196 protein-coding genes, 1 tRNA gene and 5 pseudogenes (2 of these 202 only partly in view) are annotated in these 230,686 nt (G+C 63.2%); 94 read left to right on the plus strand and 108 right to left on the minus strand.

Annotation, left to right across the window (positions count from 1 at the left end; translation table 11 throughout):
* Positions 1-966 carry the 5' portion of a flavin-containing monooxygenase gene (locus ACTAQI_RS04335; RefSeq protein WP_457949787.1) on the minus strand. It extends 666 nt beyond the left edge of the window, so only the first 966 of its 1,632 coding nucleotides appear in the window; it begins with the start codon at positions 964-966; its stop codon lies off the left edge, out of view.
* 194 nt (positions 967-1,160) lie between these two features.
* Here ACTAQI_RS04335 and ACTAQI_RS04340 point away from each other — a divergent pair, with 194 nt between their 5' ends.
* Entirely contained in the window at positions 1,161-2,900 is a 1,740-nt protein-coding gene (locus ACTAQI_RS04340) for a helix-turn-helix domain-containing protein (protein ID WP_457949788.1), read from the plus strand.
* Here ACTAQI_RS04340 and ACTAQI_RS04345 read toward each other — a convergent pair.
* The 8 genes from ACTAQI_RS04345 to ACTAQI_RS04380 all read right to left on the minus strand — a co-directional run bounded on the left by ACTAQI_RS04345 (position 2,880) and on the right by ACTAQI_RS04380 (position 12,080).
* On the minus strand, positions 2,880-3,824 hold the full coding sequence (locus ACTAQI_RS04345; protein ID WP_457949789.1) for a LysR family transcriptional regulator: 945 nt from the start codon (positions 3,822-3,824) through the stop codon (positions 2,880-2,882). The two genes, ACTAQI_RS04340 and ACTAQI_RS04345, sit on opposite strands and share 21 nt — an antisense overlap.
* Positions 3,825-3,914: 90 nt before the next feature.
* A complete protein-coding gene (locus tag ACTAQI_RS04350) occupies positions 3,915-4,781 on the minus strand; it encodes a 3-hydroxyacyl-CoA dehydrogenase family protein (RefSeq protein ID WP_457949790.1) in 867 nt (288 codons plus the stop codon).
* A 2-nt stretch (positions 4,782-4,783) separates the two neighbouring features.
* Positions 4,784-5,590 carry an enoyl-CoA hydratase/isomerase family protein gene (locus ACTAQI_RS04355; protein ID WP_457949791.1) on the minus strand — a complete coding sequence of 269 codons (807 nt, stop codon included), beginning with the start codon at positions 5,588-5,590 and terminating at the stop codon, positions 4,784-4,786.
* Positions 5,590-6,813 (minus strand): thiolase family protein, encoded by a 1,224-nt coding sequence (locus tag ACTAQI_RS04360; RefSeq protein WP_457949792.1) that lies wholly within the window; start codon positions 6,811-6,813, stop codon positions 5,590-5,592. The genes ACTAQI_RS04355 and ACTAQI_RS04360 overlap by 1 nt, the downstream gene beginning before the upstream one ends.
* Positions 6,814-6,864: 51 nt before the next feature.
* Positions 6,865-8,067 carry an acyl-CoA dehydrogenase family protein gene (locus ACTAQI_RS04365; protein ID WP_457949793.1) on the minus strand — a complete coding sequence of 401 codons (1,203 nt, stop codon included), beginning with the start codon at positions 8,065-8,067 and terminating at the stop codon, positions 6,865-6,867.
* Positions 8,064-9,359 (minus strand): CaiB/BaiF CoA transferase family protein, encoded by a 1,296-nt coding sequence (locus tag ACTAQI_RS04370; protein WP_457949794.1) that lies wholly within the window; start codon positions 9,357-9,359, stop codon positions 8,064-8,066. Before ACTAQI_RS04370 ends, ACTAQI_RS04365 begins: the two co-directional genes overlap by 4 nt.
* 278 nt (positions 9,360-9,637) lie before the next feature.
* Positions 9,638-11,023 carry an MFS transporter gene (locus ACTAQI_RS04375; protein ID WP_457949795.1) on the minus strand — a complete coding sequence of 462 codons (1,386 nt, stop codon included), beginning with the start codon at positions 11,021-11,023 and terminating at the stop codon, positions 9,638-9,640.
* 97 nt (positions 11,024-11,120) lie between these two features.
* Positions 11,121-12,080: an NAD(P)-dependent oxidoreductase gene (locus ACTAQI_RS04380; RefSeq protein WP_457949796.1), complete on the minus strand. Its 960-nt coding sequence runs from the start codon at positions 12,078-12,080 to the stop codon at positions 11,121-11,123.
* 222 nt (positions 12,081-12,302) lie between these two features.
* On the opposite strand from ACTAQI_RS04380, the gene ACTAQI_RS04385 reads away from it, so the two are divergent.
* The 4 genes from ACTAQI_RS04385 to ACTAQI_RS04400 all read left to right on the plus strand — a co-directional run bounded on the left by ACTAQI_RS04385 (position 12,303) and on the right by ACTAQI_RS04400 (position 15,157).
* The gene (locus ACTAQI_RS04385) at positions 12,303-13,214 is read left to right on the plus strand and encodes a LysR substrate-binding domain-containing protein (protein ID WP_457949797.1); all 912 of its coding nucleotides are present in this window, start codon (positions 12,303-12,305) and stop codon (positions 13,212-13,214) included.
* 182 nt (positions 13,215-13,396) lie between these two features.
* Positions 13,397-13,846 carry a VOC family protein gene (locus ACTAQI_RS04390; RefSeq protein WP_457949798.1) on the plus strand — a complete coding sequence of 150 codons (450 nt, stop codon included), beginning with the start codon at positions 13,397-13,399 and terminating at the stop codon, positions 13,844-13,846.
* 70 nt (positions 13,847-13,916) lie between these two features.
* Positions 13,917-14,831, plus strand: a complete 915-nt coding sequence (locus ACTAQI_RS04395) for an NAD-dependent epimerase/dehydratase family protein (RefSeq protein WP_457949799.1) — start codon at positions 13,917-13,919, stop codon at positions 14,829-14,831.
* A 2-nt stretch (positions 14,832-14,833) separates the two neighbouring features.
* A complete protein-coding gene (locus ACTAQI_RS04400) occupies positions 14,834-15,157 on the plus strand; it encodes an antibiotic biosynthesis monooxygenase family protein (protein ID WP_457949800.1) in 324 nt (107 codons plus the stop codon).
* 252 nt (positions 15,158-15,409) lie between these two features.
* On the opposite strand, the gene ACTAQI_RS04405 is transcribed toward ACTAQI_RS04400, so the two are convergent.
* A complete protein-coding gene (locus tag ACTAQI_RS04405) occupies positions 15,410-15,922 on the minus strand; it encodes a PadR family transcriptional regulator (RefSeq protein WP_457949801.1) in 513 nt (170 codons plus the stop codon).
* 105 nt (positions 15,923-16,027) lie between these two features.
* Between ACTAQI_RS04405 and ACTAQI_RS04410 the strand changes: the two genes are divergently transcribed.
* From ACTAQI_RS04410 to ACTAQI_RS04460, 11 genes are all read left to right on the plus strand, one after another.
* Entirely contained in the window at positions 16,028-17,383 is a 1,356-nt protein-coding gene (locus tag ACTAQI_RS04410) for an MFS transporter (protein ID WP_457949802.1), read from the plus strand.
* Positions 17,376-18,374 carry a zinc-binding alcohol dehydrogenase family protein gene (locus ACTAQI_RS04415; RefSeq protein WP_457949803.1) on the plus strand — a complete coding sequence of 333 codons (999 nt, stop codon included), beginning with the start codon at positions 17,376-17,378 and terminating at the stop codon, positions 18,372-18,374. Before ACTAQI_RS04410 ends, ACTAQI_RS04415 begins: the two co-directional genes overlap by 8 nt.
* Positions 18,367-19,026: a family 16 glycoside hydrolase gene (locus ACTAQI_RS04420; RefSeq protein WP_457949804.1), complete on the plus strand. Its 660-nt coding sequence runs from the start codon at positions 18,367-18,369 to the stop codon at positions 19,024-19,026. Before ACTAQI_RS04415 ends, ACTAQI_RS04420 begins: the two co-directional genes overlap by 8 nt.
* A 226-nt stretch (positions 19,027-19,252) precedes the next feature.
* Positions 19,253-20,101: a catechol 1,2-dioxygenase gene (gene catA, locus ACTAQI_RS04425; protein ID WP_457949806.1), complete on the plus strand. Its 849-nt coding sequence runs from the start codon at positions 19,253-19,255 to the stop codon at positions 20,099-20,101.
* Positions 20,102-20,218: 117 nt separating this feature from the next.
* On the plus strand, positions 20,219-21,130 hold the full coding sequence (locus tag ACTAQI_RS04430; RefSeq protein WP_457949807.1) for a helix-turn-helix domain-containing protein: 912 nt from the start codon (positions 20,219-20,221) through the stop codon (positions 21,128-21,130).
* Positions 21,131-21,250: 120 nt separating this feature from the next.
* Positions 21,251-23,131 (plus strand): oxidoreductase, encoded by a 1,881-nt coding sequence (locus ACTAQI_RS04435; RefSeq protein WP_457949809.1) that lies wholly within the window; start codon positions 21,251-21,253, stop codon positions 23,129-23,131.
* Between the two features lie 11 nt (positions 23,132-23,142).
* Positions 23,143-23,676 carry a VOC family protein gene (locus ACTAQI_RS04440; RefSeq protein ID WP_457949810.1) on the plus strand — a complete coding sequence of 178 codons (534 nt, stop codon included), beginning with the start codon at positions 23,143-23,145 and terminating at the stop codon, positions 23,674-23,676.
* A gap of 207 nt (positions 23,677-23,883) precedes the next feature.
* The gene (locus ACTAQI_RS04445; RefSeq protein ID WP_457949812.1) at positions 23,884-24,705 is read left to right on the plus strand and encodes a DUF5058 family protein; all 822 of its coding nucleotides are present in this window, start codon (positions 23,884-23,886) and stop codon (positions 24,703-24,705) included.
* A 25-nt stretch (positions 24,706-24,730) separates the two neighbouring features.
* Positions 24,731-25,483 carry a hypothetical protein gene (locus tag ACTAQI_RS04450; RefSeq protein ID WP_331322430.1) on the plus strand — a complete coding sequence of 251 codons (753 nt, stop codon included), beginning with the start codon at positions 24,731-24,733 and terminating at the stop codon, positions 25,481-25,483.
* A 13-nt stretch (positions 25,484-25,496) separates the two neighbouring features.
* Positions 25,497-26,744, plus strand: coding sequence for an amidohydrolase (locus ACTAQI_RS04455; protein WP_457949813.1), 1,248 nt, complete (start codon positions 25,497-25,499; stop codon positions 26,742-26,744).
* 97 nt (positions 26,745-26,841) lie between these two features.
* Positions 26,842-27,828, plus strand: a complete 987-nt coding sequence (locus ACTAQI_RS04460) for an Lrp/AsnC family transcriptional regulator (RefSeq protein ID WP_457949815.1) — start codon at positions 26,842-26,844, stop codon at positions 27,826-27,828.
* Between the two features lie 126 nt (positions 27,829-27,954).
* Here ACTAQI_RS04460 and ACTAQI_RS04465 read toward each other — a convergent pair whose 3' ends face one another.
* A complete protein-coding gene (locus ACTAQI_RS04465; protein ID WP_457949817.1) occupies positions 27,955-29,892 on the minus strand; it encodes an alpha/beta hydrolase fold domain-containing protein in 1,938 nt (645 codons plus the stop codon).
* A gap of 64 nt (positions 29,893-29,956) precedes the next feature.
* Between ACTAQI_RS04465 and ACTAQI_RS04470 the strand changes: the two genes are divergently transcribed.
* Complete coding sequence (locus tag ACTAQI_RS04470) at positions 29,957-30,937, plus strand: LacI family DNA-binding transcriptional regulator (RefSeq protein WP_457949819.1); 981 nt, start codon at positions 29,957-29,959, stop codon at positions 30,935-30,937.
* 84 nt (positions 30,938-31,021) lie between these two features.
* The gene (locus tag ACTAQI_RS04475; protein ID WP_457949821.1) at positions 31,022-32,404 is read left to right on the plus strand and encodes an MFS transporter; all 1,383 of its coding nucleotides are present in this window, start codon (positions 31,022-31,024) and stop codon (positions 32,402-32,404) included.
* A 493-nt stretch (positions 32,405-32,897) separates the two neighbouring features.
* On the opposite strand, the gene ACTAQI_RS04480 is transcribed toward ACTAQI_RS04475, so the two are convergent.
* From ACTAQI_RS04480 to ACTAQI_RS04505, 6 genes are all read right to left on the minus strand, one after another.
* Positions 32,898-35,138 (minus strand): beta-glucosidase, encoded by a 2,241-nt coding sequence (locus ACTAQI_RS04480; protein ID WP_457949823.1) that lies wholly within the window; start codon positions 35,136-35,138, stop codon positions 32,898-32,900.
* 149 nt (positions 35,139-35,287) lie between these two features.
* Entirely contained in the window at positions 35,288-36,781 is a 1,494-nt protein-coding gene (locus tag ACTAQI_RS04485) for a carboxylesterase/lipase family protein (protein WP_457949825.1), read from the minus strand.
* Positions 36,778-37,635, minus strand: coding sequence for an ATP-binding cassette domain-containing protein (locus tag ACTAQI_RS04490; protein ID WP_457949827.1), 858 nt, complete (start codon positions 37,633-37,635; stop codon positions 36,778-36,780). The genes ACTAQI_RS04485 and ACTAQI_RS04490 overlap by 4 nt, the downstream gene beginning before the upstream one ends.
* The gene (locus ACTAQI_RS04495) at positions 37,632-39,455 is read right to left on the minus strand and encodes a dipeptide/oligopeptide/nickel ABC transporter permease/ATP-binding protein (RefSeq protein ID WP_457949829.1); all 1,824 of its coding nucleotides are present in this window, start codon (positions 39,453-39,455) and stop codon (positions 37,632-37,634) included. Before ACTAQI_RS04495 ends, ACTAQI_RS04490 begins: the two co-directional genes overlap by 4 nt.
* The gene (locus tag ACTAQI_RS04500; RefSeq protein ID WP_457949830.1) at positions 39,452-40,393 is read right to left on the minus strand and encodes an ABC transporter permease; all 942 of its coding nucleotides are present in this window, start codon (positions 40,391-40,393) and stop codon (positions 39,452-39,454) included. Before ACTAQI_RS04500 ends, ACTAQI_RS04495 begins: the two co-directional genes overlap by 4 nt.
* A 58-nt stretch (positions 40,394-40,451) precedes the next feature.
* Positions 40,452-41,978, minus strand: coding sequence for an ABC transporter substrate-binding protein (locus ACTAQI_RS04505; protein WP_457949831.1), 1,527 nt, complete (start codon positions 41,976-41,978; stop codon positions 40,452-40,454).
* A gap of 229 nt (positions 41,979-42,207) precedes the next feature.
* On the opposite strand from ACTAQI_RS04505, the gene ACTAQI_RS04510 reads away from it, so the two are divergent.
* Positions 42,208-42,840, plus strand: a complete 633-nt coding sequence (locus tag ACTAQI_RS04510; protein ID WP_457949832.1) for a TetR/AcrR family transcriptional regulator — start codon at positions 42,208-42,210, stop codon at positions 42,838-42,840.
* A 117-nt stretch (positions 42,841-42,957) separates the two neighbouring features.
* Here ACTAQI_RS04510 and ACTAQI_RS04515 read toward each other — a convergent pair whose 3' ends face one another.
* Both ACTAQI_RS04515 and ACTAQI_RS04520 read right to left on the minus strand, forming a co-directional pair.
* Positions 42,958-43,992, minus strand: coding sequence for a DUF4192 domain-containing protein (locus ACTAQI_RS04515; RefSeq protein ID WP_457949834.1), 1,035 nt, complete (start codon positions 43,990-43,992; stop codon positions 42,958-42,960).
* Between the two features lie 357 nt (positions 43,993-44,349).
* Positions 44,350-45,231, minus strand: a pseudogene (locus ACTAQI_RS04520) (IS5 family transposase).
* Positions 45,232-45,750: 519 nt separating this feature from the next.
* Here ACTAQI_RS04520 and ACTAQI_RS04525 point away from each other — a divergent pair.
* Together ACTAQI_RS04525 and ACTAQI_RS04530 are read left to right on the plus strand one after the other, a co-directional pair.
* Positions 45,751-46,086: a hypothetical protein gene (locus tag ACTAQI_RS04525; RefSeq protein ID WP_457950984.1), complete on the plus strand. Its 336-nt coding sequence runs from the start codon at positions 45,751-45,753 to the stop codon at positions 46,084-46,086.
* Between the two features lie 120 nt (positions 46,087-46,206).
* Entirely contained in the window at positions 46,207-46,413 is a 207-nt protein-coding gene (locus tag ACTAQI_RS04530; protein ID WP_457950985.1) for a response regulator transcription factor, read from the plus strand.
* A gap of 21 nt (positions 46,414-46,434) precedes the next feature.
* On the opposite strand, the gene catC is transcribed toward ACTAQI_RS04530, so the two are convergent.
* The 4 genes and pseudogenes from catC to ACTAQI_RS04550 form a co-directional block, all read right to left on the minus strand.
* Complete coding sequence (catC, locus tag ACTAQI_RS04535) at positions 46,435-46,713, minus strand: muconolactone Delta-isomerase (protein ID WP_457949836.1); 279 nt, start codon at positions 46,711-46,713, stop codon at positions 46,435-46,437.
* Positions 46,714-46,740: 27 nt separating this feature from the next.
* A pseudogene (locus tag ACTAQI_RS04540) lies at positions 46,741-47,843 on the minus strand (mandelate racemase/muconate lactonizing enzyme family protein).
* Complete coding sequence (locus tag ACTAQI_RS04545) at positions 47,840-48,784, minus strand: LysR substrate-binding domain-containing protein (RefSeq protein WP_457949837.1); 945 nt, start codon at positions 48,782-48,784, stop codon at positions 47,840-47,842. The pseudogene ACTAQI_RS04540 and the gene ACTAQI_RS04545 overlap by 4 nt, the downstream one beginning before the upstream one ends.
* Positions 48,785-48,909: 125 nt before the next feature.
* Complete coding sequence (locus ACTAQI_RS04550; RefSeq protein WP_457949838.1) at positions 48,910-49,629, minus strand: MFS transporter; 720 nt, start codon at positions 49,627-49,629, stop codon at positions 48,910-48,912.
* Here ACTAQI_RS04550 and ACTAQI_RS04555 point away from each other — a divergent pair.
* Both ACTAQI_RS04555 and ACTAQI_RS04560 read left to right on the plus strand, forming a co-directional pair.
* The gene (locus tag ACTAQI_RS04555; RefSeq protein ID WP_457949839.1) at positions 49,583-50,218 is read left to right on the plus strand and encodes a hypothetical protein; all 636 of its coding nucleotides are present in this window, start codon (positions 49,583-49,585) and stop codon (positions 50,216-50,218) included. The two genes, ACTAQI_RS04550 and ACTAQI_RS04555, sit on opposite strands and share 47 nt — an antisense overlap.
* A gap of 121 nt (positions 50,219-50,339) precedes the next feature.
* On the plus strand, positions 50,340-50,480 hold the full coding sequence (locus ACTAQI_RS04560; protein WP_457949840.1) for a hypothetical protein: 141 nt from the start codon (positions 50,340-50,342) through the stop codon (positions 50,478-50,480).
* Positions 50,481-52,100: 1,620 nt separating this feature from the next.
* Here ACTAQI_RS04560 and ACTAQI_RS04565 read toward each other — a convergent pair.
* Positions 52,101-54,710 (minus strand): AAA family ATPase, encoded by a 2,610-nt coding sequence (locus ACTAQI_RS04565; protein ID WP_457949841.1) that lies wholly within the window; start codon positions 54,708-54,710, stop codon positions 52,101-52,103.
* Between the two features lie 808 nt (positions 54,711-55,518).
* Here ACTAQI_RS04565 and ACTAQI_RS04570 point away from each other — a divergent pair.
* The gene (locus tag ACTAQI_RS04570; RefSeq protein ID WP_457949842.1) at positions 55,519-59,118 is read left to right on the plus strand and encodes a hypothetical protein; all 3,600 of its coding nucleotides are present in this window, start codon (positions 55,519-55,521) and stop codon (positions 59,116-59,118) included.
* A 1,028-nt stretch (positions 59,119-60,146) separates the two neighbouring features.
* Here ACTAQI_RS04570 and ACTAQI_RS04575 read toward each other — a convergent pair.
* The 14 genes from ACTAQI_RS04575 to ACTAQI_RS04640 all read right to left on the minus strand — a co-directional run bounded on the left by ACTAQI_RS04575 (position 60,147) and on the right by ACTAQI_RS04640 (position 83,522).
* Positions 60,147-60,662 (minus strand): variant leucine-rich repeat-containing protein, encoded by a 516-nt coding sequence (locus tag ACTAQI_RS04575; protein WP_457949843.1) that lies wholly within the window; start codon positions 60,660-60,662, stop codon positions 60,147-60,149.
* A gap of 29 nt (positions 60,663-60,691) precedes the next feature.
* Positions 60,692-61,855, minus strand: a complete 1,164-nt coding sequence (locus ACTAQI_RS04580) for an FHA domain-containing protein (protein WP_457949844.1) — start codon at positions 61,853-61,855, stop codon at positions 60,692-60,694.
* An 18-nt stretch (positions 61,856-61,873) separates the two neighbouring features.
* A complete protein-coding gene (locus ACTAQI_RS04585; protein WP_457949845.1) occupies positions 61,874-62,479 on the minus strand; it encodes a hypothetical protein in 606 nt (201 codons plus the stop codon).
* 35 nt (positions 62,480-62,514) lie between these two features.
* Positions 62,515-63,483 carry a WXG100 family type VII secretion target gene (locus ACTAQI_RS04590; RefSeq protein ID WP_457949846.1) on the minus strand — a complete coding sequence of 323 codons (969 nt, stop codon included), beginning with the start codon at positions 63,481-63,483 and terminating at the stop codon, positions 62,515-62,517.
* Positions 63,484-63,543: 60 nt separating this feature from the next.
* On the minus strand, positions 63,544-63,810 hold the full coding sequence (locus ACTAQI_RS04595; RefSeq protein ID WP_457949847.1) for a hypothetical protein: 267 nt from the start codon (positions 63,808-63,810) through the stop codon (positions 63,544-63,546).
* Positions 63,811-63,924: 114 nt separating this feature from the next.
* On the minus strand, positions 63,925-68,400 hold the full coding sequence (locus tag ACTAQI_RS04600; protein WP_457949848.1) for an FtsK/SpoIIIE domain-containing protein: 4,476 nt from the start codon (positions 68,398-68,400) through the stop codon (positions 63,925-63,927).
* Positions 68,397-69,077 (minus strand): hypothetical protein, encoded by a 681-nt coding sequence (locus tag ACTAQI_RS04605; protein ID WP_457950986.1) that lies wholly within the window; start codon positions 69,075-69,077, stop codon positions 68,397-68,399. The genes ACTAQI_RS04600 and ACTAQI_RS04605 overlap by 4 nt, the downstream gene beginning before the upstream one ends.
* A gap of 11 nt (positions 69,078-69,088) precedes the next feature.
* Positions 69,089-70,636, minus strand: a complete 1,548-nt coding sequence (locus tag ACTAQI_RS04610) for a protein kinase domain-containing protein (RefSeq protein ID WP_457949849.1) — start codon at positions 70,634-70,636, stop codon at positions 69,089-69,091.
* On the minus strand, positions 70,633-72,045 hold the full coding sequence (locus ACTAQI_RS04615; RefSeq protein ID WP_457950987.1) for an FHA domain-containing protein: 1,413 nt from the start codon (positions 72,043-72,045) through the stop codon (positions 70,633-70,635). The genes ACTAQI_RS04610 and ACTAQI_RS04615 overlap by 4 nt, the downstream gene beginning before the upstream one ends.
* Positions 72,046-72,079: 34 nt before the next feature.
* Positions 72,080-72,928, minus strand: a complete 849-nt coding sequence (locus ACTAQI_RS04620) for a PP2C family protein-serine/threonine phosphatase (protein WP_457949850.1) — start codon at positions 72,926-72,928, stop codon at positions 72,080-72,082.
* Complete coding sequence (locus ACTAQI_RS04625) at positions 72,904-75,201, minus strand: transglutaminase family protein (protein WP_457949851.1); 2,298 nt, start codon at positions 75,199-75,201, stop codon at positions 72,904-72,906. Before ACTAQI_RS04625 ends, ACTAQI_RS04620 begins: the two co-directional genes overlap by 25 nt.
* Positions 75,201-76,505, minus strand: a complete 1,305-nt coding sequence (locus ACTAQI_RS04630) for a DUF58 domain-containing protein (protein ID WP_457949852.1) — start codon at positions 76,503-76,505, stop codon at positions 75,201-75,203. Before ACTAQI_RS04630 ends, ACTAQI_RS04625 begins: the two co-directional genes overlap by 1 nt.
* The gene (locus ACTAQI_RS04635) at positions 76,502-77,476 is read right to left on the minus strand and encodes an AAA family ATPase (protein ID WP_457949853.1); all 975 of its coding nucleotides are present in this window, start codon (positions 77,474-77,476) and stop codon (positions 76,502-76,504) included. Before ACTAQI_RS04635 ends, ACTAQI_RS04630 begins: the two co-directional genes overlap by 4 nt.
* A gap of 10 nt (positions 77,477-77,486) precedes the next feature.
* Entirely contained in the window at positions 77,487-83,522 is a 6,036-nt protein-coding gene (locus tag ACTAQI_RS04640) for an Ig-like domain-containing protein (RefSeq protein WP_457949854.1), read from the minus strand.
* A 534-nt stretch (positions 83,523-84,056) separates the two neighbouring features.
* Between ACTAQI_RS04640 and ACTAQI_RS04645 the strand changes: the two genes are divergently transcribed.
* Both ACTAQI_RS04645 and ACTAQI_RS04650 read left to right on the plus strand, forming a co-directional pair.
* Entirely contained in the window at positions 84,057-84,368 is a 312-nt protein-coding gene (locus tag ACTAQI_RS04645) for a hypothetical protein (protein ID WP_457949855.1), read from the plus strand.
* Positions 84,369-85,268: 900 nt separating this feature from the next.
* Positions 85,269-85,496, plus strand: coding sequence for an IclR family transcriptional regulator domain-containing protein (locus ACTAQI_RS04650; protein ID WP_457949856.1), 228 nt, complete (start codon positions 85,269-85,271; stop codon positions 85,494-85,496).
* Positions 85,497-85,716: 220 nt separating this feature from the next.
* Here the strand turns inward: ACTAQI_RS04650 and ACTAQI_RS04655 are convergent, their stop codons facing one another.
* The gene (locus tag ACTAQI_RS04655; RefSeq protein ID WP_457949858.1) at positions 85,717-86,304 is read right to left on the minus strand and encodes a TetR/AcrR family transcriptional regulator; all 588 of its coding nucleotides are present in this window, start codon (positions 86,302-86,304) and stop codon (positions 85,717-85,719) included.
* 128 nt (positions 86,305-86,432) lie between these two features.
* Between ACTAQI_RS04655 and ACTAQI_RS04660 the strand changes: the two genes are divergently transcribed.
* The 10 genes from ACTAQI_RS04660 (at position 86,433) to ACTAQI_RS04705 (ending at position 96,527) form a co-directional block, all read left to right on the plus strand.
* Entirely contained in the window at positions 86,433-87,110 is a 678-nt protein-coding gene (locus tag ACTAQI_RS04660) for an NADPH-dependent F420 reductase (protein WP_457949860.1), read from the plus strand.
* 72 nt (positions 87,111-87,182) lie between these two features.
* Entirely contained in the window at positions 87,183-88,184 is a 1,002-nt protein-coding gene (locus ACTAQI_RS04665) for an alcohol dehydrogenase (RefSeq protein ID WP_457949862.1), read from the plus strand.
* A 258-nt stretch (positions 88,185-88,442) separates the two neighbouring features.
* A complete protein-coding gene (locus tag ACTAQI_RS04670) occupies positions 88,443-89,312 on the plus strand; it encodes an SDR family NAD(P)-dependent oxidoreductase (RefSeq protein ID WP_457949864.1) in 870 nt (289 codons plus the stop codon).
* On the plus strand, positions 89,309-89,854 hold the full coding sequence (locus ACTAQI_RS04675; RefSeq protein WP_457949866.1) for an NAD(P)H-dependent oxidoreductase: 546 nt from the start codon (positions 89,309-89,311) through the stop codon (positions 89,852-89,854). The genes ACTAQI_RS04670 and ACTAQI_RS04675 overlap by 4 nt, the downstream gene beginning before the upstream one ends.
* A gap of 45 nt (positions 89,855-89,899) precedes the next feature.
* A complete protein-coding gene (locus ACTAQI_RS04680) occupies positions 89,900-90,901 on the plus strand; it encodes a zinc-binding dehydrogenase (RefSeq protein WP_457949868.1) in 1,002 nt (333 codons plus the stop codon).
* 356 nt (positions 90,902-91,257) lie between these two features.
* Positions 91,258-91,494 (plus strand): hypothetical protein, encoded by a 237-nt coding sequence (locus ACTAQI_RS04685; RefSeq protein WP_457949870.1) that lies wholly within the window; start codon positions 91,258-91,260, stop codon positions 91,492-91,494.
* Positions 91,487-92,644 carry a PucR family transcriptional regulator gene (locus tag ACTAQI_RS04690; RefSeq protein ID WP_457949872.1) on the plus strand — a complete coding sequence of 386 codons (1,158 nt, stop codon included), beginning with the start codon at positions 91,487-91,489 and terminating at the stop codon, positions 92,642-92,644. Before ACTAQI_RS04685 ends, ACTAQI_RS04690 begins: the two co-directional genes overlap by 8 nt.
* A gap of 169 nt (positions 92,645-92,813) precedes the next feature.
* Entirely contained in the window at positions 92,814-94,112 is a 1,299-nt protein-coding gene (locus ACTAQI_RS04695) for an MFS transporter (RefSeq protein WP_457949874.1), read from the plus strand.
* Positions 94,109-95,713: a class I adenylate-forming enzyme family protein gene (locus ACTAQI_RS04700; RefSeq protein ID WP_457949876.1), complete on the plus strand. Its 1,605-nt coding sequence runs from the start codon at positions 94,109-94,111 to the stop codon at positions 95,711-95,713. Before ACTAQI_RS04695 ends, ACTAQI_RS04700 begins: the two co-directional genes overlap by 4 nt.
* A gap of 10 nt (positions 95,714-95,723) precedes the next feature.
* A complete protein-coding gene (locus tag ACTAQI_RS04705; RefSeq protein WP_457949878.1) occupies positions 95,724-96,527 on the plus strand; it encodes an SDR family NAD(P)-dependent oxidoreductase in 804 nt (267 codons plus the stop codon).
* A gap of 75 nt (positions 96,528-96,602) precedes the next feature.
* Here the strand turns inward: ACTAQI_RS04705 and ACTAQI_RS04710 are convergent, their stop codons facing one another.
* Positions 96,603-97,463 carry a 3-hydroxyacyl-CoA dehydrogenase family protein gene (locus tag ACTAQI_RS04710; protein WP_457949880.1) on the minus strand — a complete coding sequence of 287 codons (861 nt, stop codon included), beginning with the start codon at positions 97,461-97,463 and terminating at the stop codon, positions 96,603-96,605.
* A gap of 11 nt (positions 97,464-97,474) precedes the next feature.
* Positions 97,475-98,686 carry an MFS transporter gene (locus ACTAQI_RS04715; protein WP_457949881.1) on the minus strand — a complete coding sequence of 404 codons (1,212 nt, stop codon included), beginning with the start codon at positions 98,684-98,686 and terminating at the stop codon, positions 97,475-97,477.
* Between the two features lie 112 nt (positions 98,687-98,798).
* On the opposite strand from ACTAQI_RS04715, the gene ACTAQI_RS04720 reads away from it, so the two are divergent.
* From ACTAQI_RS04720 to ACTAQI_RS04765, 10 genes are all read left to right on the plus strand, one after another.
* A complete protein-coding gene (locus ACTAQI_RS04720; RefSeq protein ID WP_457949883.1) occupies positions 98,799-99,374 on the plus strand; it encodes a TetR/AcrR family transcriptional regulator C-terminal ligand-binding domain-containing protein in 576 nt (191 codons plus the stop codon).
* Positions 99,375-99,868: 494 nt separating this feature from the next.
* On the plus strand, positions 99,869-101,062 hold the full coding sequence (locus tag ACTAQI_RS04725) for a substrate-binding domain-containing protein (protein ID WP_457949885.1): 1,194 nt from the start codon (positions 99,869-99,871) through the stop codon (positions 101,060-101,062).
* Between the two features lie 7 nt (positions 101,063-101,069).
* Positions 101,070-101,834: an ABC transporter ATP-binding protein gene (locus ACTAQI_RS04730; protein WP_457949887.1), complete on the plus strand. Its 765-nt coding sequence runs from the start codon at positions 101,070-101,072 to the stop codon at positions 101,832-101,834.
* Positions 101,831-102,604 (plus strand): ABC transporter ATP-binding protein, encoded by a 774-nt coding sequence (locus ACTAQI_RS04735; RefSeq protein WP_457949889.1) that lies wholly within the window; start codon positions 101,831-101,833, stop codon positions 102,602-102,604. The genes ACTAQI_RS04730 and ACTAQI_RS04735 overlap by 4 nt, the downstream gene beginning before the upstream one ends.
* On the plus strand, positions 102,601-103,476 hold the full coding sequence (locus ACTAQI_RS04740) for a branched-chain amino acid ABC transporter permease (protein ID WP_457949891.1): 876 nt from the start codon (positions 102,601-102,603) through the stop codon (positions 103,474-103,476). The genes ACTAQI_RS04735 and ACTAQI_RS04740 overlap by 4 nt, the downstream gene beginning before the upstream one ends.
* Positions 103,473-104,702 (plus strand): branched-chain amino acid ABC transporter permease, encoded by a 1,230-nt coding sequence (locus ACTAQI_RS04745; protein ID WP_457949893.1) that lies wholly within the window; start codon positions 103,473-103,475, stop codon positions 104,700-104,702. The genes ACTAQI_RS04740 and ACTAQI_RS04745 overlap by 4 nt, the downstream gene beginning before the upstream one ends.
* Positions 104,699-106,294 (plus strand): class I adenylate-forming enzyme family protein, encoded by a 1,596-nt coding sequence (locus ACTAQI_RS04750; RefSeq protein WP_457949895.1) that lies wholly within the window; start codon positions 104,699-104,701, stop codon positions 106,292-106,294. Before ACTAQI_RS04745 ends, ACTAQI_RS04750 begins: the two co-directional genes overlap by 4 nt.
* Positions 106,291-106,950, plus strand: coding sequence for a TetR/AcrR family transcriptional regulator (locus tag ACTAQI_RS04755; RefSeq protein WP_457949896.1), 660 nt, complete (start codon positions 106,291-106,293; stop codon positions 106,948-106,950). The genes ACTAQI_RS04750 and ACTAQI_RS04755 overlap by 4 nt, the downstream gene beginning before the upstream one ends.
* Positions 106,947-107,852, plus strand: a complete 906-nt coding sequence (locus ACTAQI_RS04760) for an alpha/beta hydrolase (RefSeq protein WP_457949898.1) — start codon at positions 106,947-106,949, stop codon at positions 107,850-107,852. The genes ACTAQI_RS04755 and ACTAQI_RS04760 overlap by 4 nt, the downstream gene beginning before the upstream one ends.
* 1,051 nt (positions 107,853-108,903) lie before the next feature.
* Positions 108,904-109,269 (plus strand): hypothetical protein, encoded by a 366-nt coding sequence (locus ACTAQI_RS04765; RefSeq protein WP_457949900.1) that lies wholly within the window; start codon positions 108,904-108,906, stop codon positions 109,267-109,269.
* A 545-nt stretch (positions 109,270-109,814) separates the two neighbouring features.
* On the opposite strand, the gene ACTAQI_RS04770 is transcribed toward ACTAQI_RS04765, so the two are convergent.
* The 3 genes from ACTAQI_RS04770 to ACTAQI_RS04780 all read right to left on the minus strand — a co-directional run bounded on the left by ACTAQI_RS04770 (position 109,815) and on the right by ACTAQI_RS04780 (position 111,348).
* Positions 109,815-110,084: a DNA gyrase subunit A gene (locus tag ACTAQI_RS04770; protein ID WP_457949902.1), complete on the minus strand. Its 270-nt coding sequence runs from the start codon at positions 110,082-110,084 to the stop codon at positions 109,815-109,817.
* Between the two features lie 60 nt (positions 110,085-110,144).
* Entirely contained in the window at positions 110,145-110,645 is a 501-nt protein-coding gene (locus ACTAQI_RS04775) for a DUF3995 domain-containing protein (protein ID WP_457950988.1), read from the minus strand.
* A gap of 94 nt (positions 110,646-110,739) precedes the next feature.
* On the minus strand, positions 110,740-111,348 hold the full coding sequence (locus ACTAQI_RS04780; protein ID WP_457949903.1) for a DUF1349 domain-containing protein: 609 nt from the start codon (positions 111,346-111,348) through the stop codon (positions 110,740-110,742).
* A gap of 79 nt (positions 111,349-111,427) precedes the next feature.
* Here ACTAQI_RS04780 and ACTAQI_RS04785 point away from each other — a divergent pair, with 79 nt between their 5' ends.
* Complete coding sequence (locus ACTAQI_RS04785) at positions 111,428-111,670, plus strand: type II toxin-antitoxin system death-on-curing family toxin (RefSeq protein WP_457949905.1); 243 nt, start codon at positions 111,428-111,430, stop codon at positions 111,668-111,670.
* A gap of 604 nt (positions 111,671-112,274) precedes the next feature.
* Here ACTAQI_RS04785 and ACTAQI_RS04790 read toward each other — a convergent pair.
* Positions 112,275-114,683 carry an alpha/beta fold hydrolase gene (locus tag ACTAQI_RS04790; protein WP_457949906.1) on the minus strand — a complete coding sequence of 803 codons (2,409 nt, stop codon included), beginning with the start codon at positions 114,681-114,683 and terminating at the stop codon, positions 112,275-112,277.
* Between the two features lie 69 nt (positions 114,684-114,752).
* Here ACTAQI_RS04790 and ACTAQI_RS04795 point away from each other — a divergent pair, with 69 nt between their 5' ends.
* From ACTAQI_RS04795 to ACTAQI_RS04805, 3 genes are all read left to right on the plus strand, one after another.
* Positions 114,753-115,385, plus strand: a complete 633-nt coding sequence (locus ACTAQI_RS04795; RefSeq protein ID WP_457949907.1) for a TetR/AcrR family transcriptional regulator — start codon at positions 114,753-114,755, stop codon at positions 115,383-115,385.
* Between the two features lie 24 nt (positions 115,386-115,409).
* Positions 115,410-116,264, plus strand: a complete 855-nt coding sequence (locus tag ACTAQI_RS04800; protein WP_457949909.1) for a 3-hydroxyacyl-CoA dehydrogenase — start codon at positions 115,410-115,412, stop codon at positions 116,262-116,264.
* Positions 116,265-116,339: 75 nt separating this feature from the next.
* On the plus strand, positions 116,340-116,525 hold the full coding sequence (locus ACTAQI_RS04805) for a hypothetical protein (RefSeq protein ID WP_457949911.1): 186 nt from the start codon (positions 116,340-116,342) through the stop codon (positions 116,523-116,525).
* A 395-nt stretch (positions 116,526-116,920) separates the two neighbouring features.
* Here ACTAQI_RS04805 and ACTAQI_RS04810 read toward each other — a convergent pair whose 3' ends face one another.
* The gene (locus ACTAQI_RS04810; protein WP_457950989.1) at positions 116,921-117,400 is read right to left on the minus strand and encodes an alpha/beta fold hydrolase; all 480 of its coding nucleotides are present in this window, start codon (positions 117,398-117,400) and stop codon (positions 116,921-116,923) included.
* The gene (locus ACTAQI_RS04815; protein ID WP_457949912.1) at positions 117,385-117,744 is read right to left on the minus strand and encodes an alpha/beta fold hydrolase; all 360 of its coding nucleotides are present in this window, start codon (positions 117,742-117,744) and stop codon (positions 117,385-117,387) included. The genes ACTAQI_RS04810 and ACTAQI_RS04815 overlap by 16 nt, the downstream gene beginning before the upstream one ends.
* Before the next feature lie 254 nt (positions 117,745-117,998).
* On the opposite strand from ACTAQI_RS04815, the gene ACTAQI_RS04820 reads away from it, so the two are divergent.
* The 3 genes from ACTAQI_RS04820 to ACTAQI_RS04830 all read left to right on the plus strand — a co-directional run bounded on the left by ACTAQI_RS04820 (position 117,999) and on the right by ACTAQI_RS04830 (position 119,746).
* Positions 117,999-118,205, plus strand: coding sequence for a ribbon-helix-helix protein, CopG family (locus ACTAQI_RS04820; RefSeq protein ID WP_457949913.1), 207 nt, complete (start codon positions 117,999-118,001; stop codon positions 118,203-118,205).
* Positions 118,202-118,570 (plus strand): type II toxin-antitoxin system death-on-curing family toxin, encoded by a 369-nt coding sequence (locus ACTAQI_RS04825; RefSeq protein ID WP_457949914.1) that lies wholly within the window; start codon positions 118,202-118,204, stop codon positions 118,568-118,570. Before ACTAQI_RS04820 ends, ACTAQI_RS04825 begins: the two co-directional genes overlap by 4 nt.
* 1,050 nt (positions 118,571-119,620) lie before the next feature.
* Entirely contained in the window at positions 119,621-119,746 is a 126-nt protein-coding gene (locus ACTAQI_RS04830) for an IS3 family transposase (protein ID WP_457949916.1), read from the plus strand.
* Between the two features lie 95 nt (positions 119,747-119,841).
* On the opposite strand, the gene ACTAQI_RS04835 is transcribed toward ACTAQI_RS04830, so the two are convergent.
* The 3 genes from ACTAQI_RS04835 to ACTAQI_RS04845 form a co-directional block, all read right to left on the minus strand.
* Positions 119,842-121,221, minus strand: a complete 1,380-nt coding sequence (locus ACTAQI_RS04835; RefSeq protein ID WP_457949918.1) for an MFS transporter — start codon at positions 121,219-121,221, stop codon at positions 119,842-119,844.
* Between the two features lie 267 nt (positions 121,222-121,488).
* A complete protein-coding gene (locus ACTAQI_RS04840) occupies positions 121,489-123,669 on the minus strand; it encodes an amylo-alpha-1,6-glucosidase (protein ID WP_457949920.1) in 2,181 nt (726 codons plus the stop codon).
* A 198-nt stretch (positions 123,670-123,867) separates the two neighbouring features.
* Positions 123,868-124,404 (minus strand): hypothetical protein, encoded by a 537-nt coding sequence (locus tag ACTAQI_RS04845; protein ID WP_457949922.1) that lies wholly within the window; start codon positions 124,402-124,404, stop codon positions 123,868-123,870.
* A gap of 357 nt (positions 124,405-124,761) precedes the next feature.
* On the opposite strand from ACTAQI_RS04845, the gene ACTAQI_RS04850 reads away from it, so the two are divergent.
* Both ACTAQI_RS04850 and ACTAQI_RS04855 read left to right on the plus strand, forming a co-directional pair.
* Positions 124,762-125,970: an aspartate transaminase gene (locus ACTAQI_RS04850; RefSeq protein WP_457949923.1), complete on the plus strand. Its 1,209-nt coding sequence runs from the start codon at positions 124,762-124,764 to the stop codon at positions 125,968-125,970.
* A 45-nt stretch (positions 125,971-126,015) separates the two neighbouring features.
* Entirely contained in the window at positions 126,016-126,711 is a 696-nt protein-coding gene (locus tag ACTAQI_RS04855; RefSeq protein WP_457949925.1) for a 4-carboxy-4-hydroxy-2-oxoadipate aldolase/oxaloacetate decarboxylase, read from the plus strand.
* Positions 126,712-126,861: 150 nt separating this feature from the next.
* On the opposite strand, the gene ACTAQI_RS04860 is transcribed toward ACTAQI_RS04855, so the two are convergent.
* On the minus strand, positions 126,862-127,104 hold the full coding sequence (locus ACTAQI_RS04860) for a hypothetical protein (RefSeq protein ID WP_457949926.1): 243 nt from the start codon (positions 127,102-127,104) through the stop codon (positions 126,862-126,864).
* Between the two features lie 121 nt (positions 127,105-127,225).
* Complete coding sequence (gene nac, locus ACTAQI_RS04865; RefSeq protein WP_457949928.1) at positions 127,226-128,176, minus strand: nitrogen assimilation transcriptional regulator NAC; 951 nt, start codon at positions 128,174-128,176, stop codon at positions 127,226-127,228.
* 396 nt (positions 128,177-128,572) lie between these two features.
* Here nac and ACTAQI_RS04870 point away from each other — a divergent pair, with 396 nt between their 5' ends.
* The 9 genes from ACTAQI_RS04870 to ACTAQI_RS04910 all read left to right on the plus strand — a co-directional run bounded on the left by ACTAQI_RS04870 (position 128,573) and on the right by ACTAQI_RS04910 (position 135,916).
* Positions 128,573-129,358 carry a LamB/YcsF family protein gene (locus ACTAQI_RS04870; protein ID WP_457949929.1) on the plus strand — a complete coding sequence of 262 codons (786 nt, stop codon included), beginning with the start codon at positions 128,573-128,575 and terminating at the stop codon, positions 129,356-129,358.
* A 2-nt stretch (positions 129,359-129,360) separates the two neighbouring features.
* Positions 129,361-130,086, plus strand: coding sequence for a 5-oxoprolinase subunit B family protein (locus ACTAQI_RS04875; RefSeq protein WP_457949931.1), 726 nt, complete (start codon positions 129,361-129,363; stop codon positions 130,084-130,086).
* A complete protein-coding gene (locus ACTAQI_RS04880; protein ID WP_457949933.1) occupies positions 130,083-131,096 on the plus strand; it encodes a 5-oxoprolinase subunit C family protein in 1,014 nt (337 codons plus the stop codon). Before ACTAQI_RS04875 ends, ACTAQI_RS04880 begins: the two co-directional genes overlap by 4 nt.
* A 143-nt stretch (positions 131,097-131,239) precedes the next feature.
* Entirely contained in the window at positions 131,240-132,001 is a 762-nt protein-coding gene (locus tag ACTAQI_RS04885; RefSeq protein WP_255175418.1) for an SDR family oxidoreductase, read from the plus strand.
* 65 nt (positions 132,002-132,066) lie between these two features.
* The gene (locus ACTAQI_RS04890) at positions 132,067-133,008 is read left to right on the plus strand and encodes a 2-hydroxyacid dehydrogenase (protein WP_457949935.1); all 942 of its coding nucleotides are present in this window, start codon (positions 132,067-132,069) and stop codon (positions 133,006-133,008) included.
* A complete protein-coding gene (locus ACTAQI_RS04895) occupies positions 133,005-133,775 on the plus strand; it encodes an SDR family oxidoreductase (RefSeq protein ID WP_457949937.1) in 771 nt (256 codons plus the stop codon). The genes ACTAQI_RS04890 and ACTAQI_RS04895 overlap by 4 nt, the downstream gene beginning before the upstream one ends.
* Positions 133,775-134,866, plus strand: coding sequence for an L-idonate 5-dehydrogenase (locus tag ACTAQI_RS04900; RefSeq protein ID WP_457950990.1), 1,092 nt, complete (start codon positions 133,775-133,777; stop codon positions 134,864-134,866). The genes ACTAQI_RS04895 and ACTAQI_RS04900 overlap by 1 nt, the downstream gene beginning before the upstream one ends.
* Positions 134,863-135,408, plus strand: coding sequence for a gluconokinase (locus tag ACTAQI_RS04905; RefSeq protein ID WP_457949939.1), 546 nt, complete (start codon positions 134,863-134,865; stop codon positions 135,406-135,408). Before ACTAQI_RS04900 ends, ACTAQI_RS04905 begins: the two co-directional genes overlap by 4 nt.
* A gap of 304 nt (positions 135,409-135,712) precedes the next feature.
* On the plus strand, positions 135,713-135,916 hold the full coding sequence (locus ACTAQI_RS04910) for a hypothetical protein (RefSeq protein ID WP_457949941.1): 204 nt from the start codon (positions 135,713-135,715) through the stop codon (positions 135,914-135,916).
* Between the two features lie 695 nt (positions 135,917-136,611).
* On the opposite strand, the gene ACTAQI_RS04915 is transcribed toward ACTAQI_RS04910, so the two are convergent.
* On the minus strand, positions 136,612-136,974 hold the full coding sequence (locus tag ACTAQI_RS04915; RefSeq protein ID WP_457949943.1) for a DUF488 domain-containing protein: 363 nt from the start codon (positions 136,972-136,974) through the stop codon (positions 136,612-136,614).
* 715 nt (positions 136,975-137,689) lie between these two features.
* On the opposite strand from ACTAQI_RS04915, the gene ACTAQI_RS04920 reads away from it, so the two are divergent.
* From ACTAQI_RS04920 to acnA, 3 genes are all read left to right on the plus strand, one after another.
* On the plus strand, positions 137,690-137,914 hold the full coding sequence (locus tag ACTAQI_RS04920; protein ID WP_457949945.1) for a hypothetical protein: 225 nt from the start codon (positions 137,690-137,692) through the stop codon (positions 137,912-137,914).
* Between the two features lie 58 nt (positions 137,915-137,972).
* A complete protein-coding gene (locus ACTAQI_RS04925) occupies positions 137,973-138,179 on the plus strand; it encodes a hypothetical protein (RefSeq protein ID WP_457949947.1) in 207 nt (68 codons plus the stop codon).
* Positions 138,180-138,255: 76 nt separating this feature from the next.
* Positions 138,256-141,045 carry an aconitate hydratase AcnA gene (gene acnA / locus ACTAQI_RS04930; RefSeq protein ID WP_457949949.1) on the plus strand — a complete coding sequence of 930 codons (2,790 nt, stop codon included), beginning with the start codon at positions 138,256-138,258 and terminating at the stop codon, positions 141,043-141,045.
* A gap of 51 nt (positions 141,046-141,096) precedes the next feature.
* Here the strand turns inward: acnA and ACTAQI_RS04935 are convergent.
* Positions 141,097-141,880, minus strand: a pseudogene (locus ACTAQI_RS04935) (succinate dehydrogenase iron-sulfur subunit).
* A gap of 55 nt (positions 141,881-141,935) precedes the next feature.
* Positions 141,936-142,316, minus strand: coding sequence for a succinate dehydrogenase, cytochrome b556 subunit (gene sdhC, locus ACTAQI_RS04940; RefSeq protein ID WP_457949951.1), 381 nt, complete (start codon positions 142,314-142,316; stop codon positions 141,936-141,938).
* Positions 142,317-143,045: 729 nt separating this feature from the next.
* Here sdhC and ACTAQI_RS04945 point away from each other — a divergent pair.
* Both ACTAQI_RS04945 and ACTAQI_RS04950 read left to right on the plus strand, forming a co-directional pair.
* A complete protein-coding gene (locus ACTAQI_RS04945; RefSeq protein ID WP_457949953.1) occupies positions 143,046-143,768 on the plus strand; it encodes an FAD-dependent oxidoreductase in 723 nt (240 codons plus the stop codon).
* An 804-nt stretch (positions 143,769-144,572) separates the two neighbouring features.
* Complete coding sequence (locus ACTAQI_RS04950) at positions 144,573-146,369, plus strand: molybdopterin-dependent oxidoreductase (protein ID WP_457949955.1); 1,797 nt, start codon at positions 144,573-144,575, stop codon at positions 146,367-146,369.
* Positions 146,370-146,486: 117 nt separating this feature from the next.
* Here the strand turns inward: ACTAQI_RS04950 and ACTAQI_RS04955 are convergent, their stop codons facing one another.
* Entirely contained in the window at positions 146,487-146,885 is a 399-nt protein-coding gene (locus tag ACTAQI_RS04955; protein WP_457949956.1) for a VOC family protein, read from the minus strand.
* 408 nt (positions 146,886-147,293) lie between these two features.
* Here ACTAQI_RS04955 and ACTAQI_RS04960 point away from each other — a divergent pair, with 408 nt between their 5' ends.
* Complete coding sequence (locus ACTAQI_RS04960; protein WP_457949957.1) at positions 147,294-147,440, plus strand: hypothetical protein; 147 nt, start codon at positions 147,294-147,296, stop codon at positions 147,438-147,440.
* A gap of 719 nt (positions 147,441-148,159) precedes the next feature.
* On the opposite strand, the gene ACTAQI_RS04965 is transcribed toward ACTAQI_RS04960, so the two are convergent.
* The 5 genes and pseudogenes from ACTAQI_RS04965 to ACTAQI_RS04985 form a co-directional block, all read right to left on the minus strand.
* Positions 148,160-148,606 (minus strand): MarR family winged helix-turn-helix transcriptional regulator, encoded by a 447-nt coding sequence (locus tag ACTAQI_RS04965; protein WP_457949959.1) that lies wholly within the window; start codon positions 148,604-148,606, stop codon positions 148,160-148,162.
* Between the two features lie 311 nt (positions 148,607-148,917).
* Positions 148,918-149,118 carry a hypothetical protein gene (locus ACTAQI_RS04970; protein WP_457949961.1) on the minus strand — a complete coding sequence of 67 codons (201 nt, stop codon included), beginning with the start codon at positions 149,116-149,118 and terminating at the stop codon, positions 148,918-148,920.
* A 56-nt stretch (positions 149,119-149,174) separates the two neighbouring features.
* Positions 149,175-149,228, minus strand: a pseudogene (locus tag ACTAQI_RS04975) (pentapeptide repeat-containing protein); the annotation flags it as partial.
* A 10-nt stretch (positions 149,229-149,238) separates the two neighbouring features.
* Positions 149,239-149,520, minus strand: coding sequence for a hypothetical protein (locus ACTAQI_RS04980; RefSeq protein WP_457949963.1), 282 nt, complete (start codon positions 149,518-149,520; stop codon positions 149,239-149,241).
* A gap of 99 nt (positions 149,521-149,619) precedes the next feature.
* On the minus strand, positions 149,620-150,261 hold the full coding sequence (locus ACTAQI_RS04985) for a TetR/AcrR family transcriptional regulator (RefSeq protein ID WP_457950991.1): 642 nt from the start codon (positions 150,259-150,261) through the stop codon (positions 149,620-149,622).
* A gap of 240 nt (positions 150,262-150,501) precedes the next feature.
* On the opposite strand from ACTAQI_RS04985, the gene ACTAQI_RS04990 reads away from it, so the two are divergent.
* Positions 150,502-150,912: a hypothetical protein gene (locus ACTAQI_RS04990; RefSeq protein ID WP_457949965.1), complete on the plus strand. Its 411-nt coding sequence runs from the start codon at positions 150,502-150,504 to the stop codon at positions 150,910-150,912.
* Positions 150,896-151,084 (plus strand): DUF2382 domain-containing protein, encoded by a 189-nt coding sequence (locus ACTAQI_RS04995; protein ID WP_457949966.1) that lies wholly within the window; start codon positions 150,896-150,898, stop codon positions 151,082-151,084. The genes ACTAQI_RS04990 and ACTAQI_RS04995 overlap by 17 nt, the downstream gene beginning before the upstream one ends.
* 375 nt (positions 151,085-151,459) lie before the next feature.
* Here the strand turns inward: ACTAQI_RS04995 and ACTAQI_RS05000 are convergent, their stop codons facing one another.
* The gene (locus tag ACTAQI_RS05000) at positions 151,460-151,939 is read right to left on the minus strand and encodes a hypothetical protein (protein ID WP_457949968.1); all 480 of its coding nucleotides are present in this window, start codon (positions 151,937-151,939) and stop codon (positions 151,460-151,462) included.
* A 584-nt stretch (positions 151,940-152,523) separates the two neighbouring features.
* The gene (locus ACTAQI_RS05005; RefSeq protein ID WP_457949970.1) at positions 152,524-152,901 is read right to left on the minus strand and encodes a DUF7793 family protein; all 378 of its coding nucleotides are present in this window, start codon (positions 152,899-152,901) and stop codon (positions 152,524-152,526) included.
* 1,258 nt (positions 152,902-154,159) lie between these two features.
* On the opposite strand from ACTAQI_RS05005, the gene ACTAQI_RS05010 reads away from it, so the two are divergent.
* Positions 154,160-154,318, plus strand: a complete 159-nt coding sequence (locus ACTAQI_RS05010) for a hypothetical protein (protein WP_457949971.1) — start codon at positions 154,160-154,162, stop codon at positions 154,316-154,318.
* A 448-nt stretch (positions 154,319-154,766) separates the two neighbouring features.
* On the opposite strand, the gene ACTAQI_RS05015 is transcribed toward ACTAQI_RS05010, so the two are convergent.
* Entirely contained in the window at positions 154,767-155,591 is an 825-nt protein-coding gene (locus ACTAQI_RS05015) for an alpha/beta fold hydrolase (RefSeq protein ID WP_457949972.1), read from the minus strand.
* Between the two features lie 212 nt (positions 155,592-155,803).
* Between ACTAQI_RS05015 and ACTAQI_RS05020 the strand changes: the two genes are divergently transcribed.
* Positions 155,804-156,007 carry a hypothetical protein gene (locus ACTAQI_RS05020; protein ID WP_457949974.1) on the plus strand — a complete coding sequence of 68 codons (204 nt, stop codon included), beginning with the start codon at positions 155,804-155,806 and terminating at the stop codon, positions 156,005-156,007.
* 459 nt (positions 156,008-156,466) lie between these two features.
* Here the strand turns inward: ACTAQI_RS05020 and ACTAQI_RS05025 are convergent, their stop codons facing one another.
* The 7 genes and pseudogenes from ACTAQI_RS05025 to ACTAQI_RS05055 all read right to left on the minus strand — a co-directional run bounded on the left by ACTAQI_RS05025 (position 156,467) and on the right by ACTAQI_RS05055 (position 162,240).
* Positions 156,467-157,201, minus strand: coding sequence for an SDR family oxidoreductase (locus ACTAQI_RS05025; RefSeq protein WP_457949976.1), 735 nt, complete (start codon positions 157,199-157,201; stop codon positions 156,467-156,469).
* Between the two features lie 67 nt (positions 157,202-157,268).
* Positions 157,269-158,273: a quinone oxidoreductase family protein gene (locus ACTAQI_RS05030; RefSeq protein WP_457949977.1), complete on the minus strand. Its 1,005-nt coding sequence runs from the start codon at positions 158,271-158,273 to the stop codon at positions 157,269-157,271.
* Between the two features lie 39 nt (positions 158,274-158,312).
* Positions 158,313-158,870: an NAD(P)H-dependent oxidoreductase gene (locus ACTAQI_RS05035; RefSeq protein ID WP_457949979.1), complete on the minus strand. Its 558-nt coding sequence runs from the start codon at positions 158,868-158,870 to the stop codon at positions 158,313-158,315.
* Between the two features lie 89 nt (positions 158,871-158,959).
* Positions 158,960-159,793: pseudogene (locus tag ACTAQI_RS05040) on the minus strand (alpha/beta fold hydrolase).
* 149 nt (positions 159,794-159,942) lie between these two features.
* Complete coding sequence (locus ACTAQI_RS05045) at positions 159,943-160,245, minus strand: tautomerase family protein (RefSeq protein ID WP_142134092.1); 303 nt, start codon at positions 160,243-160,245, stop codon at positions 159,943-159,945.
* Positions 160,246-160,369: 124 nt separating this feature from the next.
* Positions 160,370-161,353 (minus strand): GlxA family transcriptional regulator, encoded by a 984-nt coding sequence (locus ACTAQI_RS05050; RefSeq protein WP_457949981.1) that lies wholly within the window; start codon positions 161,351-161,353, stop codon positions 160,370-160,372.
* 260 nt (positions 161,354-161,613) lie between these two features.
* The gene (locus tag ACTAQI_RS05055; protein WP_457949983.1) at positions 161,614-162,240 is read right to left on the minus strand and encodes an HD domain-containing protein; all 627 of its coding nucleotides are present in this window, start codon (positions 162,238-162,240) and stop codon (positions 161,614-161,616) included.
* A 190-nt stretch (positions 162,241-162,430) separates the two neighbouring features.
* On the opposite strand from ACTAQI_RS05055, the gene ACTAQI_RS05060 reads away from it, so the two are divergent.
* From ACTAQI_RS05060 to ACTAQI_RS05080, 5 genes are all read left to right on the plus strand, one after another.
* Positions 162,431-163,258 carry a helix-turn-helix domain-containing protein gene (locus tag ACTAQI_RS05060; RefSeq protein WP_457949985.1) on the plus strand — a complete coding sequence of 276 codons (828 nt, stop codon included), beginning with the start codon at positions 162,431-162,433 and terminating at the stop codon, positions 163,256-163,258.
* 201 nt (positions 163,259-163,459) lie between these two features.
* Entirely contained in the window at positions 163,460-164,386 is a 927-nt protein-coding gene (locus tag ACTAQI_RS05065) for an SDR family NAD(P)-dependent oxidoreductase (RefSeq protein WP_457949987.1), read from the plus strand.
* 35 nt (positions 164,387-164,421) lie between these two features.
* Entirely contained in the window at positions 164,422-165,246 is an 825-nt protein-coding gene (locus ACTAQI_RS05070; protein WP_457949989.1) for an NAD(P)-dependent oxidoreductase, read from the plus strand.
* A 575-nt stretch (positions 165,247-165,821) separates the two neighbouring features.
* Positions 165,822-166,553, plus strand: a complete 732-nt coding sequence (locus tag ACTAQI_RS05075) for a FadR/GntR family transcriptional regulator (protein WP_457949991.1) — start codon at positions 165,822-165,824, stop codon at positions 166,551-166,553.
* Positions 166,554-166,646: 93 nt separating this feature from the next.
* Positions 166,647-167,414 carry a glucosamine-6-phosphate deaminase gene (locus ACTAQI_RS05080; RefSeq protein WP_457949993.1) on the plus strand — a complete coding sequence of 256 codons (768 nt, stop codon included), beginning with the start codon at positions 166,647-166,649 and terminating at the stop codon, positions 167,412-167,414.
* Between the two features lie 32 nt (positions 167,415-167,446).
* On the opposite strand, the gene ACTAQI_RS05085 is transcribed toward ACTAQI_RS05080, so the two are convergent.
* From ACTAQI_RS05085 to ACTAQI_RS05120, 8 genes are all read right to left on the minus strand, one after another.
* Positions 167,447-168,688 (minus strand): N-acetylglucosamine-6-phosphate deacetylase, encoded by a 1,242-nt coding sequence (locus ACTAQI_RS05085; protein ID WP_457949995.1) that lies wholly within the window; start codon positions 168,686-168,688, stop codon positions 167,447-167,449.
* The gene (locus tag ACTAQI_RS05090) at positions 168,685-169,368 is read right to left on the minus strand and encodes an N-acetylmannosamine-6-phosphate 2-epimerase (RefSeq protein WP_457949997.1); all 684 of its coding nucleotides are present in this window, start codon (positions 169,366-169,368) and stop codon (positions 168,685-168,687) included. The genes ACTAQI_RS05085 and ACTAQI_RS05090 overlap by 4 nt, the downstream gene beginning before the upstream one ends.
* Positions 169,369-169,427: 59 nt before the next feature.
* Positions 169,428-170,384 carry an ROK family protein gene (locus tag ACTAQI_RS05095; RefSeq protein ID WP_457950992.1) on the minus strand — a complete coding sequence of 319 codons (957 nt, stop codon included), beginning with the start codon at positions 170,382-170,384 and terminating at the stop codon, positions 169,428-169,430.
* A 26-nt stretch (positions 170,385-170,410) separates the two neighbouring features.
* The gene (locus tag ACTAQI_RS05100) at positions 170,411-171,328 is read right to left on the minus strand and encodes a dihydrodipicolinate synthase family protein (RefSeq protein ID WP_457949999.1); all 918 of its coding nucleotides are present in this window, start codon (positions 171,326-171,328) and stop codon (positions 170,411-170,413) included.
* 36 nt (positions 171,329-171,364) lie between these two features.
* Complete coding sequence (locus tag ACTAQI_RS05105) at positions 171,365-172,171, minus strand: ATP-binding cassette domain-containing protein (protein WP_457950001.1); 807 nt, start codon at positions 172,169-172,171, stop codon at positions 171,365-171,367.
* Complete coding sequence (locus ACTAQI_RS05110; protein ID WP_457950003.1) at positions 172,168-174,294, minus strand: dipeptide/oligopeptide/nickel ABC transporter permease/ATP-binding protein; 2,127 nt, start codon at positions 174,292-174,294, stop codon at positions 172,168-172,170. Before ACTAQI_RS05110 ends, ACTAQI_RS05105 begins: the two co-directional genes overlap by 4 nt.
* Positions 174,295-174,297: 3 nt before the next feature.
* A complete protein-coding gene (locus ACTAQI_RS05115; protein ID WP_457950005.1) occupies positions 174,298-175,254 on the minus strand; it encodes an ABC transporter permease in 957 nt (318 codons plus the stop codon).
* A gap of 110 nt (positions 175,255-175,364) precedes the next feature.
* Complete coding sequence (locus ACTAQI_RS05120; RefSeq protein ID WP_457950007.1) at positions 175,365-176,990, minus strand: ABC transporter substrate-binding protein; 1,626 nt, start codon at positions 176,988-176,990, stop codon at positions 175,365-175,367.
* 119 nt (positions 176,991-177,109) lie between these two features.
* Between ACTAQI_RS05120 and ACTAQI_RS05125 the strand changes: the two genes are divergently transcribed.
* Positions 177,110-178,009: a DUF4862 family protein gene (locus ACTAQI_RS05125; RefSeq protein WP_457950008.1), complete on the plus strand. Its 900-nt coding sequence runs from the start codon at positions 177,110-177,112 to the stop codon at positions 178,007-178,009.
* Positions 178,010-178,061: 52 nt separating this feature from the next.
* On the opposite strand, the gene ACTAQI_RS05130 is transcribed toward ACTAQI_RS05125, so the two are convergent.
* The gene (locus tag ACTAQI_RS05130; RefSeq protein WP_457950009.1) at positions 178,062-179,753 is read right to left on the minus strand and encodes a sialidase family protein; all 1,692 of its coding nucleotides are present in this window, start codon (positions 179,751-179,753) and stop codon (positions 178,062-178,064) included.
* A gap of 104 nt (positions 179,754-179,857) precedes the next feature.
* On the opposite strand from ACTAQI_RS05130, the gene ACTAQI_RS05135 reads away from it, so the two are divergent.
* Positions 179,858-182,848 carry an exo-alpha-sialidase gene (locus ACTAQI_RS05135; protein ID WP_457950010.1) on the plus strand — a complete coding sequence of 997 codons (2,991 nt, stop codon included), beginning with the start codon at positions 179,858-179,860 and terminating at the stop codon, positions 182,846-182,848.
* A gap of 155 nt (positions 182,849-183,003) precedes the next feature.
* Here the strand turns inward: ACTAQI_RS05135 and ACTAQI_RS05140 are convergent, their stop codons facing one another.
* The 17 genes from ACTAQI_RS05140 to ACTAQI_RS05220 form a co-directional block, all read right to left on the minus strand.
* Entirely contained in the window at positions 183,004-185,151 is a 2,148-nt protein-coding gene (locus ACTAQI_RS05140) for an amylo-alpha-1,6-glucosidase (protein ID WP_457950011.1), read from the minus strand.
* Between the two features lie 137 nt (positions 185,152-185,288).
* A complete protein-coding gene (locus ACTAQI_RS05145) occupies positions 185,289-186,053 on the minus strand; it encodes a ParB family protein (RefSeq protein ID WP_457950012.1) in 765 nt (254 codons plus the stop codon).
* 182 nt (positions 186,054-186,235) lie between these two features.
* On the minus strand, positions 186,236-188,356 hold the full coding sequence (locus ACTAQI_RS05150; RefSeq protein WP_457950013.1) for a beta-galactosidase: 2,121 nt from the start codon (positions 188,354-188,356) through the stop codon (positions 186,236-186,238).
* A 34-nt stretch (positions 188,357-188,390) separates the two neighbouring features.
* Complete coding sequence (locus ACTAQI_RS05155) at positions 188,391-189,302, minus strand: carbohydrate ABC transporter permease (RefSeq protein ID WP_457950993.1); 912 nt, start codon at positions 189,300-189,302, stop codon at positions 188,391-188,393.
* Positions 189,296-190,132 (minus strand): carbohydrate ABC transporter permease, encoded by an 837-nt coding sequence (locus ACTAQI_RS05160; protein ID WP_457950014.1) that lies wholly within the window; start codon positions 190,130-190,132, stop codon positions 189,296-189,298. The genes ACTAQI_RS05155 and ACTAQI_RS05160 overlap by 7 nt, the downstream gene beginning before the upstream one ends.
* 91 nt (positions 190,133-190,223) lie before the next feature.
* Positions 190,224-191,444 (minus strand): ABC transporter substrate-binding protein, encoded by a 1,221-nt coding sequence (locus ACTAQI_RS05165; RefSeq protein ID WP_457950015.1) that lies wholly within the window; start codon positions 191,442-191,444, stop codon positions 190,224-190,226.
* 258 nt (positions 191,445-191,702) lie between these two features.
* The gene (locus ACTAQI_RS05170) at positions 191,703-192,758 is read right to left on the minus strand and encodes a LacI family DNA-binding transcriptional regulator (RefSeq protein ID WP_457950016.1); all 1,056 of its coding nucleotides are present in this window, start codon (positions 192,756-192,758) and stop codon (positions 191,703-191,705) included.
* Between the two features lie 301 nt (positions 192,759-193,059).
* Entirely contained in the window at positions 193,060-195,036 is a 1,977-nt protein-coding gene (locus tag ACTAQI_RS05175; RefSeq protein WP_457950017.1) for an amino acid transporter, read from the minus strand.
* A gap of 255 nt (positions 195,037-195,291) precedes the next feature.
* Positions 195,292-196,716: a glycoside hydrolase family 32 protein gene (locus tag ACTAQI_RS05180; protein ID WP_457950018.1), complete on the minus strand. Its 1,425-nt coding sequence runs from the start codon at positions 196,714-196,716 to the stop codon at positions 195,292-195,294.
* 243 nt (positions 196,717-196,959) lie between these two features.
* Entirely contained in the window at positions 196,960-197,550 is a 591-nt protein-coding gene (locus ACTAQI_RS05185) for a GH32 C-terminal domain-containing protein (protein ID WP_457950019.1), read from the minus strand.
* Entirely contained in the window at positions 197,547-198,017 is a 471-nt protein-coding gene (locus ACTAQI_RS05190) for a hypothetical protein (protein WP_457950020.1), read from the minus strand. The genes ACTAQI_RS05185 and ACTAQI_RS05190 overlap by 4 nt, the downstream gene beginning before the upstream one ends.
* Positions 198,014-199,108, minus strand: a complete 1,095-nt coding sequence (locus ACTAQI_RS05195) for an ATP-binding cassette domain-containing protein (RefSeq protein ID WP_457950021.1) — start codon at positions 199,106-199,108, stop codon at positions 198,014-198,016. Before ACTAQI_RS05195 ends, ACTAQI_RS05190 begins: the two co-directional genes overlap by 4 nt.
* Positions 199,105-200,067, minus strand: a complete 963-nt coding sequence (locus ACTAQI_RS05200; protein WP_457950022.1) for an ABC transporter ATP-binding protein — start codon at positions 200,065-200,067, stop codon at positions 199,105-199,107. The genes ACTAQI_RS05195 and ACTAQI_RS05200 overlap by 4 nt, the downstream gene beginning before the upstream one ends.
* Complete coding sequence (locus tag ACTAQI_RS05205; protein ID WP_457950023.1) at positions 200,064-201,002, minus strand: ABC transporter permease; 939 nt, start codon at positions 201,000-201,002, stop codon at positions 200,064-200,066. The genes ACTAQI_RS05200 and ACTAQI_RS05205 overlap by 4 nt, the downstream gene beginning before the upstream one ends.
* 11 nt (positions 201,003-201,013) lie before the next feature.
* A complete protein-coding gene (locus ACTAQI_RS05210) occupies positions 201,014-201,991 on the minus strand; it encodes an ABC transporter permease (RefSeq protein ID WP_457950024.1) in 978 nt (325 codons plus the stop codon).
* 76 nt (positions 201,992-202,067) lie between these two features.
* Positions 202,068-203,735, minus strand: coding sequence for an ABC transporter substrate-binding protein (locus tag ACTAQI_RS05215; RefSeq protein ID WP_457950025.1), 1,668 nt, complete (start codon positions 203,733-203,735; stop codon positions 202,068-202,070).
* A gap of 78 nt (positions 203,736-203,813) precedes the next feature.
* The gene (locus ACTAQI_RS05220; protein ID WP_457950026.1) at positions 203,814-204,884 is read right to left on the minus strand and encodes a LacI family DNA-binding transcriptional regulator; all 1,071 of its coding nucleotides are present in this window, start codon (positions 204,882-204,884) and stop codon (positions 203,814-203,816) included.
* A gap of 194 nt (positions 204,885-205,078) precedes the next feature.
* Between ACTAQI_RS05220 and ACTAQI_RS05225 the strand changes: the two genes are divergently transcribed.
* A complete protein-coding gene (locus ACTAQI_RS05225; protein WP_457950027.1) occupies positions 205,079-206,146 on the plus strand; it encodes a LacI family DNA-binding transcriptional regulator in 1,068 nt (355 codons plus the stop codon).
* A gap of 11 nt (positions 206,147-206,157) precedes the next feature.
* Entirely contained in the window at positions 206,158-207,153 is a 996-nt protein-coding gene (locus ACTAQI_RS05230) for an aldo/keto reductase family protein (protein ID WP_457950028.1), read from the plus strand.
* Positions 207,154-207,185: 32 nt separating this feature from the next.
* Here ACTAQI_RS05230 and ACTAQI_RS05235 read toward each other — a convergent pair whose 3' ends face one another.
* The 7 genes from ACTAQI_RS05235 to ACTAQI_RS05265 all read right to left on the minus strand — a co-directional run bounded on the left by ACTAQI_RS05235 (position 207,186) and on the right by ACTAQI_RS05265 (position 215,318).
* Complete coding sequence (locus ACTAQI_RS05235; protein WP_457950029.1) at positions 207,186-208,130, minus strand: carbohydrate kinase family protein; 945 nt, start codon at positions 208,128-208,130, stop codon at positions 207,186-207,188.
* A gap of 28 nt (positions 208,131-208,158) precedes the next feature.
* The gene (locus tag ACTAQI_RS05240; protein WP_457950030.1) at positions 208,159-209,676 is read right to left on the minus strand and encodes a glycoside hydrolase family 32 protein; all 1,518 of its coding nucleotides are present in this window, start codon (positions 209,674-209,676) and stop codon (positions 208,159-208,161) included.
* A gap of 23 nt (positions 209,677-209,699) precedes the next feature.
* Positions 209,700-210,611, minus strand: coding sequence for a carbohydrate ABC transporter permease (locus ACTAQI_RS05245; protein ID WP_457950031.1), 912 nt, complete (start codon positions 210,609-210,611; stop codon positions 209,700-209,702).
* An 8-nt stretch (positions 210,612-210,619) separates the two neighbouring features.
* The gene (locus ACTAQI_RS05250) at positions 210,620-211,549 is read right to left on the minus strand and encodes a carbohydrate ABC transporter permease (RefSeq protein ID WP_457950032.1); all 930 of its coding nucleotides are present in this window, start codon (positions 211,547-211,549) and stop codon (positions 210,620-210,622) included.
* Positions 211,546-213,006, minus strand: a complete 1,461-nt coding sequence (locus tag ACTAQI_RS05255) for an extracellular solute-binding protein (RefSeq protein ID WP_457950033.1) — start codon at positions 213,004-213,006, stop codon at positions 211,546-211,548. The genes ACTAQI_RS05250 and ACTAQI_RS05255 overlap by 4 nt, the downstream gene beginning before the upstream one ends.
* A 208-nt stretch (positions 213,007-213,214) precedes the next feature.
* Positions 213,215-214,258: a LacI family DNA-binding transcriptional regulator gene (locus tag ACTAQI_RS05260; RefSeq protein WP_457950034.1), complete on the minus strand. Its 1,044-nt coding sequence runs from the start codon at positions 214,256-214,258 to the stop codon at positions 213,215-213,217.
* Positions 214,259-214,439: 181 nt separating this feature from the next.
* The gene (locus tag ACTAQI_RS05265) at positions 214,440-215,318 is read right to left on the minus strand and encodes an MFS transporter (RefSeq protein ID WP_457950035.1); all 879 of its coding nucleotides are present in this window, start codon (positions 215,316-215,318) and stop codon (positions 214,440-214,442) included.
* A 210-nt stretch (positions 215,319-215,528) separates the two neighbouring features.
* Between ACTAQI_RS05265 and ACTAQI_RS05270 the strand changes: the two genes are divergently transcribed.
* On the plus strand, positions 215,529-215,915 hold the full coding sequence (locus tag ACTAQI_RS05270) for a maleylpyruvate isomerase N-terminal domain-containing protein (protein ID WP_457950036.1): 387 nt from the start codon (positions 215,529-215,531) through the stop codon (positions 215,913-215,915).
* A gap of 162 nt (positions 215,916-216,077) precedes the next feature.
* Here the strand turns inward: ACTAQI_RS05270 and bsaP are convergent, their stop codons facing one another.
* Positions 216,078-216,311, minus strand: a complete 234-nt coding sequence (gene bsaP / locus ACTAQI_RS05275; RefSeq protein ID WP_457950037.1) for a biotin synthase auxiliary protein BsaP — start codon at positions 216,309-216,311, stop codon at positions 216,078-216,080.
* Positions 216,308-217,360, minus strand: a complete 1,053-nt coding sequence (gene bioB / locus ACTAQI_RS05280; RefSeq protein ID WP_457950038.1) for a biotin synthase BioB — start codon at positions 217,358-217,360, stop codon at positions 216,308-216,310. The genes bsaP and bioB overlap by 4 nt, the downstream gene beginning before the upstream one ends.
* Before the next feature lie 288 nt (positions 217,361-217,648).
* Between bioB and ACTAQI_RS05285 the strand changes: the two genes are divergently transcribed.
* Complete coding sequence (locus ACTAQI_RS05285; RefSeq protein WP_457950039.1) at positions 217,649-218,263, plus strand: hypothetical protein; 615 nt, start codon at positions 217,649-217,651, stop codon at positions 218,261-218,263.
* A 123-nt stretch (positions 218,264-218,386) separates the two neighbouring features.
* A complete protein-coding gene (locus ACTAQI_RS05290) occupies positions 218,387-218,659 on the plus strand; it encodes a hypothetical protein (protein ID WP_457950040.1) in 273 nt (90 codons plus the stop codon).
* Between the two features lie 89 nt (positions 218,660-218,748).
* Here the strand turns inward: ACTAQI_RS05290 and ACTAQI_RS05295 are convergent, their stop codons facing one another.
* Positions 218,749-219,456 (minus strand): HAD family hydrolase, encoded by a 708-nt coding sequence (locus tag ACTAQI_RS05295; RefSeq protein WP_457950041.1) that lies wholly within the window; start codon positions 219,454-219,456, stop codon positions 218,749-218,751.
* Positions 219,457-219,756: 300 nt separating this feature from the next.
* Here ACTAQI_RS05295 and ACTAQI_RS05300 point away from each other — a divergent pair, with 300 nt between their 5' ends.
* The 5 genes from ACTAQI_RS05300 (at position 219,757) to nrfD (ending at position 226,502) form a co-directional block, all read left to right on the plus strand.
* Complete coding sequence (locus ACTAQI_RS05300; RefSeq protein WP_457950042.1) at positions 219,757-220,587, plus strand: hypothetical protein; 831 nt, start codon at positions 219,757-219,759, stop codon at positions 220,585-220,587.
* Positions 220,588-220,648: 61 nt separating this feature from the next.
* Positions 220,649-220,894: a DUF1272 domain-containing protein gene (locus tag ACTAQI_RS05305; RefSeq protein ID WP_457950043.1), complete on the plus strand. Its 246-nt coding sequence runs from the start codon at positions 220,649-220,651 to the stop codon at positions 220,892-220,894.
* An 87-nt stretch (positions 220,895-220,981) separates the two neighbouring features.
* A complete protein-coding gene (gene fdh / locus ACTAQI_RS05310) occupies positions 220,982-224,314 on the plus strand; it encodes a formate dehydrogenase (RefSeq protein ID WP_457950044.1) in 3,333 nt (1,110 codons plus the stop codon).
* A 98-nt stretch (positions 224,315-224,412) separates the two neighbouring features.
* Positions 224,413-225,414, plus strand: a complete 1,002-nt coding sequence (locus ACTAQI_RS05315) for a 4Fe-4S dicluster domain-containing protein (protein ID WP_457950045.1) — start codon at positions 224,413-224,415, stop codon at positions 225,412-225,414.
* Positions 225,411-226,502, plus strand: coding sequence for an NrfD/PsrC family molybdoenzyme membrane anchor subunit (nrfD, locus tag ACTAQI_RS05320; protein WP_457950046.1), 1,092 nt, complete (start codon positions 225,411-225,413; stop codon positions 226,500-226,502). The genes ACTAQI_RS05315 and nrfD overlap by 4 nt, the downstream gene beginning before the upstream one ends.
* A gap of 14 nt (positions 226,503-226,516) precedes the next feature.
* Here the strand turns inward: nrfD and selD are convergent, their stop codons facing one another.
* Positions 226,517-227,527 (minus strand): selenide, water dikinase SelD, encoded by a 1,011-nt coding sequence (gene selD / locus ACTAQI_RS05325; protein WP_457950047.1) that lies wholly within the window; start codon positions 227,525-227,527, stop codon positions 226,517-226,519.
* Between the two features lie 59 nt (positions 227,528-227,586).
* Here selD and ACTAQI_RS05330 point away from each other — a divergent pair.
* The 3 genes from ACTAQI_RS05330 to selB all read left to right on the plus strand — a co-directional run.
* A tRNA-Sec gene (locus ACTAQI_RS05330) sits at positions 227,587-227,681 on the plus strand.
* A gap of 35 nt (positions 227,682-227,716) precedes the next feature.
* A complete protein-coding gene (gene selA, locus ACTAQI_RS05335; protein ID WP_457950048.1) occupies positions 227,717-229,048 on the plus strand; it encodes an L-seryl-tRNA(Sec) selenium transferase in 1,332 nt (443 codons plus the stop codon).
* A gap of 3 nt (positions 229,049-229,051) precedes the next feature.
* On the plus strand, positions 229,052-230,686 hold the 5' portion of the coding sequence (selB, locus tag ACTAQI_RS05340) for a selenocysteine-specific translation elongation factor (protein WP_457950049.1). Its footprint extends 162 nt past the window's final position; only the first 1,635 of its 1,797 coding nucleotides appear in the window; it begins with the start codon at positions 229,052-229,054; the stop codon falls past the right edge of the window.

The following is a 230,686-nucleotide window of genomic DNA, read 5'->3' on the forward strand; positions in this document are numbered from 1 at the left end:
CTTACGGCGTGTTTCCGGATCCTTGACGATCTCGGCAATCTTGCGACGGATGAATTTCGCGGCTTCTTCGTTGGCCTCAGGGTCCGTGGCAATATCCGAGAAGGTCTCGAACATGAAGCGGAAACCGCCTCCTTCCTCCCAGACCCGCTGGTAAATCCGCTCCCGTTCTTCGGGGGAAACGCTGAAAGTCGGGACCCTGCTTTCTTCGAAGCCCATGGCAACAGAGGAGTTGCGGACCTGATCCCAGTTGGCCTCGAAGTTGTCCCGGTGGGCCCGCTGCTCCTGTTCCGTGAGCTTGCGGTTGCCGGCGGGAACGCTGTACTGCGGCGTGCGCTGGAAGGACGTCAGGTGGGCTGCGATCGGAGCCGTGGCCGTGATGACCTGGTTGCCTGTGGAGCCGTTGCCGATGACACCTACCCGCTTGCTGGTGAGATCCAGGTCCTCGGGCCAAGCGCCCGTGTGGACCAAGCGGCCTTTGAAGGTTTCCATGCCCGGAAACTTCGGAAGGTTGGTGGCAGAGAGCAGGCCCAGCCCCGTGACAAGGAATCGCGACTGGAAGGTAACCCCGCGGTCCGTGCGCACGGTCCAGATTCCTGCAGCCTCGTCGAACTCGGCCTCAGTCATTCCGGTTTCAAGCTGGATATGGCGGCGGAGGCTGTATCGGTCGACAACCCCGTTCAGGTATTTGAGGATTTGAGCCTGGGGGACGTACTTGGTGTCCCACGGGGTCTGCTGGTACAGCTCACGGTCAAAAGAGTACTGGTAGACAAAACTTTCAGAATCGGAAAGGGCTCCCGGGTACTTGTTCCAGTACCAGGTGCCGCCAACGCCTCCGGCGCGGTCAATGGCCACAGCGTTAAGGCCCAGCTCATTGCGAAGCTTGTGCAGCATGTAGATGCCGCCGAAGCCCGCTCCTACGACGAGTGCGTCGAGCTGCTGGGTCTCGTTAGGGACGACTTTGTCCATGATGGTGCTCCTCCGGCTTATAGGACGGTGTGAGATAATTCACTTCGTGTAACCAGTCTGCGGCGGCGGAAGAGGGGCTGAGTGTTTCAACTTGAAACACTGGGACGGGGCCCGAAATACCAGCTTTGATACCCGGAGAGCAATAATTGTCGCTGCTAGCTTGCCCGGAAGGGATGAAACTGCAAAGGTGCAACATGACTGATCCAGTGCGGGAGGCACGTGAAAAACTAATCCGTGCCGGACTAACAGGGGTCTACCAGGCAGACGAATCGGTTCCGGACCTTATCGTCCGCAGTTGGCGCCGATCGATCGGCAGCGCAGTTGAAGCCTCTGGGCCTGCACAACGGTACCGCGACGTAGATACCGACACACTCCTGGGCAGGGCTGCTGTGCCGGTACTTGACCGGTGGCAGCATCAACTGGAAGACACCGGAACTACCCTGTTCCTGAGCGATCGCGGCGGCAGCATCGTCGACAGGCGAACCAGCGACAGCAGTGAGCGCCGGCGCTTGGACAACATGCATGCCGCTGAGGGGTTCGACTACTCCGAGGACGCCATCGGTACGAATGCACTGGGCACGTCGATGGTGGAAAAGCGGCCAGTGTTCGTCAAGGGAAGCCAGCACTACAGCGACGCGTTGGCAACGAACGCCTGCGCGGCCGCGCCCATCTATACGCCGGCTGGCCTTGTGGTGGGTTCGATCGCCTTAGGTGGGCCAATACAAGCGGCAAATCCGATCATGCTCTCGCTGGCGCGGGAGATCAGCCAGCAGATCGAGGAGCGGCTTCGAACGTCTGCGCGGCCCCAGGACCTTGCGCTGGCGATGTCGTTCATGCGCTTTACCAGTTCCCAGCGGCCCACGGTCGTGCTGGACCACGAATCGATCCTCGCCAATACCCCGGGCCTGCCGTATGTGAATGTTGCTTCCCACGTCATGCTTTGGGAAGTGCTCAACGCCCATAACTGGTCTTCCTCGCCGACGCTCAGGCGTGAACTCGAGGGAACGATGCTCGAAATTACGGCACGCAGGGTCAGTGACGGTCCGCGGGTTCATTTTGTTGTTCACTTCTCTGAGATGGAGCCATCATTGCGCGGCGGACCAGCTGCGCCCGGCCTGTTGAATAACGGTACGCATCCCGTGTCCGGTCCCCTCGCGGCCGCCCCAGGGCAAGCGATCGCTGTCGTCGAGGGGCCAGTCGGCACCGGACGGGCGACGGCAGCCCTGGACCTTCGAGCCACATGGGGCAAATCGGGCCCAGTCGAAGTATTCGTGATGTCGGCCGGATTGCCCACGCCCTGGGACCAGGTCGAGTCCCTTTTGCAGCAAGGCAAAGATGTCCTTATTCGCAGACTTGAAAACGCCGGCAGCGACGACGTCACTGCGTTCTCCAGGATCGTGGATGGGGTGCAAAGGGGATGGGCAGCTCGTGATCGTTCCGGGAGCCTTTTGGTCACGGTGTTCAACGAAGACGCATCCCAAGGAGTCCAGGCCTTCATAGACGCCCTGGGGATAACCGTGCCGACGGCACCACTGGCTCAAACTCCCGAACGCATTCCGGGGATGGTGACAAGGATTCTCAATGAAGTGGATCCTGGGTCGCGGCACACGATATCCCCGGCTGCGCTGCAGTCCTTGGTTCAGTGGCACTGGCCCGGCAATGTGGCCGAGTTGGCAAGGACTGTCACGGATCTGGTTCGGTCGGTCAATGCTTCCGTTATCGAAAGACGGCATCTGCCAAAGCATCTTCAGCAGGCGCCTCCCCGGCGCCCCCTGTCGCTCATGAAGACTGCTGAGCGCGATGCCATTATCAAGGCCCTCGATGCCACCGGCGGTAACAAGTCTGAGGCAGCGGATTTGCTCGGAATGGGCAGGACGACGCTTTACCGCCGTCTCCGTCAGCTCGGTCTCGATTCAGGCGAGGCGACCATGTGAGTAGTCAGCATCACCTGCGGTGACCTGGTTCCTGGAAACCTTACTCAGGTTCATGACTTCCTGAAGAACAGCCTTCACTGCAGGATTCGTATCGTTCGGGCGCCAGGCGGCTCTGAGGTCGACGTCTGCGGTGGCGTCCGCCAGGGGAACGAAGACTACGTGGGGATCGGTCGCACTGTCTGCCACCGATGCCAACGTCAGATGGCACCCTACTTCCGCGCTGACAAGAGCCAACGCTGTCTGCGTGTCGGGTGCCACCTGGATGACATTGGGAACAAAGCCATTGTCGCGTGCGAGCCGACGAAGCCGGTCGGGCAACACCGCGCCCTCGTAGGACGGCAAGGAGATGAACGCTTCAGCGGCCAGCTTTGCGATCGTTAAGAGGCGCGCTCCCGCCAGCGGATGCGTGTCGGGGAGTGCGATCACCAGGGAGTCCCGCAGCACAACTTCCGATGCGATTTCGGCTGGAATCACATCCCACCGCCCGAAAGCGACATCGGTCTCGCCCTGCACTAGCTTTGTCATGGCAGGTTGGGCGAAGTTTTGGCTGGAAAGGTCCAGCTGTATGCCTGGCCGTTGTGCCCTCACCAAACGCGCCAGCCGCGCAACCAATTGATGCGTGGAGGCGCCCGCGAAGGCTATGCGAACGAGCCCGGATTCCCCGCCATCCGCCGACCGGACCGCATCTTCGGCGCGGCGCAGGGCATCGAGGACTTCCGTAGCCGGACCCACAAGCGCCCGACCGCTGGACGTCAGTTTCACAGATCGGGTTGTCCGGTCCAACAGCCTCGTATTCAGCTCATTTTCGAGTTGCTTTATGGTCCGGCTCAGGGGCGGTTGGGCAACATGGAGCCTCTCCGCGGCCCGGCCGAAATGCAGTTCTTCCGCCACGGCAAGAAAGGCGATCAGCTGGTTGATTTCCACAGCATCCCTTCGCTCATTATTGAGTTTAGAGTATCACTCGAGCTTGCCCGGGCAGCCGGAGAGTAAGAATTGAGCGCCTGAAGCGGTTCATCAACTCCAGTTGAAGAAGCCCTTTCCGGTCTTACGGCCGAGTTCGCCGCTGGCCACCTTCTCGCGCAGGATCTGCGGGGGTGCAAACCGTTCTCCGAGGGTCTCATGCAGGTATTCGGCGATGCCGAGCCGGACGTCCAGGCCCACGATGTCCGTGGTACGCAGCGGACCGGTGGGGTGCTTGTAGCCCAGCACCATGGCGTTGTCGATGTCCTCGGCGGAGGCGACGCCTTCTTCCACCATCCGCATGGCTTCCAGGGCGATGGCTACGCCCAGGCGGGAGGAGGCGAATCCGGGGGCGTCATTGACGACGACGGCGGTCTTGCCGAGTGCCTCCACCCAGTCGCGCGCCGTGGCTGCCAGCGGCTCGGAGGTCTTTTTCCCCACGACCACCTCGATGAGCGTGGAGGCCGGGACCGGGTTGAAGAAGTGCAGCCCCAGGAAGTCCTGCGGACGGTCGAGTTTGTCAGCCAGGCCGTTCACGGACAGGGATGACGTGTTGGAGGCCAGCACGGCACCGTTGCCGAGTTCGGCCTCGACGGCCCGCAAAGAGGAAACTTTGAGGTCCCATAGTTCGGGCACGGCCTCCACCACCAGTTCCCGGTCACCGAAGGAAGCGTAATCCGTGCTCACCGACAGGCGGGAGGTGTAGTCGGCCGCCTTGCCTGCCAGGCCGCGGGCCAGGGACTTGCCTACGGCGTCCTCGACGCGTCTGCGGGCCGCGTCCGCAGCTTCCTGGTCACGCTCAACGACAACGACGTCGGAGCCCTTGACCAGGAAGGCGTGGGCGATTCCGGCGCCCATCCGGCCGCCGCCGAGGACACCAACCTTTGGGGGGAGTCCGGCGGGAATTGCGGGGCTGCTCATATCTACTTCTTCTTCCTGTCGAGGAATGTCTGCATGCGGTCAAACTTGGCCTGGGATTCGAAGAGTATGCCCTGGGCCAGGGTGTCGATGACGGGGTGAACTTCCCGCGGGGTGTGGAACACGGATTTGGTGATGCGGACCGCCAGCGGGTCCTGGGCGGCGATGGAGTCTGCCAACGCGTGCGCGGCGTCCATCAGGGTGTCCGGATTAACGAGCTCGGTGATCAGCCCAACGGCAAGGCAGTCCTGGCCGGTGAGGACCTTCCCGGCGAGCAGGATGTGCTTGGCGCGCGGCTCGCCGACGAGTTCCTTCAGCCGCCAGGTGGCGCCTGCGGCTGCAAGGATGCCCAGGTTCGTCTCGGGGTTGCCCATCCGCAGATCTGGGGTGCCGATGCGGAAGTCGGCCGCGTAGGCAAGTTCGGCGCCGCCGCCAAGGGCATAGCCGTCCAGGGCGGCGACGACAGGCATGGGCAGTTTGGCGATCCGGTCGAAGATTCCGGAGTTGATGCCGGCCAGGGCGTCGTCCCGCCGCCGTTCGCGCAGCTGCGCGATGTCGGCGCCTGAGGCGAAGATGCCTTTGGCTCCGGTTTCCGGGTTCCCGGGCGTTCCCGAAAGGATCAGGATTTTCGGGGTTCGCTCCAGGTACGCGCACACCTGGTGCAACTCATCCACCATGGCCTGGTCGATGGCATTGCGGACCTCTGGCCGATGCAGCCGGACCGCCAATCGGTCTCCCCGCTCCTCGACCTGCAACGTTGCGAAACCCGTGGCACCCAAGCCCGTGCCGGCGTCGTACATCACGTCCGTCATTAGAGCCCCTCCAGCAGCAGCGCCGTGCCTTGGCCGACGCCGACGCACATGGTGGCGAGTCCCAGCTTCCGGCCGTCCGTGGCTTCGCGTTCGAGGCGCCCCAGCAGGGTGATGACCAGCCGCGACCCGGACGAGCCGAGGGGATGGCCCAGGGCGATGGCGCCCCCGTCGTTGTTCACGATGCCGGGCTCAAGCTTCAGTTCGCGCATACACGCCAGCGACTGGGAAGCAAAGGCCTCGTTAAGTTCGACGGCGGCCAGGTCACCCACGGCGAGTCCGGTCCGTTCCATGACCTTGCGGGTGGCCGGGACCGGACCGATGCCCATGATTTCCTGGGCCACGCCCGCTGACGCGCCGTGGAGGAGGCGCGCCCGGGTCGTGAGGCCGTACTTCTGAACGGCGGCCTCGGACGCGACGATGATCGCGGAGGCGCCGTCGTTGAGCGTCGAGGCGTTGCCGGCGGTGACCACGCTGCCGCCCTTGACCACGGGCCGCAGCCCGGCCAGGACGTCTCGGGTGGTTCCTGGGCGGGGGCCTTCGTCCGTGTCCACGATGGTTTCGGCGCCCCTGCGGCCCTTGACCGGAACGGAGACGATCTCGTCCGCGAAATGCCCCGCAGTGATGGCGGCCAGGGCGCGTTCGTGGGAGCGGACGGCGAAGTCGTCGCAATCATCGCGGGAGATGCCGTAGACCCGGGCTACTTCCTCGGCGGTTTCCGGCATGGAGTAGGTGGCCTTGCCGCCGCGGGAGAGTTCGCCGGAGACGAAGGCGGGGTTGGGGAAACGCCAGCCGATGGAGGTATCGACGACGGCGCCTGGCTTGGCGAACGCCTTGTCCGGCTTTTCCATCACCCACGGTGCGCGGGACATGGATTCGACGCCACCGGCCACCACGACGTCCGCGGCCCCAGCCTTTACCATGTGGGAAGCCATGATGATGGCGCTCAGCCCGGAGGCACAGAGGCGGTTCACGGTGATGCCGGGAACCGTGTCCGGGAACCCAGCGAGGAGCCAGGCCATGCGGGCCACGTTGCGGTTCTCCTCGCCGGCGCCGTTGGCGTTGCCGAGAATCACCTCGTCCACGGCGGCCGGATCAATGCCGGCGCGTTCGACGGCGGCGCGCACCGTGAGTGCGGCGAGGTCGTCGGGGCGGATGGAGGACAGGGCGCCGCCGTAGCGGCCGACGGGGGTGCGTGCCCCGCCGATCAAAAAGGCCTCAGGCATGGGTGTTCCAATCATGGGTGTGTGATGTGCTGTCTTGTGCCGGATGACGGTCTAGTTGAACGCGGAAATTCCGGTGATGTCGCGGCCTACGATGAGGGCCTGCATTGAGTCGGTGCCTTCATAGGTGGAGACGACTTCCATGTCGGTCATATGGCGGACAACATGGTTTTCCAGCAGCAGTCCATTGCCGCCCAGCAAGTCCCGTGCTTCGTTGCAGATCCACTTGCCCTTTTGGGCGGTGGCCATCTTCACCATCGAGGCCATGGCGTTGGTGAGCTTGTCCTGGTCGGCGAGTTCGGCCATGCGGGTGCAGAGCAGTTGCATGGTGGTAAGTTCACTGAGCATGTTGGCCAGGCGGTGCTGGACCAGTTGGTAGGAAGCGATGGGCTTTCCGAACTGGTGGCGGCTGAGTGCGTAGTCAGCTGCGATCTCAAAGGCTGCCATGGCGTGGCCCACCGCCTCCCATGCCGCGCCGCCCCGTGTTGCCTGGAGCACCCGGGAGACGTCGCGGAAGGAATGGCACAATTCCAGCCTGTTGGCGTCGGGAATCCGCATTTCCGTAATCTCGATGTCGGCCTGAAGGATGGCACGCTTGCCAACCTTGCCTGAGATGACTGTGGGGGAGTAGCCCTGGGGGTACCGGCCCGCGGCGTCCTTCTCGATAACGAATGCGTTGACGTTTCCATCTGCCGTGTTTCGAGCGAACAGGACGATGACGTCGGCGGCGTGGCCGTTGCCGATCCAGCGCTTGCGGCCCGTGAGCACCCAGGAGTCTCCGTCGCGCCGGGCCTGGGTCTCCAGAGCCACGGAATCCGAGCCGTGTTCCGGTTCGGTCAGCGCGAAGGCGCCGGTCTTTTCGATCCTGGCCAGGGGCGGGAGCCAACGTTCCCGCTGCTCGGCGCTGCCCAGGAGGTTAAGGGCGCCCATGCAGAGGTTTGAATGGATCCCGAGGAACGTGTTGAGGCTCCCATCGGCGCGGGCCATTTCGCGTGCCACCATTCCGGCGGCCTTGCGGCTCATGCCGGGGCAACCGTAGCCCTTGATCGTGGTCCCTATGACACCCAGCCCAGCCAAGGGTTCGAGCAGTTCCTCGGGAAATTCAGCCTTTTCCCAATAGGCGTTGATAACCGGAAGTACACGGTTCTCGGCGAACGCGCGGACCTTGTCGCGGATAACGATCTCGTCAGCAGTGAGATCGTCATCCAAACGGAAGTAATCAGAGGTTGCCGTCTGCCGGTCGGCTGTGGTGGTCATCGTTGAACCTTTCGTTGTAATGCGGATGCAGACCGCCGGTGTGTCTTGGTTTGCTTTTCCGTCTCAAGCCAGGCAAGAACCTGGTCACGGTTCCCGTCATGGGCTGGGGGAACGAGGTCGTAGCTGACAGGTGTCTCCGAGAAAGTGATGGGATTCCGGACGGTGGGGATGGCATCCCTGCCTTCACCGATGGTGACGACGGGCTCCAGTCCAATGCGTTCAGCGAAATCGAGCCCCTGGCGAACGTCGTTGATCGGGGCGCAGGGAATTCCAGCCCCGGTGAGAACGTCGAACCACTCGGTAGAAGATGCTTTGCCAAGGGCCGCCTGCAGCACAGGGCGGAGTTCTTCGCGGTTCAGGCTGCGGGCCGGAGCCGTTGCGAACCGGGCATCGAGGCTCAACTGCGGGAGGTCAAGGGTTTGGCACAGCTTGCGGAACTGGGGATCGTTACCGATGGCAATGACAATGTCGCCTTCGCCCGTGGGCAGCGGCTCGTAGGGGTAGATGCTGGGATGTTCATTTCCCAGCCGTGTCGGGACGGTGCCGCTCAACAGATAGCCGGCGGTCTGGTTCACCATGCCGGACAGCGCGGATGACATGAGGTTGACTTCGATCTGCTGCCCCCGGCCCGTTTGCGACCGCTCATGAAGGGCGGCGAGTATCCCGATGGCCGCGTGGAGGCCGGTGATCACGTCGAACACGGCAACACCCGAGCGGTACGCCGGGGTATCGGGTGCGCCCGTAAGGCTCATCAGGCCGGACAGCGCCTGGACAAGCAGGTCATATCCCGGAAGTGAAGCACCTCCCGCCGTACCGAAGCCGGTGATGGATGCATAAATCACTTCTGGATTCGTTTTTGCCACGGAATCATAGTCCAGGCCGTACCGTTCCAGGCAGTTAGGTTTGAAGTTCTCAACCATGACGTCGGCCCGCTGGGCGATGTCCTGGGCAATCCTGCGATCATCCTCGTCCCTTAGGTCCAGGGCGATAGATCCCTTGTTGCGGTTGATCGACAGGTAATACGTGGACTCGCCGTCCCTGACGGGAGGCTTCCACGCGCGGGTTTCGTCGCCGTCAGGGCTCTCGATCTTGACAACCGTTGCGCCCATGTCTGCCAGCAGCATGGTGCAGTAGGGGCCAGCCAGTACGCGGCCGAAATCAGCCACCAGTACACCGGACAGAGGGCCGCTTTTTGTGCAGTCAAACATGTCACGCATGGCGGCCTGCTCAGGTGCAGCGGCGTGCTCTGCATCTGCGTGCCACTCGATGGTGGGACTGGATCCGATCCTCATGGCTCTCCTAAAACTCGTTGATGTAACCAACAATGGCATTGCTAATTACATCTAGTCCAATACCTATTGGAGCTGTGATTGTTGCGCTATTGATCATTAATTCTGGTGCTGCATCGGGTCCCGGACGGGTAGCGCCTAAGTCTTAGTTCCAGGCCGTTCGGGAGAGTCCGTCGCTGTGGGGACACTCACGTCGAAAACAAGACGCCCGCCCATATCCACTGAACAGGGTTAGGGCGGGCGTCTCGCAGATGAATTTTTCTTATTGCAGTGAAGCGGGCCTACCGGGCCGCTGAATCAGTCGACAGCGGTGGCGCTGCCGACAACGACGGCGTTGTGACGTGGGGCGCTGGATCAAGAAGGGAATGTACTCGTTGACGCTCGAGTTTTCCCCAGGTTTCGCGTGTAGCAAGTACTCCGACGAGTCCGATCACCCCGACGAGCATGTACAGCATGGAGCCTCCCACTGAGCCGAATGCGGCGGCCAGGGCGCCGGCGATGAATGGCACGAATCCTGAGAGGCTGGCGGCCAGCTGATATCCGAGTGAGGCGCCGGAGTTCCGGGTGTTCGTCGGGAACAGCTCACCGAACCATGCGCATTGCGTGCCTGCGAGGGTCCCCCAGATCACGCCGATGCCAATGGCGAACACTGCGAAGATCGTCCAGGGGTTATCTCCGCTTGGCAGGAGGAAGGCCGGGAAGCCGAATGCGATCGTGGCGAGGCAGCCGGCCAGGTACAGCTTCTTGCGTCCAATTCGGTCGGCAATGGTTCCTGCCGAGATGATGACCGGGACGGCGATGATGCATGCGATGAGCAGTGCCGTCAGGGTGGTCCCCTTGGCCTCGGGATGTGACGCCGAAATGCGGGAGAGCAGGAAGGTTGAGATCATGTAATAGCCGGACGATTCGACGATGCGCAGCGCTATAATCCGAAGGATTGTGCTCCAGCTTGTTCGCAGGACTTCGGTGACCGGGTTCTTGAGGATTTCCCCTGAGTCTTTCGCTTGTTCGAAGTCAGGGGATTCTTCAAGCTTCAGGCGGACGTAGAGTCCCACGAGGACCAGGACTGCACTGGCAAGGAAGGGCAGTCGCCAGGACCAGTCGTTTCCGAGCTGAGCGGACGCGAGGAAAACAATAGTTGCCAAGGCGATTCCTATGGGACTTCCCGTCTGGGGAATGGCCGAGTACTTTCCCTTGCTCTTCAATGGGGCGTGTTCGAACGTCATCATCACGGCGCCGCCCCATTCTGCGCCATAGGCAAGGCCTTGGATGAGCCGTACCGCGACGAGGATGATGGGAGCTAAAACGCCGATCTGCGAATAGGTTGGCAGCAGTCCGATGGCGAACGTTGCAAAGCCCATCACGAGAAGAGCTGCGAAGAGAACCGGTTTGCGCCCGTACTTGTCACCGAAATAGCCGCCCAGCGCACCGCCGAGTGGTCGTGCGAGGAAGCCGACGCCGAAGGTCAGTAATGCGAGGAGGGTGCCCATTGTGGGGTCTGCTGAGGGGAAAAAGGCGGCCCCGAAGTACAGGGCGGATGCGGTGCCAAAAGCTAGAAAATCATAGTTTTCCACCATAGTTCCGGCGGTGGCGGCAAGCGCTGTTTTCAGTTTGCCGGGTGAGCCCAGCGCTGCGTTGCGCGGCTCTGTTGCTGATGAATTAGCCATGCTCGATATCTCCTTTGATGTAAGCAATCGTGATATGCATTGGTGGGCAGGCCGGCCGAGGCCGATATCTGACCCCTAACCGAACGTGATTTGGGGTTTACCCCTGCCGGACGGGGAGGTCGACAATGCATGAATCGTCTTCTTGTGCCCAGCCTAGGTCGATGGCCTCCGCGAACTGCGCCCGCACGATATTGAGCAGAGGTACTGCGGTTCCATGCTCAGCAGCAACTACTTCTATGAGCGACGTGTCCTTCGCAAGTATCGACGTATACGTCCCAAAGTCCCGTTCGGCGCGTGGCTGTGCCATCCGGGGTCCGCGGTCAGAGAGCATCCACGAAGCTGCGGCACCGTTCTCGATGAGGTCGAGCACTCGCTTTGGATCCAACCCCATGCCTTTAGCAAACCTGATCGACTCAGCGACTGCAGCGGAATTTATTGCCGCGAGCAAATTGTTTACGAGCTTCACAGCCTGACCATCTCCTGGCCGGTCTCCGCACATCTTGATGAGCCCAAGGCGCTCCAGAATTGGGCGGACCCTGTCAACAGTCGATGCCGGCGCTCCGGTCAGCAATGTGAGGCTTCCTGCTTCTGCGCCAGCGACCCCGCCTGTCACAGCTAGATCGACGACGTCGATACCATGACGGGCAACTCGCTCAGCGAATTCCTTGAGCGCCCGGGGCCCGACTGTTGACGCGACGACGGCGGTACGGAGCGTCGAGGAACCGCCAGAAAGGATGTGGCTTTCAGTCAGTCCCAGGAGCTGATCCGGGCTGGCAACCATGATGATGACAACCGTGCTGTCGCGCAGTGCATCGATCTTTTCGTCGGCAGGGATACCGGCGGCTTGAGCCAGTTCACGCTGGCGATCAGACGGATCGAAGGAATGCACGCGATAACCGGTGCGATGCAGGTTGCGCGCCATGGGCAGTCCCATGGCTCCAATACCAATGAAGCCGATGCGGGCGTGTCCGGGCAGATTGCCTTTTTTGGGTCCGTCCAGTCCTTCGAGGTCCAGTCCGGCGACTGTTCCTCCCGCGACCATTTTCTCGTGTGACACTTCAGTTCCTTCGCTACATAGAGTGCGACCTCTTCGTGAGCTGGCTCACGCAGGTCGCGGTGTAGGTCAAGAGTGACACCAAGATTATGACTCGTCCAATACTCATTTGGTGTTACATATATTAGAGTTTCTAATGAATTGAGGGCCTAGGTGAAGCGGTCTTGCCGGAGGCCCGCCAGCAACCAATTTGAAGCATTGTTCTTAGCTAAATTAAGGAGCACGATGGAGCTTCGCCATCTCCAGGCGTTCCTGGCAGTCGCAGAGGAACTTCACTTCGGGCGGGCAGCTGATCGACTGCATATGGCCCAGCCACCCCTGAGCCAGATCATTCGGAAGCTCGAGATACATCTGGGTACTTCGCTCTTCGAGCGGAGCACCCGCACGGTCCGCCTGACCTCTGCTGGAACGGCGCTGCTGGAGCCTGCGCGGGCTGCCGTGGAGGCGGTTGGCAACGCAGAACGGGCCGCAAGGGCCGGGGGGCGGGGGGAGTATGGTCGTGTGACCGTAGGGTTCGCGGGAGCCTCAAGCCGTGATTTCGTCCCCGCCCTGGCGCGCGGTGTGCGAATGGCGCATCCTGACATCGAACTCGTCCTGGAGGGGCAGGTCTACACGAACAAGGCTCTTAGCGACGTGGCCAATCGCAGCCTGGACATCGGATTTGTCCGCATCCCAGCAAAGATGCCCGGGGTTCGGTATCGGGCCATCGAAGAAGAGGAGCTCTTTGCTGTTCTTCCCATCGATCATCAGCTCGCGGACGAGCAGAGCCTGGAGCTCTCCCAACTTGCTGAGGACCCGTTTGTAAGCTTTCCTTCCGACACCGGCTCGTTCGTCAGGACCGTCACGCAACAGGTCTGCCACGATGCCGGGTTTGAGCCCCGGATCGTGCTCGCAGCGCCAGACTCCTACACCATTCACGCGCTCGTCGCTGCCGGCGCAGGAGTCACGATTACGATCTCATCCTGTCTGCACATCCAGCAGCCCGGTGTCCGCTACCTGCCACTCCAGGGCATTGAGCCCCGATACCAATCCGCGCTGGCGTGGCATCAAGACAATCCGTCTGCGGCAGTCCGCGCGGTACTGCGAGTGGCAGACGAGGTACTGCCCAAGCCGCCCCGATCGCTGGAGATTATTTAACGTTTCCAGCTCCGGTCTGCCCAGGTTCCGGTCCACGAAATCCGCCCCGGGGGCGTCCCGATCCCCTTCGCCACAGACAGATTCATGACGAATACCTACTTATTCTCGGACTGATTAGGTATTGGACACAATGAATGAGGGCTGTCAGGATCGATTCACGAAAGAAAGAAAGGAAAATCCTGATGGCAAATCTTCGACTCCACCATGTCAACGTCACTTCCGACGACATGGAAACACTCTCAGCGTTCTACAGGGATGCGCTCGGGTTGGAACTCCTTCCCTCACCCCCGATGATCGCGACCAGCGCCAGTGACGGGAAAGACGGCGACGAGGAGTGGGACGAAGGCGCGAAGTTCTTCGACGCCGGGGACCCTGTTGAGCTCCAACTCCACGCAACCCGCCGCCAGCCGTATTTGGCCGCTCAGGAGGGGCACTCAGTAAACCCGCTTATCGCCGGGCACTTCGCCTTCCGAACCGACGACATTGAAGCAGTCAAGACGCAACTGACCGAGAATGGCATCCCCTTTGACGACTGGGGTATCTGGTCCGTGAAGGGCTGGTACCAAATCTTCCTCACGGATCCCGCAGGAAACATGATTGAGATCCACGAGATTAAGAACGACACCCAGTGATCGACCAGCGGGTATAGGCAACTCAACAGACTTGCGGCCGTCGAAGAAGACGGCTTGGAAAGGCGAATAAGTGAAGATTTTCATTACGGGGGCGAGCGGCTACATCGGTGGTTCCGTTGCCGAAAAGCTGATGGCGGGTGGACATGAGGTTACGGGCCTAACCCGCGATACTGACAAAGCAACCGTCCTGGCGGCGTCGGGAATCGAACCCGTGATCGGAACCCTGGAGGACCGAGACATTCTCATGCGCGAAGCGCGGAAGGCTGACGCAGTCGTCAGCGCGGCAGATGCCGACCACCGAGCTTCTGTAGAGGCGATGGCGGGAGCCCTTGAGGGCTCTGGAAAGGTTCTGATTCACACGAGCGGATCCAGCCTTGTCGGTGACGATGTCAGGGGTAACCAGGCCTCAGATTCCATCTATGACGAAGACACGCCGTTCGTCGTCGAGGACCGCAAAAAGGCCCGCCAGGAGATCAATTCGCTGGTACTGGAATCCGGCAGCCGCGGCGTGCGGAGCGCTGTGATATGCCCGAGCCTGGTCTATGGCGTCGGAACCGGCATCAACCCCAGAAGCATTCAGGTCCCATTTCTCGTGGACCAAGCCCATGCCAGCGGTGTGGTCCGCGTTGTTGGGAAGGGACTAAATCGTTGGTCGACTGTCCACATCAACGATCTCGTCGATCTCTACGGTCTTGCGGTTGATGCCGCACCGCCGGGATCGTTCTACTTCGCTGAGAATGGAGAATCTTCATTCGCAGACATAGGTGCAGCGATCGCTGAGCGCCTGGGACTCGGCGAGGTGGAGTCTTGGGACGCAGACGAGGCAGCGAATCAGTGGGGCCCGGGCCGAGCCTACTACACCTACGGCAGCAACAGCCGGGTCAGGGCAAAACGTGCAAGGGAAGAACTTGGCTGGAAGCCCACCCATGACTCAGTCTTGCGCTGGATCCGACACGAGATGCCAAACGAGAAAGAAGGACAATAAAAATGATTCTTGAATTAGCCGACATTCGCATTCCTGCTGGAAAACAGGAGGATTTCGAACGCGCGATTCAGCTGGGACTCGACTCCACGCTTTCAAAATCAGCCGGCTTTCATAGCTACGAGGTCCGGCGGTGCATCGAGACGCCAGAGCGGTATGTGCTCCTTATCCAGTGGCAAACGGTTGAAGATCATACCGTGGGATTCCGCCAGTCCGCACTGTATGAGGAATGGAGCGCCATTGTGCGGCCCTTCTTTGCCCAGCCGCCCAAAGTCGAGCACTTCGAGCTCGCAGGAAGCTCTGTTGGTGTGACCGCCGGCGGACGGTAGGACCTCCATAAACAATTAAGTCGCCTCAACGTGATCGCAGCGACGCCGCGCAGCAGGCTATGCAATCGGGCGGTGCGTTGGAAATGACTTGGTGGACAATCCGCCAGCAAAACCCGGGGCCGGAAGGGCTGGCCCCGGGTTTTTGTTCTGCGCTCGGTCGGTACGAATGGGGTGCCCAATCTGACCAATTGCCATTACAACGCTAACGACAAAGAGGGTCTTATTGGACGTGGGTGCGCACCCTTTTAACGGTCAGATGCCCAGGGTACGGCGGAGCCAGGCAATTTCTGCCCGGCTCGCCGCCTTCCCGATGGTCAGCATTCCTTGGCGGTAGATATCCTGGATATCCGCGCTTCGCAAAGGCCTGCCGTTTTCGTAGAAGAAACTGGCGGGTGCCTCGAGGAACTTCAGCCGCCGCTCGAGTACCGCGTGCTGGTCTTCGACGTCGGGAAGTTGGGACAGGAAGGCAAGGATCACCATAAACCGCCCCAGATCGCTGACATCTCCGCCCGAAGCGCTGCGAAGCCGTTGCTGAAGGTCTTCCCGGCCCTTAGGCGTGAGTTCGAGTGTGTGGCGCTGGGCGGCGCGGCCATTCTCGATGCGCTGCACAATGGCACCCGCTTTGATGAGCCTTTGGATGGCGGGATACAGGCTCCCGTCACTGATCTCCTTTGCGAAACCGTAGAGTTCGTTCATCTTGCGCCGGAGTTGGTAGCCGTGGAGGGGGCCTTCGGCGAGGAAGCCCAGGATCATCAGTTCGAGCACGACAACAATGCTAACGGACAGGAATACATCGAAACGAGGTAACGTTCCCTAATGCATACCTCGTTTAGAGGTATCGTTTCGTTCTCGCCGTCGAAGGATCCTCCCATGCCGTCTTCGCCCATGCCCCTTGTGGCTCAAGCCACCGTTCCCCGGGGCCGGCTCGCTATCGCCGTTTTTTCCACCGTGGTGGAATGGTATGACTTCACGTTGTTCCTTTACCTCAGCGCAGTCCTTTCACGGGTGTTCTTCGGTGACAGCCCCACGGGGGTCCTCATGACACTGGCAACGTTTGCCGTTTCCTACCTCCTCCGGCCGATAGGCGGCCTCGTCTTTGGATATGTGGGAGATCGCTGGGGCCGTCGGCCCGTCTTGCTGGCATCCATGGCGTTGATGCTGCTGGCCACGATAGGCACGGCTGTCCTGCCCACGCACGCGCAAATTGGTGAAGCGGCCGCCGCCTGGCTGCTCGCACTGAGGTGCCTCATGTCCTTTTCAGTGGGGGGTGAATACACCGGTGTCATGACGTACCTCTTGGAAAGCAGCAGCCCAGGCAGGCGGGGCCTGGTGACATCGTTGGCCGCTGCTGCCAGCGAGATCGGAGCGCTACTCGCTGCCGGCGTCGCAGCCGTCACCATCGCCGCCCTTCCTGCGGCACAGATGGATGCGTGGGGTTGGCGGATACCATTCATCATCGGCGGCGTACTCGCTGCCATGATCCTGGTGCTGCGCACCGGCCTCCACGAAACCCCGCTCTTTGCGCAGAGCCGCGCAGAGGAAACCCGGGAATCGATTCCACAGGTTGTGGGGCGGCAATGGCGGGCCATTGTCCGCACCTTCGTCATCTCCGGGCTTGTTTCCGCAACGTACTACGTAGGCATTGTCTACCTGCCCACATACCTGGTTTCCGTTCAGGGCTGGGCCGAATCTTCCGCGCTTGCCCTGGCAACGCTTTCCGCCGCCGTCGTGGTTGTTGCCTCGCCGGCCGCCGGCTGGCTGTCCGACCGATACGGGCGTCGCCGGATGCTGCTCGTCCTGGCGGTGGCCGCCGTTCTTCTGCCCGTTCCCATGTTCGCTGCCGCCGGTTACTCCACCGCACCCTTGGCCATTGCCGCCGTCGTGGTTCTTTCGTGCCTGGCCGGCAGCCTGAGCGCAGTGGGCGCATCAGCAATTCCGGAGCAGTTTGTCGTCAGGGGCCGCCTCACCGCGCTGGCAATCGGCGGGACCATTGCCACCACCATATTCGGCGGCATCGCGCCCTATGTGGTTCAGTCGCTGACTGAAATCACCGCGTGGCCACTGGTACCCGGAGTACTGATTGCAGCCGTCGGCGTTGCCGCGATACCCGCAATTCGCCGCGGGCCTGAAACCGCGGGAGGGCATTCCGACATTTCGGCGGCGGACAGTTCACCTGAGCTGAGTGACCTGCAAACCGAATCAAAAGGAGCACACCACCATGCCTGAGCACATGCACGCAATCGTCCTTGACGGCCCGGGGGCGCCCGAAGCTCTCAAGATCCGGGTAGTGCCCCGGCCTGTCGCCAGGCCTGGTTGGGTGCTGATCAAAGTCCACGCTTTTGGCCTTAACCGCTCGGAGCTTCATTTCCGCAGGGGACTGGGCTCATTCGGATCCTTCCCGCGCATCCCCGGGATTGAAGCAACCGGTGTTGTAGTAGAGGCTCCGGGCGGTGAGGTCGCCGAAGGCACTCAGGTCGCCGCGCTGATGGGCGGCATGGGCAGAACTTTCGACGGCGGCTATGCCGAGTACGTGAGCGTGCCGGCCTCCAGCGTGGTCCCGTTTAGAAGCAGCCTTGATTGGTCCACTTTGGGTGCCGTGCCCGAGATGCTGCAAACCGCAAACGGCTCCCTGACAGTCGGCGTAAACGCCGCCCCTGGCAGCAGCCTGCTGATCCGCGGCGGCACTTCATCCATAGGGATGGCCCTGGCCGTCCTCGCCAAACGCCAAGGCATCACCGTGGTGGCCACCACCAGGAATCCAGCCAAAACGCAGGCGCTCCTGGACGCAGGCACGGATCACGTGGTGATTGATTCCGGTTCGATTGCCGAACAGGTACGCGGAATCTTCCCGGGCGGGGTCGGCGGCGCAGTGGAGCTGGTCGGAACACCGACACTTCAAGACACGCTAAGGGCCACCGCCGTCCACGGGACTGTCTGCTTCACCGGAATGCTTTCAGACGAATGGACGGTCAAGGACTTCTATCCGATTGATTTCATTCCGAACGGGGTGCGGTTGACCGCCTACTCCGGTGGCGCCAGCGACCTTCCTGCACCTGTCCTGCAGGAATTCCTGGATGCCGTGGAAGCCGGACGCGTCTCAGTCCCCATCGGCAAGGTTTACAGGTTCGACGAGATCGTCCAAGCGCACCAGGATATGGAGGATGGGTCCGTATCCGGCAAGCTTGTGGTCACAGTGGAAGGACATATTCATGACTGACGTCAACGCGGGCAGTACTGTTCTTCCCTTGGACAGACTGCCAGGGGGAGCTTCGCTGAGATCCGTTATGGCATATGCCGGCAAGATCGGGGGCCGCAAGGCCCTCCGGGTGGCACTGACCGGCGAGGCGGCAGCGGGGGTTCCCGGAGTCCATTACATCGACCAGCCCACCTTTGTCCTGCTGCCGGCTGAGTTCGAGAACGGTGTCATTGAGGTCGACATATTGAGCCGCCTGACTGGGGACGCGCCCGATTATGCGCGTGCCTTTGCCGGTATCGCCTACCGAATTTCCGACGACGCTGACCGCTTTGAGTCTGTCTATGTTCGACCGCTCAATGGCGCGAAGCTCAATCCACCAGGTCCACGTGTGAATCGCGGCGTGCAGTATTTCGCCTATCCCGAATGGGACTTTGAACGCCTTCGCGTTGAATACCCCGACGGCCGCTATGAGGCTCGGGCCGACATCGGCCCGGACGAGTGGATCCACCTGCGCATCGAAGTGGAGGACCAGCGCCTTCGCGTCGGCATCAATGGGGTGGAGGCCCTGGCTGTGGCTGAAACCAAGGCCATGCCGGCCAGCGGGAAGATTGGCCTGTGGGTTGACATTGGAACCGAGGCGTTCTTCTCCAATCTGAGCATCACGCGCGGCTGATCTGGGGACGATATCGGCACCCCAAAGCCCGGGGCCCTGTTCTGCGTGCCTTTCACGCCACAGACTGATACGCGGAACCTCTCAGTCTGTTCCGAAAAGGTATTTCTATTCGCTCAATGGGGAGCCTAGTCTTGAACAGCCACACACTGTGTGATGCCCGGCACTCCACGATGTCCGCGAGGACAATGCTCGAGCCAGGATCAACCACCACGACAAAGGAGTCACCGTGACCACGGAAACCCAGGCAACCGCAGCCGCCTCAGGTGCAGGCGCAACAGCCCGTTTCAGGGAAAACAAGCACGTCGCTGCAGCAACCAGCAAGGAACGCGTCAGCGCCCTCGCCGGCAAGATCATCAAAGCCATCAACGAGACCGTGATCGACGAAAAAGTCACTTATGACGAGTACAACGCCCTCAAAGCCTGGCTGATCCAGGTCGGTGAGGACGGGGAATGGCCGCTCTTCCTTGACGTCTGGGTAGAGCACTCCGTCGAAGAAGTTGCCAACGCCAACCGGCACGGCTCCAAAGGAACCATCGAAGGCCCCTACTACATCCCGAACGCGCCCGCTCAAAACACGCCGGCCACGCTGCCCATGCGCGATGACGAACCGGGCACGCCGTTGCTTTTCCAGGGCCAGGTCACGAGCGTTGCTGGGCAGCCCCTGGCCGGCGCGTTGATCGAACTGTGGCACGCTGATGACCTCGGGTTCTACTCCCAGTTCGCGCCGGGCCTGCCTGAGTGGAACCTTCGCGGGTCTGTGATTGCCGATGCCGATGGTAAATTCCAGATCAACACCATACAGCCGGCCCCGTACCAGATTCCGACAGACGGCGCTTGCGGTGCACTCATCGCTGCTGCCGGCTGGCACGCCTGGCGTCCGGCACACCTGCACCTGAAGGTCTCCGCTCCGGGTCACCAACTCATCACCACACAGTTGTACTTCCAGGGTGATGAGCACGTCGCGGACGACATCGCTTCGGCCGTCAAGCCGGAACTGATCCTCGCGCCGACCGACCGCACGGACGGCAATGGGCGGGAAGTCACCTACGACTTCGTCCTCGATCCGGAGAACTGATACAACTCCAACTGTCGGAAGGTGGAGCCTCCGCAGGCTTCGGTCGTCGGGTGGTCGGATTATGCCACCCGGCGACTTTGCTGCGGTTGCTCCGATGCAGGGAAACGGAGTGACCCTATGACGTCGGTGACGACGATGCCTTTAGTGAACGACGAAATGGTCGACGAATTCTCAACGAGCCATCTGCCGTGGCAGTTGGATGTGGTTCGGGACGCGGCGTTGAAACACCGGGCGGCAGAATTTGGTGGGTTGTGGGCTGTGGACTGCCGGCTGGGCGGAATGAGTGGGCGGCGCGGCCAGCGGGAAATTAGCCATACTGACGGAGATTACGCAGCGGTCCTATTGGTAAGGCGCGGCCGGGAAGTGTTTTCCCAGGGGGGCAGACAGGCAGCTGTGGGAGCAGGCAGTGCGGTGATGTGGGACGGAGTATTGCCTGGAGAGTGCTTCAGCGAAGGACCTCTCCTAAAAACGACACTCTTCATGCCCCGGCAGCTCTGCCTTGAGGCGTTGCCGCGCCTTGAATCACTTGTCGGACGCCCCTTGAATAGCACGCCCAGCCTTCGTCTGTTGTTTGACTGGTTGCACACGTCGACCAGGGCGGTGGATCTGGACGAGGATTCAGCGGCGATGGCGGGACGGATTGCGGTCGATCTTTTAGCCTCCGCGATTGGCGCATCCACCAACATCGTCCTCGACACAAAGGCGATCCGCCTTATGGAAGTTAAAGCTTTTGTCGAGTCCCGGCTGGGCGACTCCAGCCTCACCGTAGACGACATTGCCCACGGAAATGCCGTGTCGATCCGTTACCTCCATGCGCTGTTCGAGGGCACAGGGGAAACCTGCCGGGAATTTTTGATGCGGCGTCGTCGGGAAGCGGCATACCAACTCCTGCTGTCACCCGCACCCATCTCTGTCACCGAAGTGGCGCACCGGTGCGGTTTCGAGAACCCGTCGTCGTTTAGTCGCGCCTTCCGTGCCGCTTACGGTGTTTCCCCCCGCGAGGCACGGAACGCCCACCGCTCAATGTGATCTGAACGACTTTGTGCATCTCCGGAACACTTCTGTGCACACGGCGGCAGGTTTTGCTTGCTCGAGTTTTCAATACTTGTGGAGGCGAGGAGATGCCTCCCGGTGACGAAGGAGTCCCAAGTGACCAGTACCCTTAGCGAGCGTGCCGTGAAACACGTCGCACTATTCCAGCCCGGACGAATCGGATCGATGTCCCTGAAAAACCGCTTCGTCCAGTCACCCATATTCACGCAGTATGCCGAGGTCGACGGGTATGCAGGCCCCCGCCTCATTGAGTATTTCCGGCAACGGGCCCGCGGTGGAGCAGGCCTGCTCATCACCGAGAACACCTCTGTCGACTGGCAGGTTGGCCGTACAGTCGGACACCCAATCCGGATTGACCATGACCGTTACCGGTCGGGCCTGGCCGACCTGGTGGAGGCAGTACACAATGAGGGCGCGAAAATTGCGGTCCAGTTGCACCACACGGGCCGGCAGAACTCACAGGGCAATACCGAAGGCAACGTGCCCCCGATTGCGCCGACCGCCGGCATCACCAGCGCCTTTGGAACGGCGCCGCGCGCCATTGAGCTCGAAGAAATTCCCGGCCTGATCAACATGTACGCCCAAGGCGCCCGCCGCGCCAAGGAAGTTGGCTTCGACGCAGTGGAACTCCACGGCGCCCATGGGTACCTGCTGGGGCAGTTCTTGTCGCCCAAGACCAACAAACGCACGGACGGGTATGGAGGCCCGCTGGAAAACCGTGCCCGGTTTGCCCTTGAAGTGGTGCGGGCAGTCCGCGAACAGGTCGGTCCAGACTTTCCGGTCATGTACCGGCTCAGTGTCGAGGAGCCGTACGAGGGCGGGCTCTCTTTGGATGACGGCCTGGCGTTCTGCCAAATGCTTGAAAAGTATGTAGACGCCTTGGACGTGTCGGCCGGCAACTACGACACGGCGGACGTCCTCCTGCCCATGGTCCCGCCGGGCAACCTCCTGCACTACGCCAAAGAGGTGAAGAAGCGGGTCTCCGTGCCGGTCATCGGTGTCGGGCGTCTTGTCTGGTTGCTGGATGAACTCAACGACGACGTCGCTGCCGGTGAACTGGACTTCGTCGCCATGGGACGGGCAGGCCTGGCCGATCCCACGATCGTTGAGAAGACCCGGCGTGGGGCAACGTCCAACATCCGTCGCTGCCTGGCGGTTAACGAGTGCATCTCGCGCTGGATGTTCAATGGCCAGCACACGCAGTGTGTTATCAACCCGGCGCTCTCCCAGGAGAAGCGGGCAGCCGAAGCCCGTCGGCTGGCAGTTCCCGCCAAGCGGGTCCTGATCGTCGGCGCTGGCCCGGCCGGATGCGAGGCAGCCATTCTGGCCGCGGACCGTGGCCATGAAGTAACGCTGGTGGAACGCGAGAAGGAGATCGGCGGTCAGTTGCGGGCCTGGGCCGCAGCTGAGGTCCTGAACAAGGAGATCACGACGTTTGTTGAGTTCTACCGCGCCGAGCTGGAGCGCACGGGGGTCGACGTGCGGCTCGGAACCGAGGTCACGGAAGCGGAAATGGGCGGGTACGACACAGTCTTTCTCGCTACCGGCACCGAGAGTGCCGGTGCGCCCCAGGGGGCAATCGATGCCGTGCAAATGCTGGCAGGCCGGAGTGCGCCGGAGGCGAAGGAGGTAACCGTGCACGGAAACACTGAAACAGCGATGTTCGCGGCCCTGTGGCTGTCCGAGCAGGGCCGCAAGGTTACGCTCAGCTCTCCCAGCGAGGACGTTGGGCTCGACACGAATGACATGCAGCGCAATCACCTGAGGGGACTGCTCGCTTCCCGGAACGTCAACATTCTTACGGACCAGCCGGCCCCTGCGGGAGGGACAGTGGTGTGGGCTCAGGACCGTACACCTAACGATTTCCTGGCAGCGGCAGTCGACGGCGAACGCATACGCACCATCGGCACACGCTTCAGGGGCGGCCGAATGTACGAGGCGACCCAGTCCGGTTTCTGGGCCGCAGCTGAGGTTTAGGAGGAGTACAAATGGTCATCCGCGCAATTGAACACATCGGCATCACAGTTCCTGACCTCGAACAGGCCACGGACTTCTTCGTGGACGCATTCGGAGCCGAAAAGATCTACGACATGCTCGACGAACCTTTGGCGGGTCCCGCGGTCGAGGCTGGTCTGGGCATCCCGCAAGGCGCGAGGATCGAGGCCATCCGTATGCTTCGTCTCGGAGATGGACCTAACCTGGAGTTGTTCACGTACTCCGGGGCTGCCCAGCGGGAGCCCGTGGTGCCGAGCGACTACGGACTTCAGCACTTCTGCGTATACGTGGACGACATCGAGGAGGCTTCGACCCGGTTGGAAAAGGCCGGCGGCCATCTGCTCAGCGCGCCTGGCGATCTTCCCGGGGGTGACGCAGGGGAGGGCAACCGGTACCTCTACGCCCGCACCCCGTGGGGCAGCACGGTCGAACTCGTGACCTATCCCTCTCCGCAGGCTTACGAGTCGCGCACCCCGCTTCGCAGGTGGCGCCCGGCCCAATATGCCGACAACACGCATCAGGAGTAACTTTCCGTCCGATAGATCCTGAAGAGCTTCCGCAACACGCGAACGGCCGAGCCTGCTGGCTCGGCCGTTCGTGCTGTGTGAGGAGCTTTTCCACCGGTCCCAAGGTTCGAACGTAGCCGCGGCACCGGAATTTACGCCCATGCGTCCCGATGGACATACGTAAGAAACAAAGAAACTATGTACTTGTGGTCACTGAGTGCGGTACAAATGAGAAATCGCGACGCCGTATCCAGTATTTATTTGATCTTTGGACAAATTTCAGAGATCCCGCACTCACCTCGCAAGGGAGATACCGTGCCTGTTGCAGCTATCGATCCACGTTCTACAGACATCACCCCCCTCATATACCATCCAGTCCTCTGGGCTGCGGCAGCAGGGGTCTTTGTCGTCATCATCCTTCAATCAGTCATCTATTTCCGGGCCATCCGGAAGGCGGCACCGGCCGTCGGCCTTACGCCTGCCCAAGTCAGCAGCTCTGTCCGTTCCGGTGCTGTGGCCGCGATCGGGCCTTCGCTTGCCGTCGCACTGATTGCTGTTTCGCTGCTCCCGCTTTTCGGGACACCCGCAGTGCTCGCCCGAATCGGCCTGGTTGGTTCGGCTGCGTTCGACGTCGCCGCCGCCGGCATTTCTGCAGGCACGCAGGGGGCGCAGTTGGGCGGACCCACCTATACCCAGAAGATCTTCGCCCTGGCTTTCGCCGCCATGACCATCGGTGGCCTCGCCTGGATGCTTTCGGCCCTGATTCTCACTCCAATTTTGAGCAAGGGCGACGCGACGCTGCGCAAGGTAAATCCGGCCGTCATGGCTGTGGTGCCGACAGCGGCGCTACTTGGCGCGTTCTTCACGCTGGCCTTCACGGAAGTGGTCAAGTCGCCAACGCATCTCGTGACCATGATCGTATCGGCGGCGTCCATGGGGGCATGTCTGCTGCTGGCCCATAAGCTGCGCCGCCCTTGGCTGCGCGAGTGGGGTCTGGGCCTCGCCATAGTCTCAGCGCTGGCGGTCGCTTACTTCATGACAGCAGCCTGAGAACCACACGAAAGGAGCCACTCCGATGTCAAAGACAACTTCCGCTGAACTTGCAGCTTTTGACCGCACCACCTCCATCTGGGGACCGATCACACTGGGCCTGGGTCTGCTCATTTCGCTGGCAGCCGCGCTGTACGCAGCTTTCGGCTCTGGCGCGGGCATCACAGGGATGGAGCTGGTCACTGCGGTCGTCGCCGTGTTGGCCACCTTCGGCGTCATAGCCATCATTGAACCCATTTCCTATTTCCCGATACTGGGCCGCTCGGCGATGTACCAGGCTTTCCTGATCGGAAACATCGCCAACAAGCTCCTCCCGGCAGCCATCGTGGCACAGGCCAACCTGGGCGAGAAACCGGGCACACGTCGGGCGGAACTCATTGCCGGAAGCGCCATTGTCGGTGCCGTCCTCATCCACATCACCACCCTGGTTTTCCTTGTGGGCGTCCTGGGCACCTGGCTGGTCGGGATGCTCCCAGCACCACTGATTGCCACCGCGCGTGGCTACATCCTCCCTGCAGTCTTCGGGGCCGTTGTCCTGCAGAGCGTGCTTGCCATGAAGAGCCGCCGCACGACGATCGTGGCCGTATTGGTCGCTGCTGTCATTGTCTTCGTGGTGGTGCCCTTGGTCCCGGCGCTTACGTTCTACGCCACCGCGCTGGCCGTCATCATCACCATCGTCGTCTCGTGGTACGCGCGGTCCAACAACCCGACACCCGGAACCGACAAGGCCCGGGAAGCGGCTGACCCCGCCGCTCCCATCTCCGAAACCACCCACTGAAAGAGAACTCTGAATGACTATCACCACGAGCGTGCGGCTCACCGCAGCTGTAGACGTTCCCGAATCATTTGTGAACGAATGCATAGACGTCTATAAGCACCTGCACGCCCATCCGGAACTCTCGGGCCAGGAATTCGAGACTGCCGCCTACATCGAAACCCACTTGGCCGCCCTGGGGATCGACTCATTTCGCTGCGGAGCCACCGGGGTAGTGGCTGTCCTGACGAACGGCGACGGTCCCGTCGTCGGCTTCAGGGCCGACACGGACGGCCTGCCTATCGCCGAGGAGACGGGCCTTGAATACTCCAGCGAGGCCACGGGTACGCAAAGAGACGGTACCACCGTGCCCGTGATGCACGGCTGCGGGCATGACACCCATGTTGCTGCCGCGCTCGCGCTTGCCGCCCTCCTGGTGGAGCGCAGGGAGCTCTGGAAGGGGACGCTGGTTTTAATATTCCAGCCCGGCGAAGAAACCGCCTATGGCGCCCGGGCAATGATCAGCGATGGACTTTGGGACCGGGCGCCAAAACCCGAGGTGGTGCTGGCCCAGCACGTACTGCCCGCGGTCAAAGGCACGCTCCTGATTCGGAGCGGGCACATGGCTACCTTGGCAGATTCCTGGAAGGTCACGGTCCATGGCCGGCAGGCACATGGTTCGCAGCCGGAGAAGTCCGTAGATCCGATCGTTGCCGCCTCAGCGATGGTGCTTCGGCTGCAGACCATCGTCTCGCGCGAACTGGCACCATCCACGCCGGCGGTCATCTCAGTAGGAACTTTCCACGCTGGGCTGAAGGAAAACATTATCCCGGCAACAGCTGAGTTTTCGATCAACGTCCGAACCCCGGACGAAGACACCCGCGCAGCCGTACTGGCAGCAATCCGCCGGATTATTTCAGCCGAAGCCGCCGCCTCCGCTGCCCCTGAGCCCACCATCACCGAAATAAACACCTTTCCCCGGTGCTACAACGATCCTGAGGCCACCCGCCGCGTCACCGAAGGTTTCACGACGGACTTCGGCGCAGACGTAGTGACTGACGCCCCGCTGGGGATGGCCTCCGAAGACGCGGGTTTGCTCAGCGACGCGATCGGTGTTCCCGGCGTCTACTGGGCTTTCGGTACCTTCGAACCGGAACTTTTCGACGGCGGCGCTTCACCGGCAGGTAACCACTCGCCGTTCTTTGCTCCAGAGGCGCGTTCCGCCGTCGTCGTGGGAACAGGTGCAGCACTTTCCGGAGTGTTAGCCTTTCTGGGCCGGAACTGAGAATCTGCGGGGCGACAGGCATCCCTGGCGCCCCGCAGCCGAGGTGCGGTGCCCGGGCCACATCCAGGGGGCCGAAGAATCAACGAAGGAACGGGACGTGGAGCAGTTGGACAGCCTGGATCGGCAGATCACGGCCGCGCTAGTGCGCAACGGCCGCGCCCCTTGGCGGCTGATTGCCGAAGTCCTCGGTCAACAGGAACGGACCGTGGCCCGCCGCGGCAACAAGCTACTTGAATCCGGTGCGGTACGCATCAATGCGTTCGTTAACCCTGTAGCCGTAAGCTCCCGCACTGCCTTCCTGCTCCGCGTCCAAGCAACTCCCAGGGAACTACGCAACGTATGTTCATGGCTCGCCGACCAGGACGAGTCTTCGTGGGTTAGCGCCCTATCGGGGGCGAATGAGGCAGTGGCGGGCATGTTCCTCGCCCCCGATGGATTAGGAGAACTGCTCTACCAACGGCTCGCGGCGGTGGACGGGATCCAGTCGTTTAACCTGATGCCGCTGTTCGATTACTTCCGCACCCCGTCCGGCTGGATGCCGGATGTTCTCACCAAACAACAGTATGCGGCGCTCCACTCGGATGAGGATGGCCGCCTTGCCGGCAAAGCAAGCGGTCGGCCGCCACTTGACGAGACCAGCCGAATGCTGGCGATGCTGCTGCACGGTAACGGCCGCGCGACCTTGGACGAACTGGCTTCTGAACTCTCTGTCTCCAAGGCGACGGTCAGCCGGCGCCTGGATTCGATGACCAGTACCGGAATCGTGTTCATCAGGGCCGTCGTGGACCTCGTAGCCTTCGGCTTCCCCGTAGAATCCCTGCTCACCGTTACGTGTTCAGGCTCATCGAGCAAGACGATGGGGGAGTACATCGCCGGCCTCCCTGTGACGCGGTGGGCCGCCGCCTCCGGTGACCAACTGGTGGCACAGGTAGCCGTAACCGCCCTCGAAGACCTTGGGCCGCTCCTGGCCGACCTGCAGAACCGCGACGGCGTGGCAGCCGCTCGGTCGTCCGTCTACGCGGAGGTATTCAAGCGCAGCACCCTGCGCTACTACGACGGCATGTTTCAGGAGCCGTCGCAGTAGCGTGAGTCTGGAGCCGTTCGCAGAGTGCGCTTGGGTCAGCTCCTACCCCCCCTGGGATGAGGACGTTTCTCCCACAATCGCCGGGAAGTGACGTTTCTGGTCGTCGCCAAGCATTGGCCAGCCGTCCTAGGTGGCCAGTCCCCAAAGAAGTGCCGAAAGGTCCTGGCATATTTGCTCGGCGGCTCGATCGGCGGCTCCGGAGACTGTTGCATAGCTGAAGAAACCGTGGCTGAGTTGCGGGAACACCCGCAGGGTCACGTGAACTCCCGCCCCACGCAGGGCGTGAACGTAGGCCAGGTTGTCTTCGAACAGGAAGTCCAGGCCGCCCACGCCCAAGATGACGGGGGGCAGTCCGGCCAAAGACGGAGCCCGCACCGGTGACAGCCGGGGATCTGTGGGGTCCTGTCCGGCTGGCACATAGGTGGCCACAAGACCGGCGACTGGCTGGGCCGTCCAATCTGTGGAGGGGTAGAGGAGCATCACTGCTTCAACTGGGATTCCGTTGTCGCGGCAGTGCAGTGCCGTTGCGGCGGCGATGTTGCCCCCTGCACTGTCCCCTGCCAGTACCAGGCGCCGCCCTCCGAGCTCCGGCAGGTGGGCGTGCACCCATTCCACAGCGGCCACGGTATCGTCCACTGCTGCGGGGAAGGGGTACTCGGGGGCTCGCCGATAATCAACCTGCACCACCGTCGCTGGTGTTGCCACGGCCAGGCGGGCAGCAGTGCCTTGGTGCGAGTCGAGGTCCCCGAGCACCCAGCCTCCACCGTGAACATAAAGGATCACCACGTCGGAGGCTGCTTGGGGGCTTTGCAACCGCAACGCCACCTGTCCGCAGGGACCCGGGATCATGAGATCCTGAACGCTGGCAATAGGTTGAGGCCGCGGGGGATAGAAATGGTCACGCATTTCGGTTCCGCGTGCCCTTGCTTCTGCGGCATCATCGATGTCAAAAAATGGGAAACGGCCGGTAGCTATCATGGCTTCCTCGACAGCGGCGGTCTGCAGGTCCAGTTGTGGTGCCTCGGGCAGGTCCAGGCGGTTCCGCAGGAACGCCACGGTGCGCTCCAGGACCTGGACCACCGAACCGCCTTCAAAGACGTGTCCGCCGTTGGCCTCCATGTATTCCACCCGGACTCCCGCGGCAAGAAGGGCGTCACGGTAGCGGCGGGACTGTTCCACCGGTACCAGTTGGTCTTCAGATCCGTGTGCCACGAGGACCGGGGGCAACCCGGAGTGCACCCAGGCGAGTGGGGAGAACTGCTCAGCGGTCCAGTCACTTCCGGCCAGAGGGTCCGGCCTCGCTCCGGCAGCGTTCTCAGGGGTCTCGATTAGGAGGGCGCTATCGGGCGGGTCCATCGGCCCGTACCAATCGACCAGCGCCTGCACCGCGGCGGAGTGTTCGGTGTGCTCACGGAAATTGGAGCCCGCGCCCGTTAGGCTGTCGAGTTGGTCGTCACTCATGGACGCGGCCAAACACGCCACATGCGCTCCCGCCGATTCCCCCCATAGAACGATGCGTTGTCCGTCCAAACCCAGTTGGTCTGCGTGGGCTCTTACCCAGCGAACTGCAGCGCGCACGTCTTCAACCGGGGCTGGAAGGGGCGCCTCAGGAATGTGCCGGTAGTCCACCAGCGCCACGGCGAACCCAGCAAGCACCAGCCGCTCGACCACCCAGTGTTCCTGCAGGTTGGGGGCTCGACGGGTCCGGCCTCCCAAGTTCCAACCGCCGCCGTGGACCCAGACCAGTACGGGCGCGGGAACAGGGGCAGCCGCCGTACCAGTTCCGGAGGGCGGCGCGCTCCGGACAAGAGCGCTGCCCGGGACTCGCAGTTCCAGGGACAAAGGACGAAAGCCGACAGGAGCCGCATAAACAATGCCATCGAGGACTGCCTCGTCAAATTCACCCCGCCTCGCGGCGGGCCATGGGTAAGCGCTGGCGCCGGCGCCCAAAGGACCGGAAATTCGGTGTTGCATACTGCGGCCTTTCATTGTGTTTCGGGCGTGTGACCCACACCGCACCAAGGTATTGACAGATGGTTCGCAAATAGTGAAACATGTCACCATACCGAATGCAACCGGTTACAGTAACCGGTTGCAAAGTCATCGCTATCAGTGAGGAGAGGCGACCGTGACCACCCTCTACGACGTCGCCCAGCAGCTGGGTATCTCCAAAGCCACCGTTTCCCGGGCGTTCTCGCGTCCTGACGCAGTGAAGGAGGAGACCCGGGAATTGATCCTGGCAACGGCCCGGAACTTGGGCTATGTTCCTAGCCGCACCGCCCGGTCCCTGGCTACAGGGCGACACGGTCAAATCGGGTTGTTTGTACCAGACATCGCCAACCCCGTTCACCCCCTCACAGTCAAGGCCGCCCAGGCGATCGCCCGGCGGCACGAGATGACGGTACTGCTCGCTGACCGCGACGCGGAATCTCAATCAGACTGCCACGCTGTCACTGCGTTGGGACGGCAAACCGATGGGATGATCCTCTTTCAGCCGCAGATGACTGATGATGAACTGCGCCAGATCGCAACTGGGATCCCAATAGTGCTTGTTAACCGGATCGTCGACGGGATTCCGGCACTGGTCTCCTCCGCCCGAGAGGCTATGGCCGAGGTAGCCGACCACCTTGCGGACCTGGGGCACCGGGAAGTGGCTTATATCGGTGTTAACCAGGACACCCTGTCCGCCCGGGAACGGCACGACGCACTTGTGGAGGCGTTGCAAAGCAGGAACATGGACCTCACGGAACTTCCCTGCCAGCCTCCGCAACTGGCCGGCGGACAGGCCGCCGTCGAAGACGTAAGGACCTCCTCTGCGACGGCCGTGGTGTGCTACAACGACCTGATCGCCTTGGGACTGGTTGGGGTGTTAGACGCCGCGGACCGTGCACGTGCGGAGGCCATCAGTGTCGTGGGATACGACGACATCTGGGCCGTGCAGATCATTCAACCAGCCTTGACCACTGTCCATTTGCCCGTCGCTGAAATCACGGGCCGGGCGATGGGCCTGCTCATGGCGATGATGGGGGGCGAGGAAGTGCCCACCGAGCCCGTGCACGTGCCATGCCACCTCGTTGTACGCGGCAGTACAAAGCCAAGATCATCCTGACCACTCCTCGCCGCTCGATCACGCTTCTCTTACCTCTGTCTATAACCACTTCTCTCACCTCCGTTTAAAAGGAAAGGCACAACCATGTCCACCCCCAACTCGGTCTCCGGCAACGGGCAGACCACCATCCCACGGCGGATGCCCGGCAAAGCTGCCGCAGGCGCCTGGATTGGCAGCGCCTTGGAGTACTACGACTTCTTCATTTACGGCAGCGCCGCCGCACTGATTTTCCCCCGATTGTTCTTTGGACCCCTCGGGGAAACTGGCGCCGTCCTGGTGTCCCTCGGCACCTTCGGAGTGGCATACGTGATGCGTCCACTCGGTTCGTTCCTCATGGGTCACATCGGGGACCGGCACGGCCGCAAAATCGTCATGATCCTCACCATCGCCGGTATGGGTGCTGCAACGTTCCTTATTGGACTGCTGCCCACCTACGAACAGATCGGCATCGCCGCTCCCATCCTGCTGGTCTTGCTGCGTGCCCTGCAGGGGATCGCCGTGGCCGGTGAGCAGTCCGGTGCCACGTCCATGACCATGGAACACGCACCACACGGCCGCCGAGCGTTCTTCTCCAGCTTCACCCTCGGCGGGACGCAATTCGGCTTCATCCTGGCCACCGCCGTGTTCCTGCCCATCTCTGCCCTGCCGGACGAGCAGTTCTTCAGCTGGGGCTGGCGGATCCCCTTCCTCCTGAGCATTGTTGTCATGGCAGTCGCCTGGTGGATCCGCCGCTCGCTGAGCGAGACGCCTGAATTCGAGGTCGAGCAATCCGAGGAAACCGCCCACCCGGACAAGGACAACAAAGCGCCCCTGCGCTACCTCTTCCGCTACTACACAGCCGATGTCGTCAAGGTCGTGTTCGCGGCACTGGTGTCTGTCACCAGCACAATCTTCAGCGTCTATGCCCTCAACTACGGAGTCTCCACCGTCGGCATCCCACGCGCGACCATGCTCTGGATGCTCATCATCGCCAATGTCTTCGGCGTCATCAGCATCCCCCTGTGGGCCATCCTGGCAGATCGAATCGGACGCAAACCGGTCTTCATCACGGGCGCATTTGGCTCGGCAGCCCTGATCTGGCCGTTTATCCACTCACTGAGCAAGGGCGACGTAACCATGATGTATGTGTGGGGCATTCTGCTCTCGGGCATCGTTTACTCTGCCTACGGCGGTGCGGGGCTTGCCGTTTTCTCCGAACAGTTTGAGACACGCGTGCGTATGTCCGGCATGGCCATTGGCACACAGTTCGGCTTCGCACTGGGCGGCTTTGCGCCCACGATTGCCGCCGGACTGGCCGGCCCGGACCTTACCAACTGGGTCCCAGTGGCAATCTTCTGTTGCGTCTGCGGTCTCGTCGCGACCGTCACGATTCTGACCATGCGGGAAACTGTTCGTCTCGAGACCCGCCAGCTGGGTAACCCGAAGTCCCCCTCCGTAGCCCGTGAACTGGAGACCGCAGCGCGCTAACGCATGCGCGAGGTACGGGCTGCAGCCGGGCGAGGTGGCGCCGAGTTATCCGACCCGGCGCCACCTCGTGTCTCGCATGCCTATGCTCTGGGCCAGGCCGACGCCGGCGCAACCAATCGGGTTCGGGCGGCAAACTTCATTGCCGTCGGACAAACCCCTCCGGAACATGAGGATGGGCCCGGACAACGTACCGGCCGATCCCAATCCGCGTGATCAGGATGCCCATACCGTAGTGCGCCGCCGCAGGGGAGACGGATTGGATGGCTTCCTCCAATGTCGGTTCGACCTCTGCAGGTGTTGCCACATTGACTTCGAGCATTCCCGGCGCGGGGCGGGGTCCCTGCGAAGCGCTGACGCTGGCGTGACCCGGTTCAATTTTCTTCATCGATATCTGCCCAAAAATGTTCCCACTCGGTAGAGGCTCGTGTCCCTAAGAGAGCCGGCGCCATGCGGGGAGGGCGCTGATGCCCTCTCCCGAGGCGCCGTGGATGATTCAAATCGACGAGGCGACAAGCTTCTCGATGTCGTCGAGGTCGACCGGAAACCCGGGAAATTCGACCAGGGCCCTCAGCGGAAATGCGAGCACACTCGCCCTGCCTGTCTCGTCTTTCAGTAGATCTCCCATCCGCCCACGGATACCGCCGCGTCCTTCGATGAGCCTGGCAAGTCGCGGACCGGCGTCGATATCGCTGTCCCATTCTCCGAACGTTGACCAGACAGTCAGGGGACGGGGTACCGGGTTGGCCGGTATATCCAATGAGGCAGAAAGGCGGATATCACGGGAGGATGATCCGACCTCGACAGTGCAGGGACCGCCGTCGTAGACCCAGTGCTGCAGTTCGGTGCTGTAGTGTCCCAGCTGCTCGCGGGTCAGATCGAAGCTCAGGTGAACGGACTCTCCTGGTTGCAGGTTCACCTTTTGGAAGGCCCTGAGTTCCCGCACTGGAGTGGAAAGAGTGCCCTGGGAACCGCCCACGTATACCTGGACGACCTCGGCGCCGGGATACGTCCCAGTGTTGCTCACTGTCAGTGAAACAGTGAAGGCGAGAGGGGAATCCGCATCGAAAGCGGCCGTGTGCAGGTCGGAGTACTCGAAGGTTGTGTAGGAGAGACCATGCCCGAAAGGAAAGTCGACACTGATGTTGCGGGCGTCGTAGTACCTGTATCCCACGTAGATACCCTCGCCGTAGGAGACGTGTCCTTCCTCTCCCGGAAAATCAAGGAACGCCGGCGTGTCCTCAAGGCGGACAGGAACGGTTTCCGCCAGCTTTCCCGAAGGATTGACGTCACCCAAGAGGACGTCGACGACCGTTTCCCCATGAGCCTGCCCGGTGAGCCAGAACTCGATGATTGTCGACGCCTTGTGCCGCCATTCGGCCGTCGTTACCGCTGAACCGTTGCTGAGAACGACAACGATGCGGTCATTGACCGCGGCGAGACGGTCCAGGAGGGCAAGTTGGTTTGCGGGCAGCGAAATGTCGGCTCGGTCCCGGCCCTCGGATTCGAAGGCGGCTGGAAGACCGAGGAAGAGGAGAACCGTTTCCGCTGTTGCCGCGGTGGCCACTGCTTCCTCGACCAGCCCGTCGTCGTCGACACCGTCCAACCTGTAGCCGGCGGAAAACAAGGGCTGCCGCCCGAACCGGTCCACCAGCGCGTCGATTGTTGAGACGACCCGGACTGGATTGACTGCTGAGCTTCCCGCCCCTTGATAGCGGGGCGTTCGCGCTAGCTCCCCGATGAGTACGACATGCTCCATCGATGCTGCTTCCAGCGGCAAGGCGGCTTGATCGTTCTTTAGCAGTACCGCGGACTCAGCCGCAGCACGGCGGGTGAGCCGGTGGTGTGCTTCCAGATCCGGCTGTTCGCCCTGTTCGGTCGTTTGGGTGCGGTCCGCCAGAAGTTTAAGCCGCGTGAGCGTCCGGTCAAGTTCTGCATCGATCTTTCCGGATTTGGCGGCCTCAACAATGCGGGAGTCATCGGGCCTGCCGGGCATGCGGAGGTCAAGCCCGGCCTTCAGGGCCGCCACGGGGTCGTGCACCGCACCCCAGTCCGACACGACGACGCCGTCGTAGCGCCATTCTTCCCTTAGGACATCCGTCAGCAACCAGGAGTTCTCTGATGCGAAGACGCCGTTGATGCGGTTGTACGAAGCCATGACGCCCCAAGGGTTGGCATCACGGAGTGCCATCTCGAAACCACGCAGGTAGATCTCCCTGAGTGCGCGTTGTGTCACGTCCGCGCTCACACGCAAACGGTCCGTTTCCTGGTTGTTGACTGCAAAGTGCTTCACGCAGGCCCCGACGCCCTGGTCCTGAATTCCTTTGATCATGGCGGCGGCCATCGTGCCCGTAAACATCGGGTCTTCTGAAAAGTACTCGAAATTTCGCCCGCACAAGGGGCTTCGTTTGATGTTCATACCCGGCCCAAGGACCATGTCTACGCCCTTGGAGCGGGCCTCCCGGCCCAGGGCCGCGCCCACCGACTCAACAAGGTTCGGATCCCAGGACGATGCGAGGGTCACTGCGGGCGGGAAGCATGTCGATTTCTCGCTGCGGCCGATTCCGAGATGGTCCGGATTTTCGTCGTCCTGAACCCGGAGCCCGTGCGGCCCATCGGCCATCCGGAGCTGGCGCAGGCCGGCTTCCGGCAGTCCGTTGGTCGTCCAGTAGTCGGCTCCGGTCGTTATGGCTGCGACCTGGGCGGGTGCAGGGGACGTATCTGATGTGTGGGTCACTGAAATCTCCGGGCAGGTTGAGGGAGGCCCGCTCGGTGCAGGCCCGTGTTGGTTTGTTGCATGCCGGCTGCCGCGAGCCGGCTGGGCGGCGCTAAGTGCCAGTGATGCGCCCAGGAAGGGTTCTGTGCAGCTGGCGGCAGATTCTGTCCTTACGCTTGAATGGGGACATCGCTGTTATGCGGGATGCGGTGCGCTTCGCTCACGATCCGTGCACTTGCATATCCGTCGGTTCGGGACGGGTCGGTATCGAAACCGTGGACGTGCGCGGCGTCACCGCTGGCGTTCGCCCAGCCGGGATCGCCCGTCCGGGCGAAACGCACGAAGGCACCATGCATGGCATTGGCGATTTCCTGCGGCGGGTTGGGGCCAGCTACCCGGCTGACGTCAGGATCGCTCAGGACGTCAAAAACAAAGGGTACGTCGAGGCAATGTTCCGATACGCCGCTCACCGCAGACTTCCAGGTGAAGTCGTAAGCCCAAGTAGGGGAGCCGCCCCGAAGCGAGATCCACTGGGGGATATGGCGACGGAACATCAGGTCGCTGACGTATCTGCCCACCACGGCCGCCGTCGTGTTCCCGGCGGTGCAAGAGGAGTAGGCGGCGGCGACGGCGTCGTCCGCACCCATGTTTCTCAAGGCTTCCCGGGCAGACATTGCGGCGAATGTATCCGAATGTGCGGCAAGCAGACGACTGAATTCTTCCTGGGTGGCGCCGACGAGAAGGGGAACACCTTTCCCCCGTCCGGCGGCGAGGCTTTCCGCTACCGTCCCCTGTACCAATTGAGTATCGATCACGGGCCCGAGGCGAAGCATCCCTTCGACTTCCCCGAGTTGCCGCAGCCATGCCACGGCATCCTGCGTGGGTACTGGTGCCCGCGACCAGTTTTGCGCTTGGATCAGTTCCTCTTCGGGCACGGAAGCGAAGGCCCGGCTTTCGGCCGCAAGCCCCAACCGTTCCGCGACACCGAATGTGTAGTCCTTGGCGCCGTCAACTGAAATGTCGACCGGAGCGCCCGATAAGGACGCCGCTTTGTGAAACAGGCCTTGAGCGCGGGGGACGGTCAGCAGCGTCATTACGGCGCCACCTCCGGCTGATTGACCGCAGAGAGTGACGTTGCCCGGATCGCCCCCAAAGGTGGCGATATTTTCACGGACCCATTCAAGGGCCAGTATCCAGTCGAGTACTCCGCGGTTATTCGGAGCGTCGGGAAGCCAGCCGAAGCCATCGAAGCCCAAGCGGTATGAAATCGTGACCATGACTATCCCGTCACGAGCGAAGGCGCCGCCGTCGTACCAAGGGCTTGCTGGTGATCCCGCGACGTAGCCGCCGCCGTGGATCCAGACCAACACCGGGTACGGGCCCTCCCCAACATCACGGGCAGGCTTGAACACGTTGACGTTGAGCGTTGAATTTCCAGGAATGGACGGTTCCGGAATGGTTGTAACCTCCGCCAGAGCCTTGCGCTGGGGCGTTGCGCCAAAGCGCGTCGCATCCAGTATGCCTTCCCATGCGGCTTTAGGGACAGGAGCCCGAAAGCGGTTCTTTCCATACGGGGGCTCTGCATAGGGGATTCCCAGGAACGCGGTGGTGCCGTCCTGCCGCGTTGTTCCGCGCACCAAGCCAGCGGGAGTAGTGACGATCATGCCGTCTTTCCTTCGACCAGGTCCGCCTGCTCGGCGAGCAGTCTCCTGCGTGCTTTGCGCCGTTCCGCCTGTTTGTCCGGATCGGGAACGGGCGCCGCGAGGAACAAGCGCTGCGTATAGGGGTGCTTGGGGCGGGCGGTGACTTGGTCTCCCTCACCGGTCTCAACTATTTCGCCCCGGTACATTACAGCCACGCGGTGACTGATGTGCCTGACTACCGCAAGGTCGTGGGAAATGAAGAGGTAGGCGACGCCGGTGAGCTCCTGGATCTCGATGAACAGGTCCAGCACACGGGCCTGGGTGGAGAGGTCAAGCGCTGATACCGGTTCGTCGCAAACAATGAGTTTGGGATCCAAAGCCAGGGCGCGTGCAATGGCTATCCGCTGGCGCTGGCCGCCGGAGAACTCGCGCGGCAGTCTTGACTGCGCATCTGCAGGCAGCCCAACCCGGTCCAGCAGTTCCCGGACCCGGCCCTTTGCGGCAGCGGCCTGGACCCCGGCCGCCGTTAAAGGTTCCGCCAGAATCTGCTCGATCGTCAAAGAGGGGTTGAGCGAGGAGTAGGGGTCCTGGAAAACGACCTGTATTTCGCTGCTCAGCTTGCGCCGGTCCCGTTTGTGCAGATTGCTGATATCGCGGCCGCTGTAACGTATGGAACCCTCCGTGACGGGGGCCAGGCCGAGTACGGCCCGGCCGAGGGTGGTTTTGCCGGAGCCGGATTCCCCAACCAGGCCTACCGTCTCGCCTGGCTTGATGTCGATCGAGACGCCGTTGAGGGCCCGGAAAGGCGCCGTCCTGAGCCGTTTGGTCGGGTAGGCGACGACGAGGTCTTCAACCTCAAGGAGCGTATTGGTCATGATCGTCCTCCGATGGGAGAGGCGCCCAGAGGCGGCCGTGCCGGACCTTCGTCCAGAATTGCGCTGAGCAGTGACTGGGTGTACGGATGGCTGGGATGGTTGAGGATGGTGCGCACCGGTCCCTGCTCGACGAAGACTCCGTTTTGCATGACCGTGACGCGATCGCAGAGGTCCGCTACGACTCCGAAGTTGTGCGTGACAAGGAGCATGGCCATGCCGCGCTCTTGCTGGAGGTCACGCAGGAGGTCGAGGACCTCGGCTTGGACGGTGACGTCCAAGGCGGTTGTTGGCTCATCCGCAATGATGAGGTCGGGGTCAGTAGACACGGCTCCTGCGATAAGTACCCGCTGGGCCATTCCGCCGGATACTTCAAAGGGGTACGCGTCGAAGGTGCGCTTGGGGTTTGGAATGCCCACCCGGTCCAGCAGTGCCAGCGCCCTCTCCGTGGCTTCCTTCTTGCTCAGCCCCAGATTGAGCCGGAGGGGTTGGACAAGCTGAAAACCGATCTTGAAGGATGGGTCGAGGTTTGACATCGGTTCCTGCGGGATGTAGCCGATCCGGCGCCCGCGAATGTCCTTGTAGACCCGCTCTGATGCGCCCTGGAGGGAAGTACCCAGATGGTCGATGGTGCCGCCTGTAACGCGGCCGCCGGCGGGAAGCAGGCCCAGGACGGAAAAGGCTGTCTGCGTCTTGCCTGATCCCGACTCGCCGATAAGACCGTGGATTTCGCCCTTGCGCACTTCAAGGCTGACGCCGCGAACTACTTCGAGTGTCGTACCGTCCGGCTGGTCGTAGCCAACGCGCAGGTTCTGGACGGACAGCAGGGGAGCAGCGGGCTTCGTTTCGGTGAACGGATCGTCGGGGTGGACGATGGTCTCGTGGTCTGAGCCGGATGGATCCGGTGCTGCAGTCCTGGAACGTCGCGCTGAGGATTTGCTTGGGCGGCGCCGGGTAATGACGGTCCGTTCCAGTTCATCCCGCATGGCATTGGCCAACAGAGTCAGGGCGATACAGGTAAGGGAAATTGCGAGTGAGGGCCACAGCATGAGCGTGGGAGCTTTGTAAATGTTGGTAAATGCATCATTGAGCATCTGGCCCCACGTCGGCACTGAGGCATCACCCAGCCCGAGGAATTCAAGCCCGGACTGAATTGCGATAGCTATGCCTGCGATGATCGCGGACTGGATGATGATGGGGGCCCGGATGACAGACGGAATATGGCGGCTGATAATGCGGAAGTCGCTGAGCCCGGACACCCGGGCAGCATCGATGTAGAGCTCGTGCCGGATGGCTGCGACAGCTGCATAGACGAGACGGAAGTAGGCAGGTGACAGCAGGATGCCGAAGACGACCATCGCCAGCCAAACCGAGGGCCCCAGCACTGCCCTGGCAGCCAGCAGAACCACCATGGCGGGCAACGCCATGACGAGCGAGGTGAGCCACGATGAGACGGCGTCGAACCATCCGCTGTAATAGCCTGCCAAAAGCCCGGCGATGACCCCAATCAGCAGTGCAGTAACCAGGGCGACGAGGGCTGATGCAATGCTTACCTGGGTTGCGGCCAGCAGCCGGGACAGAACATCGCGCCCGGCGCTGTCCGCGCCAAGCGGATGGGCTGGGCTGGCAGGAGACAGTACCAGGTCAAGTGCTGCCCTGTTCGGATCCTGTGGGGCAATCCATGGCCCGATAACGCCGATGAGCCCCACGAGGGCCAAGAAAATAAGGGCTGCAAGTCCGACGGGACGGCGCCGCAGCCTCCGCAGCAACGAAGCGCGGACCTGCGGTGTCGGCAGTGCCTGGGGGAGGTTGATGATGGTCATGACAAGCGGACCTTCGGGTTGAGTGCGGCCTGGGCCAGATCGATAACAAGGTTGACGATGACGACGATGATGGCCGCCGTGATGACCACTCCCATGACTACGGGAATGTCGCCGAGAGTCGTTGCCTGAACTGTCAGTTGGCCGATGCCCGGCAGTGCGAATACCTGCTCAATAACAACGGACCCACCAAGAAGACCGACAAACTGCAGTGCCAGGACGGCGAGTGCGGGGCCGCCTGCGTTGCGGAGGACATGCTGGTAGATGACCCGGTTGATACCGATCCCCCGGGCGCGCAGGGTCCGGACGTAATCGCGTGACATTGCATCGACTACCGCGCTTCGGATCTGCTGGGACACGCTGGCAATAGCCGCCAACGACAGCGCCACAATCGGCAGAGTCACCGACGCGAGCCAGCCGTTGGCCGACTTGGTCAAGGGAACAAAGCCGGTCGCTTTGAACCAGTGCAGATTGATGGCGAATACCACGACCAGGAAGAGTGCAATGAGGAAATTTGGAATCGCAAAGCCTATGACTGAAACCAACTGCACGAGGCCGTCGATCCACCCACCGCGCCGTGCCGCCAGAACTCCCAGGAGAATGGAGATGATCGCGGAAAGCACGATCGCCCCGATGACGAGCGAGACCGTAACAGACAGCCGGTTGGAGACGCTTGCCGAAACCATCTCCCCGTTGAACCAGGACCGGCCAAGATTGCCTCCGATCGCTGAACTCAACCAGTCCCAGTACTGGACAACCAATGGACGGTCGATGCCGAGTTCCTGGACCTTCTTGGCCACGGTCTCCGCGGGTGCATTCTCACCCAGAATGCGCCGGGCAATGTCGCCACCGCCGAGATACAGCAATGTGAACGCGACGATTGAAATCGTAAAAACCAGAATCACGCCGGAAATCACGCGGCGAATAATGAATCCAAGCATGTTATTTGTTCCTGAGAGTTGGAGTGCGTCCCCCTGCTGGCAGGGGGACGCAGTACCACTACTTCTTCGGTTCGAAGTCGTAGATGGCCGGGAAGACGTTGGATGGCAGCATTTTCACGGAAGTGGCTGAATCCGTGGCGAAGCTGTTGTTTGGGCGGTACCAGGGAGCAAACCAAGCCTGCTCTACGATGTACTTGTTCAGGTCCTTGGCCGCCGTCTGCCGGGCACTTTCGTCGCCCACCTGGACCTGCTTTATCAACTCGTCGGCCTTGGGGTCCGCATATTTGAACGGGTTCCAGACTGCGGTGGGGGAGACCATGAATTGGATCAGCTGCCAGTCTGACTGCTGCTCCAGGCCGATCCATGCCGCAGGGTATTTAGGGGCGAGGATGTCTGAGACAAAATTGCTGGCGGCGTCCGTGAACGCGACCTTGATCCCGACATCTGCGAGCTGCTGGCCAAGCAAAGTCCAGGTTGTTGCGCCGACGCTGGCTGTCGTGGGCATGTTCAGGGTGAACCCGTCCGGGTATCCGGCCTCGGCCAGAAGCTGCTTCGCCTTCTGGGGATCAAAGGCGTAGCGGTTATCCAGGTCAGCGTCGAAGGCTGCGGAGCGCTTCGGGAATACTTGCTCGGTGACAGTCCCGTTATCGAACTGCAGGGCCTTGAGGAGTGCCTTGCGGTCGAACGCATAGTTGATGGCCTGCCTGACCCGCACGTCGCCAAGGGCTTTGTTCGAAGTGCCTGCCCGGTCAAGAAGCAGCATGCCGAACACATTCATCTCGTTCTGGTTTACCGTCCAGCCTGCGCCCTTGACCTCTTCGAGGTTGTTGTTGTTGAGGAGGCGAACGCCGTTTACCTCTCCGGATTTGATGGCATTAAGGGCGGCTGTTGCGTCTGCCATCACCTTGATCACCAGCTTGTCGTAATGCTGGACAGCGGCATTCCAGTACTTCGGATTCTTCGTGTAGACGTAGCTGGTGCCAATGACTGTTTCCTTGGTATCCAGGATGTACGGCCCGGAACCGATCGGGTTCGTGGCCAGACTCTTGGGGTCCTTTGAAATGGCATCGCCGCTGGCGATAAGACCCGGGTCGCGGGCCAGGTAGTTCAGCATGGCGGGGTCGGGTGCCGACAGGTGAAGCACAACAGTCGAGTCATCGGGAGTTTCGATGCTCTGGACGGCCTTAAGGAAGGAGGCGTCCGGCGACGTTCCCTTCTGGAAACGCTCAAGGTTTGTTTTGACGACGGCGGAGGTCAGCTTGCTTCCGTCGCTGAACGTGACGTCTTTCCGAAGGTTCAGGGTCAGCGCCGTATTGTCCGCGTTGTAGGACCATTTCTCGGCGAGGAACGGCTCAATTTTTCCGTCTGTCGTAGCGCGCAGGAGGGTGTCGTAAGCCGCCTGGTAGTAAGGCGAGATGACGGCCCAACCCGAGCCCGCGGCGTCGAGGGTCGTAGGGGCCAACGTGTTGGCCAGTGTCAGCGTGCCTCCGGAGTTGCTGCTTGATTCCGAGCCCGGGCTGGAGCACCCGGTCAACGCGAGGGCGGCAATGGCCAGGGCCGCCGAGGCGGTCTTCCATCGGAACATCAGTGGTCCTTCATTAGTGGGTGATACCCCTGTGGATCACCGCGTGGATTGATGATACACACGAAAACTTACACCTGTATATATTTTCAAGTAAGCTTTCGTAAGAACGCTCTTCGCGGCGGGCAGTTCACGGCGGGCGTCCACCACCGCGTTGGTGTGGGTCGGTGGTTGGAGTTGTGGCAGCGGCCTTTGAGTTGTGGGGCCGTCCGAATGATGGGATGTTGGTGCAATGTTGGACACAACCGCCAAAAAGGGCGGCACGCGTGGGCCTTACGCAAAAAGTGAATGGCGGCGTGCCCAAATCCTGCAGGCAGCTTTCGATGCCTTCGCGACCGTGGGCTACCGAAATGCAAGCATGCTGCAGATGGCCGCCGATTGCGGGGTGAGCCGCACAGCCCTCCTGCACTATTTCCCTACGAAGGAAGCCCTGCTGGAAGCCGTACTCGAAGAACGAGACCGTAAGGATAACGAGCTCTTCTTCGCAGATGCGCCGGAGGAAAGCTCTGATGGTATTGAGTACTTCAGCCGGCTCATCAGAGTCATAGAGCACAACGCAAGAAACCCTGGCATCGTGAGTCTGTTCGCCGTCTTGTCCACTGAGGCTTCCGATGCAGGGCACCCGGCTCACGACTATTTTGTGGCGCGATATGAGAGGGCTCTCAAGCGAACTAAAGCCGCGCTCGGAAATCTGGCCAGCCGCTCGCTCATACGGCCGCACGTTGAGTTGGAAGGCTTGGAAACGGATATCATCGCGCTCGTCGACGGACTCCAGGTCCAATGGCTTCTGATGCCCACCCAGTTGGACATGGCCGCGCGCCTCAGGGCGAGACTCCGAGAGCTGACTTCGGCGGAGATACCGTAAGAAGTCGAACTGCCGCTTCCCATTTCAGGTGGGCGGTCCTGGGGGAAAACATTCTCGTTGGCCGGAACCTGCGGGCCGTGGGAGCGGGTGCTCCTGCGCGTTGGAGAACCAGGCAGCTCACTGCAAGTCAAAGGGCAGCGCCTTGTAGGCAGTTTCTTTGTTCATGTTCCAGCCGGCGACGATGCCGGAGCCGATCATGTGGTCGCTGAGCCGGGCGAGGCGGTAGGCCGGGTCGGTGTCGAGGGCGAGTTGGAGGAATTGGTGTGCTTTGCTGCCTCGTCCTTCCCACCAGTTGATGTAGCCGATGGCGGTGAGGACGGGTGCTGCGTGTTGGGGACTGGTGCGTGTGTAGGCGTGCAGGAGGAGTTGTTGTGCCCATTCGATGCGGGACCAGTGCGGTGGTTCTTGGGTTTGGGCGAACAGGATCTGCTGCATTGGTTCGTCGAGGCCGGGGATGTCTGCGATGAGCCGATCGCGGATTGCTGGGAATTGGAGGTTTGCGATGAGTGCGTGGCAGTCGTCGTCGGTCGGGAAAGTTGCAGAGTCGAGCATGGTGGCCCAGAGTTTCCGGCCTTCCTGAAGAGCGGTGCCAGTAGGTTGGGAAGCGATTGATTTCATGTGGTTTTCGACGGCGGCTGCTTTGGCTGCTTCCTGGCTCGTGGTTGGGACGGTGATCCGGTCCGTGGGTTCGATGAAGCTGCCGCGATAGATGAATTCGGCGTTGATCGCACTGGTCTGGGTGGCGCTGACGGGCAGGGCGAGTCTGGTGCCTGGTTCGTCGTCATAGGGGGAGAAGGTCTCGTCTCCGACGAAGAGGCCGTCGCGGATGGTGATGCCCTGTTCGGCGAGGACCCCCGTGAGCGCGGCAATGGTGCCGGCATGCGGTTTGGCCTGACCGGGCTGAGCGGCTTCGCTGGTGTAGACGGCGAAGAGGATGGATGTGGCGGTGCTGTCGCTCGTGAGGTAGTGGGCGACGGTGCGCGCGTAGGGGAGTTCCTGGCCGGTTTGACGGGGGAGGTCGATGCGCAGGGTCGCTCCGATGCTGTTGTCGTTCATGGTGATGCAGACCAGGCTCTCCTGGGGCCAGAAACCCAGGGTGTGCCCGATGAAGCTGAGGACATCTGATGGTGTTTTGATCGTGAGCTTTTCCATGACCCCGTTTTTCCCTTCACCCTTTGTATTGCCGTGATTTTCTGCGGTTGTTGGTTCTGGGCGTCGTTCTGATAGGGGACCAGCCGCTGGACCAAGGGGCTGGAGTGCAACTTGGGGGACCGGCACCGAGTCCGAAAACTTCATCCGAGAACTGCATCCACGATGCGGGAGCAGAAGTTTTCGGGTTCGGGGTCGGCGCGGTAGCGCCCTGGTTGCGCGGAGGACCCGCCCAGCGACCATGGGCCTATCAGAATGACGAGCAGCGGTGGAACGTTTTTCCTCTCCATCGAAGTCAACAAGGCAAACGGCATGACTTCGGGCGGGCACTAGGAGTAAGGAGCTCTAGGGCGTGTCTCCTTATTGGCGTAGCCAGATAACGACGGCGTAGAGGACGACGCCCGCTCGATAGGTCAATGCGAGTTTGTCGTAGCGGGTGGCGATTCCACGCCATTGTTTGAAGAGACTGAACGATCTCTCCACAGTGTTGCGGCCTTTGTAGGTCTCGGAGTCGAAGTTCACGGGCCGTCCGCCGCGTGAGCCACGACGTTTACGGTGTCCGACTTGGTCGGAGGGTTCGGGGATGACGGCTTTGATGCCCCGCCCGCGCAGCAGTGCCCGGTTCGCCCGCGACGAGTAAGCCTTGTCGCCCATCACCGCATCAGGCCGGGTCCTGGCCCGGCCGCCGCCGAGGCGAGGAACCCGTACTGATTCCATGACGACCGGGAACATGGGCGAATCGCCGCCCTGGCCGGGGCCGAGAATCATTGCCAGTGGTCGGCCTTTGCCGTCGCAGGCGTGGTGAATTTTGGTGCTCAGCCCGCCACGGGAGCGGCCGATGGCGTGATCCGGCGGTTCAGTAAACAGTTTCTTGTAATTCGGGAGTTCCCCCTGTGGTGCGGGGAAGGTTCGTCCCGTGCTGGTGGGCTCGGTTGATCGTCGAGTCCACCGAAACCCTCCAGTCGATCACCCCGGCAGCGTCCGCTTCGGCAAGAGCCTGGCGTGGATCAGGTCCCATGTTCCGTCGGAGGCGTATCGGCGGTGCCGCTTCCAAACCGTCTGCCACGGACCGAAATCCGCGGGCAGGTCCCGCCAGGCAATTCCGCACCTGTACCGGTAAATGATGCCTTCAACGACTTGCCGGTTGCCCCGGAACGGACGTCCACGCCTCGCGTCGGAACTCGACAGAAGTGGCTCGATCCGGGACCACTGATCATCACTCGAAACAGATGTTCGCGACACCCCTCAAGCATTCCAGCCAGCCAACCCCTGATTTAGGAGACACGCCCTAGCTGCAGTGGGGGGGCAGCTCCCGACTGCTCAAGAGAATCTTGGCATTTTCCAGGCCGACGCGGATCCGGCTACGCGATCCCGATTCTCTAAACTTCTCAGTATCACTGGCCCCCGTCCAAAAGGGGCGAACAGCACTATATAGAGGAGTCCTTCATGGCCCCGCCAGTTTACGCTTTTGGTGATGTTGTGCCCGTTGTGCACCCCACGGCATATGTCCACCCGACCGCGAGTCTCATCGGAGACGTCATTGTTGGCCCCGGGTGTTATGTCGGCCCACACGCCTCATTACGGGGAGATCTAGGGCGTTTCGTTATGAAAGAAGGGGCCAATCTACAAGACGGGTGTATCGTCCATTCGTTTCCAGGGCGGCTAACGGAGCTAGGCATGAACGGGCACGTGGGACATGGCGCCGTCCTGCACGGCTGCCACGTGGGCGATGATGTCCTCATCGGTATTGGCGCTATTGTCCTGGATGGCGCGGTCATCGGCAGACAAGCGTTTGTGGGCGCTGGATCCTTGGTTACCTCGAACACAGAAATCCCAGCCCGGCACCTCGCCCACGGCAGTCCCGCACGTGTGGTTCGTGAACTGACTCAGACCGAGTTGGCCTGGAAGGTTGATGGAACCTCGACGTACCACTGGCTCACGCATGTTTCCGCCGATCAGCTCACTGAAACGGAGCCGCTACGCGAGGAGGAGCCCACGCGTCTAGCCCTGTTGCGGCCCCCGGGTAGTGCAAAGACGCTGCATGAGACGAGGGCAAGTACTGAGTCCGGTCCTGCACCGACTACGAAGAGCCGATAAACGCAGACCTGCTGCTTGTACCACTTGCGGCGTCGAACTCGTGCTATAGCCGCGCACCCCTAGCTAAAGGCGAGCGGTCTCGACGTCGGAAATCTCCCGGACCCTGCCGATTCGGTACTCATCGCCGCCCGGGAGCACCATGTCCAGCTCACCGCGCAGGAGCAGGCGGTGGCGGAACTCGTGGCCGGAGGTGCAACCAATAAAGAGGCGGCTCGCACCCTGTTCCTCACTGAGAAGACGGTGGAGTACCACCTCACGCGGCTCTACGGGAAGATGGGCATTCGGTCCCGCAGCGAGCTCGCGGCCGCGTTCCGGGCCAGGGACTGACCCGGAACGGCTGGCTTGTTCCTACTTAATGTCGGAGGGGTGCTTGGCCAGCGGCACCACCGAGATCTCCATGTACGGGAACAGTGGAAGGTTCTGGAGGATGTCGTGGAGTTCGTCGTTGGAATCCACGTCGAAGATCGAGTAGTTGGCGTATTCACCCACCACGCGCCAGATTTCCGGCCATTTCCCCGAGCGCTGCAGCTCCTGCGAGTAGGCCTTCTCCTTGGCCTTGATCCCAGCCGCCTCGGATTCGGGCAGGTCTGCGGGCAGTTGGACGTCCATATGGACCAAGTACTTCACTGATGTTCCTTTCGTGGAAGGGGTGGCTTAGCGGTCGCTCCGGTAGCGTTCGAGCTTTTCCGCGTTGACCCCGGTGCCCGCGCCGGGGCCTTCGGGGACGCGGATGCGCCCTTCGATGATCTGCAGGGGTTCGGCCAGCAGGTCGTCCGCCATGTCCAGGTAGTTGGACAGTTCCGCGGCGCGCTTGGCGGTGTGGGCGAATGCGGCGCCGAACACCACCGAGGCCACCGTGCCCACCTGGGTGTCGATTTGGTTTCCGATGTACACATCGATGCCCATGCCTTCGGCCATCCCCACGATCTTGGCCGCCTCGGTAAATCCTGAGCGGGCCGTCTTGACCGCCAGCAGGTTGGCCCGCCGTTGAGGATTTCCCGGGCGGCCTCGCCAAGGTTGGGGGCGGATTCGTCCGCGGCGATGGGGATGGGGGAGTTGGCAACGAGCCGACGCCGGCCCAGGACTTCGCGGGCGTCGTCCGGCTCCTCGAGGAACTGCAGTCCCAGGTCCACGGTGCGGCGCAGCACCTCTGCGGCCTCATTCGCGGACCAGCCCCGGTTGGCGTCCATGTACAGTTCGGCGTCGCCGCCGAGGCCCTCGCGCAGCACGCGGGCGGCTTCTATGTCCAGGTGGAGGGGGCGCCGGCCGGTCTTGAGCTTGAACGTGTTGATGCCGTAGGTCCCGCGGAACTCCAGTGCCAGGTCGAGCAGTTCCTGGGCGGGCTTGAAGCCGAGCATGTGGGAAACCCGCAGCGAGTCAGTGTAGCCGCCCAGCAGCTTGGTCACTGGCTGCCCCAGAGTCTTGCCGATGACGTCCCACAGGGCGATATCTACGGCGCCCTTGGCGGTCTGGTTGTGGATGGTGCGGTAGAGGACCTCCTGGACCTTCTCCCGGTCAAAGATGTCGACGCCGATCAGCTGGGGGGCGAACACGTCCTGCACCACCGCGACGATGGACTTTTGCGTCTCACCATAGGTGTACGGGCGCGGCGGGGTGTCCGCGAGGCCCACCACGCCGTCGTCCGTGCGGAGGCGGACCAGCACGTGGTCAGCCTCGTGGACGGACCCGGAGGCGAAATGCAGCGGGTGGCGGTACGGGATCGAGTAGGGAATCGCCTCACTGGCTGCGATTTTCATGGCTGGGAGAGCCTTTCATCAGTGGGAAGCGGGACGGGCGCGGGGGCCGGGCCGGGCAGCGGCCCGGCGGCTGTCGCGGCGTCGACGACGTCCAGGAAGTTCTGCAGCAGGGTGGAGTGGTTTCCGCGCAGCCAGGCGACAGCGAGTTCCACGGAAGGGACGTTTTCGATCTCCCGGTAAGCAACGCCGTCGAGCTGGAAAGCCCGGACCCGGGACGGCATGATCGCCACGCCACTCCCGGCGGCAACGAATGCCAGCATCGTGGAGGTCTCGCCGACAACTTGGGTGATGCGCGGTTGGAACCCGGCCTGCCGGCACAGGTCGGAGGTGATGCGGTAGAGCACGGACTCGGGCGCATATGCGATGAAGTCCTGATCTTGCAGTTCATGCATCGCCACGGACCGGTCTTCCGCCAGCGCGCTGAATGACGGAACCGCGACGACGAGCGGCTCCTGGGCGACGACGCGGTAGTCGATCTCCTGGGATGAGACAGGGGGGCGCAGCAGCGCGGCGTCCAGAGTTCCGTCGCGGAGGCCGGCTTCCATGGACGGGGTGAGCATCTCGCCGTTCAATGCCAGGGACAGGCCGGGAAGGAGCTGTTTGGCGAGGCGTGCGATCTGGGGCATGACGCCGTACGTTGCAGACCCGGAAAATCCCACCCGAAGGACTCCGGTGGCGCCCTTGCCCACCTGGTACACGTCCGCCTCCAGCGTCCCGATGTCGTTGACGATCTGCCGCCCCCGGTCAAGGAGCAGCTGCCCGGCGGCCGTGAGGTCCACCCGGCGGGTGGTTCGGTTGAGCAGTTGCACCCCAAGCTGCTCTTCGAGCTGGCGGATCTGCTGGGAAAGGGGCGGCTGGGCCATATGGAGGCGCTTGGCCGCCCGCCCAAAGTGCCGCTCTTCCGCAACAGCGATGAAGTAGTTCAGCTGCCGGATGTCCACTGTGTTGCCCTCCCATACGCCATGCCACGGGGCAGGCTCGACATCATTGAGTCACATGATAGCCCTAGAATGGCTCACTAATTCTTTCTTATGACTCAATGACGCCCGCAGCCAGTAACCGTTCGCTACTGCAACTGCTGTGCCGCTCGGGCGGGTTCAGCGCGGTGCCCGGCAATCTCCCCGACCTTGTGCCCGGCTTGCTCAGGATTGTTCTGGCGCGGGACCAGGACCGTGACCAGGGCGCCAAGGAGCGCAACGCCGCCGTAAAGGTAGAAGGCGGCGGACCCGCCGATGCCTGCTGCCGCGAGCCAGCCGCCGATGATCGGGCCGAGTACGCCGCCCAGCCGGCCCACGCTGGCGCACCAGGCCACACCGGCCGCGCGGGCATTTGTGGTGAAGTAGTTGGATTGGAAGCCATAGATCAGCACCTGCGTGCCCAGCGTTCCAACGCCGGCCACGGCAATGAACGTGGAGAGCATCGGCAGCGGCAAATTGAAGGTCATGAGGACCAGCGAAACGGTGGCAAGCCCGAAGGTTGTGGCGATGACCCGATGCGGGCCGCTCTTGTCCGCCAGGCGGGAGGCGACCAGCCCGCCCGCTACGGCACCGAGGTTCAGCGCCAGCGGGAAGAACATGGAGTAGGTCCGGCCGTAGCCGTAGCCCTCCATGATCTTGGGGAGCCAGGTATTGAGGCCGTAGGTGAGGAGGAGGCCGCAGAAGGACATGAGCCCCAGCAGGACCGAAGCCAGCGCGAACTGCCTGGAGAAGACCGCGGCGAACCCATAGTCAAGGGCGCACGTGATCGCCCACGTCGCCGCCAGGGGACGGGCGCTGGTCCAGCTCATCGACTGGGCCGCCGACGGGGAGGAACGCGTGCTGTACGCTCCGGCTGAAGCCCGCGCCGATACCATCTCCGCGCTGGCAGCGATGCCCCGGGAGGAGTTAGCGGGGGAGTTGCGGGCCTCGGCCATGCACTTCGCCGAGGAGGCGGAGCGGCTGGCCGGCACACTCATTGCTCCGGAAGTCCAAGTTAACGGCAGGCCACTTCAGGCAACGTCGATCGTGGCGCTCCAGATCGCGGAGGTGGTGGTGCGCCACCAGGACCTGGACACCGCCTGGACCATCGAGGAAGCCGACCCGTACTCCCTGCTGGACGCCCTGGAGGCCGCCGTGCGTTCGCTCGGCGCCAAGAACGTGCCGGGCATGACCCTGGTCACCGAGGAACGCGACCAGTGGACGGCGCACTGCGCTTTGAGTCCGATCGCGAGGGCCTGCTCCAGTGGCTGGCGCGCGGCGATGCGGCGCAGATCGAGGCGGAGGGCCCGGTGCGGCACTGCCGAGGTGGTGAGCCTGTGGCGGCGTGGCGGCGAGGAAAGCCCGCCGGTGGGGGACCGGCGGGCTTTCACAGGTGACACTACGGGAAGCAGCTTTTGACAACGAGCGGACGAAACTGCTTAACCTCTTCTCTGTCCAAGGCCCAGGCATTCCTTATCCCCGGCGTCCTAGAATGGCGCCAAAGCCCGACCCCGCGTACTCGACCGGAAGGATCATCAATATGAGCCATGACAACGCAACGCCGGCAGCCACCACCGCGGCCCGCACGCTGTTCCGCGCCGCACTTGGCGGTGTACTCGTCGCGCACGGATCGCAGAAACTCTTCGGGTGGTGGACAATGATGCACACTCTTCGTCTTTGAGTGCCTCGTACCGCCCGCGAACTGCTTCGAGGTCCGTATGTTTTCACGGGTTAGCAGTGTTTTCAAGGCCTGCAATGCAGTTCGAGTCCCACCTCGGGCACAGTGTTTTCGCGGGTCAAAGGATTTTGACAAAGCTTGACATTTTCCTGATCTTGATTGGGGAATGCAGCGTATTTGTCAGTGTCAGGTCAAACTGGGGGATGGCTCGGGCCTCTGCTCGGCCAGGAGGTACTTAGGCGGACCTTGCCTTGGGCCAGCGAAATTCAGAGCATGTTCTGCGTTGATGGTGGGGACGAGCATGGCTCGGCTTGTTTACTCGGCGCGGTTCACCGCAGACCCGTCTGAACGTGAAGGCTGGTCTGACCTTGCGTGTCCTGCGAGTCTGTACAGGAACGACATGAACTATCGGAGAGCCGTGGGAGTAAACGTCCTTTCAGCCCGACCGGACGCGGATGACTAACCACGGCCACCGCTCTTGATCACGGCAAGAGTGCCAGTGATGAGGGATTGTACTGCGATGGTTATGTGTGCGGCGCGCTGTGGCGGCCTCCATCGAGACTTATGAGCTTGCTTGTAGCCTGTTCACGCAGCAGTATCTAAGAGTGACAGGAGACCCCGTGTGATGCCTTCCAAGCCGTCAAGTAAGGAATCGGTCGCCTGCGTTGGTGACTTGGTTGGGGGCATCCTGGTTGGGTGCTCTAGAAGGCCGACGAGGTTCGTTGTGGGCTTGGCTCCGAAAGGTTTCGGGCTGCGGGATGCCGAAGATGCGGATAGTCCTGCCGTCAAGGTTTGTGGGGCCTGCAACCGGCATGTCGATGAGCTTGTGGAGCAGATGGCAAGCTCGGCTCCCGAATCACAGCGGCACGAGCCCATGGTTTTCACAATTAGTGACCTTCTCGAGGCATGGGACGACTTCTTTGAAGACCTCTTCCAGACGTTCGGCGGCCAATGGGACGCCGACGGTCAGTTCCGGTAGCGCTGCAGCGGGAGGTTTGCGCTCCTATGCGAGACCGAGGCCTTCCCTACTAATCGGCGAGTGACAGGGCAATCAGTCGTCGCTTAACCTCCGATTCGTTCCCCTCCACCGGTTCCGGTCAAAGACCCTGCCAAAGCCGCCACGCCAAGCTACGGCGAAGCGGGTCGTAGGCATGGTCGAGCAGCAGGCGCCGGAGGTGAGGGTAGTCGGACTGATCCGCTCGAGCGAGCTCACCTTTCACTGGGCCAGAAAAGCACATTGTTCGGATATCGCGACTCCAGTAGCTCCAAGTATGGTCCGTGACGCGTCCGAAACTGCGGAGTTCATTCTGGTCTTCGCACAGGCTGAGGTATTCCTGCAACAAGACCTTATCGGCAGGAGTAGGCCGGCCCTTGACTTTGAACTTCTCCGATCGGCGATCCATGAGAGTCCAAAAGCGGAGCAGGTACTGCATCTCTAGTTCTCTGTGCATCTGACGGTTTACGTGGCGAATTTGGACGGCAGCAAGAATGACAGCAAGCAGTGTGGCGAGCGAAAGTAGGGCACTTAGCGCGTCGGCCCAGTTTGGAAGATCACTTGAGATCATGTTCCGGCTGCCCCTCGGAAAGGAACCAACGCGGACTCGTGGCACATTATGTCGCTCATCAAGCCGTGCCATCGTTCAGTCTTTTGAGCTCCTGGAGCTCCGCCCAATGCTGCTGGAGGCCGCCCAGAGTCGGACTTACGCCCAATGTCAGCAGCGGCTGCGAATGACCGTCGATGTATCGACAGGCGACTTCGAAGATCTCAGTCACCTTGGGGGCAATCTCATCTAGTTTGCTGCCATTGATGCTTGGAAGTGTGGTCATCTGAACGTTTGCCCGGTAACGCTTGGTCACGCCTTTCAGCAGTTCTTCCTCTGTGAAGACTTCGCACCATGCGCGGATATGACCGTACGCCACGCGGATGAGAGCATCTCGAACCTCGCCTTCCTGTGCAGTCGCTGTTTGAATCGTCCCGTTGATGCGTTTCTTGATTGCACTTAACGTGTCGATCCGCGGACCGGTTGCTCGAGTGACCTTCCCCTTACCGGTATCGTCGGTGATCTGGAAGTAGGTGCAGCGCTTTGATTTCTCGAAAAGGCTGAGGAGCGTCGTGGCAAACAGGATGTCGTGGGTGAACACGATGACCTGGTTGTCGTCCGCCAGTTGCGCAATTCGCCGGGCGACCTCGTTAATTCGGCGGTGGTCGAGGCTGGAGACTGGGTCATCGAAGATCACAGGTGCCGTGATCCCAGCAAGCCGCGACTCCGCAAGGAAGTCGGCGAGCGCTAGAACTTTCTGTTCGCCTTCCGAGAGCACCTTCGAGGGCCTGTGCTTACCCGTCATGACTTTTCTGCGTTGGGCCTTGCCGTCGCGGCCGACAAACTGGAGTTTCATCGGGGGTGTCCGGAGCGCTTCGCATTCTTCAAGGAACAGTGCGTCGAAGCTTTGGTTTATCAGCTGGTTGCTCGCGGTCTTGGAGAGTTCCGTAACCGCGCGTACGAGCTGCGGCATTGGCCTTTTGAGCGTGCGGAGCCGGTCAGCTTCCTTAGCATTTGTCACTTGCTCTGCGATAAGTTGCCAGGTTTTGCCGAGTTCAAGAGCATCCTTCAGCTCCAGCAAATCTTTCTGTTTTTCGGCCAAGACTTCGGTCCGGTTCAGTTGCTGGCTCTCTAGCTCGTTGATACTGGCGCCGGTGACTGTCAGCGCCGCCGCTGTCTCGGATCTGGGTCCAGTGAGCGCGGCGGTCATCTCTAGATCGATCGGTTGCAGCGCGTCAACCGCTGTGGTTACTTTGCTTCGCAGAACCTCGATCACGTCGACTTGTGGATAGCATGTCGGACGCACTTCTTCATCCTTGTACTGCTCAATGAATGTACTCATCTCATTGTTTTGGATGCTGGCGAATTGGTGCTTGAAGTTAGCCAGGGCGGCATCAGTGGCCCGGATCTCTGCCGAGATCTTGTCCTCAAGGTAGGTTGAGTAACGTGCCAGGAGTTCTCGCGCAGGGTCCGTTAGAGGCTGGCGACAGTAGAGACAGCGACCGACATCGTGTGCGTCAAGTTGAACGAGATGAAGGCGGTAGGTTTCTCCCGCTGCAATGAATTCGCTCCAGGTTTCCTCCGGCTCGGCAGGTAGGTTGGCCGCTGCAAATAGTTCGTTTCTGAACATCTCGTAGTCTTTGCCAAGCTGCGCCCGCTCTACAACCGCAGCGTTGTACACGGTTGCATCGAAGGCAAGAAGAAAGTCGGCCGCCAGAACAGCTTGGCTTAAGACCCGCTGCTCGCTTTTGAGCGCAGCGATGTGTGTCCCGGTGGTGTTAGACCGTAGGGCCGCAACGCTCTGACCGAGTGAATCAAGCTCGGACTCCGCGGTCTCTCCGCTCCTAACTCTCGACTTAAGATCAACGAGGTCGGTGGAAGCCCCGAGTGTCTCGATTAGGGGATAGATGTTTGATCCGCGCTGGAACCGTGCTGTTAGACCCGGGTTCCCGGAGCTGAGCGCAGTGACCGCAGAGTCGACTCGCCCGGCTACTGCTTGAATGGCAGCCGTGACGTGCTTGAAAAGCGCGAGGGCCGCTGGGACGTACACGTAGTCGAGATCGTCGTCGACGTGAGTTGTGACGGCTGGGCTATCGAAGATCGACATCCTGGTGAAAGGCGAGATACCTTGGTCACCGGTCCAGGCAACCGTCCGTTCCTCTTCGCCGAGCTTGAATTCAAGGGTGGCGCTTGGCCCATCAGTGGCGCCCAGCTCGATGTTGCCGAGAATCGTATCGGCCGTGCGGCTTTTGGCGAGGGCTTTGAAAATGCGGGAGTAGCCGGTCTTGCCGGTGCCGTTCTCTCCGTACAAGATCGTCAGGCCTTTGTGAGGTTCGATGACGGCATCAGGTATCAACGCGTTGACACCGCGGACATCAGAGAGCCGAGTCAGAACAAGCGGCGGAGCAGTCTCGTCCTGACGTGCTTCAAGATTGAGTGAGGGAACGGGCGGCAATTCACGCTCGGCGAGTGCCTTCTCTTGACGAAAGAGCAGATACGCCTTCTCAATCGTGGACTCGCCAATAGGGCGCCCAGTTGCGATCACCTCAGCTACGAGTAGGCGAACCCACTCGTCGTTCGCGTTCGCCCATTCGGCAAGGAGAGCCCGCGGATCGAGAAAGTTCGGATCCTCCTGCTCATCCCCTCTTTCTTGTCCAGAATGGAGTTCGTCCATCGTTAGCTCGCTGCTCACGCTATGTCCTTTGTATCTGATTGTGGCTGTTCTGCCTGAACAAGTGCGAGGGGTAGCATTTCGCAACTCGAAGGGCTTAATTATTTCTGTGCAAATCACTGGCTGCAGACCAGAGATATGAACTACTCAGACAACTGCAGAGGCTCGTAGTTTCCTCATCGCGACGATCAGGCCTTAGAGGATTCACGGGGCTGCGCCGTACATGTCACCAGACCCAATATCTCCGTCAGGGTTATCAACGTGAGGAAATCAGCCAATGAGCTGAGTAAACGATCGATTGACCTGACTTAGTAATTGACCTAAAAGTGGGGCCCATTGAGCTCTTGGGGAGGCACGGAAGCATTTTCTGCAGCGACCGCCTGCCCCATCGAGTCGACTGAACCATCATAAATTCCACTAACTAACGCTTTGAGCAAGCGCAAAGTGCCCCCATTTTATGTTGAAACGATGCTTTGTTACTGCACGTCTCGATGACCAGGTGTGTATTCGTTTGTACACTCGCTACTACAAGCAACGATACCTGAGAGTTATGACATTCATTGATTGCTGGTGAGGTAACCGCAAAACTGTCGCATAATCGCTAGTTCGCACCCCCCTTCCAAAGTGACACGGACTAGGATCATCTTGACCAAGTTGCCTCTGCGGAGTGGTAAGCCTTCGACATGAGTTCTGGTGGATATCAACAGCAGTCGAACTTGTGCGAAAATCCCATCAAAACGATGTCGCATTTCGCAAATGAGAGCAGCTTGAAACGAAGTTCTGTGAGACCGCCGGTAAGTGACTTCTCCAACGCCATAGGACGGGCCCAGTGACGGAGTTCGGTCCATTCTCGGTTGAGCCGGAGCAGATCACTACTTTGGGAGGTGCCAACTTCGGTCAGTTTGTGAGTCGTTTGATCGCCACTGAAGCGGCGGCCCACGGTATGCGAGGCACTGCCCTTGAAACCACGTACCTCGAAAATGTAGGCGACGGTGGGGTCGACGCTGGCCTCAACCATGCTACCGAGACGGCTTGGATTCCGGCAGGAACCAGTGCGTGGCAGTTTAAAGCTGGGGATCTCCCTCCCGGCAAATGCGTGACGGAGCTGAAGGGGGCAACGAAAGCGCTTGAAATTCTTCGAAACGGCGGATCATACAGGCTGGTCCTCGGCGTAAGTCTTACTTCCGCGAAGATTGATTCCCGCCGAAGGGCTTTGGTGGAGGCGGCTCGCGGGGCAGGGATTACGCCGGCAGTGAGCGCGATCGACGTGATCGGCGCCGACGCCCTCGCGCGCTGGGCTGAGCAATACCCGGCTCTAGCCGTGAGTCCAGTGTTGCGGGGCGCCGGTCATATTGGGCAAACTTTCGATGAATGGAGCCGGTCGCAACTGCATCAGACGCTTTGGGTACAATCGCCTACGCGTCATGCATTGATGGAGACGGTCCGAGATGTCGTTTCGGGCAATGAGCAGCTGGATCTGCACATTGACGGCGAGAGCGGTTTGGGGAAGACCCGACTCGTGCTCGAGGCCCTTCGTGGCCAAGCCTGTGAGGCCATCGTCGTATATGCGCCTGCAGCGGATCAGTTCCCAATATCATTCCTAGTCCATCTGCAGGGTCAGGAACGGTCAGCAGTTGTCGTCATTGATGAGTGCGATCGCAAGCAGCACGAGATTTATGCATCGATACTTCATGCGAATTCAACGATTCGTCTCTTAACGATCGGGGAGCCGGGCGGTAACTCGACCCGCAGCCCGATGATTTCGCTCGGGGGCCTCGAAGATGAATCTCTGAGGGAGCTTCTTCAGAAGAACGAGCCTCAGCTCTGGCCTGAAGCGGAACGAGTCGTTGTTGATGTCGTTGCCGGGAACATTGACTATGCCCTGAAAGCGGCCAGAGCGTTGGTCGGGCGCGGGTCCGGATCGGCGAGAAGTCTTGTGACCGAAGAGGATGTTCGGTCCTTTATCACTGATCAGCTTCCGGACGGCACACTTTTTTTAGCGTGCTGCGCCCTCGCGTTATTCAGCCGTTTCGGCTACGAAGATGACATGGCAGCTGAGCTTTCCACCATCGCGTCCGGTTTGGGTTTCCAGGAAGCCGACCTCCATGCCGCTGTCGCTTCCCTTCAGAGGCAAGGGCTTCTATCTCGTCAAGGGCGATACCGGAGCGTCGCGCCTCATCCGTTGGCTGTGTACTTGGCGGCACAGGGCTGGGGGCAGTACGGACGACGGATTATCACCGACCTCCTCCCGATTCTTGACGCAGACTTGACCGAACGGCTCTTCCGGCGTGCGGCGGAGATAGGCGAGCTCGACAGCGGGAGCAGTGCCGTTGCCGCGTTGATGCCTGAGGCCGGAGTACTTTCGTCATTGGACACTTTGGAGAGAAGTAATCGTTCAGGATTGCTCGTTCATCTTGCCGTGCTGGCGCCTGGCCCTGTTGCTGACCGGCTCTCCTCGCTCATTGAGGCGAGCAGCGAAGAGGAATTGCGTGAGCACAAGAGGCTTCGACGTGACCTGGTTTGGACGTTGGAAAAGCTTGCCTGGCACTCGCGAACTTTTGAAATCGCCGCGGATTCTTTACTCCGACTTGCTGTGTCTGAATCGGAGACATTCAGCAATAATTCGACCGGAACGTGGATCGAACTCTTCGGCATGATGCTTCCCGGTACTGCGGCAGCTCCCCAAATCCGGATTAGATATCTTCAGGGTGTGGCGACTTCGGATGACCCACGCATTCGCCTACTCGCCGTCAAGGGAGCGGCCCGTGCCTTGGCCGTACATGAATCAATCATGGTATCGGGGGAGCTCCAAGGCGGACTTGTAGTTGAACGTCGCGGACATCCCCAGACATGGGGTGATGTGTGGAATTACCGCAACGCCGCGATCGACGTACTGGGGACTTGCGCCAGCGATGAAGACGAGGAAGTATCGTCGACTGCAGTAAAGGCTCTAATTGATGCCATCCAAGGATCGCTGGATACACCTCGGGTCCGTGATCATCTCGGGCAGGTGTTGGCCACTTTGCCCGGCGACACAATCTCGCAGGTGCGGATCGCCATTGAAGAACTACGTTCCCTGTTCACGCGGGTCGAAGCGGTGCGGGAAGCCGACGAGATCGAGGAAACAAACCAGCGCCGCCGCAGTCTTGAACTGCTGGAAGCGATATTGCCGCCCGAGGACGCACGTGAGAGTCTGATCCTCGCGGCCAATACCAACTTATGGGACAGACCTATCGAAGAAGTGGCTAGAGACCTCATTGCTGCCGCCACAACGGTCTCCGACAGTCCCGGTGAAGTGCTGCTGGAGCTCGTGTTCGCTCAGACCGTCCGAGCGGCTTACGCAGTCGGCACTGCCCTCGCTGAGCTTGGAGTGGACGGTGAACGGGTGCAGCAGAAGCTGACAGGACTCTTAGAGGGCCCGAACGAGGAGGCCCTGTTCGGGTACCTTAATGGATTGGTTGACCATGGGAACGCTGACGCCTACGACCGCTACATAGATAGGCAGGACATTTCGCCCCTGCAGAAGCTGAAGCTAACGGTACGAGGCCCTCGCTCACCAAGGGCAGTTGAACGAGTCGACCAGCTTGTGCACGAAGTATCTATTGGCGCTGCCGCGAGACTCCTCTTTGCGTGGATGCACGAAGCCTCGGAAGAACACGTTGCTCGTTACTTGAGGTACTGGCTCGGTGTCATCGATTCGCAGGACGACTACAACGCGGCGGTTGATTTCGCCTCCCATCACCTCTACAACAAGGAGAACCGTCTCGAACTGCTCGATCCGCTGAATACACAGCTCGTCGCCATGAGGAAAGAGTTCCCGAGTATCGGGCAGAAATCCTGGGGTTGGACACGACTTGCCAAGCGCCAGCTCGCGGAAGACCCCCTGGGCCTCTCTCGCTTGCTCACGAACCTCATAGACGATGCCGCTATACATGCGTATGGCAGTTCGGAAGAAGCACGGTTATGGCACCAGGCCCTCAAAGCTGCTGGGGAACCAGCGTGGTTAGACGTCATGGGCCGAATCGAGTCTGGATCTTGGCGATTTTCTGTCGGTATGGATGTTTGGCTTGGGCTGGCTGTCGAATTACCGATAGTCGAGCGCTGGGTCGGCAGGAATGTCGAGCGAGCACGTATCGTTGCGTCCGTGACTCCCATGGAGGGCGCTACCTTGCCGCCGGCCGCTAAATTCCTACTTGAAAACTTTTCTCAGGACGACCGTGTGAAGTCGGCGCTCGTCGGACAGTTCGTCAGTGGATCATGGTCCGGCAACGAGTCGGACCGAATTGGCCGGCAGATCGAACAGGTTGAGGGCTGGCTCACCGATCATTCTCTGTCCCGTACGGTTCGACCATGGATTCGTGCATTGATTGCTTCCTTGGAGAAATGGCGCGGGCAGGCTCTTGCACGGGAGGTCGAGGAGGACTGGTAGCGGGAAATACTACCGCTGACTGTCGGGTGCGGTCCGTGGCTTCCCGATCAAGGTCCTCAATCTCCGGCTGGGACCAGCGCCAGGTGGCTGTTGACAATGTCAACCTCTTTGGTCCCGGAACGGGGAATACAGGGGCAGGACTGTCTTGGATTCCGCATGTTTCCGCGGGTTCCCAGTGTTTAGAAGGCCTGGAATACAGTTCGAGCCCACCTCGGGCAGAGCATATCCCCTCGTCAGAGGGGATTTTGCTTTAACGTGTTGACATGGCTTGTGGTGGCGTCCCTCTGACGCTAGGTGCGCGGTCTGTGGCCTGGCTGCCGCGGAGCCTATTCAGGTGTGTGGGGTGGCGGGTCCAAGTCCCTGGCTGGTGGGCCTTCCGCCTGCTGTGGTTGGGTGTGTGGGGTTCCTCGTTCCGGTTTGTCGGGTGGCCCGGCTGGCCTACACCTATTCATAGGGCGGACGTGTGGGGACGACATGACTTTGCCCACCTTGGCGCGAAACTTTTCTTGAGGGGCCACTCTTAGACGTCAGGCAAGGGGGTGCTCGATTTGTCAGGCCAAAGGGGGTGTGGACACTGTCCACACTTATATCTGCTTTATATGACTGGCTCGCGTGCGTCTGTCAAGCGCCGCAGGGCCTGGCCGATTATGAAATTGCATTTACGCGAAGATCTCTATCGGCGGCCGGAGCGGATTTCGGGGGAGACACATACGTCTAGGTCGGCTCTTTTGCTGCAAGGTGCCGAGCTGCTTTTGAAGCGTCATTCGCGTCGCCGCGAGAACAACCAGGAACGGGATTTCGTGATGAGACACGACTCTGAATTGTTGACCCGCGAGGTTGCGTGACTGCCTACCTGGACATTTGGGGGCGCCCTTCGGGTCGTTTACCGCTCCGCCTTCCATGTTCGCGACGTTGGTCTCCTGGCACCGGCGTTGGCGCTCAAGCTGCTGCGTTGCTTGACTCACTTGCGCGCTTCATCCCCTTGTAGACGGCAACAAGCGCACACCTTGGTCTGGGGCCTACGGGTCCTAGGCAGGATCCGGTGCATCGACGTGGCGGCGTGCGGCCACGGCGGCTTTCACATCGGCGCTTCCGTACTGATTTAGCCATTCAAGCAAGTCGGGGTAGGCCGAGGGGTGCTGGGCTATCTCGACCCACTGGGTTCGGTCGCGGGCTGCGAGTTCCATCAGTTCCGCCGGGGTCAGGTGCGCAGAAATGCTTTGGACGTCTGCTTCGACTTCGGGATGTGCCGGGCCGGACATCGGGCCAGATTCCTGATGGTGAAGGGTGTGGCCCTGTTGTCCTATCTGAAGGGAACTCTGGGCACGCACGGCTTTGCCGATTACTGCGATAGCGCTCAGGAGCGCGATCGCGGGGGCGACGACGACGATGCCCGGGTAGCGGAAGAACGGGATGCTTGCGAGCAGCAGCGAGGCTAGCACGAGCGCCCCGCCGATCGCGCCCGCTGTGATGCGCGTGCGGGGAGTGATCCCTTTGACTGGTGCGATGACGATGACGAGGGTGATGAGTCCCGATACCAGCATCAGGACATCGTAGATGCTCCAATACACCGTTATTTTCCCTTCAGTTTTACGACATAGTCGCCGAAGCCCACTTGCCAGCCATCGCCCGCCGGCATTGGGTTCCCGGCCGTACTCGCAACGATTTCTCCCGTCGGGTTTGTCAGCACGGTGCCGTTGGTCGAGTGCAGGTCCGTGATCCAGACCATGCCGTCGCGGACGTGGAGCATTGCATGGGTCTTGGATACCGATTTCGTGTGGTCAACCAAGCTGACTGAGGCGGCTGTCGGCGCATCCGAGGGGGGTGACGGATTGCGCCCGACCACCACGGTCTCGTGAATTTTGACGTTTCGGCCATCGGGCAGTTCCATTTGCCAGCGCACGCCCGCTCCGGCTCCGGCCCGCCTTGTGGCATCGAGGTCATCGTCGTCGGGGTGCACTTGGGAGTCCAGGTGGCTTGGGCCAACGATCGACGACGGAGATGGGTGAGTGGGGCTATCCGGTGAGCGACTGTAGCCCGGTACTCCGGTGACCATACCCAGCAGCGCAGCCGGGGCGGGGGGCACGGCGGCGGGCGGCAGGGACGGTAATGCAACCGCTGTTTGGATTGATGGGGAGTAGGACGGTGGGCGCGGCGGCTCGGGCGTCCGATGCTGGGCAGGGGCAGGGGCAGGGGCAGGGGCAGGGGGCGGGGGAGGAGGGGGCGGTGGGGTCGAGGTTATTGAGGGGCTTGTGCCGGGCACCTGTTGTGGTTCGTCACCGACATCAGGTGTTCCCGTGCCTTCCACTTCGATGCCCTCGCGTAGGCGGACCCGGGCGGACGGTTCCGCAGCACGCACTTGGTCGCCAAGGTTACGTGCGAACTGTAGATAGGTGTGGTGCGCTACCATCCTCTTCGTTGATACGGGAATGAAGCCGCCAACCGTTTGCTGGTTGGTCAGGTACCACTCGATGCGGGTGGAGGCGAAGGTGACTCCGGCCCGTTCCTCGAAGTCCAGGAAGAACACCATGAGCTTGCTGAAGGAGATGAGGTAGTCGTTGATCCTGAATTCGATCTGCCGGTCACTGGATCGTGTTGAGACAACACGTTGTTTGCCTTTGAGCAGGTCGCCGGTACTTTCCTGTGCGGCGCGCTGAGCCATGTTCGCTACCTGTTCGATCGACAGGGACGTCTCGATGTCGATACCGTTCCAGGCGTATTTGTGAGGCTTACCCATGTGGCTTCCCGTTCTTCGTTATGCCCGGGGGAGGAGCGCTGGCGGCAGGCCTTCGGCCGGCTGGCCGGAGGTAAAGTCGGGCGAGGAAATGGTTACGGTGCCGGTTCTTGTCCCGTGAACCGTCACTACCGCGAACGCCGCCGAACCCGCCCCGTCCGGTGCCAGGAGCACTGAGGCTTTGTCCTCCGCGCCAGCCTGGAGCGGAGCCGCGGCGAATGCGGTAACGAATTCACGTGCACGCTCGGGCTGTACTTCGCTTATTTCGTTGATGCCGTTGGGGAGCGTGACAATGAGGACCTTATTCCGCTGGGGGGATTCAAAGATGGCGAAGCGCAGACCTGCAACCACCGCTGGGTCCGTGGATTGTGCGGCGTACCCGAGATGTTCGGGAAGCGTTCCCATGGCTGAGGACAGCAGACCAGATACCTCGGGTGTCAGCTCCGTGTTCCCCGTCCCGGTCAGCATCCCACGCAAATACAAGCTTCGGTCCCCCCTGGCAGCAGCCCGCAGTAAGTCGGCCGGGTCCTCGACACTGACGGTGGGCAATGAGGCCTTCCAATCCTTCCCCAGCCGGACCGCTGCGGCGACCACCTCGTCATCGCTTAACAGAACGTGTTTGCTCATTTCATCTCCTTCGGCGTAAGCCATTTGCGGTTCAGCTAGTTCCACCAGCTCAGGGCCTTCTTACCAACGGTCAGAACTGACTCGCCGACGGTCTGCAGCGTCTCGACGGGGTGCTGCACGACATAATCGCTAACTGTCGTGCGCCCCTCGGCGGAGAAATCGGACTTCATCGCTTCCTGGACGTCGAATGACACTGCGTTGGCCCCGAAGGCGAGAAGCTTGAAATCGGATTTTTTCAGCTCTGGCAGTACGAAGTCCTGGCCAACCGTGAGGACTGCCTGTCCGGCGGCCCCCAGCGCGTCGAGAGGGTGTTCCATGACGTAGTTCCCGACTGTTGCCCTTCCGGCGGCTGAGAAGTCGGCCTGCATTGCCTTCTGGCCCGCATACGAGGCCGCATCAACCGCCACCGCTGCCAGTTCACCTGCACCTTTGAAATGTCTCAAACCCATGGAGGCTGCGTCAGCCCCATCAAAGACACTGAACGTTCCATTCCGGACTTTGTCTGCCAGGGAATACGCGTCCATTGCTTCGTCGATTCCCCCGATCACAGGCAGATCGGTTCCGAGGAACTTCGCTCCATCAGCCGCCACCTTGAGGAGGTCCCACGGTTTCACTCCGCCCGGGAGAGTCCCTCCTCGAACCTGGTCGATTGCCTCCTGGAGGCTGTCCAGGACACCCCCAGCCGTTGCCGCCGCGGCGGCAGCGATGCTTGCGCTTCTCAAGCCCTGGAATTGCGCGCCACCGTCCACCGCACTGACGCGCTCTTGATCGTCGGCATTCCGGCGGACCGTCACGGCTGTGTCGCGAAGCAGCCGGGCCGAGGTCGCGACACGCGTGTTGTGTTCACCGTCCCATTGCCCCCGGAACCGGTCAGCATCGGGACCGAGCCATGAACTCTGGTGGACGGCGTTGCTCAAAAATGCCCGGTGTTCATCGAGCTCGTCGGCAGCGCGATCGAGTTGCGCGGCCAGTGAGCGCAATGCCGCGACGTCTGCGCCGTACATTGTCATTCCAACCTCCGAATTCTTTGTGAGGGGCGGTTGAAGCACCGCCCCTCACAACGGTCACGCTTGCGCAGCGTTTTCCTGTTGCGTCGCGTTCATGGACGCCTTCTGCGAAGCATCGTGCAGGGCCTGGGCGACCTGCCTGAGTGAGCTCGAGTGCGCCCCGGCCCACTCGTTCCGGAATGCGGTGGCATCCGGGCCCTGCCATTGGGTGCCTTCGAGCGACGTCGTCAGGGTGCCGAGGATCGACTGGATCTCTTCGGCCTTCTGGTTGAGCTGCGAGCTCAGCTGACGAACTTGCTGGACATCAAGTCCCCACATTGCCATATGCGTTCTCCATTCTCTTTAGTGGTCGAAGCCGTTTGCCGGTTCCGATTCGCTTTCTGCAAGTGCGATGCAGCAAAACTATCCGTGGCCTTGTCGCTGGTCGATGGGGATGATTCACCATTCGACCGCGGCTCCCGCTTCGGCCACCTGAAGCCGCGAAGCACGGCCCTTTGCAACGAGGAACCCTCGTCCGGGCGGGAAATCGCTGCGCCGGATCCGCCCCAGCGAAGCGCCCAGCAGATCGCCGTCCAAATCACCGGGCATGAGTAGCAGCCCACGCCGGCCCGATTTGAAATGCGGAGTGATCGAGTACGCCTGGGACCAGGTGGACACTTCGGCCTCGCCCACAACAAATTGATCAGTGCTGACCGCCAATTTGAGCAGGCGGCTGAGGTCGGCCTCGGACTGAGTTCCTTGGAATTCAGTGACGCTTTCGATGAAGAGCGCCATTCGCGGCCCACCGTCGGGTGTTTCTTCCAGCTGGCTGATGAGCAGCGAACACAGGGCAGCGACGTCGGTGGGCCGATCCGCTGAGGCCGTCCATCCACCCCGTCGGGACAGCGCCGAAGGGCGTGGGCTCAGCAGGATGCTGGACATTCCCGACCCGCTCCGGCGAACCGCTGCTGCGAGGGTGGCGAGTGCGGTGGACCTTCCGCTGCTCGGGGGGCCCGAGACCATGAACGGGCCCTTCAACTCGATGGCCGCCGGGCCGAGGGCTACATCGTCCACACCGATCACGGCTCGTTGCTCGAAGGATTCCGGCAATGCCGAGAGTTCCACTTGGTCAGGCAGTTTCCCGATAGGTTCCGGACGCCTGCTGCCGCCTCTGCCGATACTCGCCGCCAACTGCTGCACTTCGCGTGCCTGGAGGGCAAGGTTTGCGTGGCCGCCAATCACGGCGAACTGCAGCTCGTTGCCTTCAAAGATTCCGCGTCCAGGCGGTGAAGCCGGGTTGAGCACGTCCTTGGCGACGCCCAGGAGCACGTACTCGTCCTCGGCCGCGAGCCTTAGCACGATCCGGCGCTGGACTGTCGCCGCGATTGAAGTCGGAACCGCATTGGGCCGGTCGGCTGTCATCACGATATGTACGCCGAGTTGGCGTCCATCGGCCGCGATCTGGGTGAATGCGGCAAACCACGCGGAGTTTTGTGGGCTGCCGAACTCATACTGTTCACGGAACACGCCGACCCCGTCGATCAGCAGATAGATCCTTGGCTCATCGGGTGCGCCGGCCAGCTGGCGGTATTCACCAACTGTGCCGGCGCCCACTGCCGCGTACCGCACTGCACGTTCGTCGACGATGTCGCGCAGCCGGCGGAGCACGCGAATAACGCGTTCCTCATCGTCGCCGGATACAACAGCCGCTACGTGCGGGAGGGACTCGAGCATTCTGAGGCCGCCCGCCCCGAAATCCAGACAGTAGACGTGGGCCGCACCGCCACGGGTTGTAATGGCTGCGGCGGCCGCTATGGTGCGCAGTGCGGTGCTCTTACCGGCACCCCCGGTCCCGAATATTGCCATGTTTCCGTCACGGTCCGGCTCATAGTAAACAGGACGCTGGGACTGGATCTCGGGTTCGTCCAGGACTCCGATCGGAATGCGTTCATCTGTACGGGGGTTCGGCAACTTGCCCAGACTGTAAATCGGAGCCAATGTGTCAAGCCACGGGCGCCGGGGTTGGGGTACGCCGGCTGCGTCAGCCGCGGATGAGATCGTGCCGACGAGGCGGCCTATGTCCGTAGCGGCGTTTTCCGGCTCCTCCGGGACGCTCGCCGTTTCCGGTGATTCCCACAGGGTTGGGGCGCCGAAGGTAAGTTCCTCCACATCGATCTGGGGCGGCGGCGCTTCGGATGTTGTATGCCCACCCAGGTAGCCGGTCTGAAAGGTCCGCAGACGCCCTGGACCGGTCTTGGCCGCTCCGCGCCCCGGGATTCCCGGGTCGAAGTGAGCGGCCAAGGGGCTGCCCAGGATATCCGCGGAATCCTCTGCATCGGCCATCCTCAGCGCAATGCGAAGGTTGGTGTTGGCCCTCAGATTGTCCTTGATCACGCCGGCGGGCCGCTGCGTCGCAAGGATCAAATGCAGACCTAGGGAACGCCCGCGCTGGGCAACGTCTACCACGCCGTCGACGAACTCGGGGACCTCCTGGACGAGCGCGGCGAACTCATCGACGACGATGACCAGGCTGGGCGGGCATTCCGGATCCCCCGTGCGTTCCAGCGAGGCGAGGTCCTTCTTCTTTTTTCGTTCGAGCAGCCGCTCACGGTATCGAAGTTCGGCTCGCAACGATGTCAGCGCACGGCGAACCAAGTGGGGAGAAAGATCGGTCACGAGTCCGACGACGTGTGGCAGCTTCACGCAGTCGGCGAAGGCCGCGCCGCCTTTGTAGTCGACAAACAGGAAGGTTAGCCGGTCAGGGCTGTTCGCGGCGGCCATGCCGAGCACCCACGACTGAAGGAATTCCGATTTACCCGAACCGGTCGTGCCGCCGACGAGTGCATGGGGTCCGTCGCGTCGAAGGTCGAGGTAAAACGGCTCTGAGCCGGCGTGGCCGATCAGCGCCCGCAGGTTGCCGTCCTTCCGACGGCGGACGGGGGAGCCGTCACGAACCGTGAGTGATTCATTTTCCTGCCACCGCTCAATGATGCGTTCATGCCGTTCGAGCAAGTCCAGTCCGGCCAGCGCAGGATAGGAGACCTGCCTGGGCAGATCGGAGTCGTCGTCCTCCGGGGACCCGATGTCCACGACCGGCGCCAGGCCCCTGGCCACCTGTTCCAACCATGCCGTGTCGATGTGCTCGGCTGCGACCGGCATCGTCCGCTCACCCAGCCGGACTTGGCCGACGACGGCGCCGGAATCGGTTCCGTCAAGGGCGACGTACATACGGCATACGGCAGGGAGGCGATCGACGCTGGGCGCGCACCAGATCACGTGGACGCCGGCATCGGCGCCCCGTTCCGCCAGGCGGGTCAGGCGCCCCCGGTCGACGGGCGCATCATGGTCGACGACGAGCACCACGGCCGGGAGCGTCGGTGCGGGAAGCTCCTCCTCGCGGTCGGGATCGAGTGGCCCGCGCTGGAGAGTGGCCGCGCTGGAGAGCGCATCCCGTCGCCCTTCGATGAGCCCTTCCAGCTGTGCGAGCAGCCCGGACGCGGCAGTGGGACCGTCGGCCAGCAGCGGACCTTCGATCGGGCTGTGCACGGAGGTGGAGTGCGGCATCCATTTGAGCCATTCCCACGCTGGGCGCGAGGCCGGGGAAACCATCCCGGCCACAACGACTTCCGCCGGCGAGTGGCGGGCCAGAATCTGGAATACGGCACCGCAGGCCACCGTTTCACGATCGCGGGCATTGCCCGCGAAGCCGAGCGCCCCGGAACTCCTGAGGTGGGCGACGATCGGCACCCGGTCAACGGTGGAGAACTCCGCTTTCAGCTGCAGGAGTTGCTCCCAGAACTCTGGTTTCGTGTCGTTGCTTTGCGGCAGTACGAGGACATTGCGGGATTCGGCGCGCCCCAGACCCAGGTGCACCGCGAGGAAGGTGGGGTGTTCGGGACGCTCGCACCACAGCAGCGGGCCTAGCTGCCGGGCCGCTTCCATAAGCTCGCCTGTTCCCGGAAGCTCTGCCGTGCGGGTTCGCCGCTCAGCGTCCCGGGCCTGTTCCATCCGGTCCTGCAGTTGCAGCATCGCCCCATCGAAGCGTGCACGCTCCGTTTTGGAGGTGTGGCGGGTTGCCAAGGCGTTGTCGATGTAGTTTCCCAGGAGCAGCAGCGGACTCATCGCCATCATGACGACACCGAGAAGCTGGCCGGTAAAGAGGAAGAGAACGGCGCCAACGATCAGGGGCGCGATCAACGCGAGGTAGGGGAATCGCTGCCGCTGGGGGGAACGCGGCGGCGCCGGCGCCGTGAATTCCTCGCCGCGATGGCGGGCGACAATGCGGGGGGAACGGATGAAATCGACGATGGCACTGCCCCCCGGCGCGCGGGTCGAGTTCTGCAGCTGAACAACGCACAGTGAGGTATCGCCCAGCATAACGACATCAGCAGATGTCAGTACGGCGCGTGCTACTGGCGCACCGCCGATGACCACGCCGTTGGAAGAGTTCAGGTCGATAATCTCGATTGCCTCGCCGACATTGATCCGCGCGTGGCGTTTGGAGACGAGCCCGTCGGAAAGTCGGACCTCGACGTCGCGGTCCCGGCCGACGACACTCGCGCCGAACGGAAGCGCATGCTCCCGCCCGCTGTCGGGTCCGGACAGAATCCGCAGCACCGCCGCCGCCGGGCCGCGGTCGGCACCCGGGGCCTGGAACTGGCTGGTCAGGGCGAACAGCTCGACCACGGCGCCTGACCGAAGACCGGCGTCGGCGATGAGGGCCTCAGGATCAAGTTCCCTCGTCTGGTGGGCGTTGCCGGGCTCGGCGATACGCAGCGAGTACCCGGCTTCCGTCACAGCTGCCCGCTTGCCCCCAGCGGCGGGATCGGCGGCGGCCAGCTTGGCAGCGATGTCCCGTACTGTCGCCGTAGCATCGGCCGTGATGACCACATCGGATACGCCGCTGCTGCGGCGCAGCGAGATTTTGAGCCTCATTGAACCCCCTTCTCCAAAAGTGCGAGATCCGCTCTCGTCACTAGCCGTGAGGTGATGGCGTATTCGACGAGTCGAATACGCCGGTTTGTTGCGTAGGAGGTGAGTCCGCCGCGCATTCCCTGAACTCCGATGCGGTCGAACTTGTCGCAGACGTTATCCAGCTTCCGGTTGAACCTGGTCAGCGCCCAGCCCAACCGGCGGGCTGCTTTAGCGTTCGTGGGAATCTCACCCCGTCCGCTCCCCTCGAAGCGGAGCATCTGTTCCGCGAGGGCCACGATCAGCACCCGCTGTGATTCAGTGAGGGAAACTGATCCGATGGTTGTCACGCCATCATGGGAGGAGACGTCCGTGGACGCGAAGGCCGGCTCCGAGGCGTGCAGCGCCAGTTCATAGGTTGTGGGGCCGGCAGTGAACACGACGGTAGTGCGTGCGAAGACGAGGGGGACCCGACCTCCGGGTGCGAGCCACGACTGCAGCCGGCCTGCCCCGTCGGTGACCGTCACCGCTATCCGTGAGCCGATGTTTGCAAGCACCCAGAAACCATCGAGCCGCGACACCTGGAGCAACCGGCGGTGAAGGAACGGGTTCTCATCTACGACAAGGTCTGCGTCCCGGCCGATCGTGAAAAGGGCTTCTCCTGTTACGGGAAACCACTCGCCGCAGAACTCGATCTGCATGTCGGGACTGCTCACGGGACGCACCCCAGGGTTGGGCTCTCCGACGTTCGTCCGGACGAGCGCCGCAGGAGCACCTCAACACAGGTCCGCCCGTTGGCAGATACCGGGACGGTCATGGTGGGGTCGTTGGTGGCGGCCAGGGGGGTTGATGACCCTTGCTCCACGGTGTGCCACAAATACCCGTCTCCTTCCTTGGGATCCGGGTTCTTCCAGGTGAAGACCACGTTGTTTCCCTCGACCTTTCCCGTGATGGCCGTTATGGCGGGAACGGAACCGCCGGCGGGAGCGACCGCAACCGGAGCCGCCGTGCTGGGCCGGTTTTCGGGCTTCGGGCTGCTCAGGGCGCCGGACGCGCCGAGGATGGCGGCCAAAACGCCGCCTGCTGCGACCGTCGCAGCGACGATTCCGACGGCGATCAGCGTCCGTCGCGGTCTCCGCCCAGTGTCCGGGGCCGCGGTTTCGGGCTCGACGGACACGGGGCGCAGCATGGTGTCCGGCACCGGTGGTGCCGCCAAAACGGGAACAGTGGCTGGGCGCGGAGCTGCCGCGGTCCGCCGCATGGTGACGTCGGAGAGACGATCGTCCTCTCCGGACGCGGGCGGCGGGGCGGTTGCCTGCGCCTGGATGCTGACAATGTTGCGGATGCGGGTGCCGTCGTCGTCATCGGCGGCCTGTTCCAGGATCAGCTCGTCTTCGACGACGTCGATCGCTGTCGCCTGCATGCCCAGCCCGATCTGGGTCCGTTGCAGTTCGAGCGCGAAGGCCATGGCGGTCGGGAATCGATCAGCTGGCGACTTGGCCATGGCCTTTCGCAGGACCTGTTCCAGGAGGGTGGAAACGTCAGATCGGCCGAGGGGAGGAACGGGTGCCGACGTGATACGGCCGATCAAGTCCACGTGGGTGTTCGCGGCACCGGGAACCTCATACGGGGAGCGGCCGGCCAGCAGGGTATAGAGGGTTGCGGCGAGGGCGTACACGTCAGAGGTTGCGTCGCTTCGCGCCGGCGCCGCGAACGATTCCGGTGGCGACCACGGAACGGACATCCCGCTGGCTTCGGCGCCGGAGCCTGTGGTGGCCGCGATACCGAAATCGGTCAGTGCCGGCCGGCCGTAGTCGGTGACCAGGATGTTCGCGGGTTTGATGTCCCGGTGCAGGATGCCGGCCCGGTGAGCGGTTTCCACGGCGGCGGCGATCTGAACGCCGATGCGCAGCGTCTCGGCTTCCGAAAGCCGTTCGCGGCGATACCGCGTCTGCAGGTTTGGTTTGGAGCAGTACTCCATCACCAGGTAGGGCCTGCGGTCCGCGGAGATGCCCGCCTGATGGATCGAGACGATCGAGGGGTGCGTGGCCAACTGCGCCATGAGGTTTGCCTCGTCAGTGAACTCCGCGACAGTGTCGGTGCCGAGTTTGTCGAAAAGCATCACCTTGACGGCTACCTGGCGGCGGGGAAGGAGTTGCTGGTAGAGGAATACGTCGGCGAAACCGCCTGAGCCGAGCACCTGGAGGTATTCGAATCCCGGGAGCTCCGGTGCCGTTGACGGTGGACGGCGTGCGTTCATCGGAGCCCCTCGAATGCCAGTTCCACGCCGTCGCCCAGGTCCAGGCTGTCGCCGGCGACGAGGATGGTTGAGTCCCCGGGCTGTAAGCGGACGGGGTCGCAGCCGGGGCGGAGCAGCCTCGTTCCGTTCATCGTGTTCAGGTCAACGGCAAGCACGTCCTGGCCGACGAGGCGCAACTCGACGTGGCTGCGGGAGATGTCCTGGTTCGGGCTGGGGACAGTTACCAGACGCGGCACGTTGCCGCCCTGGACCCGGACGAGCTGGGGACGGCGACCGACGACGGCGCCCCGGTCGAGCGTAACCCGTTCGCCGGTGGACACCACCAGGGTGACGGGAGCCCCTTGGGCCGGAGCCGCGGGTCCGGCAGGGATGGCTGACGCGGGTTGACCCTGCGCCTGCGCGAGCATCGCCTGAACCTTGGCTACCGAGAGCGTTTCGTCGTCGTGGTCCCCGAGCCGGGTCTGGGGTGCCGGCTCGGGGACGGCTTCAGACCCGAATTGCGGTAATCCCGAGATCATTCCGGGCGGTACGGAACCCGTCGCGGGAAGGCCGTCCACGAGAGCGCGGACGGCGGCGCCTTCGACTGACTTCTTGGTGGTATCGCCGTAGAGCAGCCCGTCGTAGTCTTCGGTCGCGGGGAGTTCCTCACCCGTGACATCGTCTGATGACGGCTCCACGATGAGGGGCGGCGCGATGGTCGTCTCTCCGCTCGTCCCGGCCTGTCCGCCAGCGCCCGTCTCTCCGCTCGCGGCTGGCTCTTTGTCGCTGGCAGCAGTGTCTGGTGGCGCTGCTTCCGCTCCGGGGTCCTCTGCGTCAGGTGTGTGCTGTTCCAGCACCGGTTCGTCGATCCGGGCGTGGCCAGCACGGGGCCCGGGAACCTCAAACGCGGGTGCTTCGATGATCGGTGCTTCAAGCGTGGGTTCGGCCGGTTGTGGCTCTGTGATCCCGGGCTCCTCGTGCGGCGGCTTTGAGGGCTTCCGCTGCTCAAATGCTGCCGGCAGTTCGGGGGCTGAGGCGATTGTGCTGCGCTCACTAAACTGGAATGCGACTTGGCCTGCGAGCACGACGCCGTCTTTGATTGGGAGTCGCGGCGCAGCGGCGCCGGCGGTGCCGAGCAGAACAGATTCGACGTCGTCGACGCCGCGTTCATTCCAGGTCGCCACGCCCATTCCCCCGACCGCCACCTCTCCTCCGGCGGAAGCGATCCGGACCTCAAGGGGCCCGCGAACAGCGACGCGCACTTCATTCCCGGAAGGGGCGCGGGAGACAACGGCGAAGGGTGGGAGGGCCGAAAGACTCGTGCCGAAACCGCCCACGATGCCCTCGAGCACGGCGGCGAGACCGCCGCCGTCGCCCAACGCCAGCCACACGTTTTCCGCCAATTCAGGCGAGACGCTGTCGGGTAGCATAGCCACGCCATCGTCTGTCACGAGTGCGTACCAATCACCCGAACTGTATCGGTGCATCTCCGGTCCTTTCCTTGGCGCTGAGGTCGCGTGGCAACGTGTCTTCATCGGGCACGTGCGTCAGAGTGTCGTCCTCGGCGGCGTGGCCGTCGGCGATGATCGCGTCCACGACCACGACGGTGATGTTGTCGCGGCCGCCATGGAGCAGCGCTTCGTGAACGAGTCGCGTGGCGGCAGCCTGAGCCGATCCTTCCTCCGATAGCACCTGGGTCAGTCGAGCCGTATCAAGTTCTTTGCTGAGGCCATCGGAACAGATCATGATCCGGTCTCCCTGCGCTACCGGAATGAGCCAGTAGTCGGGCTCGTCGTAGGAGCCGGCGCCCACAGCTTTTGTGATCACGTTGCGTCGTGGATGGCGTTCGGCTTCCGCAGATGAAATCTCGCCCTTGTCTACCAATTCCTGCACTTCTGAGTGGTCCACGCTGATTTGTTCGAGCACTCCGGCCGCGAGACGGTATGTCCGGGAATCTCCGATATTCATGACGAGCCAATAAGCCTCGCCGCCCTGTTCGGTGACCGCCACACCCGAGATGGTGGTTCCGGCGGCTTCGGCGCCAGCGCCGATGCCCGAAACGTCCCGGACAGCTCGCGCAAAGGCGCGTTCGACGTCGTCGAGCCCGACCAGGGCGCGGCCGCGGAGTTCGGCGAAGGCTTCAATTGCGGTGGCGCTGGCACGGTCCCCGGCGGTGTGTCCGCCCATTCCGTCAGCAACGAAGAACAGGGGCGGTTCGGCGACGAAGGAATCCTCGTTGAGTTCCCGCCGTCGCCCTCGGTCCGTATGCGCTCCCCAGGCTAGTTCGATCATTGGTTCTTTGCCTTTTTCCATGGGACCTGTTTGATGAAGGGTAAGGAAAACCGGGGACGTCGGAGCCGCAAGTCGCGCATCGCAGAACGTGGGAAATACCGGGCTGCCAGGCGTCGCCGCCAACCGACGGCCCTTCGGATGCGCCCGGCTGCTGTCTCCACATCCGCCCAGTAGGCAGCGATCTCGGCGTCATCCGGCTGGCCGACACCGAAGGCGGCATGATCCGCCCGGACTGCCAGTGGAGCGATCGCTTCTTCCCGGAAGTGTTCTCCAAGCAGCTCCGCTTCCTCACGACGCGTTGCTCCCACAGGCACCACGGCGCCGTGGTCCACCACCACGTCAACCAACTCGGACCATCCGCCGCTGATACGGTCTGCTGCGCGCGGCGCGGCACGGCGCGCGCGGCGCCTACGGGAACGCAGCCACGCGGCCAGTCCGACGGGAGCCAGCAGTAGGGCGAAAATGCCGAGACCGGTCCCGGTCCAGCGCAGCACTGCCCACAGGCCCAGGTCGCTGGGAGTGGACCCGTCAGAGGCTTCCTTGACAGGAGGCGCCGGCGGAAGCTCGACGGGTGGAATCACCGGCGGCGGCGGCTGCTGTACCTGGGGCTGCGGCTTCTGCTGATGCTGCGGTACTTCCTGCTTTGGAACTTGATCACTGGGCGGTGTCGGGTTGAAGCTCACCCACCCAATGTGCTCAAAAGGCACCTCTACCCACGCGTGCACGTCGGCCCCGGTGATGGTGCTGCTGCCGTCAGCCGGGTGTTCCTGACGGAAACCCATAACCACCCGTGCCGGAATGCCCAGCTCCCGGGCCATGAGTGCCATCGCCACTGCGTACTGCTCGTCATCGCCCACCATCTGGGACCCCTCGAGCAGGGTGGAGATGCGCTCGGAGGTATGTCCTGCCCGCGACCTCGCTTCACCCTCGAGGCCGTGGCTGAAGAATCCGGACGTGTGGAGCTTGGCTTCGATGGCCTTCAGCTGTGTCCAGGGGGTTGAGGCGCCCGCCGTGAATTGGGTCGCAAGTGTGCCGACGATCTCGGGAACGTTTTGTGGCGTCGGAAGCGTCATTGGAGAAACACGGGCCGAAGCCAGCGCCGCATCGTCCGGGGTCTTCGGGATGACGGCTTCGGCCGTGTATTGGTCGCCCGGGAGGACGCCGCCGACCATGACCGCGGTTCCGGTACCTGGGTTGTAGTTGAGGTCCCCGGGGCGGTTGCCTTGGCCGCCGTCGCCGAACTGGATCGACTCGAGATAGCCGGCGTCGGGCATCCATACCCCCGTTAGCTGGTCGATGGTCACCGAATAGGCTGCGTGGTCACCTTCTGCCGTGTTGACGATGTTGCGCCCCACTCGGGAAAATTGGCCCGCACCCGCTGAGCCGTTGCTTGCGACCCGATAGACGATGCCGTCATATTGGTCCAGTGTTGCCAGTCGGACGGCGGTGCCTTGCGGGAGCCCCTGAACAGTGAAGAGCTTGAGGGATGCTCCTGCGGTGGTGAACTGGCGGAATGAGGTGAGCGGGCTCGCGAGGTCGTGAACGTCGAGCGGAGGCACGACGGCGTCCCGCAGGACCGTACGGTCGTTCGGAAGCGCGGTGAGCGCTCCGGCTGCGAGGCCTGCACCGAGTGCGACAACAAGCATGGCAGCTGCCATGGCCCGGCGGTTGCCGCCGGGCACGTTCCCAATGGCCAGGTTTCCGGCGCCGCCGGAACCCCCGCTGCGCAGGGCCCAGGCTGCCAACAAAACGGTCAATCCGGCGCCGACAACTGCGGGCATAAACGCCGAGTACGTGCTGAACGTGACCGCCACGAGCAGCAGCCCGCCAGCCGGAAGGGCGGCCCACTGGGGCCTGCTTGCGCGAAGCACGATACTTCCCGCAATGACACTTCCGAGCATTCCGAGGGCAAAGGGGGCGATCAGCAGTGAATCCATACCGGAAACCGGCGTCGCCGCGGTCAGCATGCTTTTCCACACCTGAATGAGGCCCAGCGCGAGTTCTTTGAGGACGTCCAGTGAGGGAACCATCCCGAACAGGCTCTCGGCACGCAGGACGACGGCTCCGCCAGCGGCGAAATAAAGGGTGACGGCGATCACCGTCACGCTAAGGGGCCCCAGGCGCCAGCGTGCCCCAGCCGCAGCGACGATGCTTCCCAGCAGCACGCCCCCGCCGGCCGCGTACCAGAAGTCAGGTTCCCCATAGACGGGGTAGAGGGGGACCAGCGCTAGAGCAACCGCGACGGCCGCAATGACGGCCGCCATTGCCTTGCCTCCGGGTCTTGCCAGAGCCATCAGAGCCCCTTCCGGAGAGCGGCGCCGAGGTCTTCCAGGGTGGGCACCGTCAGCAGTGTGAGATCGCCGGACGTCCGTCGGCGGAGCCCGGAGTTCGGGTTGACGGTGACGGCAAGGCGGTGGGCCGCCATCGGAAGGCGGGAAGAAGCACGTGTAAGGTCTTGCGGGCCCACCCGGGATCCTGCCACAAGCACCACGATGGAGGCGCCCGGAGCGTGCGCGGCGATGGTCCCTGCCTGTTCCTGGAGAGGCCGGGCGCGGTCATTGAGTTCCACAGCCGAGAGGCCATCCAACAGTTGCCCCTTCGTGTGGCGCGCCATTGCGCGGTGCGGTCCAAGAAGCGTGATCGCCTTCCCATCTGCCAGGGCATGCACGCCTACTGATCCGGCGATGCTGACTGCGAGCTCGAACTCGTCCGGCTCGGCGTACTCCGAAGGTCGTGAGGCCAGGAGGATGGCCAGCTGTGAGCGGCGGGTTTCCTCAAACTGACGGACCATCAGGTTCTGGGTACGGGCGCTCGATTTCCAGTGGATATGGCGGCGGTCATCCCCCGGTGCGTATTGGCGCAGGGCGTGGAAGGAAATGTCGTCATTCGAGATGTTCTGCTTCGCGATCCCTTCAAGGTCCCGCAAGAGGCCGGTGGAGGAGTTGGCGAGTTGCACGATCCGCGGGTGCACATAGAGTTCGGTGGGTTCGTTGAGCCCTCCGGCACGGCGAAGCAGGTGCAAAGGGTCCGACTTTACGGAGCGGACCGGGCCAAGCTGCAAGACAGCGCGTCGCTGGGTAGGGACGGTGAAGAGCTCCTCAAGCTCCTCCCCAGCTCCAAGACGCGGCACCTGGAAGGTTGCCAGGCCGCGGCCAACAGGGAGCTCAACGTGTGCAGGAGCAATGGCGCGGGTTCCCAGGTTGCGTATGAGCAGACGTCCCACGGCCTGCTCCCCGACCACGACCCGCTTGCTGGCCAAGTCGATCGTGACCTCATACCGGGCTTTACCGAGGACAAATCCCACGGCTGCGAGGAACAGCACGCCAAGAACACAGGCCGCAGCCCACAGTTCCCGCCAGCCCAGCGCGAGTCCGAGCGTGAGGGCCGCGACCATCACCGCGAGGCAAATCCACCCGGGCCTGCTCACAATGCCAAGTTTCACCGACGCAGCCACCCACACCGGACGGAGGCGGGTGGAGGCTGCCTTGGCCGTCTCCAGGATGGGGCCGATCCGCCCCCGGAGCCGGGCGAGATTTGCCGTGAGCAGCGCAGGCGGAAGGAGCCTCGCGAGCGGCCGCCTCTCCGCTGCCTGGCTCACGCGGCGGCGCCGCGCGTCTGTGGAGCGGCGACGTCTGCGAGGGCCCGGGCCAAGACCGATTCCGCGGTTGCTCCCGCGAATTCCGCATCGGGATCCAAGACGATCCGGTGCTGCCACACGGGGAGGACCAGCGCCTTAATGTCATCGGGGAGCACGAAGTAGCGACCCTCCGTGGCCGCCCACACTTTTGCTGCTCGGATGATCGCCAGCGAGCCGCGTACGGAGACGCCCAGCCGGACGTTCGGATCATTCCGCGTTGCCTCGGCGAGTTGGGCCGTGAAGCGGAGCACCGCCGAATCCACATGCACGCCGTCCACGAGGCCTGCCATGTCGGAGACTGCCTGCGTGGTGATGACAGCATTCACGGTGGATGAACGGTCGCGGGTCGAGGCGGCGCCCAGGATAGCCTCGGCCGCCTGGAGGTCTGGGTAACCGATGCTCGTCTTGATCAGGAAACGGTCCAGCTGCGCCTCGGGAAGCCGGTATGTACCGGCTTGCTCGATCGGGTTCTGGGTGGCAATAACCATGAAGGGCCGGCCTACCTCGTGCCCTACGCCGTCGACCGTGACCCTGCCTTCTTCCATGACCTCAAGGAGTGCCGATTGGGTTTTCGGGGAGGCCCTGTTGATTTCATCCGCCAGGACGATGGAAGCGAACACGGGACCCCGGTGGAATTCGAAGTGGTGGGTCTGCTGGTCGTAGACAGTGATGCCGGTGACATCGGACGGCAGCAGGTCCGGGGTGAACTGGATCCTGTGATGCGTCCCGTGCACTGTCGCGGCAAGGGATTTCGCCAGCTGCGTCTTGCCTGTTCCTGGCGCGTCCTCGAGCAGCAGGTGGCCTTCGGCGAGCAGTGCGGTCAGGACGAGCCGGATGATCTCCTGCTTGCCGAGCACAGCCTGGCCTATGTTGTCGCTGAGCTGCTGGAAGGTTCCGGCGAACCACGTGGCCTGTTCCTGGGTGATTGTCATGCTTCGCTCCTTAAACGTTCTGGTGGACTGTCGCGGAATACGGCCCGCTCAGCCGGATCTCATACCAACCTGATTGCCAGTCGGCCTTGCCGCACAACTGCAGGGTTCCTGTCCCGCTGAGGGAGCCGCTCCATGAGTCGTACGGAGTTGTGCCTCCCAACGTCTGGTTGGCGTAGCACTGCAGCGTGTAGTTTCCAGCTGGCAGGTTCGCGTAGTTCAACTGCAGGAAGTATGTGCCGGCCTTCCGGGAGTCGGGGTTGCCCCTCGAAATGCTCAGCCGTACCGGGTTGCTCGTCGCCGAGGCTGAACCCGACGCGGTCTTCCGCGCGGCATCCGTGGCATCGGTAGTCACCGTGACGGTGGCGTTCACTGTCTGGCTCGGGCCAAGCCCTGAGGCCGTGTAGCTCGTCAGTCCCGCTCCGCCAGATGTATTCCCTGCGGACGTGTTCACCTGCACGCTGGTGATGTTCCGGCCATTCCCGTCCACAGACCAGGTGAACGATACCGTGCCGTCACCACCTGTGCCGACGAGGTTGCGGACCAGGGGCGATCCGTAGGGATTTACCGGGTTCGATGACGTCGCGGGGCCCGGCGAGACGCCCTGAACGGTTGATTCGCCCCACACCTGGATGGTGTACGAGGTGCCGTTGGCCAGGCCCGAGATAGTGCCGGTCGTTGCGCTGCCAAAGGAGCCGGTCAAACCACCCGGGGTCGCCTTCCAGCGCCAGCTGATCTCGTTCGGGCGGTTGCCATTCAGCGGGCCAGGCGTGAAGTTCACCTGTGAGCTGTGGTCGCCCTCGGTGGCCGTGACGCTGACGGGTGCCGAAGGCGCGTTGGCTGCCCGACGCGGCGCGGAATCCGGGCTCGGCGCGGATACACCTGCTTTGTTGCGGGCGGTCACGGAGAAGGAGTAGTCGGATTCGCTGGTATCAACCGTGACGTTCTGGCTGGTCCCGGCGAGCGTGAGGGAGTTCACGACGGCGCCGCCCCGCTTCACGCTGAGCGTGTAGTCAGCGACGGGGTCGCCGTTAGCGTTCGGGGGTGCCCACGTCACCACGATCTGCGCCTGGCTGCCCACAGCAGTGGACGGCGAGGTTGTTGGCGGCGCCGGTGCATCCGGCACGCCGGCGGGAATGACGGAGGCCGAATACGGGCTCCACGCCGACGGTTCGGGTGCACGGTTGTTTGCCTGGACACGCACCTGGTAGGCGACGCCGTTCTCAAGGCCGTCCCACACCATCGAAGTGCCCGCGACGCCGGTCTTCTGGACCGAGCCGTAGGCCGGCGCGGGAGAGATCTCCAGCGTGTAGCTCGTCACCGGCGAACCGTGGCTGACCGGCGCGGTCCACGATACGGAAACCTTTTTGTCCCCGAACACTAGCGCGGGCGCTGCGGGAGCCTCGGGCCGCGCGTCGGGCCGAGCAGGCGCGGAGGCCGGCGAAGGGTCGGATGTTCCGACGTCGTTGGTTGCCGTCACGGTAAACGTGTACTCGACGTCGTTGGTGAGTCCATCCAAGGTACACGTGGTCGACGCGCACGACTTGGAGTACCCCTTCGAGGAGGACACCGTGTAGCCCGTGATGGGTGAGCCATTATTCGACGGCGGGGCCCATGCGAGCACCACGGTACTGTCCTGGATCGAACTCACCGAGGGCGTACCCGGGGCTCCGGGTTTTCCGCGTACGGTCAACTTCACATGGCCTTCGACCTGTCGCTCCGGAGCGTTGGTCGCGTCCTGGACCTCGTAGCTGACGATCATCACGCCAACGAAGTCCGGGCTGGGGGTGATGGCAACTTTGTCGCCTTCCAGCTCCGCGGCACCCGAACCAGCATCCACGCGGGTACCGGTGAGCTTAAGCGGCGTCTCCGGGAACGGGTTCACGTCGTTGGCCAGCACGTCCACAACAGATTTCTGGCCTGCCTTCGCATCAGCCACCACGTCATCATTGGCGGCTGCGAGTGGCCTGGAAGAGACCACTGTGGTCAGCGTGAACGTCGCACTCGTCGGAACGGACGTTCCGTCAATGACCTGCACCGCTACCTTTTGGCTCGCACCGCGCGCAGTGGAGGCGTCAGCTTTCACCCACAGTCTCTGTCCTTCGATTCGCGCAGAAAAGCCCCCCGAAACGTTGTCTTTGATGCTGTACGCCAGGCGCTCCAGATCGCCGGGGTTCGGGTCGCGGGACAGTCGGGCCAGATTGACTGGGGTCTCGGCTTCTCCGGGCGTCACCTCGATGGTGGTGCCAAGCAGCGTCGGGGACACGTTCTGGGCGGGGATAACCTGAATCGGGATGGAGAGGGTGGAGGATAGGCCGGTGGCATCATCGGGCCCTGTTCCGTCGGTCACCTGGACCGTGAGCGTATCGGGTCCGAAGTAGTCTCCCGCCGACGTGTAGACGAAGGTGTGTTCGTCTTTAAGGAGCGGAGCGCCATTCGAATGGGCGGTCCTCACGCTGTCGGCTGTAGCGATGCGGGCAACGCGCCCGTCCCGCACCTTGACCACGTCGGCGAGAGCTATGGTGAGCGTGTCTCCGGTCTTCACTTCAAGCGGCTTGGTCACGGACAGTTCAGGCCGCAGGTCCTTGAGGCCCGGTACATGGATGAACGCCGATGCGGTGAGGCCGTCCGCGTTAGTGACCGTATACAGGATGACCTGGGACTCCTCGGCGAACTTGACGTTCACCGTTCCATCGGAGCCCGGTGAGGCGTTGGAGTCATCCGAGGAAACCTGGAGGTCAGAGGCGACGCCATCGGGGTTTTCGTCATTCGCGAGCACGGCGACGTCTGCCGACGTCTTGCCGTACATGTCGATCTTCGCAACGTAGTCGTCCCGCGCGATGGGCCGCTGGGCAGGTGCGTCGTCTTTGACGTCCAGTACCAGCGAGCCCACTGAGCTTGAGCCGTAGATATCGGCCACCGTGTACCGGATGGTGTACTGGCCGCTGCGTGCGGGAGCCGTGACCAGCACGCGGCCGTCAGTGACCTTCCCCGTCACGCCGCCCGGCACGGTCAGGCCGTCTGAGACCAGCAGGATGGGGTCGCCGTCAGGATCACTGTCATTGGCGAGAACGGGCACAGACAGCATGCGGCCGGGCTTCGTGGTCACCGTGTCCGTTGCGGCATAGGGGGCCTGGTTCTGATAGCTCGGCGGGGCAATACCGACGACGACGGTGCCTACCGCTTCAGCGCCGCGGCGGTCGCGGACCACATAGCTGAAGGAGTCGCGGCCCGACGAATCGGGGTATGCCTCATAGTTGAGCCACGTGTCACCGACAGTAACGCGTCCCAGCTTCGGGGCATCGCGTTGGCCCAGGAGTTCTACGGAGTCGCCGTCGGGATCGATGCCGTCAAGCGGCACGGGGATGCGGATGGTGTTGCCGGCGATGACGCGGGCGGTGATGGGCTGCGGCCGTGGGGCTGAGTTATGTGCGTCGTCTTCCTGGACCACCTGGATGGTCACGTAACCGGCCGTGCGGTTGCCTTGCGAATCGGCCACTTCGTAGGTCGCGTGAACCGTTCCCGGATTCTGGCCGGCCTTGAACCGCAGTTTGTCGCCGCTGACGAAGGCCACGCCCTCAGCGGGCGTGGGCTTGGGGGCCACGAGGTCGGGAAGGAGGGTGAGGGTGTCGCCGTCGGGGTGGTAGTCGTTGTGCAGCACGTCGATGGTCACGACGTCGCCGGTCCTTACCGTCGCTGAGTCGTCGACCGTCACAGGAGGACGTAGTGTAGCGGGAAGCGGCACGGGCAGGACGAGGACCTCGCCCAGTGAGGCCTGGCTGCCGTTAGAGACGGTGTAGTGGAAGGTTACGGGATGCCTGAGACCCACTGTGTCAGTTATCCGGATAACGCGGTTCTCCAGCACTTCTGCGGTGATGCCCAGGCCGGCCGGCACCTCGACTGACTGGACAATGAGGATCCCGCCGGCGGCGTCGCTGTCGTTGGCGAGGACGTCCACCAGGGCTGATCTTCCTACCGGGACCATGGCGACATCGCTGACGGCAACCGGACGGCTGGTACCGCTCCCGGGCAGCACGTCGATCCGGATCAGCCCGACCGCGGAGTTCGGCCCATCGGTCACCAAATATTGCATGTAATAAGTGCCGGCGGTGGCCACTTGGAACGTGATCGTGCCCGCGGTGAAATCGGCAGTGATGCTGGCCCCGGCGACCGAGTCGTACTTTGCGAGCCTAAGCGGCGCCCCGGACGGGCTGATGTCGTTTAGCAACGGAGACATCGTCAGGGGTGTCGAGGCAACCGCCGTCATCCGGTCCGCGTTGGCAATCGGCCTCAGCGAGCCTTTGGGCAGCACTTCCACGCGAAGTACGCCCTCGGCGTCGGCCGTGCCGTCCGAAACAACGAGCTTGACCTCTTTGACCCCCGGCTGGCCCGAAACCGCCGCGAAATCAATGATGCCGCTGCTCCTGAAGGTGACACGGTCGCCGGAAGTCGTTGTTGCGGACTTGAGGTACATCTGGTCGCCGTCGGGATCGCGCCAGCCTTGAAGGGCGTCCTGCTGGAGGGTCGCACCGGCCTCAACCTTGATGGACTGCGGACGTTTCAGCTCTGGAGACGAATTTTGCCCCGCAGGATGTACCGCCAGGGTGATGGTGGCCTCTGCCGTCCCTCCCCTTCCATCATCGACCCGGTACTTAAAGCTCAGGGATCCGGTGGCACTCGCCGGTACAGCTACCTGCAGTGCCGCTCCGCCGAGGGCGGGCTGGACTTCAACGCCGGGCGGCACTGCTCCTGCCAGCGATGCTGCCAACACATCGCCGTCAGGGTCGGAGCAGTCCTCGGTGACGCGCAGGATAGTGCTGCGTCCGGCCCGCGCACCGAATTGCTGGTCGATGGCGACGGGCGGGTGGTTCTGTTCGGTCCGTTTCGGGAGGGTGACTTGCTGGTCCGGGCTCTTCTGTTCCTGGTCATCCTGGATGTCCGGCGGCGGGACCACATCGTTCCAGTTCTGGACCAAAAGCATTTTCTGGGTAACAAGCCAGACGCCGCCCCCTTGCACGTCGTTCAGGACGACTGCATCGCGGTTTACACGAAAGACCAACTGGCTGTTGGCTGGGGCATTTGGCACTGCCCCGGATTCGGTCTTTCCTGCACCGCAATCACGCACGTACGTCGAGGTTCCGGACCAGGCCGCATACGCGCAGCCGTTCAGCCAGACAGGGGCTGCGGGTGCGGAATTCGCACCCGTCTTTGGAGTCCGAGTGATCGTGGCGGCACCGCCGTCGAGAGGCTGCGAGACCAGGGCGCTCAAAGTCCCAACCAGCACGTGATCGCTGGCTTGCCCGTTCTGTTGGAGAACCGCATCCTTGCCGTCAGGAATGGCAACCTTCTGCCCGCCGGGCAGGTACAGTTCCCCACTGCCCGAGTCGAATACCACAGCCTCTGAACCGACTGCAGTCAAGCTCAATTTCGCGTCTTTGGGAACATCGCCGAGTTTGCGGGCTGAATTCTGAACGTAGTCCTGGCCAGCGGGAGCGTAGTCACGAACCTCGCCAAGCGTCGGGGAGAAGGCGTGGATGATGCCGTCAAGTCCAATGGTTGCCACGGCTCCATCGCCAAGTTTGGCCAGCGGCTCGGCTCCCCCCAGGCGTAGCCCGTCGATGCTACCTACGGGGACTGCATAGAGGTCGCCGTCGGCGAGAATGGCTGCGGTGTCGCTTCCCGCGGAGACGCTTGCGCCGGCAGGAAGTGATCCGCTTCCAAGGAGCATCACCCTCGCTGGTTCGATCTGGGTAAGGGTGGAGTTGGCGCTGTCATGAACGAGTACCGTGTCGCCCTGCTGGAGGATGTTGTACTGCGGCGCCTTGGTGCGAAGCCCGGAATCCAGCACCCGCGAGGGAAAGTTTAGGTGGCCCACCAGCAGGTCCGACTGCTTGGTGACCCAGACGCCGCCGTCATTGAGCTTGAGGTCAGCAGCCGGAAGTCCGTCGTACTGGAAAGCAAGGGCAGCGGCTGCCAATGAGATGCTGGCCAACGCCGAAACGGACGCCGCCCTGCGGCGCTTACCCTGCAGCAGCGAAGAGATCCCCATACTTGATTGCCCCCACATTCATTCTTGCGCGGACAAACTGTCTATTCGGTCCGCGTCAAGTCAAGTAGACAATGTGTAGCAGGTGGCCGCGCAATGGGACAAAATCCCCATGGTCCGGCACTTAGCAAAACTATTACTGCCCGTAATAAAGGCAAAAATAGAGAGGGTAGAGCCAAGGTTTACTGATAGCGCATTGTCATTTATCACAAGTTTCTCTGGAGCAGGCGCCAGTTAGTTATGATCTTGTTGCCCATTGCTCGAAATGCCAATGACCGAAGTTTGATTATCGAGCCTTGATTCATTCTTGAGCATTTCTTGATCGATTTCTGCGCCATTCTTGAGAAACATAGAATATCCCGTTCCGCGCGTACGAGCCATGAGGGATGATTTTCGGCGGCAGATCTCCGAAACTTCAAGGGAGAAGTCTTTCCCAGCGCCCTGTTGCAGGGTATGTTCTAGCCGGGGGACGATCGACGGCCGACAGATGCGGTAGCGCGGGGAGCCCCGCGTATCCAGCACTCAGAAAGGTCCGTTATGTCCTACTCGCAAGGCTCCGGCCAACAGCAGCCCTTCCAGTATCCGAATTACCCGAACGTGCAGCAGAACAACTCCTTAGAACATTTTCAGGGCTCGAAGTTCAAAGAAAAAGCGACCATCTTCGGTGTGATCGGGTTCTTCTTTCTTGGCATCGTCTTTGGCCCCCTGGCGATCTCGAATGCAAGGAAGGCAGAAGCGCTGCACCACTCGGCCACGCTCGGAAAGATCCTTGGGTGGATCGACACGATCGCTGGCGTCATCTGGTTGCTGATCGTCGTCCTCATTATGGCGAACGCCGGTAATCACTAGATCCACGCAAGAGGGATTCCAGCGCTTTTAGATGGAGTCCCTCTTTGCGCGCTGGTTTACCGGCAAACCGAGGTTGAAGTGCTCCCCTTGATGATGTTCTATGGGCGCAGCGCCTCCGTTGAATTTTGCATTGTCTGGTCCCCGGGGGCCCTTGCTTATCGCCCAGGCAGCCATGGAACGGATCGGCGTCACGAACGCGGGATCGCTCGAACTCTGGCGGGATAATCCTGCCGCATAAGCCTCGCTTCTCCGCAAGCTGCAGACGGGCTATTCCCGATATTGAAGAGCCGGGGGTCGCTGATTTGAGGATTCCGGTGAGAGCGCTTTCAAGAGGATGCCTCTGGGGTTGCTGCGCACCGCTTGGGTGCGACGCCTGGGCCGTGTTGCCGTGTCGTACAAGATTTAGGGGCGTTGACAGTGTCAACACATTCGGATTCGGACTGAGCCGTACATCGCCCGAATTTGCTCGGATTGCCTATGATTTTGGGAGTTGCCAGCCCTTGCAAGGGCTGGAATGCAGTTCGAGTCCCACCTCGGGCACGACGTTTTCCCTCGTCAGAGGCGATTTTGCTTTGTCGTGTTGACAAAGCTTGCGGTCGCGTCATCTGACGGGTTGGTTTGCGTGCTGTGGCCTGGCCGCCGCTGAGCCTATTCAGGTGTGTGGGTGGCGGGTTCAAGACCCTGGCTGGGGCCCTTCCGCCTGCTGTGAGTGCGTTCCTCCGGTTCCTCGTTTTCGGTGCTGTCGGGTGGGCCCGGGGTGGCCTACACCTATTCATGGGCCGGGGGAGTAGGTACGACATGACTTCTGCCATCTGCCAATAGTTGTCTCTGTCAGGTGATAGTGAGCGTGCCCGCGAGATTCGCTCGTCGAGGTTTGTCCTGCCAAAGAGAGTGTGGACATTGTTCACACTTACGTCTGCTTTGTTGGACGGCCGTGAGGAGAACGAACCGGGGATCCGCTGTGTCGCAGCACCCGTCCGGGACGGCTCAGGATCCATCGTGGGTGCCATCAGCGTCTCGGCAACCGCGCCCTACAAGCCCGCGCACCGCATGCGGGAAATCCTTCCCGCGGTGCAGCGCGTTGCCGCCGCCATTTCGAGGGACACGGGCTACAGGGCGGTGCGCTAAACCCTTTGTGCAAGGACCCGAAAACACCCCGCTTGCCCTGGGGTGGGGGGGCTAACTGGTCGCGTCCGGCCCCGAATCGGTTCCCGGGCGCAGCGAATAGTGAATCTGACCAGGCTGTCGGCTGGCGGCTTGCAAAGGTCTGGAGCCCATCAGGCTCGAACGCGAAACTACGGGTGTTCTTAAGCGGTTGCTCGTTTTCGGGTCGCCGCTGGCGGTGGAACTAGGTCATGGCAGCGCGTGGCGGGCAGGCGCTGGTAATAAGGCGACGGGCCAGCTCGACGGCGCGTTTTCCGTACGTGCCACCGTCGAGGACGGACGCGGTGGCGTAGGCCCCATTGAGGACGATGAGGAGTTCTTCGGCGAGCCGGGCGGGGTCCCCGGCGCCGGCATCGGCTGCCAGGGAGCAGAACCAGTCGCGGACCTGTTGTTTGTGGGTAACGGCTGCCAGATGGGCCGGGTGCTGCCCTTCGGGAAACTCCGTGCTGGTATTGAGCATTGGGCATCCCCGGTAGCTGTCGCCGGCGCAGTCCGAAGCAACCACTTCAAAGACGGCGATGAGCTTGTCCCGCGGGTCCCTATGTTCCCCTGCGGCCTCGCGCATGTGCCCGACCCAGGCGTCGGCGCGGCCCTCCACGTAGGCGGTGGCGAGGGCATCCTTGGTGGGGAACTGACGGTAGACGGTGGCGTTGCCAACCCCGCAATCCTTGATGATTGTATCCATCCCCACGGCCCTGATCCCCCGCGTATAGAACAGCCGCGTTGCCACCTCCAGAATGTTGCGGCGGTTCTCCTCGCCCGTCCTGCGCATCACATACTCCTTCAATTCCGCTGCGTCGCCTGACCCAAGTTTGACAGACGGAATGATCCGTCACAAACTTGAGAACGATCCGTCACATAGGGCCTAGTGTCCTGACCCTAAACCACTGGGAGAACGACATGAAGACAGCAGTCCTTGGAACCGGAATGGTCGGCCGCACTATCGCAGCACGCCTCGCCGAGTTGGGCCACTCAGTCACCGTGGGCACCCGCGATGCTGAAGCTACGCTGGCACGGGCTGAGGCGGACGCCATGGGTACCCCGTCCTTCGCCACCTGGGCTGCGGAAAACCCCGGTATCAATGTCGCCAGCTTCGCTGACGCCACAGTGGGGGCGGAACTCATCGTCAACGCCACCAACGGCGGTGCATCCCTCGAAGTGCTGGGCCTGGCCGGGGAGGAAAACCTCGAAGGCAAGATCATTCTCGACATCGCCAACCCACTCGACTTCAGCAAAGGCATGCCTCCAACCCTGTTCGTCAAGGACACCGACTCCCTGGGCGAGCAGATCCAACGCGCCTTCCCCGGAGCCCGCGTAGTGAAGTCCCTCAACACGATGAACGCCGACCTGATGGCCCGCCCGGGACAGCTCTCCGATCCCGGCACGGTCTTCGTTTCGGGCAACGATGCCGAGGCCAAGACCATCGTCAGCGGCCTGTTGAAGGACTTTGGCCACCAGGATGTCATCGACCTCGGCGACATCACCACAGCCCGCGGAACCGAAATGCTCCTGCCCGTCTGGCTCCGCCTCTGGGGCGCTCTCGGAACACCGGCATTCAACTTCAGAATCGTCCGCTGACCGGCAACACCGTCGCGCCCCGTCCTACGGGCTGCTGACCACTCTCCTGCACCGACGAAAGGCACCGTCACCATGAAAGCCATTCAATTCACCGCTCCCGGCACTTCCCTTGCGACCGTCGAGCTCAGCGTCCCCGAGGTCCCTCGGGGCCACGTCCTTATTAAGGTCGCCGCCAACGGCATCTGCCACAGCGACTCCATGCCCGGCGCCGGCTTCGCCTCCTCCTACCCCAGGACCCCCGGGCACGAGGTCGCCGGAACCGTCGCAACCCTGGGCGAAGGTGTCACACAGTGGACCGAAGGCCAGCGCGTAGGCGTGGGCTGGTTCGGCGGGGCATGCTTCGAATGCCATCCGTGCCGTCGGGGGGATTTCGTCTCCTGCCAGACAGGGAAGATCACCGGCCTGACCTCTGACGGCGGCTACGCCGAATACCTGGTGGCCCCGGCTGAAGCCCTCGCCGCAATCCCCGAAGCGCTCAGCTTCGCCGAGGCGGCCCCGCTGATGTGCGCCGGCGTGACCACATTCAACGGACTCCGCCACAGCGGCGCACGCCCGGGGGACCTCGTCGCCATCCTTGGGCTCGGCGGCCTCGGTCACCTCGGAGTGCAGTTCGCCGCCAAGATGGGCTTCGAAACTGTCGCCATCGCACGGGGCGCCGAAAAGGAATCGTTTGCCAAGGAACTCGGCGCGCACCACTACATCGACAGCACCATCACCGACGTCGCCGCCGAACTCAAGCGCCTCGGCGGCGCGAGCGTGGTCCTGGCTACCGTCACCGACGCCCCCTCGATGTCGGCCACCATCCCCGGCCTCGCAGCCCGCGGGCGGCTTGTCGTCCTCGGCGTCCCCCACGAGCCCCTCTCCGTCAGCGCCGCCGACCTCGTCATGGGCAGCAGCGCCGTCGCCGGCCATGCCTCGGGAACGGCGAAAGACTCCGAGGACACACTCCGGTTCGCAGCCCTCACTGGAGTGCGCCCCATGATCGAAACCTACCCGCTGGAAAACGCCGCAGAAGGTTTCGACCGCATGATGTCAGGCAAGGCACGATTCCGCGTCGTCCTCACCAACGACTAACGCAGGCGCGGCCCGGCCTCCTTCCAAAAGATACGCCCGGAGGAGGCCGGGCAACGCAGCTTCCAAGCCGTGGAGGAGATGACTTTCCGGGAATCCACCTGCGGCCCCTGTGTGGCGATCAGGTATTTGTCGTGATCTGGCCCATCCAAGTACAAGCGTGACAGTCGGCTTCTTGGCGCCGGCGCCGAACCGGGGCACCGTTTCGGCGCCGTGGTCGTCGACGACAAACGAACGGAAAACGGGAATCCAATGCAATCAATGGCAGGAAAGACTGTCCTCATTACCGGAGGAACCGGCGGAATCGGCAAGGCCGCAGCACTGGGCCTGGCGGCACTGGGCGCACGGATTGCCATCACGGGACGTGACCCTGACCGGGCCGCCCGGGCTGCCGGGGAGATCCGCCAGGTGGCGTCGGCCCCCGTGGACGTCTTCATTGCAGACCTATCCTCCCAGCAGGAGGTCCGCCGCCTGGCCGGCGAGGTGCTGCAGGCCCTGGACCGCCTCGACGTTTTGATCAACAACGTGGGCGGCTTCTGGAACACCCGCCGCACCACCGCGGACGGCCTCGAATACACCTTCGCCCTGAACCACCTCGCACCGTTCCTGCTCACCAACCTGCTCCTCGAGCGGCTGAAGGAGAGCGCGCCGGCCCGGGTTGTGACGGTCTCCTCCGGAGCGCAGGCCATGGGGCGAATGAATTTCGCGGACCTGCAGGCCGAACTTTCCTACTCGGGCCAGCGGGCCTATAACCAATCGAAACTGGCAAACGTTCTGTTCACATACACCCTTGCCGCCCGGCTGGCCGGCACCGGAGTCACGGCGAACGCGCCGCACCCCGGTGTGGTGGCGACAGCGTTCGGGGCCGAGGACCCGGGCCGGGTACAGGCTTTCCTCACGCCGTTGGTCCAGCGCTGGATGAAGACTCCGGGGGAAGGGGCCCGGACGTCGATCCACCTTGCTTCCGCACCTGAGCTGGAAAATGTCACGGGCCAGTACTTTGCCGACAGCACAGCCAAGAAATCATCCAAACGCAGTTACAGCAAGGCTGACGCGGACCTCCTTTGGCAGGTCAGCGCCGCCCTGGTAGGCCTTGAACCGGATTCTGAAAGAAGCACAAACCTTCCATGACCGCACACCGCACCCTCGTCGTCGTAGCCCACCCGGACCTGGCCGCCTCCCGGATCACCGCCCAGCTCGCCTCCGCCATCCGGGACCTCGACGGCGTGACCGTCCATGAACTCGCCTCCGCCTATCCCGACCGGCGCGTCGACCCCTCCCGGGATCAGGAACTCCTGCGCGAGCATGACAACATCGTCCTGCAGTTCCCCTGGCACTGGTACTCCGTTCCCGGCGTGCTGAAAGAGTGGATGGACCAGGTGCTCACGTACGGTTTCGCCTACGGCCCCGGCGGGGACGCCTTGCACGGTAAGCGGCTGCAACTGGTCATCTCAACCGGCGGTCCCGAATCCTCATATGCGCCGACAGGGTACAACCGCTTCACCATGGCCGAACTGCTGCGGCCGCTGGAGGCCACCGCGCACCTCTGCGGCCTGGAAATGGCAGAACCGCTGGTCCTGCATGCGGTGCCCCGGGTGACGCCGGAGGAACTGGCGGCGCATGCCGCGCGCTACCGGGAGCTGCTGTCGCCCGTCCCTGTCGCTGCACGCTGAGCGGTCAGGGATCAAGCCGAAGGCCTCCCGCCTAGGATTGGTGAGATGATGCGAGCACTCCTGCTGGACCGGCCCGGACCCCCGTCGTCGCTGCGCGTGGGCGTGGCGGCCCGGCCGGTTCCCGCCGTCGGCGAAGTCCTGGTGCGGGTCGATGCGGTGGGCCTTAACCCGGTGGACTACCAGGTGGCCTCCGGGGGCCACGCGGAGTGGACGTACCCCCACGTTCCAGGCCTGGACATCGCCGGAGTGGTGCACCACGCCGCTCCGGAGCCGGACCCGCGCTTGCCCGTGGGCGCCCGAGTCGTGTGGCACCAGGACCTGCGCCGGCCGGGCGGCCTGGCTGAGTATGTCATCGCCCCCGCCGCTGTGCTGGCCGTTGTGCCGGCGGAAGTCAGCATGGCCGTTGCCGCGAGCCTGCCGTGTGCCGGCATGACCGCCTACCAGGCGGTCGTGCGCAGGCTCCGGGTGATGAAAGGCCAGTACGCGTTGGTACAGGGAGCCGCCGGTGGCGTCGGCGGTTTTGCCGTACAGCTGCTGGCGGCCGTCGGGGCCACAGTTGTGGCAACCTCATCACCACCCAACCACGCCTACGTTCGCGGCCTCGGAGCAGAGACGGTACTTGACTACCGCAGTGCGGATTTAGCCTCCGCCTTGCGCGCAGCCAGCGGGGATCGAGGGTTCGACATCGTGGTGGACGCGGTGTCGTCCGCGTCGGCGGCGCAGGGACTGCTGCTGCTTCGCCACGCCGGCGGCCTCGCAGCAGTTGCGGGTCGGCCGTCACTGGACGCAGTGCCGCCATTTGGGATTGCCCCAAGCCTGCATGAGATCGCTCTCGGGGCAGCGTACACACATGGGGACGCCGCGAGCCGGGCGGACCTGGCGATCATGCTCACGGAACTGCTCCGGCTCGTCGCCGAGGGCGAGCTTGCGCCGCTGCCTATCGAAATCGTCGAGCTTGAGGATGCTCCTGAGGCCCTTGACCGCCTGGCCGGGCGCCATGTGAGGGGGAAGATCGTGGTCCGGCTGGAAGGTCCTTGGCCGATCTGACGTGCCCTTCAGCCGGGGGCGGCCTTAAGCGGGTCAGCAACCGGAGGTGGCGGCTAAACCACTAAGCTGTCCACAATGTGGAGGGTCGTAATGCAGGAGTCCACACTACAGGCGCCTGAAGCAGTTGCTTGACAGTTCGGCACCGCTAATCGTAAGGTCCAAACGCAGACCGCCTATGTCCATCTTGTGGACTCATCCGGCTCAACGAGGAGACGTAATGGAGAAAATCAACGGTCGCCCGGGCCAGGGAACAGAGGGAACCACTACACACCGGCACCTCCATCGCCGTCGTCCGGTGTGGGAACAGGGGAGTGCGGGCGTGTGTATACGGAGGCAGTTTGGCAGGGTCAGCGTACTTGAAGCCGTCTGAGCACCTGCCTGCTGACCTGGTACGCGTCACCAACTGGCTTGGGCTGGCCGTCGGCGCACCCGTGACGGTACGCCGGCCCGGCTGTTTTCCGGCTGCCGCCACGGCCGAACTCGCGACGCCGGACGGGAAGGTCCTCTGGGTCAGGTACCTGCTCTCCGCCGAGCGCGTCATGCTGCACAAAGGCGACGGCACACAAGTCTGGTGCGAGGCAGCCCGTGGCTGAGTCCAGCATCGAGCACGTGGCCGATCTGCTGTTCCGGGATCTGCAGTATTTGAAGGCCAGCAGTGTTGAGCGGTGCGTCGCGGAGGTGGCCGGATACCACGGCGTGGCGGAAGCGGACATCAGCTCCTCAGTCGAGCAAAACCTGCGGATGGCCATCCAGGCGGTGAAATCCGGGATCGTGCCGGAGTCCTCACAGCTCGCGCTCGAAGCGGGGGTGGCGCAGGTCCGGTTTCACCAGGGCCTGCGGATCGAGGACGTGATGCGCGGCTACCGGTTGTCCATGGCGGTCATCCAGGACCGCTTCATCGATATTGCCCAAGAGCTTCAGCTCGGCGACCGCGAGGTGCTTGCGGCACACCGCGTGCTGTGGGGGGTCAGTGACTCCTATACCGCGGCCCTGGTGGATTCCTACCGCCAGATCAGCGTGCAGCAGGCCGTCCGCGACCACGAACGGCGCCAAGGCTACCTGCGTGCGGTGCTGGCCGGAACCTTGACCAGCGCCGAATTGGTTTCCCGCTCCGCCGACTTCGGGATTGATCCGCGGCGCGGGTACCGCGCCTTGCGGGCACGTCCCCGTGCAGGTGTCTCCCCGGATGAGCTCCTCGCCGCACTCGTGGCGCCCCTGCCCAGCGGCGACGGCATGGTCGCCGTCCTGGCGGCCGACGTCGTCGGCTTCGTTACTGCGAAACCCACCACCGACGCCGCGGCCGGCACTGTCGCAGTGGGGCCGGCGCGCCCGCTGGCGGACCTGGCACAGTCCGACGACGTCGCCCGCAGGGTCTTCGCCGCCGCCTGGCGGCGCCCGGCCGGCGGCTCGTTTTGCCTGGAGGACCTGACGTGGCGCACCGCGGCCGCTGATCCGGACGTAAGCGCGGTCCTGCGCCGGCGCTACCTGACCCCTTTTGCCGACGACGCCGAGTTCGGCCGGATAGTGCTGGAATCCGTCCGCCACTATCTCGCCAGCGACCGCCGTATAGCTGCCGCGGCGAAGGCCTTGTCCGTGCACGAAAACACGCTGCGTTACCGCCTGCAAAAGTTTGAGCAGGTTACCGGCATGCGCTTGGATTCCAGCGACACCATTGTGGAACTCTGTTGGGTCTTCGAAGGCTGGCAGGGCGGAAACGGCACCGCCGGGCGCGCCCCGTTGTAGAAATCCACAACCTCCCGCTGATTCCCTTTGGGCTGGCTCCATTTTCCAAGCACGCAGATCTCCGTAGCGTGGTCTGCATCACAGCCGGACGACCTGCTGGCCGCGCCCCGGGGAGGGCCGGACGATGCGGATCCTGTCGTCCGGGCCCATCGGATCTGGGAGTCACCGGATGAGCGTCATCACCGCAGCACCACCCGTCAGCAGGACCCGCCAACTCGCGGCCGCGACGGTTGGCAACATCGTCGAATGGTTCGACTGGTACGTCTATTCCATGCTGGCGTTGTATTTCTCCAGCCAGTTCTTCCCCAAGACCGGCGACCCTATCGTCCCGCTGCTCAGCGCGATGGCGATCTTCGCCGTCGGCTTCTTTATGCGGCCGCTCGGCGGCTTGCTCGGCGGCATGGTGGCGGACCGCCTCGGGCGGAAGAAGGCGCTGACCGCCACCGTCATGTTGATGGGCATCGGCAGCCTGCTGGTCGCCCTCGCCCCAACGTACGACCAGGTCGGCGTACTCTCCCCGGTCCTGCTGGTGCTGGCCCGGCTGCTGCAGGGACTGTCCACCGGCGGCGAGTTCGCCGCCTCCTCAACATTCCTGGTCGAGTCGGCGCCGGAAGGCCGCCGCGGATTCTTCTCAAGCTTCCTCTACATCGGCGCGACACTCGGTAACGTGGTGGCAATCGCGTCGGTGGCCGTACTGGTGGCTGTTCTCCCCGATGATGCCATGCACGAGTGGGGCTGGCGGGTGCCATTTGCCATCGGGACCCTCGGAGCGGTTGCCGGCTTGTTCATCCGCCGTTTCGCAGAAGAAACGCTTGCGGTGGCCGATGCGGACGTGGCCGGCCATGTGAGCGCCAAGACCTCCCGCCCCTCGGCCTTTGAGTTCATGCGCACCCACCCGAAGGAGTGCGTGCTGGTGTTTGCCATCAACGCCGCACCGACCCTGTTCTTTTACGTCTTCTCCTCCTACCTGCCCACCTATGCGCATATCACCGTCGGTTTTGACATGAAAAACGCGCTGTTCGTCGGCCTGATCTCGCTGGCCTACTTCGCCATTCTGCAGCCGCTGATGGGCATCCTCTCGGACCGGATCGGCCGTAAGCCGCTCCTGCTGGCGTTCGGCGGCGGCTTCACACTGCTGACCATCCCCCTGCTCAACGCCCTGCAGGACAGCTTCCTGTCGCTGCTGCTGGTGCAGATGGCCGCGCTGACGCTGCTGGCCTGCTACACGTCCATCACCTCGGCCGTCATGTGCGAACTCTTCCCCGCCCGCATCAGGGCCGCCGGCATCGGCCTGCCCTACGCCCTGGGCGTGGCACTGGTCGGCGGCACCGGCCCCTATGTGGCTACCTGGCTGGCCGACGCCAAGATGATCGACGCCTTCGGCTGGTACCTGACCATCCTCGCGGCGATCACGACGGTGGTCTTCCTGCGGGTCAAGGAAAGCTACAAGACGGGATTGCCCCAGTGAGCGCTATTGGATTCTTCGACCGCGGCTGGAGCTGCAACCCCAACGGCCTGGCCTATATCCAGGAGGACACCAGTTACACCTTTACCGAGGCCGGCGAGCTGTCTTGCCGGATCGCCAACGCACTGCTGGACGCCGGGCTCACGCCCGAGGCCAAAGTTGCCGTGCTTTCCCCGAACGACCCGCTCGCGTGGATCTGCGTGCTCGGCATTTGGCGGGCCGGGCTGACCTGGATCCCGGCCAATCCGGCGAGCCCCGCCGGCGAGACGGCACAGCTGCTGGCCGGATTCGACGCCGAACTGGTGATCTTCCACGCCGGCCTCGACGACGCGGTGCGGAAGCTGCAGGACCGGCTGCCCGCCGTCCGGCAGTGGATCCGCTTCGGAACCGAAGCCGGAAACGACGTCCGTCCCCGTGACGACAGGCCAGGTGACGTTCCGGCACCAGGCGCCACCCCCTTCGGTAAGTGGATCACCGGCCAGCCGAGGACCAAGCCGGCCGTAAAGGCCGCCCCGGAAGACGTGGTCTCGCTCGCCCCGACCGGCGGCACGACGGGCCTGCCCAAAGGCGTGATGAACACAAACCGTAGCCTGTCCGCCTTCGTGACGCACCTGATGATGGCAGCCCACTACGGGTCCGAAGACGCGGTGGTGAACCTGGCAGCCGCGCCCATGACGCACACCGCGGGCCTGCTGAGCCTAGCGGCGACGGCACGGGGCGGAACAGTGGTAGTGCTTCCCAAGGCCCACCCGCACGCTGTCCTCGACGCGATCGAACAATACCGGGTGACGGATCTGTTTCTGCCGCCCACGGTCATCTACCGGCTCCTGGAGGTACTCAAGGACCAGCCCCGGGACCTTTCCTCGCTGCATTACCTGATCTACGGCGCGGCACCAATGTCGGTCGAGAAACTGCGCCAGGCGCTGACAGCGATCGGTCCGGTCATGATGGAGCTCTACGGACAGATGGAGGCGCCCGCCTCGGTGACCTTCCTGCGCCCGGACGAACACTTCGTGGCGGGTGAAATCGCCCCGGACTCCCGACTCTCCTCCTGCGGGCGCCCGTACCCCCTGGTCCAGGTGGAGATCCGCGACGAGGACGGGCGGGCTGTTCCGGCGGGTGCGCCCGGGGAGATCTGCGTTCGCGGCGACCTGGTCATGAAGGGGTACTACAAGAACGCGGAACAGACCGCACAGGCGCTGCGGGACGGCTGGTTGCACACCGGCGACATCGGCGTCTTCGACGAGGAGGGCTACCTGCACCTGACCGACCGGCGGCGGGATCTGATCATCTCCGGCGGCTTCAACGTCTACCCCAGTGAAGTGGAACAGGTGATCTGGGGCCACCCGTCCGTGCGCGACTGCGCGGTGGTTGGCGCACCGCACCCGGACTGGGGCGAAGCGGTGACCGCCGTCGTCGAACTCAATGAGGACTGCACCGTTACGGAAGCGGAAATCATCGCACTGTGCAAGCAGGAACTGGGCAGCATCCGGGCGCCGAAAACCGTCCACCTGGTGCCGGCGCTGCCGCGTAGCGTCAACGGCAAAGTCCTGAAAAAGAACATCCGCGAAACCTTTTGGCGCAACGAAAAATCAAAGATCTAGGAGAACATCAATGACGAACCGACTGCAGGGAAAGATTGCCCTCGTTGTGGGGGCCGGCTCCAGCGCCCCGGGCATGGGCAACGGTAAGGCCACCGCGCTCGCCTTCGCACGCGAGGGCGCCACAGTTGTGTGCACCGATGTCAATGAGGCTGCCGCCAAGGAGACCGAAAACCTGATCACGGCCGAGGGCGGCCAGGCGCGGCATCTGGCCTTCGACGTCACGGATTCCGCTGCCGTGGGCCGCGCCGTGGCGTCCGTCATCGAGGAATTCGGCCGGATCGACATCCTCGACAACAACGTCGGGATAGCCAAGGTGGGCGGCGTGGTCGAACTGGACGAAGCCGAGTGGGACCGGGTCCACGCCATCAACCTGAAGGGGCCATTCTTGACGATGAAGCACGTTATCCCGCATATGGTGGCCCAGGGCGGCGGCTCCATCATCAACATTTCGTCGCTGGCGGGAATCCGCTGGACAGGAGTGCCGTATTCCACGTACTACTCCTCCAAGGCGGCGCTGAACCACCTGACCCGCACGACGGCGGCGGAGTACGCTCCGAAGCACGTCAGGATCAACGCCATTCTCCCGGGCCTGATGGAAACCCCGTTCGTCACCGAGTCCGCCGAGTTGGCCGGCGCATACGCGGCCGGGCAGCGGGAGGAGATGCTGAAGAAGCGGCACGCCCAGGTTCCCATGGGGCACATGGGCACGGCCTGGGACGTGGCGAACGCAGCAGTTTTTTTGGCCAGCGACGAATCCGCCTACATCACCGGCATTGAGCTGCGGGTGGACGGCGGCATATCGCTGGGCTTCTGATTCGGCGCGGGGCCAGTTGCGGCCGGCGCCCGAGGGCACGACGGCTGCAACTGGGCCCCGCCTTGCTATCAGAGATTAGGCGTAGTCGCTGTAGAACCCGCGGCCGCTCTTGACGCCCAGCCGCCCTTTGTCGATGTAGCCCTGCAGCAGCGGGGCCGACTTGTTCTCCATTCCTGCGAGTTGGCAGTAGTGGTTTTCGATGTCGAGGACCACGTCCAGGCCTACCTGGTCCATGAAGCGGAACGGTCCGGTGTTGGACTTGAAGACATCAAGGAACAGCGCGTCCACGTCTTCGGGATCGGCAATGCCTTCCGCCACCACCAGGAGGGATTCGCGCTTGATCGCTGCCCAGACCCGGTTGAAGATGAAGCCGGTACTTTCCTTGCGGACCAGGTGCGGGGCCAGGGCGTACTTGGGCAGCTCGGCCATCAGCAGGTCCAGGATGGCAGGATCAGTGCGGCCGCTGGACATCAGTTCCACCGAGCGCACGGCCGGCGGCATGTAGAAGTGCATGTTCAGGACGCGTTCCGGTGTGCCCACGCCGCCGATGAATTCGGACGAGGCGAAGGACGAGGAATTGCTGGCCAGGATGGCGTCGGGGGCGGCCAAGCGGTCAAGGTCGGCGAAGATCTTCTGCTTGAGCTCAAGCCTTTCCGGCACGGCCTCAACCACGAGCCAGGCGTCGCTGAGGGCTGCCGGGAGGTCGTTGCCGGCCGTGAACCGGCCTTCGGGGGTACCGCCGAACTCGGCAACAGCGGCAGGACGCTCCGCTTGGATGTAGTCGACAGCGGCCTGGCCTACGGTTTCGTTGGTGTCAAAGATCCGCACCTCGGCGCCCTGAAGCGAGAGCATGAGCGCGATACGGCGGCCCAGGGTGCCGCCGCCCAGTACGGTGATGGGCCGGCCCGCGATATCGGCGGGTAGGGTGAAGGTCATGTCGGTTCCTTTCAGGATGCCGCTGCTGCTTCAGCAGCCGGCGTGATGTGGTTGATGCGGGTGCCCTTGGCCGTGATGATCAGGGCGGGGATGGCGGCCAGCACGAGCGCGGCACCGTACAGTAGCGTGGTGCCCTTCATTCCGGCCACGGCGACCAGCAGCCCCGCCGCCACGGCCGGAATGCTAAAGCCGAGGTAGCAGATCAGGTAGATGCTGGAGAGCATGCCGGTGCGTTCGTGCGGGCCGCACAGCGGCAGCGTCATGCGCATCGCCCCGAAGTAGCCGCTGCCGAAGCCGACGCCGGCAACCATGGTCCCGACAAAGTACAACGGCGCTGATCCTAGCTGGACGGCCAGGACGGTCAGGGATATACCGGCGATCAGGGACACTACGCCGGTCAGGAGAGTGCTGCGATCGGACCAGCGGCGCACGACGAGGATTGCCAGCGCCCCCGGAACGAAGAGGGCGAACAGGGCGAGCCCGCCGACCAGTACCGAGTTCTCCTTTGTAATCGAGTGGGCGAGGGCGGGACCCAGCGAGAGGTAGAAGCCTGCGAGCGCCCAGGTGGCTGCTGCCACCGGCATGGTCGCGCCCATCGTCTTGCGGGCGGAACTGGGAATTCTCGCTTGGGGGACCAGGGACCGCAGCCAGCCGGGTGACTTCCGTCCCGCGCTGGGCAGCCACAGCAGCGCAGTTCCGAGGACCAGGAGCAGAGCCGCGAGGAAGAAGTAGACGGTCTTGGTCGGCTCAGGAAGGAAACGCACCAGCGAAGCGGATCCCAGGGCACCGATGGAGAGCCCCACCGGGGAGGCCGCGCTATTGACCAGCGAGCCGCGGCCGCGCCGGGCCGTACCCTCGAATGCCAACAGCGCCGCGCCGGCAGCACCCATGGCCGCCCCGGTGGCAACACCCTGCAGCGCCCGCGCCGCAAGCAGCACCTCCGGACCCGGCGCGAAGGCGAACGTCATCATCGCGCCGATCTGAAGCACCACCGCACCTAGCAGCACCGGCCGGGTGCCCACATGGTTTGCCAGCGACCCCACCACCAACAAGGTCATCAGCACTGCTACCGCATACACGGCAAAGACCACCGTCACGGCAGCGGACCCCAGGCCCCACTCCCGTGCGTAGAACTCATACAGCGGCGACGGCGCCGATGAGGCGCCGATAAAGACCGTTAAGAGCGCGGCGTGAAGCCAGAACGCTGCCCCTTGGTTTTTCATTGCTCTCCCTGCCTGCCCCAAGGGCCAAACCTCTCTAAAGCATAAACTTTGCATTAAGAGCGTACTCCTGAGTAGCGTCGCTAACGCTTATTTTTTGCATTAAGGTGGTGTGATGATGGCGACAGCGACTCCCCGCCCAGGTGGCCGCAGTGCCCGCGTCCAGCAGGCTGTTCACCAAGCCGTCCGGTCTCTGCTTGATGAGAACGACGGCGATCGCTCGGCTTTGTCGGTCCCACAGGTCGCAGAGCGCGCCGGTGTGAATTCCTCCACCATCTACCGGAGGTGGGGCGACCTTCCGAAGCTCCTCGCCGCCGTCGCCTCTAACCGGATGCTGCCGGAGCAAGTGGAGGACACCGGCACACTTAGGGGCGATATGGAGGCCTGGTTCGTCCCCTACGTGGAGGAATTCTCGTCGCCGCTGGGGCGTCAGGTGCTCAGGGATATGCTCGCGGACGGCGCAGTAACCCGCGACTACTTCCAGTCCATGCAGGACCACGTCGAAGAGATTCGCAGGCTGGCCGGACGCCGCGGCGAAAGAGCGCCGGCGACATCGGAGATTGTCGACGCTGTGGTCGCCCCGGTGATCTATCGGATTCTCTTCAACCATGAATCCGCAGCCGCCCTGGGGGTCCAGGACCGAATCAACCGGCTACTGGGGGAGCGGTCGAAGGGCCCTGCCGAGAATTAGATTCCACGACCCTCCTTGATGCAAACGTGGTCGGCACTTGGATTTGGCTGTCGATATCGGTCGCGGCAATCCGACGCTGGTCTGTTCGAGCACGCTGGGCAGCGTTTGCGAAAACGCCAGCCGCACACGGGCGTAGCGGCGGGAATTATCTGGACGGCGAGGTCTACCCGGGCAGGGGCGGCAGAGCCCGTCCGCACTTGTGACGTCGGCCAGCACGCCGCGGCAGGAATCTCGGCGATGACAAGGTCCAGACCCAACTGAGCGGACTGCTGCGCTGCACCGGGTATGGGGTCATGCCCTCCCTGCGACTTTACGGGGGCAGTTGCGCGGCATTCTTGACGAGGACAGTGCCCAACGACGGCAGGTCCTCGCGAGTTTCCGTTGACACAACCGAGGGTTGACTCTACATTTACTGTAATCTGAATCACCTTTCAGGTACGAGGGACGCTTACCTCCCACACCACACCCCGCGGATTTTCACCGAAAGGCATCCCGTGAAGGAAACAAAGAAGTTTTTGATGGCCGCCGTAGTGGCGTCCGGGCTGGCCCTCACTGCTTGCGCACCAACGGCGGGCGCAGGCACTCCGTCCGGCTCCGGCAGTGCGGCCGCACCGGTCAACGTTGGCATCATCTACTCCAAGACCGGTGCCCTCGCTGCCTATGGCGAAACCTACTACCAAGGTCTGCAGGCCGGCATCGACTACGCTACGAACGGCACCGGCGAGATCAACGGCGCCAAGATCAACCTGACCTACGCAGACGACGCCGGCGACCCGGACAAGGCGGTCACCGCCGCCAAGGACATGATCGGCAAGGGCTACAAGATCATCGGCGGCACCGCGTCCTCCGGTATCGCCGTCAAGCTTGCCGAGCAGGCCCAGCAGAACAAGATTCTCTATATCTCCGGCGCTGCTGCCACCGACGCAATCCAAGGCGTCAACAAGTACACCTTCCGTTCCGGACGCCAGAGCCTGCAGGACGTCGCCACCGCCGGCACCTTCATCGACCCCAACGGCAAGAAGGTCGTCGTATTCGCGCAGGACAACGCCTTCGGCCAGGGCAACGTCGCCGCGGTCAAGGCCGTGCTGGGAGCCAAGGGCGCCACCGTGAGCTCGGTGCTCGTCCCGGAAAACCAGGAACTCACCCCCTTCGCACGCCAGCTTCTGGACGCCAAGCCGGACATGGTTTTCGTGGCCTGGGCGGGTGCCACCACCGGCACCATGTGGCAGTCGCTTAGCCAGCAGGGAGTGTTTGATGCCGCTCCCGTCGTCACCGGCCTGGGCGACGCGTCCAGCTTCGGCGCCTACGGCCCGGCAAGCTCCAAGATCAGCTTCCTGAGCCACTACTTCCCGGGCGCCTCCGGCACCGAGGTGGAGAAGAAAATGATCGCGGCCGTCGAAAAAGCGGGCGGCAAGGCCGACCTCTTCACCCCCGACGGATTCGTCACCGGCCAGCTCATCGCTCAAGCCATCAAGGAAGGCGGCGGGACCGACCCGGACGCCATGGTCAAGTCCCTTGAAGGCTTCAGCTTTGACGGCCCCAAGGGCAAGGAAACCGTCCGCGCCTCGGACCACGCACTGATCCAGGACATGTACCAGGCAAAGCTGGTCCAGAAGGGTGACACCTGGTCCCCGCAGCTGGTCAAGGCCATCCCCGGCGACACCGTCGCACCGCCGGAAAAGAAGTAGGGCCCGGATGAGCAACCCAGCCCTGCCCGCCCTCGCGGTGGACGGCCTCGGTCTGCAGATCGGCGGTGCCCGCATCCTGCAGGATGTGAGCTTCACGGTCGCCGCTGGCGAAATGATTGGCGTTATCGGCCCCAACGGGGCCGGCAAGACCACCTTGTTCAACCTGATTTCCGGCGTCTTGCGGCCCACTGCGGGCAGCATCGCGCTGAATGGCAGGGAGATCACCGCCGCCCCAATCCACCGCCGGGCCTCGTCAGGGCTGGGCCGGACGTTCCAGACCTCCAACCTGTTCCCGCGGCTCAGCGTGCTCGAAAATGTCAGGCTGGCCGCCCAGGCGAAACTGGGCGGCAGCTTCAGCATTCTGCGTTTCCCCTCGGCCTCGGACGAGGCCACGAGGATCGCCCGGGGCACCATCGCCGAAGTTGGCCTCACCGGCAAGCTGACGACGGCGGCGGGGGACCTCTCGCACGGCGAGAAACGCAAGGTGGAAATCGCCGTGCTGCTGGCGACCGATCCCGCCGTAGTACTCCTTGATGAACCGATGGCCGGGGTGGCATCGGGGGACGTCCCGTCCCTGACCGCGATCATCCGGGGAATGCACCGGGACCGCGGCTGCACCGTGATGATGGTCGAGCATCATATGGATGTCGTGCTGGGCTTGGTGGACCGGGTGGCCGTGATGCACCACGGCAGCCTGCTGGCCTTGGACAGCCCCGACGCCGTCATGGCCAACCCCACCGTGCAGAGCGCCTACCTCGGAGAACCAGTATGAGCACCGCAGCCGAACACCGCGCCGCCGAGGCCGCGCCCATCCTTAGGGTCGACGGGCTCAGCGCCAGGATCGCCGGCCAGCAGGTCGTCGAGAACGTTTCCTTCACCGTGCCGGGCACCGGCATTACCGCACTGCTGGGCCGCAACGGCGTCGGCAAGACCAGCACCATCAAAGCCATCATCGGGCTGATCGACCGCGCCGGCATCGTGGAACTGGCCGGTGATCGTATCGAGAAGGAAGCCACCTTCAGGATCATCCAGCGTGGCGTCGGCTACGTCCCGGAGGACCGCGAAGTCTTTTCCGAGCTGACCGTAGCGGAGAACCTCCGGCTCGCCGAACGCGACGCCAACCCGCGCCGGCAACTGGTGGAGGAACTCTTCCCGGACCTGCTGGCCCGCGCTTCGCAGATGGCCGGAACGCTTTCCGGCGGACAGCAGCAGATGGTCTCCCTGGCCCGGGCGCTGCTCAACACCAACAAAATCCTGCTGGTCGATGAGCCCACTAAGGGGCTTGCCCCCAAGATCGTCGGCGAGGTGGCCGAAACGCTGGCCGAAGCAGCCAAGACGGTCCCGATCCTGCTCGTTGAACAAAACCTGCAGGTGGTCCGGCAGCTCGCGGAGGGAGCCGTCGTGCTCTCCGGCGGACGCGTGGTCCACACCGGCCGTGCCCTTGACTTCCTTGACGACGCCGGGCTGATCCACAGACATCTCGGTGTCTCCGCCGACGCGGCGTCCCACGGGGACCCGGTCGAGAAAGGCGCTGCCCTGTGAGCACCGTCATCCTGCTGCTGTTCACGGGCCTTGGCCTGGGTGCGCTGTACTTCCTCGTGGCTGCCGGGCTGTCCCTGATCTACGGGCTGATGGGCGTGCTCAACTTCGCACACGGGGCCTTCCTGACCCTGGGAGCCTTCACCGGCTGGGAGATTGCCCGCCGTGCGGGCTCCGACAACTGGGGTATCTTCCTGCTGTCCCTCATCATCGGGGCAGCGGCCGGGGCTGCCTTCGCCGCCTTCACCGAGTTCGTCCTGATCCGCCGGCTGTACCAGCGCCACATTGAGCAGGTGCTCATCACCCTGGGCCTCTCACTCGCCGCGGTGGCCCTCTTCGACGGCATCTGGGGCACCGACCCGGTCTACATCCAAGGCCCCGCCTGGTTCAAGAACACCACGGACATCCTCGGCGCCCGCATTCCCAATGACCGCTTCGTCTGCATCGTTGCCGCCGTCCTGGTGCTGCTGGCCCTGGTGTTTTTCCTGAAAAAGACCCGCTACGGCATGATCATCCGCGCCGGCGTCGAAAACCGGTCCATGGTCACCGCCCTCGGAATCGACGTCCGCAAGGCCTTCACCCTCGTCTTCACCATCGGCGGGGCGGCGGCCGGACTCGGCGGCGTCCTCGCCTCGCACTATTTCGGCTACGTTTCACCGATGCTCGGCGGCTCGCTGCTGATCTTCGCTTTCATCGTCACTGTGATCGGCGGGCTCGGCTCGCTGACCGGCGCGGCCATCGCCGCCGTCGCCGTCGCCGTCCTGCAGCAGTTCGCGAACTTCTACCTCGGCGGCACCGGCGACTTCGTCGTGGTGCTGGCGCTGGCGCTCGTACTGCTGTTCCGTCCCACCGGCCTGCTCGGGAGAACCGCATGACCACCGACACTGATACCAACAGCACCGGCCGGCCCGCGGCCGGCAGCCAAGCCACCCTCCAGCCGGGGAAACGCCGGACCGGCAGGCGCGGGGCAGGGGGAGCGTCCGGCGGCGCCCCGGGGACCGGCCGTCTTGGCATCACCGGCCGCCGCCTCGCGGCATGGGCTGCCGGTCTGGCCGGCGTGCTGCTCCTGGTCCTGCTTCCGCTCCTGAACATCTCGCTGCCCGGTGTGCTGCCCGGCCCCAGCTACACCCCGGGATCCCTGCAGCTGCTGGCCATGTGTATGCTGATGGCTGCCGCGGCCCTTACCTACCACCTGCTCCTCGGTGTTGCCGGCCTGCTGTCCTTCGGGCATGCGCTCTACTTCGGCGCCGGAGTGTACGGGCTGGCCATCATCCTGCAGAACCTGGACATCCCGCTGCTGCCGGCCATGGGGCTCACCCTGCTGGTCGTCATTGTGCTGGCCCACGTGGTGGGCAGCATCAGCCTGCGCGTCAGCGGCATCCCGTTCGCCATGGTCACCCTTGCTTTCGCCCAGGCCGGTTCCGTGATTGTGGGACGCAACCCCGACGGCAAAACCGGCGGGGATGAGGGCTTGACGCTGCGCACCGACAACCTGCCTGACTTTCTGGTCGGGGTGGTCAACACCCGCAACCTGTACTGGCTGGCGCTGGCCGTGCTGGTGGCCGTGTTCGTGATCGTCACCTGGGTGCAGTCCTCCCGGGCCGGCCACGCCGCCGCCGCGGTCCGCGAAAACGAACTGCGGGTCCGCGTCCTCGGTCTGCAGCCCTACCTGGTCAAACTGCTGATCTTTGTGCTCTCCGCGATCCTGGTCAGTGTGATCGGCATGGTCTTCCTGCTGCTGCAAAGCGGCGCTATCCCACGGGCGATCTCCTCGGACCTGACCATCACGCTGCTGGTGATGGTGGTGCTGGGCGGCGTCGGGTCCCGCTGGGGGGCCGTGATCGGCGGCGTGTTCTACACCATTCTCGACCAGCGCCTGACTGCCCTCGCCAACTCCGAGGCCGTCAAGTCCCTCCCGGATATCCTGCGGGTACCGTTGTCTGAACCGTTGTTTATCCTCGGCACGCTCTTCATCCTTGTGGTGCTTTTCCTTCCCGGGGGCTTGGCCGGTACCGCGGAACGGTTGGGCCGCAGGCGCCGCAGGCGGCCAGGGAACGGCGGCGCCGAAACACCCCGCAACATCCTGGAGGACGCTGCATGACCGTCACCACCGGACCCACCGGCGATGGGTTGCACACCCTTGGCCGATGGACCACAGATCGCAGCCAGGCCACACCCCACCGGATCGCCATTGACGACCGCGGCTGCACCCTCACCTACCGCGAACTGGAACGCCGCGCCGAAGCCCTGGCCGCCGGTTTCCGGGCTGCCGGGTACCGGATCGGCGACCGCATAGCCACCCTGACCGGCAACAGCTCAGACCACGTGGTGGCCTTCTTCGCCTGCGCCAAGGCAGGCCTGGTCCTCGTACCCCTGTCCTGGCGACTCTCGCCCCGGGAATTGGCCCTGCAGCTGGAACTCGCCGAGCCGCAACTGCTGCTCATGGAAGACGACCTTGAGGCACCTGGGGCTGCAGCCTGCGCCCTGCTCCCGCACCGCCTGCGCGGCTCCTCGCTGGGGCCCGGCGGCGCGGAGAAATCCGTGCCGCCGCCCACGCGGGTAACACCGGCGCCGGAAACCACCTTTCGGCGGGACGTGCACGACGACGACGCCCTTTTGATGATCTTCACCTCCGGAACCGAGGGGGCCAGCAAGGCTGCAGTACTGACGCACGCAAACTGCTTCTGGAACAACCTCTCGCTGTCACGCACCCTGGACATGGGTAGCAGCGACGTGGTGCTGGCCGTACTGCCACAGTTCCACGTGGGCGGCTGGAACATCCAGCAACTGCTGGCCTGGTGGGTGGGTGCCACCGTGGTCCTCGAACGCGGGTTCGATCCCGGCCGGGTCCTGCAGCTGATACCGGAACGCCGCGTCACTATGCTGATGGGGGTCCCCACCCAGTACCTCATGCTTGCCGAGCATCCGGACTTCGCCACTGCCGAGCTCGGCAGCCTCCGGCATGCCGTGGCGGGTGGCGCACCGATGCCTGCGCCGCTGCTGCGGATCTGGCACCGCAGGGGAGTGGCGCTGAGCCAGGGTTACGGGCTGACCGAGGCGTCACCCAACGTGCTCTGCCTGCCCAACGAGGACGCCGAACGGATGGTGGGGTACTCCGGCAAACCGTATCCGCATGTGTCCGTGGCGGTCGCTGATCCGGCCACCGGCGAAATCCTTGAAGGTGCGGCCAGCGGTGAGCTCCTGGTGGGCGGCCCGGGCGTGTTTGCCGGCTACTATCGGGATCCCGCAGCCACCGCAGCCGTCCTGGCCGGCGGCTGGCTGCACTCCGGCGACCTCGTGGAACGGGACGCCGAGGGCTACATCAGGGTGGTGGACAGGCTCAAGGACATCTACATCTCCGGCGGCGAGAACGTGGCGCCGTCCGAAGTCGAGGCCGTCCTCCTGGGCCATCCCGCAGTTGGGCAGGCAGCCGTGGTGGGAGTGGAGGACCCTCGCTGGGGCGAAAGCGGCCTGGCCTTCGTGGTGGTCCGCCCCGGCATGGTCACGGACGAACAGGAACTGCTGGAGCACTGCAGCTCACAGCTGGCCCGATTCAAGGTCCCGGCACGGATCGAGATGGTGTCAGGCCTGCCGCGGACGGCGCTGAACAAGGTTTTGCGCGCCAAGCTGCGCCAGGATTTGTCCGGACGTCCCGCCCCCGGACACGAACCCGCGGCGGGAGGCCGGCCATGAGCACGGCACCGCGCACCGCCAGGGGAAACCGCACCCGGGCCAAGCTGCTGGAAGCAGCCGAAGCGGTGTTCGCATCGGTGGGCTATCACGACGCCTCGATCGTGAAGATCACCGAGGCGGCCGGCGTCGGGCTCGGGACCTTCTACCTGTACTTCGACGGCAAGCAGACCATCTTCGATGAAGTGGTGGAGGACCTCAACCGCCGGGTCCGCCACGCCATGACCGACGCGGCACGAAATGCCCCCAACCGCATGGAAGCGGAACGGGCAGGTTTCCGCGCGTTCTTCCGCTTCACTGCCCAGCACCCGGCGCTGTACCGGATCATCCGGCAGGCCGAGTTCGTTTCCCCGGGGGCTTTGCGGCTGCATTACACCCGGATCGTGAACGGCTACATCGAAGGGCTGAAGGCGGCGCAGTCCAGCGGGGAAGTCAGGGACATGGACCCCACCGTCGCAGCGTGGGCCCTGATGGGCATCGGCGAACTAATCGGCATGCGCTGGGTCCTGTGGGACGAGGAAGGCGCACCGCCGGTCGAGGGAGCAAGACCCGAGGTACCCGAAGCAGTATTTGAAGAAATGATGCAGTTCATCGAGCGGGGCCTTGCTCCTGACTCCGCCACCACAACCACCCCGCCCCAGGAAGGGACGTTGCCATGACCCAGACAGCCAACCAAGAAACCTACCGCACGACGGAAGTGGCGGTGCGCGGCGGAACACTCCACACTGCCATCTGGGGCCCGGATGATCCTGCCGCTCCAACCGTCCTTGCTGTCCACGGTGTCACCGCTTCCCACAAGTCATGGGCCTATCTCGCCGAAGCCCTGCCCGACGTCCAGATCATCGCTCCGGACCTGCGCGGGCGCGGGCGCAGCAACCAGTTGCCCGGACCATACGGAATGACCACGCACGCACAGGACCTGGCGGCCGTCCTCGAGGACCTGGCGGATGGGCCCTTGGTCGTGGTGGGGCACTCTATGGGCGGCTTCGCATCGCTTGTCCTTGCGGACCTGTTCCCGGAACGCATCCGTTCGCTGGTACTGGTGGACGGGGGCCTGCCCCTGCAGGTTCCGGCCGGCCTTTCGGACGAGGAAGTCATCTCCTCGGTCCTGGGTCCTGCTGCCGAGCGGCTCAATGCCACCTTCCCGAGCCGTGAGGTCTACCGTTCCTTCTGGAGGCAGCACCCCGCCTTCAGCGCCGACTGGGGTCCGCTCGTGGATGCGTATGTGGACTACGACCTCACCGGCGAAGAGCCGGAACTTCGGCCCGCCACGCGGTACGAGGCGATGGCGGAAGATACGGCGGACCTGCACCGCGGTGCTTCGCTGTTGGCGGCACTGAACCGCCTGACGGTAAACACCGATGTCCTCCGGGCGCCCCGGGGACTGCTGAACGAACCGACGGCCCTCTATGCCCCCGGATACCTGGAGTCGTGGGCAGCGAAGCTTCCCGCGCTGCGAGTCACGCAGGTGCCGGACGTCAACCACTACACCATCATCATGGGCCAGACGGGCGCTGCTGCTGTTGCCGAGAGTGTCCGCGCCGCCCTGGCCGGAATGTGAGCGGCGCCAGCACGTGAAAGGTCAATGGCCAGGAGTTCTGACTGCCGTCTCTCCGAGCGATTTTCAAACGCCGATAATTAAGATTCCGTCACCTGCAGGGGATGCGATCTGGAACGGGTGTTCCTCAGCCTCCATTCTCGTGAAGGGACTGGGGGCCGAAAGAGGGCCAAAAAGAGAGTGTGGACTTTGTCCACACTCTCTGGCTCCGGATCGGCTGCTACTGCCTTCGAACTGCCCCGGATTCCGCATGTTTCCGCGACTTCCCAGTGTTTTCAAGCCGTGGAATGCAGTTCGAGTCCCACCTCGGGCACGACATATTGCCTCGTCAGAGGCAATTTTGCTTTGACGTGTTAACAAAGCTTGCGGTCGCGTCATCTGACGGGTTGGGTCGCGGGCTGTGGCCTGGCCCCCGCGGGGCCTGTTCAGGTGTGTGGGGTGGCGGGTTCAAGTCCCTGGCTGGTGGGCCTTCCGCCTGCTGTGGTGCGGTTAGATGCTTCCTCGTTTCGGTTCTGTGTGGTGGGCGTGGTTGTCCAACACCTATTCATGGTCCGAGGTGGCGGGTACAACATGACGTAGCCGCCGTTGGTACGGCAATTTTCTTGAGGGGCTCCTTGCAACCGCCGCCGGAGCCGTATGCGCTCGATTTGTCCTGCCAAATTGGGTGTGGACAGTGTCCACACTTACGTCTGCTTTATGAGAGTCCCTGCTGGCTAGGAGCACGGAAGGGCATGTCGGATCAAGGGCCCCATGTGGCGCCCTGACTGCGGCGGGGAACGGCCCAGTGAAGAACAGAAGGATAAAGGCGAAGCAGGCTTGGCTGCAGGTCGCACAAAATTGTGGGGGAGCGGGCCACTACGACGCCCAGGAACGGGCTCGGCCTTCTGACACACCGAGTGCTTGGACCAAGCGGCGGGGATTGGGCCTACGGTCGTCCCGGCTCGAGAGACTCCGCGCTGCAATTTGCAGTGATCGGGACCCGACGGGGTCAACGTTGCGCTAAGACAGAAGTGGCAGGGTTCGATCCAAGAGCTTTTCCAAGACAACGTGGGAAATGAACGACCACACCTCATTCAAGCCCTGCCTGACGTCCGGCCCCAACATGACAACCAACATGGCCACGGCAGTAGAGACTGCCGAAGATTCCGCTGCCGCCACCACGGGCAGTATCCCGACAACTGCAGAAATGAGTCCGACCCGATACGGGTTCAGGCGCACCGTAGTCGCCAATTGGCGCGAACTGATCGCTGGGGACACGGTGGTTCTCATTGCCCGAAACAAGGACCGCATCGAAGGCACCACCGACGCCGTTACAAAAAATGGAGCATTCCTCTGGCTGCCCCAGGACGCCTTGCGGGCCAGACAGGTTTTTTACCACTCAGATGGCTACATAGTCCTCGTAGATCCGCGCGCGGACTAAAACGCCCAAGCCCCACAGCCAGAGCGCAAAGGAGAGAAGACCTGATGGCCTTCCAATCTCTGACCACAGTTAACGGCAAAGCAGCCCCGCTCAGACGCAACAACGTCGACACGGACCAGATCATCCCGAGAAACGTGGGTCCGTACCGGTTTACTGCACGGTGGAGGTCCGTGGCACGACAATCGAAGTGGACGCAATCGCCTCACGACACCGCGGCCGGGAGAACGAGGCAGACGCCTTGTGGCGCTGGCTTCAAATGGCAGCTCAGCGAGCTTGAGCGACCTTACCGGTAAACGGAATCGTTGGGGGAAATTTTGAAAGTGATGTTCGGATAAATTTCCCTCGATACTAGTTGCCGCCCTGGTGTTGTGACTTTCGTCGAAAATTGCGGCTTGTTCACGGCGCTATTTGTCGCACACACTGTCCGGTGAGGGATCGGCTTAAGGGCACCTCTGACCCGTTGAATTAACGACGCACTAAATGGCGCGGAGAGATGCGGATCGATGCCATGACGATCGACGTTATGCTGCTCGCGCGCGACCAGATCAACGCCCATCGGGCAACATCGACCTGAGTTCTTCTGCACGAGAAGCGCTGCGCTGGCGCTGGCGTCGGGTAAAACTTCTGGCCTGCATATCTAGGACTGCCCGGCTGTCCACCGCTCCCACGCCCAACAGTTGACCCACCCGACGAATTGCTTCGTCCACGTCCCCTGAATCCTCAATCACCTGAAAGACCTCGTCGCGCCGATCCATCGCCTGCATCAAAGCTTCGAGGATCATCAATTCTTCCCTGTGGCGCTCATCTTGATCCATATTGCGATTCTTGCATGACAGGCAGTCTGCGAAATGACTCCGTGCCGTTAGGGGATCGGCTTACGCAACTGCCGTTGAGCTCCTGCGCGAGTACCAGAGCGATAACAATAGGGCTATACCCCAAAGGAAGAACAGGGGATCCCACAACCATGCGTGGCCAATCATCGCGTTGAGGTCATACCCGCCTGCAGGCCGAACCACACCTCCAAGAACTGCGCCGCTGACTAACGTGTTCACGCACCCGTAGACGACAAGGAGCAGTCCGCCGGCCCAGCTCACGGCACGCCAGAACCTCTGCCGGGGCATTCGTCCATATGCGACGGCCACGGGGATAGTCGCTGCCAGCAACTTCACTACCGCAACAACTCCGAGCCCTAGTCTTGCCTCGAGGGGGGCTTCGACGGACAGCTGGACTGCCCATTGGCCAACCGTGGCTAAGAGCCACTGCCCACCCAGGGCCCAGTACAAGCTGAACCCGGCATGCACAGTACCGGCTATGCAGGCCAGCCACACCAAAGATCGGCTGCAGGACAGTTTCCTTTCAGGCGTCACCTGGATCACTGTAGCCAATGTCTGAAGATCGTTTCAGACGGGGCACCGATTGCCGATCCTTCACCGCTCCCAGTACGACTCACGGATGAGTAGTGCTGCGGCTTTAGTCGTGTGCAGGGTGCAGGGTTGCATCTGCATCGGTCTCAACCCATCGGGTGAAGGTGGTCGTGAGGTTAGCTCGAGTGGGCGAGGCACAAAATGGGCCGGCCTCGGCACCGACTGTTTCATCCAGAGGAGCAACGCGGATGAGCCGGAAAGACTCATCGCCGGCGCGGGCCCTGATGGTGACGGCGTTACCGGCCCTGCTCAGCCGCACTGTGATTTCCTGATTGATCCACTCAGGGACAGGTGCCACCGACCAGTCGGAAACCCCATGCGTTACGACCGCCCCAACCTGGGGGACTCCGTCGGACACCTCCACGCCGGCCTTGATCCAAGAAAATTCCGAAACGTGAAGATAGATCCCCGCCTGGTCGAACTGCTCGGTGTAATTCAGAAGGAATGAAACCTCCACGGCCCCCTCAGCGGGCAGCGGTGCCAACAGGGCATGCGCACTGTCATGGACGAAGCCGTACGAGGTGTGCCTCCACGCGTCACTGTTCTCGGCTGCGGTTACCCGCAGAGTCCGACCATCAGCGACGACACGCACGGGCGGGTTGCGCCACCTTCCCCGGTCCCAGGAATCGTGTGCTTCCTTTATCACTTGTGTCACGTCAGATCCTCTAAGTCGATCGTTCAGTCCGTAAGCCCTATTCAAGCAGTGGCACACCCAACACGACGGCGATTGCCCGTTGATCGATCCGGAACTGGCGGTGAAGGCGGCAGCCTTGTTGGAGTCGGTCGCCTGGTTCCATCCACTCATTGATGGGAACAAACGGACGGCGTGGACGCTGATGGTGCTGCTGTGGATCAACGGTTACCGGCATGGCTTCACCACGGATGAAGGCTTCGACCTCGTCGTCGGAGTCGCCGCGGGCACCATCGACTTGCTGGACTCTGCCGCCGAGATTTCCAGGCATCTGGTGCCCCGGTAGTTCTCCAGTGCCCCCGAAAGGGGGTGTGGACAAAGTCCACGCTTTTCGTCTCGTACTGGGCCAAGAAGCCTTCGGTCTGGCCAGGATTCCGCATGTTTTCGCGGGCTCACAGTCATTTCAAGGTTTAGAAGACAGTTCGAGTCCAACCTCGGCACAGTGTTTCCTCAGGTCAGAGGGGTTCTGCTTCAAAGTGTGTACAAAGCTTGTGGTGGCGTCCCTCTGACGCTAGGTTCGCGGGCTGTGGCCTGGCCTCTGCGGGGGCCTATTCAGGTGTGTGGGGTGGCGGGTTCAGACCCTGGCTGGTGGGCCTTCCGCTTCCAGTTGGGTTCTGCGGTTCCTCGTTCCGGTTGTGTTGGGTAGGCCCGGTGTGGCCTACACCTATTCATGGCCCGGGGGAGCCGGGACAACATGACTGTCCGCACCGGCTCTAGGCGCTGCCGCATGCCGGCCTGGCGGACCGATGGAAAGGATGGCCTGCGTTTTTTGTCCTATCAAAGAGGGTGTGTACAGTGTCCACACCTATACAGACCGGGCTGGATTTTTTTGGAGCGGTGCCGGCGTCGGGCGTGGCGCCCGAAGTCCTTGCCGACGTCGGGAAGCGTCCTTAAATGCTTGCCGCTTGACGGTCTGCGGAGACCCTCGTGAGGAAGTCCTCGACTACGGCCGCGAACTCGTCAGGCCGTTCGATCTGCGGCATGTGTCCGGTCTTGGCGAAGACGTGCGACTCGGCGCGGGGCAGCGCCGCGGCGGCCGCTTCAAGGTGGCTGAACGGCAGGACGTGGTCGTGGTCGCCCCACACCACCAGCGCCGGAACGTCGGACTTGGCGAGCGTCTGGATCAGAGCGGTGCGCCACTCGGCCCGGACACCGGAGATCGTTCCCAGGTCGCGGGCGACGTCGCGCAGCGTCCGGCGGTGCGCCTCCCGCTGCGACAGGGCGAGCGCGTGGCCGATGCGGTCGTCCGTGACCAGCGTTTTGTCGTAGAAGAGTGACTGGACGGTCCGGCGGGATGCTTTCTCGTCGGGCCGCAGGAGCAGGGCCGCGAGCGGGCGGACCGCAAGGAGGCGAAGGACCAGTGCCACTTCCTTGCAGAATCCGGCGCTGTTGGCCAGCACGAGTGCGGAGACGCGGTCCGGATGGTCGGCGGCCAGCTTCATGGCCACGGCACCGCCGAGCGAGTTGCCCATTACGGGCAGCGGCCCGGAAACCCCGACGGCGTCCAGTACGGCCGGCAGGATCCCGGCCAGCTTCGCGAGCGTCGTCGTGCCGGGGAGCCGTTCGGAGTACGCGAAGCCGGGAAGGTCGACGCTGTAGACCGTGTGGCGGTCCGAGAGCCGCTCGTGCTGTTCGTTCCAGTCCTCAAGGCTCTGGCCGATGCCGTGCAGCAGCAGGACCGGATCCCCGCTGCCGGTCTTCCGGTAGCGCAGGCGTGTCCCCGCGACGGTGACATGGCCCGTTCCCGGCAGCGCGAGGGGATCCCGGGACGGGGCCACGGGTTGCCGGACGGTTTCCCGCACCGGCTGCCCGCGCCGGCCGAACCGGACATGGTCGGTCAGCCTGCCGGCCCGGAGCAGGGCGAAGTCGCGGAAGTAGTTCTGGTGCAGCCGCCACGGCGAGCCTGCGCCCTGCCGGGGCAATTGGTCGGCGCCGCGGAAAATGTAGCCGGCCTTCAGGTCGATCAGCGAGGACAGCGTGCCGTTGGCGACGTCGGCGGGTGCCACAGGTACCACCCACTGGAGGTTCCGGCGGTCGAGCTGCTTGATCAGCCTGCAGATGTAGCCGGCGACCAGGTCCGCCTTCAGGGTCCAGGATGCGTTGGTGTAGCCGATGGTGAGGGCGAAATTCGGGACCCCCTCCAGCATCATGCCCTTGTAGGTGAGGGTTCTGCCGACGTCCACGGGCTCGCCGTCGACGGAGAGCTTTATGCCGCCGATCACCAGCAAGTTCAGTCCCGTGGCCGTGACAATGACGTCGGCGGGCAGCGATGTGCCGGAGGCCAGGTCAATCCCGTCCGGGGTGATCCGGGAGATCGTGTCGGTCACGATCTCGGCAGTGCCGGCACTGATGGCCCGGTACAGGTCCCCGTTGGGGATCGCGCAGATCCGCTGGTCCCACGGCTGGTACGACGGGGCTAGGTGCGTGTCCACCGGGAAGCCCGCCGGCAGTTTGGCTACTGCCGACTTGCGCAGGATCGCCTTCATCGTCTCGGGCCGCCGTCGGCTGAGCTGGTAGGTGAACATGGAGAAGAGAATGTTCTTGGAGCGTACGACGTCGTACGCCAGTTGCGCGGGCAGCTTGCCCCGGAGGCGGTCGGCCAGGTGGTCCCGCGCGGGCACGGGGGCGATGTAGGTGGGGGAGCGCTGCAGCATCGTCACCTTGGCCGCCGACTTTGCCATGGACGGCACCAGCGTCACGGCCGTGGCGCCGCTGCCGATGACCACCACCTGCTTTCCCTCATAGTCGACGTCGGCCGGCCAGTGCTGCGGGTGGACGATCGTTCCGGCAAAGGTGTCGGCCCCGTCGATGGCCGGGGTGAAGCCCTCGTCGTAGCGGTAGTAGCCGGAACAGACGGACAGGAACGAGCAGGTGAAGGTGACCGGCGCGGGGGAGGAGGCGGTGTCGCCGGACCGGAACTCGTCGCCGGAGGTGTGGACCGCCGTCACGGTCCACAGTGCGGTTTCGCTTGACCATGCAGCGGAAATGACCCGGGTGTTCAGCCGGATCCGCGGCGCCAGGCCCTCGTCGGCGACCGTTGCCTCGATGTAATCGCGGATGGACTCGCCGTCCGCGATCGCCTTGGCGCCGGCCCAGGGCCGGAAGGAGTAGCCGAGCGTGTACATGTCGCTGTCGGACCGGATCCCGGGGTACCGGAACAGGTCCCAGGTCCCCCCGACGGCGCTCCGCGACTCCAGTACGGTGAAGGTTTTTCGGGGTACCTCGCGCTTCAGCCGGCTGGCGAAACCCACGCCGCTCAGCCCGGCGCCGACAATCAACACATCTACGTGCTCGCTCACGCCGCCAAGTTATCGACTTAACGTTGAGATAGTCAACACTGTGTTGAGACCCGGGGCTAGGATGGGCGCATGGCTCAAAGAGGAAGACGCAGCGCGAGGGTTTCGGGCGATGAGCGGCAGGACGCAATCCTGGTCACCGCGGAGGCCCTCCTGGCCAGCCGTGCCTTTGACGACGTCTCCATCGAGGATCTGGCCCGGGGTGCCGGCATTTCGCGCCCCACGTTCTACTTCTACTTCCCCTCGAAAGATGCCGTGCTGCTGGCCCTGCTGGACCGGGTTATCACTGAGGTCGAGCACCGGGTGGGGCACCTGCCGCGCGATTTCGAGAGCGACCCCGCGGGTGCGTGGACCCGTTCCATCGGAATGTTCGTTGAGGTGTTTGTCTCGCACCGCGGTGTGTCGATCGCCGCCATCGGGGCGCGCGCCCGCAACGACGAGGTGCGCGGGCTGTGGTCCAAATCGATGCAGTCCTGGGTGGACTTCTCAAGGGACGTCATCCGTGCCGAGCAGGCCCGCGGGGCCGCGCCAGCGGGCATCGACGCGCACGACCTCGCGGTGAGCCTGAACCTGATGAACGAACGGGTCATTACTGCTGTCCTCAACCGGGAGAGTCCCGCCATCGCGGAGACCGCCGCCCTGGACGTCCTGTCAACCATCTGGATCCGCAGTATTTACGGGTCCGACAACCCCGGCGGCCGCTAAGGCCCGCGCCGAAAGGAAACCATAATGCCCTCCATCAAGACGCTCACCGTGCTCGGCACCGGAGTGCTCGGCTCCCAGATCGCCTTCCAGGCCGCATTCCACGGTTTCGCGGTCACCGCCTACGACGTCGACGAGGACGCGCTTTCCAAGGCGCGGGACCGTTTCACCCGCCTCGCCGGCATCTACCGGGCACAGGTAGCCGGCGCCTCCGAGGGCAAGACCGAAGCAGCCCTGGCAAACCTCCGCCTCACCGCAGACCTCGGGGACGCCGTCGTCGACGCGGACCTCGTGATCGAAGCCGCTCCCGAACTGCTGGAACTCAAACGCGACGTCTACCGCAAGCTCGCTGAGCTGGCGCCGGCCAAGGCCATCTTCGCGACCAACTCCTCCACCCTGCTGCCCAGTGACCTCAAAGACTTCACCGGACGCCCGGACCGCTTCCTCGCGCTCCATTACGCCAACAACATCTGGGCGCAGAACATCGCCGAGGTCATGGGCACTGGGGAGACGGACCCGGCGGTGTACGCCGCTGTCGTCGACTTTGCCCGGAGCAGCGGACTGGAACCGATCGAGATCAAGAAGGAGAAGGCCGGCTACGTCCTGAACTCGCTGCTGGTTCCGCTGCTGAACGCGGCCGCCGGACTGCTGCTGCAGGGCGTCGCCGACCCGCACACCATTGACAAGACCTGGCGCATCGCCACGGGGGCCCCGAGCGGACCGTTCCAGATCTACGACGTCGTCGGCCTCACCACGGCGTACAACATCGCCTCGGCCTCGCCGGATGCCGGTTCCCAGGCGTTCGCCCAGTACCTGAAGGAGCACCACATCGACCAGGGCAAGCTGGGCGTCGCCTCGGGGGAGGGCTTCTACAAGTACTGAGCCGCGGACCCCTAGTGCTGCTGCAGTTCTTCCCGTTCCACGTCTTGGACCGACAGGGAGAGCAGGCAGAACTCATTGCCCTCCGGGTCGGCCAGCACCACCCCCAGCTACCGCATCGGCTGGATCTTCTCCACGAAGGAGAACACCGTGGAGTTCATCCTGCCGCCGGACGTGCAGAGCGGCCACGATGACGTCGTCGTCCTGGACAAGGACGGCAAACAAGTCTCCTTCGACCGCCTGTTGGTAACACCGAAGGGATAACCTGCGGCGACGAACAAAGTCCACCTAGGTTGGAACGGCGTGGCTGAGTATTGCCATCCGTTCCGACCCCGGGGTCGATCACAGGAATGCGACTTCAGCGCTTGCTGCCGTGGATTCGCCGCCTTCTGTGCTACTAAGTTTCATGCCCTCTTGCCGGGAAGCACCACGATACGGCGGCGCGCTTGGCGACCAGTGGATCCTCAATGTTTGCGACGGGAATGGTTCGGTCTGTCATCAAGCTATAGGCGGGTCAGGAGCGCATCAATCGGGCTGCGACCCAGCAAGCAATCTTGGACGCGGCGCGCGGGAGGCTGAAACGGGTGCGCGCCTTCCGGCTCAGCGAGACTGCGGTTGTCATATCGACCAGCCACGGATGTTAAAGCCTGCGGGATCTGTTATGTGTGGGTGTTGAGGTAGTGAAGAATGGCGCGCGCCGTTTCCTCTGGTGCGCTCATATGGGGGCAGTGCCCCGTGGCCTGGAGCTGCACCAGGGTGCTGTGTTCCAGGTTCTTGTGCAGGTAAGCGCCCACTTCGGGTGGGGCAAGCCTGTCGTCAGAGCATTGCAGAATTAGGCAGCTGGTGTGCAGCTTTCTCAGTTCCGGGCGGGAGTCGGAGAAGAAAGTCACTTCAGCGAAGTGCCGTGCGATGGCCGGATCTGTCCGGCAGAAGCTCGCGCTCAGGTCCTCCGCTAATTCCGGCTCTTGCGGGTTGCCCATGATTACGGGAGCCAGGGCCGCGGCCCAGGCGAAATAGTCGCTGTCCAGAGATGCCAGCAGCCTCTCGATGTCTTCCCGCGTAAACCCGCCTATGTAACCGTCGTATGGGTCATTGGTATGACGGGGTGAAGGAGCGAGCGGGATCAGGTGGAAAACCAGGTTGGTTCCTGCGCTGCGGCGACCTCAGCGATCATTGTGCTGACACTGTGTCCCACCAAGATGACGTCCTGAAGTTCGAGGGCGGCGCAAATCTTCAGCAGGTCCGTCGCGTACCCATTCAGGGACGCGTGCTTATCCCAGTCGTAGGCGCTGATGTCGGAGTGTCCCGCACCAACATGATCAAAAAGCACCAGCCGGTAGTCATCAAGGAAGTAGGCGACCAGCTTTCGCCATACCCCCTGGTCGCAGCCAAAACCGTAGGCAAACATCAACACGGGCCCGTCATCCCGACCCAATACGGTGATATTGTTCCGGTCGATTACCGCAGTATCTGCTTTGATCACATTCCCACTGACCCTCACGTAAGGTGCCGTCCTCTCCCAGACTATGCAGGGGAAGGAGAGATTCCTAGGGATCCTGCCACTGTGACCTTTAGGGGCGTCGATTCAGCTCAGACGGTTCCTCAGGGGCGACTGGCTGACTGAAAGAGACACCCAGCGAACTTTATGCCGGCGCCCGGACCCCTTGAGCTCGAGGCTCGAATCGAAGGTGGGTGCAGACCGCAATGGTGACAGTACCGTTTTGGTACCGTAGGGGGATGGCTATGAACCTTCGTGTCCCTGAAGACCTCGATAGGCGGCTGGAGAAGTTGGCTGCCGAGGAACACACGTCCAAGTCCGCGCTTCTGTTGCAGGGCGCAGAGTTGGTTCTGCAGCGCCACGCGCGCCGGCGTGAAATCAGCGCAGGTCTTGATTTTGTTATAAGTCACGACGCTGATCTGCTGAAGCGCCTTGAGGACGCGTGACAGCGTACCTAGACATTGAGGATGCCCTTCAAGTAGTCGATCGGTACGGCTTCCATATCCGTGATGTCGGGTTGTTGGCCTCGGCATTGGTCAGGCCGGCTACCACTGTCATGGGCGCGGAAGCTTATCCGGAACTAGCCGTGAAGGTGGCCGCGTTGATGGAGTCGGTCGCCCGGTTCCAGCCACTCATTGATGGCAACAAACGGACGGCATGGACGCTCATGGTGCTGCTGCTCTGGATCAACGGTTACCGGCATGACTTCAGCACGAATGAGGGCTTCGACCTCGTCGTCGGAGTCGCCACGGGCACTATTGACTTGCTGGACTCTGCCGCCGAGATTTCCAGGCATCTGGTGCCCCGGTAGTCCTCCAGCGCCCGCGAAAGGGGTGTGGACAATGTCCACACTTTTGGGCTCGGACTGCCTTGTAAAGCATTCGAACTGCTTCGGATTCCGTACATTTTCGGGAGTTTCCAGTGTTTGCAGGGGCCGGTATGCACTCGAGTCCCCACCTCGGGTATGACAGATCGCCTGGTCAGAGGCGGTTTTGCTTTGACGTGTTGACAAGGCTTGTGGTCGCGTCGCTCTGACGGGTAGTTCGCGGGCTGTGGCCTGGCCGTCGCGGTGGCCTATTCAGGTGTGTGGGTGGCGGGGTTAAGACGCTGGCTGGTGGGCCTTCCGCCTGCTGTGAGTATTTTGGCGCTTCCTCGTTCCGGTTCTGTCGGGTGGGCCCGGCTGGCCTACACCTATTCATGGCCCGAGAAGCGGGGACGACATGACTTCAGGAATCTCGCTCTAGGATGCGCCTGGGAGTGATCTTAGGCGTGCCCGCGAGAGTCGCGCAGAGGTTTGTTGCAAAGAGAGTGTGGACAGTGTCCTCACTTACGTCTGCTTTATTGGACGACCGCGTGGACTTGAGTCTGATCTCAAGGTGATTACAACGTTGCTGCGTATCGAGCCTTCGTTGTCGACTTCTCGTGGGCCTCAACTGGTTGGGCGTTCGCGCACGGGTTTATGACGTTCAGCCACTTGAGGTCCGCGTTGGACTCAGGGGCTGCGAACAGGGCACGACGGAGCCATGTCGGACCGTGCGGTAAAAGACCGGCTTAGGGCGCCGGGCCTCACCTCAGTACCAGGCGAGGATATTCATTCCATCGGAAACCAGTCCGGTCGCGAGGAGTCCAGTCCCACCGGGTAGCCGCATTCCTCTCAAGGAACCGAATGAGGGGTTGAGTCGCTTTGGCGCCCGGAACGACCACCATATGCTCGGATTCGTGGATCCGTGGTGATAATCGACGTCCCAGGCTATTGGCGGGAAAAAGTTTCGTCGACTCTTTGCGAAGACCTGCTTGACCGACGGCGTGCGATCGTCCAGGGTCCAGCGCCGGAGAGGATGCAAGTCCGCGCGCATGAAACATGCGATTACTGAGTACCGAGGCACTGGCAGCGCCAGTGCACCGCTGGTACAACGCCGAAAGAATCTCGGCAAAACTCAAGGGCCTGAGGACGGTTCAATACCATACTCAGGCCCTTGCGGCTTAGGCTCCTATTTGGCCAGTCCAACTTCCGGGGACCAGTTCAATGCGGGGTGTGACATTTCTCAATGCGCTCTTGGCTCGTCACTTCAAGGTGCCAGGCTAGGCAGTGAGGCGGGGCGCGGTCCTGCTGGGCGACACGGTTGCGGCAGTGAGGACCGCCGTCTCCCGCTCGCTCTGCTGCACCTCGTCGAGTTCCTTGAGCGTGTACTTTTTGGTCTCTTTGGCGGTGAGGGCTGAGATTCCTGCCAGGACCATGAATCCGAGCGCGACCATGGACGGTCCAACCCAATCTTTCAGGTCGGGGCCGGCGAGTGCCGTGGAGAGAACGGGGCCGATGACGCCCGAGATGGCGAAGCCGATCTGGGTTCCGAGGGCGAGTCCGGAGACGCGCAGGCGTCCGGGGAACATCTCTGCGAAGAAGGAGGGCCAGGACGCGTTCACCATTGAGTAGAAGAGGGAGTAGTTGATGATGCCAAACAGGAAGATCAGCGACCAGTTGCCGGTCGTGATTGACCAGAGGTAGGGCACCATTGTGATGCCTGCGCCGCCTGTTGCGATGAGGAACATCGTTTTGCGGCCGATCTTGTCCACAAGGAATCCTGCCAGGGGGGTGATTCCGAGGGCGATCACGGCTGAGACTGTGGTCGTCAGGAGCATGGTTGGCTTATCCAGTTTGTATCCGGCGGTCCCGAATGCGACCGAGAAGGTTTGCATCATGTAGCTGGTGCCCGCGATGAGGGCGCAGAAGACGATCCGCAGCACCGCGCGCCAGTGGAAGCGCAGAAGGTGCCTGAGGGGTGCGACGTTCACCTTGGCGGCCTGGAGCTTTACGAACTCGGGCGGCTCCTGGATGTGGCGGCGGATCAGGTATGCAGCGACGACTACGATGGCGGAGGCCCAGAACGGCAGCCGCCAACCCCAGGTCAGCAGCTGCTCCGAGGGCATAGCGGCGATCGGGATGAAGACCAGCAGGGTGAGCAGCGTGCCGGAGGAGGATCCCAGCGTGGTGAAGCTCGCGAGGAACCCGCGTCGGCCCTCGGAAGCATGCTCCAGGCTCATGGTGATGGCACTGGGCTGCTCGCCGGAAAGGCACAGTCCTTGGATGACGCGGATCAGCACGAGCAGGATCGGCGCGAGAGGACCGATTTGGGCGTACGTGGGCAGGCACCCGATCAGGAAGGTACAGCCGCCGATGCCGAACAGTGTGATCATCATGACGAACTTGCGGCCGCGGCGGTCACCCAGCGGCCCCAGGATGAGAGAGCCGAGCGGACGTACCGCGTAGCCGACCGCAAAGGTGATCATTGCGAGCAGCACGCTGATGCCCTGGGGGAGCTCGGGCGAGAAGAAGAGGACGTTCAGAATCAACGCGGACGAGGTGCCGTACACGGCGAAGTCGTAGTACTCCAGCGTCGTGCCGATCCAGGCCGCCACTGCGGCCCTGACCGGGGTCTTCTTCGGAAGTAAGGTTTCAGTCATTTCGTCTCCGTTGGTGATTGGGTGAACACCGGCTGCCGCTACACCTGGGCTCTGGGAAAGAGATTTCGAGTGGAATATCCGGTTGGTCCTGCTGTGAGCTCTCTCGCAAGTCGTCTTTACGGCTTTGCGGACCGGCCCCAGACATCAAGTTAACGTTTGCGGTGTGGGTCACACAAAGTCCGCTTTTATGTACCTACATAGCGATTCGTTATGGCATGGAGGCGAAGAACAGGAGGTCTTGGACAACACGAAGCTCGACGTGGTTCCCTAACGAAGAGGGTTTGATCTGGGGCGACTACTTCCACGACGCCGCACCGCTTCCTCAACCAGTTCCGACATCCACGGTCGGTGTCCCCGGTGAAGGGCCATCTCCGGGGGTAGTCCTTGGATGGACGGGACGGAGCCGACGATGTCGATGGTGATGCGGCCGTTGCCAAGCGGGGCGTTGGAGATGTGCAGGTCCCCGAAGGACTGGGGGAGGACGGGATCGAGCCACACGCCGCCAGCAGACACGACCGGGTCGTAGCGCATAAGGCTGGACACGATCTGGATGGGCGCGGTGGCTGCCCACGCCTGGGGCGAGCAGGCGGTGGGGTACGGAACGGGAGTGGCGAGGTGGTCACGGCTGAAGCCGCAGAACAGTTCCGGGAGTCGGCCGTCGGAGAACTCGGCCGCGTCCATTATCCCTGTGGCGATTCGTTGGGCTTCGGCGACGAAGCCGTACCGGAGGAGCCCGGCGGCGATGATGGCGTTGTCGTGGGGCCAGACGGACCCGTTGTGGTAGCTGGCAGGGTTGTAGGCGCCCATGTTGCTGGCCAGGGTGCGTACGCCCCAGCCGCTAAACATTTCCGGTGACATCAGGTGCGCGGCGACTTGCGGGGCTTTGTCTTCGTCGATCAGACCTTGAAGCAGGCAGTGCCCCATGTTCGAGGCACAGGCATCCACCTGCCGTTTCCTGCCGTCGAGCGCGATGGCGTAGTATCCGCGCTCCGGGATCCAGAATTGCTCGTTGAACTGCTTCTTCAGCCGGGCAGCGCGATCGGTAAGGTCGTCGCCCAAGGCCATGTCACCGGCCTCGTAGGCCAGCCATGCCCGTGACAGGTAGGCGACGTACACGTAGGCCTGTACCTCGCAGAGCGCGATTGGTGGCTCGGCCAGGGTGCCGTCGGCAAAGTTGATGCCGTCCCAGGAGTCTTTCCAGCCCTGGTTGAGCAGCCCCTGATCGTTGAGTCGCTGGTACTCAACGAAGCCGTCACCGTCCTTGTCGCCATAGTTCACGATCCAGTCCAGTGCGCGGTCGGCGTGGGGCAGCAGGGCCTTGATGGTGTCCGCAGCAAATCCCCAACGGCTGACGGCTCCGAGCACCATCAGGAACAGGGGAGTGGCGTCCACGCTGCCGTAGTAGTTCGATTTGCCGCCGAGGGACAGGCCGCTGGAGACGTCAAGCCGGACCTCGTGGAGGATCTTGCCCGGTTCCTCTTCCGTCATGGGGTCCACCACCCTGCCCTGGCGGTCGGCTAGGGTCTGGAGTGTGCCAAAGGCCAGCGATGGGTCTACCGGCATCGCCATTACCGAGGCCCACAAGGAGTCCCTTCCGAACAGGGTCATGAACCAGGGTGCACCGGCGGCTACGACAACCCGCTCCGGATGGTCGGGGTCCTCGATGCGCAGAGCGCCGAGGTCGTCGTAACTGCGGCGCAGCGTCCGTTCCACGGAGCGGTTGGCGACCTGCAGTACGGGGATTTTCGCCACCCACTCCCGGCGGCGACGGTCCACCGGGGACAGGCTATCCCCTTCGGAATGGGTGAAAGCTGGTGCGTGGGCTCGATCGTTGGTGGGCAGAACGGTCAGGACGGTGCTCCATTGCCCATGGGCGGGTACGGACACCCGATATTGGACGATGTTACCGGAAATGTCGGCACCAGGTACGTGGATAGCGGTGCCTTTGCGGACGTCCTGCCAGCTGCCCCGAATAGTGAGCATCCCGTCGTCGGCTTCTCGTGTTTCCTCCCAACGTTGCCGGATGCGTGCCTCCTTCACCTCGAAGAGGTCCGCGTAGTCGGCCCCCGTTTCCAGAAGGATGAGGCACTCAGCCGGCTCCTGAGAGTAGTTGTGGACGGTGAGCTGCTCCTGGAGGCCGACCCCGACTTCCCGCAGCCGTTCCACGATAAGTGGGCTGTCCGCATAGCCGTCGGACCGGGGGATCCTTGCAACAAATGCGGCACGGAACGGTTCCTTTGTCTCCGCTGTGAGTGGTTCAAGCGCCTGTCCATCAACTGTCAGTCGCCACATTGAAAGGATCCTGACGTCGGCCACAAACAGGCCGTGCGGACGGTCGGCCTGAATATCCCCGTTGGACGACGAAATACAGAAGGATGAGCCCTCGACCAACGTCACAGAGCCAGCCCCTAGCGGACCGGCTGCCGTATCCGCATTCCACCCCGCCATTCTGGCCTCCTCGACGACTTATTGGAGCGCCGTACAAGCAGACACCGTGCTTGTACGGCCTCTTCGAAAAGACGCTACGCTTGGTTGCCGGTCGCCGCCAGAGCGGGGGCGTGAAGCTACGCCGGAACTCGTCTACGCCGGCCTCCGCAAGGGACAACGGGGTGAAAGACGGTGGGCAGCGGATCAGCCCGGGACGGATCATCCTGGCTGGGCCACACGCAAACCCACGCCCCTGGTCAACTTGCGGATCTCGTCGGACTTCAGTCCGCTTGCGCCGGCAAGTTGGTAGTCATCAAGGAGTCGGGATTTCCTGGCCATGGCCAGTACGTGCGTGCGTTCTTCTTCCGCGGTATTCCGGGTGCCTTCGGCCGCCGCCAACTCCGCAGTTAATCCTGCAATGAGGTGCAGATGCCCGCTTCGGGTTTGGCCCGTCGGGTACAGCTCGCTGCGTGCCAGCGCGGCAGAGCGGATACTGGCGGCTGGCAGGCCGGCGGCCTTTGCGACGGCGGCAACCTTCACGCCGTCGCACAGGGCCTGGGCAACGCAGTCACCCAGCTCGGCGGTGAGGGCACGCACCCTGCTGGACCGGAGCGCGATGGTCGTCCGCAGTTGGGCCAGCATGGCCAGAGCTTGTTCCGCGCGGGCAGTGGCGGGCTCCGCCTTCGGCGCGCCCCCGTACCGGTAGGCGGCCACCCCGCTCCCGCCCGTCCCGGTGCCGGCTCTACGCGGAAGCATCCGTTCCTGAATCTGTCTACCCGGCACCTCTGCTCCTTGTCTCCGTGGTGTTTCAATGCCAGCGCCGTGTCCCGTGGGTAGGAGCACTTTTCCCGTTGTTCGCCCCGCAGGGCCTGAAAGGACTGTCGGGGGGGCCGGCGCTGTGCCGGCTTTGGGTCGCTGTCCACCCTGCAGATTACGCGGCTGGCAAGTCCAGCAGGCAATACCGAAAGTGCGTGGAGCAATACGCGAAAGTTCTGGCTGCCCCGTCATAAGGGCTGCTTATCTGTCCACGCACTTTAGGTCTTATCCAAGAGCGGGGCTCCTTCCCTAGGCTCGAATGAACCACCCTCATGTACCGGAAGCCTGGAAGAGAACATGCCTGAATTCGTGCCCGCCTCACGCGTAACCCGTATCAAATCCTCACCCAGCGTTGCCGCGGCGGCCCGTGTACGGGAGCTCAAGGCCGAGGGCCGCCGGATCCTGGACCTGACGGTTGGAGAACCGGACTTCGATACGCCGCAGCACATCAAGGACGCTGCCATCGCGGCCATCGGCCGCGGTGAAACCAAGTACACGTCGGTTACCGGGACGCCCGAATTGCAAGAGGCCATCCTGCAGACGCTGCAGCGCAAAACCGGCCAGCAGTACACGGCAGCTGAGATCACCATCGGCGGCGGCGGCAAGCAGGTCATTTTCACCGCATTCATGGCCACCCTGGACCAGGGTGACGAGGTTGTCATCCCCGCACCGTACTGGGTCTCCTACCCGGACATGGTGCTCGCCAACGAAGGAACCCCCGTCATCGTTTCCTGCGGCCGGGAAACCGGCTTCAAACTCACCCCTGCGGCCCTGGCAGGGGTACTGACGGAGCGCACCAAGTGGGTTATCCTCAACACGCCCTCCAACCCCACAGGAGCTGTCTACTCCCGCGAGGAACTGGCCGGCCTGGCCGCCGTTCTTCAGGACCATCCGGCCGTCTACGTCCTTACTGATGAGATCTACGACGAGATCCACTTCGGCGAGGAGCCGATCACCAGCCTGGTGGCCGTTGCCCCTGAGCTCAAGGACCGGGTGCTGGTCACCAATGGCGTTTCCAAGGCCTATGCCATGACGGGCTGGCGCTTGGGCTATGCCGGTGGGCCGGCGCCCCTGGTGGCTGCCATCAACAAGCTGCAGTCCCAGATGTCCTCCTGCCCGTCCTCAATCAGCCAGGCCGCTGCCGCCGCTGCACTCACCGGAGACCAGGCATTCGTCCGCGAAAGCGTGGACGTGTACCGCGAACGGCGCGATGCGGCAATCACCGGGCTGAACGCCGTCAAGGGCCTGCAGTGCACGACGCCGGATGGCGCTTTTTACGCCTACGTCAACTGCGCAGGGGTCATCGGCAAGACGACGCCCGATGGCAAGCAAATCACCAACGACGAGGACTTCACGCTGTACCTGCTGGAAGCAGCATCTGTTGCCGTCATCCAGGGTTCGGCCTACGGACTGAGTCCATATTTCCGGATCTCCTACGCCACCGGGCTGCCGGTGATCGAGGAATCCATTGCCGCCATCGAAAAGGCCATCACGGCACTGGCCTGACCCAACCATCCCCTTGCCTAATCTTTCCAACAACAGGAGCACCCCATGATCCACGTCAAAACGAAATTCGACAGGCCCGCGGAGGACGCCATTCAGCGCCTTTCCAAGTTCTCCTCCGCCACAGTGCATGAAGCACAGGGCCGCAAGGGCGCCCTGAGCTCCAGGATTAAGCCCATCGACCGCAGCATGACGTTCTGCGGACCCGCCGTCACCGTGGTCTGTGCACCACGGGACAACCTCATGCTCCAGGTGGCCATCCACTATGCGCAGAAAGGCGACGTTGTCCTGGTGGCAGCGGGTGAGTACGAGGAAGCCGGGACATTCGGCGATGTGCTCGGCAATGCGATGAAGGCGAAAGGCCTGGCCGGCATGGTCACGGACTCCGGTGTCCGCGACACCAAGGACCTGATCGAACTCGGCCTGCCGGTGTTCTCTGGCAGCGTCTGCATCAAGGGGACCGTCAAGGAAACCATTGGCCCCATCAACCATCCCCTGGTCTTCGGTGATGAAATTATCTACCCGGGCGATGTCCTGCTGGGTGACGCCGACGGTGTGGTGGTGGTCCGGAAGGATGAGATCGAGGAGGTCATCCGCCTGTCCCAGGCACGGGTGGACACCGAGGACGACCTCATCCGCCGATACAAGGAAGGCGGCACCACCATCGAGCTGTGCAAACTCACCGACGTGCTGAAGGCCAAAGGCCTGCTGGTGGAGGACGCCGAACTGGAGCCCGCCCTGTAGTCATGTACCCCATCGATTGCTGGGCACTTGCCGTTATGACCCCTTACAAACGGCAAATACCCAGCATTCGACACGGTTAAGCCAAGAGGCCCGGGGTTCCTTTCGGAACCCCGGGCCTTTCCTCTTGCCGCTTTAGAGTCGATGAGCCGGTCAGTTCATGCCGGGCAGGAGGTAGGCGGGCGGTCCCGCCTGCGCGTCCTCCAGATACCACATGGTGGTGCCGCGCCTGCCCGGGGGCATCATGCTTCCCTCGAACACGAAGACGGGCTCGGCGGCGCCCCCGTCCTCGGCACGCCAAAAACCGTTGGTGGGGCAATGTGAACCGGTGCTGGCTTTCAGCTGGATTCTTCTTTCAGCTGCCTTCCGGTACTGCAGGCTGGTGATCTTCTTCATGGCTGGGCTCCAGGGAATTTATTGCCGCGGTATCGCCTTGGCGAAACCTTTATGGCTTTTATCCTAGAACGCACGCAATTCCATGAATAAGACTAAAGCGGCGTGACCTGATAAGGCCCGCTTATGATGCCTCGAACGGCGCGGCAGGGAGCGGGGAATATTTACTCCGGAGCATTTCCTGCAGCATTTCCTTAAGTACCAGCAGGACGGCGGACGCGGCTTCCGACAAAGGTTCATGGTCGGGCGTGCACAACGCTATTTTGCACTGAAGTGCAGGCTCGATGATCCTCAGGACCCGGAAGTCCTCCTCATGGAACAGGGCATCGGCCGCTGACTTAGGCAGGATGGTCGCCCCGAGGTCCGTGCGCAGCAGCCGGGTGAGGGAGGGGACCGATTCCACCTCGCCCACCAGCTTCAGCTTCAAGCCCCTGCTGTCGATGCCCGACTGAACCACCTGCCGAAGGGTGTGGATCTGTTCCGGCAGGAAGAGTCCCACGGTAGCCACCTCGTCCAGGGTGATGGTGTTCGCTGTCGACGCTACCGGGAGGTCCCGGCGGGAGTTCACAATCAGGTACAGGTCCTCGACGATGAGGGTGGTGAACTGCACCCCGCGGATGGGCCCTGGTTCATAGATGAGCGCCATATCCAACCGTCCGTTTTTTATGGCCTCACTGAGCACACCGCCGTAGATCTCGGTCAGGTGCAGCACGATGTCCGGGTAGCGCCGTCCCACTTCGCTGATGATCCGGGGAGTGAGGCTTGAGGCCATGCTGTAGGGGGCGATCGCTATGGAGACGCGGCCCGAAGGCGCCGCTCCTGAAGCTGCCACATCTATCCTGGCCTGCTCCACGAGCCGCAGGATGGTCTGCGCGTGCCTGTACAGGGTATGGCCGGCCGCTGTGGGCTCCACCCCTTGCTTGCTCCGGATCAGGAGCCGCTGTTTCAGCTCCGTTTCAAGGGCGGACACCTGCTGGCTCAGCGCGGGCTGGGCCACGTGGAGGGCGGCGGCCGCCTTGGTGATGCTTCCTGAGTCGACGATCTTGACGAAGTACGCCAGCTTCCGGGTGTCCATAGCGCTCCTCTTTTCCAGCGGGGACGGCACAGCATGCGGGGTCATACGTTGGCGCTATGGCGGGACAGGCATTACGTCTTTGTGTGATCCGAGTCTCGGGCATAGGTTAATTGCAGATGACTTTCCAATGACCAAGACATTCTATCCCCGCCCAGCCATCGCTGATTTTGATGGCGGCATATGTTTTTTGCATAAGCAGGGAAAGAGCTTCTTGGCAGCACCATTTCTGTAGTTACGAAATAAGAGCCGCATACATTTCGTAGGGTTGGTGCCAATAGCGCCGGTGAAGGTCATAACCGCTCCCTATGGGGAGATACCGCATTCGTCTTTGTGTGGCTCAAATTCCGATGCAACACTCATTTACACCCCGCAGTACCAGGCAGAGAAAGGCCCGTAATGCCCACAGTCGATCTCGTAGCGGATCTTGGTGAAGGTTTTGGTGCCTACTCGATCGGTGACGACAAAGCCCTGCTGGAGATCGTGTCCAGCGCCAACATTGCCTGCGGCTTTCACGCAGGGGACCCTGACATCATGGACGCCACGGTGGCTGAATGTGTCAGGACGGGAGTTGGCATCGGCGCCCATCCCAGCTTCCCGGATCTCCGCGGCTTTGGCCGGCGGGCCATGGACCTCACAGCTGACGAAGTGCGCACCGACGTCATCTACCAGCTGGGGGCCCTGTCAGCGTTTGCCGCCTACCACGGCGGTTCCGTCTCCCACCTTGCCCCGCATGGCCGGCTGGGAAACCTGGTGGCAACGCGGGCCGACTATGCCGCAGCCGTAGCGGATGCCGCCGTGCGGGTGGATCCCGGCCTGATCATCCTGGCGCAGGATGGTGAACTTGCCACCGCTGCCGCGGGGCGCGGCCTGCGGGTGGCCATGGTCGGCATCGCCGACCGCGCCTACCAGGATGACGGCACACTGGTGCCGCGCCGCCAGCCCGGCGCCGTGATCCACGACCCCTCCGTCATCGTCGAGCGCACTGTGCGGATGGTTTGTGAAGGATTGATCGAGACTGCCTCCGGCAGGGACATCGCCATCCACGCAGACACGGTGCTGCTGCACGGCGACAACCCCGGCGCCGTCGAACTGGCCCGCCTGATCCGCAGCGAACTCATTGCTGCAGGCGTCGCTATTGCCCCGCTGGCAGAGGTGCTCGCCGCAAAGCATAAGGTGTCCTGACAATGACCACAACAACAACGCCAACAGCACTGGATATTTTCGAATCCGGTGACGCCGCCCTGCGCGTGGTGGCACGGTCCGGTGACGCGGAAGCGAACTGGTCCACCGTCCACTCCTTGGCCGGTTGGCTGGCTACCGCCGGCGTCGACGGCATCTATGGTGCCGTTCCCACCTACGACTCGGTCCTGGTGGAATTCGACCCCTACGTCACCTCCGCGCGCCAGGTCCGGGCGTTCGTCCTCCTGGGAATGCGCCAGCTGGACTTCGCCGGCACCGCCACGCGTGAACCGCGCCGTTTCGAGGTGCCCGTGGTTTACGGAGGAGACTACGGGCCAGACCTGGACCGCGTGGCGGACCACCAGGGCCTGGACGTTGAAGACGTTATTGCCAGGCACACGGCAAAGACCTATGTCATCCGTTGCCTCGGGGCCCCGGCAGGCTCTCCGATGATGGATGGCCCGGACTTCCCGGTCCCAGTCCCCAGGCTCAAGGACCCGCGGCTGTCCGTCCCCGCCGGTGCCGTATCCGTGGCCGGACGCCAGGCCGTGATCGCGCCCGCAGTGGCACCGGGCGGCTGGTGCGTCATCGGGCAGACCCCCCTGAAAGTCCTGGACGCAGCACGCGAACCCCTGGTGCCTTACGTCCCCGGCGACGAACTGCGCTTCTACCGGATTTCTGCGGATGACTTCGGAAAATTCGCGGGGCAGTTCCTGGAGGCCCGGCCATGACCGGTTCCCTGATCATCCTGCAACCGGGCCACTCCGTGGTCACCGACCTCGGCCGGACGAAGGGCCCCGCCTACGGTCTCCCCGTCAACGGCGCCCTGGACCAGTATTCCGCCAAGGCCGCAAACATCCTTGCCGGCAACGAAGACAACGACCCCCTGCTGGAACTCACTGCGCTGGACTTCAGGATGCGCGCCACCACCGACCTGCTGATCGCCGTCACCGGAGCGCCCCTGGACTTCACGGTGGGCGGACGGGACTGCCCCCAGTGGGAACCGGTGTCCGTCCGGGCAGGCGAAGTCGTGGCCGTACGGGGAATCCGGATCGGACTGCGCGCCTACATCGCCGTCCACGGATCCTTCACCGTCCCCACCCTGTTGGGAAGCTGCGCCCCTGACACCGTGGTGGGCTTCGGGTTGAAGCTCGTGGAGGGCTTCCGCCTCGAAACGCGGAAGACCACGGCGCCCATCACCCAGCCGTACTTTGGTCTGCCGCTGTTCCGGCTGGGCCTTACCAAACCTGTCTTCACCACCAACCCGGTCATTCATGTCACCGACGGGCCGGACGTGGCGGAATTCGGGGACACGGCAGACCTGCTGTTCACCACGCAGTACACCGTGAGCCCCCGCAGCAACCACATCGGGCTGCGGCTCGGTGGTGCCCTTCCCGAACGCCAGCTCACGTCAGAAGTGCTCTCCCGCGGCGTTCCGGTCGGGGCCATCGAGGTCCCGTCCCGGGAGGAACTGCTGGTGCTGCACCGGGGGCGCGGCGTGACGGCGGGCTATCCCGTCCTGGCAGTTGTCACGAGCCGCTCACTGGACGTCCTGGCGCAAGCCAGACCTGGACACACCGTCACCTTTCGAAAGACAACCGTGGCTGAAGCAACAGCCATGCACCGCGCCGCCTGCCTTGAACTGGACAGGCTCCGGAACACTATCAACACAGTCTTCGGACTCCTCGGCATCGGCGCCGGCCAGCGCTGGCATGAACTTAGCCCAGCGTCAGGAGCCTGAACATCATGAACGCTTTTCCCATAGCCAAGGACCGCGCCCACGAACCGCTGCGCGATCCCTAACCCCTGCCAACCCGAGGCTCCTGCGTCCAACCCCTTGCCGGACGCAAGGGCCTGCCCGAATTCCACCACTTTGGAGTACCAATGCCTTTTTCCGACTACACCACCGCCCTCGTCACCGGAGCTTCCACCGGCATGGGCGCCGCCATCGCCGAACGGCTGGCCAAGCGCGGCCTCACCGTCCATGCGGTGGCCCGCAACGAGGAACGCCTCACCGAGCTTGCCGACCGCACCGGAGCAGTCCCGCATGTGGTGGACCTGACCGACACCGCCGCGCTGACCGCCGTCGTCAATGACCTGAAAGTGGACGTCCTGGTCAACTGCGCCGGCGTCTCCAGGCCGGGCAACATCCTGGATTCCTCCGAGCAGGACATTGATGAACTCATCGACGTCAACCTCCGCGGGCTCCTGCAGCTCACCCGGCTGGTCCTGCCCGGCATGGTGGAACGGGACCTCGGCCACGTGGTCAACATCAGCTCCATCGCGGGCATCTACAACTTCTACGGCCACACCGTCTACCACGCCACCAAGGCCGCAGTGCACCAAATTTCCCGGCAGCTCCGCAACGACACCGTGGGCAAGCGGATCCGCGTCACCGAAATCTGCCCCGGCCGCGTGGAAACCGAGATCTTTGGCCGCAACATGGGCGGCAGCCCCGAGGCCATGGAAGAAGCCTGGCAAACGTACTACGAGGGCTACGAGTCGCTGACCACCGACGACATCGTCAACGCCCTGGACTACGCCATCGAAACCCCGCGCCACGTCAACGTTGGCATGCTGGAACTCATGCCTACCTTCCAGGTCCCCGGCGGCCTCACCTTCGACCGGCGCGGGGACTCCGACTAAAGCCGCCCCCGCGACGCCCAAACCCGGGAACTACCTTTCCACCGCCCAACCGATAGGCCCACAAGATGCAGTTAGTACGAACCGTTAGTTTCCCCGAACCCCAGCTCCTGGCTGACCTCTCGCCACTCCCCGAAGGCCTGCGGGGCGTGGTGTGGGACATGAAGGACGAACCGGGGGAGGAGCTGGGTGGCATCGACGGCGTCATCCTGCCCTACATCGACGCGGGGGCAGTGATGGGTTCCCTGGCCAAGGTCCCGAACCTTAAGTTCGTGCAGACCCAGTCAACAGGGTACGACGGCGTCCGCGAGGCTGCCGGGCAGGGCGCCGCAGTGGCAAACGCCTCAGGCGTCCACGCAGCTGCCACGGCCGAGCTGGCTGTGGGGCTCATCCTGGCCAAGCTGCGCGGCATTGACCAGGCCGTCAAGGACCAGCAGGCCGAAAGCTGGAACCCCCAGCGCCGCCAGTCCCTGGCCGACCGGAAGGTCCTTTTGCTGGGCATCGGCGGTATCGGTAAGGAACTGGCCCGCCGCCTGGAACCCTTCGAAGTCACCATCACCCGGGTGGGCAGCTCCGCCCGCACCGACGCCGACGGACAGGTCCACGGCCCGGACGAACTGTTGGAGCTCGCCGCCGGCCACGACATCCTGGTCTCGGTCCTCCCGCTGAACGACAAGACCCACCACCTGGTGGGCCGGGACGTTCTGGCCGCCCTCCCCAACGGCGCCCTCGTGGTGAACGTGGGCCGCGGCGCCGTGGTGGACACCGACGCCCTGACCCGGGAAGTGGTGACCGGCCGCCTGCAGTGCGCCATCGACGTCGTCGATCCCGAACCGCTGCCCGCAGGCCATCCGCTGTGGTCCGCGGACAACGCACTCATCACCCCTCACATTGGCGGTAATGCATCAGCGTTTGAACCACGGATCCTCAAGCTCCTGAAGCGCCAGCTTGAGGCCCTCGCCGCCGGTGAAACCCCGGCCAACCTCGTCCAGCAGGGGCCGTTCGCATGAGCGCGCTTTTTGACTTGACCGGCCGGGTTGCCCTGGTGACGGGCTCCAGCAGGGGCATCGGTTCGGCGCTTGCAAGGGCGTTGGCCGACGCCGGAGCAACAGTAGTGCTCAACGGCGTCAATGAGGAACGGCTCAAGGACGCCGCCGCGGCAATGGCCTGGGACTTCCCTCCGGGCCGCGTCCACAGCATCGCATTCGATGTGACCGTCGATGACGCGGCCGCCCGCAGCATCCGATGGATTGAGGAGAACGTGGGCCCGCTGGAAATCCTGGTGAACAATGCGGGGATCCAGCACCGGGTGCCCATGCTGGACCTGGACGTCGCGGACTGGGAACGAGTCCTCTCCACTGACCTCACCAGCGCATTCCTGGTGGGCAGGGAAGCCGCGCGGCACATGATCACCCGCGGCCGGGGCAAGATCATCAACATCTGCTCCGTCCAGACGGACCTGGCCCGTCCGACCATCGCCCCGTACATTGCGGCAAAGGGCGGGCTGCGGAACCTCACGCGCGCCATGACGGCAGAGTGGGCCGCCTCCGGGCTGCAGATCAACGCGGTTGCACCCGGCTACATCCACACCGAGATGACCCAGAACCTCGTTGATGATGAGGCCTTCAACTCCTGGATCCTGGGCCGGACGCCGGCCCACCGGTGGGGCACCGTGGAGGACCTCGCCGGTCCCGTGGTGTGGCTTGCCTCAGATGGCTCGAACTTTGTGAACGGACAAACCATCTTCATTGATGGTGGAATGACAGTGGTGGTGTGATGACTCTGAATACGCCCTTGGGCGCAGGCCTGGAAGAACTGCCTGCCACGGGCCCGGCCCTGGTGGCGCACGCCGCAAATGACCTGCGCATCGACGAGGTCCCGCTGCCGCAGCCCGCACCTGATGAAGCGGTGGTGGAAGTTCTGTACGGCGGGATCTGCGGTTCGGACCTGCACTACTGGCTGCACGGTGCCGCGGGGGAGTCCATCCTCAAGGCCCCGCTGGTGCTGGGCCACGAAATCTCCGGTGTGGTGGTGCGCCCGGCAGCCAACGGTGCAGGGCCACAAGCAGGGACCGCCGTGGCCGTCCACCCCGCAACGCCCGGCCCTGGCGCGGCTAAGTATCCCGCAGACCGGCCCAACCTCTCACCCGGGTGCACGTACCTGGGCAGCGCTGCCCGCTACCCCCACACGGACGGCGCCTTCAGCAGGTACGTGAACCTGCCCGTCCGGATGCTCCGCGCCTTGCCAAAGAACCTTGACCTTCGGACGGCGGCCCTGATCGAACCCGCAAGCGTTGCCTGGCATGCAGTCTCGCGCGCCGGCGACGTCCGGGGAAAGACGGCGCTCGTCATCGGTTCAGGGCCCATCGGCGCCCTGGCCGTTGCCGTCCTCAAACGTGCCGGCGCCGCCCGGATCACCGCCGTCGACCTCCACCCCAAACCGCTTGAGATCGCCATGGCCGTCGGCGCTGACCAGGTGATCAATGCAGCGGACACCACAGCGATCGCCGCGGTGGAAGCCGACGTCGTCATCGAGTCCTCCGGCAGCCACCACGGCCTGGCATCAGCCATCCAAGGCGCGGTGCGCGGCGGAACCGTGGTGATGGTGGGGCTGCTGCCCACCGGCATGCAGCCAGTGCCCATTTCGCTGGCCATCACCCGCGAACTGGACCTCAAAGGCTCCTTCCGGTTCAACGACGAGATCGACCAGGTGATCACCGCCCTTGCGGACGGATCCCTGCACATCAGCCCCGTCATCACCCACGAATTCCCGCTGGCCGACGCCCTGCACGCGTTCGAGGTAGCAAAAGACTCCACATCGTCCGGCAAAGTCCTTCTCAGCTTCGGGGAACCCGGGGACGTCCGATGAGCGGCCACTTGCCTCCATTGGTGGTGATGGGCGTTTCCGGCTGCGGTAAGTCCACCGTCGGAACCCTGCTGGGTCAACGACTGGGGATGCCATTCTTCGACGGGGATGACTTCCACCCGCCCGCCAACAAGCAAAAGATGGCTGCCGGGGTTGCGCTCAGGGACGCCGACCGGGAGCCGTGGTTGGGCCGGTTGGGGGAGTTGCTTGCAGGAAAGGGCGACGGCGGCACATCAGTTCCGCCTATCGTCGCCTGCTCAGCCTTGAAACGACGTTACCGGGACTTGCTGCGCAGCTACGCACCGGACGTTGTCTTCATTCACCTGGCCGGCGACGCAGCCACCATCGGGGCGAGGATCGAAGCGCGGGCCCACGAGTTCATGCCGCCGGCGCTGCTGGCATCCCAGTTCGCCGCGCTCGAGAGTCTCGGCATGGACGAACCACATATACTCGGAGACATCACCCAGTCGCTTGACATTCTCGTGGAGTCGCTATGTGCGAATCTCGGCGTCATGCCAGCCGTTGCGCACAGTGAGGGTGAATAAGTGTGGTTATCACTCACGCGCATTGGGCAGTGATCCATGACGTACCGCGCTAACTGGTAACTACGGCGATTTACAAGCGGGTCGCGGGTGAGGACTGCACTTCATCGTTGCTTGTCCGAAAGTCGCGAGAGAAGCCCCGCCGCTCTCAGCAAAACCTCCTGGAACGGGCCAAGAGCCACACATCCATGGCCGGGATCTGAAGTGATCCGAAGCCGCCGCCAGTGGTGTGGGCACCATAGGAGCCAACCTCCCGAAGCGGCACTGCCAAGGGGTAGGGTGTGCCCTAGCGGACGAAGGAGTCACGATGAGCTACAAATATCGAACTGTTCGGGTTCGCGGTACGGAGCTGGTTGGAACAATTGCCAGGAAGCACAGGAGTGCGGCTGAAATCTACGAAACGTCCAAAGACCTGAGCACATCAGTAGTTCCGGTGTTCTTCGAGGCAACGGGCGAGATCCGTTTCTTCGACAGGGCAGTGCTGGAGGACGTTGTCGCACCAGGCACTTAACCCGCTAGGCATACCGGGCGGCTACGCCGGTCTGGCGTGTGGGACCGATTTCAGGGGCAAATGGAGGTGTGGACAATGTCCACACGTTCGCCGTCGAAGTGGGTCGCACATGGGTTGGACTGCTTCGGTTTCCGCATTTTTCGCGACTTCCCAGGGTTTTTCAAGCCCTGGAATGTAGTTCGAGTCCCACCTCGGGCACCTCGTCAGCGGCGATTTTGCTTTAACGTGTTGACAAAGCTTGTGGTCGCGTCGCTCTAACGAGTTGGTCGCGGCCTTTAGTCTGGCTGCCGCGGCGCCTGTTCAGGTGTGTGGGTGGTGGGTTCAATCCCCTGGCAGGTGGGCCCTCTGCCAGCTCTGTCCTGGGTTGTGCGTTTCCTCGTTCCGGTTGTCTTGTGTTGGTCGTAGGTGGCCTACACCTGTTCATGGTTCATGGTCGCGGGCACGACATGACCTCGCCGAAATGACAAGGAAATTCTCGGAGAGCCCCTACGGAGGTAACGACGCGGTGGAGCCGCGTTCCGTGATGGCCAGAAGGAGCTCGACCTGGCCTGGAGTCGTCCTCACCACGATCCTCGCGCCGTGGGGTTGCACACCGCATGACGGGAATCAGCTTCGGCCGCGTCAGGGGATCCCGTTTCCGGTCACTTATCGGGTCCTTCCCGACGCCTGTCTCTTGGGGGGCGGACGTATCGTGGCTACCGTCCGATCAGGTCGGCCAGGACTTGGGCCTCGCTGATGTCGGCAGCTTTGGTTGCCGTCAGCAGCGTCAGCCGTTGGCCCTTAGCGAGTTCGCACAGATGGTCAAGCGCCTGCGCCCGGGCCGGGTCTTTAAGCTCGGCTTTGTAGCGCATAACAAATTCGTCGAACTTGGCGGGGTCGTGCCCGTACCATTTGCGCAGCTCCGTCGATGGGGAGACGTCTTTGCACCACTCGTCCAGCGCTGCCTTGGCCTTGGTCATCCCGCGCGGCCAGATGTGGTCTACCAGAACCCGTACGCCGTCGTCATCCCTGATCCCGTCATAAACCCGGCGCACCCGGACTTCCGTTGCAGTCGACATTCCCCAGCCTCCTCGCTGACTTTCGACACGGCACAAGTATCATCCTTCGAGCGGTGACGCCCGAAGCGGCGAAAACCCGTGTGGTCGTTGTCCTCGGTGACATTATGCTCTCCCGATCCCCCGGGGAGCCATGTCACCAGGAGCATGCACCGGCCCGTGGGTCGGTCTCAGCGGGCCCGGCGGCGACGGAGCAGTATTTCCTTGGCGATAAAGAGGCACCATCAGTCTCCAGCTACAAACCGGCCCCCCCCCGAACCCGGCATCACGGGCCAGCCAGCTCTCCCTCGTGACCGCCACGCCCATGTGCATCCCTACCGCGGCGAGGGTACCTCCGCCACCTGTATTTCGGGCTCGAAGGTCTGAAAGTCGTTACGCTGCCGGTCCTGGGCACGGCCTACGCGATGCTGGCACTCGCGTCAGCGCCGCCGCAGGGGCGCCCGCGTCCCGAAGCGATCCAGCCAGCCGGGGGATGTGGAGGCGCTCATCGCCACGTTCTACCGCCGGGTTTTGAAGACGAACTGCTCGGGCCGGTGTTCGCTGACGTCGCGCGGATGGATCTTCCCACCTACCTCCCGGTCATGTGCGACTTCTGGGAGACAGTGCTTTTTCGTGCCGGCCGTACAAGCGCAGCAGCTGTGCATTCGGCCCTCAATGACAGGTTCCCGCTGCGCTGGAGAGCTGTTCGCCCCGCTGGCTTGAACTGTGGGAAGGCACCGTGGCTGAGCTGTTCGCTGGCGGGAAAGCGGAGCTCGCGAAGGTCCAGGCTGCACGCATCGCCGGATCCATTCATGGCGTCATGGGCGGCGGGGAACGGAGCGAGTACAGCACCATACGCCGCGCCTCCGCGGCAGATCCGCCGGTGGCGCGGGCGCCAGCAGACCCTGCCGGCACTGTTGCGGAACCCGGGCGCGCAGCGGCCCACGGCAGAGGAAGCCAATGACCTTGATTCCCGAGGTCCTAGCATGTCCGCTGGCCCCGGCGTACGGTCGGAATAGGTGATGAAAGGAGCGGTACTGACAGGGCTGCCTGACGTCGGTGCGGGCACCGGCTGCGGCGGCGGCGCAGGAGCGGCCTTCGCGTCCAAGTGTTCCGAGGATCCCGATGCGCTCACCCCTTGTGCGGCGCCATCATGGGCTTCACGGACTGATCCACAGATTCTGGCCATCCTCGCGGATGATTCGGTGACCGGCAAGCTCATCGGTTAGGACGTCCCAGGCCCTCCTTCCCGCCCGCGATCCACGGGCGCGAATTTTCGGACCCAAGCTAACGGAGGCGACACTGATGAGGGCAAACAGTTTTGGTGCGCGTGGGCAACTGAACGTGGACAACAGGACGTATGAGATCTACCGGCTGGACCGGGTCAAGGGCTCGGACCGCCTTCCCTACAGCCTGAAGGTCCTGTTGGAGAACCTGCTGCGCAATGAGGACGGCCGGCTGGTCAGGGCCGAACAAATCACATCGCTCGGCGGCTGGGACCCCCGGTCGGCGTCCAACCCGGAAATCCAATACACTCCCGCCCGGGTGCTGATGCAGGACTTCACCGGGGTGCCGTGCGTGGTGGACCTGGTGGCCATGCGAGATGCCATGACCGGTCTGGGCGGGGAACCGAAAAAAATCAATCCGCTGATTCCCGTGGAACTGGTCATCGACCATTCGGTCATCGCCGACGCCTTCGCCAGCCCGGAGGCATTCGAAATCAACGCGGAGCTGGAATTCACTCGGAACCAGGAACGGTACCAGCTCCTGCGCTGGGCTCAGCGGGCGTTCGATGACTTCCTCGTGGTGCCCCCGGACACGGGCATCTGCCACCAGGTCAACCTCGAATACCTCGCCCGGGTCATCTTCACCCGGGCCGGTGCCAGCGGGCCGGTCGCCTACCCGGACACGCTCGTAGGGACGGACTCGCATACCCCGATGGTCAATGGACTCGGTGTGCTCGGCTGGGGCGTGGGCGGTATTGAGGCCGAGGCGGCCATGCTCGGCCAGCCGATGAGCATGCTCATCCCGCAGGTAGTCGGGCTTAAACTTAACGGCGAACTGCCCGAGGGAACCACCGCCACGGATCTGGTGCTCACCGTCGCCGAACTTCTGCGCCGCACCAGGGTCGTCGGCAAATTCGTGGACTTCTTCGGCCCCGGAGTGGCCAGCGTGCCACTGGCAACCCGGGCGACGCTGAGCAACATGAGCCCGGAATACGGGTCGACCTGCGCCATCTTCCCGATCGACAACGAAACGCTGGACTACCTGCGTCTCACCGGACGCTCCGAGCACCAGATCAAACTCGTGGAAGCCTATGCCAAAGAACAGGGCCTGTGGCACCGTCCCGACCATGTCCCGGACTACAGCGAGATTATCGAGCTGGATCTCGCCACGATCGTCCCCTCCATCGCCGGACCCAAGCGGCCGCAGGACCGGATCCCGCTGGGCGCCGTATCCCGTGCCGTGCGCGGACTGCTGTCCGGGGAAGCGCAGGAGGAAGCCGTGCAGGGCGGCCTCGACGACGCCGACGAGCACTCTTTCCCCGCGAGCGACCCCATTGCCGTCAGCCCCGGCGTTCACCGGGACGCCCCGCCCCGCCAGTACCAGGACATCGCGGACTTCACCTGGCCATCCGAACCCGTCCGGCTGGAACTGGCCGGAACCGCGGCCAGCCTCGACCACGGAGACGTGGTCATCGCGGCCATCACCTCATGCACGAATACTTCCAACCCGACCGTCATGATTGGCGCCGGCCTGCTGGCCAAGAAAGCCGTCGAACGGGGACTGCGCAGTAAACCGTGGGTGAAAACCTCCCTCGCTCCGGGATCCCGGGTGGTCTCCGATTACTTCAACAGATCAGGGCTCACCCCGTACCTAGATAGGCTGGGCTTCGATCTGGTCGGCTACGGCTGCACCACCTGCATAGGTAATTCCGGGCCCCTCATCCCGGAAGTCAGCGCCGCCGTCGCGGAAAACAATCTGACCGTTGCAGCCGTGCTCTCGGGCAACCGGAACTTCGAGGGCCGCATCCACTCCGAAGTGAAGATGAACTTCCTCGCCTCCCCGCCCCTGGTCATCGCCTACGCCCTCACCGGGACCATGCATACCGATCTCCTCCACGATCCGCTCGGCGAGGACCCGGAAGGCAACCCGGTCTATCTGCACGACCTCTGGCCGACGGCGTCGGAAATCAAGGCCATCGTGGACCAAAACCTCGAAAGCAAAATGTTCACGCAAGGCTACTCCGACGTCTACTCCGGCGACGGGCGCTGGCGGGGCATGCAGGTACCCGAGGGTGACATGTTCGCCTGGGATGACTACTCCACCTATGTGCAGCGGCCACCGTACTTTGACGGAACGACCGCTCGGCCGGCGCCGCTCCGGGACATCACCGCGGCCAGGGTACTGGCCTTCCTGGGAGACTCCGTCACCACCGACCACATATCCCCGGCCGGAGCCATCCGGAACGACTCTCCCGCTGGCCGATACCTCACCGAACACGGCGTGGATGCGGCCGACTTCAACTCCTACGGCTCCCGCCGAGGCAACCACCACGTCATGATCCGCGGGACCTTCGCGAACGTCCGGCTGCGCAATCGGCTCGTGCCCGGAGTGGAGGGCGGCTTCACCCGGCATTTCCCCGATGGAGGGCAACAGAGCATTTTCGATGCCGCCACGTCCTATTCCGCCGAGGCGGTTCCCCTGATTGTTATCGCTGGGACGGATTACGGGTCCGGTTCCTCCCGGGACTGGGCGGCCAAGGGCACGTTGCTGCTGGGCGTCAAAGCCGTCCTGGCGGGATCGTTTGAACGGATCCACCGCTCCAACCTCATCGGGATGGGGGTGCTCCCCCTGCAATTCCGGGACGGTGACACGGCCGAAAGCCTGGGCCTGACCGGGGAAGAGCTCTACTCGATCATCGGCATCGAGGGTCACACCCCGCTGCCGCGGGAGGTCACGGTCCGGGTCGAGGACCACGGCCGCGAACAAGAATTCACCGCAGCCGTACGGATCGATACGCCCGCCGAGGAAGCGTACTACCTCCACGGCGGAATCCTGCCCTACGTCCTGCGCCAACTCCTGGCCCGCTGACGCGGTCCGCCGGCCGGCGGCGCCACGCCCGGTGCGCGCCGGCGCAGAGCGTTATACGCTGCGGGAGAGGATGGCCTGTTTGACCTCTGCGATGGCCTGCGTGACCTTGATGCCACGCGGGCAAGCCTCCGTGCAATTGAAAATGGTGCGGCACCGCCAGACACCTTCCTTGTCGTTAAGGATCTGAAGGCGCAGGTCGCCGGCGTCGTCGCGGGAGTCGAAGATGAAGCGGTGGGCGTTCACGATCGCCGCTGGACCGAAGTATTGTCCGTCGGTCCAGAAGACGGGGCAGGCGCCCGTGCAGGCGGCGCACAGAATGCACTTGGTGGTGTCATCGAAACGTTCACGCTCTTCGGGGGACTGCAGCCGCTCCCTCGTCGGCTCGTGGCCGGCGCCGATGAAGTACGGCATGATCTCACGGTAGGACTGGAAGAACGGGTTCCATGTCCACAATCAAGTCCTTCTCCACCGGCAGGCCCTTGATGGCCTCAACGGTCACCGGCTTGTCCAGGTTGAGGTCTTTGAGCAAAACCTTGCAGGCCAGCCGGTTTCGGCCGTTGATCCGCATGGCGTCGGAACCGCACACCCCGTGGGCGCAGGAACGGCGGAAGGACAGCGAGCCGTCGATTTCCCATTTGATCTTGTGCAGCGCATCCAGGACCCGGTCCGTGCCGTGCATGGTCAGCGGGTAGTCTTCCCAGCGGGCCTCGTCGGAGACTTCCGGGTTGTAGCGGCGGATCCGCAGAGTGATTTCGAAGGTGGGGATCTCGCCGCCTCCAACAGACTGCGGTAGATCTATTTTTGAGGCGGGTTCGGTGGTCTGCGGGCTGCCCATGGACTCTTACGCTCCCTGTTGGCGCCGTTCCGGGCTTCCATGATGGCGGACATTATTAGTGGCCGCCAAAAACATGGGAAAGATGGATGAAAAGGAAGGGGATCATCACCACTGCCCATAGTCCGAGGACACCCCAAAGCATTTGGAGATGATACTTGGGGCCTTTCTTCCAGAAATCGATGAGAATAATCCGCACACCGCCGAACGCATGGAGCACCACGGCCGCAACCAGGCCGGCCTCCCCTATGCCCATCACCGGGTTCTTGTACGTGCCTATGACGGCGTTATAGGCCTCCGGCGATACCCGGACCATGGACGTATCCAGAACATGCACGAGGAGAAAAAAGAAAATAGCCACGCCGGTAATGCGGTGGGCAACCCATGCCCACTGTCCCTGTTGCCCGCGGTATAGAGTCCAAGATGCGGTCTTTGACACCGCGCCCTCCTCGCTCCGGGAGCCGCCTTCCAGGGACGCACCTGGTCTAACGGCGGCCTCACCTGTGAGTCTACGACCGCGTAGGCAAAGGTCAACCCTTTGACGAGACTCGCAGAAACCTCCGTGCACCCGGATAAGTTGCCTCAGTTGAAAGCCTTCCCTCTGCGATGGTTGACGGTGTTGGCAGCGGTTGCCAGCGATGCCCCTTTTCGTGAAGCTAACAAAGGCCCAGCGGCAGGCCGTGACGAAGAAGAAAGCACTCGCGGATCGAGGCGCGACCACGCCACCACCGCAGAACGACGCTGCGGCATCGTTGCGCAGTGTGGCCGCCAGCCACAATGCGAGCCCAGACGTCGGGGGAGCACACTGACTCCAGCCCGGGCTGTGCCCGGCGGCACGGACACTGTCTGCGGGACACCTGCAGTCTTGGTCTTTTGCAAAATGATGGCGTCACTTGGGACGTCGTGTCCGGCTTGCGTGAGTCTTGTGACGGGGGTAAACGGAGGAGCCTCGTGGTCGGCCACGTTACGGACGGCTTCTGGCACGGGCGTGTGCGTGGCCTCTCCGACACATCTTTGATCAGAATAATATCCAGAGAGGCAGAGTTCGACATTTCTGATGCGGGCTTCGGCAGCGCGCTGTTGAATGGGAGCATGATGGGCAAAGCAACAAGCTGCCGTCGGGGGCCGTCACATTCGTCGGACGCAATCGATAAGAAGAGGTTCCACCATGTCACTTCCAATCACGAAGTTGGTCAAGAAGGCAGAAGTAGCCGAACAGACCATGTCCTTCGAGTTCGAGAAGCCTGCTGGATTCAGCTACAAGGCCGGGCAGTTTGCTGATTACACGCTGATTGACCCTCCGGAGACCGATAAGGAGGGAAATACCCGCGGATTCTCCCTTTCCAGCGCCCCCTATGAGCCCAACCTGATGTGCACGACGCGGATGCGTGACACCGCGTTCAAGCGGGTTCTCAAGGACATGCCCGTCGGGACCGAGCTGGAGCTGGATGCTCCCTATGGATCGTTTACCTTGCACAACAGGGCCGCCAGGCCCGCGGTTTTCCTCACCGGCGGGATCGGAATCACGCCGGTGCGCAGCATGGTCCTGCAGTCGGTCCATGACCGGACAGGGCACACGATCTTTGTGTTTTCCTCCAATAAGCGGCCCGCGGACGCCGCCTTCCTGGACGAGCTGAGACACCTGGAGGAGTCCAGTGCCAACGTCACCTTCGTTGCCACCATGACCGAACCCGAAAACTCGCAACAGCCCTGGGACGGAGAAACCGGGTTCATCGACCAGGACATGATCACCAGATACGTCGGGGATCTCAGCACCCCTGTCTACTACCTTTGCGGGCCTGCCGGCCTGGTCAGCGCGATGCGCAGCCTCCTCAACGGTGCGGGCGTGGACGACGACGACATCCGCACGGAGGAGTTCACCGGATACTGAAATGTAAACTGTCCGGGCCCCTCGACTGCGGAGGCCTCTCGACTGCGGGGCGCCATCAGCTGCCGGGCGCGCGTCCAGAGCGGAACGTGCTGCTGCAACCGGCTGGGACCCCAATCCCGGCGCGGAGGCCATCATCAGGGTCCGCCCTCAACGAAGGTCACTCCGCGGCGAAATGTATACGAAATGTACATAGGTGCACTAAGCCGCGTTCCTTGAGTAAATGCACACTACGATCCAGTGCTTCGACGCTGTCGACGGCCCAGTTCACGTCCTGAGCCCCAATCCCGCCGGGGCGGTGGGGTGCCTTTCGGCGGACCCGTCGAATGGCTCCCGCAGAGCCGGCCCGCGATCGCCACGTTGGTCGAGAGAAGCCCCCGGAAACTCCTGGTGCATATGCTTGGGAACCACCGGCCGGGGCTTCGGCGAGGAACTCATCAGGGCGATGGCTCTACTGCCGGCTGCGTTGCGGAGATCGCTGATCTGGGACCAGGGTCCGCGCCCATCGGCCCGTCAACCGGGCCAAGAATGACCGGCCAGCCTTCCCGGAGATGTTCAACTGATGCAACGAATCAGTCCTGCCGAGGTTGCTATGAGGCAACAGGCCCACCGGGCCCATCCCGCATTGGGGTTGGAGGGGGACGGTCAGATGTTCTGCCGTTGCGTGTCTCTCTGGCAGCCCGTCCCCTGAGCGGGGCGTGCGTCATACCGGATCTTCCATCGCCTGTCGGTGGTTAAAGCGTAATCTGGGGACGGGTAACACTCCTCCCGGAATCTGCACGGAGAATCAACGGTTAGAGGCACATCGTGGCACGTGAGGATAATCAGGACTGCCCGGACGCTTCCGGGCCGGCTGTTTCCGCCGCGGGCCGGAGAACGCCTGCCAGCTTCCGGGAGGAACTCTCAACCAAAGCGACCACCGTCGTCGATGATTCCTGGGCAGGGTCTGTCCCTGCGCAGTACGGGGTAGCGCCGCGGATGCGCATAGGGAGCAGCAAATGGTTCAACCTGCTGTGGCTGCTGCCGATCGGCTTCGTTTTGCTGCTGACTGCCGTGGCGGTTGCGAGGGGACTGCGTGGTGCCCCCAGCGTGGCGGAGTTCATCAGGGAATATCCAGGCCGTGTTATCCCGGCCGGGGCCGAAGGTCGGGCGGGGTTCCCGGCCTGGATCGGGTGGCAGCATTTCTTCAACATGCTGCTCCTGATCCCCATCATCCGTTCCGGGGTAACCATCCTTGCCGATCATCCCAGACTGTACTGGACCCGGCATTCAACCCCGGGCAAGGAGTGGTTCCGGATCCAGAAACCGGTGCCCCCGGACCCGCTGTACACGGCAAAGCAGGACTCGATCACCCTCCCTGACGGCGTGGGTCTGCCGGGCCGGCGGCACTCGATCGGGCTGGCCCGGTGGTGGCACCTGGGTATGGACACGCTCTGGCTGCTCAACGGCCTGATCTTTTACATACTGATCTTCACCACGGGTCAGTGGCTCCGTCTGGTGCCCACCAGTTGGGACGTCATCCCCAATGCCCTCTCGATGTCCATTCAGTACGCCTCCCTGGACTGGCCAACCGACAACAGCTGGGTCGCCTACAACAGTCTCCAGGTCCTGGCCTACTTCATCACGGTCTTCATCGCCGCACCCCTGGCATTCATCACCGGGTTGGGCATGTCCCCGGCCCTGTCCACAAAATTCCGGTGGATCAGCAGGGTCCTCAGCATCCAGGCTGCCCGGTCCCTGCATTTCCTGGTCCTGGTCTGGTTCCTGTTGTTCATCGTGATCCACGTCTCCCTCGTGGTCGCGACCGATGCCTTGCGGAACTTCAACTACATGTATGCAGGCCGCAATTCCGGCGACTGGTACGGGTTCTGGATCTTCGCCGCCTCCCTGGCCGTAATGATCGTGATCTGGGTGGGCGTCACCCCGCTCACCTACCGGCATCCGCGTATGGTCCAGCGGATCGGGTTTGCCCTCATTGGCCCGGCGCAACGTTTGTTCGAGCACCTCGACTCAAAACCCGGCAGGTACACCGACAAAGACATCTCCCCGTATATGTGGCACAACGGCAAGTATCCCGAATCCAGGGAATACAAAGCGCTCCTGGCCACAGGCTTCGCCGACTACCGACTCCCGATCTCCGGCCTTGTGAAGAACCCTGTGGAACTTGACCTGGCCCAGCTTCACAGCCTGGCGTACCACGAGCAGATCACCCAGCACTTCTGCATCCAGGGCTGGTCCGGCGTGGCCAAGTGGGGCGGCGTCTCCATGCAAACCATCATCGACCTGGTGCAGCCGGACCCCGAGGCCAAGTGGGTGATCTTCTACTCCTTCGCAGAAGGACCCGACGGCGGCATCTACTATGACGCGCAGCCGATCGAACAGATGAGCTACCAGCTCACCATGCTCGCGTACGACATGAACAACGCACCGCTGACCTACGGACACGGCGCGCCGCTGCGCCTGCGCAACGAGGTCCAGCTCGGCTTCAAACTCGTCAAATGGATCAAAGGCATCGAATTCGTCAAAGACTTCTCCCACATCGGCGGCGGCGAAGGCGGATACAACAACGACCACGAATTCTTCGGCTACCGCCAATCCATCTAGCACCCCCACACCCGGCATGCCAAACGGAACCCCAGTGTCTGCCACGAGGATCAGCGCCCTGGGCCGGGTTTTAAGCCCGGCCCGTAGCGCTCGTCGAATTTGGCAGTTGTTCGCCTTTTACCATTGGTAGATCCTCTGCAGGATTTCGTGCCGGGGTGCCTGTGCCGGTCCCGGATAGGCCACCATGACCGGCACGCTGTCAGGGCCCTGGCCCTCGACCAGGCTGAAACCCTCCACTGTCCGCCTGGTGACCTGGGAAGAGTGTTTCCGCAACATCTGCTCGCACCGGTCCAGGTCCGCATCGTCCCGGGCGGTCCATATGAGGTATTGAATGCCAATGCTGCCCAGGGGGTGTTGCGCCTTCTCTCCCATACTGCGCAGGTACAGCTGGTATCCGACGGGGCCGACCAGCAAGGCCGCGGATTCGTCATGGATGGTCACGTTCCATCCCAGGAACTCCTGGTAAAAGGCGACGGAACGGTCAAGGTCGCTCACGAACATCACGGCTGAGGCCAAGTGCAGCGCCTGATGCCCCTCGCTTCCCGTGGTTTCGCGGCCTTTCGAAGCACTGCTCTTCGGCGCTTCCGGTTGTTCTGATTCCTCAAATCCCATTGCAGAAAACCAATCTCTCGGCCCAGACGACCTGCCGCGACACCGCGACGGACCGTTGTCAGGCTATCGGCCGGAGCAGAGGGCGTAAAGGGGACCTCTGGTCGCCACCACCGCGGCGGCTTCCCGACTGCTCAGAAACAGTCCACCGTGCCGGAACGGAGTCATCGCCGCCAGGGTTACGCGGCAAAGGAGCGCTGCCGGATTCTTCCGGGATCACTTCACGGCCGCTCCGGCCAGCTGAGTAAGCGCGTCCTGTGTGTGCGGCAGCGGGGCGCGTCCACCCCGGGGCGCTCGTACTCAGTGGATGATGACGTGGTTCCAGACGCAAGACGCCCCAGGTCCGGAGACGACGGACTCCTGCACATCGGATCAACGGGATATGAGTCCACTGTATGGACAGGCATGGTGGACGGAACCAACGTCACCCACGCCTATGTCAACATCTACACCGTTGGTTAAAAACCCTTTGTTGTCATTACCATAATTTGGATAGCACATGGACTCGCTAAGCCCACGGCTGTCATTGGTGTGAAGTAGCTGCCACTGGGTAGCCCAGCAATCTGGACTAATCCCTTTATTAGCCAAGGAACTCCTGGCCAGCTTCCTGCTGCATCGGTCTAGCATGGACAAATGGAGGATGACCGGGAATTCACGGCGGAAGAAAGGCACAGCTACACCGCCGTTTGTCCGTTCTGTAGCGAAACGGCATACCCAACGTGGCAGCGCGTCTACGACGAATCCGCACCTGGGTCAGCTGAGAAATGGAAACTGGCGTTGCTAGAGTGCCTGACCCCCGGATGCCCGGACTCCCGTTATGACGCATAGCCTGCCGGAGATTTGCCAAAGCGCTGCTCACCGTTGGTGTCCTCAGCCAGAGTAAAGCGCGCCCCAGTTGCGACACCAGGCAGCGTGCCTGCCTCGTGAGCGCACGAAACGACACTGCCGGCGCACAACGTGACTGCGATTTGGGGTGGTTTGCGCCGATGAACGGCGGTGCTTCAGCGCCTCCAGAGCCTCGCCTCGGGATGCCCCTCCGCGCGGGTGTAAGAGGGAGGCAGTCAGGCCAGCTCCGGCCTGCTACCCGGTTGTCTCGTATCCCTAGGGATTTGAGGCACCTGAGTTATGAGGCAAGCCCGATCGATGCCGGGGACAGTGATCCGCTTTAGGGGGGCGCGGAGTTATGGGTTCTCGGGTTTGATTTCCCTGGCATGGGAGGCGAGCAGGCGAACGATGCTTTGCAGCTCCTTGCGGAGCTTGTCCCCGTCCCCTGATGCACGTATCAGTACTGTGCGGTCCACTTCCCGGGCTTCGTTGATCACCCGGGCGCCAAGGTCGGTGATGGAGACGACCTGGCTTCTGCGGTCAGAAGGGCTGGGCTGTCGGCGGATGTAGGCCCATGCCTCCAGGCGGGACAAGGTCTTGCCCATTGTCTGGTTCTGCACACGGACCCTTTGGGCAATTTTCGCCTGGCTCATCGGCTCCTCGGCTCTGGATAGAACATCGAGGGCTATCACTCCGGCGTGGGTGAGCCCGGCATCTGCCAGCTTCTCGTTCCAGGAATGTTCGACGAGCCTGGCCGCGGTTGATAGGAGGCGGCCGGTGGGCCAGGAATTCATGTCGGGCATTAGCGGAGTATAGACCCTCGGCCTACACGCGGCCTGGACGTGGTTTCAAGGGTGAAGTGGAAGCACTGAGCGCGGAGCCTGCGCAGGGACCGTTCCTGAAACCGGTTTGGAGATGTGGGGGAGCAGAAGCGACACTGAGGCGGTCGTGTAGCAGAGTGCGGCGATTCAAAGGCAATGCCTTAGGTCCTGTCGCTGCAGCAGCTCGGCGGCGGGGCCCCTTTGAGGCGAAGCGCCCACTGCTCGACAGCTATGAAGGCCCCTGGGAGGGACCGAAGCATTGACGCGGTACTTCGGAGGCCACGAGCAGCAGTTTAGTTTTCGCGCTGCTCGAACTCCGTATCAAGCTCGTGATGGGGGAACTCGGTCTCCGGGTGAGACTCACCATCGGTCACGATTTCATGGTCCAGTTGGCGTTGGACCTGGCTGTCGAGAACCTGCAGCTTCTCGTCTTTCAGTGTTTCCAGATCCTCGGGGAACGGGTCGGCCGGGGTGATCCGCAGATTGTCTGACATAGGTGTCCCTTCACTAGCGGCACTCCAGCTCATCGGACACCCGCAACAAGAGTATTTTAGTCGGCTCCGCTCAGGTTCGAGCCCGTCAGGTTCGCGCTCCTGAGTTGGCAGAGGTTTTAGTCAGACCAGGCTTGGTTGGCTGGCGAGGATGTAGTCCAGAGCGGCCGGACCGGTCATTCGAAGTCCCGGCCGTATACTGCGGTGGTCGTTCGCGCGTAGTTCGTGGATGCCTTGCTGGGACATCGCTGCCCAAAACGACTCGCAGGGCCCGGGGGTTTGTTCTTGCAGTGCACACCAGCTCAGATACACGCCGTACATCTGGTCTTCCGTGAGTACATGGTCATTGACCGCATCGGCGGCAATGCATTCCTGAACAAAACGGGTGTAGTCCGGGGTTTCCATCTCTAGCTCCTGTTCCTTGTACGAAATCGTGGATAAGGGGGCGGCAGCATCTTTGAACCGCCATAAGAACGGAGAGCAATGTGCGCGGGTGATGAAGCGTCAGGGGGCCATGGTGGCCTCACCTCCGTGGTCGCGGATGAGGGACGCGGCCATCCGTTTGGCGAATACGGCTGCCTCCCGGTCTCCCTCGACCGCTGAAATGATCGAACCCTTTGTCAAAATGTGGCAGGAGCGGGCAAAAACGTCGGGTTGTTCAAGGCCGGCTTCCACGGCCAGAGCCCGTATGAAGGCCCGGACCTGCGCCAGATAATCGATTGACGCAATTCCCAGGGGATGGGCGGGACCCATTTCCAGCATGGTGCTGACGAAGGCGCAGGCCTGAAAGTCATCCTGGCGGAACCACCCGTCCAGGACATCAAAAATAGCCAACAACCGGCCGGTGGGGTTCTCGGTCCGCCTTCCGGTGTCCGCGATGATCGCCTCAACCGTCATGTCCTGGTGGCAGCGCTCCAAGTAGGCAAGGACCAGCTCATCCTTTGAAGTGAAGTGCGCGTAGAAGGTTGCTTTAGCGACCCCGGCCCGTGAAATCAACTCATTGATACCGACATCGCGGATACCCCGGTGCAGGAACAGCTCGTAGGCGGCATCCACGATGCGCTCCCTGGCGCCAACCGAGGCCAGGCGTGGGGGAGCAGAGGCGGCAGCGTCGCTGGTGGGCGGCAAGGCATATGTGTGGGCCATCACGAGCAGACACTACACGAAAAGCAGACAGACCAGTCAGTATGCTCGAAGCTTTGCGCTAGGCACGCGGCTAATCCCGACCATCAGAAGACCGTTTCTGCGAGGAGCCGCACCGGTAGAAACTGGCGCCTGGCGCGGAGGGGTCCACTAGGCCGAGCCCGGCACGGGCCCAGCAGGCAGTCTCCGCGGTCGCCGGCTCGAACTCGTCTCAAAACCCTAGGGATTCCCGAGAGGCGAGTTATGAGACACTTCACCCAGTCCGATCTTTCTGAGGAGGCATCAGTGCTGGCGTGGACGACGATCGCTTATGGCTCGGCGCTCTCAGCGCTAGCTGGACTGGTCCTGGCGTTTCTCGTGGCCCGTGAAAGGCACCCGGGAACGCTGGTCGCGGTGGCTGTTGGAGCCTTTGCTGGCCCCTTCGCTTGGAATGCGATCCTGCACGCGGTAAACGCCCCGCAGTTCTTCGTCGACGCGCCCCTTCCGGTATTCCCGGTCAGCTGGCAGGACACGGGTTCTGGTGTATTCGCTTTCGCTGCACTGGCGCTGATTGTGGGGGTGGGTCCACAGCGGTCAGGACCGGCCCGGCGGCTCGTCCTCCTCGCCGGGCTCGGTTCCATCGCGGCACTCGTGGTGGATGTCTTCCTTTACTGACCGCATACTGACCAGCCGCAGCGCAGGACAGCCGTGCAGGGTCTGGAGTGCGGGCGTCCCCGTCGAGCGCGTTCGGCTGGACACTGACGTTGTCCGCGACGAGGAAACTGTCAGCGAAGAAGTTCGCAAGGAACACATCGATACGAACGGCATCGATGACACCCGCCGTTAGCAACAGGAAGCGGGCTAACCTGCCTGCCGCGACGGTGTGAACGGAGCCCCCGGAAGTGAACTTCTCCTTCCGGGGGCGTTTCATGTGCGAGATGACTCCTCATCCGATCGCGTTCGTTCCGGCCCATGCCTGCGCAGACTCTCCTCAAGGAATGCTTCGTACCAATAGACAGTCCCCAGCTCAGGCACGGGGGTATCAAGGTTTCGGTAAAGAGCCTCCAGCAGCCGTGCCAGTTCTTCATTGGACAGGCTGGAGGCGACCGCGTCAGGCCCTCTGGGATCGCCGATAATCCTGTGAAGTTGTGGGTCTGATGCTGGTTGGCTGGGCGCCGTGAGAGCGTCCGGATCCCTTTGCCGGCTCCCCCGGAACACGCTTCTACATCCGGCCGGGAGCCAGGTCTGCGTCGACGTTGGGATCAGTGCGCTTGGCTTTCAGTTCCTCGGTGTTGACCCATGGTGATGGTTGGGGCTTGGAAGCTTTCATGGACCGCCATACGGCTGCCCCTGCTCCCGCGGCGGCGATTCCTGTGATCAGCCACCAGGTCCGGGACGGGGATTTCTTGGCCTGGATCGGGGCCGGGGCAGCAGGTCTTGGCCCGACTCGCATCAGTTGTTCATGGACCCTGGGAGTGATGGTTTCCACGCCGCCGGCCAGTTCGTCTGCCAGCCGCCGCAACAGCGCCTGGAGCCGCGGGGATGCTGTTTCGATGCCCGTGTCCAGCCCGGCTACCGCTCTCTGGAGGGCTGTCTGGACTCCGGGGGTGGCCCATTCCCCGCCCTTGGCCAGCTGCGACATGAGGTTCTCGGAAAGACGATGAACCTGCTCAGTTTCCGTCGGTGTTTTTGCTGTCCGCATTGATGCCTCCTATGGGTGGTGGTGGGGGCAGCTTAGGCGCGCCGCGACAGTGTGGAAAGGGCCTTTGGAGCTGCAGAAACCGACCTAACTAGGCGCCGATCCGTGAGTTCGATAAACGGCTCAGACAGAGTGATCGGCAGCCAGCCAGACCCGCTGGACACACTTTTCCCACAGATAGGGCGAATCCGAATTGCTCTCTAAGGGTGCACTCCGAATCCGGACGCCGCGGGATCTGCCGCGGTCCGAGACGCTCGCTGAAGGATCTTTTCAGCGGGCACCCGCGATCTTGGTCCTACCTTTAGGGTGCCTGCTCGGCCGAGCAGGTGCCGCTCACTACACAAATCGTCTTGCTACTGACGTTGATCGGCATTGCAATAACGACTGACCCTGGCCTGTCTTTCGGGGAGGATGCCGCAGAGTATGACGTTGGATAGATGCCCGATGCTTCTTCAAATCGACAACACCAACGGCCGACCCCCTAGCAACTCGACTAGGGGTCCGCCGCTCGCTCATCAGACAAAGTGCGGCGCTGGGCTTCAAGGAGGCCGCGGAAAGTTTCTGCATCAGTCATCGCCGGTTTGGCGTCAGGATTGGGCTGATGTGCTTTTCTTCAACCAAAACATTGCCTCTTCCCGTGAAGTGAAGAAGCGTTTGGGCCGGGTTTTGCTCCTGGCCAGGACGAAGTTGGCTACAACTTGATCGACGGGGGACGCGCCCATTAACGCAATGGGTGATGCTTGACAGGGGCGTGAGAAAACTTCGTGGGCTCCTCGGGTGACTTTCGTGGTGGTAGTCATGTCGACAAGCATTGGGCGTGTAGCTGATCCGCATAACTCGTTGACCATGCGCATCGCTGCCTCAGCATCAGCAGACCCAACGGTGGAGTGTGGCGACCATCTCAGGTGGATTATGCCGTCCTTATCCACATCAAGTTCAACTTTGTCCGATTCAAAAGACACCACAATTCTGCCCCCCAGCTCTCTGCAGTCTCATCCAATGTAATCGATGATCCGCTGCCCGTCCTAGGAAGGGCACCAGCTGAATCACGAACCTGCAGCGGCCTCGATAAAGTGTCGGGGCATCAACCAGCGAATCCGATACGGAATCAAAATTTTTGATGCGGCGCCAGGACAGGCAGTGGTCCGTCTACACCGCGATCGTCTCAAAACCCTTGGGAAACGAGACGTCTCAACGAGCGAATAGTCGTCTGACGTGCACAGTCACAGATTTTCTGCGGAATCTTGGACGGGCGCTGGCAAGGGCGATTCTCGTAACTATGTCTCATAACCTCTTGGCAAAAATCGAGCACTCATCCCTAGTTATGAGACAGGTGAGCGCACGTCGGCCGGAGCCGATTAGGGCGAGGCGCGGAAGCAAACACAATTCTTAGTTCGGCTGCCTGCGTCTTGGAAACAACAAGCTTTTCAAAACAGCATTTTAGAGTGCGGGGTTTCGGCAGGGTAGGCGGAAGAGCAGGGGTCCCTGCGTCTCGGAAACGCGTCTCACCAGAAAACTGTCCCGGCGGCACCGCGCGGGCATCTCGAGTCAGTACTTCCACCAGCGCCTCAAGCTTCAAATGGAGGAGCCCGTTGGCATTTGCCTCGACGCAATGTTTTGTCGGGTGGACATTGTCCACTCGACCGTGAAGGCCGGGCTGTCTATTCACTGCATCACTGGTCATTCGCAACCCGAAACATCGTGATACGGGTGCCGGCTCGCTATTCGAGGTCAGGAGCAGGAACCCGTTTCTTTCGGGAACGTTGACTTCCACTCCACAGTCTCGGGCGATACTCCGGCCTACGTAGCTGCCAGATACGAAGGTTCCGAAGCGAAGGTCGCCCAATTCAACGGACTCCAGCCAAGGGCGCCTTTGACCTCAGCACAACGCTCCGGCTGATTCCGGGCGGACCGACGAGTGGCGCCAAGGGGGGGGCGCCACAACCGACGCAAACGGGATCCCCACACGTTACGTAGTCGAATCTGGGGACACCCTTAGCGGTATCACCTACCGATTCAACCGCACCAAAAAGCAGCCGGCAGAGGCAAAGAAAGTCCCCTTCACGTACGTGAAAGGGCGGCACCTACTTCATCCAAGCCGGACACTTAATCCAGCCTCATAAGAACCCGGTGGACAGCCGGGCGGGCAAGGGGGAAACAGTCACTAACTCGTTCGGCCAAGCCGCATATTACGGTGACTCGTTCGATAGCCTCGAATACCGATTGCGTTCCACTACCGAACAGATCCTGCTTTACAACCCGTCACTCGCGGCAAACGAGCCGATCCCGGTGGGAAGCAAATTGCGGTTGATACCCGGCGAACTCAAGATCGAGGGTGCACAGGGCACGTTCACTGCCGATGCCGAAGGTATCCCCCGGTGACACTGAGCCCCAAATGTCGTTCCGATTCAGCATCACTGATCTGCCAGCAGCGAATCGCCCGACCACGGCACAGGCGGAACCTGGTACGAAGCTTGACCTGCCTACTGGCGAATTAGCACCCGGACGGACCGTAAGCTTTTCGGTGGACAAGTCCATCAACAAGCCAGGCCTTTAGTTGCAGTGATCGACAACCGTCTGGCAGCTTGCGTATCAGGCGGCGAGAGCTTTGGGGAATGGGCCCTACTGAGAACTCGTTGAACGTTCTAATACTGCGCCGGCTGGAGGCGACGTGCCCGGTGCTTGCGGCCGTGGCGCATTTTGGAGCGCTGCTGGGATTCCGCCAACCTAGGACCGCGGTGATGGCCATCATCATCTGTCATCAGGCACCCGCAGGGTGCTTGATGACAGATGGCTTAAGGTCGAGCGGGGGAGGGGCTGGCAGTGCTTGTCACGAGCGGTTGTCGAGGTAGTGCAGAATCGCTCGGGCCGTTTCCTCCGGGGCGCTGACGTGGGGGCAGTGCCCCGTGGCCTGAAGCTGCACTAGGGTGCTGTGTTCCAGATTCGTGTGCAGGTAAGTGCCCACTTCCGGCGGGGCAAGCCGATCGTTGGAGCACTGCAGAATCAGGCAGTTGGTGTGCAACTTTTTCAGTTCAGGTCGGGTGTCGGAAAAGAAGGTTACTCCGGCGAAGTGCCGTGCGATGGACGGATTTGTCCGGCAGAAGCTGACGCGCAGGTCCTCCGCTAATTCCGGCTCCTGCGGGTTGCCCATGACCATGGGCGCCAAGGCCGCGGCCCAGGCGAAATAGTTGCTGTCCAGGGACGCCAGCATGCCCTCGATGTCTTCCCGCGAAAACCCGCCCACGTAGCCGTCGTACGGGTCATCCGTATGCCGGGGTGAAGGAGCAAGCAGGACAAGCTGGGAGAAACGGCCGGGGTCCCGCACTGCAGCGATCACGGCGATCATCGTGCTGACACTGTGGCCCACCAGGATGACGTCCTCAAGTTCGAGAGCTGCGCAAATCTCCAGCAGGTCCGATGCGTACCCGTCCAGGGTCCCGTACTTCTCCCAGTCGTAAGCGCTGATGTCGGAGTGTCCGGCACCGACATGGTCAAAAAGGACCAGCCGGTAATCATTTTCGAAGTAGGGCAGCAGCTTCCGCCACATGGCCTGATCGCAGCCGAAACCGTGGGCAAACATCATCACAGGCCGGTCATACCGGCCGATTATGGTGACGTTGTTCCGGCCGGTGACCGCCGCGGCTGCTTCGATCACGTTCTTAATGACCCCCTCTAACGTTGTGTGGCGTCCTGTTTCAGACTATCCACGGGAAACAGAGAATCCTAGGGATCCTCCCTCTATGACCTTCAGGGTGACGTCGAGTCCGAATCCGAAGCCGCCGCCAACGGTGTTGGCGCCATAGGAGCCAACCTCCCGAATCGGCACTTCCGGGGGTAGGGTGTGCGCTATCCGACGAAGGAGTCACGATGAGCTACAAATATCGAACTGTTCGGGTTCGCGGTACCGAGCTGGTTGGAACAATTGCCAGGAAGCACGGGGGTGCGGCTGAAATCTACGAAACGTCCAAAGACTTGAGTACATCAGTAGTTCCGGTGTTCTTCGAGGCAACGGGCGAGATTCGTTTCTTCGACAGGTCAGTGCTGGAGGACGTTGCGACACCAGCCACTTAACCCGCTAGGCATACCGGGCGGCCACGCCGGCCCGGCGTGTGGGTGGGACCCATTTCACGGGCAAATGGGGGCGTGGACAATGTCCACACTTTCGCCGGCAGCTGTCGATCGTGATTGCTTCATCCATGTGCTTCAGTGCGAGGGGCCTGTAAGTGGCGGCGTAAAAGCTCGTTTTCGTTCGCGGCCTTGTTCGATTCTGGCGTAGTAGTCGCGCTGGCCCCCGAGGGACGTACTTCCTCCCTGCGCAGTCCCGTGCCCGGGGCGACCCGGCTAAAGGAAATCCTGGGGCGGCCAGGCTGGCACGCCTTCTGCTGGTCCGGAGGAAATCGCCCACTGCGTTGGTCTTGGCCATATCCGTACCCTGGTTTCAGAAGTGGCTGGTGGGCCTGCCATTACCAGGCCCACCAGCAGTCAACTCGAGTTATTGCTGTCTCGCCCCCGAAATGTCGGGGACTGGGGCTACTGCTGCAGGGTCGGCCGGACGACGAGCTCATTGATGTCGACATTTGCTGGCTGCGCGACGGCAAAGGCGATAACGTCGGCCACAGCAGTAGCGGGAATCCCGAACTGTTCGGCTGCGGCGTGGGCAGCCGCTCGGACTTCGGGATTGCCGCCCCGGTCCGTTAGTTCAGTCAGCGTGAAGCCGGGCGAAACCACGGTTACGCGCACGTCGCTGTTCTCCTGGCGGAGCCCTTCAGAGAAGGCCCGGACGGCGTATTTTGTGGCGCAGTAGATTGCTGCGGTCGGGTCAACGCGCAGCCCAGCGACTGAGGCGACATTGATGATGTGGCCCGTGCGCCGGGAGCGCATGCCGGGTAAAGCACTTGCCACACCGTGAAGTACGCCGCGCAGATTTACATCGATCATGGAGTTCCACTCTTCGATGCGCAGATCATGCACGGGGGACAACGGCATGACGCCGGCGTTGTTCACGAGAACGTCGACCGGACCAAAGCGCTCTTCGGCGGCTTTCACGAAATCCTTGAAGTCGGCAAGGTCTGTCACGTCGAGCCGGCGGTACTCTGCCTGGCCTCCATCGCGCTGGATGTCAGCCACGAGGGTCCGCAGTGAATCCTCACGCCGCGCGCCGAGGACTACCCTGTGGCCCTGGGCCGCCAGCGCGCGTGCAGTGGCTGCCCCGATGCCACTGCTGGCACCTGTGACGATGATGTTCTTTTGGTTTTGATGGTTCATGTTTTGATACTCATTCACTTGAGGATGCGCGGAAAAGGACAGGTCTGCCTGGGAGTGCCGCACCTTGTCAGTACTTCCCAATGGGTTGATGGCTGCTTACGGCAAGAATCAGCCTGCCCGTGACGGTCCGGGCTTCCATTTGTGCGTGTGCTTCGGCAGCTTCTTCCAACGGGAGCACGCTCACCGGGAGGGCCAGCTGACCGCTTGCGATGAGAGGCAGGACAGCACGTCCGGCGGCTGCCCCGCGTTCGGGGCTTTCGGAGAGCGCCAGCCCGGCGCTGAAGCCCAGGATGCCGATGTTGCTGCGCCAGATCCTGTTGGTGTCGACCATGGTGCCCGCGTCCTGTGCGGCGCTGCCGACGACAAGCATGCGTGCATGCTGTGCCATGACGTCCAGCGTGGCGAGGCGCTGCTCTCCTCCTACGGGGTCGATAACGAGATCGAATGTTTCGTAGTGGAGGGCATCGGGAAATTCGTCGGAGACAATGACACGGTCCAGCCCGAGAGGCATAGCAGCTTTAGCCTTGTCCCTGGTGCGGACGGTACCAATTACCCGGCTGGCTCCGAGCATTCGGGCGACGGCGGGAAACGCGGAGGCGAGGCCGCCAATGACGCCGTGGACCAGCACGCGGGATCCGGCACGGATGTTGCCGAGCTCGGTCAGTGCCATATAGGCGGTCGCGGCGTTGCCAAGTCCCGCGACGACCTGGACCGGATCAGCGCCGGATCCTTCGAGTGAGACGACCAGCGCGACCGGGGCGGCTACAACTTCTGCGTATCCTCCGCTGTTCGGAAGGGTCACCGTTGCGACGTGCTCACCGATCGAGAGATCGTTGACACCTTTCCCGAGGGCGCGGACCGTCCCGGTGACTTCGAGCCCCGGTACGTAGGAGGGCTTGGGGACGTAGTCGAGGTCGGCAAACGTTCCTCGACGGATGATGGCATCGATGAGGCCGGCGGCTGCGTACTGGACGTCAATGGTTATTTCCCCCGCGGCCGGCTCGGGGGTGGGAAGGCGGACTTCCTGAATGACTTCGGGGCCGCCGTAGGCCGTGGTCGACATGCTTTTCATTGTGGTTGTTCTATCGGTGTTGGTTCTCGCCGGCATTGCTTAGACGTGCTCCGGCACGGTGCGCAACGACAGCAGGTTCCTGTAGTCCTGCGCCCGGTCCTGCAGCTGTTCGTCCGTCAGGTCACGGACGCCGTGAAGGATGAAGGGGCTGAGCCATTGCATTCCGAGCCGTCGGGCTGTGGCCTGCAGCGGGATGAGGATGTCGTTGTAGTCCCACCCGTGGAAGCCGTTCGGAGAGTAAGCATCCCCGGCGCCGCCGGTGCTGGTGGCAACACGGAGTGTCTTGCCTGCAAGGGCTCCGGGTGCCCCGGTACCGTAGGCCCAGCCGCGGACAAGCACCTCATCGAGCCAGGTTTTGAGGAATGCCGGAGGCGCGTACCAGTGGGTTGGATACTGCAGGACGATGTTCTCGGCCGCTTCCACCGCGGCCCTCTCGGCAGCGAGGTCGATGTGGCCGTCGGGGTACAGGCGTCTTAGGTCGTGCACCGTCGGATCCGGTGCATCCTCGAGCGCGGTTGCCAGGGCCCTGTTGATACGGGAAGTGGAAAGGTTGGGATGGTCCAGAAGGACCAGCGTCTTGTGATGTACAGCTATCATGGTCGTGGTTCCATTTCATTGAGGGGAAGCCGCAGCAGGCTGTGGACAGTGTCGGTTCCACACCCTCCGGTCGGGTGGCAGGGCCTGGATTACTTGTTCAGGAAGCGGAGCAGGATTTCGTTGATCTCGCCACCGTGGGTCCAGAGCATGCCGTGCGGGGCGCCTTCGATCTCCACGTACTCAGCGGTGGGAACACGCTTGGTGAACTCCCGCCCTGTTGCGCCTATTGGGAGGATGCGGTCCTCCGTTCCATGGACAATCAGGGCCGGGACGGTGATCTTCTCGACGTCGGAACGGAAGTCCGTGAGCCATGAGTTGACGACAGCGAACGAGGCGTACCAGGAGGAGTGGGCGGCAACGTTCCATGCGTTGCGCAGGGCTTCCTCGCTGAGACGGCTTCCAAGGAAGGTGTCGGTGTTGAAGAAATCCTTGTAGAAATCGGCGAACCAGGCGTAGCGGTCTTCGATGGCGGCGTTGCGGATGCCGTCGAACACCGAGGAAGGAACGCCGGTGGCGTTGTCCTCGGTTTGCAGGAGGAATGGTTCGAGGGAAGCAAGGAACGCTGCCTTGGCTGTCCGTGCCTCGCCATAGGTGGCGATGTACCGTCCCACTTCGCCGGTGCCCATCGAGAAGCCAACCAGGACGACCTCCGGCAGGTCCAGGGTTTCGAGGATGGTGTTGAGGTCTGCTGCGAAGGTGTCGTAGTCGTAGCCGGTGGTCGGCTTGCTTGACTTGCCGAAACCCCGGCGGTCGTAGGTGATGACGCGGTAGCCGGCGTTCAGGAGGGCTGCGCTTTGCTTCTCCCATTACCCGCCATCCAGCGGGTAGCCATGGATCAGGACAATCGGCTGCCCCGTGCCGTGGTCCTCATAGTAAAGCTCGACGTCCGTGCTGTTTTCCGTACCGACTTTGATGAAAGCCATAATTCTGTTTCTTTTCTTGAGGGGAGAACGAACGGTGGTTCTCCAGCTGTCAGCAGATCGAAGTGCGATGTGGCTTGGGTAGGGACTGGCCGTCAGGTTCGACGAGGGCGCACTGCCGGAGTAAAAACGTCACCGAACCTGCAGGCCGGTTACTTGTCCCGAACGGGTGCTTTTTCGGCCAGCTCGGTCCGGGTCACTGGATGGCCATCGATGGACTCGTAGAGGCTCTTGGAACGGGCGAGGCCGTCCATCAGGCTGGCTGGTCCCCGGAAGGGAAGGCCGCCAATGTGCCAACCGTCAGTATGCAGTTCTTCGATGAGGACCCAAACGACCTCCCGGAAAGCTTCGGATCCTTCAAACTGAACCATGACGTCGGTCAGTGCCGCCGCCATCCGGTGCTTTTCGTCTTCCGTGAAGACCCCGTCGACGAGCTTGACGTTTACGAAGGGCATTGCCTTCTCCTTTGTCTGTGGGTGCTCCGGATTGCCCCGGATACGTCAAGCATCGTCCCTGGAAAGAATCAGGGGACCCGCTGATTCCGTCAGGAAACCCACAAATAGCGTCAGGGTATAAACATCACGCGGGGAGGCGGCCGCCGTCGCCGTGGCGCAGCATGAGTCGCTCAAGATATAGGGAGGGACTCATTCCGACTTTCTGCGTGAATACGCGCCTCAGTGTCTCTGCACTTCCGAATCCAGTTGCGGCTGCCGTTGCTGCAACAGTGGCTCCGCGTTGAAGCATTGCCTGCGCGGCTTCGATCCGCACCTTTTCGACATACCGGGCCGGACTGGTCCGGGTTGCCTCTTGAAACCTACGGGCAAGGCTGCTGGCACTGAGATTTGTCATGGCGGCCATGGCATCGATCGAGTAATCGGCCGCTGGCTCAGCCGTGATCCGGTCCAAAAGTTCCCTCAGGACGTGGTCCCGGGATGTGCTCGCACCGACGGCAACCGAACGCTGTGATTGCCCGCCGGGTCGTTGGTTGAATATGACCATTTGCCGAACGACGGCGCGGGCTACTTCCGGACCATAGTCATCCTCAACCATGAACAACGCCAGGTCCACGCCGGAACTGATGCCAGCGGAAGTGATGATCGGATCATCCTGCACAAACAACGCATCGGGGACCACGTTAACCAGGGGAAATGACTTTCTGAACCGCTCGACCTGGGTCCAGTGCGTTGTCGCGTTCCGGTAGTTCAACAAGCCCGAGTGCGCCAGGAGAAAAGCACCAGTGCAAACGGATGCGATCCTATTGGCATCGTTCGTCAGATGGGTAACGGCGTCGACCAGTTCCTGCTCGAAAGGCTTGGCCACCATGCCGTAGGCCCCAGGGACGAGCACCGTGTCCAGGGCACCTACCCGACGGGCGGTGGTTTCCACCATCAGATAGTGGCCGTTTGCAGCACGTTTGGCTTGGCCGTCCGCTGAGACCATGACTGTCTTATAGTCGGCGCCAAAGGCATTGGCATGATGGAACACGTCAGCTGGCCCGGCGATGTCCATCATCGTGACGTTGTCATGGACCAGGAACCCGATGGTCCTGCTTCGTTCACTCACTTCTCACCGCAGTCCTCGCATCCGGCGATGCACACACCGCCAAGCACTCTTTGGGGGGCCTTTCCCATCATGGATCGTGACCCTGTAAGTTCACAACAGGCCTCACTCATGCCGCAGGTGCCCACCGGATTTGAAGGACTAATTCAGAAAGCATCGCCAGGCGGCGTGAAGCTCCCGCCCCCTTGCTCATGTCCTGGGGGACAAGAGATCCGCGGAGCGGACCGCGGCCCACTCCGCGAATGCAAGGGCTTGAGCAACGGCTAGAAGGCGGGGTTGGTCCCCTGGGTGTGGGTTGTGCTCAGGTGAGCCTGCAGCAGCCCACCGGGCCAGGAGGATGGAGGTGCCTTCTCCGGGTTGCGCAATGCCTGCTCAACGACTGTTTGGTTCAGGCACTGTTCGATCATCAGGCGGGGATACGTCGCTTGGATTTCGGAACGGTGCTTCTCCGCACGAGGCAGCAGGGTGTCATCCCCGAAGTCGGCCCGCACGCCGAGGCGGAGGTACCGTGCCACGGGTCCGCGGCGTTCAGCGATCTGAGGTGAGGTGTGCAGCGCAATCGCTTCCCACACCGAGTCAACCCGGGCGGCTTCCCATCCATGGGTGGTCAGGAACGCCGCGGCCGCGTCCGCACCTTCGACTTCAAAGCGCTGCGGACCGTCATACTCATCGAGGGTCCCGGCATCGTGGAAAAGGGAAGCGATCCGCAGAGCTGCAACATCAACGGCACAGCCCTCGCCTACAGCGATGGTTCGGGCATACTCGAACACCCGGGCACTGTGGTTGAAGATGGGCCGCTGCAAGAGCTGAACCAACAACTCCTCGGCGGCAGCGAGTACGGCGCCGTCGGCATGCATGAGAGTGGGTCCTTTTGTCTCTGCGTCCGTCATCTATCTTCCTTTTCGTGGTTAAGGTGTCCGCGTTCCACTCATCATCATGGACTACCCAAACCAAACAGGCTGAAGATCGTCGGACGCCTCGCATAGCGGGGCAAATTTAAGCGTAAAGATGTCCTCGCCCTGCGCGGAAGGGCAGCGGAGAGGGTCAGCCACCTGTCCAGGGCGAGCGTACATTGGGAAGGTGGCGAAAAACCAGGCTTTAAGCCAATACCTGCAGGCCCGTCGGGGGCTTGTTAGCCCCGAAGATGCTGGTCTCGGTGGGCTTGGCCGGCGGCGGGTCCCGGGTCTTCGACGTGAGGAGGTCGCAGGGCTTGCGGGTATCAGCGTTGATTACTACGTGCGGCTGGAGCAGGGAAAAGACCACCACCCGTCGCCGCAGATCCTCGATGCCCTTGCCCGGGCCCTTCGCCTGGATCCGCCCTCGACCTTGCATCTGCACCGCTTGGCGCACCCCGACTCTGTGGCCGAGGCAGGGGTGGGAGAGGCAGCAGGCGTTGACACAGGGCTTTCGCATCTGCTGATGACTTTGGCCCATGTCCCGGCTTTCGTGCAGGACCGCTTCATGAACGTCCTCGCTGCCAACCCGTTGGCAGTCGCGCTGTCGCCGAGGAATAAAGTTGGGACGAACGTGCTCCGAGAAGCGTTCCTGGACCCTGCCGAGCGGGAGCTTTACGAGGACTGGGAACAGGTCATGGAGGAGGCCACCGCCGGTTTGAGGGCCTCTGTTGGGGAGCGGCTCAACGACCCCGCACTTGAAGCGCTGGTCTTCCACCTGTCAAAGAGCAGTGCCTACTTCCTTCAATTGTGGGCTCGCCACGATGTGCGCCCGAAAGTCGCGGGGAAACGTCTTCTGCACCATCCACTGGTGGGAGACATGGAGCTCTTCCACGAAAAACTGGCAGTTACCGGCACCGACGGGCACCTTCTGGTCATTCATCACGCCGAGCCCGGGAGTCGGTCCGAACTGGCCTTGCAACGGCTGGCAGCCACTCTTCCGCAAGCGGACTGAAATTCGACAAGGAACCAAGACGGTTCCTCAGGGTAGCCCTGGTATTCATATGAAACCCAGGGTTCTGGCTGCCTCTTTTCGATCGGCGCACACTGAGTCATAAGCCCGTTCACCGAACTCCTATCCGGAAGTTGCCGAGGTGCGGGCGTTGGCCCCCTCGAGATCCGTCGACTCGCGTCTGTCGCAAGAAAGCTCATCACCATGACAAGAATCACCACCAAGTTCGGGTTCAGCTCAACCACCTCCGACGTCACGGAAGGCATCGAATTCACGGGTAAACGGGTTGTGATCACCGGCGGGGCCTCCGGCATCGGCATTGAGACCGCCCGTGCATTCGCCAACATTGGAGCCGAAGTCACTCTCGCGGTCCGCAACATTAGCGCAGCCGCACCGGTTGCAGCCGATCTCCGGAGCTCAACCGGCAATCCGAACATCATTGTGGGCCGCGTGGACCTTTCGGACCTGTCCTCTATCTCCGAGTTCGCCGCGCAGTGGAGCGGCCCCCTCCACGTTCTGGTCAACAACGCCGGCATCATGGCCCTGCCGGAGCTGGAACGGACCCCTGAAGGCTGGGAGATGCAGTTTGCCACCAACCACCTCGGACATTTCGCCCTCGCCAACGCCCTGCACGGACAGCTGGCCGACGCCGGTAGCGCCCGCATTGTCTCCCTGAGTTCCAGCGGCCATCTATTTGCCCCGGTGCTGTTTGATGACCCTCATTTCAACTTCGTCCCCTACGACCCGTTCCTGGCCTACGGCCAGTCCAAGACGGCCTCAGCACTGTTCGCCGTCGCGGCGACCGAGCGCTGGGCAAGAGACGGCATCACTTCAAATGCGGTTATGCCCGGCGCCATAGCCACCAAACTTCAACGCCACACAGGGGGCCTCCGGACGCCACTTGAGCGCCAGAAGACCCCGCAGCAGGGTGCAGCTACCACCCTGTATGTCGCCACTTCCCCTGACCTGGATGGCATCGGCGGTCGCTACTTTGAGGACGTCAACGAAGCCCCCGTCGTGGACCACCGGGGCACGGACTACACAGGGGTGGCTCCCTACGCCCTCGACCCGGCTAACGCCCGACGCCTCTGGGACCTCTCCGCTGAACTCCTGGCACAGCTTGCTACGTGAACGCCGACAACTTCTCAAGACAAAGGGAGCAAGACATGAGCACCTCCGAAACAGATACTCCGCGGGCACCAACCAACCCAAACACAACTCTGCGGGACACGAAAGTGGGCTGGATAGGCCTCGGAGACCAGGGCGCTCCCATGGCCCGAGCCGTCGCCGCCGCAGGATTCGAGCTGCATGTCTGGGTCCGGCGCGAAGCCTCCCTCGCAGCCCTCCAAGGTCTGCCATACGTTCGGCATGACACCCTTGCCGGACTGGGGGCCGCCACTGACGTCGTCGGACTATGCCTTAGGGAGGACTCCGACATCGAAGAGGTTCTCACCTCGGGCGGACTGCTGGAAAGCCTCACGCCGGGGACCATCCTGATCAACCATGGCACCGGACTTCCCGGCTACGCGGAGTCAATGGCCCACCGCGCCGCTTCGTCCGGGGTGCTGGTGCTGGACGCTCCCGTCAGCGGTGGCCGCCCCGGCGCCGAAGCCCGGCAGCTGACGACCATAGTCGGCGGCCCCATCCAGGCACTGGAGATCGTCAGGCCTGTTCTTTCGGCCTTTTCTGGGAAGATCACCCACATGGGAGCGACCGGAACTGGTCAAACCGGCAAGCTCATCAACAATGCTCTCCTCATGATGAACCAGAAAAACGTCCAAGACATCCTGGCGCTGGCCAACAATCTGAAGCTGAACGTGGGACCCCTGATGGATCTGCTGCTCTCCGGAACGGGCAGAAGCTTCGCGCTTGAGGCACTTACCGGCGCTGTCACGACCGACAACGCCGAACACCTTAAAGTCCTGCAGGTCATTGATACGGAAGGGTTTCGCCAACTCGCTGCAATGAGCCTTTCCTGGGACTTTCGATAAGACGTTTGGGCTTGGCGCGAGGCTTGCGTCGATAACGGCGGCCTCGCAGGCGCTGTCTTGTCCGGGCAGGCGAGCATTATCGGCCGCTTCAGCGACACAATATCCCCTGAACCGGCAGGGGAGCGGAGGGGTTCTGTTCCACCCAGTATGGCGTTCCGCAGGTACTGGAGAATAATCTCACCTGCTGAGCTTGTCCTCATGGGCTAGGGCGGCTTTCGGAAGAGCTCTGACAGCAGAAAGGCCGGGCTGGATGATCCAGCCTGTAGCGCAGCGCTTAGCATGCTGCCGCAGGTGTAGGTGGACTCCGCTGGCCGGGGTTTATCGGAGGCCAGGCCCCGGCTGGTTGACCTGAACGAGCCGGGAATGTCTATATTCTGTGGAAGCAATGGCTTCAAGGCATTCAGCAATCGAAACGGTTCCGTGTCCCGCGATTTTTGCAGCGGTGCCTTGCTCCCGACGCTCGACAGGCTCACCGGCCCGAATTAAGTGGGAGATGGAAGATAAAGGACGTCCTATCTCCTGTATACTTGTCATTAGAGTAAGGCCGCCGACAGAGTGCGGTCGAAGGAGATGACGTGACAGTAGCACCCGCAGCGGTATCGTCGGCAAGGTTTAGCGCGCAAATCCGCTCCCAGGCACTTCAAACGCGCATCATGGAGCTGATCCTGGAACGTGGGCTCGATGTTGGGGACGCGCTTCCCACCGAGAGCGAACTGTCCGCTGAACTGGGTGTGGGCCGGAATACTGTCCGCGAGTCCCTCAAGGTTCTGCAAGCGCTCGGCGTCATAGAAATCAGGCACGGGTTCGGCATGTTCGTTGCCCCCAACAACTTCAGCGCCCTGGTGTCCGGGCTGACGTTCCGCGGCAGGCTCTCGCTCAGGCACAAGGGCGAAGAAGCAATGGAGCTCATTGATGTGCGGCAGGCATTGGAATCTGGCCTCATCGGTTCAGCCATAGACCTCCTGACGGAGGACCATCTTGCGGACCTCCGGTCCACCATGCAGGCGATGCAGGATGCCGCCGCAAAAGGCGACCCCCTCGCGGAGCATGACGCGGAGTTCCACCGCCGTCTCTACGCGCCCCTGAACAACGAACTGCTCATCAACCTGATGGACGTATTCTGGCAGGTGTACCGCCAAATCCATGAGGCGCTGGGCTCCGGGCCGGTCAACCTTGAGGAACAGGTTCAAATCCACTGGAACATCTACGAGGCCGTTGCCGGCCGGGATAAGGCCCTGGCCTCAGAGCGCCTCCAGCGCCACTTCGACGGCATCCGCCTGAAACTCAAGGACGTCGCGGCCTCCTGACGGACGCCCGCCCGATTTCCTGCCTGTACTTCCTTCACCGCCCGTGTTCCGGGGGGACTCACCCATGCCGTTTTTCGTAGAGAGTGCTTTGCCATGGAAATTTTCGTAGTGCCTACTGCCGCAGCCACCGGCTCCGTCGCGGCCGGGATCCTGGCAGCCGTCATCCGCAGTAAGCCGAGCGCCGTGCTGGGGGTTGCAACGGGAGGCTCGCCCCTTCCGATCTATAAAGCGCTGGCTGGGCACCGGCTCGATGTCACGGGAATCCGGGCCTTCGCGCTGGACGAATATGTCGGCCTGCCGGCAGGACATCCTGAAAGCTACGCTGAAGTTGTCCGGCGTGAAGTGACTGAGAGGCTGCACCTTGACCCCGCCAAGGTTGCGGTTCCGGACGGGAGTGCCGCGGACCCGGAACGTGCGGCGGCTGACTATGAGGCTGCCATTGCCGGCGCCGGAGGCATCGACGTACAGATCCTCGGGATCGGCCACAATGGGCACCTGGCCTTCAACGAGCCGGGCTCGGCACTCGAATCCCGGACGCGCGTTGAAATGCTCACCGAACGAACCCGGCAGGCCAACGCCCGCTACTTCAATTCGCCGTCGGACGTGCCCCTGCGCTGCATCACCCAGGGACTGGGCACCATCCTTGAAGCCCGGCATCTCCTGCTGGTGGTCAACGGCGCGGACAAGGCTGGCATCCTGGCTGCGGCCGTCAACAGCCCTGTGACGACCGACTGCCCCGCGTCAGTTCTGCAGTTGCACCCTCATGTGACGGTGGTGGCTGACGAAGCCGCTGCTGCGCAGCTTTCGCCGGGGAGCCGGCAGGTAGCCGTGCGCGTGGGCGGTGCCGCCGCTGCAGTGTAGGGCGGCCGCATAAGGAGCAGGAAACGGGAAGTCTACGGCTGGACCGCGGGCCACAGAAGACGGCCGGCCCGCAGGACCAGGACCCGCTGGAAGTCCCGGTCCACCGCAAGGACGTCGGCGCGCCGGCCTGCGCGCAGGCTTCCGATTTCTTCTGCCCGGCCGATGATGGCTGCCGGAACGGCCGTAGCAGACTTAACTGAGGCGGCCGGATCCACGCCTGCTTCGATGGTCCGCCGGACAACGTCAAGGAGGGTCGCCGTCCCGCCGGCAAGGGACCCGTTGCCGGTGAGCCGGGCCTCGGAATTCCTGACCGAGACGGACGCGGGCCCCAGACGGTAGTCACCGTCAGGCAGGCCCGTGGCCGCCATGGAATCGGTCACGAGAGCAATGTTGTCCGCGCCCACCAGTTCGAAAACCATCCGAACCGTATCCGGATCAAGGTGCGCGCCGTCCGCGATGAGTTCAACGGCCACCTTGCCGGCCCCGGCCAGCCGGAGGCAAGCCGCGACAGGGCCGGGGCTGCGGTGGTGCAGCGGCGGCATGCCATTGAAAAGGTGCGTCACCGTGGGACGGGATCCCGACGCCGGCCCGGAGGCAGCGAGCAGTTCGGAGGCCTCGGTGAGGGAAGCTGCCGTAGTCCGTGCGTCAGCATCCGTGTGGCCCAGCGACGGCACCACGCCCTGCTCCGCAAGCTTTCGGACGAGGGCGTCCGAGCTGGTCAGTTCCGGCGCGTAGGTCATGGTGCGCAGGTGGCCGCCGGCGGCCTCCAGCAGCTCGTCCAGCAGGTCGAGGTCGGGGTCCAGCAGGAACCGCGGGTCCTGCGCGCCGCAGCGGGCGTGGGAGAGGAACGGGCCCTCGGCATGGATGCCCGCGATGAGTCCCTCGTCCGCCAGTAGCCGCAGGCCCATCATGCCCTTGAGCAGATCCTCGCGCGAAGCCGTCACCAGGCTGGCCATCAGGGTAGTGGTCCCGCTGCGGTGGATGAAGTCTATGGCAGTGCGGGCCGCGGCCAGGTTGCCGCTGGGGAAGTCCCCGCCGGCCGCGCCATGGCAGTGCAGATCCACCAGGCCGGGCAGGATCATGCTTCCAGCCGGAAGTTTGAGCGTTTCAAGTTCAGGCAGGGCGGAGCGGTCCAGGCCCGCCAAGGGCCCAACATAGGCAATGAAGCCGTTAACTACGGCGACTGAGGAATTTGCGGCGGAATAGCCATCGGTCACAGCGGTGCCGGAGAGCAGGTAGTTGCCCGATCCCGGCGGGGCGGTTGTTGGCCTCATCTCAGGGCCTCGGCGAACCAGCCGGTGATGGTGGCCGGGTGCGTTATTGCTGTCCCGACGACGACGGCGAACGCGCCGGCGTCCAGGGCCTGGCGTGCCTGGGCAGGCGTATGGATGCGTCCCTCAGCGATGAGGGGGACGCCGAATTCCGCTGCCGCGATGTGCCCCAGGAGGTCCAGGTCGGGGCCGGGGGTTTTGGGACGCTCGCCGGTGTAGCCGGACAGCGTGGTGCCCACAAGGTCTGCGCCGGCCTCGACCGCTGCCGCCGCGTCGTCGAAGGAACCACAGTCCGCCATCACCAAGGCGTGGGATTCGGCATGGATAGCGGCCACTGTCTGCGCCAGGGTGAGGCCGTCCGGCCGGCTCCGGCGGGTGCCATCGATTGCCACCACATGGGCGCCGGCGTTAGCCACAGCGAGGGCATGCCGAAGGCTGGGAGTGATGAAGACGCCGTCATGGCCGTCTTTCCACAGCCCGATCACCGGGACCTCTACCGCGGAACGCGTGTGCTGCACGTCGGCCAGGCCCTGGACCCGGATGGCAGCCGCGCCACCGATAACAGCGGAGGCGGCGACCTGGCCCGTGGTGCGGGGATCCCGCATGGGCTCACCCGGGTAGGCCTGGCAGGACACAATCAGCTGCCCACGCAGGGCTTCAAGGGCTTGGAGAGTCAGGATCACGGGCAGATTCCTCTGGAAGGTCGGGGCCTAAAGCTGTGGATTGCGGGCGGGTTGGGAGGTCAGCGCCGGTGGGGAGGCCGGGCGAGGATGAGGCGGGCGGCGCCCACCATGGCTGCCGTGTTGCCGAGTTTAGCGGGCAGCACCGGGAGGCCGGACAGCGTGGGCAGGAGCTCGGCACGCAGGGCGCGTTCCATCGGGCGCCACCATGAGGCGCCGGCATCTGAGAGGCCGCCGGAAACAACCACGACCTGGGGGTCCAGGATGTTCGCCAGGCCGCCTACTGCCTGCCCGGCCGCAGCGGAGCCAAGGCGGACGGCCTCGCTTGCTGTGGCGTCGCCCGTGCCGGCGAGGGCAAAGACGGCGCGGGCGTCCGCCACGCTGCATGCGCCGCCCAGCCTGAGGTAGGCCTCACGGATGGCGGGACCGGAGGCTATGGCCTCGACATGGCCTGAACCGCCGCAGACGCAGGGGATCGGAGTGCCGCCGTCGTACGCATAGGGTGACGCGAAGTGGCCTACATGGCCGCCTACGAAGCGGTGCCCCAGGACAGGGTGCCCGCCAAGCACAAAGCTGCCCCCCACACCGGTGCCGAAGGCCACCAGGAGGGAGCTTTCGGTTCCGGCGGCGGCCCCTGCCCAGGCCTCGCCCAGGGCGTGTGCGTGGACATCGTTCACTGCCTGGATTGACGACGGCGGCAGGCCAAGCCGGGTTGCAAGGCCTGCGGTGAGTGCCGTACCGGCCCAGCCGAGGATGGCATCGGTTGCCGAGACCACCAGTCCCTGCCCGGCATCGATGACGCCGGCCGAGCCGACGCCAACCCCGGCAACGTCCAGGCCTTCTGCTTCTGCCCGCGCGGCAAGGGAAGAAACCAGCGCCGCAGTGGCATCAAGGATCGCCGCCCCGCCGTCGCGGTTGAGTGTGGGCACAGTCGCCGAAAACAGGACAGTCCCGTCCCCGGAAACCAGGCCGGCAGCAGTCTTGGTCCCGCCGAGGTCAACACCGATCGCGTACATCATGTTCTTCACGAGAGTGGCGCCAGGGACTAGACGAGGCCGTTGCGTTCCAGGATCACCTTAATGGCGGTGGTCTCGTCCTCGTTGAGGGACAACATCGGCGCGCTCATGGTGTTGGATTCGATAATGCCCATGACCTGCAGGGCAGTCTTGAAGGCGCCGAGGCCCGCTGCGCCGCCGGAGACGCGCCCATTGGGCGTGTAGACGATCTCGAAAAGGTCTGCGAGGCGGTCCTGCTCCCGTGCCGCACCGGCCCAGTCGCCGGCCTGTGCGACGTCGAACAGGCGGCGGTAGCCGCGGGGATCTACGTTGCCAAGGCCCGGCACTACGCCCTGCGCGCCGCCCAGCAGGGCGCCGTCGACCACGACTTCGTGGCCGGTGAAGATGTCGAAGTTGGGGATGTCCTTGGCGGCGAGGAGCAGCTGGCGGAAGGAGACGTCGTCGCCGGACGAGTCCTTCACGCCCGCAATCACGCCGTCGCGGCCCAGCCGGACCAGGAGGTCGGTGGGGAGCTTGTAGTGCGTGCGGACGGGGACGTCATAGGCGAAGATCGGCTTGTCGACGGCGGCATGGATGCTGCGGAAGTGGGTTTCGGTTTCCGCGGCGTTGCCGATCGCGTAGTACATGGAAGTGACCACGATGGCGTCAGCGCCGAGGTCAATGACCTTTTTCGCTTCTTCAATGACGCGATTGGTGGTCTGCTCATTGGCGCCGACAATCAGCGGCACGGCGCCCGCGTTGGCGTCGGCAATGGTGCTGACCACCAGCTCGCGCTCGCCATTGGTCATATAGGGGACTTCCCCTGAAGATCCAAGGACGAACAGTCCGGACACCCCGCCGTCGAGCAGGTGCTTGGTGACGTTCTTCAGCGAGGCGGTATCGATGCTGCCGTCCGCGTGGCGGGGGGTGACGACGGGCGGGATGACGCCCTGGAACTGGGTGGACACGTGAATACTCCGATGGTTGGAAATGTTGAGGGAAAACTAGATGTGGAGCAGGCTGGGGGCGGCGCCCAGCAGCTTCTTGGTGTAATCGTTGCTGGGGTTGTCGAAGACCTGGGCCGCGCTGCCTTGCTCGACGATCTTGCCGAAGTACATTACGCAGATGCGGTCCGAGACGTACCTGACGGTCTGGATGTCGTGGGAGATGAACACCATCCCGAGGTTCAGCTGCGTCTTCAGGTCCGAGAGCAGGTTCAGCACCTGGGCGCGGACGGACACGTCCAGAGCGGACGTCGGCTCGTCCGCAACGATGATGTCCGGATCCAGGGCCAGTGCGCGGGCGATTGCCACACGCTGGCGCTGGCCGCCGGAAACCTGCGACGGCGTGACCTCGGAGGCGGACTGCGGCAGTCCCACCAGCGACAACAGTTCCTTGACCGTTGCGGCGCGGGAAGCTGCGGTACCGATACCGTGGATCTGCAGTGGGTCGGTGAGGATGTCTTGGACCGTCATGCGCGGGTTCAAAGCGGTGGCGGGGTCCTGGAAGACCACGGACACCGAGCGGCCGAATGCCTTGCGCATGGCGGCGTTCCGCTTGATGGCAGGTTTGCCGTGGAAGAGGACCTCGCCCGATGTCGGCGGTTGGAGTCCCACGAGTACCGAGGCGAGGGTGGACTTGCCGCAGCCGGATTCGCCGACGATACCTACGGTTTCGCCGCGGCTGATGGAGAAGTCCACGCCGTCCACCGCTTTGACGATGTTGGGCCGGAAGAGCCCGCCGCCCCGCGCCTGGTGGTAGACCTTGACGTCCTTGAGTTCGATGACCGGCTTGCCGGTTGATTCACTCATTTCGCATCCTCCTTCAGGTGGCTCGCCCAGTAGTGGTCTGCATCGTCGCCGCCTGCGGCTCCGACCGGGGTCAGGACCAGCTTTTGGCCGGGATCAGCGTCGGACCGAAGCGAGCGCGGTGCGAAGCGGTCACCCGGCGCGAAGTCGCGGGGGGACGGGACGGTGCCGGGGATCTGGTGCAGGCGGACGGCGTCGGCCTCAATGGAAAGGACTGCGCCGAGCAATCCTCGGGTGTATTCGTGCCTCGGATTCTGCAGGAGCTCGGATGCCTGGGCCGACTCCACTACCTGCCCTGCGTACATCACGGTGATGCGGTGCGCCAGCGAGGCGACCAGCGCCAGATCGTGGCTGACGAAGACCATGGCGAAGCCGAGCTGTTCGCGCAGTTCGTTGAGGAGGTCCACCACTTGTTTCTGGACGGTGACGTCCAGGGCCGTGGTCGGTTCATCGGCCACCACGATCTTGGGGGAGCGGGACAGGGCCATGGCGATCAGGACGCGCTGGCGCTGCCCGCCGGAGAGCTCGTGCGGGTAGCTGGCCAGGGTCCGTACCGGGTCGAGTTTAACCATTTCCAGCAGCTCGGCGGGGGTCTTGCGGCCGCCGCGCCTGGTCAGCTGTTCCATCTGGTCCTTGATCTTCATCGACGGGTTCAGGGAGCTGAGCGCGTCCTGGTAGACCATGGCGATCTGCTCGCCGCGCAGGCCTTCGTAGGCTTTGATGCTGCTGTGCCGGGCGGCTGGATCCAGCAGTTCCTTGCCGTCGAACTTGATGGAACCGGTGACCTCCGCGGTCTTGGGCAGAAGCCCCATGACCGCCAGGGAGGTGATGGACTTGCCGCAGCCGGACTCGCCCACCAGGCCCATGGTTTCTCCTTCGCGGACCGTGAACGAGACGTTGTCCACGATCGGGATGTCGCCAAAGCGGGCCGGGAACCGGATGGAAAGGTTGCGCACCTCCAGGACGTTGCGTGCGCCGGCCTGTACCTGGGGGAGACGATCGGTGCGTTTGGCTTCGATGGCGGCCAGCAGCTCCAGTTCCTTATCCAGCAGCAGGTGCGGGTTCGCCGCGGCAAGCTTGGGATTGGACAGGGCTGCCGCGCTGTAGTCCTCTTCCGTGAGGACGTCGCAGTAGGCTGCACGGACGCCGTCGAGCTCGTGTTTCTCCACCACGGATGGTTGGGCAACAGAGGTGGCGACTTCGGTGTCCACGGCGGCAGGTGCTGCGGACACGACTGCTGCCGCTCCGTCGTCGTCCTTTATTGCTGCCGCCTTGCGCAGCCTGGGGTTCACCATGGCGTCGGTGAGGCCTTCGGCGAGGATGTTCAGCGAGAGGACGGTGAGCAGGATCGTGGCACCGGCGAAGGTTGTGGCCCACCAGCCGCCGGAGAGGACAAGGTTGCGTCCATAGGAGATCACGTTGCCCCACGATGGCGCGGGATCCTGCACACCGGCGCCCAGGAAGGCGAGTGACGCTTCGAGGATGATGGCATCGGCCACCATCACCGTTGCGAACACCAGTACCGGGGCCGCGGTGTTGCGGACGATGTGCTTGAGGAGGATGTAGAACCGGCCGGCACCGATCACGCGTTCAGCGCGCACATAGTCCTCGCCGTACTGCGACAGCACATTGGCGCGGACCACTCGGGCCAGTTGCGGGGTGTAGATGATGGCGATCGCAATAATGATGGTGGGAACCGAATTGCCGAACGCTGCCAGCAGGACCGCAGCCAGGGCGATGCCGGGGAAGGCCATCAGGATGTCCATGAGGCGCATGATCAATTCGTTCACGGCCTTGCTGGACGTCGCTGCGAAAGAGCCCAGCAGGGCGCCCACCAGGATCGCCAGGCCTACGGCGCCGAGGCCGATCAGCAGCGAGGACTGGGCGCCGAACAGTAGGCGCGAGAAGATGTCGCGTCCCAGCCGGTCGGTGCCAAAGAAATGTTCGCCGCCGGGCGGGGTGGCGGGGATGAAGGTCTCGAGCGGATCGTGCGGGGCGAGCACCGGTGCGAAGACGGCGGCCAGGACGATCATGATGAGGAAGAGGAGGGCGATGCGGGAGCCCCAGGGCAGGGCTTTGAGCCGGAGGCCGGGGGCACTCAGCCGTTCAGCGAGTTTGCTGCGCATGGGCTATACCGTCCTGATTCGGGGGTTGATGAGCAGGTACAGGAGGTCCACCACGATGTTTACAAGAACGAAGGTGACGGAGATGGTGAGCACCACGCCCTGGACGAGGTTGACGTCCAGGTTGGTGATGCCGTTCAGGATCAGCTGGCCCATACCGGGCAGGGCAAAGATCATTTCAATCACGACGGCGCCGCCCAGCAGGTAGCCCACGCGGAGTCCCAGCACGGTCACCGGCGTCACCAGCGCATTGCGAAGGACGTTGCGGGAGACAACCTCACGGTAGGGGACCCCATTGCCGATCGCTGTGCGGACGTAGTCCCGGTCCAGTTCCTCAACCATTGAGGTGCGGACCACGCGGATCAGTGAAGCCGAGACGGGAATGCCGAGGGCAAGCGCCGGAAGCGCCATGGAGTTCAGCCATCCGCCGAAACCTGATTCCGGCGTCGCAATTCCGCCCGAGGGGAACAGGGGGCTGGAGCCGAGGGCGAACCACTGGATGAGCAGGATGCCCAGCCAGAACGATGGTGTGGCGATGGCGGCTATGGAGAAGACCCGGACCAGCTGGTCCGGCCACTTGTCACGGTACAGGGCGCCGAGGATGCCGAAGACCAGGGACAGGACCACTGCGATGATGACGCCCAGGAACGTCAACTGGAGCGTGAGCGGGAATGCCGAGCCGATCATCGACGCCACGGACTTGGCCGGTGGGGTGGTTACGCCGAGGTCGAATCGCAGCAGCTTGGCCAGGAAAGCGACGTATTGAACGAGCAGCGGCTCGTTCAGCCCATTCTCCTGGCGGTACTGCTGCTTTGCTTCTTCGCTGGCGCCTTCGCCCAGTGCCGAGCTTGCCTGGTCGCCGGGCGCGGCCTGCAGTACGAGGAAGACCAGCAGGGTGATGCCCAGGATCATCAATGGCAATGCTGCGAGTCTGCGGCCAAGCAGACGCAATATCGTGACCAATTTATTCTCCGGTGTGTTGGGTGCTGCAGTTCAAGAAGTTGCGAGGCCCGCCCTGCGTGCTCCCCGGGATCAGGGACGCAGTGCAGGCCTCGCAACGCAAAGGGGGCTGCCTACGAGGTGCGTCCGACGCCGATGAACGACATGCCGGTAGTGGGCAGGGGCTGGAAGCCGCTGAGCTTTTTGTCGTCCCACGCGCTGGGCAGTTGACGGTGGAAGATCGGATAGAGCGGGAGTTCGTCGGAGACAAGATCTATGATGTCGCCCGTGATCTTCTTGGCTTCGTCCCCGGCGGCCTGGGAGCCTTTGTTCATCAGTTCCTGCAGCCGGGCGCGCTCAGGGGTGGTCCAGTAGGCTCGCTTGTCCATCCAGGTGGCTCCCGAGTAGAACCAGCTCAGGAGGAGATCTGCGTCATTGCCGAACACTGACGGGTCTCCGGGCGCTGCCACGACTGAATAGTCGCCGGTTCCAACACGGTCCGTGTAGAGGGCGCCGGACTGGATGCTCTTCACGGAGACCTTGACTCCGGGGATCTTGTTCCAGGATTCCAGGATGAGAGGGGCGACGTCCTTGACCCAGGCGGTGTCCGTGGTGAGCAGCTCGAATTCGAGGCTGTCGACGCCGGCTTCCTTCAGCAGATCTTCGGCCTTCCCGGCGTCGTAGCCGTACACGTTCTTGGCCTTGATGTAGTCGGGGTGGCCTTCCTGGAAGTAGGAGCTGGCCGCTTTGGCGTTGCCGAAGAGGGCTTTCTTGATGATGGCTTCCTTGTCCAGGCCATAGTGCAGGGCCTGGCGGACGAGCTTGTTGTTGAACGGGGCCTTGGCGCAGTTGAACATCAGGAACATCAGGCCGAAGGACTGGACGGATTCAACCTTGACCCTGGACTTGAGGCCGTTAACGTCCAGGTAGGGGACGTCTTCGATGGCCTGGACCCGGCCGGACTGGACGGCGGTGACACGGGCAGCGGCATCCGAAAGCAGGAGCCAGGTCATACCCTTGGCCAGTGCCGGCTGCGGGCCGTTGTAGTCAGCGAACGCTTCGAAGACAATCTTGTCGTCCTTGACGGCAGAGACGAGCTTGTAGGGACCGGAGCCCACGGGCTTCGCATCGAAGGCCTTCAGGTCGCTGGCGAGTGCCTTGGGGACGATTTTCACCACGGAAATGCGGGGGCCGAATCCGGGGAACGCGTACTTGAGGGTGAACTCCACGGTCTTTGCGTCGACGGGCTTGACATCCTGGATGAACGGGATGAACTGCGAGAAGAGGGACTTGTTGGCCGGGTCCAGGACGCGCATGAAGGAGAAGGCGACGTCCTCGGTGGTGACCGGTGATCCGTCGTGGAATTTGGCGCCGTCGCGGATGGTCACCTGGTACGTGGTGTCGTTGACCTTCTTGGGATCCGCGGCCGCCAGTGCGTTGTATGGCTCCCGGGTGGCCGGATGCAGTTCCACGAGGCCCTCGAAGATGTGCAGGTTGGCGGCCATGGGAGTCGCGCCGGAGGAGCTGAGGGGATCGAAACCGGTGGAGAGGGCGTAGGAGATGCCCGCCTCAATGATGAGGTCCTTGTTAACCGCAGCGGCATTGGCCGAGCCGCCGCTGGTGGTGGTGGCCGCCGGGCTGCCACACGCAGCGACGGAAGCGGTGAAGGCAGCGGCGACGCCCATGGCGCCAGTCAGCTTGAGGAAGTTCCTGCGGCTGGCGTCGTTGACCAGCTGCAGGTTCTTGGAGGAGATGTTCATGAAGGCCTCGCGATTCCAGAAAGTTTATCGGATGTAGGACGTCCGAGCTCGTGATAAAACTGTAAGTCCCATCACAGCGCATCGTCAAGTGCGGTCGCGCCCTCACAAACGGAGTCCAAATGTCCCTCATCGTTGGCGCCTACCCTGCGCAGGCGGAAGAACTGCAGCAGCAGTTCTATCAAGAGCTGGGCCGCATTCCTTCAATCCGGGGGCTGGAGCTGCCCTATGGTCCCTACGGTGGAAGCCCGTGGCCTGCTGGGGCTCCGGAGGGTTGGTCCGGTGTGGTCACAGCAATTCCAGGCACCATGCAGCGATTGGGTGGGACTCCCGCTTTCGGCCTCGCCTCGAAGGATCGTGATGGACGGAGGGCAGCGCTGGAGTTCGTGTCAGGGTTGCGTGATTATGCCTCCCGCCTCTCAGGCGAGGGGCACAACGTGGAGGCGGTTGAGCTGCACTCTGCCCCGCCGCTGCATTCCTCGGCCCGTCTTTTTGAGGAGTCACTCAAGGAAGTACTCGACTGGGAGTGGGGCAGCACGCGCGTGCTCGTAGAGCACTGCGACGCTCCGCGTGTGGGCAGCAAGCCGGAGAAGGGGTTTCTGAGCTTTGATGAGGAGGTCGGCGTCGTTAAGTCCCTTCAGGGCCAGGGGTGGGGGCAGGTTGGCATCGTGGTCAACTGGGCGCGCTCGGTCATTGAATCAGGGGACACTGGCACTGCAGTTGAACATCTGTTCCAGGCCCGGGAAGCAGGCGTTCTCGCGGGGGTGATGTTCTCCGGGTGCTCCCCGGAGGCGACAGAGTTCGGTTACCCGTGGATTGACGCCCACCTGCCTCCCGTTGAGGTGGACGGCGCACCGCCGAGCTCGCTGCTGAACCGCGCTGAGGTCCAGCGCTGCCTGGCAGCAGCGGGTCCGGTCGCCATCACAGGCTTCAAAATCGGGCTTCCACAACACGGCCTGTCCGTTCAGGACCGGGCCGGGCGCCTCAAGCAAATGTGCGATCTGATCGAAACGCTGTCCTGATTGGAATTGACCGCCGCAAAGGCAGCTCGGCGACGGTTCGGCCGGAAGCCGGTCATGACCAGGGCCTGTGCTCCACGCGGACTGCTCCTGTTGCAGTATCAAAATGGAAGGTCCGGGACGTGCGGTGGCGCGAGCCGCCCATGACTCCCTCGACGGTGTATGCCACCTCTACGGACTCGCGCTTTGCGTCGTCTTCGGTCAACGTGTGCGTGGGGGTGAAGTAGAGCGCTTCCGCCCCGGGCAGAAGATCCTCGGCGGGGAACGCGTGGACGCCCGGGCCGTCCAGGCGCACCTCGGTCACCGGGAGGGGACCGCCATTGCGTGCCCTGCCGGTGAAAGCCAGGATGTCCCCGGCCCTGTAGCCGGGTGTGACAAGGCCGTAGTTCAGGTCCTGCGCCTCCCGGGTGCCGAGGATTTGCGCTGATCCTTCGGTGTAGCCTTGGCCAATCTCTTTCCAGGTATGGACGTTCCAGCCTTCTGTGTTGGAAGGCATGACGTGGAATTCACCAGCGTTGAGCCACACGGCCGGGCGGCCGGGGGTGATGGAGCGGAGTTCAATATCGAACACCAGGCCAGGGCCGTCTGTGGACGCAGGCTCCTGAGGGGCATTGAGTTGTTGCGTGAGCTGCTCCTGCGGCACGGAGGCGAAGACTATTTCCCGGTAACCCTGCCGCTCATACAGGACGCCGATACTGCCGTCCGGGAGGCGGGCTGCGGTGGAATAGGCGGAACTTCCGGGGCATAGGACCAGTTTCGCCGGCCAGCTGCGCCCGTTGTCGAGAGACAGGCTGAGTACCGTGTTCCGCCGCAGGGCTGTGTCGTGGTTGTTGGTGGCCAGCAGCCAGGAGTCGGTGCTGCCGTCGGCCAGGCCGGCCACATTGGGCAGGCCGTCGAAACGGACAAGGGAGCCGTTGTCGCTCGGATCCGGAAGTTCCTCAACGGGAGCCAGCGCACTCCAGGTGGCCCCGCCGTCGTCCGATGTTGCGGCGAGGCGGCGCGGCGTGCTGCGGCTGTGCAGCAGGAGGCGGCCGTCCGCCAGTGCAACCACCTTGTTTTCGTTGGGGCTGAAGCCGTGCGTCTGCTCGCCAACAAGCTGGCCGAGGGCCCAGGAGCCTCCGTGGTCATCGCTGTACGCGGAGGCGGCCATGATGGCGCCCTCGCAGAGGATAACGAACTGCTGCACCAGCCTGCCGGTAAAAGGTCCTGAATGGATCTGGATGCCCTGGCCGGCAGCAGCAAAAATTCCGGTAACCGGGCGGTTAGTACTGCCTTTCAGTTGGCTGGTGATCCTGCGGTGCTGCCAGGTCAGTCCGTCGTCGTCGGAGAAGCTGAGATCGCAGTGCTGGACGTACTCATCGTCCGGATCCTGCCCGGCGGTGGCCTCGAAGAATCCAGCCCGGGTTCCTGCCGCATGGAAGAGGAAGATGCGCTGCGTTTCCATGTCTACCAGCAGGCTCGGATCCCCGAAACCCTCGAGGCCCTTTGCCGTGCGGACCACAGCCTGGCTGCTCCACGTCCGGCCGCTGTCCGTGCTGCGGCGGAGCAGCAGGTCAATGGGGCTGGGCAGATCATCAAGGTTGGGCCGGCCGTCGTAGGCCGCCAGCACAGTCCCGCTTGCGGTGACGGCAAGGGCCGGGATGCGGTACTGCCGGTAGCCGCCGGTTCCGCGGGTGGCGAGGACGTGCTCCACAGCCGCGACGGCAACCGGGAGGTGGGGGACAGGAGGTGAGATGTAGGACGTCACCCCTTAAGTCTAGCAATGTGAAGCGGGCCACTATACGGTTGTAGGACGTCGTATGTCGAAGGTTTCTAATTACCTCTGGCGATCGTCACCTCAGCAGGCCCGCGATGCAGCGGCTCCCCGAAAGGACACATGATTTGGGTTCCACGAAGAGAAGAATCAGACGCACAGCAGTGGTGGGAAGGGGTGCAGGAGCAGCGGCATTAACCCTTGCCTTGCTGGCCGGAACCGTTCCCGCCGCCCAGGCCGCCCCCATCCCGCCGAACAGCCCCACCGCACCTCCCGGGACTTTTTCGGAACAGAACCTGGCGGCAGACCGGACCGCCAGCAATTTCTTCTACCGCATCCCGGCCATGACATATCTTGGAAACGGCGTGGTCCTGGCCTCCTGGGACGGCAGGCCCGGCAGCGCGGCCGACGCCCCCAACCCCAACTCGATCGTGCAGCGGCGCAGCACCGACGGTGGCCGGACCTGGGGACCCGTGCAGGTGATTGCGGCAGGCCACGTGGCGGATGCCAGTGCGCCGAAGTACGGCTACAGCGACCCCTCCTACGTTCTTGATGCCGAGACGGGCAAGGTGTTCACCTTCTTCGTCTACTCCAAGGACCAGGGCTTCTTCGGCAGCCAGTACGGGAATGACGATGCTGACCGCAGCGTCATTTCCTCCGCCGTTATCGAGTCCTCCGACGGCGGCACCTCCTGGAGCCAGCCGCGGCTGATCACCACCATCACCAAACCGGGCGCCAGCAAGACGAACCCCATAGCGGGTGACATCCGCTCCAACTTCGCGTCCTCGGGGGAAGGGATCCAGCTTAAGTACGGCCAGTACAAGGGCCGCCTGATCCAGCAGTATGCCGGGGACGTCCGCCAGGCCGACGGCAGCAACCGCATTCAGGCTTACAGCGTCTACTCGGACGACCACGGCGCCACCTGGCACAAAGGCGCCAACGTGGGTGACCGCATGGATGAAAACAAAACCGTGGAACTTTCGGACGGCCGGGTCCTACTGAACTCCCGCGACAACGCCAACCAGGGCTACCGCAAAGTCGCGATCTCCACTGACGGCGGTGCCACTTACGGCCCGGTAACGCAGGACACGGAACTCCCGGACCCGGCCAACAACGGCGCCATCGCCCGGATGTACCCGGCGGGGGTGCAAGGGTCCGCTGCCGCCAAGAAGCTCATTTTCACCAACTCCAACTCCAAGACCGGCCGGGAGAACGTATCGGCCCGGGTTTCGTGTGATGACGGTGCCACCTGGCCGGGTGTCCGCACCATCCGCCCGGGCTTCTCCGCGTACTCCACCGTCACCCGGCTCGAAGACGGACAGTTCGGGGTCCTCTACGAAGGCAACTACACGGACAACATCACATTCTCCATGTTCGACGACGCGTGGTTGAACTACGTGTGCGCACCGCTGTCAGTTCCGGCGGTCACCACTGCTCCCGCTGCCACCGAGCAGGTCCCTGTCACCATCACCAACCAGGAAGCCACCACGCTCTCGGGCGCGAACGCCACGGTCTACACCCCCACCGGGTGGTCCGCCACCACAGTGCCCGTACCCGACGTCGCACCCGGTGCCTCGGTGACCGTAAACGTGGCCCTGACCGCCTCGACCAGCGCCAGCGGTCCGCAAAGCCTTAACGCGGCCTTCATGACGGCGGACGGCCGGGTTTCGCAGCACACCTTCACAGCCACCGTTCCGGTGGCGCCGCAGGTGGGCCTCTCCATCACGGGAACCGCGCCTGCCAGGGACGTCATCACCAACCCTTACCGAGAGGGCGAGGTGCTGGGCTACTCATTCAACGTCAAGAGCACGGCCAACGTCACGGTGAACTCAGTGCCCGCATCCGGCACCTTCGACGCCGGCTTCCTGCCGCCGTCGGCCCCCAACTGCCGGTACAACAACCTGGCCGCCAGCGCCTCCTACACCTGCACCACGGCAAAGCACACGATGACGGCCGAGGACATCGCGCGCGGCTACTTCGTTCCGCAGGCGAGCTTCACCATCACAGCCAGCTCGACGCCGTCGCTCACCAAGACAGTTGCGTTTACCGGCGCGGCCGTTGCGTTGCGGGACGGACTGGTCGCAGCGGACATCACAGGCAGCCGCAACGATGCCGGCCGTGACCTGGCCACCCAGCCCTACACCGCAGGGGAAGCCTTTCCCTACACATTCGACGTCACCAACACCAGCCCCCTGACCGAGAAGGTCGTTCCCACGGCCGGCAATTTCAGCCCCTTCGTCCCTGAAGGCCCCGGCAACTGCCGCTACGGTGTGCTGCCGGCGGGCCAGAGCTACGCTTGCACTACCCCGCGGCATGAAGTCACCGCGGCGGAAGCCGAACAGGGCTTCTTTGTTCCGGCCACCACCTGGGAGGTCAGGTCCGCCGGGCAGACAACGCGTACCTACACTGTTGACGGCGGAGAAGTTGACCTCAAAGTCCGTGACCCACGGCTGGAGGGCACTATAGCAACGGAATGGAAAGACAACGACGGGGACCGGTATGCCTCCGTAGGTGACACCATCACCTACACCTACACCCTGGGCAACGCCGGCAACGTTTCCCTGACGGAACTCAGCGCACCTGACGCTTCTATCCTGGAACCGAGACTGGGGGTGGGCGGCACCATAACGGCAACCCGCGACTACGTCCTGACCGCTGCCGACATCGCCGCCGGACGGCTGGAGGCAGTGCAGCTCGAGGCAACCGCCGTCAACGGTGCAAAGCAGGTCTCCGCCACACTGGCCGGGGACGAAACCATCCTGGATCTTCAACCGGCACGTCCGGAAATCATCCCGGCGCTCACGGTACAGGACCTGGAGGAACAGCTTCCGCCGTTCGATCTGGGCACGGCGGAGAGGTACCGCAACGGCCAGAAAGTGGTCCTCAACGGACTCGAATACGGCCAGTGGTACTACGTCTACCTCAACAAGCACAGCCAGCGCCTCGGCTGGATCTTCCCCACCACGGACAACACGGTGGAGTTCATCCTGCCGGCTGACGTCCAGAACGGCCGCGATGACTTTGTGGTCCTTGACCAGGACGGCAAACAGGTCTCCTTCGACAGGCTGCAGGTGACCCCGAAGGGATAACCTGCCATCGTTCAAGGAGAGCAGCGTAGACAGGAACGGCCGGCGGTCACGCCGGCCGTTCTCGTCGTGGAAGATGAGAAAAATAGGACAACCAACACAACAAGTCACACGTTCTTTTCCGTCTGAATCGGTTCCGGTCCTACTGTCCGTAATCATCAGGTTCTGCGGTCTCGGCTGGCTTGTTCTACGAGCTCGGTGATCCAGGGACGGTGCCCTCGGTGGAATGTTATTCCTTCGGGTAGTCCCTGCATGCTGGGGAGTGCGTTTGTGATGTTGATGGTGACGTGTTTGCTGGCCAGTGGTGCGTTGGTGATCTGAAGGTCGCCGTAGGACTTCGGCAGAACGGGGTCCAGCCAAACTCCTCCGCGGGAGACGTGGGCGTCGTAGCGCATCAGGCTGGTTAATAGCAGGATCGGTGAGGTCGCTGCCCATGCCTGGGGCGAGCAGGCCGTGGGATAGGGGACGGGTTCGGTGAACTGGTCGCGGCTGAACCCGCAGAAAAGTTCCGGCAATCGGCCGCCGGAAAAGTCGGCGGCTTCCAGGAGTGCAGTGGAGATCCTTTGTGCTTCTTCCACGAATCCGTAACGGACCAGGCCCGCCTGGATGATCGCGTTGTCGTGCGGCCATACGGAACCGTTGTGATAGCTGGCAGGGTTGTAGGCGCCCATGTTGCTTGCGAGTGTACGGACGCCCCAGCCACTGAACATTTCCGGGGACACTAGGTGCCGCGCCACCTGCGCGGCCTTGTCCTCGTCCACCAGTCCCAGCCACAGGCAATGGCCCATGTTGGAGGCACACGCGTCGACTTTTTGCTTTTGCCCGTCGAGGGCGACGGCGTAGTAGCCGCGTTCAGGTATCCAAAACTCTTCGTTGAACCGCTTCTTCAGGAGGGCTGCGCGGTCAGCGTAAGTGTCTCCGATCTCATAATCGCCAGCGTCGTATGCCATCCATGCCCGGGCCAAGTAAGCAGCGAAGACATAGGCCTGGACTTCGCACAGTGCGATGGGCGGTTCAGCGAGGCGCCCGTCGGCGAAATTTATCCCGTCCCACGAGTCTTTCCACCCCTGGTTGACCAGACCGTTGGGGTTGAGCCGCTGGTATTCGACGAAACCGTCGCCGTCCTTGTCGCCGTTGTCGCGGATCCACTCCAGTGCGCGGTCTGCGTGGGGCAGCAATGCGTTGATGGTTTCTTTGGCGAAGCCCCAGCGGCTGACGGCCCCCAGGACGTCAACGAACAAAGGGGTGGCGTCCACGCTGCCGTAGTAAGTGGATTTTCCGCCTAGAGAGAGCCCGCTTGAGACATCGAGTCTTACTTCGTGGAGGATTTTGCCAGGTTCCTCTTCACTGAGGGGATCAACCACGGTTCCCTGCCGGTCCGCCAGGGTTTGCAGTGTGCCCAGCGCCAGGGAGGGGTCCACCGGAAGCGCCATTTCAGAGGCCCAGAGGGAATCGCGGCCGAAGATGGTCATGAACCATGGCGCGCCGGCAGCCACCACCACACGGTCTGGATGGTCCGGGTCCTCGATTCGCAATGCTCCCAAGTCGTCGTAGCTACGCTTGAGTGTCCGCTCAATCGCGGGATTTCCCATTCGCAGCATTGGGATCCTGGACACCCACTCCCGGCGGCGCCGATCGCTGGGGGACAACTCACCGCCCGTGTGGCCGAAGGCTGGCCGACGGGATTTTCCGGTTACTGGCACCGCGCTGACAGTCGTGGACCATTCCGACCTCGGCTGGATCATCACCCGGCAGATAATGGCGTCGATGGTCACGTCAGCATCGGGAGCATTGACGATGTCCTTTTGGACGTCCTTCCAGCGGCCGTGGATCGTTAGCACTCCATCGTCAACGTGCCGGCGTTCCTCCCATTGCCTCTGGATCCTGGCTTCCTTGACCTCGAACAAATCGGCGAAGTCCGACCCAACCACCAGCTGAAGGATGCACTCCATGGGTACCAGCGAGAAATTCCGGACCGTGAGCTGTTCCTGCATGCCCTCACCCACCTCGCGCAGTCGCTCGACAATGAGGGGACTGTCCGCGTAACCGTCAGAGCGTGGGACGCGTCCTGCAAAAAGGGCGCGGTAGGGCTCCTTAACCTCGGCCGCGAGCGGCTCCAGCGGCTGCCCATTAATCGTCAGGTACCACGTGGACAGAAACCGGGTGTCCTGGACGAAAAGGCCGTGGGGATGCTCCGGATGGATGTCTCCGTTGGGCATGGAAATACAGAAGGACGAACCCTCCACCAGTGTGACGGTACCAACCCCTAAAGGCCCGGCCGCCGTGTCGGCGTTCCACCCTGCCATGCCCGCCTCCTTGGGAAAATCCCATGCTGCCAGACTGGTCATCAGGCCTTGCCTCTTAGCCAATCTGACTGTGATCGACGCTACGCCTGCTGCCTTTTGGCCGCCAGAGTCTTAGGCTGGAATTCTGGCTTGAGCGTTCAATGCGAGAGTCGGGCTGCGCTTGCCAGGGGGAGATCGCAGAGCTTTTTAACGCGGACACATCCAACGGCGAGGGCGAATTCGGGGGTGTGTACATCTCGTGTGTTTTCGGGAGTTCCCAGTGCTTGTAAGGCCCCGAGTGTAGTTCGAGTCCCACCTCGGGCACGGCATATCCCCTCGCTAGAGGGGTTGCGCGTCGTAGCTTCACCGAGAGTGGGCCGTCCGCGCCGGATCCTCCCGGCTGATATTCCGGGCCAATGCCGCCCCTCGTTGTACCTGCGTTGCAGTCGCTTGACTTCCTCCATCGTCGCGGCAACCACTAGATCAGAGAGCGAGACATAGCCTTCCCCTGGCCCGGCCGCCTGAAGTGCCGCACGGACCTGGGCAGCCTGATCGGCAGTGAAATATGGGTTGATGTGAGCAGCCGATTTCACCTTGGGGAATCCATGCTTTTCCCATCCGGTCGCCGGGGCGGGGTTAGGTTTGGGCCGGCGTGTCCGCGGGCTTTTCTCCGAACGACGTGCGACGTGCGCGGCCCGCCTGTATTGCAGGGCGCGTATCGCCTCCCTTACTTTCTCGCGAGTACCGGGAGCGACAATGTCCGGCTGGTTGAGAACATTGGAAACGATCGCCATTGAGACGCCTGCTGCCGCTGCGACATCTGCCATGCGTGCGGTAGTTTGCAATTGGTCTCCCGTGTGAGTTCTCGATGGAGAGCGGGCGTAAAACGGTCGTGCGCGGATGGGCGCCACGCGACGGTTCATAAGACGTGCGGGGTGAAGCTAGGGGGCGCACTTCCTTGCCGTTGCGAGTCCTTGATTCGCCTCGTTAAACGAGAGCCTGACCCTTTTCATCGGGGCCCTGTCCTGGCGCCAGCATCGAAGACGGACGGGAAGGTAGGTAGGAGGCCCGGAGTGTTCGGGCCTCCTCCCGGTGCTCCAGCCAGTTAGCTATTGGCTTCCTGCTTGGAAGTTTCGATAAGGACTCGCACGTCCCATGCGGTGAGCTCAATCTTGGTGAAGTTGGTCTGCTCCGTGTCGAGGAGGTCGTCCACGGAAGCCGGCGCGGCAATCGTGACCGGTTCCCAGCCCCAGTTGTGCACGAAGTGTAAACGGCGTCCGTCCGCACTTTTCGCCGAGTGGATGGTGACGGTCTCCGGCAAGTCTTCCCATCTTGCATTGTGGTCCGGGGTTAGCCAGCGAATCAGGTCTGCAGCCAGTTCCGTGTTTGGCAGCGTGCCGACGGTCGTGATCCTGCCGGCACCCGCCGCCGTGGTTGTGATGGCGGGGTAGCGGCCGAACTGAGGATGGACGTAGCTGGCAAGGGCGGTGCCGTGCTGCTGCTCGAGGTAGTCGATCCAGCGGGTCGCGAGGCTTCCTGGCGAAAGCTGGAATCCTTCCGCTGCCTCCAGTTCAAGCGGGTGGGCGAGCTGGGAGAATTCCTGGTAGCTGACCCCTGCTTGCTCAGCCAGGCGGGAAGGTTTTGTTTCGAGCCGGGCCCGTGCCTCGTGGTCTGCGTACGCGGTACGCATGCCCAGCACGAGGTGTCCGCCGGCTTCTGCGTAGGCCCGGAGCCAGTCCAGCAGTTCGTCATCGGCTATGTACAGGCCGGCGGCAATCAGGACGGGCAGTTCCTTAGCCACCTGGGCAGGGTCGAGGCTCTGGCCCTCAGTGCCGGTGATCTGGCGGTCGTGCAGGATCCGGACCGGGGCTCCCGCCCGGAAGGCACCCTGGTAGAAGGCTTCGAAATTCTTCTGATAGGAGCGTTCGTCTCCCGTCATTGGCGCCTCGGACAGGAAACAGGGCTGGCCGGCGAGACCCCACTTGGAGTCATTGGAGTAGATCATGCCCACGTTCGCATCCGGTGTGAGGCCGACCAGGGCTTGGTCTGCAGTTTTGAGCTCCGCTCCCAACCGGGCCAGTTCGTGGTAGACGCGTCCGGGTTTCTGGTCATGTGGGAGGACACCAACCCAGTACGTTTCAGTGCCATAGTGGTTCGTGGCCCAGTGCCAGTATTCGATCATCTCGGCGCCGCGGGAGATGAATGCATAGGCGGCCTGCCGCCACTGTCCGTCAAACGCCGGATATTGCATCGCAGATCCGCCGATGGCTCCGGCGTTGGTCTCGGTGACCAGGAACGGAGCCTGTTTTGATGAATACATGCGGTCACCGCTTTGGAAGAGCGTCCAGGCGCCGCTGGTCGCCCACCCTTGTGGTGTGCTGCTGGACGGCGGGATGGCGAAAGCGTCCTGCATGGCGTAGTAGGGGTTGCCCGCCGTGACGTCGAAATCCCGGGTCATGTCCTGATCGTGCTGGGAGGGCCGGTCGTAGGCGATGCAGGTGGTGACGAACTGCTCAGGGGTTGCGTATTCCCGGACGATGGCGGCCTGCCACTGAAGGAATTCGGTGGTGAGTCTGGCCTGGAACCGGCGCCACGCGAGGTCGTATTGCGGCTGGGCGTTGTTGTCCGGTGTCCAGAGGTCCGCCCAGGTGGAGAGCTGATGGGACCAGTAGACCAGGCCCCATTCCTTGTTGAGGTTCTCCACCGTTCCGTACTGGTGCCGCAGTTCGTCCGTGAAGCGCTGGAAAACGCCGCGGTTGTGGAAGGTGAGTAGGCCCGGTTCGTTGTCGACCTGATAGCCGATAACGGCCGGGTGTGTTGCGAAGCGTTGGACGATTTTGCGGATGGTGCGCTCGGCGTGAAATTTGAAAGCGGGGTGGGTGTAGTCCACCTCCTGCCGGGCACCCCATCCCAGCGGCTGGCCGGTCGTCGGCTCGCCCGCAATTTCCGGGTAGCGTCGGGCAAGCCACATCGGAATGGCGTAGGTCGGGGTGCCCAGGATCACGGAGATTCCGCGTTTGTGGGCGCCGTCCAGGACCGGCGTCATCCACTCCAGGTCAAACTTGCCGTCCTCGGGCTCCCACTGGGACCAAGTGGATTCGCCAACGCGGATGACGGTCATGTTGGCCTGTGCCATGAGGTCGAGATCCTGCTCAAGGCGGGGAGAGGGCTGGTATTCGTGGTAGTACGCTGCGCCGAAGAGCACTTTGCGGGGTCGTTCAGACATGGATTCTTACTTTCGTCGAGGATTGGGGTCTGGGTCACGCTTTGACGGCACCGCTGCCGAGGCCGGACTGCCAGTAGCGCTGAAGGAACAGGAATGCGGCCATTAGCGGGAGCACTGAGACGAGGGACCCGGTGATGACGGTGGAGAACAGTGCCTGGGAGCCTGATCCTGCGGCAGAGGCCGCCTGCCATTGGGCAAGGCCGACCGGAAGCGGGAACAGTTCAGGGCTGTTGAGCATGATCAGGGGCAGGAAGTAGTTGTTCCAGGACGCCACGAGTGCGAAAAGCAGCACCGTGATGGAGCCGGGTACGAGGAGCCGAAGAACGATCTGAAGAAAGATGCGCATTTCGCTGGCGCCGTCGACGCGTGCCGCTTCGATGAGTGAGTCCGGGACTGCGTCGGCTGCGTAGACCCTCATGAGGTAGACGCCGAACGGGCTCACCAACGAGGGCAGGATCACTGCCCAGGGAGTGTTGGTCAGGTTGGCGCCCGCGAAAAGCAGGTAAGTGGGGATGGCCAGGGCCGTCATCGGGATCATCACCGCGCCCAACACAATCGTGAACATGGCGTTCCCACCCGGGAACCTGTATTTGGCGAAGGCATAGCCGGCGGCGGTGGCCAGGGTTGATGCGCCCAGGCCACTTACGACTGCGTAGATAAGGCTGTTGACCATCCAGTGGATGAAGACGCCGTTCTGGAAGGTGAAGACGTTGTTCAGGTTCTCGGCCAGGTTCATGTTCGAGAACCAGAGGCCGAAGCTGCTGAACAAATCCTCGTTTGCCTTGGTTGAGGCGACGATGAGCCAGAAGATAGGCAGGAGGAAGTAGACCAGGCACAGCAGCATGGCTGCGGTGAGGAGCGTGCTGCGGCCCGATCGTTTGCGCCGCGGTGGCGTCGTGGTCTGGCTTCTTGCCGTGAGGCGGTCAGCGACTGTGGCGGTCACGATACCTTTTCCTTTCTGTTCGCTGTCAGCTGGACGCCATAGCTGACGGCCATGATTACGATCCCGAGAAGGAAGGCAATGGCCGCGGCGTAGTTGGCATCCTGATTGACGAAGGAGAGCTGAAAGGCGTACATGTTCGGCGTGTAATCCTGACCAATGGCTGCCGGGGCGATGACGCGCAGGAGGTTCGGTTCGTTGAAAAGCTGGAATGACCCGATGACAGAGAAGATTGTGGTCAGCAGCAAGGCGCCTTTGATGGCGGGTATCTTTATCGACCATGCCACCCTCCATTCGCCGGCGCCGTCGACACGCGCGGCTTCATATAGTTCGGCGGGTATGGACCTGAGGGCCGCGTACATGACGATCATGTTGTACCCGACGAATCCCCAGGTCACGATGTTCATAATCGAGAAGAGGACGTTGCCCCCGGCAAGGAAATCCGGCGCCGGAAGCCCCAGCGACTTGGCCAGTTGCGCGAACGGCCCGAAGTCTTTCCCATATAGGTAGCCCCACATCAAGGTGGCGATCACGCTGGGAATCGCGTACGGCAAGAACACCCCGAGACGGATGAACTTTTGCAGGCGCAACATTCCGCTGTCCAGGATGAGGGCGAAGAGCAGTGACAGGCCAAGCATGACCGGTACCTGGATGACCAGGAACAGGGCCATGCGGCCGACCCCGCCGAGGAATGATGCGTCGGTCAGGGCACGCGCGTAGTTGTCCATGCCGACAAACGAGACCCCGCCAATGAGTTGCTTCTTGAAGAGGGAGAGATAGCCTGCGTAGGCGAGAGGTACAGCAATCATCAATGCGAAGGCGATCATAAACGGCATGGACAATGCGTAGGCCGCCATGTACTGGCGCCGCCGCGCGATGTTCGCTGTCTTCCTGGGTGGGGTCCGCTGTGCTTGACGGTAGGAAGTCTCAGCTTGCAACGGTGAATCCCTGTCCCTTGGCGTACTGCACCAGGTCATCCTGCCAGGCGGACAATGCGGCGTTGAGATCCCCACGGTCACCGATGGCTTTGCCCATGGTCTTGTCGTAGCTGCTGGCGGCGTAGTCGTTGAAGGGCAGGAACTGGAAGCCCTCCTGGACGGTCGAGGAGATGTCGGTGAACTGCTGGTTGACCTTCTGGCCACCATAAAAGGTTGACGGCGCGTCAGCGAAGGCCGGGTTCTTGAGGGTTTTCGTCGACGGCGGGAAGAGGAACTGTTCGTTGGCAAGGGTCAGTGCGGCCTTGTCATCTGTGTTGACGAAGCGGGCCAGCATTGCCGCGGCAATGGGGTTCTCGCTTGACTTCAGGACGGCGTCGGTGGAACCGCCGTAGTTGCCGCTTGCCGGCTTGGAGGGATCCCACTGGGGCAGGGGTGCCGCACGCCATTTGCCAGCCGTGCTCTTCGCTGTTCCCTGGAGGAAGACCGGCCCCCATGCACCTGTCAGCCAGGACGCGTACTTTCCGCTGTTCAGGCCCTGGTACCAGGCGTCGGCGAAGTCGGGTTCGTTCCCGATGTTGCCGGACCGGAAGAGATCGTTCCAGAAGGAGGTGACCTTCTTGCAGGCGGCGTCTCCGGTGAGGTTGATCTTGACGTTCTTGGTTCCGTCGTAGGAGAAGGGTCGGCCGCCGGCCTGCCAGAAGAGACCCAGCATGTTCGCTTCCGAGCTGGGGGCCCAGTTGACGAGCATACCCGAGGGGTTCTTGGCCCGATATGTCGAGACCGCGGCCGCAAAGTCGTCCCACGTTTTGGGGATGGTGATTCCGGCGGCCGTGAACAGGTCTTCGCGGTACAGCATGCCCATGGGGCCTGTGTCCTGCGGTACGCCGTAAATTCCCTTGCCGCCTGGCGTCACCCCGTCCCATACCCAGGCCGGGTAGTCGGCCTTCAAATCGCCAATACCGTATGCGGTGAGGTCCAGGAGGTTGTCAGTCAGGGTGAACGATGGCAGTTTGTCGAACTCCATCTGCACCACATCCGGGGCTCCCTTTCCGGCTTGGATTGCCGCCCGGAGCTTCTGGTAATGGGCCCCGCCCTGGCCAACGTTCACCACCTCGACCTTCATTGCAGGGTATTTGGCTTGGAACAAGTCCACTTCTTTCTGGATGTCCGGCACCCATGTCCAGAAGGTCAGCTTGGTGTCCTTTTTCATGGCCGCATCAATATCTGCCTGCGAGACGGGGGAGGAGGCCCCACCCGAGGCCGGGGACGTCCCTCCGCCACAGGCAGTGAGAGCGCTAACACTTAAGGCAGCAAGAGGAAACGCGGCCAGGATGGAGCGACGTGAAATATATCGTGACATGGCTTCTGCTTTCGAATGGGTGGTGTGGATGCGGCAATGCGCCCGTAAGGCCGTCGCGCCGGCGAACGTGGGTGATGTTCGTTCTTACGGGTTGAAGAAACTGATCAATCAGCTCGGGTCGCCGATGAGAGTTGCGGTGGATGCCCGCACGATCAGTTCAGTAGGAAGATGAATGCTGGTGTTTTCCGCTGCGCGCCCCTCAATCAGATGTACGAGCTCGCGCACGGAACGTTCAGCGACGGAGGAAAAATCCTGACGAACCGTCGTCAGAGGAACCATCTGGTAGGCGGCTTCGGGAACGTCGTCGAAGCCAATCACAGACATATCGTCCGGGATGCGGAGGCCTTTCTCGGTGAAGGCGCGGATCGCACCAATCGCCATGTGGTCATTGGCGACAACGACGGCGGTCGCCGCTGTTCGATCGAGAGTATGCGCCGCGTCATATCCCGATTTGGGCGACCAGTCACCTTCAATCAGGGGGCCGGGGTCGAGTCCCAGGCCCTCCAGCTCCTGCAGCCACCCGTCGCGTCGCCGAGCCGCCGAGTCCCAGCTCAACGGGCCGGCGAGGTGCGCAATCCGACGATGCCCAGAATTATAGAGATAACGCACGGCGGCTCTCGTGCCAGCTACCTGATCCGAGTCGACCAACACGTGCTTTGCCGACTCGGTCGTAATGGGGCTGGTGCTGACCAGGGGCATGTCAGCCAGGGCGGACGTTTCGAGATGGAGAACTCCCGCCACGCCGGAAACGATCACTCCCTCAACGCCACGCACCATGAGGTAATGGATGGCTTCTTCGAGCTGCGCGTCGGATGCCTCTCTGACCGTGGTGAGTGTCAGACCGTAGCCGGCCTTCCAGGCGGCCTGCTCCAGGCTGAACAACCCCGCCGTCGGACCGTAAAGCGAGCTCGCGGTTGCGATGAGTCCGATCTGATGGGTCCGTTGCGTAACCAGGGCACGAGCGGCTGCGTTCGGGCGATAACCCAAAGCGGCCACCGAACGAAGGACCTGGGCCCGGACCTGTGGCCTCACATTCGCTTCGTTGTTTACGACGCGGGACACCGTTTTGGACGAAACCCCGGCATGAGCTGCGACGTCCGCAAGTCGGGGCAACGCCTGTTTCGATGCTTCTTTGGAGGAGGCTTCGACAGCGCTGTCATTCATGAATGTGATCTAACTCTCTTACTGACAGCGCTGTCAACTATGGCGTGAGTGTTCGTGACCAATCCGTTATAGTACGTTGTCGCCGCCGACACTCCACGTACTACCCGAGTCCCTCTCTGCTCTGGGAGAGGCGGGCAATGTGTTTCCCCCGTCAAAGGGGATTCTTGCTTTAACGTGTGTACAAAACTTGTGGTGGCGTCCCTCTGACGCCACGTGCGCGGGCTGTGGCCTGGCCGCCGCGGTGGCCTGTTCAAGTGCGTGCGAAGAGAGCGAGGCGCCTGCGCGAGCCCGCGCCGCGCCGTCAGCCCACATGGATGCCGGGCCTGGCAGCCTTGTCGGGTTCGACCTCCCGGAGGATCTCCCTTACCAGCGGGGGCGTGTCACCCTGGCCGAGGAACAGGTACCGCATGAGGTGGTTGACCGGGCTGCCCTCGGACCATTCGAAGTAGCACTGGGGCTTGACTCCTGTGGAGTCCCGCATGGCCAGCAGGACGGCGGCGATGGCGTTCGGCACGGCCGGGGACTTCACCCGAAGGACCCTGTAGCCCTCGACTTCGGCGCCTTCGACCCGGAGCGTGTGGCTGAACTCTGAGGGGTCGGAGATCTCGACTTCCAGGAAGATGACGTCGGCGGGGCCTGGCACGGGGTTCAGCCCGCGCTGTTCGTATTCCTTCTCGGCGTACTCTGCCTTGTCACCGTGCTGCTTCTTGTTGGCAATGATGTGCAGTTCGCCGTCGAAGGCGATCGAGTCGGTGATGAACTGGCGGGCGGCCTCGTCGAACTCGATGGTGTCCACCCGCAGTTCGGTAGTGCGGCTGACCCGCGATGTGAGCGAGACTGCGATGATTCCGGCGATGAAGAACGCCGAGATGAGGATGCCGTCCGGTTTTTCGAGGACGTTGTCAGCGAGTGCGTAGAGCAGGATCAGGGTCAGGATGCTGAAGCCGACGGCCCCGGGCCTGCTCCGGCGCCGGATGGCCGAGACCGTGACGGCGACCGCCCCGGAAACCATCATGGCCAGAATGCCGGTGGCATACGCTCCGGCCTGGGCGTTCACGTCGGCGTGGAACGCGATGGTGATGCCGATGCTCAGGACGGTGTAGACCAGCACCACGGGGCGGACGGCGCGGCCCCATTCCGGGGCCATGCCGTAGGCAGGCAGGTAGCGGGGCACGATGTTGATGAGCCCGGCCATGGCGGAGGCGCCGGCGAACCACAGAATCAGGGCGCTGGAGATGTCGTAGACGGTGCCGAAGCCGGCCCCGAACAGATTGTGGGCGAGGAACGCCAGGGCGCGCCCGTTGGCCTGTCCGCCGTCCTCGAATTCCTTGGCCGGGATCATGACCGTGGTGAGGAAACTGGTGGACATGAGGTAGACGCTCATGATGAGCGCCGCCGTAGTCAGCAGCTTCCGCGTGTTTTTCACGCGGGAGGCCATGACCTCCTCCGGCGTGGTTCCGGTGGCTTTGATCAGGGGCATCATGGACACCCCGGTTTCGAATCCTGACAGGCCCAGGACCAGCAGCGGGAAGGCGATGATGGCGGGGCTGACCAGCCCGATTGGGCCGCCGCCGCTGGAGAACAGCCGGTCGGTCCAGCCGGCCACCAGCGACGGGTCCGCTGCGATGTGGACGAACCCGGCGACCACGACGGCGGCGTTGAGGAGCAGGTAGACGGCCACGAGGGGGATGGCGACACCGACAGCTTCATTGAAGCCGAGCAGGAACACCCCGCCCAGGATCAGCAGCAGGACCACGGTGATGATGACGGCGCTTCCTTTGAGGGCCTCGGGGATCAGCGGGTTCTCCAACAGGTGCACCGTCGCGTCGGCACCGGAAAGGGTGATCGTGATGATCCAGGAGGTCGCGACGAAACCGAGAAGCAGCAGGACGAAGAACTTTCCGCGCCAGAACGGCAACAGCTTCTCAAGCATGGCCACCGACCCTTGTCCGTGCTGGCTCTCCTGGGCGACCCGGCGGTACATGGGCAGCATGCCCAGCAGGGTCAGGGCCACGATCAGCAGGGTGGCCAGCGGCGACAGTGCCCCGGCGGCCAGGGCTGCGATGCCGGGCAGGTAGGACAGGGTGGAGAAGTAGTCGACGCCGGTCAGACACATGACTTTCCACCAGGCGTTGGGCCTGTGGTCTTCCTCGGCCTCCGGGCCGGCAGGGGCCACCTGGTTGGCGAGCAGCCAACGGACCAGGGGCTTGTGGTTCGGCTCATTGCCCAGCTTGAGGTCAACGTGCGCTGGAACGACGTGTTCAGATGGGGTTCTCATCGGGTCTTTCTGTTGGGGCTGGAACCGCGGGCTGCGACCTGTGGAACCGGGCAAGTCCAATCTGCATTGCAGGTCTTGAACTTGTCTTACCCAACGTGGAGCCGGGCAAGCAGTTGGTTGCCGGCCCTGCAGGTTTGGTCATTCTCTACTGCCGCACCCTTTTGAAGCAGATGGCCCACCTGTGACCCGGGCAGGCCTTTCTGCGAACCACAACCTTGGTCTGCAGAAAGACCTGCCGGACAATCAGGGCCTGGACTAACGCAATTCCTTAATTTCGCGAATGGCCAGGTTCCGGAATGTGGCGGCTCCTTCATGGGCGTAAAGCCGGATTCCGTTGTCGCCATCAAGAGGGAATACCCGGTGCGAGTGCACCATGCGTCCGTCTCCGACGAACATCTCCACGCTCGTAAGGTCCACGAGGATGCGGATGGTGAGCCGTCCTGTCGAGGGGTCGATAGGGGTCTGGGTTTCACCGCCGGTTGGGTTGATCGTTGGCCGCCTGTTGAGATACGCGAAGGGGCCTCGCAGGAATGCACCGGCGGCGACGTGCCTGCCGCCGCCTGGTGCGCGGCATAGCTCAAAACCCACGTTGGCAGGAGCGGACGCGGGGTCCCACACGAGCTCGCAGGTCAAGTCGTAAGCGGAGGCGCGGACGTCGAGGTCGCGGGTGCCGCTTACGACTATGTCGCCCAGGACGTGGTCGCGCTTCCCATAATTCTCCAGTGCAGCGGTGGGGGCGGAGACGAGGTGGTACGCCCCGTCCGCCCGCTTGAGGCGGAGGTCGCGCACGATCATGTCATCGCCGTTGTAGGCGTCCGTCTCAAGGGTCGGCGTGTTGTGGGGATAGTCCCAGAAGTTCGCCCACCCGATTACCCGGCGGAGGGTCTCATCCTCCGCACCCGACGCGTCGTGATGGGGATATGTGACTGCTCCGTAAAAGTCATAGCCGTAGTCGAGCCATTCGGGCTCCGGCCGATCAGGCGTGAACGATGTTCCGTCGAAAGCGCCCGTCCAGTACGCGTAGGTCGCGGGCAGGCCGCGGCCTTTGCCGTTGGCGCTCGTGCCGAGGATCCAATGCGAGCTGCCGTCGTCAGCAGTCATGCGGAAGATATCAGGGCATTCCAGCACTCCCAGATCGGTGCGTATGAACTCGCCGACGCGCCGCCAGGACCGCAGGTCGGCGGACGCGTAAAAGCCAAGCTTTTGCCCCTCGGCGTTCACCATGAACCACTGCCGGCGGTCAGCGTCCCAGATCACTTTGGGATCCCGGAAGTCCTGCACTCCGGGGTTCGGCAGCACGGGGGCTGAACTGGCGGCCTGGAAGGAGCGGCCGCGGTCAGTCGAGTACCAGAGGTACTGAGCCTGGCGGCCTTCCGGCGCCTGGGTCACAAGCGCGATGACAGCCCCTTCGCCGAACCCGGCGGTGTTGCGCTCGTCGACCACAAGGGATCCTGACCAGCAGTCGCCATTGCCGTCGCTGAATTTCGGGATCGCGACGCCGCGGTCAGTGAATGCGACATGGTCTGTGGTTGTCGCGCGGCGCCAGGACGTGCCTCCGCCGCCCTGCAGGTAGTCGGCGTTGTACAGGTAGTAGTAGTGGTATTCCCCGTCGATGTAGATGGGGCGCTGAGGGTCGTTTTTCCAGTTGTCGGGGACGCTGAAGTGATAGGTCGGGCGCATCCGGCGTGGTCCTTTTGACATGGAGCCTTTTGATCGCGGTTCAGGTGCCGTGGCGGGTTCGGCTGCGGCGGGTACGGCGAACGCTGCTGAAAGTGCGAGCGATCCGCTGAGCACAGCCACACTGCTTCCGGTAAGGAGTGAACGACGAGAGACCGAGGGTGAATCTTCCATGGGTTCCTACTTGTTTTTGGGCAGCCTCGTTGCTGCTGTATGAGTGGTTGTTGAAGCGCTGCCCCCGCGCCTTCAGGGGAAGAGGGGCCGCGTACCCTCATAAATTTCGGCCATAGTCCAGGCGTCGAGGGCAACGATCCGGGCAGTGCCTTCGGCGGCAAGGGTGACGTGTTCCCCGCCCAGCGTGGGGTAGACGCGGGCGGTGAGCGCTATCCCGTTGGCAAAGATTTCGACGGCGGACCGGTCCAGGATGACACGCAGGTGCACCACTCCTTCGGGCATGGGCACGGGGCCGGACTTGTCCTCCACATCAACCGTTGGATCAAGGCTGCTTCGAGTGCGGTCCAGGCGGAGCGTGCCATCGTTGCCGGCCTCAGCCGCCCTGCGCAGCTCGATCACCGTCTCCTCGTTGGGGCTGCCGGAGGTGCCCTCGTGTCTGGAGCCCAGGACACCAAGCCGCAGCAGGGCGCCCGGTGCCAGTTGGACGTCCAGTTCGAGGTCGAGTTGCGTGCCGGGCAAGCCAAGTTCCAATGGCGCCGATGTGCCGGTCAGCACCTGCCCGGGCAAGCCAGCGTGGTGACGGCGCAGCTTCTTGATTTCCGGTACGGGCGCGAAGCGGAGAGAACGGTCGTCAGCAGCAGTGACGATTCGGGGCAGGCTCATGACCCCGGACCAGCCCGCCTCGACCATCGCGGCATCACGGGATTTGCTGGGTCCTTGACCCAGTTCAGAAGGTCCGGGGATCCTACGGCGACGCAGGGCCGCTCCTTGCCTTCGAGTCGCCCCGAATACACCAGGGTGGGCGTGCCGCCGTCGTTCACCAGGACCCCGGACCAGCAGCCCTCGGCGTCCGGCCCTGCGGACGGTTCCAAGGCAATGGGCTGGTCCGTCCAGGTGACCAGATCCGTGCTGGTGGCGTGGCCCCACTGGATGCGGTGGTGGAACGCGCCCTCCGGGTTGTACTGGTAGAAGAGGTGGTACGTGCCATTCCATTGGCTGACGCCGTTGGGATCGTTGAGCCAACCGGCCGGCGACACAAAGTGGAAGCGCGGCCGGAGGGGATCGGCCTCGGCGCGGGCAACCAGTTCATCCTGGGGAACAGTGGCGAGTGGGTGGGTCAGTTCAGTCATGCGGAGGCCTTTTCTTGGGCGTTCGACGCCGGGAGGTCGGGTTGGGCCGGTTCGGCCGCCAAGGCATGGCCGTCGGCGCCAGCCCACGGCCGGTAAAGGTGGCAGCGCACCCAATGACGCTTTTCGGGGGCTCCAACCTGATGGCGCACGGGTTCTTGGGCCGAACAGGCCTGGTTCGGGTCGCCGTCGTAAGCGCAATGCGTCGAGGCCATGACCGCTTGCCGCAGTTCGGCCCGGCGGACGGGATCGTACGAGCCCGCCCTGGCGGGATCGGGGACAGCCGAAACCAGGAGTTGCGTATAGGGGTGGGCGGGGTTTGCGAGCAAATCCAGGGATTCGCCTTCCTCGACGAGTTCCCCGGCGAACATGACGGCCGTGCGGTCCGCCAGGTAGCGGGCGGACGCGAGGTCGTGGGTGATGTAAAGCATGGAGATGCCCTGTTCGTCGCGGAGCTTGCGCATGAGGTTCAGTACGCCGATCCGGACGGAAACATCCAGCATGGAGGTGGGCTCGTCGGCCAGGATGACTTGGGGTTCAACGGCGAGGGCCCGGGCAATCGCAACGCGCTGGCGCTGACCGCCGGAGAGCTCGTGCGGATAAGAGTCCAGCATGTCACCCTGCAGGCCAACAGTGGTCATGAGTTCCTCGAGCCGCCGCCGGGTCTCCTCCTCGGAACCGCCACTCTTGCCGTGAATCGCCAGCGAACGCCGCAGGAAATGCTCGATCCTGTGGGCCGGGTTCAGGGAACCGAAAGGGTCCTGGAAGACCATTTGCAGCTGGGAGCGGAATGCCCGGGATGCCTGGAAACGGTCGCGTTTGAGGATGTCGACGCCGTCGACCAGGATCGCGCCGGAGCTCGGCTTCTCGAGCCGGGCAACACAGCGGGCCAGGGTGCTCTTGCCGGAACCGGATTCCCCCACAAGTGCCACGATCTCGCCGCGGCCGATAGTCAGGTTCACACCGTGCAGGGCGCGGACCGATCCGCGGGAGAACAACCCGCCAATGGGGAAGGACTTGCCCAGGCCACGGATTTCAAGGGCGGGGGTGCCGGCGGTGGACCCGGCCGCTGGGGACGTTAGGGAGTGGCTCATCGTGCGGCTCCTGCCAGGTCTGCGGAATCAATCACTGGGGCGTCGGCACCAACCGGAGCCACGAAATGGCCGGGTGCCGCCTCGGTGAGGTCCGGGATGTTCCGGAACTTCACGCCGTCGGGCAGCCCTGTCAGCGGAACCCGCGGGCCGGTGAGCGGCGGAAACGCGCCCATCAGCGCCTGGGTGTAGGGGTGGCGGGGGTTGGCGTAGACGTCCTGGGCCTTCGCGGTTTCCACGATCCTGCCGCCGTACATCACGGCCATGCGGTGCGAGAGTTCCACCATGAGGGACATATCGTGCGTGATGAAGAGGACAGAGAAGCCGAGCTCGCGCTGGAGCTCCTTGATCTGCGCCATGATCTCCTGCTGCACCACCACGTCCAGCGCGGTGGTGGGTTCGTCCAGGATCAGCAGTGATGGCTTGAGCGCCACGGCCATCGCTATCACAGCGCGCTGCCGCATGCCGCCCGAGAGCTGGTGCGGGTAGGACTTCAGACGCGCGGGGTCGATCCTCACGAGTTCAAGCAGTTCACCGGCGCGCCGCAGGGATTCCTTGCGCGAGTAGCCTGCATGTGTGGTGAAGATGTCCACGATCTGTTCGCCGATGGTCAGCACCGGGTTGAGCGAGTTCATGGCCGATTGGAAGACCATGGCCACGTCCTGCCAGCGGAAGCGCCGCAGCTCTTCCGGACTCATGGCCAGGACGTCCTTGCCGCCAAAGGAAATGCTGCCGCCGGCGATCTTCGCGGGATCCTTCAGGAGCCGCATGATCGAGTTGGCGATGGTGGACTTCCCGCAGCCGGACTCACCCGCGAGGCCGAACACCTCACCGGTGCCGATGCTGAAGGAAACGCGGTCGACGGCGGTGGTGGAGCGGGTGTCGCCGATGTACTTGACGGTGAGGTCCTTGACGTCCAGGACCGGTTCGTGGGAGCCGAAGGAGACTTGGGAGATGGTCATTTGGCGGCGCTCCTTTCGTTATCTTTCGGGGATTTGATCTTCCGCAGCCGCGGGTTGGTGACCTCGTCCACGGCGTAGTTGATGAGGGCAAGGGCGAAGGCGACCAGCGCGATGCAGACGCCCGAAGGCACGAACACCCACCAGCTGCCGGTGAGCAGGGCGCCTTCGTTGCCGGCCCAGAAGAGGTTGTTGCCCCAGGAGACCGTGCTGACATCGCCCAGGCCCAGGAACTCCAAGCCCGCCTGTGCGCCGATGCCGTAGATGACGCACGCCAGCAGGGTGCCCATGACGATCGAGGCCATGTTGGGCAGGATTTCGCGGAACATGATCCGCCCCGCCCGTTCACCGGACACTACGGCCGCGGCCACGAAGTCCTTGGAGCGGATGGATAAGGCCTGTGAACGCAGGACGCGTGCCGAGCCCGCCCAGCCGGTGACGACCAGGACAAGAATCACCGTACCCAGGCCCGGGGGCAGGAACGCGGCCAGGATGACCAGCAGCGGCAGGCCGGGAAGGAGCAGGAAGACGTTGGTCACCAGGGACAGTGCTTCGTCGATGAACTTGCCGAAGTACGCCGAGGCAAGTCCCACCAGGATGCCGATAAAGGTGGACGCGAAGCCCACGGTCAGCCCGACGAACAGGGAACTCCGGGAGCCGTGGACTGTCAGCGCAAGGACGTCCTGTCCCTTGGCTGTAGTTCCCAGCCAGTGCTCGGGAGATGGTTCAAGGGAGGCCATGGCGGTGATCCGCGACGGGTCGCCAGGGAAAAGCACCGGTGCGAGAAGGGCCAGTGCGATGAAGACGAGCATCACGACCATGCCCGCCAGGGCTTTTTTGTTGGTGAGGAGGCCGTGGACGAAGCTGCGGTTGGGCTTGCGGGCAGCCGGGGTTTTGCCGGCCGTTTTGCCGGGTTGCTGCAGAATTGCGGTTGTCATGATCGGTCCCTCTAGTTGCTGCGCACGCGCGGGTCAAGGCGGACGTAGAGGATGTCCACCAGGAAGTTGGCCAGCAGCACGGCGGCGGTGATGGTCAGGAACAGGCCCTGCATGAGCGGGTAGTCGAGGCCTTGGACGGCGTTGAGGAGTTGGTAGCCGACGCCGGGGTAGGCGAACACCACCTCGGTGAGCAGCGCACCACCCACCACGAAGCCCAGCCCCATACCGAAGCTCGTGACCGACGGGAGCATGGCGTTGCGGGCTGCGTAGCGGAGCATGATGCGGCCCGGGCGGAGCCCCTTGGCTTCGGCCATGGTGATGTAGTCCTCGGAGTTGGTGGCGATCATGGTGTTCCGCATGCCCAGCATCCAGCCGCCGATGGAGACCAGCACGATGGTCAGCGCCGGAAGCACCAGGTGGGCGCCGACGTCGCCGAGGAACTCCCACGTGAACCCGGGCTCCAGGCCGGCCGTGAAGGCGTGGCGGATGGGGAACCAATCCAGCACCACGCCGAACAGGTACAGGGCACCCATTGCGAGCCAGAAGTACGGGAACGAGCCGATGAACACGAGCAGCGGGGGGAGTGCGGAGTCGACCGCGCCGCCTCGCCGCCAGGCGGCCAGGATGCCCAGCAGGTTACCCACGACGGCGGCAATCACCAGTGCGGTTCCGCCGAGCAGGAGGGTCCAGCCGATTTGGGACGAAATGACCTCGGTGACAGGGGTGGGGAAGCGTGAGATGGAGACGCCCATTTGCCCGGTGAAGATGTTGTGAAGGTAATCGGTGTATTGCTCCCAGAGAGGCCGGCTGTCAACGCCGAGCAGCTTGCGCAGGGCCTCGATCTGTTCGGGTTGCATTCTGTCCTGGGAGCGGGCGAACATGCGGGAGACGGGGTCCCCGGGCATGAAGCGCGGGAGCAGGAAATTCAGGGTGATGGATGCCCAGAAGGCGATCAGGTAGAAACCCAGGCGGCGCAGGATGAAGCGCACGGTTTCCCTCCATTTCGGGAATTGCGGAAAGTTTGAGGGCTGGCCGCCGGATGATCCGGCGGCCAGCAGTGGGCAGCTACTTGCGCGGTTCCAGGCTGGTCAGCACCAGCACCGTGGAAGGTGAACGGACCGAAAGGGTGGCGTAAGGGTTGTCCTCGGTGGGCCAGCCGGTGAAGCGGGTGTCGTTGAAGGCACCCCATTCCGGGCCGGAGAACAGCGGCACCAGCGGTGCGGCGTCGTTGTACTCTTCCTGCAGCTTGTTGGCAATGTCCTTCTGCTTGGACGGGTCCGTGGCTGCCGCGAACTCCGTCAGCAGGGCATCGGCTTTGGGGTCGCCGAAACGGTGGTAGTTGTCGAACGTCTTGGTGCCCACCGGCTTGACGCTTGCGGTGCCCATGGAGGTGTTGAAGTACTTGTAGGGGCTGGGGTCGTTGGCGCTCCAGACGATTCCGGAGTCGAAGTCGCCGGTCTCGTAGCCTGCAACCACAGCAGCCCAGTCCGGGGACTCCACCTTGGCTGTGACGCCTACCTCTGCCAGGTTCTGCGCGATCACGTTGGCCACCGACAGCCAATCGGAGGAGGTTGCACCAACGGAGATCTTGAACTCGAACGGCTTGCCGTCCTTGAGCGTGCGCTTGCCGTCAGCACCCTTCGGATAGCCCGCCTTGTCCAACAGGTCGTTGGCTTTCTGGACGTCCAGCTTGGTCCAGGTGCAGTTGTCCTTGACCTCGTTGTTCTTCCAGGTCTCGTAGTTGCCGGAGAGCCCGGTGCAGTCTGCGGGCTTGGCGTAGCCGCTCATGCCGATCTTGGTGACCTGGTCCCGGTCAACTGCCATGCTCAACGCCTTGCGGACATCCACGTCGTTGAACGGTGCCTTGGTGGTGTTGAGCTGCCAGTTGATCATGGCACCTGTGGCCGGGAACCAGTAGTGCCGGTGTTCCTTGTCCTTCGAGACGAAGGTCTTTTCAATGTTCGGGATGTACTGAGGGGCCCAGTCCACGTCGCCATTCGCGGCGGCCAGGTTGGCGCCGTCGTTCCCGGCAAAGGCGAGCATCTTGATGCCGGCGATCTTCTGCTTTTCGGGCTGCCAGTAGTTGGGGTTCTTCTTCAGCACGAAAGACTGGGCCTGGAAGCTGTCCACCTCCGTGTATGGCCCGGTGCCGACTGGCTTGGCGTTGGCGTCCTTTTCCGGATCGGCCAGTGCGGACCAGATGTGCTTGGGCAGGATGCTGAGCTGACCGACGTCGTAAAGGGCCGGGGACCAGGGCTTGTTGAAGTTGAACGTGACCTTGTTGCCTTCAGCGGTCACGCCGTCAAGGTACTCGTAGCCGCCCTTAAGTTTCTTCTGGAGCTCGAAGGTGTAGGCGACGTCGTCGGCCACGAACGGTTGACCGTCGGACCACTTCACGCCGTCGCGCAGGGTGAAGGTAATGGACTTGCCGTCGTCGGCGGCCTTCCACTCAGTGGCCAGCCAAGGCACCGTGTCTCCCTTGGCCGGGTTGAAGACCAGCAGCGACTCGTAGATGGACTGCTGGACCATCGGGTTGACGGTGGGCGCGAACGGGTTGAAGTTCTGGACGAACGTGCCCATGTCCTCACGCGGAATGGTGAGGAAGGCGCTGGCGTTCGCTGCGGCGTCGGTGCCGCCGGTCTTGTTGGCTGCACAGCCGGTCAGCAGTAGTGCGCCTACCGCCAGTCCGGCTGCCGTCACGCGGGCAGCCCTCAGAAATCGGGGTTGTGTCATGATGGGTATCTCTTTCCTATCTTCATCAGCAAGGTGAAGGGGTGGGGGAGGGGTTGCTCTTCGCTATTGATTTCGCGGTCAGACCGAAGAGCGTTCTAGCAGCGGACAGTCGACTAATTGCTGGTCGGCAATTATCGGCTGTCCTGCTGTCAGAGCGGCGAGCGTCTGGACTCCCAGGGCGCCCATTTTTTCGAACGGCAACGCAACCGTGGTCAGCTTGGGCCTAAGGTAGGCCGCAATCAGTTCCTGGTTGTCGAAGCCAATCACGGCGATGTCTCCGGGGATGGTCAGTCCCCGTTCCTTGATGGCGTCGTAGGCGCCCATCGCCATGCGGTCGTTGAGGCAGAACAGCGCGGTTGGCCTGTCCTTCTCCGTGTAGCGGTCCAGGATCCGGCACGCGGCCTCATACCCGCCGTCCGCCGTCGCATGTCCGGGCACCACGAGCTCGGGGTCCAGCTCCAGTCCAGCTTTGGCGAGTGCTTCGCGTGCACCCGCCAAACGCCCGATTGCTGCGGGAATGTCCGGGTCCAGGTTGATGACTCCGATCCTGCTGTGGCCGGCTTGGAGCAAACGTTCGACGGCGACCCGGCCACCCGCGCGCTCGTCGGGGACAATCGAGGGCAGCCTTCCGTCCACGTCGAAGCAGTTGATCAGGACGGTGGGTACCTCGTTGGCGCTTTCGGGAACGTGCACGCCCCGGTGGTACGTGGCTGCGTAGAGAAGTCCTTCCACGCGCTGCTCCAGCAGCTTCTCGGTCGCGGCGTCTTCCAATCCCTGGTTGGGTCCTACGGCATCGGCCTGGTCGGAGGGTGCGATGAGCAGGAACTTGCGGTCAAGCCAGGCCTGGTCCTGGGCTCCTTTGATGATGTCCACGGCGAACGGTGCTGTCACGATCTCGGTGACGATCCCGTACCAATCACTGCGCTGGGATGCCAGCGCCCGCGCGCCGGCATTCGGGCGGTAGCCCAAGACCTGCACAGCTTCATTGATTCGGGCGCGGGTCTCCTCGGAGATGCTGGCATTCTCGCGGTTGCTCAGCACGAACGAGACGGCAGTCCGGGAAACGCCGGCGTGCTTGGCGACGTCATTCATGGTGACACCCCGCTGCCGCGCAGCGCCGGCAGGGGTCGGGGTGGTGGTCTTCGCCATTGAATGCTCCGGTGGTCTGGGGTGATGCTGCCATTGAGTAACGCGCGTTACTTGCGCATGTGATCGAGGTTACGCGCGTTACTCAATTGCTGTCAAGAGTGCTTTGCAAAATCCCTTGCGATGGCTTGTTCTCAGTCTTTCCCGCATTTTGCAAGCGCTTGCGTTAATTGTTGCAATCCGCCTAGCATGATCGCATGACAGCGAGCGTGGAATCTGTGGCCGCCATGGCCGGCGTGTCTGTATCAACGGTATCGCGTGCCCTGCGGGCAGTTCCTGGCGTGTCCGCTGCAACCCGCAAGCGCGTGCAGGATGCTGCCCGTGAATTGGGCTATTCCGCGTCTCCCGCTGCTTCGCGGCTTGCGACGGGCCGGACGCGCGCGGTCGGCATCGTGGTGCCGGTCCTGGCGAAGTGGTTTTTCGGCAAGGTCATCAGTGAAGCAGCGCGGACCCTCCGGGAAGCCGGGTTTGACGTGCTCCTTTTTGAGCTGGCCACGGTTGCCCAGCGGCAGCGGTTCTTTGCTGGCGCGCAGCTGCATGGCCGGACTGACGGTGTCATCATCACGGCGCTGCAGCCCACGGAGGACGAACTGGCATGGCTGGTTTCCCAGGAGCAGGCTGTGGCGTTGTTGGGGGCGGAAGCACCGGGCATCGGATCAGTATCAGTGGACAACGTCAGCGCCGGGCGGGCTGCGGTGCGGCATTTGCTGAATCTCGGCCATGAACAGATCGCGTTTATTGGCATCCGTGATGATGAACGCAGCAACCTCGGCGGTGTGCCTCCCTTGCAACGGCTCATGGGCTATCGGGAGGCCCTCTCCAAAGCTGGGCTGCCCCGGGACAGCAAGCTTGAACAGTTTGATGAGAACAGTGTCGCCGGGGGTGCGGCTGCCATGTCGCGGCTGCTGGTCGCGGAACAGGTTCCGACAGCGGTGTTTGTCGCCTCCGACGAGATGGCTTTCGGTGCCCTCAAAGTCCTCCGCAAGGCTGGCTTGGACGTTCCGCGGGATTTCTCCGTTCTGGGATTCGACAATCACGAACTCTGTGACGTCGTGGACCTGACAACCATGGACCACGACGTGGCCGCACAAGGACAGGACGCTGCCCGGATCCTCCTGGACGTCCTGAATGGACAGCCCGCTGCCGCCGTCGCGCATCCGGTGCGCCTGGTGGTGCGCGGAACCACCGCCCCTCCCCGCGCCCTGCGCTCAACTGCCGGCACCCCAAATCACCCTCACTCCGCCGGGCACCCCGGCACCCCCTGAAAGGAAACTTCATGGAATACCGCAAACTCGGCACCAGCGGCATGTACGTCAGCGCCATCGCCCTGGGCAACTGGGCTACGCACGGCGAAACCGTGGACCAGGACCTCGCCACGGAATGCGTCCGCAAAGCGCTGGATCTGGGTGTCACTACTTTCGATACCGCGGACGCCTACGCAGGCACCAAGGCCGAATCCATGCTCGGTGAGGCCCTGAAGGGAGTCCGCCGCGAAGGCGTGGAAATCATGACCAAGGCGTTCTTCCCTACGGGACCGGGCAAGAACGACCGCGGCCTGTCCCGGAAGCACCTCATGGAATCCATCAACGGTTCGCTGAGGCGTCTGCAGACGGACTACGTGGACGTTTACCAGGCGCATCGCTACGACTACGAGACCCCGCTGGAGGAAACCATGGGGGCCTTCGCGGACATCGTTCATACCGGTAAGGCCCACTACATCGGCGTGTCCGAATGGACCGTCGAAGAGATCCGTGCCGGCGCTGCGCTGGCGGCCGACCTGGGCATCAGGCTGGTGTCGAGCCAACCGCAGTACAACATGCTGTGGCGCGTGATCGAGCCCGAAGTAGTGCCGGTATGCGAAGAGGTGGGCATCACCCAGGTGTGCTGGTCACCGCTGGCCCAAGGCGTATTGAGCGGCAAGTACGGCGCCTCCACGGCGCCATCCGGCAGCCGCTTCAGCGACGCAGAGGGCGGACTGAAGACCGAGCACAGGTTCATGCAGCCGGAGGTGCTGGAACGCGTGCAGAAGCTCAAGCCGCTAGCCCAGGAGCTAGGCGTGCCTCTAGCCACCCTGGCCGTGGCCTGGGTGTTGGCCAACCCGAACGTTTCCGCAGCGATTGTCGGCGCCAGCCGCCCCGAACAGCTCGACGATACAGTCAAAGCTGCCGGGCTGGTCCTGGGGCGCGAAACACTTGAACTGATCGACGCTACCCTTGGCGACGTCGTGGAGCGCGACCCTGCAAAGGTAGAGTCCTTCCCGGAGCGGGTTTAGGCCGGGGCTGCTGCATCGGTGGAGGTTCCGTGCTACGCGTGTGAATGCAGCTGCAGCTTTGCGCGGAGTTCGCCTTCAGTCGGGGGTCGGGCGCCGGCCCGGGATACGGTGATCGCGGCCGCAGTGGCCGCGGTGCCTCCGAGCTGGTCAAGGACTGAAGGCGCCAGGCCGCCGGTTCCGCGGGTAAGGAGTCCCAGGATCAAAGCCGACATATACGAGTCTCCAGCGCCGATGGTGTCAACAACAGAGGTGTTCACCGCAGGGATGCTGAGGGAGACGGAGGAGGTGGCGAGCAGTGAGCCTGATGAGCCCCTGGTGATGACAACCAGATCCGCTCCAAGGCCCAGGATGTGTGTCGCGGTTTCCTCCGGGCCCTTTTCCGGGTAAAGCCATTCGGCGTCCTCATCGCTGAGTTTGACGACGTGGGTGAGGTGCGCCAGCTCCTCGAAAGTGCGCCGTGCCTGGGCATGGGTTCCGAGCAGGGCTGGCCTGATGTTGGGGTCGTAGGTGATGGTGCACTGATTGCGGAGTTCCTGGAGGACAGCCTTGATGCTACCGGCGCCCGGTGACAGAAAACTTGCGATCGAACCGGTGTGAAGGACCTTGGGCGGGGCGAGCGCAAGGTCGGGCGGTGCGATATCCCAGGTAATGTCGAAAGCGTAGCCCGCCGAGCCGTCGGGGGAGATGGTGGCGGTGGCCGTCGATGTTTTTTCCAGTGAGCGGGACCCGGGCAAGACCGTCACCCCGGCGCCGGTGAGATGCTCCGTGAGTACATCACCACGCCGGTCAAGGCCCATGGAGGTGAGCAGCCCGGTGCTGACTCCCAGCCGGGCCAGGCCGTAGGCGACATTGGCCGGCGACCCGCCGGGGTGTTCGGTGGTGCCCTCTGGTGTAGTCACCACGTCGATAAGGGCTTCCCCGATAACGACGACGTCCAGCACCTGCCGGGGAGGGGTGGGCTTGCCGATGTTCTGCATGTCCGTTTTCCTTGTTCTGAGTGCTGCCCTATGCGAGCTGCGTGACCCTAATGCTGTTGACGGTTGCCGTGCCGCCGATGGCGTAAACGGCGGCGTCGGTGCTGGTCTCGGCAGGGAAGATCAGTTCGGTCATGGTGACCTGGCCGTCTTGGGCAAAGACTTCAACAGAGCACTGGTCCACGAAGACGGTGAGGTCATAGGCCCCGTTCCTTGCCACCATGGGAGCGGTGTCGATGGAGCTGAAGGATGGGTGGAAGTCTGTCCTCCCGGATTCGCGCCGATCCACGAATAATTTGGCTTGGCCGGGCCGGATGCCCACGCGGGTTCCCTTCGCGCCGTCTCCACGCAGGATGAGGCCGAATTCCTCTGCGGTCCCGGGGGTGAAGCTGACGTCAACGCGCTGGACCGTGCCGGCTGCGCCGGCCAGAACCTGCACGCCGTCGTTGATGGCGGTTTCAGAAACGCAAAACGGTTCCCGATCGGCCAGGACACCCCAGTTACCCGCGGGCTGCTGGATCAGGGATAAGTCGCCGTTGCTGGTCTGAAGTGAAATTTCGCGGGCGAGGCTCATGGGGCTGCGCCACGGTGTGGTGGGGATGTGGTTGGCGTATTGCCAGTTGTTCATCCAGGCGATCATGACGCGGCGGTTGTCCGGCATGTCGCTGAAAGAGACTGCTGCGTAATAGTCCCGTCCCCAATCCAGCCACCGGTATTCTGCCAGCCGGTCAGGGTCCTGGGACCCTTCAGTTACGGTGCTGGCGGAGGTGAATGTGGTTCCGTCGAAGTCGCCGATAAAGTACTGGCCCGCTGAGCCGCTGTTGGGCCCGCCGGGGTTGAGGTTGACGGTGAGGACCCACTTGAGGTTTTCCGGATCGCCGTCCACGGGCAGGGGAAACAGGTCGGGGCATTCCCAGACGCCGCCGGTGGCGTTTGCGGGGCCGAAGGTGCTCAGCAGTTCCCAGTTCCTCAGGTCGTCGGATTTGTAGAAGACCACCTGGAAGTCTTTGGCTTCGACGGCGACCATCACCCAGTAGCTGCGCGCGCCGCCGTCGTACTTAAAGACTTTGGGGTCGCGGAACTCGGCGGACCCGCGGCTAAGTACGGGGTTGCCTGTGTGTTTTGTCCATGTGTAGCCCCCGTCCAGGCTGTAGGCCAATGACTGGGCCTGGACACCCTCGTACAGTGAGCCCGGTTTGAAGGCACTGGTGTAGATCGCCACGAGCGGGGCGACGGAACCGCTGCCGAGTCCGCTGGTGTTGTGACGGTCATAGACGATGCTGCCGGAAAAGATGTCTTCGTCCTCGTCACAGGCGATGGCGACGGGGTGTTCGGTCCAGGTCTGCAGGTCTGTAGAGGTGGCGTGACCCCAGGACATGTTTCCCCAGACGTTTCCCATCGGGTTGTTCTGGTAGTAAAGGTGGTAGACGCCGTCATGAAAAATCAGGCCATTGGGATCATTGAGCCAGGTGTCTTTTGCGGTGTAGTGCAGGGCAGGGCGGTAGCTGTCTGCTGTCGCTGCCGTGTGGGTCGGGGTAAGTGTGTCCACGAGGTTCCTTTTATGATTTTGTGTTATTTGCTCGCGCCGGCCGTGAGGCCTTCCCGCAGGGTGCGCTGGCCGAAGATAAAGACCACCAGTGCGGGCAGCATGGACAGGATCACGCCGGCGAGGACCACCGATATGCTCCCCGTGCCGAGGTTGCCCTGGAGCGTGACCAAGCCGAGGGGGAGGGTGAAGTTCTGTTCGCTGATGGTGAGGATCAGTGGCCGGAAGAACTCGTTCCAGTGGAAATTGAACGCCAGGATCCCGACGATTGCCATGCCGGGGACCGCCAGCGGGACGTAGACAGAACGGAAGATCCGCCACGGTCCGGCGCCGTCCAGGGCGGCCGCTTCCGCGAAGTCGTTTGGCAGGCCCAGGAAGTACTGGCGCATCAGGAAGGTGCCGAAGGCGGTGGGAATGGCCGGCAGGATCAGGGCCAGCAGCGTATCGGACAGACCCATTCCTCGAATGAGCATAAACACGGGGACGATCGTGACCTGCACCGGGACCATCATGGTGGCCAGCACCAGCGAGAAGATGGCGTTCTTGCGGCGGAAGTCCATTCGGGCGAAGGCATAGCCGGCCAGAGTAGCGGAAGCCATCTGGCCAACTGCGATCAGCCCGGTCACCAAGGCGCTGTTCAGGACCAGGAGGCCCACGTTGATCTGCTTGAACACCTCTTGGTATGCGGTGAAGTCAGGGTTGATGGGCAGGAAGGACGGTGGCAGGTTGAAGGATTCCGACGGCGTCCGCAAGGATGTGGACAAGGTCCACAGGACAGGCCCGAGGGTCAGGGCTGCCGCCACGGCCAGTGCGGTGTACCTGCCGACGGTTCCGGCAGACGGCAGGCGGCGGTTGCGGTAACGCTTGGGCGTGGTCGGTGTGCCGGTGGTGGAACCGGAATGCGTGTCGGTCCCGGTGTGCAGGGTCTGGCTGGACATGAGGGACCTCACTGGTAGAAGACGAAGCGGCGGCTGAGCCGGAATTGCAGGGCGGTGACGGCAAGGATAAGAACGGTGAGTACCAGGCCTATGGCCGAGGCCTTGCCAAACTCCAGTTGCTGGAAGGCGGATTCAAAGATCACCATGACGGCGGTGCGGGTGGAATCGCCGGGACCGCCGTTGGTCAGGACGTAGGGCTGGTCGAAGACCTGCAGGGCACTGATGATTGCCATCACGGAGGCGACGAGCACCGTGGGGCTGATCAGCGGAAGGGTGACGTTGCTGAACTGCTTCCAGCCTGTGGCGCCGTCCAGGTTGGCGGCCTCGTGCAGTTCCTTGGGAATGTTGGTCAGGGCACCGAGGAAGAGGAGGAAGGAGAACCCGAAGTTCTGCCACACGTAGACCAGGACCACCACGGCTGCGGATGCCGCGGGACTGGTCAGCCAGGGCACTGCGGGAATGCCAATCAGGGACAGGAGCCAGTTCACGACGCCGAACTGTTCGTTGAACATGTACCGCATGAAGATGGACACCGACGCGGCGGACAGGACCAGGGGGAAGAAGAAGGTGGACCGGAGGAAGACCCTGAGCCAGGAGGGCATTCTGGCCTGCAGCATGGACGCCAGGCCAAGGGCGATGCCCAGTTGAAGGATGACTGCGACGACGACGAACACGATGGTGTTAAGGAACGACACGCGGACGGTGGGGTCCTGTGCCAGGGAGGCGAAGTTGGCGAAACCGACGAACTGGGGTGCCGAAATGATGTCCCAGCGGAAGAAGGCCAGGACAAGCGAGCCGATGATCGGCAGGAAGGTGAACAGGGCCATCCCGAGAACCGTGGGAGCAAGGAAGATCATGGCCAGCCACCGCTCGATAAACGGGCGGCGCGCGGCCGCTGGTTTCGCCGTTCGGCGTGGGGCGGTGGACGTGGTGGTCATGAGTTCCTCCTGAGGGCCAGTTCGAGATCGCGCTGCAGGGTGCCCATCGCGGCCCGCAGATCAGCGGAGCTGCCGCTGACAGCGGTGGAAACGTTTTTCATCAGGGCGGTTTCGACGGCGGCCTGCTGGGGCGGAGCGGGGATGGGGCCGGAGGTGGGGAACCGGTCGAGGGTGTCGTAGAAGACTTTCCAGTGCCTGGGTCCGGTGGCCGCGTAAAAGGACTCATTAACCATCGAACGGCGGGTGGGGGTGGTGTTCGGCTTGGGAATGGCCAACTGCATCGCTTCGCGGCTGGAGCAGAACTTCACCCATTCCCAGGCGGCGTCTTTGTCTTTCGCTGTGCGCATGATCGCGTAGCCGGCAGCACCGAACTGGTGCCGCTGCGTCCGCCAGCGGGGAAAGAACTGGACGTCAAACTGCTCGGCCGTCATTCCGGCGTCGTGCAGGCCCTGTGCCCAGTAGCCGCCTGCCGGCGTGGTGCCGATGCGGTTGTTGCCGAACAAGCCAACCAGGGCATTGCCGCCCCCGGATTCGGGACGGACGCCCAGTCCTTCGGCGACCAGTTCGCGCAGGTAGTCGAAGGTCTCGATAACCCGCCCGTCTTCGGCGTTCGGAGCCAGCCATTGGTAGCCGCCGCCGCGGGTGGCCCGGGCTGGGTCGTTCGGGTAGAAACGGTCCCAGAACCAGTCCCCGCCGGAAGCCTTGGTTTCGGTCAGGAAGCTGGTTTCATTGGCGTACAGCCAAGGCACTACTCCACCGAAGAGCCGGTTGGTCCAGTAGTACGGGGTGAAGTCGGCCGGGCGTGCTTTCCGCAGGGCCCGGAGGGTGGCGCTGAAGTCGTCCTGCGTCCAGTCGTCCCTGGGCCGCTCGAGCCCGGCCTGGGCGAATGTGGCGGTATTCAAATACATGTTCGCCGCGTTCCAGTCCAGCGGAAGCTGGTAGAGGTGGCCTTGGTACATGAAGGCTTCCAGCAGGCTCGGGTGAACGTCGTCGAAGTAGTCCCTCATGTCCGCAGCGTCCCGGCGGACATAGTCATCCAGCGGCTCGGCGAGCTTGTCGGCGAACAACTGGGCGCCCTCAGTGGCGACGTAGACGACGTCCGGCGGTGTTCCGGCGGCGGCCATGGTGAGGATCTTGGAAAAGAAGTCCTTCCAGTCCGCGCCCTGGATCGCCTGCAAACGTACCGGAATATCAGGGTGGGCGGCGCTAAAGGCGTTAATCAGGCCCTGGCGGGCCGCGGCGTCTGCTGCCGTTCCAAGGATGGCGATGTTCAGGGCCTTGCTCCCGCGGCCCGGAATGTCACTTCCGGTCAGTCGGGGCCAGGCGCCCACCGTGGCTCCCGCAACAGCAAGGCCGGTGAGGCCCAGCATGGAACGCCGCGTGAGCTGTGAAAGTCCGCTACCGGACCGCGGCGCATACGAGGGGGTTGTGTTCCCCGGTGTCTTTTCAGACGTCATTGTCGGCTCCTCCTAACACGTGTTAAGTAGCGTACGTAGCGTACCTAACACGTGTCAAGTAAGTCTGTTGCTGGTAGATCAATGAACGTGAAGTACGGGCGTGAGCCGCCTGGCCAGGCGCGGACCGCGGGCTCCCGCCGGAGGCCGGGACGGGTCATCCCTGCCATCACGTTTCAGCAGCCTGGTGCCGTGTAAACGGTCCGCCAGGTTAGCCGGCCGGGACCGCTGCCGTGGACGCCCGCGGGATGATCCGGCAGGGCATGTAGAGAGTTCCTGCTTCCCACTGTTCCCCTGCCGGGGCTTTTCCTTCGACCGCATCCAACAGCAGGGACATGGCCGTTGCTCCGATTTCGGCGTGCGGAAGAGCCACTGTGGTGAGGGCGGGAACAAGGTTGGCGGCGAGTTTCTGCTGGTCGTCGTAGCCCACCACGGACAGATCCTCCGGTACGCGGAGTCCGGCGGCAGCGGCGTAAAGCAAAACGCCGGTGGCAACCCTGTCGTTGGAGCAGATGATTGCCGTCGGCCGGTTTTTGCCGCCCAGGACGGAGGAAGCGGCCCGGTAGCCCTCGTCGATGTCCCATCCGGTCGCGTGGACATGCTGATGTTCAAGGCCCAGCCCTGCCTCTTCCATGGCCTTGCGGTAACCCTGTTCGCGCTGCGGAGCGGCGGGCGAGCTGAGAGTTCCGGTCAACAGGGTGATGCGGCGGTGGCCCAGGTCAATCAGCAGCTGGGCCGCGGCGCGTCCGCCGTCGACCTCTGCCGGAATTACCGACTGGAGCTGGGAGCCTGCGTCGGTGCAATTAGCCAGGATGGCCGGCAGGGTGAGCATCGCCGGGGGAGCGGTAATTTCGCGCAGGCTGCCGGTGGCGTACATGATGCCGTCGACCTGCCGGTGCACGAGTTGCTGCGCCGCAGCGCTGTCGCGGGCCGTGTCATGTTCTGTGTCGACCACCAGGACCATGTACCCGCGGGCCAAGGCCGTGCGTGAGGCGCCGCTGATCAGCCGGCCGGCGAAGGGGCTGGTGACAATGTCATCCGTGATGATGCCGATCGTTGATGTCTGCTGGTTGCGCAGGCTGAGGGCGACGGAGTTGGGCGTGTAGTCCAGCTCCGCCGCGGCGCGGAGCACGCGCTCCTGGCGTTCGGCGGTCACGTTGCCGTCTGCCCTGCCGTTTAGTACCAGTGACACTGCACTGCGGGAGACCCCCGCCCGTCGTGCCACATCCAGTGCCGTTGCTTTACGTTTGGCCATGCCGATCCATCCCCTGCCTTTCGGCTTAGCATACCTAACTCGTGTGAGGTCAGGGGGTGCCTTGCTTAGGTGCCCTTTCTGGCGACGACGAAAGGGATCCGTCTCTTGCCGGGGATACGGCGGTGGAAGGGACCTCACCGAATCCGTGCCTGACGATTCTCCGGGGTGCCCGAATGCGCGTTTAGGTCGCGTCAACGGAGGCAGCTGACCGTTCGGGCGCGGTTCGGTTTGTTCGGTTCGCGACGACGACAATTGCCAGGCCAAGGAGGGTGAGCACTGCGCTGGTAAGGAAGATACCGCGCTGACCCAGAGCGGTAAGTGAGCCTGCAGCGATGATGGGCCCGGACACGATGGCACCGATCCGGCGCGTATTCATGTACAAGCCGGTGGAGAGACCCGGTTTGGGAATCATCTGCTGGAACAGCGGCAGACCGACCCCCGCGATCCCCGCGAACGACCAGGCGTTCAGCACCTGCAGGACGAGCAGCAGCAGGGGCCCGGTTGTGACGCCCAGGCCGAGGTAGTAGCCGATTCCTGCGATGCAGCTGGTGGCGAGCAGGCCGAGCTGGGAAAACCTGCCGCTGAGCCGGCCGACCAGCAGCAACGCGGGCACCTCGAGGGCGGCGGCAACACCGAGGGCGATGCCGGCCCACATCACGTCCATCTTGAGGGTCTCGGTCACGTAGACGGTCATGATCGTCATCACGGTGGCGTTGGTGGCCTGCAGCAGGATGAAAGCGGCCATGATCAGGGCAACACGGAGGCGATCGACGGGCGGCTCCTCTGGGGTGGAGGCCGGGGAGACCTGTTGTCTCCCTGCAGCAGCGGCGGCACTTGCGGCGGTCCGCGCCTTGATCATCACCGCGGCAGTGGCGATGTTGATGACGGCCACGGCGGCGATGGCCAGCAGCATGGTGCGGTTGCCGAACCAGCCCATGATGAAGGTTGCTACTGGCGGCCCTGCCACCCAGGCCACCGACATAATCGCCCGGGTGTTGAAGACGGCGGACGGGCCGGCGCCGGAGTGGCGGAGGTGGGCGAACAGCAATGAGCTGCCCACACCTGCCGGGAAGTTATTGCCGAATTGACCACGGACCACACGATAGGAGCCAGGGGTCCCTAATGCTTCGCCCCGCCGATGCAGGGATTTGCGTGCATCGGCGCGGCATTTTTGTTTCCGGCGTGGGGCCGTCAGCCAGGTCCCGGGTCGGGATGATTACCCCCCGCACCCCTGCACTCAGACCTGTCCCGCCTGGGCAAGGAAACGGACATGTTCGTTGCGGCCGTCGCTTCCCTTTCGGACGATGAAATGGCGGGCCCGTCGCTGTGTGAAGGATGGTCAAGGGCGCACGTGATCGCCCACGTTGCATCAAGTGGCAGAGCGTTGGTGCACCATCATGACCTGGATACGGCCTGGACCATTGAGGAAGCCGACCCTGATTCACTCTTGAACGCGATCGAAGCCGTGGTGCGTTCGCTGAGGGCCAAGGGTGCCCCGGGAATGACCCTGGTCACTGAGGAACGCGACCAGTGGATTATCGGCAACGGCGCGCTGCGCGTCGAGTCCGACCGTGAGGGCCTGCTTCAGGGGCTGGCGCGCGGCGATGCAGCCACTATCGAGGCGGAGGGACCGGTTCCGGCGCTGCCGAGCTGGTGAACCGGCAGCAGGAGGGGTTGCGGCCGACGTCCCAGCCCGATGGGACACGGAAGGTGTTTCCCAAGGCTTGACATATGGTTCGAGTCCCACCGCGGGCATAGCGCAACACTCGTCAGAAGGGCGCCACCAGCGCCCGGTCACGCTGGATGACGCCACTGGCGCTCATGGCCTAAGCACGCCATGGCGGGAGCACTCCGCCGTCCAACCCAGCGGTGTTACCTGTACCTTCATCCGGCGCCCGCAGGCGCCGCAGTACCGCGGCGGCTCCATGGCCAGCCGTTCGCCGCAGCGGTGGTGAAGGTACGACGGCGGGCCGTCGCCGCCGTCGTACGCTTCACCGCAGTGCCCGCAATAGTTCCCCGTGGTTGAACACGGGGAACGCGAAACCCCTGTCATAGCGTCTTCTGGAGTTCCTTGATGGGCATGTTGAGGTCCACGAGCAGGTTCAGGTCTGCGGTGGCGGGCCGGCCGAGGGTGGTGAGGTAGTTGCCGACGATGACGGCGTTGATGCCGCCGAGCAGGCCGTCGCGGGTGCCGAGGTCGCCCAAGGTGAGTTCGCGGCCGCCCGCGTACCGCAGAACGGTGCGGGGCATGGCGAGGCGGAAGGCAGCGATGGCGCGGAGGGCGTCCTTGCCGTCCATGACTTGTTGGTTCTCCAAGGGTGTCCCGGGCCGGGGGTTCAGGAAGTTGAGCGGGACTTCATGGGGTTCCAGGGCGGCAAGCTGGGCGGCGAGTTCCGCCCGCTGTTCCAGGCTTTCACCCATTCCGATCAGGGCACCGCAGCACAGTTCCATGCCGGAGTCCTTGACCATGGCGCAGGTCTCCAGCCGTTCCTCGTAGGTGTGGGTGGTGACGACGTTGGGAAAGTAGCTGCGGGCTGTTTCCAGGTTGTGGTTATAGCGGTGGACACCCCAGTCCTTGAGCTGGTCCACCTGGCGCTGGGTGAGCATGCCGAGCGAGCAGGCTATGTTGATGTCCACCTCGGCATTAATGCGCTGGATGGCGAAGTTGATCTGGTTCATCAGTTTGACGTCGGGCCCGCGTACGGCGGCGACGATGCAGAACTCCGTGGCCCCCGTGGCGGCTGTTTCCTTGGCGGCCTTGACCAGTTCCGGGATGTCCAGCCAGACGCCGCGGACGGGGGAGTCGAACAGGCCGGACTGGCTGCAGAAGTGGCAGTCTTCCGGGCAGCCGCCGGTCTTGATGGAGATGATGCCCTCCACCTCCACATCCTCGCCGCAGTGCCGGAGCCGGACCTGGTGTGCCAGTTCCAGGGCGGTTGGAAGTGCCTCGTCCGGGAGGCGGAGGACCTCTTCGAGTTGGGCCTGGTCCAAGCCGATGCCGTCCTCGAGAACCTGCCGGCGGGCGGTCTCAAGGATGGCGTAGCCTCCGACCGTGGTGGTCCCCCCGCTCCCTGGGATGGGAAGGTTTGCCTGCATCGTCATTATGTGGTCCCTCGCGTCTACTTGGAATATCCCTCACTGCAGACGCTAGTTCTCCTTCGGCGACCCTATTTTGGAGGGGTTCAACAAAGAACCCGGTGAATGGGCCAACCAATGCCAGGGAAGACTTTGCGCCAACTCCGGCGGCCAGGGCGACCGCTTCACCGCTGCCACCTGTGGTCTCAAGACGGGGCTGGTCCGTACCGCTACCGATGCACTTCGGTGGCCAGCCCCTATGGGCCAGCCTTCGGTAGGCTGTCATCGACTGCTCGTCATCAATTGGGGGAATCAATGAAGCGCTTTGCCGCACTGCTCCTGGCCGTCCCGGTCCTGCTGACCGGTTGCGTCGCGCCCTACGGCGGTGCCACCCCAGCAACTACCAGCGCGCCTCCGGCCGGGGCGAAGATCTTTTCCAGGCTGGACGCTGCCGGCATCGAGCAGATCAAATCTTCCAAGTACGCGCTCCTGGATATGGAGACCGGGCGGCTGCCGAAAGAGAGCGTCGGATTGGAAGACGGCACAAGCCAGGCGCCGGACGTCCACACCGATGGACTTATGGAGGTCGTCATCGAGGCTCCGTACGGTGTCATTACCGCGCGATCGGATCGCCTGCGCCTGAACGGTATGAATACCGGTTCCGACTTCAGCGAGGTCACCTATTTCCTTACCGCCAATTCCCTGGAGGACCTCTCCAGGCTGGTCCGTGAAGGTGTGGGCCGGTACGGCATCCCCAGCGACTCAGCCGAGGGCTGGATTGAGTCCATCTCCGCAAGGCCTGATCAGAAGAGCGAATTCGCCATCACTCCGGGCACCGCGACCGGCCTACAGATCACCTACGATCTCCGTTACGACGGCTCGAAGGACGTCCAGGTCATCATTGTGCACGTCAATCCACTGCCAGCGTAAGACGGGCGGGGTGCCCTCAGTGATGCCCGTCTCCTTTGGGGTTGAGAGGGAATAGCAGGGCTCGTTTATGCCTTGTCACCAGTGAGGAGCCGACCGCTGGCTGCCTCGCTCGAAAGGACCCTCTTGCCCGTAGCCTTTATTCCGTTCACCATGCACGCCTCCGCCCGGCATAACCACCGCCGCACCTTCCGCACAGACATCGAACGCCTGACCGATGGACATCTCCGGTCAACCCCGCTGGACGTGCTGAGGTCAACGAATACCCAGGCCGTCTTCCGTGGAGCTGTCCCCAAGGGCCCGCACACCGCCACCGATGCGAGCCTTGCCCAGTACCTCCAGGACCGTCTCGCCAGTGAGAACATTCATCTGGATCTCAGCGTCAGCATCGAGCGGTAGGCAAGCCTGCGCAGCCTGGACCACCGGGGGTGTCCCAGCGGTCGTTGCAACACCAGAATTCTTGGCAGTTGCATCGGCCGTTCTTGTTGTTAACGGAGGAAAATTCCGTCGGCGTCCCATCTAGGCAGGTCGCTCAGGTCTGTGAGGGTCTGGATCACTCCCTGGCACTCAGTGGCGTCCCTGTCGAGGTGGACCGCCCGCAGCCCGGCAGTTCGGGCGCCTGTAATGTCGGTGTGGTAGTTGTCCCCGACATACAAGGTCTCGGCGGGAGATAAGCCCATGCTCATGCAGGGCACGAGGAAAGCCTCCGGTTCCGGCTTGGTGTGGCCCATGAGTTCGGAGCTGAAGACGCCGTCCAAAAGAGGCTCGAGCCCGATTCTTTTGATCTTCGATGTCTGCTGATCGTGGTTGCCATTGGTGACGACGGCGGCCGGGATGCCACTGGCGCGCAGGAGCTCCAACATCGGCGCGGCGTCCGGAAACGCAGTCCACGCTTGCTCGTAATTCTGGAGGTAGGCCGCGAACAGTTCGTCGAGCTGTGCATCCGTTCGAGGCGGAACCATTCCCGCCAAGGGCAGAAACTGGCGGAGCCGTTCGCGGCGCTGTTCCAGGAACGAGAGGTCCTTCGCCAGGAACCGGTCGTAGTTGAGTTGCTCGATCTCGAACCAGGAGCGGGCCAGGTCCGCGGAAGGTTCTGCTTGGAGATGGCGCAGAAAGCCGCCCAGCCCTGATTTAGCGGACGCCTCATGGTCGAACAACGTGTTGTCCAGATCAAAGAGGACAGCTTGAATCCGCACCTACCCACCGTATCGGTCTGTTCGCGTGCTGCCCACCTGCCCATCCGTAGGCTGTGACGCCGGGTGCGGCCCTGGCCACTGGACCGACCTATTGCACAAGAAGGGGCTCGACATTTCCGGTGTTGATCTCGTCTCCGAATTCTGCATGCTGCAGTGGCTGCAAACGCCATGAGGCAGGAAGTTCCCGGCTTCTGACGCCCGGACGGCATTGAAGATCTTGTTTGGCGTAGCGCGCGACACAGCTGCAGTCTCCCCGCTGGCCATGAGGAGTACGGGTCCTGGATGTGCCACTATCGGCTCATGCCCGCAACCACAGACCGTCCTGCCGCCGTTAGAGCCGTGGCGTTCATCCGGCCCTCACGATGGCTGCGCCGACCTGTGCGCCTTGTCCGCTACGACGCCTACTGGTCCGATGGCCACGTGGACTTCGACGTGAGCCTCTCGAAGATGATGTACCGGGGTTACCCGGCCGACTTCGCACCCATTAATGAGAGCGTGCACGCCCACTGCCCGGAGGTCGGCGCGGGCCAGTGGGTCAACGAGTACGGCAGTGTAGTTGACGGACCGGCCAGGCCTGGTCCGTCAACCACAGGCCGGGTCAAGGGGGCGCGGCGGAAGTATGGGGTCTCTGCGTACCAACCAAACCCGAAGGCAAGACTGGCGTGGCGTCTTGGCGGCGGTCTTGCCGGCATCGGCGCAGGAGTCCTTCTCATTGGCGGGCCGATCGGTGCCGGATTCGGCGGCTTTGTGGGGGCTGTGTGCTGCATCGCGGGCTTCTCATCGCTTGCTGGCTTGCTGCCGGGAAAATCCAGGTGGACGGTCGGCACGAGCGGCCGGGAAGGAACTGTTGAAGCTATCCGTGATGACATTATCGCCGCGATTGCGGCGCTCTGTACCGTTGCCCGGGCGGAGAATGACGAGCCGCGCCTAATGACCGCAGACTACCTTCAATCGCAGTTCACCGGCGTCACGGATGCGCGCACTCTTCGTGCGGCCGCAGCAGGTGCTCTTTCCCTGTACGGCGGAAACGGATCGTTCCCGGACGTCGGAACAGCCGAGTTGTATCGGGCAGTCAACAATCTGAGGACGGCGTTGCAGCGGGGCCGCACCGTATTCCCGCGGCGCAAGTAAGCGTATCCGGATATTTACCGGGGTGGGAAACTGTCCAGGAGCGCTGGGGTAGATTTGCCGAATGCTCGAGATACGCCCCAACTGCGAATGCTGCGACCGTGACCTTGCGCCCTCCGATGAGGCCTACATCTGCACATTCGAGTGCACTTGGTGCCCCGGCTGCGTTGAGCGCTTTCCAAATAGGTCCTGTCCTAATTGTGGAGGCGATCTTCAGTTGCGCCCCATCCGGCCTCCCGCGGCGCTGGCGAAAAATCCGCCAAGCACCGTCCGGGTCGTCTCGCCCAGCTGCAGCAAGCAGCCAGCCTGAACGTAGGCGCCCAGGGAGGCATCACCGGGGGAGACACGCCCAACCTTGTCCTGTTGCTCCCGCCGTGGTCTGGGATATGCTCCAGAAATGGCACCGCGAAGTTTTCTTCAATGGCCGGTCGTCCGTCAGCTGAGCACGGGCGACCTGCTGGGCCGCGGCCCAGCAGTTACGTCGGCCAAGACCAGGGCGATAGCCCCCCGGACGGCCACTGCCGACCGCGTTGTGCAGAGCGTGTGCCCGTACTGCGCCGTCGGATGCGGACAGCGGGTCTACGTCAAGGACGAGAAGGTAGTCCAGATCGAGGGTGATCCGGATTCACCTATTTCACGTGGCCGGCTCTGCCCCAAGGGCTCTGCCAGCGAGCAGCTGGTCAATTCTCCGGGCAGGCAGACGAAAGTTCTCTACCGTGCGCCGCGTTCCACCGAGTGGCAACACCTGGACCTTGCCACGGCCGTCGACATGGTGGCGGACCGGTTCATCGAGACACGCCGCAGGACGTGGCAGCAGGAAGATGAACAGGGCCGGCTGCTGCGCCGCACCATGGGTATCGCCTCGCTGGGCGGGGCAACCCTGGACAACGAAGAGAACTACCTGATCAAGAAGCTCTTCACGGCTGCAGGGGCGGTGCAGACCGAGAACCAGGCCCGCATATGACACTCCGCCACGGTTCCCAGTTTGGGAGCCTCGTTTGGACGCGGTGGTGCAACGCAATCACTGCAGGACATGGCCAACGCCGACTGCATTATCATTCAGGGCTCCAACATGGCCGAGTGCCATCCTGTGGGATATCAGTGGGTAGCGGAGGCTAAAGCCCGCGGAGCGAAGGTCATCCACATTGACCCCCGGTTCACGCGGACCTCGGCGGTCTCGGATAAGCACATTCCCATCCGTGCCGGCTCTGACGTGGTGCTCCTGGGTGCCCTCATCAACTACGTGATCTCCAACGAGCTCTGGTTCAAGGAGTACGTCAGCGCGTACACCAACGCTGCCACCCTGGTCCATGACGATTATCGCGACGCCGAGGACCTGGGCGGCCTGTTTTCCGGCTTCGACCCGGAGAAAGGCGCGTACGACACCTCCTCATGGGCATATGCGGAAAAGGGGGAGGGCGCCATTGACGAGCCCGGCCCCGGTTCGGAACATGGCGCCGACGCCACGGCCCGAGCCGCCGGGCACGCGTTCGGCAGCGGCGGACCACCCTTGGAGCATGCGGAAGTCCAGCGCGACGACTCTCTGCAGGACCCCCGGACTGTCTTCCAGATCGTGAAACGGCACTACGCCCGTTACACCGCGGAGATGGTGCAGGATATGTGCGGTATCAACGTCAAGGACTTCGAGTATCTGGCCCGGACCATCACCGAGAACTCGGGGCGCGACCGGACCACCTGTTTCGCATACGCCGTGGGTTGGACCCAGCACTCCCTGGGAACACAGTTCATCCGGGCCGCAGCCATCCTGCAGCTTCTGCTCGGGAACGTGGGGCGCCCTGGCAGCGGAATCATGGCCCTGCGGGGCCATGCCAGCATCCAGGGCTCCACAGACATCCCTACCCTGTTCAACCTGTTGCCTGGATACCTGCCGATGCCCAGTGCCGGCCGCCACGACAGCCTCAGTGAGTATCTGTCAGTGATCGGGTCCAAACAGCAAAAGGGTTATTGGGCGGACGCCGACGCCTACACCATCAGCCTGCTGAAGGCCTGGTGGGGCGACGCCGCGAACGCGGATAATGACTGGGCCTACGATTACCTGCCCAGGCTCACTGGAGCCCACGGTACGTACGAGACAGTGATGGGCATGCTCGAGGACGAGGTGGAAGGCTACTTCCTCCTCGGACAGAACCCCGCAGTGGGCTCCGCCCACGGCCGCATGCAGCGTCTGGGCATGTCGCATTTGAAGTGGCTTGTGGTGCGCGACTTGAACCTGATCGAGTCGGCCACCTGGTGGAAGGACGCTCCGGAGATCGAAACCGGGGAGCTGCGCACCGAGGACATTGAGACCGAGGTGTTCTTCCTACCGGCAGCCACCCATGTGGAGAAGGCGGGCTCGTTCACGCAGACCCAGCGGCTTCTGCAATGGCGGCACCAGGCGGTAGCACCGCCGGGGGAGTGCCAAAGCGAACTGCAGTTCTTCTTCGAGCTGGGCCAACGGATACGGGAGAAGCTGGCCGGGTCGGAAGACGAGCGGGACCGTCCGCTGCTGGACCTGACCTGGGACTACCCCACGGACGAGCACGGTGATCCGGACGCCGAGGCGGTCCTTGCCGAGATTAACGGCCGCCATCTTGATGGTCCCGACGCCGGCAAACCCCTCTCCGCATACACCGAACTCAGGGCTGACGGTTCCACGGCGGCAGGCTGCTGGATCTACACCGGCGTATACGCAGACGGCTTCAACCATGCCGCCAACCGCAAGCCGGGCCAGGAACAGGGGCCGGCAGCTTCGGAATGGGGCTGGGCATGGCCGGCGAACCGCCGCATCCTCTACAACCGCGCATCGGCCGACCCGGAAGGTAAACCGTGGAGCGAGCGGAAGAAGTACATCTGGTGGGACCAGGAGCAGGGCAAATGGGTCGGAGACGACGTGCCCGACTTCCCGGTTGACCGGGCGCCGGGAAGCCACCCCGACCCATCTGTCGGTGGTCCAGCCGCGCTCAGCGGAGATGATCCCTTCATCATGCAGGCTGACGGCAAGGGCTGGTTGTTTGCACCGAAAGGCCTGGTGGACGGACCCCTTCCCACCCACTACGAGCCTCAGGAATCACCGGTGGCAAACGCGTTGTACCCGCAACAGCAGAGTCCGGCTCGCCTGGTGTTCCCCCGCGCGGACAACCTCAGCGCGCCGAGCGCCGGTACCAGGGGCGCGGACGTCTACCCGTTCGTCTTCACCACGTACCGGCTCACTGAGCATCACACGGCCGGCGGGATGAGCCGTTGGCTCCCGTACCTGTCGGAGCTGCAGCCGGAGATGTTCTGTGAGGTCTCGCCTGAACTGGCTGCTGAGCGCGGACTTGAGCCCTATGGGTGGGCCACAATCATCTCGCCCCGCTCCGCCATTGAGGCGAAGGTGCTTGTCACGGATCGGATGAGGCCGCTGGCCGTTGGCGGGCACACCGTGCATCAGATCGGGCTGCCCTACCACTGGGGCGTCGGCAACAATGCCGTCGTCAGCGGTGACGCGGCCAACGATCTACTGGGCGTGACGCTGGATCCCAACGTCCAGATCCAGGAATCCAAGGTGGCCTCCTGCGACATCCGTCCGGGCCGCCGGCCGCGAGGGAAGGAACTGCTTGCCTTGGTTGCTGAGTACCAGGCGAGGGCCGGAGTGACCATCGAGACCGGTAACCGGGCCGTCACCGACCCCGCGGCGGAAGGCCTGGAACCCACGGGGGACAATGACCACGCAGATGGAGGCCCGGGATGATGAACGTCACCGCCGGCCCGGCCGAAGCACACAATGCCCGTCCCGGAACGCTGCCTGCCGGCAGCGGTCCGGGTAACGACCCGACGTTGGAGAACTAGATGGGCCAGCTGTCCGGACCGACCGACCCCACCGCCGATGCCCACTGGGAGCACAACCATCCGCGCAAGGGGTTCTTCACTGACACCTCGATCTGCATCGGCTGCAAGGCCTGCGAAGTCGCCTGCAAGGAGTGGAACCACAATCCGCAGGACGGAAACCTGGAACTGCTCGGGTCCTCCTACGACAACACCGGATCCCTGGGCGCCAGCACGTGGCGACATGTCGCATTCATCGAGCAGGGCCAGGAACGCATTGCCGAGGCGCGGGAATCAGGGCGGGCCCTGGTCAGCTTGGGCATGCCCCGCATCGGTCCGCCCGCCCCTGCAGGGGCGGATCTGGCGGGGGCGGATACGACGCCCCCTGATACGGCGGACTTCCGGTGGCTGATGTCCTCTGATGTCTGCAAGCACTGCACCCACGCCGGTTGCCTGGACGTCTGCCCCACTGGGGCGCTGTTCCGCACCGAATTCGGCACCGTGGTGGTCCAGGACGACGTCTGCAATGGCTGCGGAACCTGCGTGGCCGGGTGCCCCTTCGGTGTGATCGAGCGCCGCAGCAACGGCACCGTCAAGGTCGCCACCAGCAGGGAGGAACAGCATTCCAAGCACCCCGCCGTTCCGAATGAGGGCATCGCCCAGAAGTGCACACTGTGCTACGACCGGTTGGTGGCCGACGAAACGCCCGCGTGCGCCAAGGCATGCCCGACGACGTCCATCAAGTTCGGCGACCACGACGACATGGTGGAGACGGCCCGGGAACGGGTGGCCACTCTGCACGCCCAAGGCATGACGGAGGCGAGGCTGTACGGCGCGAATGAAAACGACGGCGTCGGCGGAACCGGCTCTGTCTTCCTGCTGCTCGATGAGCCCGAGGTGTACGGGCTCCCGCCGGACCCGCGGGTGCCCACAGCCGACCTGCCGCAGATGTACCGGCGGGCCGGCTTGGCCGTAGCGGGCATGGCCGCGGCAGCTGCACTGGCTTTCCTGGGAGGACGGTCGTGACCCTCTCAGAGTTCGACAGCTTCCGGCCAACGGAGTCTGCCCGCCGCCGCAGGCCGGACGGCAAGCGTGGCCCCCGCCGCCGCCGGGATAACGGTGACGGCTCCCGGGAAATGCCCATGGTGCCGGAGCCGGAATTCACCTCGTACTACGGCCGTTCCGTAGTGAAGCCGGCGCCTTGGGGCGATGACGTCGCCATCTACCTGTTCCTGGGCGGCGTGGCAGCCGGGTCGGCACTCCTCGGTCTCGGCGGGCAGCTGACCGGACGGCCAACGCTGCGCCGGAACGCACGGTTGGGCGCCCTGACAGCGGTGAGCGCCGGTGCTGTCGCTTTGGTGAAGGACCTGGGCAGGCCGGAACGTTTCCTGCATATGCTGCGGACCTTCAAGGTGACCTCGCCGATGAGCGTGGGCTCCTGGATCCTCAGTGCCTTCAGCGCTGGTGCGGGAGTCTCGGCAGTAGCGGAGATCGACCGGATGAGCGGAAGCAGGCTTCCGCTGGGTCCGTTGCGGAAGGTGCTTCAGGCTGTCGAAGGACCGGCCGGGTTTGAGGCTGCGGTATTCGCAGGGCCACTCGCGGCTTACACGGCAGTGCTGCTCGGCGACACCGCCACACCCACATGGAACGCCGCGCACGAGGAACTGCCTTTTGTCTTCGTGAGTTCGGCCTGCCTCGCTTCTGCCGGGCTCGCCATGGTCACAACACCGGTGCGCGAGACTGGTCCCGCCCGCAAACTCGCCGTGCTCGGCGTCCTGGGTGACGTGGCTGCCATGAAGGTGATGGAGCGCCGGATGGATCCGGTAGCAGCGGAACCGCTGCACCAGGGCAAGGCGGGCGCCATGCTGAAGTGGAGCGAGCGGTTGGCAGTGGCCGGTGGCTTGGGCACGCTGCTGGGAGGTCGCCATCGCGTGGTGGCCGCCGCGTCGGGACTGGCATTGCTGGCCGCCTCGGCCCTGACCCGGTTCGGTGTGTTTGAGGCTGGCCTCGCCTCTGCCAGGGATCCGCGGTACACCATCGAACCGCAAAAGAACCGGCTGGCTGCCCGCCGTGCGGCCGGCGTCACCGGCGACGCGATCACTACCGGCAGCTGATCGATCCGCGGCGGTTAGCGGATCTCGATGCCCTGGCCGGTGGTGGTGTGGCCAATCACCGGGTACCCCGGGAGCTCGCCGACCACCAGAAGGCCGCCCGAGGTTTGGGCATCGGCCAGCAGCAGCAGATCGTCTTCGGTAACGCCGGGAGCGGTGCTAACGTGCGGCCGCACCCAGTCGAGGTTGCGCCGGGTCCCGCCGGAGACAAAGCCATCCCGCAGTGCCGCCAGCGCCCCGTCGATCAGTGGTACCGCTGATCGATCGATCACCGCGCCCACCCGGGAGGCGCGGACCATCTTGTAAAGGTGTCCCAGCAGGCCAAAGCCCGTCACGTCGGTCGCCGCCCGGACGCCTGCTGCCACGGCGGCCTCGGCCGCATCACGGTTTAGTCCCGCCATCGTTTCCACTGCTTCAGCGAATACCTCACCGGTCTGCTTGTGCCGGTTGTTGAGAAGTCCGACGCCGAGCGGCTTGGTGAGCGTGATGGGCAGCCCGGGCCGGGCGGCGTCGTTGCGCAGCAAACGGTCGGGATGGGCGACGCCGGTGACGGCCATGCCGTACTTGGGCTCCGGATCATCGATGGAGTGTCCGCCAAGCACGGGGCACCCCGCCTCTGACGCCACGCTCAGCCCGCCGCGAAGGACTTCCGTCATTAGTTCCATCGGCAGGACACCGCGGGGCCACCCAACAAGGTTGATGGCCGTGACCGGACGGCCGCCCATGGCGTAAATGTCAGAAAGTGCGTTGGCTGCGGCAATGCGGCCCCAGTCAAATGCATCGTTGACGACGGGAGTGAAGAAGTCCGCGGTGGTAAGGACCGCAAGATCGTCACGCACCAGGACCGCAGCTGCGTCGTCGCCGCTGTCAAGACCAACCAGCACTTCCGCGCCTGGTTGGCCGATGAGGCCGCGGACCGCATCTTCGAGCTCGCCTGGCGGAATTTTGCAGGCACAGCCCCCGCCGTGGGCGTAGTCGGTGAGCCGGAGTGCGCCGGCGGCGCCATCATCGAGTTGCTGGACTGACATCTGGGCCTCATTCACCCGCCTAGCGTACCCCTCAAGCCAACCCTGCTATATTGAGGCGCGGTGGCGTCCGGGTCCTGGTGGGCCCCCCGGTCTTCAAAACCGGTGAGGCTGAGCATCTCGGCCTGGCGGGTTCGATTCCCGTCCGCCACCGCCAACTACCGGCATGAAAGCCGCGAAAAGAGGAGGGCTGTGGACCAGGTCGATCCCCGGCGCCTGATTCCCCGCACGAATGACCTGCTGGCACTGCCGGGCGTCCGCGAGGCCCGGACCCGGCTGAACGAGCGCGTCATCCGTGAACTGGTCCGGCAAGCCCAGGAGCAGGCACGGCGCGGTGAGCTCCCTCCCAGCCAGGTTGAAGCCGCCCTGCTCGCCGCCGTGGCTGCGCGCACGGCAATCACCCTGCGCCCGGTGCTGAACGCAACCGGCGTCATCGTCCATACCAACCTTGGCCGCGCCCCACTTTCTGAAGGCGCGGTGGAGGCCCTTGTCGCGGCCAGCGGCTACGTTGACGTGGAGCTGGACCTGGTAGACGGCACCCGTTCCAGTCGAGGCGCCGGCGCCCGGGCTGCGTTGCTCGCCGCCTGTCCCGCCGCCGAGGACGCGCTGGTGGTCAACAACGGAGCCGCAGCGCTGGTGCTGGCAACCACGGCCCTGGCCGCCGGCCGGGAGGTGGTGGTTAGCCGCGGGGAACTGGTCGAGATCGGCGCGGGCTTCCGGCTGACCGACTTGATGGAGTCAACGGGCGCCACGCTTCGCGAGGTGGGCACCACCAACCGGACGCACCTGCATGACTATGCCGGCGCCCTGGGACCTGAGACGGGTTGCGTACTCAAAGTGCATCCGAGCAACTTCCGGGTTGACGGATTCACGTCCGCCGTCCCGCTGGACGAGCTGGGCCCGCTGACTGCGGCCCACGGGGTACCCCTCGTGGCTGACCTGGGCAGCGGGCTGTTGGCACCCGACCCGTTCCTGCCGGATGAGCCGGATATCGCCTCCGCCCTGGTGGGCGGGGCCGACGTCGTCATCGCCAGCGGTGACAAACTGCTGGGCGGCCCCCAGGCGGGCTTGCTGCTGGGCCGCAAGGAGATCATCACCCGGTTGGCCCGCCACCCGCTCGCCCGTGCAGTCCGGGCCGACAAACTCGCCCTCGCTGCCCTGGAGGCGACTGTTGCGGGCGGACCTCCACCGGTTGTCCAAGCTCTGCATGCCGACGTCGGACAACTGCGGCGCCGCACAGACAAGCTCGCCCAAGCCCTCGGTGTACCTGTCGTGGCCCATGATGGCCGGGTGGGCGGCGGCGGCGCCCCCGGCGTTCCTTTGCCGGGATGGGCGCTACGGCTCCCGGAGGGACTCGCGGTCCACTTGCGCACCGGTGACCCGGCCGTGCTGCCGCGCGTCCACGACGGCTCCTGCCTCATCGATCTGCGCTGCGTTCCCCCCGTGGATGACGACCGGATTCTCGACGCGGTCCGGCAGGCTCTGGCAGCTCTCAAGCTTGCGGATGCAGGCAGGACGGGCTGAGCGGTGCACGTCATTGCCACAGCCGGGCACGTCGACTCCGGTAAAAGCACCTTGGTCCGCGCCCTCACCGGCATGGAGCCGGACCGTTGGGAGGAAGAACGGCGCCGCGGGCTGACCATTGACCTGGGCTATGCGTGGACCACGTTGCCGGCCGGACAGGACGTCGCGTTCGTGGACGTACCGGGCCACGAACGGTTCCTCGGGAACATGCTTGCAGGAATCGGACCGGCGCCGGTGGTCTGCTTCGTCGTAGCCGCCGACGAAGGCTGGCAGGCGCAGTCAAGCGACCACCGGGACGCCGTCGCTGCGCTTGGGATCGAACACGGTGTCGTGGTGCTAAGCCGCGCGGACCGCGCCTCCGGGCATCGGATTGCAGAGGTCCTCTCGCGGGCCCGCACGGAGCTGGCCGGGACCGGTCTGCAGGATGCGCCTGCAATAGCCGTGTCGGCCATCGACGGGAGCGGGCTGGATGAGTTGCGTGCCGCGCTCGACGACGTCCTGGCCCAGGTGCCTGCTCCCACCACAACCGGACGGGTCCGGTTGTGGGTGGACCGCTCGTTCACGATCACCGGTTCCGGAACGGTGGTGACCGGAACACTGGCAGCAGGAACACTCGCCCAGGGCGACCGGCTGGAACTGCTCGGCCACGTCGGTTCCCGGCCGGTCGTGGTCCGGGGCCTGCAAAGCCGTGACACTACGTACGCTTCGGTGGGGCCGGTCAGCCGGGTGGCGTTGAACCTGCGTGACGTTGCCGCTACGGATATCCGGCGCGGAGACGCGCTGGTTACTCCGGACGCATGGCCCACCACGGGAGTCGTCGGCATCCAGCGCACCACCGGAGCGGCCTACACGGAGCTGCCTGAGCAACTTATGGTGCACGTTGGCACGGCGTCGGTACCGGCCCGGTTGCGTCCCTTCGGGGCTGACCACGCCCGGCTCGTCCTCGACAGGCACCTGCCACTCGTTCTCGGGGACCGGTTGGTGCTGCGCCACCCGGGAAGCCGCTCGGTGCTGGGCGGCGCGCGCATCCTCGATGCCGACCCGCCGGCCTTGCGGCGGCGCGGCGACGGCGCCCACTGGGCGGAGCGCCTTGCAGGCATGGACCCCACCGGGGACGTGCTGGGAGAGGTGGCCGCCCGCGGAGCAGTACAGGTACATCATCTGCGCAGGCTTGGACTGCTGTCCGGGCATGGCGTGGACGCCCCGCCGGGCGTCCGGGTTTTCGGTGATTGGTGGGTGCATGTCCCTGTCCTCGAGGCATGGCAGCATCGGCTGCGCGCTGCAGTCCAGGCGCTGCAGGAACGGGATCCGTTGGCCCCAGGCCTTTCCATGGGCGCGGCGCGGGACCTGCTCAAGCTGCCCGACGAGAAGCTCCTTTCCCATGTCATCCACGGGGCTGCCTTGGAACAGGACAGCGGACACGTTCGGCTGCCCGGCAGCCAGGACAACCTTGGCCCCATCGAACCGGCCATTGCCACGTTGGAGCGCCGCCTCAAAGCGGACGCGTTCCATGCCCCGGAATCCGATGAGTTGGCTGCCCTGGGCCTGGGCGCCCGGGAGCTCGCGGCCGCCGAACGGACGGGTCGTGTGCTGCGGCTGCGTGACGGGGTGGTGCTGCTGCCGACGGCGCCGGCCCTT

This window comes from Pseudarthrobacter sp. alpha12b (assembly GCF_054130495.1).

What these genes read in the sequence shown, in the direction of transcription:
- ACTAQI_RS04855 (WP_457949925.1), top strand. Translation starts at nt 126,016, where the DNA reads ATGATCCACGTCAAAACGAAATTCGACAGGCCCGCGGAGGACGCCATT.
- ACTAQI_RS05185 (WP_457950019.1), bottom strand. Translation starts at nt 197,550, where the DNA reads ATGAGCCTGCCCCGAATCGTCACTGCTGCTGACGACCGTTCTCTCCGC.
- ACTAQI_RS05070 (WP_457949989.1), top strand. Translation starts at nt 164,422, where the DNA reads ATGAGCACCTCCGAAACAGATACTCCGCGGGCACCAACCAACCCAAAC.
- ACTAQI_RS05025 (WP_457949976.1), bottom strand. Translation starts at nt 157,201, where the DNA reads ATGAACCATCAAAACCAAAAGAACATCATCGTCACAGGTGCCAGCAGT.
- ACTAQI_RS05135 (WP_457950010.1), top strand. Translation starts at nt 179,858, where the DNA reads ATGCAGCGGCTCCCCGAAAGGACACATGATTTGGGTTCCACGAAGAGA.
- ACTAQI_RS04660 (WP_457949860.1), top strand. Translation starts at nt 86,433, where the DNA reads ATGAAGACAGCAGTCCTTGGAACCGGAATGGTCGGCCGCACTATCGCA.
- ACTAQI_RS05055 (WP_457949983.1), bottom strand. Translation starts at nt 162,240, where the DNA reads ATGACGGACGCAGAGACAAAAGGACCCACTCTCATGCATGCCGACGGC.
- ACTAQI_RS05035 (WP_457949979.1), bottom strand. Translation starts at nt 158,870, where the DNA reads ATGATAGCTGTACATCACAAGACGCTGGTCCTTCTGGACCATCCCAAC.
- ACTAQI_RS04945 (WP_457949953.1), top strand. Translation starts at nt 143,046, where the DNA reads ATGTCACTTCCAATCACGAAGTTGGTCAAGAAGGCAGAAGTAGCCGAA.
- ACTAQI_RS04830 (WP_457949916.1), top strand. Translation starts at nt 119,621, where the DNA reads ATGCGATTACTGAGTACCGAGGCACTGGCAGCGCCAGTGCACCGCTGG.
- ACTAQI_RS04490 (WP_457949827.1), bottom strand. Translation starts at nt 37,635, where the DNA reads ATGACCAATACGCTCCTTGAGGTTGAAGACCTCGTCGTCGCCTACCCG.
- ACTAQI_RS04625 (WP_457949851.1), bottom strand. Translation starts at nt 75,201, where the DNA reads ATGGCTCTGGCAAGACCCGGAGGCAAGGCAATGGCGGCCGTCATTGCG.
- ACTAQI_RS05245 (WP_457950031.1), bottom strand. Translation starts at nt 210,611, where the DNA reads ATGTCCAGCCAGACCCTGCACACCGGGACCGACACGCATTCCGGTTCC.
- ACTAQI_RS04745 (WP_457949893.1), top strand. Translation starts at nt 103,473, where the DNA reads ATGACCACCGACACTGATACCAACAGCACCGGCCGGCCCGCGGCCGGC.
- ACTAQI_RS05110 (WP_457950003.1), bottom strand. Translation starts at nt 174,294, where the DNA reads ATGCGCAGCAAACTCGCTGAACGGCTGAGTGCCCCCGGCCTCCGGCTC.
- ACTAQI_RS04710 (WP_457949880.1), bottom strand. Translation starts at nt 97,463, where the DNA reads ATGACCTTCACCCTACCCGCCGATATCGCGGGCCGGCCCATCACCGTA.
- ACTAQI_RS04640 (WP_457949854.1), bottom strand. Translation starts at nt 83,522, where the DNA reads ATGGGGATCTCTTCGCTGCTGCAGGGTAAGCGCCGCAGGGCGGCGTCC.
- ACTAQI_RS05125 (WP_457950008.1), top strand. Translation starts at nt 177,110, where the DNA reads ATGTCCCTCATCGTTGGCGCCTACCCTGCGCAGGCGGAAGAACTGCAG.
- ACTAQI_RS05105 (WP_457950001.1), bottom strand. Translation starts at nt 172,171, where the DNA reads ATGAGTGAATCAACCGGCAAGCCGGTCATCGAACTCAAGGACGTCAAG.
- ACTAQI_RS05195 (WP_457950021.1), bottom strand. Translation starts at nt 199,108, where the DNA reads ATGAGCCACTCCCTAACGTCCCCAGCGGCCGGGTCCACCGCCGGCACC.
- ACTAQI_RS04835 (WP_457949918.1), bottom strand. Translation starts at nt 121,221, where the DNA reads ATGACTGAAACCTTACTTCCGAAGAAGACCCCGGTCAGGGCCGCAGTG.
- ACTAQI_RS04495 (WP_457949829.1), bottom strand. Translation starts at nt 39,455, where the DNA reads ATGACCATCATCAACCTCCCCCAGGCACTGCCGACACCGCAGGTCCGC.
- ACTAQI_RS05175 (WP_457950017.1), bottom strand. Translation starts at nt 195,036, where the DNA reads ATGAGAACCCCATCTGAACACGTCGTTCCAGCGCACGTTGACCTCAAG.
- ACTAQI_RS04820 (WP_457949913.1), top strand. Translation starts at nt 117,999, where the DNA reads ATGGCTATGAACCTTCGTGTCCCTGAAGACCTCGATAGGCGGCTGGAG.
- ACTAQI_RS05170 (WP_457950016.1), bottom strand. Translation starts at nt 192,758, where the DNA reads ATGAATGACAGCGCTGTCGAAGCCTCCTCCAAAGAAGCATCGAAACAG.
- ACTAQI_RS04880 (WP_457949933.1), top strand. Translation starts at nt 130,083, where the DNA reads ATGACCGGTTCCCTGATCATCCTGCAACCGGGCCACTCCGTGGTCACC.
- ACTAQI_RS04575 (WP_457949843.1), bottom strand. Translation starts at nt 60,662, where the DNA reads ATGCTGGTATCGGGACTCATCACCCTCGTCATCGTCATCGCACCAGTC.
- ACTAQI_RS04870 (WP_457949929.1), top strand. Translation starts at nt 128,573, where the DNA reads ATGCCCACAGTCGATCTCGTAGCGGATCTTGGTGAAGGTTTTGGTGCC.
- ACTAQI_RS04755 (WP_457949896.1), top strand. Translation starts at nt 106,291, where the DNA reads ATGAGCACGGCACCGCGCACCGCCAGGGGAAACCGCACCCGGGCCAAG.
- ACTAQI_RS04450 (WP_331322430.1), top strand. Translation starts at nt 24,731, where the DNA reads ATGTCAAAGACAACTTCCGCTGAACTTGCAGCTTTTGACCGCACCACC.
- ACTAQI_RS04515 (WP_457949834.1), bottom strand. Translation starts at nt 43,992, where the DNA reads ATGGAAAAGCTCACGATCAAAACACCATCAGATGTCCTCAGCTTCATC.
- ACTAQI_RS04635 (WP_457949853.1), bottom strand. Translation starts at nt 77,476, where the DNA reads ATGACAATCACCCAGGAACAGGCCACGTGGTTCGCCGGAACCTTCCAG.
- ACTAQI_RS04995 (WP_457949966.1), top strand. Translation starts at nt 150,896, where the DNA reads ATGTCTTCCTTTACTGACCGCATACTGACCAGCCGCAGCGCAGGACAG.
- ACTAQI_RS04895 (WP_457949937.1), top strand. Translation starts at nt 133,005, where the DNA reads ATGAGCGCGCTTTTTGACTTGACCGGCCGGGTTGCCCTGGTGACGGGC.
- ACTAQI_RS05165 (WP_457950015.1), bottom strand. Translation starts at nt 191,444, where the DNA reads ATGAAAAAGGACACCAAGCTGACCTTCTGGACATGGGTGCCGGACATC.
- ACTAQI_RS04475 (WP_457949821.1), top strand. Translation starts at nt 31,022, where the DNA reads ATGTCCACCCCCAACTCGGTCTCCGGCAACGGGCAGACCACCATCCCA.
- ACTAQI_RS05065 (WP_457949987.1), top strand. Translation starts at nt 163,460, where the DNA reads ATGACAAGAATCACCACCAAGTTCGGGTTCAGCTCAACCACCTCCGAC.
- ACTAQI_RS05085 (WP_457949995.1), bottom strand. Translation starts at nt 168,688, where the DNA reads ATGAGGCCAACAACCGCCCCGCCGGGATCGGGCAACTACCTGCTCTCC.
- ACTAQI_RS05160 (WP_457950014.1), bottom strand. Translation starts at nt 190,132, where the DNA reads ATGCCGTTTATGATCGCCTTCGCATTGATGATTGCTGTACCTCTCGCC.
- ACTAQI_RS05190 (WP_457950020.1), bottom strand. Translation starts at nt 198,017, where the DNA reads ATGACTGAACTGACCCACCCACTCGCCACTGTTCCCCAGGATGAACTG.
- ACTAQI_RS04905 (WP_457949939.1), top strand. Translation starts at nt 134,863, where the DNA reads ATGAGCGGCCACTTGCCTCCATTGGTGGTGATGGGCGTTTCCGGCTGC.
- ACTAQI_RS04455 (WP_457949813.1), top strand. Translation starts at nt 25,497, where the DNA reads ATGACTATCACCACGAGCGTGCGGCTCACCGCAGCTGTAGACGTTCCC.
- ACTAQI_RS04735 (WP_457949889.1), top strand. Translation starts at nt 101,831, where the DNA reads ATGAGCACCGCAGCCGAACACCGCGCCGCCGAGGCCGCGCCCATCCTT.
- ACTAQI_RS04670 (WP_457949864.1), top strand. Translation starts at nt 88,443, where the DNA reads ATGGCAGGAAAGACTGTCCTCATTACCGGAGGAACCGGCGGAATCGGC.
- ACTAQI_RS04620 (WP_457949850.1), bottom strand. Translation starts at nt 72,928, where the DNA reads ATGGAAAAAGGCAAAGAACCAATGATCGAACTAGCCTGGGGAGCGCAT.
- ACTAQI_RS04705 (WP_457949878.1), top strand. Translation starts at nt 95,724, where the DNA reads ATGACGAACCGACTGCAGGGAAAGATTGCCCTCGTTGTGGGGGCCGGC.
- ACTAQI_RS04410 (WP_457949802.1), top strand. Translation starts at nt 16,028, where the DNA reads ATGCCGTCTTCGCCCATGCCCCTTGTGGCTCAAGCCACCGTTCCCCGG.
- ACTAQI_RS04385 (WP_457949797.1), top strand. Translation starts at nt 12,303, where the DNA reads ATGGAGCTTCGCCATCTCCAGGCGTTCCTGGCAGTCGCAGAGGAACTT.
- ACTAQI_RS05120 (WP_457950007.1), bottom strand. Translation starts at nt 176,990, where the DNA reads ATGAACATCTCCTCCAAGAACCTGCAGCTGGTCAACGACGCCAGCCGC.
- bsaP (WP_457950037.1), bottom strand. Translation starts at nt 216,311, where the DNA reads ATGACAGGGGTTTCGCGTTCCCCGTGTTCAACCACGGGGAACTATTGC.
- ACTAQI_RS05205 (WP_457950023.1), bottom strand. Translation starts at nt 201,002, where the DNA reads ATGACAACCGCAATTCTGCAGCAACCCGGCAAAACGGCCGGCAAAACC.
- ACTAQI_RS04375 (WP_457949795.1), bottom strand. Translation starts at nt 11,023, where the DNA reads ATGGCTAATTCATCAGCAACAGAGCCGCGCAACGCAGCGCTGGGCTCA.
- ACTAQI_RS05285 (WP_457950039.1), top strand. Translation starts at nt 217,649, where the DNA reads ATGAAGCGCTTTGCCGCACTGCTCCTGGCCGTCCCGGTCCTGCTGACC.
- ACTAQI_RS04590 (WP_457949846.1), bottom strand. Translation starts at nt 63,483, where the DNA reads ATGTACGGCGCAGACGTCGCGGCATTGCGCTCACTGGCCGCGCAACTC.
- ACTAQI_RS05250 (WP_457950032.1), bottom strand. Translation starts at nt 211,549, where the DNA reads ATGACCACCACGTCCACCGCCCCACGCCGAACGGCGAAACCAGCGGCC.
- ACTAQI_RS04510 (WP_457949832.1), top strand. Translation starts at nt 42,208, where the DNA reads ATGTTGGACACAACCGCCAAAAAGGGCGGCACGCGTGGGCCTTACGCA.
- ACTAQI_RS05300 (WP_457950042.1), top strand. Translation starts at nt 219,757, where the DNA reads ATGCCCGCAACCACAGACCGTCCTGCCGCCGTTAGAGCCGTGGCGTTC.
- ACTAQI_RS04910 (WP_457949941.1), top strand. Translation starts at nt 135,713, where the DNA reads ATGAGCTACAAATATCGAACTGTTCGGGTTCGCGGTACGGAGCTGGTT.
- ACTAQI_RS04400 (WP_457949800.1), top strand. Translation starts at nt 14,834, where the DNA reads ATGATTCTTGAATTAGCCGACATTCGCATTCCTGCTGGAAAACAGGAG.
- ACTAQI_RS04430 (WP_457949807.1), top strand. Translation starts at nt 20,219, where the DNA reads ATGACGTCGGTGACGACGATGCCTTTAGTGAACGACGAAATGGTCGAC.
- ACTAQI_RS04615 (WP_457950987.1), bottom strand. Translation starts at nt 72,045, where the DNA reads ATGCTACCCGACAGCGTCTCGCCTGAATTGGCGGAAAACGTGTGGCTG.
- ACTAQI_RS04550 (WP_457949838.1), bottom strand. Translation starts at nt 49,629, where the DNA reads ATGAGCTGGACCAGCGCCCGTCCCCTGGCGGCGACGTGGGCGATCACG.
- ACTAQI_RS04350 (WP_457949790.1), bottom strand. Translation starts at nt 4,781, where the DNA reads ATGAGCAGCCCCGCAATTCCCGCCGGACTCCCCCCAAAGGTTGGTGTC.
- ACTAQI_RS04610 (WP_457949849.1), bottom strand. Translation starts at nt 70,636, where the DNA reads ATGAACGCACGCCGTCCACCGTCAACGGCACCGGAGCTCCCGGGATTC.
- ACTAQI_RS05225 (WP_457950027.1), top strand. Translation starts at nt 205,079, where the DNA reads ATGACAGCGAGCGTGGAATCTGTGGCCGCCATGGCCGGCGTGTCTGTA.
- ACTAQI_RS05315 (WP_457950045.1), top strand. Translation starts at nt 224,413, where the DNA reads ATGGGCCAGCTGTCCGGACCGACCGACCCCACCGCCGATGCCCACTGG.
- ACTAQI_RS04465 (WP_457949817.1), bottom strand. Translation starts at nt 29,892, where the DNA reads ATGGTGACATGTTTCACTATTTGCGAACCATCTGTCAATACCTTGGTG.
- ACTAQI_RS04560 (WP_457949840.1), top strand. Translation starts at nt 50,340, where the DNA reads ATGAGCCATGACAACGCAACGCCGGCAGCCACCACCGCGGCCCGCACG.
- selD (WP_457950047.1), bottom strand. Translation starts at nt 227,527, where the DNA reads ATGTCAGTCCAGCAACTCGATGATGGCGCCGCCGGCGCACTCCGGCTC.
- ACTAQI_RS05140 (WP_457950011.1), bottom strand. Translation starts at nt 185,151, where the DNA reads ATGGCAGGGTGGAACGCCGACACGGCGGCCGGGCCTTTAGGGGTTGGT.
- ACTAQI_RS04715 (WP_457949881.1), bottom strand. Translation starts at nt 98,686, where the DNA reads ATGAAAAACCAAGGGGCAGCGTTCTGGCTTCACGCCGCGCTCTTAACG.
- ACTAQI_RS04680 (WP_457949868.1), top strand. Translation starts at nt 89,900, where the DNA reads ATGATGCGAGCACTCCTGCTGGACCGGCCCGGACCCCCGTCGTCGCTG.
- ACTAQI_RS04925 (WP_457949947.1), top strand. Translation starts at nt 137,973, where the DNA reads ATGAAAGGAGCGGTACTGACAGGGCTGCCTGACGTCGGTGCGGGCACC.
- ACTAQI_RS04440 (WP_457949810.1), top strand. Translation starts at nt 23,143, where the DNA reads ATGGTCATCCGCGCAATTGAACACATCGGCATCACAGTTCCTGACCTC.
- ACTAQI_RS04860 (WP_457949926.1), bottom strand. Translation starts at nt 127,104, where the DNA reads ATGAAGAAGATCACCAGCCTGCAGTACCGGAAGGCAGCTGAAAGAAGA.
- ACTAQI_RS05080 (WP_457949993.1), top strand. Translation starts at nt 166,647, where the DNA reads ATGGAAATTTTCGTAGTGCCTACTGCCGCAGCCACCGGCTCCGTCGCG.
- ACTAQI_RS04485 (WP_457949825.1), bottom strand. Translation starts at nt 36,781, where the DNA reads ATGATCGTCACTACTCCCGCTGGCTTGGTGCGCGGAACAACGCGGCAG.
- ACTAQI_RS05030 (WP_457949977.1), bottom strand. Translation starts at nt 158,273, where the DNA reads ATGAAAAGCATGTCGACCACGGCCTACGGCGGCCCCGAAGTCATTCAG.
- ACTAQI_RS04675 (WP_457949866.1), top strand. Translation starts at nt 89,309, where the DNA reads ATGACCGCACACCGCACCCTCGTCGTCGTAGCCCACCCGGACCTGGCC.
- ACTAQI_RS05270 (WP_457950036.1), top strand. Translation starts at nt 215,529, where the DNA reads ATGTTCGTTGCGGCCGTCGCTTCCCTTTCGGACGATGAAATGGCGGGC.
- ACTAQI_RS05000 (WP_457949968.1), bottom strand. Translation starts at nt 151,939, where the DNA reads ATGCGGACAGCAAAAACACCGACGGAAACTGAGCAGGTTCATCGTCTT.
- ACTAQI_RS05095 (WP_457950992.1), bottom strand. Translation starts at nt 170,384, where the DNA reads ATGATGTACGCGATCGGTGTTGACCTCGGCGGGACCAAGACTGCTGCC.
- ACTAQI_RS04915 (WP_457949943.1), bottom strand. Translation starts at nt 136,974, where the DNA reads ATGTCGACTGCAACGGAAGTCCGGGTGCGCCGGGTTTATGACGGGATC.
- ACTAQI_RS04360 (WP_457949792.1), bottom strand. Translation starts at nt 6,813, where the DNA reads ATGCCTGAGGCCTTTTTGATCGGCGGGGCACGCACCCCCGTCGGCCGC.
- ACTAQI_RS04600 (WP_457949848.1), bottom strand. Translation starts at nt 68,400, where the DNA reads ATGAGGCTCAAAATCTCGCTGCGCCGCAGCAGCGGCGTATCCGATGTG.
- ACTAQI_RS04420 (WP_457949804.1), top strand. Translation starts at nt 18,367, where the DNA reads ATGACTGACGTCAACGCGGGCAGTACTGTTCTTCCCTTGGACAGACTG.
- ACTAQI_RS04770 (WP_457949902.1), bottom strand. Translation starts at nt 110,084, where the DNA reads ATGGATCAAGATGAGCGCCACAGGGAAGAATTGATGATCCTCGAAGCT.
- ACTAQI_RS05045 (WP_142134092.1), bottom strand. Translation starts at nt 160,245, where the DNA reads ATGCCCTTCGTAAACGTCAAGCTCGTCGACGGGGTCTTCACGGAAGAC.
- ACTAQI_RS04795 (WP_457949907.1), top strand. Translation starts at nt 114,753, where the DNA reads ATGGCTCAAAGAGGAAGACGCAGCGCGAGGGTTTCGGGCGATGAGCGG.
- ACTAQI_RS04415 (WP_457949803.1), top strand. Translation starts at nt 17,376, where the DNA reads ATGCCTGAGCACATGCACGCAATCGTCCTTGACGGCCCGGGGGCGCCC.
- ACTAQI_RS05220 (WP_457950026.1), bottom strand. Translation starts at nt 204,884, where the DNA reads ATGGCGAAGACCACCACCCCGACCCCTGCCGGCGCTGCGCGGCAGCGG.
- ACTAQI_RS04885 (WP_255175418.1), top strand. Translation starts at nt 131,240, where the DNA reads ATGCCTTTTTCCGACTACACCACCGCCCTCGTCACCGGAGCTTCCACC.
- ACTAQI_RS04985 (WP_457950991.1), bottom strand. Translation starts at nt 150,261, where the DNA reads ATGGCCCACACATATGCCTTGCCGCCCACCAGCGACGCTGCCGCCTCT.
- ACTAQI_RS04730 (WP_457949887.1), top strand. Translation starts at nt 101,070, where the DNA reads ATGAGCAACCCAGCCCTGCCCGCCCTCGCGGTGGACGGCCTCGGTCTG.
- ACTAQI_RS04695 (WP_457949874.1), top strand. Translation starts at nt 92,814, where the DNA reads ATGAGCGTCATCACCGCAGCACCACCCGTCAGCAGGACCCGCCAACTC.
- ACTAQI_RS04765 (WP_457949900.1), top strand. Translation starts at nt 108,904, where the DNA reads ATGAACGACCACACCTCATTCAAGCCCTGCCTGACGTCCGGCCCCAAC.
- ACTAQI_RS04760 (WP_457949898.1), top strand. Translation starts at nt 106,947, where the DNA reads ATGACCCAGACAGCCAACCAAGAAACCTACCGCACGACGGAAGTGGCG.
- ACTAQI_RS04890 (WP_457949935.1), top strand. Translation starts at nt 132,067, where the DNA reads ATGCAGTTAGTACGAACCGTTAGTTTCCCCGAACCCCAGCTCCTGGCT.
- ACTAQI_RS04655 (WP_457949858.1), bottom strand. Translation starts at nt 86,304, where the DNA reads ATGCGCAGGACGGGCGAGGAGAACCGCCGCAACATTCTGGAGGTGGCA.
- ACTAQI_RS05305 (WP_457950043.1), top strand. Translation starts at nt 220,649, where the DNA reads ATGCTCGAGATACGCCCCAACTGCGAATGCTGCGACCGTGACCTTGCG.
- ACTAQI_RS04500 (WP_457949830.1), bottom strand. Translation starts at nt 40,393, where the DNA reads ATGCTTGGATTCATTATTCGCCGCGTGATTTCCGGCGTGATTCTGGTT.
- ACTAQI_RS04645 (WP_457949855.1), top strand. Translation starts at nt 84,057, where the DNA reads ATGTCCTACTCGCAAGGCTCCGGCCAACAGCAGCCCTTCCAGTATCCG.
- ACTAQI_RS04850 (WP_457949923.1), top strand. Translation starts at nt 124,762, where the DNA reads ATGCCTGAATTCGTGCCCGCCTCACGCGTAACCCGTATCAAATCCTCA.
- ACTAQI_RS04800 (WP_457949909.1), top strand. Translation starts at nt 115,410, where the DNA reads ATGCCCTCCATCAAGACGCTCACCGTGCTCGGCACCGGAGTGCTCGGC.
- ACTAQI_RS04965 (WP_457949959.1), bottom strand. Translation starts at nt 148,606, where the DNA reads ATGCCCGACATGAATTCCTGGCCCACCGGCCGCCTCCTATCAACCGCG.
- ACTAQI_RS04845 (WP_457949922.1), bottom strand. Translation starts at nt 124,404, where the DNA reads ATGCTTCCGCGTAGAGCCGGCACCGGGACGGGCGGGAGCGGGGTGGCC.
- ACTAQI_RS04585 (WP_457949845.1), bottom strand. Translation starts at nt 62,479, where the DNA reads ATGAGCAAACACGTTCTGTTAAGCGATGACGAGGTGGTCGCCGCAGCG.
- ACTAQI_RS04580 (WP_457949844.1), bottom strand. Translation starts at nt 61,855, where the DNA reads ATGGGTAAGCCTCACAAATACGCCTGGAACGGTATCGACATCGAGACG.
- nac (WP_457949928.1), bottom strand. Translation starts at nt 128,176, where the DNA reads ATGGACACCCGGAAGCTGGCGTACTTCGTCAAGATCGTCGACTCAGGA.
- ACTAQI_RS04390 (WP_457949798.1), top strand. Translation starts at nt 13,397, where the DNA reads ATGGCAAATCTTCGACTCCACCATGTCAACGTCACTTCCGACGACATG.
- ACTAQI_RS04720 (WP_457949883.1), top strand. Translation starts at nt 98,799, where the DNA reads ATGATGGCGACAGCGACTCCCCGCCCAGGTGGCCGCAGTGCCCGCGTC.
- bioB (WP_457950038.1), bottom strand. Translation starts at nt 217,360, where the DNA reads ATGACGATGCAGGCAAACCTTCCCATCCCAGGGAGCGGGGGGACCACC.
- ACTAQI_RS04970 (WP_457949961.1), bottom strand. Translation starts at nt 149,118, where the DNA reads ATGTCAGACAATCTGCGGATCACCCCGGCCGACCCGTTCCCCGAGGAT.
- ACTAQI_RS04445 (WP_457949812.1), top strand. Translation starts at nt 23,884, where the DNA reads ATGAGAAATCGCGACGCCGTATCCAGTATTTATTTGATCTTTGGACAA.
- ACTAQI_RS04900 (WP_457950990.1), top strand. Translation starts at nt 133,775, where the DNA reads ATGACTCTGAATACGCCCTTGGGCGCAGGCCTGGAAGAACTGCCTGCC.
- ACTAQI_RS04980 (WP_457949963.1), bottom strand. Translation starts at nt 149,520, where the DNA reads ATGGAAACCCCGGACTACACCCGTTTTGTTCAGGAATGCATTGCCGCC.
- ACTAQI_RS05020 (WP_457949974.1), top strand. Translation starts at nt 155,804, where the DNA reads ATGAGCTACAAATATCGAACTGTTCGGGTTCGCGGTACCGAGCTGGTT.
- ACTAQI_RS04665 (WP_457949862.1), top strand. Translation starts at nt 87,183, where the DNA reads ATGAAAGCCATTCAATTCACCGCTCCCGGCACTTCCCTTGCGACCGTC.
- ACTAQI_RS04840 (WP_457949920.1), bottom strand. Translation starts at nt 123,669, where the DNA reads ATGGCGGGGTGGAATGCGGATACGGCAGCCGGTCCGCTAGGGGCTGGC.
- ACTAQI_RS05150 (WP_457950013.1), bottom strand. Translation starts at nt 188,356, where the DNA reads ATGTCTGAACGACCCCGCAAAGTGCTCTTCGGCGCAGCGTACTACCAC.
- ACTAQI_RS05215 (WP_457950025.1), bottom strand. Translation starts at nt 203,735, where the DNA reads ATGACACAACCCCGATTTCTGAGGGCTGCCCGCGTGACGGCAGCCGGA.
- ACTAQI_RS05230 (WP_457950028.1), top strand. Translation starts at nt 206,158, where the DNA reads ATGGAATACCGCAAACTCGGCACCAGCGGCATGTACGTCAGCGCCATC.
- ACTAQI_RS05180 (WP_457950018.1), bottom strand. Translation starts at nt 196,716, where the DNA reads ATGCGCCCGACCTATCACTTCAGCGTCCCCGACAACTGGAAAAACGAC.
- ACTAQI_RS04370 (WP_457949794.1), bottom strand. Translation starts at nt 9,359, where the DNA reads ATGAGGATCGGATCCAGTCCCACCATCGAGTGGCACGCAGATGCAGAG.
- ACTAQI_RS05260 (WP_457950034.1), bottom strand. Translation starts at nt 214,258, where the DNA reads ATGGCCAAACGTAAAGCAACGGCACTGGATGTGGCACGACGGGCGGGG.
- ACTAQI_RS04595 (WP_457949847.1), bottom strand. Translation starts at nt 63,810, where the DNA reads ATGGCAATGTGGGGACTTGATGTCCAGCAAGTTCGTCAGCTGAGCTCG.
- ACTAQI_RS04750 (WP_457949895.1), top strand. Translation starts at nt 104,699, where the DNA reads ATGACCGTCACCACCGGACCCACCGGCGATGGGTTGCACACCCTTGGC.
- ACTAQI_RS04355 (WP_457949791.1), bottom strand. Translation starts at nt 5,590, where the DNA reads ATGACGGACGTGATGTACGACGCCGGCACGGGCTTGGGTGCCACGGGT.
- acnA (WP_457949949.1), top strand. Translation starts at nt 138,256, where the DNA reads ATGAGGGCAAACAGTTTTGGTGCGCGTGGGCAACTGAACGTGGACAAC.
- ACTAQI_RS04990 (WP_457949965.1), top strand. Translation starts at nt 150,502, where the DNA reads ATGAGACACTTCACCCAGTCCGATCTTTCTGAGGAGGCATCAGTGCTG.
- ACTAQI_RS04365 (WP_457949793.1), bottom strand. Translation starts at nt 8,067, where the DNA reads ATGACCACCACAGCCGACCGGCAGACGGCAACCTCTGATTACTTCCGT.
- ACTAQI_RS04875 (WP_457949931.1), top strand. Translation starts at nt 129,361, where the DNA reads ATGACCACAACAACAACGCCAACAGCACTGGATATTTTCGAATCCGGT.
- ACTAQI_RS05145 (WP_457950012.1), bottom strand. Translation starts at nt 186,053, where the DNA reads ATGAACCGTCGCGTGGCGCCCATCCGCGCACGACCGTTTTACGCCCGC.
- ACTAQI_RS05235 (WP_457950029.1), bottom strand. Translation starts at nt 208,130, where the DNA reads ATGCAGAACATCGGCAAGCCCACCCCTCCCCGGCAGGTGCTGGACGTC.
- ACTAQI_RS04505 (WP_457949831.1), bottom strand. Translation starts at nt 41,978, where the DNA reads ATGTTCCGATGGAAGACCGCCTCGGCGGCCCTGGCCATTGCCGCCCTC.
- ACTAQI_RS05255 (WP_457950033.1), bottom strand. Translation starts at nt 213,006, where the DNA reads ATGACGTCTGAAAAGACACCGGGGAACACAACCCCCTCGTATGCGCCG.
- ACTAQI_RS04605 (WP_457950986.1), bottom strand. Translation starts at nt 69,077, where the DNA reads ATGCAGATCGAGTTCTGCGGCGAGTGGTTTCCCGTAACAGGAGAAGCC.
- ACTAQI_RS05200 (WP_457950022.1), bottom strand. Translation starts at nt 200,067, where the DNA reads ATGACCATCTCCCAAGTCTCCTTCGGCTCCCACGAACCGGTCCTGGAC.
- ACTAQI_RS04340 (WP_457949788.1), top strand. Translation starts at nt 1,161, where the DNA reads ATGACTGATCCAGTGCGGGAGGCACGTGAAAAACTAATCCGTGCCGGA.